The organism is Psychrobacter sp. M9-54-1 (assembly GCF_016613355.1).
Taxonomy (GTDB): Bacteria; Pseudomonadota; Gammaproteobacteria; order Pseudomonadales; family Moraxellaceae; genus Psychrobacter; species Psychrobacter faecalis.
This window is the reverse complement of sequence record NZ_JADGFW010000005.1, coordinates 1-230,686: the sequence shown is the minus strand read 5'-3', so window position 1 is coordinate 230,686 and position 230,686 is coordinate 1. Positions and strand designations below refer to the sequence as shown.

General features: G+C 43.8%; 181 protein-coding genes and 3 pseudogenes (1 of these 184 cut by a window edge). 87 read left to right on the top strand and 97 right to left on the bottom strand.

Features of this window, described 5'->3' with window-relative positions:
• A protein-coding gene (locus IQ457_RS03120; RefSeq protein WP_242465333.1) for a formylglycine-generating enzyme family protein crosses the window boundary here: on the top strand, nucleotides 1–739 show its 3' portion. 164 nt of this gene lie to the left of the window's left edge; only the last 739 of its 903 coding nucleotides appear in the window; its start codon lies off the left edge, out of view; it ends in the stop codon at nucleotides 737–739.
• 100 nt (nucleotides 740–839) lie between these two features.
• Nucleotides 840–1,634, top strand: a complete 795-nt coding sequence (locus IQ457_RS03115; protein WP_200662032.1) for an SCO family protein — start codon at nucleotides 840–842, stop codon at nucleotides 1,632–1,634.
• A 171-nt stretch (nucleotides 1,635–1,805) separates the two neighbouring features.
• Here the strand turns inward: IQ457_RS03115 and IQ457_RS03110 are convergent, their stop codons facing one another.
• Complete coding sequence (locus IQ457_RS03110; protein ID WP_200662031.1) at nucleotides 1,806–3,353, bottom strand: acetyl-CoA hydrolase/transferase family protein; 1,548 nt, start codon at nucleotides 3,351–3,353, stop codon at nucleotides 1,806–1,808.
• Nucleotides 3,354–4,229: 876 nt separating this feature from the next.
• Here IQ457_RS03110 and IQ457_RS03105 point away from each other — a divergent pair.
• A complete protein-coding gene (locus IQ457_RS03105; protein WP_102076778.1) occupies nucleotides 4,230–5,093 on the top strand; it encodes a universal stress protein in 864 nt (287 codons plus the stop codon).
• Nucleotides 5,094–5,141: 48 nt separating this feature from the next.
• On the opposite strand, the gene IQ457_RS03100 is transcribed toward IQ457_RS03105, so the two are convergent.
• On the bottom strand, nucleotides 5,142–6,683 hold the full coding sequence (locus IQ457_RS03100) for a sensor histidine kinase (RefSeq protein ID WP_242465332.1): 1,542 nt from the start codon (nucleotides 6,681–6,683) through the stop codon (nucleotides 5,142–5,144).
• A gap of 14 nt (nucleotides 6,684–6,697) precedes the next feature.
• Nucleotides 6,698–7,399: a response regulator transcription factor gene (locus tag IQ457_RS03095; protein ID WP_102076776.1), complete on the bottom strand. Its 702-nt coding sequence runs from the start codon at nucleotides 7,397–7,399 to the stop codon at nucleotides 6,698–6,700.
• 309 nt (nucleotides 7,400–7,708) lie between these two features.
• On the opposite strand from IQ457_RS03095, the gene IQ457_RS03090 reads away from it, so the two are divergent.
• Nucleotides 7,709–8,260 (top strand): Spy/CpxP family protein refolding chaperone, encoded by a 552-nt coding sequence (locus tag IQ457_RS03090; protein ID WP_200662029.1) that lies wholly within the window; start codon nucleotides 7,709–7,711, stop codon nucleotides 8,258–8,260.
• A 187-nt stretch (nucleotides 8,261–8,447) separates the two neighbouring features.
• Here IQ457_RS03090 and IQ457_RS03085 read toward each other — a convergent pair whose 3' ends face one another.
• Together IQ457_RS03085 and IQ457_RS03080 are read right to left on the bottom strand one after the other, a co-directional pair.
• Nucleotides 8,448–10,256, bottom strand: coding sequence for a hypothetical protein (locus tag IQ457_RS03085; RefSeq protein WP_200662028.1), 1,809 nt, complete (start codon nucleotides 10,254–10,256; stop codon nucleotides 8,448–8,450).
• Nucleotides 10,257–10,376: 120 nt separating this feature from the next.
• Nucleotides 10,377–12,461, bottom strand: coding sequence for a hypothetical protein (locus IQ457_RS03080; RefSeq protein WP_200662027.1), 2,085 nt, complete (start codon nucleotides 12,459–12,461; stop codon nucleotides 10,377–10,379).
• A gap of 482 nt (nucleotides 12,462–12,943) precedes the next feature.
• Between IQ457_RS03080 and ggt the strand changes: the two genes are divergently transcribed.
• From ggt to cysE, 5 genes are all read left to right on the top strand, one after another.
• Nucleotides 12,944–14,920 carry a gamma-glutamyltransferase gene (ggt, locus tag IQ457_RS03075; protein ID WP_200662026.1) on the top strand — a complete coding sequence of 659 codons (1,977 nt, stop codon included), beginning with the start codon at nucleotides 12,944–12,946 and terminating at the stop codon, nucleotides 14,918–14,920.
• A 360-nt stretch (nucleotides 14,921–15,280) separates the two neighbouring features.
• The gene (gene dnaE / locus IQ457_RS03070; protein WP_200662025.1) at nucleotides 15,281–18,997 is read left to right on the top strand and encodes a DNA polymerase III subunit alpha; all 3,717 of its coding nucleotides are present in this window, start codon (nucleotides 15,281–15,283) and stop codon (nucleotides 18,995–18,997) included.
• 57 nt (nucleotides 18,998–19,054) lie between these two features.
• A complete protein-coding gene (locus tag IQ457_RS03065; protein WP_200662024.1) occupies nucleotides 19,055–19,432 on the top strand; it encodes an Hpt domain-containing protein in 378 nt (125 codons plus the stop codon).
• Nucleotides 19,433–19,458: 26 nt separating this feature from the next.
• Nucleotides 19,459–20,331, top strand: a complete 873-nt coding sequence (locus tag IQ457_RS03060; RefSeq protein ID WP_242465342.1) for an RNA methyltransferase — start codon at nucleotides 19,459–19,461, stop codon at nucleotides 20,329–20,331.
• 244 nt (nucleotides 20,332–20,575) lie between these two features.
• Complete coding sequence (gene cysE / locus IQ457_RS03055; RefSeq protein WP_423814238.1) at nucleotides 20,576–21,448, top strand: serine O-acetyltransferase; 873 nt, start codon at nucleotides 20,576–20,578, stop codon at nucleotides 21,446–21,448.
• Nucleotides 21,449–21,692: 244 nt separating this feature from the next.
• Here cysE and IQ457_RS03050 read toward each other — a convergent pair whose 3' ends face one another.
• Nucleotides 21,693–22,238 (bottom strand): DUF924 family protein, encoded by a 546-nt coding sequence (locus IQ457_RS03050; RefSeq protein WP_200662021.1) that lies wholly within the window; start codon nucleotides 22,236–22,238, stop codon nucleotides 21,693–21,695.
• A gap of 196 nt (nucleotides 22,239–22,434) precedes the next feature.
• Between IQ457_RS03050 and IQ457_RS03045 the strand changes: the two are divergent.
• A pseudogene (locus tag IQ457_RS03045) lies at nucleotides 22,435–23,118 on the top strand (SDR family oxidoreductase).
• A 141-nt stretch (nucleotides 23,119–23,259) separates the two neighbouring features.
• On the opposite strand, the gene IQ457_RS03040 reads toward IQ457_RS03045, so the two are convergent.
• From IQ457_RS03040 to pheA, 6 genes are all read right to left on the bottom strand, one after another.
• Complete coding sequence (locus IQ457_RS03040) at nucleotides 23,260–23,775, bottom strand: 2-amino-4-hydroxy-6-hydroxymethyldihydropteridine diphosphokinase (RefSeq protein WP_200662020.1); 516 nt, start codon at nucleotides 23,773–23,775, stop codon at nucleotides 23,260–23,262.
• Nucleotides 23,776–23,779: 4 nt separating this feature from the next.
• Nucleotides 23,780–24,184, bottom strand: a complete 405-nt coding sequence (gene folB, locus IQ457_RS03035) for a dihydroneopterin aldolase (RefSeq protein WP_200662019.1) — start codon at nucleotides 24,182–24,184, stop codon at nucleotides 23,780–23,782.
• Between the two features lie 41 nt (nucleotides 24,185–24,225).
• Complete coding sequence (gene rarD / locus IQ457_RS03030; protein WP_200662018.1) at nucleotides 24,226–25,179, bottom strand: EamA family transporter RarD; 954 nt, start codon at nucleotides 25,177–25,179, stop codon at nucleotides 24,226–24,228.
• A 285-nt stretch (nucleotides 25,180–25,464) separates the two neighbouring features.
• A complete protein-coding gene (locus IQ457_RS03025; protein ID WP_200662102.1) occupies nucleotides 25,465–27,804 on the bottom strand; it encodes a bifunctional prephenate dehydrogenase/3-phosphoshikimate 1-carboxyvinyltransferase in 2,340 nt (779 codons plus the stop codon).
• 194 nt (nucleotides 27,805–27,998) lie between these two features.
• Entirely contained in the window at nucleotides 27,999–29,141 is a 1,143-nt protein-coding gene (gene hisC, locus IQ457_RS03020) for a histidinol-phosphate transaminase (RefSeq protein ID WP_200662017.1), read from the bottom strand.
• 75 nt (nucleotides 29,142–29,216) lie between these two features.
• Entirely contained in the window at nucleotides 29,217–30,398 is a 1,182-nt protein-coding gene (pheA, locus tag IQ457_RS03015; RefSeq protein WP_200662016.1) for a prephenate dehydratase, read from the bottom strand.
• Nucleotides 30,399–30,817: 419 nt separating this feature from the next.
• Between pheA and IQ457_RS03010 the strand changes: the two genes are divergently transcribed.
• Both IQ457_RS03010 and IQ457_RS03005 read left to right on the top strand, forming a co-directional pair.
• Entirely contained in the window at nucleotides 30,818–31,759 is a 942-nt protein-coding gene (locus IQ457_RS03010) for a transaldolase (RefSeq protein ID WP_200662015.1), read from the top strand.
• A 151-nt stretch (nucleotides 31,760–31,910) separates the two neighbouring features.
• Nucleotides 31,911–32,420 (top strand): hypothetical protein, encoded by a 510-nt coding sequence (locus tag IQ457_RS03005; RefSeq protein WP_200662014.1) that lies wholly within the window; start codon nucleotides 31,911–31,913, stop codon nucleotides 32,418–32,420.
• A 97-nt stretch (nucleotides 32,421–32,517) separates the two neighbouring features.
• Here the strand turns inward: IQ457_RS03005 and IQ457_RS03000 are convergent, their stop codons facing one another.
• Nucleotides 32,518–33,093 (bottom strand): adenine phosphoribosyltransferase, encoded by a 576-nt coding sequence (locus IQ457_RS03000; protein ID WP_144296950.1) that lies wholly within the window; start codon nucleotides 33,091–33,093, stop codon nucleotides 32,518–32,520.
• A 403-nt stretch (nucleotides 33,094–33,496) separates the two neighbouring features.
• On the opposite strand from IQ457_RS03000, the gene IQ457_RS02995 reads away from it, so the two are divergent.
• Both IQ457_RS02995 and IQ457_RS02990 read left to right on the top strand, forming a co-directional pair.
• Nucleotides 33,497–33,661, top strand: coding sequence for a rubredoxin (locus IQ457_RS02995; protein WP_068406924.1), 165 nt, complete (start codon nucleotides 33,497–33,499; stop codon nucleotides 33,659–33,661).
• Between the two features lie 244 nt (nucleotides 33,662–33,905).
• Complete coding sequence (locus IQ457_RS02990; protein WP_068406940.1) at nucleotides 33,906–34,799, top strand: alpha/beta fold hydrolase; 894 nt, start codon at nucleotides 33,906–33,908, stop codon at nucleotides 34,797–34,799.
• Between the two features lie 137 nt (nucleotides 34,800–34,936).
• On the opposite strand, the gene IQ457_RS02985 is transcribed toward IQ457_RS02990, so the two are convergent.
• A complete protein-coding gene (locus IQ457_RS02985) occupies nucleotides 34,937–35,962 on the bottom strand; it encodes a WG repeat-containing protein (protein ID WP_200662013.1) in 1,026 nt (341 codons plus the stop codon).
• Between the two features lie 482 nt (nucleotides 35,963–36,444).
• Here IQ457_RS02985 and IQ457_RS02980 point away from each other — a divergent pair, with 482 nt between their 5' ends.
• Entirely contained in the window at nucleotides 36,445–37,377 is a 933-nt protein-coding gene (locus IQ457_RS02980) for a DMT family transporter (protein ID WP_200662012.1), read from the top strand.
• Between the two features lie 104 nt (nucleotides 37,378–37,481).
• Here the strand turns inward: IQ457_RS02980 and IQ457_RS02975 are convergent, their stop codons facing one another.
• Nucleotides 37,482–38,894, bottom strand: a complete 1,413-nt coding sequence (locus IQ457_RS02975; RefSeq protein ID WP_242465331.1) for a solute carrier family 23 protein — start codon at nucleotides 38,892–38,894, stop codon at nucleotides 37,482–37,484.
• A gap of 497 nt (nucleotides 38,895–39,391) precedes the next feature.
• Between IQ457_RS02975 and IQ457_RS02970 the strand changes: the two genes are divergently transcribed.
• Complete coding sequence (locus IQ457_RS02970; protein WP_200662011.1) at nucleotides 39,392–40,825, top strand: L-serine ammonia-lyase; 1,434 nt, start codon at nucleotides 39,392–39,394, stop codon at nucleotides 40,823–40,825.
• Between the two features lie 83 nt (nucleotides 40,826–40,908).
• Here IQ457_RS02970 and IQ457_RS02965 read toward each other — a convergent pair whose 3' ends face one another.
• From IQ457_RS02965 to xthA, 3 genes are all read right to left on the bottom strand, one after another.
• Nucleotides 40,909–41,307: a DUF4377 domain-containing protein gene (locus tag IQ457_RS02965; RefSeq protein WP_200662010.1), complete on the bottom strand. Its 399-nt coding sequence runs from the start codon at nucleotides 41,305–41,307 to the stop codon at nucleotides 40,909–40,911.
• A gap of 389 nt (nucleotides 41,308–41,696) precedes the next feature.
• Complete coding sequence (argJ, locus tag IQ457_RS02960; RefSeq protein ID WP_200662009.1) at nucleotides 41,697–42,920, bottom strand: bifunctional glutamate N-acetyltransferase/amino-acid acetyltransferase ArgJ; 1,224 nt, start codon at nucleotides 42,918–42,920, stop codon at nucleotides 41,697–41,699.
• A gap of 114 nt (nucleotides 42,921–43,034) precedes the next feature.
• Entirely contained in the window at nucleotides 43,035–43,859 is an 825-nt protein-coding gene (gene xthA / locus IQ457_RS02955) for an exodeoxyribonuclease III (protein WP_200662008.1), read from the bottom strand.
• A gap of 276 nt (nucleotides 43,860–44,135) precedes the next feature.
• On the opposite strand from xthA, the gene IQ457_RS02950 reads away from it, so the two are divergent.
• From IQ457_RS02950 to IQ457_RS02940, 3 genes are all read left to right on the top strand, one after another.
• Nucleotides 44,136–44,687, top strand: a complete 552-nt coding sequence (locus tag IQ457_RS02950; protein WP_200662007.1) for an acyl-CoA thioesterase — start codon at nucleotides 44,136–44,138, stop codon at nucleotides 44,685–44,687.
• 482 nt (nucleotides 44,688–45,169) lie between these two features.
• Complete coding sequence (locus IQ457_RS02945) at nucleotides 45,170–46,867, top strand: AMP-binding protein (protein ID WP_200662006.1); 1,698 nt, start codon at nucleotides 45,170–45,172, stop codon at nucleotides 46,865–46,867.
• 659 nt (nucleotides 46,868–47,526) lie between these two features.
• Nucleotides 47,527–49,227: an AMP-binding protein gene (locus tag IQ457_RS02940; protein WP_200662005.1), complete on the top strand. Its 1,701-nt coding sequence runs from the start codon at nucleotides 47,527–47,529 to the stop codon at nucleotides 49,225–49,227.
• A gap of 131 nt (nucleotides 49,228–49,358) precedes the next feature.
• On the opposite strand, the gene IQ457_RS02935 is transcribed toward IQ457_RS02940, so the two are convergent.
• The 5 genes from IQ457_RS02935 to sohB form a co-directional block, all read right to left on the bottom strand.
• The gene (locus IQ457_RS02935; RefSeq protein WP_207161679.1) at nucleotides 49,359–50,228 is read right to left on the bottom strand and encodes an SDR family oxidoreductase; all 870 of its coding nucleotides are present in this window, start codon (nucleotides 50,226–50,228) and stop codon (nucleotides 49,359–49,361) included.
• Nucleotides 50,229–50,477: 249 nt separating this feature from the next.
• Complete coding sequence (locus tag IQ457_RS02930) at nucleotides 50,478–51,236, bottom strand: histidine phosphatase family protein (RefSeq protein WP_068408751.1); 759 nt, start codon at nucleotides 51,234–51,236, stop codon at nucleotides 50,478–50,480.
• Nucleotides 51,237–51,326: 90 nt separating this feature from the next.
• Nucleotides 51,327–52,610: a phosphotransferase family protein gene (locus IQ457_RS02925; RefSeq protein ID WP_200662004.1), complete on the bottom strand. Its 1,284-nt coding sequence runs from the start codon at nucleotides 52,608–52,610 to the stop codon at nucleotides 51,327–51,329.
• A gap of 140 nt (nucleotides 52,611–52,750) precedes the next feature.
• Complete coding sequence (locus IQ457_RS02920; protein WP_200662099.1) at nucleotides 52,751–54,001, bottom strand: acyl-CoA dehydrogenase family protein; 1,251 nt, start codon at nucleotides 53,999–54,001, stop codon at nucleotides 52,751–52,753.
• A 306-nt stretch (nucleotides 54,002–54,307) separates the two neighbouring features.
• A complete protein-coding gene (sohB, locus tag IQ457_RS02915; RefSeq protein WP_200662003.1) occupies nucleotides 54,308–55,294 on the bottom strand; it encodes a protease SohB in 987 nt (328 codons plus the stop codon).
• Nucleotides 55,295–55,717: 423 nt separating this feature from the next.
• Between sohB and aspS the strand changes: the two genes are divergently transcribed.
• The 6 genes from aspS (at nucleotide 55,718) to IQ457_RS02885 (ending at nucleotide 62,061) form a co-directional block, all read left to right on the top strand.
• The gene (gene aspS / locus IQ457_RS02910; protein WP_200662098.1) at nucleotides 55,718–57,544 is read left to right on the top strand and encodes an aspartate--tRNA ligase; all 1,827 of its coding nucleotides are present in this window, start codon (nucleotides 55,718–55,720) and stop codon (nucleotides 57,542–57,544) included.
• A gap of 67 nt (nucleotides 57,545–57,611) precedes the next feature.
• Nucleotides 57,612–58,571, top strand: coding sequence for a lysophospholipid acyltransferase family protein (locus tag IQ457_RS02905; protein WP_068408746.1), 960 nt, complete (start codon nucleotides 57,612–57,614; stop codon nucleotides 58,569–58,571).
• A gap of 151 nt (nucleotides 58,572–58,722) precedes the next feature.
• Complete coding sequence (locus tag IQ457_RS02900; RefSeq protein ID WP_068408744.1) at nucleotides 58,723–59,523, top strand: glycosyltransferase; 801 nt, start codon at nucleotides 58,723–58,725, stop codon at nucleotides 59,521–59,523.
• Between the two features lie 29 nt (nucleotides 59,524–59,552).
• Complete coding sequence (locus IQ457_RS02895; RefSeq protein ID WP_068408742.1) at nucleotides 59,553–60,401, top strand: hypothetical protein; 849 nt, start codon at nucleotides 59,553–59,555, stop codon at nucleotides 60,399–60,401.
• Nucleotides 60,402–60,495: 94 nt separating this feature from the next.
• On the top strand, nucleotides 60,496–61,263 hold the full coding sequence (locus IQ457_RS02890) for a hypothetical protein (protein WP_068408739.1): 768 nt from the start codon (nucleotides 60,496–60,498) through the stop codon (nucleotides 61,261–61,263).
• Nucleotides 61,264–61,365: 102 nt separating this feature from the next.
• Complete coding sequence (locus IQ457_RS02885) at nucleotides 61,366–62,061, top strand: putative nucleotide-diphospho-sugar transferase (protein WP_068408737.1); 696 nt, start codon at nucleotides 61,366–61,368, stop codon at nucleotides 62,059–62,061.
• A gap of 101 nt (nucleotides 62,062–62,162) precedes the next feature.
• On the opposite strand, the gene IQ457_RS02880 is transcribed toward IQ457_RS02885, so the two are convergent.
• The gene (locus IQ457_RS02880; RefSeq protein ID WP_227515021.1) at nucleotides 62,163–63,269 is read right to left on the bottom strand and encodes a glycosyltransferase; all 1,107 of its coding nucleotides are present in this window, start codon (nucleotides 63,267–63,269) and stop codon (nucleotides 62,163–62,165) included.
• A 63-nt stretch (nucleotides 63,270–63,332) separates the two neighbouring features.
• Complete coding sequence (locus IQ457_RS02875) at nucleotides 63,333–64,196, bottom strand: glycosyltransferase (protein ID WP_068408735.1); 864 nt, start codon at nucleotides 64,194–64,196, stop codon at nucleotides 63,333–63,335.
• A 188-nt stretch (nucleotides 64,197–64,384) separates the two neighbouring features.
• On the opposite strand from IQ457_RS02875, the gene IQ457_RS02870 reads away from it, so the two are divergent.
• The 4 genes from IQ457_RS02870 to IQ457_RS02855 all read left to right on the top strand — a co-directional run bounded on the left by IQ457_RS02870 (nucleotide 64,385) and on the right by IQ457_RS02855 (nucleotide 68,490).
• Nucleotides 64,385–65,992 (top strand): glycosyltransferase family 39 protein, encoded by a 1,608-nt coding sequence (locus IQ457_RS02870; RefSeq protein ID WP_068408733.1) that lies wholly within the window; start codon nucleotides 64,385–64,387, stop codon nucleotides 65,990–65,992.
• 74 nt (nucleotides 65,993–66,066) lie between these two features.
• The gene (locus tag IQ457_RS02865) at nucleotides 66,067–67,170 is read left to right on the top strand and encodes a glycosyltransferase family 2 protein (RefSeq protein ID WP_068408731.1); all 1,104 of its coding nucleotides are present in this window, start codon (nucleotides 66,067–66,069) and stop codon (nucleotides 67,168–67,170) included.
• On the top strand, nucleotides 67,163–67,612 hold the full coding sequence (locus tag IQ457_RS02860) for a GtrA family protein (RefSeq protein ID WP_068408729.1): 450 nt from the start codon (nucleotides 67,163–67,165) through the stop codon (nucleotides 67,610–67,612). Before IQ457_RS02865 ends, IQ457_RS02860 begins: the two co-directional genes overlap by 8 nt.
• On the top strand, nucleotides 67,609–68,490 hold the full coding sequence (locus tag IQ457_RS02855; RefSeq protein WP_068408727.1) for a ChbG/HpnK family deacetylase: 882 nt from the start codon (nucleotides 67,609–67,611) through the stop codon (nucleotides 68,488–68,490). The genes IQ457_RS02860 and IQ457_RS02855 overlap by 4 nt, the downstream gene beginning before the upstream one ends.
• A 129-nt stretch (nucleotides 68,491–68,619) precedes the next feature.
• Here the strand turns inward: IQ457_RS02855 and IQ457_RS02850 are convergent, their stop codons facing one another.
• Together IQ457_RS02850 and glnE are read right to left on the bottom strand one after the other, a co-directional pair.
• Complete coding sequence (locus tag IQ457_RS02850) at nucleotides 68,620–69,549, bottom strand: branched-chain amino acid transaminase (RefSeq protein WP_068408726.1); 930 nt, start codon at nucleotides 69,547–69,549, stop codon at nucleotides 68,620–68,622.
• Between the two features lie 305 nt (nucleotides 69,550–69,854).
• Entirely contained in the window at nucleotides 69,855–72,704 is a 2,850-nt protein-coding gene (gene glnE, locus IQ457_RS02845) for a bifunctional [glutamate--ammonia ligase]-adenylyl-L-tyrosine phosphorylase/[glutamate--ammonia-ligase] adenylyltransferase (protein ID WP_200662002.1), read from the bottom strand.
• A gap of 325 nt (nucleotides 72,705–73,029) precedes the next feature.
• On the opposite strand from glnE, the gene tusD reads away from it, so the two are divergent.
• The 4 genes from tusD (at nucleotide 73,030) to IQ457_RS02825 (ending at nucleotide 74,701) form a co-directional block, all read left to right on the top strand.
• Nucleotides 73,030–73,488 (top strand): sulfurtransferase complex subunit TusD, encoded by a 459-nt coding sequence (gene tusD, locus IQ457_RS02840; protein ID WP_200662001.1) that lies wholly within the window; start codon nucleotides 73,030–73,032, stop codon nucleotides 73,486–73,488.
• Between the two features lie 96 nt (nucleotides 73,489–73,584).
• Entirely contained in the window at nucleotides 73,585–73,908 is a 324-nt protein-coding gene (locus IQ457_RS02835) for a hypothetical protein (RefSeq protein ID WP_068408719.1), read from the top strand.
• 86 nt (nucleotides 73,909–73,994) lie between these two features.
• Nucleotides 73,995–74,348, top strand: a complete 354-nt coding sequence (locus IQ457_RS02830) for a hypothetical protein (RefSeq protein WP_068408717.1) — start codon at nucleotides 73,995–73,997, stop codon at nucleotides 74,346–74,348.
• The gene (locus IQ457_RS02825; protein WP_369811270.1) at nucleotides 74,345–74,701 is read left to right on the top strand and encodes a TusE/DsrC/DsvC family sulfur relay protein; all 357 of its coding nucleotides are present in this window, start codon (nucleotides 74,345–74,347) and stop codon (nucleotides 74,699–74,701) included. The genes IQ457_RS02830 and IQ457_RS02825 overlap by 4 nt, the downstream gene beginning before the upstream one ends.
• A 112-nt stretch (nucleotides 74,702–74,813) precedes the next feature.
• Here the strand turns inward: IQ457_RS02825 and IQ457_RS02820 are convergent, their stop codons facing one another.
• A complete protein-coding gene (locus IQ457_RS02820; protein ID WP_144296921.1) occupies nucleotides 74,814–75,386 on the bottom strand; it encodes a tRNA (cytidine(34)-2'-O)-methyltransferase in 573 nt (190 codons plus the stop codon).
• 255 nt (nucleotides 75,387–75,641) lie between these two features.
• Here IQ457_RS02820 and IQ457_RS02815 point away from each other — a divergent pair, with 255 nt between their 5' ends.
• Nucleotides 75,642–75,782: an entericidin A/B family lipoprotein gene (locus IQ457_RS02815; protein ID WP_200662000.1), complete on the top strand. Its 141-nt coding sequence runs from the start codon at nucleotides 75,642–75,644 to the stop codon at nucleotides 75,780–75,782.
• Between the two features lie 64 nt (nucleotides 75,783–75,846).
• On the opposite strand, the gene hemW is transcribed toward IQ457_RS02815, so the two are convergent.
• Nucleotides 75,847–77,169 (bottom strand): radical SAM family heme chaperone HemW, encoded by a 1,323-nt coding sequence (gene hemW / locus IQ457_RS02810; protein ID WP_200661999.1) that lies wholly within the window; start codon nucleotides 77,167–77,169, stop codon nucleotides 75,847–75,849.
• Nucleotides 77,170–77,453: 284 nt separating this feature from the next.
• Between hemW and IQ457_RS02805 the strand changes: the two genes are divergently transcribed.
• From IQ457_RS02805 to accC, 5 genes are all read left to right on the top strand, one after another.
• Nucleotides 77,454–77,945: an EVE domain-containing protein gene (locus tag IQ457_RS02805; protein ID WP_200661998.1), complete on the top strand. Its 492-nt coding sequence runs from the start codon at nucleotides 77,454–77,456 to the stop codon at nucleotides 77,943–77,945.
• A gap of 149 nt (nucleotides 77,946–78,094) precedes the next feature.
• Complete coding sequence (locus tag IQ457_RS02800; RefSeq protein ID WP_200661997.1) at nucleotides 78,095–79,135, top strand: hypothetical protein; 1,041 nt, start codon at nucleotides 78,095–78,097, stop codon at nucleotides 79,133–79,135.
• A gap of 347 nt (nucleotides 79,136–79,482) precedes the next feature.
• Complete coding sequence (locus IQ457_RS02795) at nucleotides 79,483–80,850, top strand: MATE family efflux transporter (RefSeq protein WP_191690966.1); 1,368 nt, start codon at nucleotides 79,483–79,485, stop codon at nucleotides 80,848–80,850.
• A gap of 253 nt (nucleotides 80,851–81,103) precedes the next feature.
• Nucleotides 81,104–81,532 carry an acetyl-CoA carboxylase biotin carboxyl carrier protein gene (accB, locus tag IQ457_RS02790; RefSeq protein ID WP_144296917.1) on the top strand — a complete coding sequence of 143 codons (429 nt, stop codon included), beginning with the start codon at nucleotides 81,104–81,106 and terminating at the stop codon, nucleotides 81,530–81,532.
• A 158-nt stretch (nucleotides 81,533–81,690) separates the two neighbouring features.
• On the top strand, nucleotides 81,691–83,058 hold the full coding sequence (gene accC, locus IQ457_RS02785; RefSeq protein WP_193030191.1) for an acetyl-CoA carboxylase biotin carboxylase subunit: 1,368 nt from the start codon (nucleotides 81,691–81,693) through the stop codon (nucleotides 83,056–83,058).
• A gap of 114 nt (nucleotides 83,059–83,172) precedes the next feature.
• Here the strand turns inward: accC and IQ457_RS02780 are convergent, their stop codons facing one another.
• Together IQ457_RS02780 and leuA are read right to left on the bottom strand one after the other, a co-directional pair.
• Entirely contained in the window at nucleotides 83,173–83,784 is a 612-nt protein-coding gene (locus IQ457_RS02780; protein ID WP_200661996.1) for a hypothetical protein, read from the bottom strand.
• A gap of 287 nt (nucleotides 83,785–84,071) precedes the next feature.
• A complete protein-coding gene (gene leuA, locus IQ457_RS02775) occupies nucleotides 84,072–85,856 on the bottom strand; it encodes a 2-isopropylmalate synthase (RefSeq protein WP_200661995.1) in 1,785 nt (594 codons plus the stop codon).
• A 229-nt stretch (nucleotides 85,857–86,085) separates the two neighbouring features.
• Between leuA and IQ457_RS02770 the strand changes: the two genes are divergently transcribed.
• Complete coding sequence (locus IQ457_RS02770; protein WP_200661994.1) at nucleotides 86,086–86,574, top strand: Lrp/AsnC family transcriptional regulator; 489 nt, start codon at nucleotides 86,086–86,088, stop codon at nucleotides 86,572–86,574.
• Here the strand turns inward: IQ457_RS02770 and IQ457_RS02765 are convergent.
• The 5 genes from IQ457_RS02765 to IQ457_RS02745 form a co-directional block, all read right to left on the bottom strand.
• The gene (locus IQ457_RS02765; protein ID WP_200661993.1) at nucleotides 86,571–87,899 is read right to left on the bottom strand and encodes a YbfB/YjiJ family MFS transporter; all 1,329 of its coding nucleotides are present in this window, start codon (nucleotides 87,897–87,899) and stop codon (nucleotides 86,571–86,573) included. The genes IQ457_RS02770 and IQ457_RS02765 overlap by 4 nt on opposite strands.
• A 120-nt stretch (nucleotides 87,900–88,019) precedes the next feature.
• Nucleotides 88,020–89,375 (bottom strand): ABC1 kinase family protein, encoded by a 1,356-nt coding sequence (locus tag IQ457_RS02760; protein WP_200661992.1) that lies wholly within the window; start codon nucleotides 89,373–89,375, stop codon nucleotides 88,020–88,022.
• Nucleotides 89,376–89,444: 69 nt separating this feature from the next.
• Nucleotides 89,445–90,239: a HesA/MoeB/ThiF family protein gene (locus IQ457_RS02755; RefSeq protein WP_200661991.1), complete on the bottom strand. Its 795-nt coding sequence runs from the start codon at nucleotides 90,237–90,239 to the stop codon at nucleotides 89,445–89,447.
• A gap of 102 nt (nucleotides 90,240–90,341) precedes the next feature.
• On the bottom strand, nucleotides 90,342–91,250 hold the full coding sequence (prmC, locus tag IQ457_RS02750) for a peptide chain release factor N(5)-glutamine methyltransferase (protein WP_200661990.1): 909 nt from the start codon (nucleotides 91,248–91,250) through the stop codon (nucleotides 90,342–90,344).
• Nucleotides 91,251–91,315: 65 nt separating this feature from the next.
• Complete coding sequence (locus IQ457_RS02745) at nucleotides 91,316–93,238, bottom strand: AmpG family muropeptide MFS transporter (RefSeq protein WP_200661989.1); 1,923 nt, start codon at nucleotides 93,236–93,238, stop codon at nucleotides 91,316–91,318.
• Between the two features lie 474 nt (nucleotides 93,239–93,712).
• On the opposite strand from IQ457_RS02745, the gene IQ457_RS02740 reads away from it, so the two are divergent.
• The 3 genes from IQ457_RS02740 to IQ457_RS02730 all read left to right on the top strand — a co-directional run bounded on the left by IQ457_RS02740 (nucleotide 93,713) and on the right by IQ457_RS02730 (nucleotide 96,173).
• On the top strand, nucleotides 93,713–94,642 hold the full coding sequence (locus IQ457_RS02740) for a LysR substrate-binding domain-containing protein (protein ID WP_191690903.1): 930 nt from the start codon (nucleotides 93,713–93,715) through the stop codon (nucleotides 94,640–94,642).
• A 328-nt stretch (nucleotides 94,643–94,970) separates the two neighbouring features.
• Nucleotides 94,971–95,972, top strand: coding sequence for an LLM class flavin-dependent oxidoreductase (locus IQ457_RS02735; RefSeq protein WP_200661988.1), 1,002 nt, complete (start codon nucleotides 94,971–94,973; stop codon nucleotides 95,970–95,972).
• 48 nt (nucleotides 95,973–96,020) lie between these two features.
• Complete coding sequence (locus IQ457_RS02730) at nucleotides 96,021–96,173, top strand: hypothetical protein (protein ID WP_190295496.1); 153 nt, start codon at nucleotides 96,021–96,023, stop codon at nucleotides 96,171–96,173.
• 119 nt (nucleotides 96,174–96,292) lie between these two features.
• On the opposite strand, the gene IQ457_RS02725 is transcribed toward IQ457_RS02730, so the two are convergent.
• From IQ457_RS02725 to ispF, 6 genes and pseudogenes are all read right to left on the bottom strand, one after another.
• Entirely contained in the window at nucleotides 96,293–97,252 is a 960-nt protein-coding gene (locus tag IQ457_RS02725) for an AEC family transporter (RefSeq protein ID WP_144296906.1), read from the bottom strand.
• 223 nt (nucleotides 97,253–97,475) lie between these two features.
• On the bottom strand, nucleotides 97,476–97,679 hold the full coding sequence (locus IQ457_RS02720) for a ChaB family protein (protein WP_200661987.1): 204 nt from the start codon (nucleotides 97,677–97,679) through the stop codon (nucleotides 97,476–97,478).
• Between the two features lie 188 nt (nucleotides 97,680–97,867).
• Nucleotides 97,868–99,763, bottom strand: coding sequence for a tRNA uridine-5-carboxymethylaminomethyl(34) synthesis enzyme MnmG (mnmG, locus tag IQ457_RS02715; protein ID WP_200661986.1), 1,896 nt, complete (start codon nucleotides 99,761–99,763; stop codon nucleotides 97,868–97,870).
• A gap of 257 nt (nucleotides 99,764–100,020) precedes the next feature.
• Nucleotides 100,021–100,569 carry a hypothetical protein gene (locus tag IQ457_RS02710; protein ID WP_191690915.1) on the bottom strand — a complete coding sequence of 183 codons (549 nt, stop codon included), beginning with the start codon at nucleotides 100,567–100,569 and terminating at the stop codon, nucleotides 100,021–100,023.
• A 201-nt stretch (nucleotides 100,570–100,770) separates the two neighbouring features.
• Entirely contained in the window at nucleotides 100,771–101,121 is a 351-nt protein-coding gene (grxD, locus tag IQ457_RS02705; protein ID WP_068408679.1) for a Grx4 family monothiol glutaredoxin, read from the bottom strand.
• Between the two features lie 217 nt (nucleotides 101,122–101,338).
• Nucleotides 101,339–101,815: pseudogene (gene ispF, locus IQ457_RS02700) on the bottom strand (2-C-methyl-D-erythritol 2,4-cyclodiphosphate synthase); the annotation flags it as partial.
• 289 nt (nucleotides 101,816–102,104) lie between these two features.
• Here ispF and mnmA point away from each other — a divergent pair.
• Both mnmA and purB read left to right on the top strand, forming a co-directional pair.
• The gene (mnmA, locus tag IQ457_RS02695; protein WP_200662097.1) at nucleotides 102,105–103,331 is read left to right on the top strand and encodes a tRNA 2-thiouridine(34) synthase MnmA; all 1,227 of its coding nucleotides are present in this window, start codon (nucleotides 102,105–102,107) and stop codon (nucleotides 103,329–103,331) included.
• 88 nt (nucleotides 103,332–103,419) lie between these two features.
• Nucleotides 103,420–104,811: an adenylosuccinate lyase gene (gene purB, locus IQ457_RS02690; protein WP_200661985.1), complete on the top strand. Its 1,392-nt coding sequence runs from the start codon at nucleotides 103,420–103,422 to the stop codon at nucleotides 104,809–104,811.
• A 145-nt stretch (nucleotides 104,812–104,956) separates the two neighbouring features.
• On the opposite strand, the gene IQ457_RS02685 is transcribed toward purB, so the two are convergent.
• Entirely contained in the window at nucleotides 104,957–105,148 is a 192-nt protein-coding gene (locus IQ457_RS02685; protein WP_068408670.1) for an NF038104 family lipoprotein, read from the bottom strand.
• A gap of 152 nt (nucleotides 105,149–105,300) precedes the next feature.
• On the opposite strand from IQ457_RS02685, the gene IQ457_RS02680 reads away from it, so the two are divergent.
• Entirely contained in the window at nucleotides 105,301–106,473 is a 1,173-nt protein-coding gene (locus IQ457_RS02680; protein WP_200661984.1) for a cupin domain-containing protein, read from the top strand.
• Between the two features lie 98 nt (nucleotides 106,474–106,571).
• Here the strand turns inward: IQ457_RS02680 and guaD are convergent, their stop codons facing one another.
• From guaD to IQ457_RS02645, 7 genes are all read right to left on the bottom strand, one after another.
• A complete protein-coding gene (gene guaD, locus IQ457_RS02675) occupies nucleotides 106,572–108,017 on the bottom strand; it encodes a guanine deaminase (protein ID WP_200661983.1) in 1,446 nt (481 codons plus the stop codon).
• A gap of 70 nt (nucleotides 108,018–108,087) precedes the next feature.
• Nucleotides 108,088–109,080 carry an XdhC family protein gene (locus IQ457_RS02670; protein ID WP_342343298.1) on the bottom strand — a complete coding sequence of 331 codons (993 nt, stop codon included), beginning with the start codon at nucleotides 109,078–109,080 and terminating at the stop codon, nucleotides 108,088–108,090.
• Nucleotides 109,073–111,643, bottom strand: coding sequence for a xanthine dehydrogenase molybdopterin binding subunit (xdhB, locus tag IQ457_RS02665; RefSeq protein ID WP_200661982.1), 2,571 nt, complete (start codon nucleotides 111,641–111,643; stop codon nucleotides 109,073–109,075). The genes IQ457_RS02670 and xdhB overlap by 8 nt, the downstream gene beginning before the upstream one ends.
• 40 nt (nucleotides 111,644–111,683) lie before the next feature.
• Nucleotides 111,684–113,339, bottom strand: coding sequence for a xanthine dehydrogenase small subunit (locus tag IQ457_RS02660; RefSeq protein ID WP_200661981.1), 1,656 nt, complete (start codon nucleotides 113,337–113,339; stop codon nucleotides 111,684–111,686).
• Nucleotides 113,340–114,042: 703 nt separating this feature from the next.
• Nucleotides 114,043–114,735, bottom strand: coding sequence for a 1-pyrroline-5-carboxylate dehydrogenase (locus tag IQ457_RS02655; protein ID WP_200661980.1), 693 nt, complete (start codon nucleotides 114,733–114,735; stop codon nucleotides 114,043–114,045).
• An 11-nt stretch (nucleotides 114,736–114,746) separates the two neighbouring features.
• The gene (putA, locus tag IQ457_RS02650) at nucleotides 114,747–117,980 is read right to left on the bottom strand and encodes a bifunctional proline dehydrogenase/L-glutamate gamma-semialdehyde dehydrogenase PutA (RefSeq protein ID WP_200661979.1); all 3,234 of its coding nucleotides are present in this window, start codon (nucleotides 117,978–117,980) and stop codon (nucleotides 114,747–114,749) included.
• Between the two features lie 909 nt (nucleotides 117,981–118,889).
• On the bottom strand, nucleotides 118,890–120,185 hold the full coding sequence (locus IQ457_RS02645; RefSeq protein ID WP_068408663.1) for an NCS2 family permease: 1,296 nt from the start codon (nucleotides 120,183–120,185) through the stop codon (nucleotides 118,890–118,892).
• A 519-nt stretch (nucleotides 120,186–120,704) separates the two neighbouring features.
• On the opposite strand from IQ457_RS02645, the gene tolQ reads away from it, so the two are divergent.
• The 4 genes from tolQ (at nucleotide 120,705) to IQ457_RS02625 (ending at nucleotide 124,446) form a co-directional block, all read left to right on the top strand.
• The gene (gene tolQ, locus IQ457_RS02640; protein WP_200661978.1) at nucleotides 120,705–121,454 is read left to right on the top strand and encodes a protein TolQ; all 750 of its coding nucleotides are present in this window, start codon (nucleotides 120,705–120,707) and stop codon (nucleotides 121,452–121,454) included.
• Entirely contained in the window at nucleotides 121,451–121,909 is a 459-nt protein-coding gene (gene tolR / locus IQ457_RS02635; protein ID WP_068408657.1) for a protein TolR, read from the top strand. The genes tolQ and tolR overlap by 4 nt, the downstream gene beginning before the upstream one ends.
• Nucleotides 121,910–122,003: 94 nt before the next feature.
• Entirely contained in the window at nucleotides 122,004–123,020 is a 1,017-nt protein-coding gene (locus IQ457_RS02630; protein WP_200661977.1) for a cell envelope integrity protein TolA, read from the top strand.
• 133 nt (nucleotides 123,021–123,153) lie between these two features.
• Nucleotides 123,154–124,446: a PD40 domain-containing protein gene (locus IQ457_RS02625; protein WP_200661976.1), complete on the top strand. Its 1,293-nt coding sequence runs from the start codon at nucleotides 123,154–123,156 to the stop codon at nucleotides 124,444–124,446.
• A 185-nt stretch (nucleotides 124,447–124,631) separates the two neighbouring features.
• Here the strand turns inward: IQ457_RS02625 and IQ457_RS02620 are convergent, their stop codons facing one another.
• The 6 genes from IQ457_RS02620 to IQ457_RS02595 form a co-directional block, all read right to left on the bottom strand.
• The gene (locus IQ457_RS02620; RefSeq protein ID WP_068408754.1) at nucleotides 124,632–125,264 is read right to left on the bottom strand and encodes a c-type cytochrome; all 633 of its coding nucleotides are present in this window, start codon (nucleotides 125,262–125,264) and stop codon (nucleotides 124,632–124,634) included.
• Nucleotides 125,265–125,340: 76 nt separating this feature from the next.
• Nucleotides 125,341–126,942, bottom strand: coding sequence for a flavin monoamine oxidase family protein (locus IQ457_RS02615; RefSeq protein WP_193029961.1), 1,602 nt, complete (start codon nucleotides 126,940–126,942; stop codon nucleotides 125,341–125,343).
• A 209-nt stretch (nucleotides 126,943–127,151) separates the two neighbouring features.
• Nucleotides 127,152–128,606: a cytochrome c gene (locus IQ457_RS02610; RefSeq protein WP_200661975.1), complete on the bottom strand. Its 1,455-nt coding sequence runs from the start codon at nucleotides 128,604–128,606 to the stop codon at nucleotides 127,152–127,154.
• Nucleotides 128,607–129,539: 933 nt separating this feature from the next.
• On the bottom strand, nucleotides 129,540–130,169 hold the full coding sequence (locus tag IQ457_RS02605; RefSeq protein ID WP_200661974.1) for a flavodoxin family protein: 630 nt from the start codon (nucleotides 130,167–130,169) through the stop codon (nucleotides 129,540–129,542).
• Nucleotides 130,170–130,214: 45 nt separating this feature from the next.
• Entirely contained in the window at nucleotides 130,215–131,099 is an 885-nt protein-coding gene (locus IQ457_RS02600) for a polyphenol oxidase family protein (RefSeq protein ID WP_207161678.1), read from the bottom strand.
• Between the two features lie 91 nt (nucleotides 131,100–131,190).
• A complete protein-coding gene (locus IQ457_RS02595) occupies nucleotides 131,191–132,267 on the bottom strand; it encodes an RluA family pseudouridine synthase (protein WP_200662094.1) in 1,077 nt (358 codons plus the stop codon).
• Between the two features lie 867 nt (nucleotides 132,268–133,134).
• On the opposite strand from IQ457_RS02595, the gene IQ457_RS02590 reads away from it, so the two are divergent.
• The 14 genes from IQ457_RS02590 (at nucleotide 133,135) to yfaE (ending at nucleotide 148,819) form a co-directional block, all read left to right on the top strand.
• Complete coding sequence (locus tag IQ457_RS02590; protein WP_200661973.1) at nucleotides 133,135–134,298, top strand: outer membrane protein assembly factor BamD; 1,164 nt, start codon at nucleotides 133,135–133,137, stop codon at nucleotides 134,296–134,298.
• A 175-nt stretch (nucleotides 134,299–134,473) separates the two neighbouring features.
• Entirely contained in the window at nucleotides 134,474–136,663 is a 2,190-nt protein-coding gene (locus IQ457_RS02585; RefSeq protein WP_200661971.1) for a DNA primase, read from the top strand.
• A 619-nt stretch (nucleotides 136,664–137,282) separates the two neighbouring features.
• On the top strand, nucleotides 137,283–139,202 hold the full coding sequence (gene rpoD / locus IQ457_RS02580; protein ID WP_144296886.1) for an RNA polymerase sigma factor RpoD: 1,920 nt from the start codon (nucleotides 137,283–137,285) through the stop codon (nucleotides 139,200–139,202).
• 225 nt (nucleotides 139,203–139,427) lie between these two features.
• Complete coding sequence (locus IQ457_RS02575) at nucleotides 139,428–139,868, top strand: hypothetical protein (RefSeq protein ID WP_200661969.1); 441 nt, start codon at nucleotides 139,428–139,430, stop codon at nucleotides 139,866–139,868.
• Nucleotides 139,869–140,234: 366 nt separating this feature from the next.
• Nucleotides 140,235–140,882: a thiaminase II gene (tenA, locus tag IQ457_RS02570; protein WP_200661968.1), complete on the top strand. Its 648-nt coding sequence runs from the start codon at nucleotides 140,235–140,237 to the stop codon at nucleotides 140,880–140,882.
• Nucleotides 140,883–140,968: 86 nt separating this feature from the next.
• Nucleotides 140,969–141,667, top strand: a complete 699-nt coding sequence (locus IQ457_RS02565; RefSeq protein WP_200661967.1) for a class I SAM-dependent DNA methyltransferase — start codon at nucleotides 140,969–140,971, stop codon at nucleotides 141,665–141,667.
• A 221-nt stretch (nucleotides 141,668–141,888) separates the two neighbouring features.
• Nucleotides 141,889–142,200, top strand: a complete 312-nt coding sequence (locus IQ457_RS13540) for a YbeD family protein (protein WP_342343299.1) — start codon at nucleotides 141,889–141,891, stop codon at nucleotides 142,198–142,200.
• A 551-nt stretch (nucleotides 142,201–142,751) separates the two neighbouring features.
• Nucleotides 142,752–145,028, top strand: a complete 2,277-nt coding sequence (gene nrdA, locus IQ457_RS02555; protein ID WP_200661964.1) for a class 1a ribonucleoside-diphosphate reductase subunit alpha — start codon at nucleotides 142,752–142,754, stop codon at nucleotides 145,026–145,028.
• Nucleotides 145,029–145,121: 93 nt separating this feature from the next.
• Nucleotides 145,122–145,985, top strand: a complete 864-nt coding sequence (locus IQ457_RS02550) for a DUF4393 domain-containing protein (RefSeq protein ID WP_200661962.1) — start codon at nucleotides 145,122–145,124, stop codon at nucleotides 145,983–145,985.
• A gap of 287 nt (nucleotides 145,986–146,272) precedes the next feature.
• Nucleotides 146,273–146,524, top strand: coding sequence for a type II toxin-antitoxin system Phd/YefM family antitoxin (locus IQ457_RS02545; protein ID WP_200661960.1), 252 nt, complete (start codon nucleotides 146,273–146,275; stop codon nucleotides 146,522–146,524).
• Nucleotides 146,514–146,801 carry a type II toxin-antitoxin system RelE family toxin gene (locus IQ457_RS02540; RefSeq protein ID WP_068408169.1) on the top strand — a complete coding sequence of 96 codons (288 nt, stop codon included), beginning with the start codon at nucleotides 146,514–146,516 and terminating at the stop codon, nucleotides 146,799–146,801. Before IQ457_RS02545 ends, IQ457_RS02540 begins: the two co-directional genes overlap by 11 nt.
• Nucleotides 146,802–146,823: 22 nt before the next feature.
• Nucleotides 146,824–147,195: a hypothetical protein gene (locus IQ457_RS02535; protein ID WP_207161677.1), complete on the top strand. Its 372-nt coding sequence runs from the start codon at nucleotides 146,824–146,826 to the stop codon at nucleotides 147,193–147,195.
• A gap of 77 nt (nucleotides 147,196–147,272) precedes the next feature.
• Complete coding sequence (nrdB, locus tag IQ457_RS02530) at nucleotides 147,273–148,406, top strand: class Ia ribonucleoside-diphosphate reductase subunit beta (protein WP_144296877.1); 1,134 nt, start codon at nucleotides 147,273–147,275, stop codon at nucleotides 148,404–148,406.
• A 146-nt stretch (nucleotides 148,407–148,552) separates the two neighbouring features.
• Nucleotides 148,553–148,819 carry a class I ribonucleotide reductase maintenance protein YfaE gene (gene yfaE, locus IQ457_RS02525; RefSeq protein WP_068408173.1) on the top strand — a complete coding sequence of 89 codons (267 nt, stop codon included), beginning with the start codon at nucleotides 148,553–148,555 and terminating at the stop codon, nucleotides 148,817–148,819.
• 118 nt (nucleotides 148,820–148,937) lie between these two features.
• Here the strand turns inward: yfaE and IQ457_RS02520 are convergent, their stop codons facing one another.
• Nucleotides 148,938–150,266, bottom strand: coding sequence for a S1C family serine protease (locus IQ457_RS02520; RefSeq protein WP_200661957.1), 1,329 nt, complete (start codon nucleotides 150,264–150,266; stop codon nucleotides 148,938–148,940).
• A gap of 490 nt (nucleotides 150,267–150,756) precedes the next feature.
• On the opposite strand from IQ457_RS02520, the gene IQ457_RS02515 reads away from it, so the two are divergent.
• Nucleotides 150,757–151,563, top strand: a complete 807-nt coding sequence (locus IQ457_RS02515) for a Nif3-like dinuclear metal center hexameric protein (protein WP_242465338.1) — start codon at nucleotides 150,757–150,759, stop codon at nucleotides 151,561–151,563.
• A 1,081-nt stretch (nucleotides 151,564–152,644) separates the two neighbouring features.
• Nucleotides 152,645–153,868 carry a transglycosylase SLT domain-containing protein gene (locus IQ457_RS02510; protein WP_200661954.1) on the top strand — a complete coding sequence of 408 codons (1,224 nt, stop codon included), beginning with the start codon at nucleotides 152,645–152,647 and terminating at the stop codon, nucleotides 153,866–153,868.
• 136 nt (nucleotides 153,869–154,004) lie between these two features.
• Here the strand turns inward: IQ457_RS02510 and IQ457_RS02505 are convergent, their stop codons facing one another.
• The 3 genes from IQ457_RS02505 to IQ457_RS02495 form a co-directional block, all read right to left on the bottom strand.
• The gene (locus tag IQ457_RS02505) at nucleotides 154,005–157,046 is read right to left on the bottom strand and encodes a LysM peptidoglycan-binding domain-containing protein (protein ID WP_200661953.1); all 3,042 of its coding nucleotides are present in this window, start codon (nucleotides 157,044–157,046) and stop codon (nucleotides 154,005–154,007) included.
• Nucleotides 157,047–157,216: 170 nt separating this feature from the next.
• Nucleotides 157,217–157,711: a DUF4440 domain-containing protein gene (locus tag IQ457_RS02500; protein WP_200661952.1), complete on the bottom strand. Its 495-nt coding sequence runs from the start codon at nucleotides 157,709–157,711 to the stop codon at nucleotides 157,217–157,219.
• 287 nt (nucleotides 157,712–157,998) lie between these two features.
• Nucleotides 157,999–159,309 carry a hemolysin family protein gene (locus IQ457_RS02495; protein ID WP_144297644.1) on the bottom strand — a complete coding sequence of 437 codons (1,311 nt, stop codon included), beginning with the start codon at nucleotides 159,307–159,309 and terminating at the stop codon, nucleotides 157,999–158,001.
• Nucleotides 159,310–159,822: 513 nt separating this feature from the next.
• On the opposite strand from IQ457_RS02495, the gene yajC reads away from it, so the two are divergent.
• From yajC to IQ457_RS02465, 6 genes are all read left to right on the top strand, one after another.
• Nucleotides 159,823–160,152, top strand: a complete 330-nt coding sequence (gene yajC, locus IQ457_RS02490; RefSeq protein ID WP_068408182.1) for a preprotein translocase subunit YajC — start codon at nucleotides 159,823–159,825, stop codon at nucleotides 160,150–160,152.
• A gap of 309 nt (nucleotides 160,153–160,461) precedes the next feature.
• A complete protein-coding gene (gene secD, locus IQ457_RS02485) occupies nucleotides 160,462–162,339 on the top strand; it encodes a protein translocase subunit SecD (RefSeq protein WP_068408185.1) in 1,878 nt (625 codons plus the stop codon).
• Nucleotides 162,340–162,348: 9 nt separating this feature from the next.
• Entirely contained in the window at nucleotides 162,349–163,611 is a 1,263-nt protein-coding gene (secF, locus tag IQ457_RS02480) for a protein translocase subunit SecF (RefSeq protein ID WP_200661951.1), read from the top strand.
• 179 nt (nucleotides 163,612–163,790) lie between these two features.
• A complete protein-coding gene (locus IQ457_RS02475) occupies nucleotides 163,791–165,185 on the top strand; it encodes an MATE family efflux transporter (protein ID WP_200661950.1) in 1,395 nt (464 codons plus the stop codon).
• A gap of 90 nt (nucleotides 165,186–165,275) precedes the next feature.
• Nucleotides 165,276–166,007 (top strand): AzlC family ABC transporter permease, encoded by a 732-nt coding sequence (locus IQ457_RS02470; protein ID WP_200661948.1) that lies wholly within the window; start codon nucleotides 165,276–165,278, stop codon nucleotides 166,005–166,007.
• Nucleotides 165,997–166,368 carry an AzlD domain-containing protein gene (locus IQ457_RS02465; RefSeq protein ID WP_200661946.1) on the top strand — a complete coding sequence of 124 codons (372 nt, stop codon included), beginning with the start codon at nucleotides 165,997–165,999 and terminating at the stop codon, nucleotides 166,366–166,368. Before IQ457_RS02470 ends, IQ457_RS02465 begins: the two co-directional genes overlap by 11 nt.
• A gap of 243 nt (nucleotides 166,369–166,611) precedes the next feature.
• On the opposite strand, the gene purF is transcribed toward IQ457_RS02465, so the two are convergent.
• The 11 genes from purF to IQ457_RS02410 form a co-directional block, all read right to left on the bottom strand.
• Nucleotides 166,612–168,147 (bottom strand): amidophosphoribosyltransferase, encoded by a 1,536-nt coding sequence (gene purF, locus IQ457_RS02460; RefSeq protein ID WP_200661945.1) that lies wholly within the window; start codon nucleotides 168,145–168,147, stop codon nucleotides 166,612–166,614.
• 246 nt (nucleotides 168,148–168,393) lie between these two features.
• A complete protein-coding gene (locus IQ457_RS02455; protein WP_068408192.1) occupies nucleotides 168,394–168,891 on the bottom strand; it encodes a CvpA family protein in 498 nt (165 codons plus the stop codon).
• Nucleotides 168,892–168,961: 70 nt separating this feature from the next.
• Complete coding sequence (locus IQ457_RS02450) at nucleotides 168,962–169,996, bottom strand: quinone-dependent dihydroorotate dehydrogenase (protein ID WP_200661944.1); 1,035 nt, start codon at nucleotides 169,994–169,996, stop codon at nucleotides 168,962–168,964.
• A gap of 239 nt (nucleotides 169,997–170,235) precedes the next feature.
• Nucleotides 170,236–170,661: a DUF4870 family protein gene (locus tag IQ457_RS02445; protein ID WP_068408194.1), complete on the bottom strand. Its 426-nt coding sequence runs from the start codon at nucleotides 170,659–170,661 to the stop codon at nucleotides 170,236–170,238.
• Nucleotides 170,662–170,788: 127 nt separating this feature from the next.
• The gene (gspM, locus tag IQ457_RS02440) at nucleotides 170,789–171,352 is read right to left on the bottom strand and encodes a type II secretion system protein GspM (protein WP_200661943.1); all 564 of its coding nucleotides are present in this window, start codon (nucleotides 171,350–171,352) and stop codon (nucleotides 170,789–170,791) included.
• Between the two features lie 2 nt (nucleotides 171,353–171,354).
• Nucleotides 171,355–172,647: a type II secretion system protein GspL gene (gene gspL, locus IQ457_RS02435; protein ID WP_200661941.1), complete on the bottom strand. Its 1,293-nt coding sequence runs from the start codon at nucleotides 172,645–172,647 to the stop codon at nucleotides 171,355–171,357.
• A 120-nt stretch (nucleotides 172,648–172,767) separates the two neighbouring features.
• On the bottom strand, nucleotides 172,768–173,226 hold the full coding sequence (locus tag IQ457_RS02430; protein ID WP_200661940.1) for a SixA phosphatase family protein: 459 nt from the start codon (nucleotides 173,224–173,226) through the stop codon (nucleotides 172,768–172,770).
• A 90-nt stretch (nucleotides 173,227–173,316) separates the two neighbouring features.
• A complete protein-coding gene (locus tag IQ457_RS02425) occupies nucleotides 173,317–174,603 on the bottom strand; it encodes an NAD(P)H-dependent glycerol-3-phosphate dehydrogenase (RefSeq protein ID WP_193030593.1) in 1,287 nt (428 codons plus the stop codon).
• Between the two features lie 213 nt (nucleotides 174,604–174,816).
• Nucleotides 174,817–175,491, bottom strand: a complete 675-nt coding sequence (locus IQ457_RS02420) for a nitroreductase family protein (protein ID WP_200661939.1) — start codon at nucleotides 175,489–175,491, stop codon at nucleotides 174,817–174,819.
• 45 nt (nucleotides 175,492–175,536) lie between these two features.
• A complete protein-coding gene (gene zapE / locus IQ457_RS02415; RefSeq protein ID WP_144297624.1) occupies nucleotides 175,537–176,643 on the bottom strand; it encodes a cell division protein ZapE in 1,107 nt (368 codons plus the stop codon).
• An 80-nt stretch (nucleotides 176,644–176,723) separates the two neighbouring features.
• On the bottom strand, nucleotides 176,724–177,389 hold the full coding sequence (locus tag IQ457_RS02410) for an alpha/beta hydrolase (RefSeq protein WP_200661938.1): 666 nt from the start codon (nucleotides 177,387–177,389) through the stop codon (nucleotides 176,724–176,726).
• A 184-nt stretch (nucleotides 177,390–177,573) separates the two neighbouring features.
• Between IQ457_RS02410 and IQ457_RS02405 the strand changes: the two genes are divergently transcribed.
• The 3 genes from IQ457_RS02405 (at nucleotide 177,574) to xseB (ending at nucleotide 180,123) form a co-directional block, all read left to right on the top strand.
• Entirely contained in the window at nucleotides 177,574–177,942 is a 369-nt protein-coding gene (locus tag IQ457_RS02405) for a hypothetical protein (RefSeq protein ID WP_144297622.1), read from the top strand.
• 212 nt (nucleotides 177,943–178,154) lie between these two features.
• The gene (gene xseA, locus IQ457_RS02400; RefSeq protein ID WP_200661937.1) at nucleotides 178,155–179,681 is read left to right on the top strand and encodes an exodeoxyribonuclease VII large subunit; all 1,527 of its coding nucleotides are present in this window, start codon (nucleotides 178,155–178,157) and stop codon (nucleotides 179,679–179,681) included.
• Nucleotides 179,682–179,877: 196 nt separating this feature from the next.
• The gene (xseB, locus tag IQ457_RS02395) at nucleotides 179,878–180,123 is read left to right on the top strand and encodes an exodeoxyribonuclease VII small subunit (RefSeq protein ID WP_200661936.1); all 246 of its coding nucleotides are present in this window, start codon (nucleotides 179,878–179,880) and stop codon (nucleotides 180,121–180,123) included.
• A 17-nt stretch (nucleotides 180,124–180,140) separates the two neighbouring features.
• On the opposite strand, the gene pncB is transcribed toward xseB, so the two are convergent.
• The 5 genes and pseudogenes from pncB to IQ457_RS02370 form a co-directional block, all read right to left on the bottom strand.
• Entirely contained in the window at nucleotides 180,141–181,382 is a 1,242-nt protein-coding gene (pncB, locus tag IQ457_RS02390) for a nicotinate phosphoribosyltransferase (protein ID WP_200661935.1), read from the bottom strand.
• 299 nt (nucleotides 181,383–181,681) lie between these two features.
• Nucleotides 181,682–183,519 (bottom strand): annotated as a pseudogene (msrAB, locus tag IQ457_RS02385) (bifunctional peptide-methionine (S)-S-oxide reductase MsrA/peptide-methionine (R)-S-oxide reductase MsrB).
• Between the two features lie 400 nt (nucleotides 183,520–183,919).
• On the bottom strand, nucleotides 183,920–184,831 hold the full coding sequence (locus tag IQ457_RS02380; protein ID WP_200661933.1) for an ATP-binding cassette domain-containing protein: 912 nt from the start codon (nucleotides 184,829–184,831) through the stop codon (nucleotides 183,920–183,922).
• A 34-nt stretch (nucleotides 184,832–184,865) separates the two neighbouring features.
• A complete protein-coding gene (locus IQ457_RS02375) occupies nucleotides 184,866–186,824 on the bottom strand; it encodes a glycine betaine ABC transporter substrate-binding protein (protein ID WP_200661931.1) in 1,959 nt (652 codons plus the stop codon).
• A 316-nt stretch (nucleotides 186,825–187,140) separates the two neighbouring features.
• Complete coding sequence (locus IQ457_RS02370) at nucleotides 187,141–188,643, bottom strand: coniferyl aldehyde dehydrogenase (protein ID WP_193030609.1); 1,503 nt, start codon at nucleotides 188,641–188,643, stop codon at nucleotides 187,141–187,143.
• Between the two features lie 392 nt (nucleotides 188,644–189,035).
• On the opposite strand from IQ457_RS02370, the gene lipB reads away from it, so the two are divergent.
• The 3 genes from lipB (at nucleotide 189,036) to IQ457_RS02355 (ending at nucleotide 191,279) form a co-directional block, all read left to right on the top strand.
• Nucleotides 189,036–189,911 (top strand): lipoyl(octanoyl) transferase LipB, encoded by an 876-nt coding sequence (lipB, locus tag IQ457_RS02365; RefSeq protein ID WP_200661929.1) that lies wholly within the window; start codon nucleotides 189,036–189,038, stop codon nucleotides 189,909–189,911.
• Nucleotides 189,912–190,106: 195 nt separating this feature from the next.
• Nucleotides 190,107–190,637, top strand: a complete 531-nt coding sequence (locus IQ457_RS02360; protein ID WP_025651820.1) for an inorganic diphosphatase — start codon at nucleotides 190,107–190,109, stop codon at nucleotides 190,635–190,637.
• A 177-nt stretch (nucleotides 190,638–190,814) separates the two neighbouring features.
• Entirely contained in the window at nucleotides 190,815–191,279 is a 465-nt protein-coding gene (locus IQ457_RS02355; protein ID WP_198329175.1) for a hypothetical protein, read from the top strand.
• Between the two features lie 258 nt (nucleotides 191,280–191,537).
• Here IQ457_RS02355 and IQ457_RS02350 read toward each other — a convergent pair whose 3' ends face one another.
• The 6 genes from IQ457_RS02350 to IQ457_RS02325 form a co-directional block, all read right to left on the bottom strand.
• Nucleotides 191,538–192,392 (bottom strand): patatin-like phospholipase family protein, encoded by an 855-nt coding sequence (locus IQ457_RS02350; protein ID WP_200662092.1) that lies wholly within the window; start codon nucleotides 192,390–192,392, stop codon nucleotides 191,538–191,540.
• Nucleotides 192,393–192,591: 199 nt separating this feature from the next.
• On the bottom strand, nucleotides 192,592–193,479 hold the full coding sequence (locus IQ457_RS02345; protein WP_200661927.1) for an SDR family NAD(P)-dependent oxidoreductase: 888 nt from the start codon (nucleotides 193,477–193,479) through the stop codon (nucleotides 192,592–192,594).
• 168 nt (nucleotides 193,480–193,647) lie between these two features.
• The gene (gene dusB / locus IQ457_RS02340; protein ID WP_144297609.1) at nucleotides 193,648–194,685 is read right to left on the bottom strand and encodes a tRNA dihydrouridine synthase DusB; all 1,038 of its coding nucleotides are present in this window, start codon (nucleotides 194,683–194,685) and stop codon (nucleotides 193,648–193,650) included.
• A gap of 110 nt (nucleotides 194,686–194,795) precedes the next feature.
• A complete protein-coding gene (locus IQ457_RS02335) occupies nucleotides 194,796–196,835 on the bottom strand; it encodes a BCCT family transporter (RefSeq protein ID WP_200661926.1) in 2,040 nt (679 codons plus the stop codon).
• A 247-nt stretch (nucleotides 196,836–197,082) separates the two neighbouring features.
• Nucleotides 197,083–199,128: a BCCT family transporter gene (locus IQ457_RS02330; RefSeq protein WP_200661925.1), complete on the bottom strand. Its 2,046-nt coding sequence runs from the start codon at nucleotides 199,126–199,128 to the stop codon at nucleotides 197,083–197,085.
• Nucleotides 199,129–199,426: 298 nt separating this feature from the next.
• On the bottom strand, nucleotides 199,427–199,864 hold the full coding sequence (locus IQ457_RS02325; protein ID WP_144297606.1) for an HIT family protein: 438 nt from the start codon (nucleotides 199,862–199,864) through the stop codon (nucleotides 199,427–199,429).
• A gap of 247 nt (nucleotides 199,865–200,111) precedes the next feature.
• Here IQ457_RS02325 and IQ457_RS02320 point away from each other — a divergent pair, with 247 nt between their 5' ends.
• The 3 genes from IQ457_RS02320 to IQ457_RS02310 all read left to right on the top strand — a co-directional run bounded on the left by IQ457_RS02320 (nucleotide 200,112) and on the right by IQ457_RS02310 (nucleotide 204,445).
• Nucleotides 200,112–200,888, top strand: coding sequence for a hypothetical protein (locus IQ457_RS02320; RefSeq protein WP_200661924.1), 777 nt, complete (start codon nucleotides 200,112–200,114; stop codon nucleotides 200,886–200,888).
• A 179-nt stretch (nucleotides 200,889–201,067) separates the two neighbouring features.
• The gene (gene ilvD / locus IQ457_RS02315; protein WP_200661923.1) at nucleotides 201,068–202,978 is read left to right on the top strand and encodes a dihydroxy-acid dehydratase; all 1,911 of its coding nucleotides are present in this window, start codon (nucleotides 201,068–201,070) and stop codon (nucleotides 202,976–202,978) included.
• A gap of 213 nt (nucleotides 202,979–203,191) precedes the next feature.
• Nucleotides 203,192–204,445, top strand: coding sequence for a cation:proton antiporter (locus IQ457_RS02310; protein ID WP_200661922.1), 1,254 nt, complete (start codon nucleotides 203,192–203,194; stop codon nucleotides 204,443–204,445).
• Between the two features lie 130 nt (nucleotides 204,446–204,575).
• Here the strand turns inward: IQ457_RS02310 and IQ457_RS02305 are convergent, their stop codons facing one another.
• From IQ457_RS02305 to IQ457_RS02290, 4 genes are all read right to left on the bottom strand, one after another.
• Entirely contained in the window at nucleotides 204,576–205,994 is a 1,419-nt protein-coding gene (locus IQ457_RS02305) for a serine hydrolase domain-containing protein (protein ID WP_200661921.1), read from the bottom strand.
• Between the two features lie 176 nt (nucleotides 205,995–206,170).
• The gene (locus IQ457_RS02300; RefSeq protein WP_200661920.1) at nucleotides 206,171–206,698 is read right to left on the bottom strand and encodes a beta-lactamase hydrolase domain-containing protein; all 528 of its coding nucleotides are present in this window, start codon (nucleotides 206,696–206,698) and stop codon (nucleotides 206,171–206,173) included.
• Nucleotides 206,699–206,746: 48 nt separating this feature from the next.
• Nucleotides 206,747–207,661 (bottom strand): MaoC family dehydratase, encoded by a 915-nt coding sequence (locus IQ457_RS02295; RefSeq protein WP_200661919.1) that lies wholly within the window; start codon nucleotides 207,659–207,661, stop codon nucleotides 206,747–206,749.
• Nucleotides 207,662–207,995: 334 nt separating this feature from the next.
• Complete coding sequence (locus IQ457_RS02290) at nucleotides 207,996–209,396, bottom strand: 3-oxoacyl-ACP reductase (RefSeq protein WP_144297599.1); 1,401 nt, start codon at nucleotides 209,394–209,396, stop codon at nucleotides 207,996–207,998.
• Between the two features lie 624 nt (nucleotides 209,397–210,020).
• Here IQ457_RS02290 and IQ457_RS02285 point away from each other — a divergent pair.
• Together IQ457_RS02285 and ppk2 are read left to right on the top strand one after the other, a co-directional pair.
• Nucleotides 210,021–211,580, top strand: coding sequence for an acetyl-CoA C-acetyltransferase (locus IQ457_RS02285; protein WP_200662091.1), 1,560 nt, complete (start codon nucleotides 210,021–210,023; stop codon nucleotides 211,578–211,580).
• A 227-nt stretch (nucleotides 211,581–211,807) separates the two neighbouring features.
• Nucleotides 211,808–212,821, top strand: coding sequence for a polyphosphate kinase 2 (ppk2, locus tag IQ457_RS02280; protein ID WP_242465329.1), 1,014 nt, complete (start codon nucleotides 211,808–211,810; stop codon nucleotides 212,819–212,821).
• Nucleotides 212,822–212,971: 150 nt separating this feature from the next.
• Here ppk2 and IQ457_RS02275 read toward each other — a convergent pair whose 3' ends face one another.
• The 10 genes from IQ457_RS02275 to rsmG form a co-directional block, all read right to left on the bottom strand.
• On the bottom strand, nucleotides 212,972–213,319 hold the full coding sequence (locus IQ457_RS02275) for a PilZ domain-containing protein (protein ID WP_200661918.1): 348 nt from the start codon (nucleotides 213,317–213,319) through the stop codon (nucleotides 212,972–212,974).
• A gap of 45 nt (nucleotides 213,320–213,364) precedes the next feature.
• A complete protein-coding gene (locus IQ457_RS02270) occupies nucleotides 213,365–214,483 on the bottom strand; it encodes a DNA polymerase III subunit delta' (protein ID WP_242465328.1) in 1,119 nt (372 codons plus the stop codon).
• A 141-nt stretch (nucleotides 214,484–214,624) separates the two neighbouring features.
• The gene (gene kdsB / locus IQ457_RS02265) at nucleotides 214,625–215,467 is read right to left on the bottom strand and encodes a 3-deoxy-manno-octulosonate cytidylyltransferase (RefSeq protein WP_242465327.1); all 843 of its coding nucleotides are present in this window, start codon (nucleotides 215,465–215,467) and stop codon (nucleotides 214,625–214,627) included.
• 21 nt (nucleotides 215,468–215,488) lie between these two features.
• The gene (gene lpxK, locus IQ457_RS02260) at nucleotides 215,489–216,616 is read right to left on the bottom strand and encodes a tetraacyldisaccharide 4'-kinase (RefSeq protein ID WP_200661916.1); all 1,128 of its coding nucleotides are present in this window, start codon (nucleotides 216,614–216,616) and stop codon (nucleotides 215,489–215,491) included.
• A gap of 106 nt (nucleotides 216,617–216,722) precedes the next feature.
• Nucleotides 216,723–218,510 (bottom strand): lipid A export permease/ATP-binding protein MsbA, encoded by a 1,788-nt coding sequence (gene msbA / locus IQ457_RS02255; protein ID WP_242465326.1) that lies wholly within the window; start codon nucleotides 218,508–218,510, stop codon nucleotides 216,723–216,725.
• Between the two features lie 143 nt (nucleotides 218,511–218,653).
• The gene (locus IQ457_RS02250) at nucleotides 218,654–219,097 is read right to left on the bottom strand and encodes an ExbD/TolR family protein (protein ID WP_200661915.1); all 444 of its coding nucleotides are present in this window, start codon (nucleotides 219,095–219,097) and stop codon (nucleotides 218,654–218,656) included.
• A gap of 58 nt (nucleotides 219,098–219,155) precedes the next feature.
• The gene (locus IQ457_RS02245; protein WP_200661914.1) at nucleotides 219,156–219,887 is read right to left on the bottom strand and encodes a MotA/TolQ/ExbB proton channel family protein; all 732 of its coding nucleotides are present in this window, start codon (nucleotides 219,885–219,887) and stop codon (nucleotides 219,156–219,158) included.
• A gap of 80 nt (nucleotides 219,888–219,967) precedes the next feature.
• Nucleotides 219,968–221,089: a ParB/RepB/Spo0J family partition protein gene (locus IQ457_RS02240; RefSeq protein WP_200661913.1), complete on the bottom strand. Its 1,122-nt coding sequence runs from the start codon at nucleotides 221,087–221,089 to the stop codon at nucleotides 219,968–219,970.
• Between the two features lie 103 nt (nucleotides 221,090–221,192).
• Nucleotides 221,193–221,978: a ParA family protein gene (locus IQ457_RS02235; RefSeq protein ID WP_200661912.1), complete on the bottom strand. Its 786-nt coding sequence runs from the start codon at nucleotides 221,976–221,978 to the stop codon at nucleotides 221,193–221,195.
• A 180-nt stretch (nucleotides 221,979–222,158) separates the two neighbouring features.
• The gene (gene rsmG, locus IQ457_RS02230) at nucleotides 222,159–222,875 is read right to left on the bottom strand and encodes a 16S rRNA (guanine(527)-N(7))-methyltransferase RsmG (protein WP_200661911.1); all 717 of its coding nucleotides are present in this window, start codon (nucleotides 222,873–222,875) and stop codon (nucleotides 222,159–222,161) included.
• A gap of 372 nt (nucleotides 222,876–223,247) precedes the next feature.
• Between rsmG and IQ457_RS02225 the strand changes: the two genes are divergently transcribed.
• The 3 genes from IQ457_RS02225 to IQ457_RS02215 all read left to right on the top strand — a co-directional run bounded on the left by IQ457_RS02225 (nucleotide 223,248) and on the right by IQ457_RS02215 (nucleotide 228,132).
• Nucleotides 223,248–226,058, top strand: coding sequence for an ATP-binding protein (locus IQ457_RS02225; RefSeq protein WP_200661910.1), 2,811 nt, complete (start codon nucleotides 223,248–223,250; stop codon nucleotides 226,056–226,058).
• A 118-nt stretch (nucleotides 226,059–226,176) separates the two neighbouring features.
• On the top strand, nucleotides 226,177–227,349 hold the full coding sequence (locus IQ457_RS02220; RefSeq protein ID WP_200661909.1) for a helix-turn-helix transcriptional regulator: 1,173 nt from the start codon (nucleotides 226,177–226,179) through the stop codon (nucleotides 227,347–227,349).
• Between the two features lie 117 nt (nucleotides 227,350–227,466).
• Entirely contained in the window at nucleotides 227,467–228,132 is a 666-nt protein-coding gene (locus IQ457_RS02215; RefSeq protein ID WP_200661908.1) for a TerD family protein, read from the top strand.
• 136 nt (nucleotides 228,133–228,268) lie between these two features.
• On the opposite strand, the gene IQ457_RS02210 is transcribed toward IQ457_RS02215, so the two are convergent.
• Entirely contained in the window at nucleotides 228,269–229,249 is a 981-nt protein-coding gene (locus IQ457_RS02210) for an ion transporter (protein WP_200662087.1), read from the bottom strand.
• A gap of 673 nt (nucleotides 229,250–229,922) precedes the next feature.
• Here IQ457_RS02210 and IQ457_RS02205 point away from each other — a divergent pair.
• Entirely contained in the window at nucleotides 229,923–230,558 is a 636-nt protein-coding gene (locus tag IQ457_RS02205; protein ID WP_200661907.1) for an OmpW/AlkL family protein, read from the top strand.
• The last annotated feature ends 128 nt before the right edge of the window (nucleotides 230,559–230,686 follow it).

Below are 230,686 nucleotides of genomic sequence, written 5' to 3'. Positions count from 1 at the left end.
TGCGTTGATAAGCACGCAAACGCAAGCAAAAGAGCTGACCATTGAGCCCGGTACTTATCGTCCTTTATATTTGAGCAAAAACTCACCATTGGTGGCAGTCGATACATTCAAAATTGATGAGCTACCCGTCACCAATATACAGTTTTATCAATTTATAAAAGAAAATCCAAAGTTTCGCCAACGTGCCATTGCACCTATTTTTGCCGATTCTGGTTATCTAAAGCACTGGATCAATACCAAAAATATCTCTGTGCCTAAAAAGGCGGATTTCCGTAAGCCTGTAGTCAATGTGTCATGGTATGCCGCCAATCAGTATTGCCGTGCGCAAAACAAGCGCTTACCAACGGTTGAACAGTGGGAATATGTCGCACAAGCTTCTACTAGCAATAAAAATGGCAGCTTGGAGGCCGGTTACAACCAGCGCATTCTTGATTGGTATGGTAAGTCTGCTGGCAACAAAGACCAGCTTGCCGATGTCGGACAAAGCCCTGCCAACTATTGGGGCGTCAAAGACATGCACGGTTTGATTTGGGAATGGACAGAGAATTTTAATAATAGCTTGGTCACTGGCGAATCACGTTCAGACAGCAATCTAAACCAAGAAATGTTTTGTGGCTCGGGTGCAGCAGGTGCGGTCGACCCAAGTGATTATGCAGCCTTTATGCGCTATGGTTTTCGCTCAAGCTTAGAAGCCAAATACACGGTCAGCAGCCTAGGTTTTCGCTGTGCTAGTAATTAACTTGCCCTAACATAGCGCTCTACTTTAACCTAGCACCCTTTTAACACAGCGCCCTACTTTTTATGCTCAATTGAATTTAATGGTATTTAAGGATTGCCTTATGAAAACAATAAAAATTATGCAAAATACAAGATTGCAAAATACAAGTCCAAAAAATACAGTAACTCAGCCATTGTCTCATCTGGCTTATGCTATCAAACTGGCTTTGACTACTGGGCTCTGTATTGGCTTACTCGCCTGTAGCAATCCTGACGCGATTAACTCGGCGACGACGCAAGACAGTCAAGCTGATACTACTTCTGAATCTAAAGTCGCGACAGATAATCATCACGACATGAAAGGTAAGGATCATCAACAGATGAATCATGCCGATATGAATGCCCAAGAACCAGCAGAAGCGCTCGGGCAAGAGTATTCTATCTATCAGGCAGGCGGCGACTGGACAGACCATCGTGGCAATACCTTTGAGCTTGATAAGCTTGAGGGCAGAAATCAAGTGGTGGTGATGGCTTATACCAGCTGTCAGCATACCTGCCCTATCTTGGTGCAATCCATGAAACAGATGTACAAAGAGATGACGCCTGAAGCACGTGCGCAAACGGAGTTTTTACTGGCGACTTTGGACACTGAGCGTGATACCGTCGATGTGATGAAAAACTTTGCTGAGCATAATAATCTTGGTGATAACTGGCGCTTGATTCGTAGCGATGAAGCCAGCACCCGCATGCTTGCCAACACCTTAAATATCAAATATCAATTTGCCGATAATGGTGATATTAACCACTCTAATCTGATATCTGTATTAGATAAAGACGGTCGTTTGGTCGCCCAAGGCGTTGGGGTTGCCGACTCTGGCATCGAGCCATTGATTGAGTATTTAAACAGCCATAGTTAAGCATTTAAAAATCATACTTGTAACCTTTACTTTTAAATTTACCTGTATCTAAAAGACAAAGAAACACCGCTTATCTACTAACAGACAAGCGGTGTTTTTCATTGTGTCATCAGCTACGGCGCTGATTTTGGCGTTAAGCCTTTCAGTAAGTATTTAGTTAAGCACTGAAACCTAAACCGCCAAAGCCAAACCTTTTTTGACGCGCATATCGCCGGTTTCAACATAACGCTGATGCCAAGATAAAGATTCATCGAGCAAATGCGGCGTTTGCATGCCAGCCGTCTGTGCAGCACGATCATAATAATCTTGTAGCATTGGACGATAGTCTGGATGCGCACAGTTATCAATAATTTTTTGCGCGCGTTGACGCGGTGATAAACCGCGCAAGTCCGCCAAACCTTGCTCAGTGACAACAACCATCACATCATGCTCGGTATGGTCAACGTGTGACACCATCGGCGTGATGCATGAAATAGCGCCGCCTTTAGCAACTGACGGGCTGACAAACATTGAGGTAAAGGCGTTACGCGCAAAGTCGCCAGAGCCGCCCAGACCATTCATCATATTGGTACCCATGACGTGGGTTGAGTTGACATTACCATAAAGGTCACACTCAATCATCGCATTGATAGCGAGCACGCCAAGACGACGCGATACTTCAGGATGGTTGGTGATTTCTTGTGGGCGCAAAATAATACGTTTGCGCAATTCTTCAATATTGGCATTAAAACGCGCCAACGCCTCTGGGCTTAACGACATCGCCGTTGCCGACGCTTGGGTCATTTTTCCTGACATAATCAAATCTAACATACCGTCTTGCAATACTTCGGTATAGCCAGTTAAGTTTTCAAACGGACTGGCTTGTAAGCCCGCCAATACTGCATTGGCAACGTTACCTACACCAGATTGAATCGGTAATAAGTTGGCTGGCATGCGACCTTTTTTCACTTCTTCATGGAAAAAGTCGATAATGTAGCCGGCAATTTTGGTTGAGCACTCATCAGGATCGGCAAACTTACTATTGCGGTCCGGTGAATCGGTTAAGACCACGGCGACGACTTTATCCAAATCACAAGTTAGGTACGGCTCGCCAATACGCTCACCCGGTGTGGTAATCGGAATCGGTTTACGATGCGGCGGCAAACCAATGTCATCAAAAACATCGTGCATACCTTCTAACAATAAGCTTTGGCGGCTATTTACTTCTAAAATAATTTGATCGGCATTGTGCAACCATGCGTTATTGGTACCGATAGAGGTAGATGGAATCAGGCGACCATCTGGCAAAATACCGGCCACTTCAACCACCGCCATGTGCATGTCACCATAAAAACCAAAGGTGCTTTGCTGAGCGACGTGTGATAAATGCATGTCAAAATAATGCGTTTCACCAGCGTTGATTTGCTTACGTAGCGCAGGCTCTGACTGATAAGGCGTGCGCATCTTGATACCATTGGCTTCAGCCAAGACGCCGTCGCATTCTGCAGCGGTCGATGCGCCGGTTAATAAACCGATTTTGAATTCTTCGCCGCGAGCTTGCGCCGCTTTTATACGCTCTGCTAACGCAGCTGGGACGGCTTTTGGATAACCTGCTCCTGTGAAACCGCTCATTCCAACATTCATATCATGCAAGATAAATGTTGCTGCTTGCTCTGCTGACATGATTTTTTCACGCAAACTTTCGTGACGAACGCGCTCTTCGTGGCTAATTGCACTCATACCTTTTTTCCTAGTAACTTCCCTATTAACACCAAACCCTCAAAATAATGAGACGTTTGATACCGAAACAGCAATAAAATACAATGGAGTATATTAACAACTTTGGTATAAAAGACAAGTTGCTTGTCTTAAATTTTAATTTACGTCCTTAAAGACTACTTTAATTAGACAATAATAGTTCATAAAATTACAAGAGATAAGATTTGTTTTTTGATTATTTTTAAAGCAATAACTTGAAGATTTTTAGCTATATAAAGTTAAAAAAACTCAAATAACTATACAGTAATTAAAAATACTATTAACTAAATTTTAAAAATACTCTAAGATTAATTTTAGTCTTGGTGGAAGTCTAATAAGGGTAGAGGGTGCTTAACCGCCAAACTTATGAGAAACCTAGATAAGCGCTTGGTGTTAAAGAGAATTATATCTTTGACTTTTAATGAGTTAGCAAATGCAAACATCTAAAAGATAGCGCTTATTTTAAATAAAATGATAAGAATAAACATAAATATTATTTTTCTTACTTTAATAATCGTATAACTATTAACTATAAATCTTCAGGAATTAAGAGTTGGTTTGTAATTTGTGTGCTTATTTAACACTCTCTAAAAAGTGACCGTGTTTTTAAATAGAAGATTATTTTATATCAGCCATAAAACCTGATATTTAATTATAATTCTAGTAGAACCAATATTTTTTAGTGAAATATTGTTCTATAATTAAAGAAAATTATATTTATAAAAAGGCATTTAAAACCTAGCGCTTTAATCTTGCCATGACTATATTTGAGGTAAGATGATGACCCCTACTAGATCATTTTTAATGTGATGAAAAGGTCGGCTTATCAAAAGATAAATGCAAAACTAAGGACAGATTATGATAACGGAAGAGCACGTTTTGGCTTGTATTGATGGTTCAGCGGTGACTGGCTCAGTCTGTGATTATGCCGCGTGGTACGCAAGCAAACTGGATATCTCAGTAGCTTTATTGCACGTAAGCGACGTAGCAGCTTCGGTCAGACGCGATTTATCAGGTGCTATTGGCATTAATAGTCGCCAGTTTTTGCTCGATGAGTTATCGGAACTCGATGAGCAAAGGGCGCAGGTGGTCAACAACTACAGCAATGCCTTGGTACAAGATGCAAAAAGTCATATTCAAAATGGCTTTCAAAATATGAAGGTTTGCATTTATCAACGCCGCGGTAAACTGCTGCCAGCGATTGAGCATTTTCAGGAAAAAAATCGCGCCATAGTCATGGGACGGCGCGGTGAGGACCATAAAAACAGTCGTATCAATATCGGCAGTCAAATCGAAACGGTCGCCCGCGCCTCGAACATACCGGTGTTGATTTGTTCAGAAAAATTTAAAGAGCCGCAGTCATATATGGTGGCATTTGATGGCAGTAAAACGGCGATAAATGCCATACACGTGCTTGCAAAGAGCAACCTGTTAAAAGGCTTACAAGGTCATATCGTCATGGTCGGCCATCATAACGAAGCCTCTAAAAAAAGCCTTGATAACGCGGCTGCACACTTACAGGCAGCGGGTTTTAGCGTCGATACCCATCAGCTCTTAGAACTTGATGCGGTTGAGGGTTTACTCAGCTTTCAATTTGAAAACAACATCGATATCATCGTCATTGGCGCTTATGGACGCTCTAAGCTTCAGCATTTATTTTTGGGCAGTACCACGACAGAAATCATTGCCAGCACCTTATCGCCTGTTATTCTGGTACGCTAATTCTTCCTAATTCTATGAATTTAAAGGCGTAATAAATATTGTTTACTTTTATTGAATAGGCAGCACTATCTGTACCACCAAGCCTTGAATACCATCTTTGCGGTTACAAACATTAATTTGGCCTTTATGAGCGACAACGACCGCATGGACGATGGCCAATCCCAACCCATAGCCACCTGTTTCCCTGTGGCGAGCACTATCAAGGCGTACAAAGGGCTGAAAAATACGCTCTAAGTCTTTTTCTGCTACCCCGCCGCCCTCGTCTGTGATGCTAATTTGAATGGCATCTCTTTTATTATCGCCCCTTGCTTTTGTGACTTCAGTAGTAACGGTCGAATCTGCAGGAGTATGCATAAAAGCATTTCGAATGATATTTTCAAGGGCGCTATGCAACTGTTCTTGATTACCAAGCACAGTCAAAGACGTATCAAATGACGATGATAAAGCAACTGGCGGCGTCCATTGCCAGCGCACATCTTTATGCTGAAACTCAAAACAAACGTCTTTACCAATCTCAGTGATGAGCTCAACCATGTCTACGGCATCATTTTCTAGATTATCGATGGTATATTGCTGCATTTGCAGAGATTGAATATGAATGATTTGCTCAATCAGCTCATTCATGCGTGTCGACTCTTTATCGATACGGTCAAGGTAACGGCTAGCATCGGGTGCAAAGTCACGCGTCAGTTCAGTAGCCACATCAAGGCGCGCCAGTGGCGAGCGCAGCTCATGCGAGATATCACTGAGCATCTGCTTGCGCGCAAGCTCACTCTCAGCCAATCGAGTCGATAATAAAGCCACATCTTTTGCCAATAAACCTAGCTCGTCAGAGCCCAATGTTGATAACTGCGGATTGGCTTGATAATCGCCATCGATCATACGGTGCACGGTATCTTGAACTCGACCAATGCGCTGCGTCAGCGTACGACTGAGCCAAAAGCAGACCAGCACGCTAAACAGAATAATGAGAAGCAAACGCACGGTAAAATTACCGCGTTGCAGCGCCAGAACATCAGCAAAACGCAGGTGCGGGCGCAGTTGTATAATGGCCGTTTGCCCGTCTGGCAAATCTACGGTGATATCTGCCAGTTCTGGGCGATTATTAGGGTCAAAAATTACTTCTCTATTCGGCATCGCTGGATGCAGGATTGCATTAATAAAAGAGGGCTTTTCGTAGGCGCTATCATTTTTATCATGATGCGCTCTACGATTGCCAGAAATGGGATGCGATGGCAAGTCACGCGCCACTTCCTGACCGTTTGTTTGACGCTCTTCTCTATAGCGATAGCGCGGAAAAATAATAGCGCCCTGCTCATCATAAATCCTGATTTGACTCATCAGCCGGCGGTCTTGCCGGTACAGCTGCCTGACTGCTAATAAATCACCAGCCTGTAGCGCCGCAACCACTTCTTGGCGCTTGAGTAAAAGACTGTCAATTTGTACGTCCATCCGAGCGCTGAGCTCTTTACAATTGAGCCAACGTTCTACCATGACAGAGATGATAGAGGTGATGAGTACCGTCAATAATAGACTGAGAAATAGCCGCCAAAATAGCGTGATTCTTGGCTTGAATGTCGAGGTAAGCATCGATGCGTCCGTCATTACAGCACCAGCTGATAACCTTTACCACGAATTGCCTTGATAGGCTCGTCATGAAAAGGTTGCAGTTTTTTACGCAGGCGCGACACATGCACATCAAGGCTGCGATCAAACGGCTGCAACTCACGCTGTAAGACATGTTGTGACAGCCACGCTTTGCTGACCACCTCGCCTTTTTGTTTAAGTAACGCCACCAACAAGTCAAACTCTGTTCCTGTGACTTGTAACTCAACGCCATCTATTTGGCAAAGTCGTTGGTTTTGGTCCAAATGCAACCGGCTCTCTGGCAGTGGCAAGTGCTCTGAGGCGGCAGCACCCGATGCGGTAATACGGCTACGTTTAATCACAGCGTTAATACGTGCCAGCAGCTCACGCGGATTACAAGGCTTAGTAATATAATCATCGGCACCAAGCTCCAGCCCAATAATACGATCAATCTCCTCACCTTTTGCCGTCAACATAATCACTGGAATATCGCTAATCGCTGGTAGCTGACGCAGGACACTGAGCCCATCTATCTTTGGCATCATAATATCGAGCACCAATAAATCATAAGGCGCACTATCATGCATGGCTGATTTTAAGCGTTCGATGACCGCCTCGCCATCATGCACACAGTCACTTTGGATGCCATGATTATGCAAATACTCTTGCAGCAGTTGGGTCAACTCTTCATCATCATCACCCAATAAAATATTTGCCATCCTCCTCCTCTCCTTTCTACTTTATTGCTGTTCAGTCAAATGATTCTAAGCATGCCATAGTATGGCTGATATTATCAGGCAAGCATCCATCAATGCGCCACAAACGTTACCTTTCTTAATATTTCATAAATGTTCGCAACTTCTAGCTGTCGTATGATAGCGGCTATCAGCAACAAATACTGATGGCAATTAATGATTCATAGTGGCTATCCGGGACACTTGCTAATCATTAATTATCAGATAAAAAACCTCTTTTCGTAATAATTAACGTTTGCTCCATAATTTAAGGTAACTATTAAGGTAATGATAATGAAAAAATTATTGATAGGCTCAGTACTCGCGATATCTAGCGTCTTAACGGTTACGGGCTGTACCAGTGTCAACGCCACCACCGATACGACGCCAGCAACAACGACTAACATGCAAAAGCAGCATAAAGCTGGCATGAAAGACGGCATGCGTAAAGGTGGTATACATAAGGGTGGCATGAAAGGCACTATGGCGCAGCTAGATTTGACAGCGACGCAGCAGGCGCAAATCAAAGCCATTACGCAAGAAAAATATAATAATCGTAAAAACGACCGTAGCAAATATCAAGCAGAGCGCGCGCAAATGCAACAACAAATGCAAACGTTGACCAATGCCAAAACCTTAGATGCCGCAGCAGTTAACCGCCTAGCCGATCAACAAGCGGCAAAAACCAAGCAGCGCTTTATTGAACGCGTGCAAACTGAGCATGCTATCGCACAAGTGCTAACGCCTGAACAACGTCAAAAAATGGCGCAATTAAAATTAGAAAGAAAAGCAAAAGGTCATCATGGTTCAAAAAACCGTCAGATGCACAGCAAACACCAGCAGTAAGGTCAGTACTGGCAGTAAGATGTGTCATTGACGGCCACTCTTAATGAAAAATATTATATTTAAAAGATATATTCTAAAAAACGCATCGGTTAACCGGTGCGTTTTTTTATTGTTTCTTTTTTTATTGTTTCTATAAGTACTTCACTCATTTAAATGGACTATAAACCTAAAATTTAGCGCCCGACACTTATTCTACCGAACCAAAACGCTGTTGATACATTGGTAGCATGTTAAAGAGCATTTTGCCCATTGCGGTACCATTACCTTGACGATAATACTCGCCAAGCTCAGCGCTATATTCTTTTAAATCAATGCTGTTATTGGCGGTTGGTATCTGACTGTTACTCGGTAAGTTGGGAAACGCCTTATCTTGAGCACGGATAGGCATATATTGCGTAAGGGCATCGACAATGAGACTGCTCTTTTTTGTGGTTTCCATACTCAACTCACCATTTGACTCACCACTTGTTTCATCACTGGCATCGGTTGATAGGTAATGGCGACTGTGCTGCCATTGCAATTGACCGCCTTTACTAAAACCGTATAATTTTTGCACAGGCAGATTTGCAGCTGCAGATAAAGTTGGTGAGTGTGTTTCGAGTAAACCTGTTTCTTGTGTTCTCAGCATTTTATCATCAGCAAAATCTTTCATTTTTACTAAAACTTGTTTGACCATCGATTTACTGGTGATTTTACTGTCCGTAGGATAAAGGTCATCTTGCGTATCAGAAACATTTTGGGTTATCAGCTCAGGATATTGCTGAGTGATGAGTTTATAGAAGGTGCCCATATAGTCTTTATATGCCTGTTCATCGCTCGCACTACTTTGGACACGGCGAATGATTTTGGCACTATTGAGCATGGGTGCTAGCTGCTTTTCAGGTAATTTGGGTGATAGCGACGTCAAAATATTTGGGGCAATAAAATCAAACTGGCTCACATCAGCTTTGGCATAGATGCTGTCTTCTGCTTGAATGTGGCTTTTTATTACGGCACGACCAAAATCTTTCGGTAACGTACCATCATCAAGGGCTATTTTTAGCCATTTATTTTGCCATTTGGTGCCCAACTTATCATCGGCCAGCTTTGATGTCAGCAAAGCAAAATTGTCCGCCCACAGATAGAGGCTACCAGTTTTAAAATCGATATAAATAGGTTGATTGATACTACTATGATGGTTACGCGCCGAATACTGCGCACTACCCAGCATGGTAAACTTGCCTGCCAGCGGCTGATAAACACCCTGCGCATTCATAGATAATGGCTTTAGCAGATAAGCATCCAGTAATTGCGATTTTTTGATATCTAGTGTAGATTTTTTGCTGTCATATTCATTAAATAGCTTTTGGTAATAAGGTGAGATGGTAGCGGCGCTAGCAGAATCTATAGCAGATGATGCTGACACCGCGACCTCGGCCGCCGCGTCTACCACGTCCTCCGCTGCTTCCTCAACGCTATAAGCCGTACTATCATAGTGGACCTCAGCCCATGCTTCATAGGCTGCTGAGCAGGCTAGGTACGATTGCTTAAGTGCCTCACGCTGGGGCGCGTAATCAATCGACGCAACCTCTTTTTTCTGTGCTTCTGCCTTTGTTAATAAGGCTGCATAAGCTTGATCGTGATTATCTTCGCAATAGCTATCAACATCGTCTGATGCCACCAGTTTTGTGCTATCGATAGCTGTAAATTGATGCTCATTACTAATCTCAATATTACTATGATAAGCAAAAGACTGGCGGCGCTGCTGTTGTAATGCGCTGGCCAATGCGTTTTTTGCAACGCTTGGCGCATTATCTGCCTGTAAATTTTTTGATTGACCAAGATTGTTAGATACATTGGTAGACTGGCAAGCCGTTATCAATAATGTACTGGCAACTAATGTACTAGAAACCAATGCACTAGAAAATAAAGAGCTTATCGTCATCATTGATTTAGAGCACAAGGGATTTATCTGCTTTGCTGTATTAATGGATAAGGCCACATTTAATTTTTTCATTTTCTCTATCCTTGAAAGGCGTTATATTTTGCTAAGCGTTATATGTTGCTAAGCGTTGGGCGACGATGATGGATACTGAAAATATATCAGCGTATCAGCGCCTATCATCAAACGAGGGGCTTAAAACAAGGTGTCTTCTGCTGTGTCTGTGGCATCATCATCAGCATAATCCACACTTTCCTCAGTTACTCCTGCCTCAGTTGCTTCCACATAATCATAACGCGCATAACGTGCTTTCTCTAACCTCTCTTTTTGCTGACGCTGTGCTGCAAGCCAAGCATTGCCATCGATAGCGACCGGTGCCTCTGCGCCAAAAGACTGTGCCAACAATGTCGCTAATGGGTGTTTATTAAAGCTGGCATTATCATAGCGCGTCTGATTCAAGACCGTGTTTTGTGAACCAAAAAAGTCACTGCCGATATTGGTTCGTTGCTGTTTTGCCAATAAATGGTCTGAGCCATCTAAATAATAGTAATTAATATGATTAAAAGAAATAGGACTCACCGCTTCTATCAGCTGTAGCAATCCGCCAACATCTGCACTTTGATAGCCTTTGTTATATAATTCCATCTTAGCAATCGCAGCTTTCAACACATGATCATCAGGATAGTTTTGTGGATTTTGGTCAATATGCTTTTGCAGCGAGCGTGAGATGTTTTTAAATATTTTACCTATCATCTCGCCGCTTTGACGACTGCCAAAATAGACTTTAACCGCCCTATCAGCGCCTACCTCTTTAGCAAACTCATCATCCCGTATATCTACAGCACTGAAATATTCTGGCTCTAATTCCGCCATACTGTTTTGTACGGCGTTAACGACCGCATCATAAATAACGCTTGGCGGTATTTGAGCAATAGAAGTAACCGCTTCAGGTAAACCAAAATTCACCGTATGGGTAGTCATTTGCTCGGGTAACGGCGTATGCTCAGGATTGGCTAGCGCCAAGATAGGCATCAATGCCGATGGATCGATCGTCGCTGCCCCTTTGTTAAAATCAAGAGCAAGCGGTAGTTGAATCGATGAATGGATGGTCGGCGCAACATAGTCGTAGCTGTAGACACTCTGTAGCTGCTTTTGTTTGGGCTTATAATGACTGACGCTATTGAGAGTCAGGTATTGATAATGGTAGGCATTCATTGCCTGAACTTGTTCAGGGGTACGGATAAACATATTGATAAGATTGGTCATTAACCCCGGATAAGCACGAACAGCGTTTTCATCTTGAATACCCTTTGCCGTTTTACTGGCTTGCATGTCTTCATAGTTACGTAACCAATCTTTTGATTTGACGCGACTTAAATTAGATAACAAACCACCAGCGTCGCTCTCGTATGGACTATCATCTCTCTGATTGCCGTATTCATTGTAGCCATTCTCGTCATAGCCCTCTGTATCGTAACCATACTTATCGTGACCATATTCATCATAACCTTCACTATCATAGCCATATTCGTCGTAGCCGTTTTGATCATAACCTTCCTCATCATAGCCATTTTGATCATAGCCATACTCATCGTAATGACGCTCTTCTTCGGCAGTGCGCGCAGCGACGGCGGCAGCCACCGCTTCAAAGGCAGAATCGCCACTATAAACCTGATCGTTATCCTCAATATCATTATAGCCGTCAATGTCTTCTTCGACCGCCGCCTCATCTGCTTCTGCTAGATTTTCATACTCATTAATATCTTCATCAGTAGCACTGTTATAAAGATACAGCTCGAGCAATGTTCTAAAAAAACTGCTTGAGCCAGCGTCAATACTATCGGCTTTAATATAGGGAGTTGAATGATAATTAGCCTGCGATACTGACACGTGCTCCGACGCTAAATGCTGACGAATAGCGCTCAGTAGACGTGCCTTAGCTTGCACTTCTGGGTTTGGGCTTTTAGTTTGGTCAAATAAACGCTGATAACGTTCAGCATTCTTATCCAATTTGTTATTAAACATTTTGCCCTGAGTTTGGTTTTGCTGAGTATCAGCAATACTAAAATCTATGCCTGTCATGGATAAATTGGACTGTGATGATAAGCCTGTCGTCGTTTGACAACCCATTAACGTCACGGTGGCACTTGCAGCAGTAAGCGTATAAAGCACACAGACAGCAAACTTAGTAGAAGACCTTTTATAATTTGTGAATGATTGAGCTACCAAGCTTTGAAAATGAGGCGGCAAGGTGCGTTTAGAAGAGCTAAGCGGTGACATAAAAATCCCTTTATCCAAGCTGATAAACAATTGTGAAGGCAGTATTAAGGCTGCTATTTATAACACAATATATTACAGATTAGTAACGCAAAGGAATTATTTTCAGCAAAAATGATAAGCTGCTTAGATAAATATTGAAGCGCTCTCAATTCTCTAAAAGCTAATGCATTGTTGTTATTGCAAAAATTAAAAAATCGCCATCAAATATGCTCTTTCTGTATACAAGGGTCTTTACCACAAGCAAATATGCGCTTTATAGTTTTCATTAATAATGTCTAAGCCTTTGGTACAATCTAAAATTTGACGATTGGTTTATTCATAATAACCTCTAGAGATTTTGCTAAAGTAAAGCTCATAACAAATTTTCGTTGTCATACAATGATGAATATTTGCATTATTTTTAGTTGAAGCAATTTGTGTATTTCATGAATAGCAAGCACAATAAGACCTTATCTTCTTATCTACGTAAAAAGGAATTTACGATGCGCCAATCACTCTCAAAAATCCATCAAAACGTTCACGGTGATACTTCTCGTTATAAAACAAAAATCAAAACTGCTATCTTATTGATAAGCAGCACTCTATTAATTTCTGTCTCTGCTTATGCCGCAGAAACCAAACCTACGACCGCAAAAACCACTATTAATCCAACCTCGATTAATACCAGTGCGATTAATTTAGCGATTATGGCTGATAATCCGACTGTATTGTCCGAGACTCAGCGCATTACAAAATCGAAATCCTCTACTCTAGCGCCCACTACCGCCACAGGCACAGCCGTCGTTAGTGGCAAGACAGCCAAAACCGACCAAGCTATCTATTCTGAAGACGCCATTCATCACCCTGTTTGGGCAAAAAACGGCATGGTCGCCACCCAAGAAGCGCTTGCCTCTGATATCGGCTTAAAGATTTTAAAAGATGGCGGTAATGCTGTTGATGCCGCTGTCGCCGTTGGCTTTGCGTTAGCGGTTACGTTGCCGCGTGCGGGCAACATCGGCGGTGGTGGATTTATGATGATTTATGACGCTAAGCAAGGCAAAACGGTTGCACTCGACTATCGCGAAAAAGCGCCGAGTAGCGCCTCGCGTGATATGTATCTCGATAAAGACGGCAATGCGGTCAGTGATTTATCCCGCTATCATGGCTTAGCGGTTGGCGTGCCGGGCACCGTAGCAGGCTTGCTTAAAGCGCTAGACGATCACGGCACCATGAGCCGCGGGCAAGTTATGGCACCAGCGATTGCACTGGCAGAAAACGGTATTGAAGTCACCGCTGGCTTGTCCGAATCATTAGAAGCGTTAAGTGACCGTTTACAAAAATGGCCAAGTACCAAAAAGATATTTTTTAAACCAGATGGCAGCGCCTATCAGCCGGGTGAGCTACTACGTCAACCTGAGCTGGCAAAATCTCTGAAACTGATTGCCGCAAAAGGGTCTGATGGTTTTTATAAAGGCGAAACCGCGCGTAAATTGGTCAAAGCCGTCAATGAAGCAGGTGGCAATATGAGCTTGCAGGACTTAGCCAATTACAAGGCGATTGCTCGCGTACCCGTTAAAGGCGATTATCGTGGTTATGAGATTGTATCCATGCCGCCGCCGTCTTCTGGTGGTATCCATATCGTGCAGATTTTAAATATCTTAGAAGGCTATCCACTAAAAGACTACGGTCAAAACAGCGCCCAAACCATTCACTTGATGAGCGAGGCCATGCAATTAGCTTACGCCGATCGCGCAGAATATTTAGGAGATACTGACTTTATTGACGTGCCTGCCAGCGGTTTAACCTCACAAGCTTATGCCGATAAACTACGTAGCTTAATTAATCCTAATAAAGCCACACCCGCAGCAACGATTAAAGCGAATAATCCCTTACCATACGAGAGCGATCAAACCACGCATTTTTCTATCGTTGATAAAGACGGCAATGCTGTAGCCAATACTTATACGCTGAACTTTTCTTATGGCACAGGGCTTGTCGCTGAAGGGACAGGGATTTTGTTAAATAATGAGATGGATGATTTTTCTGCGAAACCCGGCGTGCCCAATGGTTATGGTTTAATCGGCGGCGATGCCAACGCAGTTGAGCCCAATAAACGCCCGTTGTCTTCGATGAGCCCGACGCTGGTATTTAAAGACAGCAAACCTTATATCGTTACCGGCAGCCCCGGTGGTAGCCGCATTATTACTACCGTCACGCAAGTCATCTCCAACGTCATTGATCATGATATGAATATCGCTGAAGCCACACACGCGCCGCGTATCCATGACCAATGGCTGCCCGATGAAATTCGTATCGAAAAAGCCTTAAATGTTGATACGATTAAAAAACTAGAATCAATGGGACATAAGGTAAGCCCGCAAGCAGCGATGGGTTCAACCCAGTCGATTATGATTACCCCAAATGGCGTTTATGGTTCTTCTGATCCACGTATAGTCGATGCCGCGGTAGTGGGTTATTAAAGTTTGATAGTTTGTTTTAAAAGTTAATCTTTTAAAAACGATAGCAAATAACGCCGTTCTCTAGCGTTTATCTTGCCCTCTATTCTTTATTCTTAACCCTATAGAGGGCATTTTTGGCTAAACTCATTAAAACTGTTTAATCCTGATTAAACTTGCTTTTTCTACCCTCGCCCTCTCTCTTATACGTTTGAATCGGTGGCTGTCTGCGCCAAATAATGCTATTATTGACGACCAGCTTTAAAAGCTCAAAATATCAATTTTCGCGTCCTATCACTTCTTAAAAAACCATAAGGTATTGATAATAAAAAATTTATTATCATACAGCTTATTCCCTTTTGATTGCACCAGTAAGAGTCTTCTATGGCATTTGTACACCTTGGTATCCACAGCGAATATTCCATTACCGATTCTATCGTGCGTATCAAGCCGCTGATTAAAGCGGCAGCGGCGGACAATCAGAGTGCGCTGGCATTGACTGATTTATCCAACCTTTATGCGACGGTGAAATTTTATCGTGCCTGCTTAGGCGCGGGTATCAAGCCCATTATCGGCAGTGAAATCATTATGGATAATGAGGACACGCGCTTGGTGCTACTGGCGATGGACAATGAGGGTTATCAAAATATCACCCGTATCGTCTCGCTTGGCTTTACCGAGGGACGCGCCGATGCTGCCAATCATGGGGTGCCAGTCGTTGAGCGTCGCCATGTTTTAGAGCACGCCGCTGGTGTCATCGTTTTATTTACCGAAAAATCCGATGTCGGTCAGGCATTGGTGAGTTCCATGCCAGAAAAAGCTGACGAGCTGCTGATAGAATGGCAAGCGCAGTTTGATGATCGCTTATATTTCGCTATCAAGCGTACCAATCGCTCGGGCGAAGACGCTTTTATAAAAGCGGCTATTCATGCCGGTGCCAAGCATCGTATTCCTATTATTGCTCACAATGATGTGCGCTTTTTAGAGCAAGATGATTTTGACGCTCACGAAGCGCGCGTTTGTATTGCAGGCTCGTATGTCCTTGCCGACCCCAATCGTCCACGGCTGTATTCAGATGAGCAGTATTTAAAAACCCAGCAGGAAATGGAGGCGCTGTTTGCCGATATTCCGCAGGTCATTGATAATACCTTACGTTTAGCCACGCGCTGTAATGTGACCTTGACCCTTGGCATTAATGTCCTGCCTGAATTTCCCGTGCCCGAAGGTGAAACGATTGAATCGTTTTTCCGCGCAGAATCAATACGCGGTCTTAATCATCGATTGGATAAGCTCTTTCCGATTGAAGCACGTACTGACAATTGGAGTGACTTTCGCCAAAAGTACGATGAGCGCTTAGAATATGAGCTTGAAGTTATCTTATCGATGGGCTTCCCAGGTTACTTCTTAATCGTCATGGACTTTATCCGCTGGGCAAAAGCCAACGGCGTACCGGTTGGACCCGGTCGTGGTTCTGGTGCTGGCTCGCTGGTCGCTTATGCGCTTAATATTACTGACCTCGACCCCATTCATTACGACTTGTTATTTGAGCGCTTCTTAAATCCTGAACGTGTTTCTATGCCCGACTTCGATATTGACTTTTGTATTGAAGGTCGTGACCGCGTGATTGATTATGTGGCACAAACCTATGGCCGTGAAGCGGTCTCGCAAATTATTACCTTTGGTACCATGGCAGCAAAAGCGGTGGTACGAGACGTGGCGCGGGTACAAAGCAAGTCATACTTTTTGGCCAATAAAATCTCCAAATTGATTCCAAAAACCCCAGGAATTACGCTTAGCCAAGCCCTTGAACAAGAGCCGCAGCTAAAAGACTTAATCTCCAACCCCGATAATATGGACTATGAAGATGCCATTGAGATTTGGGAAATGGCGATTAAACTCGAAGGCGTCTGTCGAAACGTTGGTAAGCATGCGGGTGGCGTCCTAATCGCTCCCCATAAAATTACTGACTTTAGCGCGATTTACTGTGATGACGAAGGTCACCGCGTCAGTCAGTTTGATAAAGACGACGTCGAAGCCGTTGGGCTGGTCAAGTTTGACTTTTTGGGTTTACGTAACTTAACGGTGATTAACGCCGCGGTAGAAAACATCAATCTGCGCCGCGCCCGCGAGAGCAAAGATGCCTTGGTGTTAGAGGACTTGCCCTTAGATGACAAAAAAGCCTATAAGCTGCTGCAAGAAGCCAAAACCACAGCTGTCTTTCAGTTAGAAAGTATGGGTATGAAAAAATATCTATCCAAATTACAACCGACCAATATCGAAGACGTTATCGCTATGTGTGCGCTCTATCGTCCCGGTCCGCTTGATGCAGGCATGGTCGAGATGTATATCGACCGTAAGCATGGCCGCGAGGAGGTCATTTATGACCATCCTAACCTTGAGCCAATTTTAGAAAATACCAACGGTGTTATTGTCTATCAAGAACAGGTGATGCAAATCTCACAGGTCATGGCAGGCTACAGCTTGGGCGGCGCTGATATGCTACGCCGCGCGATGGGTAAGAAAAAACCAGAAGAGATGGCCAAACAGCGCGATATTTTTGTCACGGGTGCGACCGCGCAAGGCATCGATGAAGCGACATCGGGCGGCGTCTTTGACTTGATGGAAAAGTTCGCCGGTTACGGTTTTAACCGCTCGCATTCTGCTGCTTATGGCGTCCTTGCTTATCAGACGGCTTATTTAAAGCAGTACTACCCTGCCGAATTTATGGCGGCGGTACTCACCTCTGATATGAACAACACTGATAACGTGGTGTTCTTTATCAATGATTGCCGTGAAAACTTCGGTTTGACCGTCGTTAATCCATCGGTAAACCGTAGTGAGTGGCATTTTGTCGCCGATACGCCGACCAATATTATTTATGGCTTGGGTGCGATTAAAGGTGTTGGTGAAGGTGCGGTTGAGTCTATCGTTGAGGCGCGCCGACGTGAAGGACCGTTTAAAGATTTATACGACTTTTGCCGCCGCGTTGATATTAAAAAAGTCAATAAACGTACATTGGAAGCCTTAGTCAGTGCGGGCTGTTTTGATGATTTTGCCGCGACTTTACGTCCAGACTTGCCAAGCGACGAAGCATACGAGATTCGCGGGGCGCTGATGAGTCAACTGCCAAGCGCCGTACAAGCTGCGGAACAAGACCGCCAAAACAATGAGCTTGGCATGATGGACTTGTTCGGTGAAATGGATGGCGTGGTCGCAGCGCCGCCACTGGTCATGACGCCAGAGCTGATTTGGGGTGATAAACACCGCCTGAAAGCGGAAAAAAATACCTTAGGTTTATACTTAACTGGACATCCTATCGATGAATATCGCGATGAGCTTAAACGTTATACCTCCGGCGCTCGCCTCGATAAGCTGGCAGACACGGGTTATAACGGTAGCTGCTACTTTGCAGGTTTGATTATTGATATTGCCAATTTCGGTACGCGTAACGTCATCACTTTAGACGATGGCACCTCACGTTTAGAAGTCAGCTGTTATGCCGAGCGCTTTAATCGTGTCAAAGAGCAGTTGAAGATTGACGAAGTTGTCGTCATTAAAGGCAGTATCCGTGAGCGTGACGGGCGCATTTTTGCCCGCCTTGATAATGCCATGAGTATGGTTGACGCGCGCCTGCGTTGGATGAAAAAAATTAGCATTAAAGTTCACGGTAGCGATATTAATCTGCTCACGCGTATGCAGCCTTTGCTAAAATCCGCTCAAGCAGACATCATACCAGCGCCGCGCTTGTCTTATCACGACGAGCAGGACGAGCAAGGTAATAATGGTGGCAGTGGTAACAGCGCTTATGACCCAGCGATGGGTGGCAGCTTATACGATGAAAACGGCAATGATTTATTAGCGTTAGAAAATGACATGCAGCAAGATGCGCTGCAAAACGGCGGCTATGCTAATAATGCCCTTAGCAACACCGATGCCTCTATTAATGATAACTGCTTGCCGCTTGGGCTGAGCATTTATGAAGAATACGGTATTGCCAATGTCGGGCTATCTGAGCATTGGCGCATCTACCCTAACGATGACAATTTACAGCAATTAAAGAGCATGGTTAATGAAGACAATTTACATTTTCATTATAGCTAATACTTTGATAGTAGCTAACCTGAGCACTTTAACTTTTAAAATATTGGACACATGATTATGACTGAACATCCTAACAATACAAATACGCAAACTGATGACGAGATTATCAACGACGAACAGTTTGATGATATGCGTGAGTTGTTAGAAGAGGACTTTGTTGATTTGATACAAGTGTATTTTACTGACAGTCACGAGCGCATTGTCAAACTAAGACGCGCACAACAAGAGGATGATAACGCCAACGGTTATGAGCTTGCTCATGCGCTAAAAGGTGCCAGTGCCAATTTGGGCGCAACTCAGTTAACTCGCCTTAGTAGCCAATTACAAGAAGCGTGCCGCGAGCGCCTTATTGGTGACCAAGCTGGATTAGTTGAAGACGTCGCCGTAGCATTACAACGGGTTGAACAAGAAATCAAACAAAGACTGGGGCTATAATGCGTAACGACTCTGCCTCAACTTTGATGCCATCGAAAAAATTAGCGCTCTCAACCGGCAGTCTTACGGTAAACGATTATCTGTCTTGCTTACAAATCGTTATGGTCAATACCACTTTACCTGCCAATATTGGCTCAGCGGCGCGCGCCATGCACACCATGGGTCTATCGCGTCTGACCGTCGTTGACCCCAAGCTACCCATTGATGAAACCAGTGTTTCGCATGCGGCAGGCGGTAGTGAATTATTAACGTCAGCCACCATAACGCCGACTTTAGAATCGGCAATAGCGGATTGCCAACTGGTATTTGCGGCCAGCAGCCGTAGCCGTCACATGCCGCGTCCTGTGGTCACACCGACGCAAGCGGCCAAAATCATGTTTGACTTTATCGATAAGCAAACTGCGCTTAATTTAGCAAATAATAGTGAAAGCCCGCAAGCTATTAGCAAGCCCAACATCGCTATCTTATTTGGTCGTGAAGACCGAGGCTTAACCAACGAAGAGCTGGCGTACGCCGATTATCATATTCAAATCGATGCCAATCCCGCTTATCCGGTGCTCAATGTTGCCTCTGCCGTACAGGTCATTGCCAGCTTTATCTTTGCTTATGCGCAAACCCATGCTCAAAACCCTGATGAAAGCTTAGACGATGTAAACCCAGTTCAGCCCATATTAGACGTGCATTTACGTCAACAATGGGATGAGCCGGCCATCACCCAGCAGCAACTACAACAGCTCGTTCAGCGTACCACCAACTTGATGGTTCAACGCGGCTTAGCAGACAGTGAACATTTAAAATCCTTGCCAGCGCGACTGTCGCGACTTGGCTCACGCGTGCAGCTGGATCAAAAAGAGTATCAGCTATTAAGCGCACTGATTGCTAAGCTTAGCAAACATTAGAAAAATGGTTTTATCATTACGTTTTTAGCGCCATTTATCATTTATTTGCGGGACTTGTCTTTGAACAAATAGAAGCCTGAGCCACACAGATAAGACAACACTGTATTTTACAACTCAAAGCTGTTATAACTTTAAAAGATGTCATTGTGATTTTTCTGACACTATTTTCCTGACAGTATTTTTCTGACAATCGATAGGACGCTTTATGTCATTGCCAACCTCCTTGTTCAAATCGCTTGCCCGTATCAAAAAAGACCTACAAGAAGATGTCGAAGCGGTATTCAATCGCGACCCTGCTGCGCGTAATAGCCTAGAAGTCATCTTGACCTACCCTGGCATTCACGCCCTGATTTTACATCGCGGCGCGCATTGTCTTTGGCAAAATGAGCAAAAACTGGCGGCGCGCGCCGTCTCTTATGGCTCGCGTATCATCACTGGCATTGAGATTCATCCTGCCGCTAAAATCGGCAAGCGTTTTTTTATTGACCATGGCGTCGGCGTAGTGATTGGTGAAACGGCTGAGATTGGCAACGACGTTACCCTTTATCACGGCGTCACCCTTGGCGGCGTTTCATGGAATAATGGCAAACGCCATCCTACTTTAGAGGACGGAGTCATTGTCGGTGCTGGTGCCAAAGTATTAGGACCATTTACGGTTGGTAAAGGCGCTAAAATCGGCTCAAATGCGGTAGTAGTCAAACCTGTACCCGCAGGTGCAACGATGGTTGGTAGCGCCGCCCGTATGATTTCAGACCATCATGACGAAAAAGGCAATCCTATTACAACCAAAGTACAGGACGCCAAACAACAAGAAAAAGCCGCGCAAGCAGGTGCAACTGCCAACCAGCAAGAAAAAGACCCTACTTCTAACACTGCACGAGCGACAGCGTTTCAGGCTTATGGGATTGATCCTTCATCGCAAGACCCTGTGGCTGAAGCCTTTGCTAAAATGCTCGAACACATTCAACAATCAGAAAATCGACTCGATCAACTACAAGCGGCCATGTGCAAGATAGACCCAAACTTTTGCAAAAAAGAATACGATAAACTGTGCTTAGAAGACTTAGATGTCATCGGTCGTGCTGATATGGATGCAGCTGGCACTAAGCAGAAATAAATTGCTCGCTAGCTTGGAGATTAAATAAAAAGAGACCAAACAACCTCTTTCTTATTTTAGCCAATTGAGAAATAGCACTTTAACGACTAGCTATCGTCAAAATATTCTAAAAACGCGACGGTATTGCTGATAGCAATTTTTTGTAGCCTCTGTCTGCGCAGGCACAGCAAGCAAGAAAAATTGATATCAGCAGTGCGTGATGTAACGATATTACTTTTTACTCACTATAGTTAACAGACAACATTTATAAAAATGACGAGTCAGGCTGGGTCAAAAACTCTATTTCTTCGCTACTCGACACCCGTCCTAAAATGTCATTACGATGCGGATAACGGCCAAAACGATCGATAATTACTTTGTGTTTGAGTTCAGCATCTATGGTATCTGCATTGGTATATTGTTTAAATAACTTTTCTGCTTGCTGATGAATCAGTTTTGACTCGCTGTGCATATAAGGCATCAATACAAACTTACGTTCATCCACCGTTTCAAGCGCCTCTAATGCTCCGGCAGCCACCGCTTCTTGCGCAAGTACAAGGCACATCGCATCTTGGGCAAAAGCCGCTGGCTTATTACGGTAAATATTGCGCGAGAACTGGTCTAATATAATAATTTCTGCTAAGCGCCCTTGTATGCTGCTACGCCACGTATAAAACTCTGCCGCCGCTGCTTGCTCAAGTATATCGCTGTAGCGCTCTATTAATAACTTATCAAACGCTAAGTCTTTTTCAAAAAACTTCTTACTACCTGCCTCATTAAAACAAAAATCCAATATATCGTTGTACATCATTTTCTCACTATCATGATTTAAAGCTATGCTTTAAAAGCATTGTTTAAAAGATAAAATATGCAGTCAAGACTATATAACTGTTAATGAATATTTAGTCATTTTGTCTTATACTCTTTTATTATTCATAATTAAAAAAAGGCACTATCATGACGCGTTTACAAGACAAAGTTATCATCATCACGGGCGCAGCTCAAGCATGGGCGAAACTCATGCGCGTTTATGTATGGCGGAGGGTGCTAAAGTCGTCTTGACCGACATCAATTCTGATAAAGGCGACGCCTTGGCCGCTGAACTTGGCGCTGATGCGCTATTTATCAAACATGATGTCATCAATGAAGATGATTGGGAATAAGTCGTTAAAAAGACGCAGGCAAAATTTGGTCAAATCGATGTCTTAGTAAATAACGCGGGTATCACTACGCACAAATCCATTTTAGATACCTCAGTAGAAGAGTATCGTAAGATTCTAGAGATTAACCAAGTATCAGTCTTTTTAGGCATGAAAGCAGTTATTCCAATCATGAAAGCCGCTAAGCAAGGCTCTATCATCAATATCTCATCGATTAACGGTTTGGTTGGCGGCGCTATCGGTTATACCGATTCTAAATTTGCGGTACGCGGTATGACCAAAGCGGCGGCATTAGAGTGCGCCCCTTATGGCATACGTGTGAACTCCATTCACCCAGGCGTCATCGCTACACCAATGATTATGCAAGGCGATACCAAAGATGCAGTTGAAGCTTTTGCCAAAACCATTCCGATGCGACGTGTTGCACAGCCCGAAGAAGTCAGCGGAATGGTGCTATTTTTAGCATCAGATGAATCAATCTACTCAACAGGTGCAGAATTTATTATTGATGGTGGCTTGACGGCGCAGTAAGGATTTATGCGCTAAACCATGTGAATTAGGTAAAAGCTGGGTAGTACCCGGCTTTTATTTTGAGATTTTTTAAGAAAATACCAAGTCTTAGAAAACTTTTATTTATTATTAATAACAGCTCAGCCACTGCATTTAACCTCTTCAAAGCCCACTCAAAAGCAACTCTTCAACCCCTGCCCTTTCATGGGCCTTAAATGGATAACGATCCGCCATGATTATCCATTTTTTGCTTAGGCTATTTTCTTTATCGTCTAATTTTATTAATAAAATATCAATATCCATCGTGACTATTTTTATAGGATTTTTTATTGATTCAGAGCAACGCTGTCTACCGCAATCACTTTCAAGCCTCTTAAAGCTTTGCTGCAGCTGTTGCAAGGTTATGTCAGAGGTAAGGGTTAAATAAACACACTGATTGGTATAGTCAGGTTTTGGTAGCTCAGGCGTCGCGGTAAAATCAGGATTTTGAAATGCCGTTGATAGCTGTATTTCACCTAAAGCCGCAAGCTGTTCTCGAGCGCGTGGCAAGTATTTCTCAGCTTGATAATTACTACCGAGGGCGAGCAGCACTGCCGATACAGAATGCGTTTGCAGCTGTTCAGGCGCGCACTGTTTTAAGTCTTCAAGATTCAAATCAGCCAATGCTCTATGTGTCATCAGATTAACTATCTTGGTTTACATTGGATTCGGCTATTGAGCCTTTGGCATAACGGGTGATCTGCACCCCAACCGCATCCGCTTGTTGAATAGCAGTTGGCTTGGCAACGCTGAGCGTTATTTTATGACAGTTGTATTTTGCCAGTAGCTTGTCGGCGATTTGACCAGCCAAATGCTCAAGCAACTTTGCTTTAATCGCTTGACACCATTCGCTCACATCATCGCAGACCGCTTTGTAATTGAGCGCATCATTAACCTCGTCTGACACAGCAGCTTTACTAATATCAGTTTCAAGCGCTATGTCAATCAGGAGTGGCTGCGTAATAGCGCGCTCCCACTCATAGACACCAATCACCGCCTCTACTGTTAAGCCTTTGACAAATACCACATCAGATTCGGTATGAAACATGCGCTTATCCTTATTTATTATGCTTTTATTTTAAAACAATTTTACGATAACGCCTCGTCGCGCAGGTGCGCAGCTTTTAACGCTTTACTCGGGCGATGGCGCCACAAGTCAATGCTGAATAATAATAACCCAAGCCAAATCAAACCAAATACCGCCAGACGATGTAAATCAAAAGGCTCGTTATAATAGAATACCGCTAAGAAGAAAATAAAGGTCGGGGTCAGATAATTCATAAAACTTAGAATACTAAAAGCAACCATCTTAGTCGATTTATTAAATAGTAATAAAGGTATCAGCGTAATCGGACCTGCCAGCATCAGTAGCCAAATGTTTGAGGTAAACCAAAAACTTAACTGACTACTCACCACGTCAGCTTGCCAAAACCACCATAAACAAATCGGTACTAACATGGTAGTTTCTACAAACATGGCATCGACTGCCGTGAGTGGTGTTTGGCGCTGGATGGTGCCGTAAGTACTAAAACTAAAGGCTAAAATCAGCGATATCCATGGCAGGCTACCAATCATAACGACTTGAATCAGCACCGATAATAGCGCAAAACCAATAGCAACCCATTGCAAGGGGCGCAAACGCTCTTTAAACAAAATCATCGAGAGTGCCACGCCAACCAACGGCCCGATAAAATAACCCAAACTGGCTTCAAGAATGCGGTCGTGGTTGACCGCCCATACATAAGTCAGCCAGTTGGTGGCAATAATCAAACCCGATATAAAAGAAAATGCTATCCATCTTGGGTTTTGCTTTAGCGTATCAATCCACTTCCAGCGCTTGGTCAGCACCAATACGATAAGCAAGCAGGCAAAGGTCCATATAATGCGATGGCCGATAATCTCGGTCGCATCATAAGCAGCGAGCTGCTTAAAGTATAACGGAAATGCACCCCAAATAAAGAACGCTGTTAGCGCGGTGGCAATACCGCGTCTGGTGGTTTGAATAGGAGCAACGGGTTTTTTGACAACATTTTGAGTGGCCATAAGACGATACAACTTTTTAGAGCAAAGCGCGCCCTTACCTATTCTTAAACCATTATCAAATGATAAAAGTAAGGGCGCAGGGTTACTACGTAGAGGGTAGAAAGTAAAAAGCAATGCGTTGATACCAACTAAGTATCAACACATTGCTCACGACAACAACTATTATTAAATAAATTTTATAACAAGTTTAAAAATTTAGCTTTTGGACTTTAACAGATCCAGAAGATAAAGCTTTAAACTTTAGAAGTTAATAATATTTTTTTCAGGTAAATAACAACTTCAATATTAAGCCGCCCCATTATCAACCTTGATAGACATACCGATTTGATTGGCAAGCTCAGCAAATCCTGGGAAGCTGGTATTAACGGTTTCAACGCCTTCAATGGTAATCTGCTTCGATGCACGCAAGCTGGCAACCGCAAAACTCATGGCAATGCGATGGTCATGATGCGAGGTGATATGCCCGCCACCAAAGACAGGTTGGCTGTTATTTACAGCGTCATTTTGACCTTCACCGCCTTTACTTTCAATGCCCTTACCTTCAATACCTTTACCTTCAATAATCAAACCATCCTCAGTGACGGTACAATCAACACCGAGAGTTTGTAGCCCTTCTGCCATCACGGCAATACGATCGGACTCTTTCACGCGCAACTCTTTCGCACCGGTCAACACCGTACGACCTTGGGCACAGCTGGCAGCGATAAATAATACGGGAAACTCATCAATCGCTAAAGGTACTAAATATTCTGGAATCTCAATACCTTTTAGGCTTGAGCTGCGAATAGTGATATCAGCGACTGGCTCGCCGCCGACATGGGTTTCATTGCTTAGGCTAATATCAGCATTCATCAATCTTAAGATATCAATGATACCTGTACGCGTTGGATTAATACCCACTTGCGTTAGGGTCAGCTCGCTGCCCTGACTGATAGCTGCGGCTACCATAAAGAAAGCCGCTGATGAGATATCAGCAGGAACGGCGATATCGCCGCCTGTAAGCGTACCGCCACCTTTGACGCTGACACGATTGCCATCAACCATCACAGGATAACCAAAGGCTGAGAGCATACGTTCGGTATGATCGCGGCTAACTTCAGGTTGAATAACGGTCGTGGTACCTTCTGCCCAAAGTCCCGCCAATAATAAGCAAGACTTCACCTGTGCAGAGGCAACTGGCATATCATATTCCATACCTTGGAGCGGCTCACCAACATTCGCTCGACCCGTAATGCTAAGCGGTGCGGTACCATTATGACCGGTACTTTGAATGACGGCTCCCATTTCACGTAATGGTGCGGCCACACGTTCCATCGGACGCTTATTTAGACTGGTATCGCCTGTCAATACACTATCAAATGACTGCGCTGCTAAAATACCGGCAAGCAGGCGCATACTGGTGCCTGAGTTGCCCATGTATAAGGGCGTTTTGCTTGGTTTTAGACCATTCATACCGACGCCATGAATGGTTAATTTACCTTTATCAGGGCCTTCAATGCTCACGCCCATATCACGAAATGCTTGCAAGGTAGCTAGCGCATCCTCTCCTTCCAAAAACCCTGTGACGTTGGTGACACCTGTGGCAAGGCTACCAAGCATTATACTGCGATGCGAGATAGATTTATCACCAGGAATAGTAATGGTGCCAGAGACGGTGTTGCTAGGAGTAATATTATAAGAAGCTGACATGGCAGAAGTATCCGTATAAGGGGTGCTGGCTAACATATGGCCAAAATGTCGCCGTGCGGCTTGCGCGCGGCCCAAAAGCCCCATGAGGGCGGTCGAATCTTTATCAATGATAAGCTGGCGCATATTCTGTAGATAAACGCCATACTCGTCAAGAGCGCTTATAATCGCGCTTTGGTTGGCAAAAAATATATCATGCCACATTTTAGGGTCGCTGGCGGCAATACGGCTAAAGTCGCGAAAACCGCCTGCGGCATAGCGAAACATATCTAGATTATCATCATGACTTGCCAGCTGTTCAACCAAATTAAACGCCAGCAGATGCGGCAGATGACTGGTATGTGCCAATATTGCGTCATGATGTTCAGCCGCCATCGGCATGACCGTCGCACCTACCGCCTCCCATAACTGCCGCAGCTTAGCAACAGCGTTATCATTGGTCGTTGGCAGCTCACAGATAATCACACTATGATTGACGAATAGAGTGGCGCGCCTGGCATGATAGCCTGAATTTTCCGCCCCAGCAATCGGATGCGCAGGGACAAACCCCGTTGGTAGCGAGCTAAAGACCGCTTTTGCCGCATCAATGATATTAACCTTGGTACTACAGACGTCGGTAATGAGGCAATCAGCAGCAAGCTGTCCGTTATCCATAGCGGTTTTGATATCGACAAACACAGCCTCTACCGCTTGCACTGGCACGGCAATGATAATTAAGTCGCTGCCCGATACCACCTCACTTAAGACGGCACTACCCGCATCTAGCAAACCATGTTGCATGGCTTCATCGATGCTTGGTGCATGTCTATCTACCGCCACCAAGCGCGAGCTTAAACCATGGTCTTTGATGGCTTGGGCAAGACTCGCGCCAATCAGCCCGAGACCGATAACACAGACTTGCTCAAATAACGGCGGCTGAGTATGTATAGACGATTGCATATGATTGTTTTGGTTGGTTATGGGTTGATTGCTTAGGTTTTGATTACTTATATTTTGATTGCTAAGATTGTTTTGCTGGCGAATCACGGCGTTTCTCTTTCAACAAACCAACATCAGTAGGCATAAAACATACTGATATCGGCGTCGTAAAATTGATTTATTTTTTGATTAAAATAGAGATAACTACTTTTTTATTAATCTTCAGTCAGTATTGAGCGCAAGGTATCAATCAGGCGCATATTATCTTCTGCAATCCCTACCGTCATACGCAGCCAATTGGGCAAACCATAACCTGCTAATGGACGCACTATCACGCCCTGCTCTAGCAATGCTTGATAAATGGCAGCCGCGTTTATGTCTTCCATCTCAACTTCTATTTCAACCATGATAAAGTTGGCATGCGACTTAATAAACCCTAGCCCCAAGGCATCAAACTGCTTTTCTAACCAGCGCATTTGCTCTTGGTTATTAAGTCTTGTTTTTTCAATAAAGTCTTGGTCTGCAAGCGCAGCATTGGCAGCAGCTAAAGCGACTCTACTAACGTTAAAGGGCTGACGAATGCGATTGAGTAAATCGGCGACAGCGACTGAGCTTAGCGCATAACCAACACGCAAACCTGCTAGCCCATAGGCTTTTGAAAAAGTACGTACAATAACCACATTCTCAAATTCATCGAGCAGCGCTCTATTATTACTCTCAGGACTATATTCGATATAGGCTTCATCTAGTACCACCAACACTGAGCTTGGCACACTAGCCACAAATGCACGTAACTCTTGCTGCGTAAGCTGCGTACCCGTTGGGTTATTAGGATTGGCGATAAAGACCATTTTGCTATTAGGATTGTCCGCTACCGCCTGACTCATCGCCTTTAAATCATGACCAAAACGATTGGCTGGCACTTCCACGCCTTTTGCGCCTTGCATTTTGGCCAGCATCGGATAAACGATAAAAGCATACTGACTATAAATAATCGCATCATCGACGCCAGCAAAACTACGCGCTAAGATATCAAGCAAATCATCAGAGCCATTACCTAAAGTAATCTGGTCGACACCAACATCGTTAAAGTCAGCAAGTGCTTGTTTGAGATAATAACCATTGCCATCAGGATAACGTGCCAGCTGACCCAGTTGCTCGGTAATCGCAAGCGTGACATGCGGTGAGCAGCCCAGTGGATTTTCATTACTAGCAAGCTTGACCACATCTGAGACACCGTACTCGCGTGTCAACTCTTCAACCGGCTTGCCCGTCTGATAAGGCATTAGCTCTAAAATACTGTCATAGGCCGGCACTAGCGGTGATAAATTTGACTCTGTCGACTGTGATGACTGCATGATTTATCCTTGGATGTGATAAGGCATTTACTGTTGATGAATCCCTACTGTTAAAACCATTCTATTAAGCCAGCTTTATAGCACGGCTTTTGGATAAGAACCTAAAATGCGCAAATCTTTGACCAATGGACGGATATCAGCAATTGCTGCACTCACATTTGCGTCTTCGATGTGGCCATCCATATCGATAAAGAACACGTAAGCCCATTTATTTGGACGTTCAGGACGCGTCTCGATACTGGTCATCGACACGCCATGATAAGACAAGGGCTTTAAGATTTCGATCAGGGCGCCTGCTTTATCATGCGCTGAAACCATAATTGAAGTTTTATCTTGACCCGATGGCGCAATCGCCTCGTGACCGATAATTAGGAAACGCGTGGTATTGCTAGGATTGTCTTCGATGTTTGAATACAGCTTATGTAAATCGTACTCTGCCGCTGCCACATCACCGGCGATTGCCGCTGAATGCCATTCGTTTTTGAGACGGCGGGCCGCTTCACCATTGCTCGATACCGCCACACGCTCAACATTTGGGAAATTAACATCGAGCCAATGGCGGCACTGCGCCAATGACTGCTGATGTGAGTAGATACGGCTTAAGCCATCAATTTTGGTGTGTTCAGCAACCAAGAAGTTTTGATGAATAGGCAACTCAACTTCACCGATTATCTTTAAGCTAGAAGATAAGAAGCCATCTAAGGTATGGTTAACCACGCCCTCTGACGAGTTTTCAACTGGTACCACGCCATACATTGCTGTGCCTGCTTCAACTTCTCGGAAGACGTCAGTAATAGTATTTAGCGGCACGGTATCGGCGGCTTTACCAAAATGCTTTAAAGCGGCGGCATGGGTAAAGGTGCCGACAGGGCCTAAGAACGCAATACGCTGCGGTGCTTCCAAGTCAAGGCAGACTGACATGATTTCGCGGAACAAACGCGCCATTTTTTCATCGGCGATGGGCCCAGTATTACGTTCCATCACCGCCTTTAACACTTGCGCTTCACGTTCAGGACGATAAAAAATAGGATTGGTATTGTCGGCATCAGGACTATTGGCAACGTGGTCTTTTTTTACCGTCGCTACTTGCTGCGCCAATTTGGCACGATTATTAATGAGCGTTTGAATTTCGCAGTCAACTGCATCAATACTTTGGCGCAATGTGTTTAAAAACGCTTTATCAGTTGCAGCCCCATCAACACTTGCAGGGGTTTGGTTTAGATTGTCTACATTTTTCTCTGGTGACTGCTCACTCATTACCGCCCATCCTTTTTCTAATATTATTGCTAAAGTTTATGACTGTTGTCTACTAGCTAGGTAACCTGCTTATTTTAATAATAAATGCTCGCTTAGTTCTCATGTTTAGCGAGCCAAACAGTGGATCGGCTCTACTATAGCAAAAACTATCGACAGTGCCCATTCGTAAATACGCGCAAATAAGCAATTTGCCATAAATCTTAGCACAGTTATGCACGATAAACGCTATACCCTATAAAACTATCAGGCTACAACCGTCCAAATATATGATACAGTTTAAAGATAGCCGTTAAATTCACCATACCGCCATGATAAATCGCTTTATCAATGAAAATTCATAAGCAACTAACTGAAATAACCAATCTAAATAACACGGCTAAATAAAAACATCAAAACGTAAATTAATCATAGGATATCTGATGAGCGCATTACAACAGCTTCGCACCATGACCACTATTGTCGCTGATACGGGCGACCTTGCCGCCATTGCGCGTCTAAAACCCATCGATGCCACGACCAATCCAAGCCTTATTACCAAAGCGCTGATTCATCCGGACAATGAAGCGCTGATGTCAGAAACCATGAGTCGCCATCGCGGTGATGTCGATGCTGTGATTGATGAATTAACTGTTCAAATTGGTTGTAATATTTTGGCATTGATTGAAGGCCGCGTTTCAACCGAAGTCGATGCACGCTTATCTTATGACACTCAAGCCACCATTGATAAAGCCCTCAGCTTTATGGAAGCCTATCAAAAAGCAGGTATTGATTCAGAGCGCGTATTGATTAAGATGGCCGCAACCTGGCAAGGGATTGAAGCGGCACGTTACCTTGAAACTCAGGGGATTCACTGCAACTTGACGTTATTATTCGGTCAGCATCAAGCGATTGCTTGTGCCGATGCGGGCGTGACCTTAATCTCGCCTTTTGTTGGGCGTATTTTAGACTGGCAAAAACGTCAGCAAAACCGCCAAAATGTCCCTGCTTCAGATGATATGGGTGTGCAATCGGTCAAGCTCATTTACCAATACTACAAACAACATGGCTATAAAACCCAAGTGATGGGCGCAAGTTTCCGCTCGACCGAGCAAATATTAGCACTAGCTGGCTGTGATCTATTGACCATCGCGCCCAATCTGATTGATGAGCTGGCAGCCATGGATGTCGAAGTGACACGCCAACTGTCACCAAGTATGTCAATGAATTTGCCCGACATGGCGAAGGTCAGCTTAACCCATGACGAGTTCAGTGCCGCTTATCAGCAAGATATCGTCACCCAAGACTTATTACCCAAGGGTATCGATGGCTTTATCGGTGCGCGTGATGAGCTTGCGCAAATGCTCGCGGCGATGCGAGATTAACTGCGATATTTATATATTTTATGCGTTTGCCTGCTAATCACGAGTGCTGAGATTGTCTCAGTATGAACCCCTTGTCATAAAAGTAATTTGCCTGCTTCTATCAAGTTGGCTATGATAAGCGACTTTATATAACAACAAGCAAGGCTCGATTATGAAACGGCTAGCAGTGATATTAGCAGGTAGTACGCTTGCAATGAGTGGCTATGCGGCAAACTGGTTAGAGGTCTCAAAAAGCCAAACTGGCTCTGTTTTTAGCTTGGATGTGGATTCTATCGAACGCTCAGACATTCATATTATTGATGAAAAAGAAGTCGAAAACATTACCGTCTCAATTCGTAGAACCTATCCTGCGCCAAAGGATAGCGCAAAAGACGCTAAAGAAAATGAGGCGAAAGCAAAAGAGAGTAAAGACAAAGGCGCTAATAAAACAGTGAAAGAAACCAGCATTCATCATAGCGACCAGCAATGGCTTATCTCATGTAAGGACGCAAGCTACTATCAGCGTGCTTACGTCAATTATGCAGCTGACGATAAAGTATTAAAATCTTGGCAATCTGATATGCCGATATTAACGACCAAAGACTTTAAGCTGACCAAACCAAAAACGATCAGTCGCTTGCTCGTCGAACAGGCGTGTAAAAGTTATCAGCAAGCTAAATAGCGTAAAGTAAAACGAATTAAGACAAACAAATAGCATTAAAAAAAGCGCGCTGAACTATAATTATCCAGCGCGCTTTTTATTATGCTAAAACCATTCTCTAAGCTTTTAAAACGGTATAAATAGGTACAGGAAACTCGCCATGTAAAGCAACCAAATCTAACAATACCAAGGCGCCAACCACCGTATGCTGTGCAGATTTACAAAGCTCATAAGCGGTCATCAGCGTGCCGCCTGTCGCCAAGATATCGTCGACCAATAATACCCGCTCAGGCGGCAAATTATTTTGCATCTCAAGCGTGTCTTTGCCGTATTCTAATGCATAAGCTTTGTTAGCAACCGGCGGCGGTAATTTACCGGGTTTACGCAGCAAAATCATGCCTTTACCCAAACGTCCCGCCAGCAAACTGGCAAATACAAACCCACGCGCTTCTACGGCGCCTAAGCAATCCACTTCATCAAGCAAACCTTTAGGCAAAACCGCCAACATCTCATCAATCACCGCATTGATATGACTGCGTAGTAACGGTGTAATATCATAGAAATCGATACCAACTTTTGGGAAGTCTGGTACTGTGCGAATGATTTGCCAAAATGGATGGTCAGTATTGAGCATATTAGATGAATCGGTTGTGGTCTTAACTTCAGCTGATGTAACGGCGGCATTCGCGCTCATAGTAACCCTTAACTTATAAAACTCAAATAATGATATGACGATGGTAAATGAGGTAGATGATAAATGAGATGACAATCGCTAAAAATAGCGGCGAGAATTATAGCATAATCGGCTTTATCGTGGCGGCGAAATTGGCAAGCATCGCCCGCCTAAAACCCTTAAAATGACGCGTAAGCACTTGATAAAAGCTGGTGAATCTCAATATACAAGTGTAAACTTAACTATGAAAATAACCGCTATATGCTAAACTACGTGCGTTTTTACATGCTAAATGTTGGCTAGAATACTTAATAATTGCTTTAAAAACGCCAATTAATCTAATTAACGCCACTGGTAATAGCAAAAACGCTGGTAAAAGAAACATTGGTAATCGTAATACTGGAAATAATCGATAGGACTATTTATGAAACGTTATGAATGTATTGTCTGCGGCTGGATATACGACGAAGAGCTTGGCTGCCCAGAAGAAGGCATCGCACCTGGCACCAAATGGGAAGACATTCCAGACGACTGGACGTGCCCAGAATGCGGCGTTGGCAAGCTTGATTTTGAGATGCTCGAATTTTAAGCCAACGACCATCTAAATAGGATACTTCATGACAGAATCAAACCCCACCAATCACACAAACGCGTCTGTAAATTCAGAAGAAACCGACAATGATACAGTGCTTAGCTCTCCAACACTAAATTCTTCAGCACTTAGCGCTGCGACAATCGACTCTCCAACAATCGATTACCCAACGCCTGAATGGCAAAAGTTTGGCGATCATGCTTGGTATCCGTCTGATTTGAGCGAGCATCTTTATCAATCAATGATAGATATCGGCGATGGCATTGAGCTGTGTGTTGAGGCAGGTGGGGATCCCAAGAATCCGCCGTTACTTATGATTATGGGGCTTGGCTCACAAATGGTGTTTTGGCCCAATAATTTCATCAAGCGCTTTATCGATGCCGGGTTTTTTGTGATTCGTTTTGACAATCGTGATATCGGCTTGTCGTCCAAAGTACAGATTGATGGTTTGCCGCGTATCAGCCAATTAAAAATGATGATGCGTCTGCAAACGGGACTATCGAATAAAGGCGCGCCAGTTGCTTATAATTTGACCGATATGGCAGAAGATACGGCGCGTTTAATCAAAGCCTTAAAACTGGGTAAAACGCATTTGCTTGGCGCTTCTATGGGTGGTATGATTGCTCAAATCGTCGCCGCGCGTTATCCAAGTTTGGTGCAGCGCATGGCATTGATGTTTACCACCACCAATCGAGCGTTTTTAAAACCGCCGAAACCCAAGCAGCTATATACCCTTATCAATCGTCCTGAGAGCCATTCTGAGCGCGATATCGTGCGTCATAGCGTCTGGTTTATGAAAACGGTTGGTACGCCAGGACACGTCAATGTGCGTATGGTGCGTGACATCGCCAAGATACGTTATCAGCGTAATTTTCATCCGCTTGGTACGGTACAACAGCTCAATGCTATCTTAGCTTCTGGCTCGATTAGCAAATATAGCAAACAAGTTAAAGCACCGACGATTGTGCTGCATGGTAGCGCTGATGGTCTGTTACCCGCCTCACAAGGTCGAGTGGTTGCAAAGACCATTCCTAATGCAAGCTTTCATTTAATCGAAGGTATGGCACACGATATTCCCGAATACTATCAGCCCTATATGGTCGATTTAATTAGCAAGCATCTATTAGACAAGTAGTACTTCAAGCTTAAAATTAATGATCATTAAGTATGAAAAAAGAGCGTTAGAACGACGGATAACCTATCGTTCTAACACTCTTTTTTTATTGCACATTGAGTTGTTACGTTAATAGATATGTGCGATTGGTATAAATTTTAATCACAAGCAATGCTGTCACCCTCTTTATCAATACACATTTTATTGCCATTTTCTAAATTGCCAATCCAAGCTTTGCCATTCGTAAATACAAATGCAGGTTGGTCTTTATAATGATCGCTCGCATTCACACCGTTATTATCAAAGCGAAAAGGAATCACTAATTCACCGCCTAAATTGACAAAGCCCCATTCATTATCGATACGCACGCCCGCCAAACCTTCAGAAAATGGTCGCACTTCATCGAAAGAATAGGTAATCATAGACACATTATTATCATCAACAAAACCCCATTTGCCGTCTTGTTGCCGTGGCTGCAAGGTGGTAAAACTACGGGACGGTGGCAACTTTTGCGCAGCTTCATTGCTGCTAACAAGTGTACTTTTCGAATTTTGACTAGCAGCCTTGCTATTTGGGTCAGAGGTAGGTTTGCCGTTTTTATCCAACCAGCTGATAGCTTGATTTTTACGTACGCGCGTCATGCCGCTACGATAATCGTCAATATCACTAATTGCAGCGGAAAATGGTATGACTGTCTTGTTGGCAGTATCTACAACCCCATAATGACCGCTTTGCTTGACCACAATGCGACCTTCAGAGACGGGACGCGCCCAACTTTGTCCCTCTTTGAGCATATCGTACACCGCAGGAATAACCTCGCGACCTTGCATATTGACGTAGCCCACCCGACCATTACGCAGCACTGGTAGCAAGCCGCCCGATATTTTGTCAGCATCTACTCTTTGATAGCGGGTTAAATCAAGCACGCTTTTGCCTTGCTTATCAATCAAGGCAACTGGTGCACCGTAATCTTTTATGGCTAAAAAATAGCCGCTACTAGAGGTACAAGAGACATTTTTATAATAGCTTTTGGGTATTTTGCAGCTAGCGGCTTGCGCATTTAACGTCAAAAAAAACGTAGCAGCTATGATGCTCATGACAAATAGACGCGCAATGAAACTGCTACGTGGCAGCAGTGTAAATAAGAAGTCTATTTGTCGTTTCGATATAGAACGTTGCAGCATAAGCAAACCTAGACTAAAAATAATAGAAGCTCTGTGAATATAGAGTGAGTTCATTATAAAAACCATATAGCGGGACTGTCATAGATTTTTTGAAGCCTCTGGAGTGCAAAGCGCACAGCAAGCGAGGAAAACTTACGACAGTTTCGCGTAAAAATATCATGTCTCTATTTTATATAGAATTCACTATATTAAGTTAAGTATTTGAAGAGTATCGCTATTTTAAACATGACGCACTTCAAACTACAAATGAATGTTAGAGTAACAAATGGCAGCACGTGCGCCAATATTATTGCTGTAAGAAGGTGACCGCTTTATTTATCTAAGGTGAATGATAAGTCATTATAAAATAAATCGCGCCAAAGCATTCCAATTTAAGAGCAAAACACTGACAATATGGCCTGTCTATATAAACCAGCTCTTGAGCGAACAACATTAAAAAAATGTCTTAAAAAAGCATCATAGTAATGAGATAAGGATATTGCATGGCTATCGCCTCTTCACGCTCAGCCGCTACTGGCTTGGTCATTGGTTGCGTTATTTTTGGTTTGGGCAGCTTGATTGTCGCCCATGTCGATATCGGCGGCTGGGCAATGTCATTTTGGCGACTGGCTATTTCAGGCGTGGTCTTTGCTATATTGGCTAAAATGACAGGACAACGACTTCCACGCTCAAAGCGGGCTGTTTTTTACGGTCTATTATCAGGCGCGTTTTTAGGACTCGATTTAGCGCTATGGCACGAGAGTATTTATGCGGTCGGTCCCGGTATCTCAACCTTATTAAACAGCTTACAGATTTTCTTTTTAGCCGCCATTGGTTTTTTATATTTTAATGAGCGCCAATCTATCGTGCAGCTTGTCAGTTTATTTTTAGCCATGCTAGGCGTGGCAATGATAGGTAGCCCTGAATTTGCACAAAATACCGCGGCGACTTGGGGGTTTGTCACGGGTATCGTTTCAGGCGCTATGCTTGCCGCGTCGATGACCTTTATCCGTAAAACCCATGATACTGAGCCAACGCCGATATTTATGCTGATGCAGTTGGTGAGTATCGGCGGCGTCATAGCAATGATTCTGCCGATGTTTATCTTTGATATGGGTAATATTTTGCCCAATACTTGGTCTGAGATTGGTTGGATATTGATTTATGGCACGGTGATGCAATGCTTGGCGTGGGGACTTATCGCCTACTCGATTCCTAAGCTGTCTTTAGCATTGACAGGGCTGCTTTTATTAACCGAGCCCATCGCAGCCTTGGTGATTGATTATAGCTGGCTTGATAAACCGATTAATACGATGCAATGGAGCGGCGCGCTATTGACTATGTTTGCCATTTATTTAGGGTCGTTAAAACCTAAGCCACGCGCACTACGCCGTTATCGTTTTTTTGCCAGATTTTATAAACGAAATTATAAATAAATCGGTAATGAGTAAAAGTTATAATAAGTAAGAGCCGTAATAAGTAAAAGCCACAATAATCATTGTGGCTTTTTTTACGATGAACAAATCAAGCTTTTTGACGGTTAATCTTTTTGTCTATTAAATAAAGCATTCAGCACAATCGCCGCTAAGGTAGCCGTGCCGATACCACCCAAATCAAAGCCGCCTAGATGCAGACTAAAATTACCCGTACCCATAATAACGGTAACCGCGGCAATGATTAAATTGCTGTTTTTGCTAAAGTCGATATGACTGTCTATCCAAATTTTTGCCCCAGCAATCGCAATCAAACCAAAGACTACGATAGAGGCGCCGCCCAATAAAGCTGCCGGTATGGTCTGAATAATGGCACCAAACTTTGGCGACAAACCGAGTAAAATAGCAACCAAACCCGCTATCACAAAAATCGTCGTGCTATAGACTTTGGTTACGGCCATGACACCGATATTTTCTGCATAAGTGGTCACCCCTGTGCCACCAAAGCCTGCCGAAAACGTCGTCGCCAAGCCATCAGCAAAAAATGCTCGACCCATATAAGGTGTCACGCGCGCTTTGGTCATACCTTCGACCGCTTTAAAATGCCCTAAGTTTTCGGCAATTAAGATAAAGGCAACAGGTGCAATCAAAATAATCGCACTCATCTCAAAATGCGGCGTATGAATACTTGGCAGACCAAACCATGCAGCCGCCGATACATTGCTAAAATCAATCGGTACGCCATAACCGAATATATTGGTCATGACAAAATAAGCAATATAAGACAGGATTAACCCAACCAGCAACAACAGACGGCGCAGCATACCGCGGGTAAATACTGCAACCCCACTGATAAGCAATACCGTCAGCGTCGCCATCCATGCATCGAACTGGTTGGCAGACACCCCTTGAATGGTCACAGGCGCTAAATTTAGACCAATAATCATCACAATGGCACCGGTGACAATAGGCGGCATCAAACGCTCAATCCAGCCTGTACCCGTCTTCATTACCAACAAACCTATCAAGGCATAAATGATGCCACATGCCATGATACCGCCCAAGGCGACATTCAGATTGTCATTAAACCCGATGCCTGCATAGGCCGTAATCGCAATCACAGGACCGATAAAAGCAAAACTTGAGCCCAAATAACTGGGCATGCGCCCGCCAGTAATAATAAAAAACACCACCGTACAAATACCGGACATCAAAATGGCCAAATTGGGGTCAAACCCCATTAGTAATGGCGCAAGTACGGTCGAGCCAAACATGGCAAACGTATGCTGCACCCCTAATAACACACTCTTGCCAGGCGGTACGTATTCATTAATGCCGACCGGATCGCGATCCAAGTTGCCCTTATAAGGACGCCACGTTGGAAACCAACGACCATTATCAAAGTCTGGATTGTGCGGGTAACTCACCGCAGCTGTATCGATGCCAGCTGCTGCTAATGCATTATGAGGCTCTGGATGATTGCTCTCTGGTGCTGGAGAGTGAGGTTCAGGTGTGGTCATGCGCTGTCCTATTTGAGCTAAGAGAATAACAATCAGCTAAAAACTGTGAAAATACGGCTATGAAAATACAACTGTGAATTGAGTCAAAACGATAATAGCGAAAATTCATTTTCTTACAGTAAATATAAATCGCTACATAAATGGCGTTAAAAAACATGCTCGACTGTTTGCGCCATTCTCTACACTATCGTGATGGCTGAATTACAGGATGTTACATGGATATTGGTTGCGAGCATGATAACGGAGTTCTCTGATAAATAAAAGTTATTATTCACTCGCCTCGTGTCCGCTTATACTGACAGGTATTCATAGATAACGTCGCAAATTTTTAAATGCTTAGCTTTTTTATTTAAGTAAACATCTAAAAAAACACTCTGTATCGTCATAGTACGGTATTTATCAGAGAGTTTTTGGACGGCTATCTATTATTTTTTCACCCCAGTACTAAGCCCCTTCTACAACAGACGCTGATGCACTGACAATTTCTTGGTATTTTTATGATTAGTGTTTTCGACTTATTTAAAATTGGTATTGGGCCATCAAGCTCTCATACCGTTGGGCCTATGGTGGCAGCCAACTTATTTTTGACGTCATTGCTTAAACAAAGCGCATTGACAACGATTAAGAATATTGAAATCGAGCTTTATGGTTCTTTGGCTGCTACTGGTAAAGGGCACGCAACTGATACGGCGATATATTTAGGTTTGCTTGGGCATACGCCAAGCACCATTGATACGCGCTTAACGGATCAATACTTGGCGCCTATTTTCGCGGACAAGCAGCTTAATTTGTCTGGCAAACATAGTATCGACTTCGATATTGAGCGCGATATGTATTGGTATGATGATACGGTATTGCCTTATCATCCGAATGCTTTGACTATCCGCGCTATATTGACCGATGGTAGCAAATATCAGCAAACTTACTATTCAGTTGGCGGAGGCTTTGTTATTAACGAAGATGACGCCAATAATCCCGATGAGGACCATGCCAGCCCAACGATTGATATCGTTCCCTACCCTTTTAATACTGCCGCAGAGTTACTTGAGCAGTGCCATGAACATGGATTAAGTATCAGCGAGTTGGTACTTGCTAACGAATGCCATTACCGCGATCAAGCAGATGTTTTTAGCTATTTAGATACGATTTGGCAAGTGATGCAAGACTGCGTAACCCAAGGCTGTAAAAATAGCGGCATTTTACCCGGCGGCCTTGATGTTAAACGCCGTGCCCACGATTTACACAATCAATTATGTGCTGAAAAAGGTCTACCTATCGCCAAGACTGACAAGCTGGCCGCAATGGATTGGGTCGATTTGTATGCGCTTGCCGTCAACGAAGAAAATGCCAATGGAGGTAAAGTCGTCACCGCCCCAACTAATGGTGCGGCGGGCATCATTCCGGCGGTCTTGCACTACTATCGTGACTTTCTGCCCAATTACAACCAAGATGGCGTGCGTAAATTCTTATTAAATGCCACCGCTATCGGCAGCTTAATTAAACAAAACGCTTCTATTTCGGGTGCTGAAGTTGGCTGCCAAGGGGAAGTCGGTTCAGCCTGTGCGATGGCAGGTTCGGCATTGGCCGAGATAATGGGTGGCTCGCCAGCGCAGTGTTTGAATGCCGCCGAGATTGGTATCGAGCACAATTTAGGTCTGACTTGTGATCCGATTGGTGGTTTGGTACAAGTCCCTTGTATCGAGCGTAATGCGATGGGCGCTGTCAAAGCCATCAACGCCGCGCGTCTTGCCTGCCGCGGCAATGGTCAGCATTTTGTTTCACTAGACAAAGCGATTGAAACCATGAAGCAGACAGGCGCTGATATGTCTGATAAATACAAAGAAACCGCACGTGGCGGTCTGGCTATTTATGCTGATAATCGCATTCCTACTGCAACCCGCGGCGTCAGTGTTAATTACAGTCAATGTTGATATAAAATATGTTTTCCTTTTTATGTCACCAAAAAAAAGCCTCTAATCATTAGAGGCTTTTCTATAATAATCTACAACTAAAATTATTCAGCAGTTTTTGAAATCACTTCGTTTAGAATCCAAACAGGTTTCACCACTTTCGTCGCTTCATTCATAACTGCTTCTTGACGTACATCTAAGACATAACGATAGTTTGGCTCATAAGTAAAGCCTTGAATATCACCATTTAGAGGCGTGTAGTTTTTCTGATAAGTCTGACGATATTGTAGGCACTCTGACTCAACCATAGTACCACTGGCGGTTGGCAGCTCACATACCGCTTTAAGTGGCGCTATTTCAATTTTGAAACTTGGAATATTTACCACTTTCACATTCACAGGCTCGCCTTCAACCACCATAGTACGCTCATCATTCATACCCATGGTAGAACAACCTGACAAAACAAAAGTTGTCATCAATGTCGCAATTGCTAATTTTTTCATTATTAAATCCTCAGTTTATTTATTAGTATTAATCATTACCTTTTGAACTCATTTTAATCAATTATCACTATCCAAAAGGTAGCAAGCAGTCATAAAGATACTGTTAATCAGAAAATCAATCTAAGCTCATATAAAATAAAAACGAGCATTATTGATATAAACTTCCTCAACTGTTAATAGTACCGTCTATTGTTTACTGCAATCAGTATAGGTCGCGCAGATGCCCAGCCTCTATAACTGCTTTGTAAAGTAACGTCAGCTTTTGCAACTGCTGTTAATAAACGGTTTAAATTAAGCCCTATTTAATACAAAAATATTGAGCAAAAAAAACGCTCAAACTATGCATGACAATACTAGCTTCGAGCGTTTTATAAAATAATAAAGAACTTTTAACTGCGATAGTCTGCATTTATCTTAACGTAATCATAAGACAAATCGCAGGTATAAACCGTATCCTCAGCGTCACCACGGGCCAAATCAATATTAATGGTAATCTCAGGCCGGCTCATGACTTCTTTGCCCGCCGATTCCGTATAACTTGGTGCCACACCGCCATTTTGACAAATCATCACTTCATCTAAGTAGACATCAACTTGCTCGGTATTAAGGTCGTCGATACCCGCGTAACCAACCGCTGCCAAGATACGTCCCCAGTTGGCATCACTGGCAAAAAACGCGGTTTTGACCAGTGGTGAATGCGCAACGGCATACGCTACATCGCAGCATTCTTGCGTGGTTTTGCCGCCTGTGACTTTGACCGTCATAAACTTGGTTGCGCCTTCTCCATCTCGTACAATTAATTGTGCCAAACGTACAAAAACTGATGTCAAGGCCTCAAATATCGGCTGATAATGTGGATGTTCTGGGCTATCAATAACCTCCGAGCTCGCCGTTCCGGTTGCAATTAAGACGCAGCAATCGTTGGTTGAGGTATCGCCATCGACAGTAATGCGATTAAAAGATTGCTCGTTAATTTTGCTCAGCATTTCTTGCAATAAATCAGCAGCGATATTGGCATCGGTCGCTACATAGCCGAGCATGGTCGCCATATTGGGACGTATCATACCTGAGCCTTTTGACATCCCAGTAACATGATAGCTGCTAGCGTCAACATCGACCTTTTCACTGGCAAGTTTTGGAATTGTATCAGTGGTACGGATACCATTTGCTGCTGCTAACCAATTATCAGCGCCCAAACTGGCTAACGCATTGTCTAAACCTGCTATGATGGCATCGCTATTGAGTGGCTCACCTATCACGCCTGTCGAAAATGGCAACACAGAGCTGACGGCCACGCCAGCTTTGGCAGCTAAGGCGGCACAGATATCAAGCGCGCGGCGTTTACCGTCAGCGCCAGTCCCAGCATTGGCGTTGCCGGTATTGGTGATTAAATAGCGCGGACTGGCTTTGGCAAAATGCTCTCGTAACACGCGTACTGGTGCTGCACAAAAGGTATTTTTGGTAGTGACAACGGCAGTGTTGGCACTATCAGCAATCTCTATCACCACCAAATCATCGCGGTCTTTGTAGCGTACGCCTGCCGCGGTAGCGCTTAGTTTAATCCCATCAATAGGATAAATCGTATTAGGTACTGCAACGTTGCCGACAGCCATCATTCAATCCTTATTCATCAATGCTGATGTATTATTTATTGGTTATTCATTTTTAGTTGTGCAAAACTGGTACTAAAAACCTGATGTTAAAAGTCTATGGTTCAAAGCCAGTTATTATACTTTATTTAAATCAAACGCTGCCCAAATTGGCGCGTGGTCAGACGGTTTTTCCATGCCGCGTAGCTCATAGCTGATACCAGCATCGACACAATGGTCGATCAAATCTGCCGTACATAAAATATGATCGATACGCAGCCCGCGCTTAGGATCATCATTGAAACCGCGACTGCGATAATCAAACCAGCTATATAATTCGGTGCTGTCTGGATAATGCAGACGATAAGTATCGGTCAGCTCTCGCGCCATCAAGTTACCATACCATTCGCGCTCTTCAGGTAAAAACGAGGTTTTTCTATTTTTAAGCCAGCGCTGGGCGTTAGCCTCGCCGATACCAACATCGATATCTTCTGGGGCAATATTCATATCACCCATGATAACCAGCGAGCGCCCTTCAGCTTTTAGCGTATCAATATAGGTTATCAAATCCGCATAATAGGCACGCTTCATAGGAAATTTGGTCGGATGGTCTTGGCTCTCGCCTTGCGGAAAATAACCGTTAAGCACATCCACTTCGCGACCGTCAAATACGTAACGCGCATGGATAAAGCGCTTCTGTGCTTCTTCATCTTCTCCCGGAAAACCTTTTTGCACAAAAATAGGGGCAATTTTAGATAACAATGCGACGCCGTAATGCGCTTTTTGACCAAAATACTCGACGTGATAGCCCAAACCTTCCACATCTGCGAGCGGGAACTGCTCGTCGTGTACTTTGGTTTCTTGCAGACCGATCACATCAGGGTCGATAATCTCTTTTATCGCTTCTAACTGATGTTGACGAGCGCGAATACCATTGATATTAAAACAAACAAAACGGGTCATAAACTATCCTATCATTATGAATTGAAATAAAATCTTTCTATAACAAGTATTTTTATAAAATAAGGCAAGCAGCGAGACATTATAAATAAAGGCTTATCATAACAGACATCGCCACAGCTAGCTGTTGCGCGCCTTTATCTCTTACGATAGAGTAGCTGTCATGAGTAATAATCTAGGCATTATTACTTCTTATTTTTATAACCTTATATATCAACCTCTCAAACTCTACACGCTATTAATGGCGCAAACTTACTGAGCAACACGATAATGACAACCATGAATAAAAGTACCGCTGCACAATCGATGCACGCAAGCACCCCGCTATTTGCTACTGATTATAATGTCTATATTAACCATACTGATGCAGGCGGGATTGTCTACCATGCCAATCACTTAGTGTTTTTTGAAAACTGCCGCCGCGACTGGTTCACCAAGCTTGGTTTAAATGGCTATTTTTTACAGACCGATGATGGTGAAATTCAGCATTTTGTCGTCAGCCAAGCAGATTTGCAATATAAAAAAGCCATTTTATTAGATGAGGTCATCAATGTCCGCATTGATAAGGTTGAGCTAAAACCTGCCAGCATTATATTTTATCAAAGTATCCATCGCTTAGCGCCGAATGACAATGATAGCCCTCAGAAAAGAAATGCCTTTTCAAACACTACTTTATTAAGTCGCGCTAAAATCGTCATCGCTTGCGTGCAAAACCAAATCACGCCTGACTCTTCAAGCAATCATAGCGCACCCATGCGCCCTATTCGTGTACCGCAAAAATTAAGCGAAACTATTAATCAGGCAATAACCGCACATAGTATTGAACAGTAACCCGTACATAGTGCTGATTCATTCTCGTTTAAAGCTTAAGTAAAAACGCACTACTCTTTCACATAACGCCATTCCTTTGCAGTGATATTTTTAGGTACGACTTAAACGGTTTTTAAGTTATCTATCGCATTTATCCAAAGACCATCTTAAATTTCTATTAAAATATCAGCTTGTTTCACTACCATCTCATTGATGGTCTTTTCTTCCTATAGAAGCATTTATTTATAAACATTTTATATGTACTGGGCAGTACTCGCATGCTAATATTGCATTTACTTAGATTCATGCTAATGTGTTGCTTAAATGTATCATTATATCGTCGATACATTATATTTTAGTTGCAAAGAAACTTAGTAGTCCGTCAATAGATAAGGATGTTATCAAACTCAGCGGCCATTGCTTTACGTCAGCGCTGATTTTTTATTGACACGGATACGACTGCTTAACGATAGAAACTTAATTGAAATTCCAGGACGCTGACTATGACGTTGAATAAACCTTGGCTTGCCCAATATCCTAAGAGTGTGCCGAAAACGATCGATCCAGATAGATATGGCAGCATCGTGGAGCTGTATGAAGAGTGTTTTGATCGCTTTCGTCTGCATCCTATGAGTATCTGTATGGGCGTGACTCATACCTATGATGACATTGATAAGGCTTCTCTTGCCGTCGCCGCTTGGCTACAAGCACAAGGACTGCCTCAAGGCAGCGTGGTCGCGCTGATGATGCCAAACGTGCCGCAATACTTGCCAACCATGATTGGTATTTTGCGCGCAGGTTACGTCTGTACGCCCGTCAACCCTCTTTACACTGGCCGTGAACTGCGCCATCAGTTAAATGACTCAGGTGCAAAGGTTATCTTTGTGGTGGATAATTTCGCTCAAGCGCTCGAGCAAGTGATTGATGAGACACAAATTAAGCGTATCGTCTTATCAAAAATGGGCGATATGATGGGTCTCAAAGGTATTCTAGTAAATACCATTATCCGTCAAGTCAAACGCTTGGTGCCCAAATACAAACTGAACGACCCTAAGCATGAAGTCACGAAGTTTCCCGATGTGCTCAAAAAAGGTAAAAACCTGCCCTTCCAAAAGCCAAAAATGACTTTGGACCAAAAAGCATTTTTGCAATATACCGGTGGTACAACTGGACTTTCTAAAGGTGCGATTTTATCTCAGCGTAATATCGTCGCAGGAGCCATGCAATCAGAAGCATGGACGCGCCCTATCACGTCAGAGATTAACGAAGTTTATATCAATATGGTCATGGCGCTCCCGCTGTATCATATTTTTGCCTTTATGCTAAGCTCACTTGGTATGCGTTCAGGCTATACCTTTATCCTCATACCCAATCCACGCGACATCCCTGGATTTATCAAAACCTTATCTAAACAACCGTTCCATATTTTCCCAGCAGTGAATACTTTGTTTAAAGGCTTGCTTGATAATCCAAACTTTAAAGACCTTGATTTTAGCTCGCTACGTATCTCGCAAGCAGGCGGTATGGCAGCGACCGAACAGACGGCAGCGCGCTGGCTTGAAACCACTGGCTGCGCCATGATCGAAGGTTGGGGTATGACTGAGTGCGTGGCTGTCGGCACTGCCAACGTGATTACTGACCGTAAGTTTAACGGCACTATTGGCGTTCCTGTCCCTAGCGTTGATGTTATTATCATTGACGATGAAGGCAATCGCTTAGGGGCCAATGAAGCGGGCGAATTGTGCGTTAAAGGTCCTAATGTCGCCTCAGGTTATCTGAACAGAGACAGTAGCGAAGACTTTACTGAAGATGGTTACTTTCGCACGGGCGATATCGTCAGTATGGATGAAAAAGGCTACTTTAGATTATTAGACCGTAAGAAAGACATGATTTTGGTCTCAGGCTTTAACGTCTTTCCTAACGAAGTAGAATCCGTGATGCTTGATTGTGAAGGCATTCTTGATTGCGCGGTGATTGGTATTCCTGATGAGCATCAAGGGGAAGCGGTCAAAATTTACGTCATCCCTGCCGACAATAACGTGACCAAAAACTCGATTAAAGAATTTGCTCTAGACAATTTGACCGGCTATAAATGTCCGCGTTATATCGAGTTTGTTACTGAGCTACCAAAAAGTAACGTTGGTAAAGTACTGCGTCAAAAACTGCGGGAAAAACATATGGCTGATAATCCTCAGTTATAATTAAAGCAAATATCTATGCTCAAAAAGCGCTCTAACTAAACGATAGAGCGCTTCTTCATTTTAAAATATTAAACTTTAGTATGGATAATACTTATGCCGCTGATAGTCACGCTGTTATAGTATGAGTATTGTTTAAGAGAAATACAGAAAACTCTCTAGCAGACTTCTTCTTATTAACTGTTCTTATGTATACTGTTAACTAATTCTAATCTAAGAACCCTTTCATCTCGTATTTTTAACCATTCATTTGATTTTACTTGCACCATAGTTTTCTTTTTTTATCAAATTTAACTATATACGCACAAGTTTCTGTATTATAATAACTGGTTCAATAGTAGTTATGTTAATGTAACGCCAAAATATGTTACGCTATTGTTTATTATTAGTTAGTACTGATAGTATCCTCGATAACTGGCTATTTAATCTACTTCAGTAGTTGTTTCTCGTAGTTAAATACCTTTCTAGTCAAACAATCTTGTAATTAAATACATTTGTATCAAGGCCACCGTATTTTAGCAGTATGTGAATAAATGGGATAGCACGCGACAAGCCACCGACTATAGGACGTATCGTCTATAGAGCAAGAATGGGTTTGTTGACAGGGATGTGACTACTTTTTTATAAAGCCTTAACTTATCACAAATTTAAGGACACTAAGTATGACCACTGATAAGCCTTGGCTTGCTCAATACCCAAAAAACGTACCTAAAACCATCAATCCCGATCAGTATGAAAGCCTTATAGACCTCTATGAAGAATGCTTTGATCGCTTTCGTATGCACCCTATGACCATTTGTATGGGTGTGACTCACACCTATGGCGACGTGGACAAAGCTTCTCTTGCCGTGGCTGCATGGTTACAAGCGCAAGGGATTCCTAAAGGCAGCGTGGTTGCACTGATGATGCCAAACGTGCCGCAATATCTACCGACGATGATTGGTATTTTGCGTGCAGGCTACGTTTGCACGCCGATTAATCCGCTCTATACGGGTCGTGAGCTGCGCCATCAGCTCAATGATTCTGGTGCTCAAGTTATCTTTGTGGTCGATAATTTTGCCCAAGCACTCGAGCAGGTAATCGAAGAGACGGATATCAAACGTATTGTCCTATCGAAAATGGGCGATATGATGGGATTAAAAGGTATCTTAGTCAATACGGTAATCCGTCAGGTCAAACGCTTGGTGCCTAAATACAACTTGAATGATCCTAAATATCACGTTACCAAGTTTCCAGATGTGCTAAAAAAAGGCAAAAGCCTACCATTCCAAGCACCAAAAACGGCTTTGCAACATAAAGCGATTTTGCAATATACCGGTGGTACTACAGGATTATCTAAAGGCGCGGTATTAACTCAGCGTAACGTCGTTGCCGCAGCGATGCAGTCAGAAGCTTGGTACCGCCCTGTCACCTCGGATATCAACGAAGTCTATATCAATATGGTGATGGCACTGCCGCTGTATCATATTTTTGCCTTCATGCTAAGCCTACTTGGTATGCGTTCAGGTTATACCTTTATTTTGGTACCAAATCCGCGTGATATGCCTGGATTTATTAAAACCTTATCCAAACAACCGTTCCATATTTTCCCAGCGGTTAATACTTTGTTTAAAGGCTTACTTGATCAACCAAACTTTAAAGACCTAGATTTTAGCTCATTACGTATCTCGCAAGCAGGTGGTATGGCAGCCACAGAACAAACGGCAGCGCGTTGGTTGGAGGTGACAGGCTGTCCAATGGTTGAAGGTTGGGGTATGACCGAAGGCGTGGCAGCGGGTACGGCCAACGTCGTCACAGATCGCAAATTTAACGGTACGATTGGTATTCCTGTTCCAAGTGTCGATATCATCGTGGTTGATGATAATGGCGAAACCGTTGGTTATAATCAAGCGGGTGAGATGTGTATCAAAGGGCCAAACATTACCTCAGGTTACTTTAATAAAGACAGCACCAACGACTTTACCAAAGAGGGTTATTTCCGTACTGGCGATATCATCAGCATGGATGAAAAAGGTTATATCACCTTGCTTGACCGTAAAAAAGACATGATTTTGGTCTCAGGCTTTAACGTCTTCCCGAATGAAATCGAGTCGGTCATGCTTGATTGTAAAGGCATTATTGAGTGTGCAGTCATCGGTGTTCCTGATGAACACCAAGGCGAAGCGGTGAAAATCTATATCGTCCCTGCCGACAACAATGTAACTAAAGAAGATATCAAAGAGTTCGCTATCGATAACTTGACCGGTTATAAATGCCCGCGTCATATCGAGTTTGTCAGCGAGTTACCTAAGAGTAATGTCGGCAAGATACTACGTCAAAAATTGCGTGAAAAACATATGTCAGATAATCCGCAAACCTTGTAGTCGTTAAGACTCTCAGTAGTTAAGACTTATAAGTTTTAAAAAATAAAAGCCCGCTATGTAAAATGTAGCGGGCTTTTTGTTGCGTTAATTTTTCTTGATTAGTTTTAAAATTAATAACAACACAACTGCTATCAGCTGACTCTATTGACCACTTGTAATGGCAAATGCTTCATCGCTTGCCCAACAATCGACCATGGCAAACTTGGTACGCAAGCTTCGTCTACTTCCGCCTCAATCGCAGCAACGATTGCTTTGGTGCCTGTTTCTGCATCTACTTCAAACGGTAAAGGTTTGGCATTTTCATTGATTTCCGTACGTACATAACCTGGATAAATGGTCGACACCTTAATCGGCAATTTGGTCAATAGCATATCGGCACGGATACCTTCTGCAAGATGTGCTAAACCCGCTTTACTTGCGCCGTAAGCGGTTAAATGCTTAGGCAGGCCGCGCATCGCTGACATACTAGATATCACCACCAGATGACCGCTATTTTGGGCTCGGAAAATATTCATCGCCGCTTCACATTGGGCAAGCGCTGAGATGAAGTTAATCTCGACGGTTTTGCGATTGGTATCAAAGCGTCCCTTGCCAATCCGGCGGCTATCACCGACGCCTGCATTGACTACCACGCGATCGATATGACCAAAATCCGCTGCGAACGCATCAAACACCTCGAATATCGCATCGTAATCACTGACATCCAAGACACGGTATTCAATACGAATATCAAGATACTGCGCCGATAGCTCGGTTTTTAAATTTTCTAAACGATCAGTACGGCGGGCGCAAATGGCAAGATTATAACCAAGTTTTGCAAAGAGTCTTGCCATACCCTCACCCAATCCTGAGCTTGCGCCAGTGATTAAAATCGTTTTGCCGCGGCCAACCTGCTGCTTATTTAAACCTTTAAGATAACGCGCTGGCTGAATGGCACTAAATAACTGATTTTTATGGTGGTTAGCGCTACTGGTCACTAAGTTTATTAATTTATTTTTCATAAACCATCCTATTGGTATTCATATAAATGACGTCGACTGTCTATCATAACGTAAATCTATAGAATAAGTTTAGCAGTTATAGCCTAAAGCAAACACGCAAGCAACCTAAAGCAGCATAGAATTAAACTAATTTAAAGATAGTCATGAAAGCTCATGCAAAAAAAGCGGCTACCTAGTTACAGTAACCGCTTCACGATGTTTTTAATTAACTTCTTAATTAGCTGACTTTAAGACTTTGATCTTTGTTTTTTAGCGCCAAGTCACAAAGCGTTTGCCCTCAGCAAATAAATGACTGTATTCGTTCAAAGACAACAGGCGACTCCGTTCATTTTTAAGCGTCAGCGATGTCACGCCAGTGTTGACCAAACTTTTATTGATTTGATAGGCTGTTGAGCTGCCCTGCTGTAATAACTGAGCGGTGATCGCAGCGATAATACCACCCGAGGTAAACACCAAAACCGTACTATCAACGCCTAACTGCAAATTAGCAACTTGTTGACGTACTTGCTCAAGCGCTTGCTTGGCACGCTCATTAAACTGTAGCCAGCTTTCGATATAATCACTGTCGTTTTCGCCCGCATGCCAACGCTGCATCGCGTCGTCAAACAACTCTGCCAGCCGTGTGACTGGCACCTCTGCTTTAGCAATCTCAGCAGCAATTCCCACACGGCTAGCAAAAGCAGGATTCGATTTTATCAGTACATCTTTATGATTAAACTCATCAAATTGCGGCAGTACATAGCTATCAGGCTCATCTAGATTGATGGCAGTTACGCTTGGTTTTTCGTTACTCTCGCCAAAAGATGACTGATAACTTTGCCAAAAATGGCGGGCAGAATCTTGCTGCCTAACCAAACTACCGCTAAAAATCGCATCGATTCGGCGCTGGGTCGTTGCATAATGCTGACCCAGCATTTGCGCCTGCATACTACCAAGCTCTGAGAGCTGGTCATAATCCTCTTGCCCAAATGACGCTTGACCATGACGTGCTAAAAGTATGGTTGTCATAAAAAACTGCCTTATTAATCGTACTTTTTTAAATTTTTTAGATTGAATCAACGGCTATAAATTTGTGCATTTACTATGCGTTTAAAGCGTTTATTCTTTAGCTTTAGAATTACTTTGTCCAAAATAGCTTTTTGGTAAAATGCCCTTGATAACCGTTTGAATAGGACTTGGCAGTTGCTCGATCATCGACGCATCGACGCCCATATCTTGCAGATGCGGTTGCACGTGGCTTATAAATAAAGCCTCGCCTTCATACTGAGCAATCAGCTTGAGACATTTAGCATGTAAGACATGGACGATAATCCAAAAGTTCTTAAAAGCTGAATTGCTGGTTTGTTTATTATAATAACGATAATAAATCTGCTGCACGATACCGGCTAGGCGAAATAGTCCAAACACTTCATAAAACGTCCAGTTGTCTATCTTAAGACCGGTCTTTTTAAGATAATAGGCCACCACTTCATCACGGGTCATCATGCCTTTTAAATGCGTTGGCTGACGGCGGGATTGCTGCATGATGATGTTGTCATCTTCTTCAATCCAATACGCTAACGCGCTACCCAAATCCATCAAAGGGTCGCCTAAGGTAGCCATTTCCCAATCGAGCACACCGATGACCTTGGTCGGATCATCAGCCGCCAAAATCACATTATCAAAGCGCCAATCATTATGGATAACACAAGTTTTACTATCGGCAGGCGTGTGTTTACCAAGCCATTGTCTTACCAAGGCAAAGCTTGGCACATTGGGCGTTTTGGCTTTGACATAACGCTTATCCCAGCCCGTCACTTGGCGCTCACAATAACCTTCGCCGCGACCAAGATTTACCAAATCAGGGTACTTGGTATAATCGACTTCATGCAACTCAATCAAAGCATCGATGACATTGGTACATAACTCGCGTGTTTGCGCTTCGTTTAAATCAACGCCTTTTGGCAAGTTAGCCCGCGGAATGATACCTTCCATTCGCTCCATGACATAAAAATCTGCGCCAATAACGTCTTCATCAGTACAGAGCGCGACCATTTTTGGTACATACGGATAAGCGTCTTTTAAAGCTTTTTGCACGGTATATTCGCGCACCATATCATGTGCCGATTTGGCCTTGGTGCCTTTTGGCGGACGGCGTAAAATTAAATCTTGGCTGTCACCTTCGCCTTCATATTGCAGCCTGTAAGTCCAGTTTGAAGCGCCACCTGAGAATTGGGTAACAGTTGGATCGCCCTCTACGTCAACGCCTTGCTCGCGTAGCCAGTTGCTGACCGCTTTGGCGTCAAGCTCTTCGCCCTCGCGCACTTCGCCGCCTTTATCTAGGACTTTATTAACGGTTTGATTGTCAGCATCAGTATGGTTGGCATGATGTTCAGTTGCCATAAGACATTCCTTATCGTGTGGTCGTTTATTTTTTACCAGTTACTTATTGTTTATAAAAGCTTAAGAGTTAAAAATTCACTATCAAATCATTGATAGTGAATTTTTGGTCATATAATTTAAATGACAATGTAGCCGACTTTTTAAGATTTAGCAGGTTTAGACGAGCGGCTAAAACCTTGACGTTTTAATTCTAATTTGGCAATCATGGTTTTATGCACTTCATCAGGACCATCGGCTAAACGTAGTGCGCGAGCTTGGGCAAAGAAAGCAGGCAACATCGTATCTTGACAAACACCCATGCCACCGTGAATTTGAATCGCCATATCAACCACTTCTTGCAAGACAGTCGGCGCAACCACTTTAATGGCAGAGATTTCAGTTAGGGCCGCTTTGGTCCCCTTCGCGTCCATTTTTTGCGCCGCGTATAAAGTCAGCAGGCGTGCTTGGTCAATCTTAATACGCGCCTCAGCGATACGCTCAAAGTTACCCCCTAATTGCAGTAGTGGCTTACCAAACGCGGTACGCTGCATACCGCGCTTAACCGCGAGCTCAAGAGACTTCTCAGCAGCACCAATACAGCGCATGCAATGGTGAATACGACCCGGTCCTAAGCGACCTTGTGCAATCTCAAAGCCCATACCAGGCCCACCGATAAAGTTATCAGATGGCACACGTACATTGTTAAAGCTGACTTCACCATGGCCGTGCGGCGCATCATAATCGCCAAATACCTTTAACATACGCTCGATGTTAACACCTGCGGTTTTTGCTGGCACCAAGACCATCGAATGCTGATGATGACGGTCTTTATTCTCATCAGGAGTATACGCCATGACAATCAAAACATCGACCGCAGGGTCACCAAGACCTGATGACCACCACTTGCTACCATTGATCACAATCTCATCGCCATCGACGACAGCAGTCGCTTGCATATTGGTTGCATCACTTGACGCCACATCAGGCTCAGTCATACAAAATACCGAACGCGTTTTACCTTCTAATATCGGCGTGAGCCATTTATCTTGCTGCTCCTGTGAGCCATAACGCCATAACAGCTCCATATTACCGCTATCAGGGGCATTACAGTTAAAGACATAAGGCGCAAGCAAACTGCGACCGGTCAGCTCGGCAATCGGTGCATAATCAGTAACCGAAAGCCCTGCGCCAAGCTTATCATCAGGCAAAAACAGATTCCATAAACCCGCTTCACGCGCTTGTTTACGTAGGCTCTCATACTTTTCTGGCCAATGCCATTTGGTCCAATCGCCGTCTGGATTTTGCGCATGGCAATCCGCCCAAAACTGTGCTTCTATGGGCTCGATTTGGGTTTCGATAAACTCTTTGACTTTGGCATGCACGGCTTGACCATGTTCGCTGGCGGTAAACATTAATGTGTCGGTAGACATAGTTGACATCCTTTTCTTTACTGATGATTAATGGCTCATAAAATTCACATCAAGATTCTATATATCAATAATTTATATATCGAGATTTCATAAAAAGATTAATGAGACTTTATAGTGTACGTGCGTATACTCTGTTTTATCTGCCCCATTTATAACACAGCATTTGCGATTAAACAGCAAAAAAGGCGCGACTCGCTAGGACACGCCTTTTACAAAATGCAAACAATGCACGATTCGCTGTTGAAATACTAGAACGCTAGCTATCAATTAACCTAATGATATTTAAACTTATTTTAGGATATTTAAGCGAGTGTCTAAATCAAAACGTGCCAATGCATCTGGTAACTTATCAATCGCCATGCTGAGTGTTGCTTCTGCGGCTTGTGATAAACCCAATTTTTCGGCAAGCGTTGGCTTTTGACGTGAATGCAGCGCGTACACTTCATTATTTTCCATACGCTCTAAAATATAACTGTCAGAGGTTTGCAAGCTATCAATTAAGTTAAGTTTCAATGCATCTTCTCCATACCAATGCTCACCAGTGGCGACTTTCGCAACATCCAGTGTTGGACGATAGGTATTAACGAAGTGCTTAAATAACTTGTGCGTCTGCTCCAGCTCTTCTTGATATTTAGCGCGGTCTTCGGCGTCATTTTCACCAAACACGGTCACGGTGCGCTTATAGTCGCCTGCGGTGAACATCTCGTAATCGACGTCGTGATTTTTGAGCCATTTATGGAAGTTTGGTAATTGCGAGACCACACCGATTGAACCAATAATAGCAAAGGGTGCGGCAACGATATTGTCGGCGACGCATGCCATCATATAACCGCCGCTTGCCGCGACTTTGTCAACACAGACGGTAAGCTTTAGACCGGCATCTTTTAAACGTGCCAATTGTGCCGCTGCCAAACCATAACCATGAACCAAGCCGCCGCCCGACTCTAAGCGTACGACCACTTCATCGCCTTTATTGGCAGTACTGATGAGCGTGCTAATTTCTTCGCGTAAATGCTTCACCGCTGTGGCTTTGATATCGCCATCAAAATCAAGCACAAAAACTTGCTGCTTCTCATCGCTATTATTCTTTTTGTTTTTACTCTTATTTTTTACTTTTAATGCTTGCTTGGCTTTTTTCGCCATGGTTTTCTTCAGTTGTTTAAGCGCCGCTTTTCCTTGCGTCGCCTCCATCAGATCTTCACGACGTTGCTCTTGGCTTTTATTGAGATGAATAACTCTTAGCTCAACAGGATTTTTAGAAGGATGAAAAAGCATGAGCAGGATTCCTTGATAGTTGAAATAAATAATTTTAATAGATAATTGAAGGGGTTTTTATACGGTTTAATAAGTTAGCTTGATATGCGCACAGTGACTAGTATTTTCAAGCAAAATGACAATATTTAACCCAAGACAAATACTACTGCATAAATACCACCTCTACTGATACGTCCCTACCCTTCGTTTGAACACTACTGATTGGACGCCACAGGTTGTATAACAAAGGCAGATTAGGCATAATATGCGTTTACATCAAATTTTCTGCAGCCAACGTGATGACCATTTGTCTTATATCGCGTTATTCGTGCTTTTTTAGCTAAATGCTCAAAGGCACGGCGCTTATATTACACGCTAGCGGCTGCATTATTGTATTTCGAATTGGGCTGACAACTGGATAATTATATTATGACGCAAAGCACTATGACGCATAGCGAATACCGAGACGAATATTGCGGCGCTGTAACCGAAAGCTTACTTGAGCAAACCATTAGCATCGTAGGCTGGGTACATCGTCGTCGCGATCACGGTGGCGTGATTTTCTTAGACATGCGTGACCGCGCGGGTATCTTGCAGGTCGTCGTTGACCCTGACACCCCAGAAGCGTTCGCGACTGCTGATGCGGTACGTCCTGAATATGTTTTAAAAATTACCGGTCGCGTTCGCCGTCGTTACGAAGGTACTGAAAACGCTAATATGACCAGTGGTCAGATTGAACTATTGGGTAAAGAGATTGAAGTATTGGCAAAGTCTGAAACCCCGCCTTTTCCATTAAATGATGAGAAAACCACGGTATCAGAAGATTTGCGTTTAAAATATCGCTACCTTGATATGCGTCGTCCGCAAATGCAGGAGCGTATGGTTTTCCGTGCTAAGGCCACTTCTGCGATTCGTCGCTACCTCGATGACCATGGTTTCTTAGATGTTGAGACCCCTATCTTGACTCGTGCCACACCAGAAGGCGCACGCGATTATCTGGTACCTTCACGCACTCGCCCGGGTAACTTTTTTGCTTTACCGCAGTCACCACAGCTATTTAAACAGTTATTGATGGTGTCAGGATTTGATCGTTATTATCAAATCGCTAAGTGTTTCCGTGACGAAGACTTACGTGCTGACCGTCAGCCTGAATTTACCCAAGTCGATATTGAGACTTCTTTCTTAAATGAAGAAGAAATCATGAATATCAACGAAGGTTTGATTAAGCATCTATTTAAAACTATGATGGATGTTGAATTTGAACAATTTCCGCGTATGACTTATGCTGAAGCAATGCGCGACTATGCCTCAGACAAGCCTGACTTACGTATCCCATTAAAACTGGTCGACGTTGCTGATTTAATGAAAGACGTTGATTTTAAAGTCTTTGCTGGTCCTGCCAACGATCCAAAAGGCCGTGTTGCTGCCCTTCGAATTCCTGGCGGTGCTTCGCTCAGCCGTAAGCAAATCGATGCTTATACCAAGTTTGTGAGCATCTATGGTGCGCGTGGTTTGGCTTATATTAAAGTCAATGACGCCAGCAACATCAACAACGGTGTCGATAAAGAATCTGGTCTACAATCGCCTATCATTAAAAACATGACTGATGACGTCCTAGCGAGCTTGATTGAGCGTACGGGTGCCGAGAGTAATGATATTATCTTCTTCGGTGCTGATAAAGCCAGTGTCGTCAACGATGTCATCGGTGCGTTACGTCAAAAAATTGGTCTAGACTTAGAGATGCTGACCTGCGAATGGGCGCCACTTTGGGTAACTGATTTCCCAATGTTTGAAGAAACAGATGATGGACGCTGGACATCAATGCACCATCCGTTTACCAAGCCAAAAGGCTCTGTTGAAGAATTAAAAACCAATCCTGAATCAGCGCTTTCTATCGCTTATGATATGGTGTTAAACGGTACTGAAATCGGCGGCGGTAGCTTACGTATCAATACCCTTGAGATGCAAAAAGCGGTATTTGAAGCGCTAGGTATCGATGAGGCTGAGGCCGAAGAGAAATTTAGCTTCTTACTTGATGCTCTAAAATTCGGTGCGCCTCCGCATGGTGGTTTAGCCTTCGGTTTGGATCGCCTCATTATGCTGATGGTCGGCGCAAGCTCTATCCGTGACGTGATCGCCTTCCCTAAAACCAAAACTGCTGAAGACCCATTGACGCAAGCGCCTGCTCCGGTAGATAGCAAACAGCTACGTGAACTTGGTATCCGTGTACGTGAAAAGGCCCAGCCTGATACCAATAAACCTGCACAATAAATGGTTTAGTCATGCGCAGATATTGTTTATATTGTCCGTTATATAATTTATCACCATGCGAATGGTCATGAATCCATATCATCTCTTCAAATTCGTGCCACTGTCTGTTTTGCAGATGCTGGCACGTTTTGTTGCCTGGGTAATATTACGCCTACCAAATGCTAGTATCATGCGCACTGTGCGTATCAATATGGCGCTGATTGCGCCGTCGTTATCTGCTCATCAAAAACGCGCATTAACCAAAGACATTATTTATCATCAATGTTTAACCAGTATCGAATCTATCAAAAGCTGGGCGATGCCACCGCAGTGGAGCATTGCCCAGATTCGTGACGTGCATAATAAAGAGTATTTATTAGAAGGGCTTGCCAATCCTAATGGAATGCTGGCGATTGTCCCCCATCTGGGTACGTGGGAGATGATGAACGCGTGGCTTAATCAGTTTGGCGCGCCAACGATTATGTATAAGCCTGTTAAAGGCGAGCTGACTAACGATTTTGTCTTGCAAGGTCGCTCGCGTCTTAATGCCACACTGGTTCCGACCGATGGTAGCGGTGTCAAAGCGGTTTTTAAAACCTTAAAACAAGGCGGTTTTAGTATTGTATTGCCTGATCACGTTCCTGAACCTTCAGGTGGCGTAATTGTGCCCTTTTTTGGTATTGAAACCTTAACCAGCACATTGGCGTCAAAACTTGCCAGTAAAACCAAGTGTGCGTTGGTTGGTTTATCTTGTATTCGCCGCGATGATGGACAAGGTTTTGATATCTATTGTTATAAGTTAGACGATCCAGCACTCTATGACCGCAATACCGAAACCGCGGCGTATGCGCTCAATATTGCCATGCAGCATATGATTGAAGCTCATTACAGTCATTATATGTGGGGTTATCGCCGTTTTAAACAAATCCCTTTATTAGATAACCCTTATAGGGCTGACGAAAAAACTTTGGCTGATTTTATCAACGGTAATACTCAAAAACATGCCTTACATGGTAATAAGCAAGTGTCTAATAATCTTGAAGTTTGATTCTAATAAGCAACATTAGTACAATCAGTTAAGCATCTAGAAATATCGTCAATGATAGCTATGCTAATATGAGCAAGCGGTTGTTTATTAGGATATTTTTTGACTGACTAACGACTGAACAAATCTTCATTGACTTTAATATGAGTACATTATGGCGACTGACGTAACCAGCCTTTCATCGACCGAGCAACTACAAACCGATCATAGCACTGCCGAGCAGTGTTATATTATTTGTATGAAATGGGGCGATAAATATGGTCCTGAATACGTCAACCGTCTTTATAATATGGTTAGTCGCCATTTGACCTTAGATTTTCAAATGGTTTGCCTAACCGATGATAGTACTGGCATCGACCCTGCAGTGGCTTGTTACCCCATTCCAGAAATGGATTTACCAGCAGGCCCTGAACGTGGCTGGAAAAAGCTGACCACTTTTAAGCCTAAATTATATGATCTAAAAGGTGTCGCCTTATTTTTAGACATTGATATCGTTATCGTCGATAATATCGATGCTTTTTTCACTTATGAAGCTAAATATGAAGACAGCGTGGTCATTATTCGTGACTGGAAAAAGCCATGGCGCATGATTGGCAATAGCTCGGTTTATCGCTTTAACATCGGTATGGGTTCCTATCCTGATTTGCTCGCAAACTTTGAGCGCAACTTTGAAACCATTCGCACACAGGTTCGTCATGAGCAGGCTTATCTTTCTAACTATCTGCGTGAGCATCACCATTTAGAGTACTGGGATAAAAACTGGTGTGTCAGTTTTAAATATCAGTGTATGGCGCCTACTCCGTTGAATTTTGTACGTGCACCGACGTTACCTGAAGGCGCAAAAATTGTTATCTTTCATGGTGAGATTAATCCACCAGACGCCATCAAAGGTGGCGGCGGCAAATGGTATCGTCATGTGAAGCCTAGCCCTTGGTTGCAAGAGTATTGGGTGTAACTAAGTCATAGAAACATCTGGAACCCAACATGGAATTACCTCCTAGCGCTACTTTTAATATTGACAATCAGAGTGTTGGTATTTCTGCTTTTGATGCAAGAGAAGCCGAGCAAAACCTTCACCAGCAAGCAGTCAATATCATTGCTTCTGGTCCATCTATTACAGATTTATCATTTGCGGACTTAGTAGATACGGCGACTATTTTTGTGAATGGTAGTATTAGCCTAATGGCTCAATACAATTTTACCAATGTCGTTGGTTATGTCATTAGTGATGGGCGCTTCGTCAAACATCAACCAGATATTTTAAACAAGTACTACACAGGCCAGCCTTTGTATGCAACTCTAGCAGTGTTTGAGGCATTAGCAATCTCACACCCCAGCATGATAAGCAAATACCATAATGCAATGCGTATTATCTATCCTGCCGATCGAGCTTGGAGCGTAAAAACAAATAAGTCTTGGTTTGGTAGACTTTTAACAAAAACACTCTCACATAATAAAAAAATACCATTAGCATTATTGGCCAATCAACCTAACTTTGTTATAGATACGCAGCATCAGCCTGCGCCTATCGGCCTATCTTTAGATATGACATATGGGTTTATAGAGGCAGGAACAGTAGCTTACGTCGCCGCCCAGTTGGCTTATTCACGTCATGCTGGCACGATCCACTTATATGGGATTGATTTATTGAATAATAACCAACCTCGATTTTATGAGAATAAAAACGATAGCGCGCCTTGTAAATTAGATAAGGCAATCACTGATCGGATTGTGCCGTCTTTTAACCTGCTAGGTAAGATTTATAAAGAAAATAACGTTCGTGTTGTAAATCATTCACCAGTCTCTCAGGGTCTATTTAGTGCACTAGATTAATTGCTATTTTTTAAATGTATTAGTGGATAGAAAATTTTGGTCAGATACACGCTTCAATCAATATATAAATATTTACAAATAGGGTTTGCATTAAATGACAGCACCGAGTGGATGGCGAAGAAAAGCGATTTTACTGTTTAAAAGTGAAAAACGGTTAAATGCAGGAAAAATCGTCAAAACCTTTATGAATAAAAGCCTTGATGAGATGAAAGCCTCTCTAATCACAGAGGCTATGTGCGATGCTTCAGCCTTAACGCATAAACCGCGAACCAATGATTTAACTGCTCATTTGGAGAATTTAAAACATCAGTTTATCGGGCAGTCAGAGCTTTGTTTTTATCATGCCACACTCGTAGTATTACTACGTCGCAATTATAAGCCCAAAGAAATTTTTTCTGAGTTTGAGCAGTTATGGAATACAGAAACAGACTATTTGTTAGAGCATTTATCTTTACGCTGGGTTGTTTCTGCTTGTGACACCTTTGTTGATCATTCAACCGATAGCATCAGGGCTGCTATTTTGATGAATATCACCACGCTTGTGACTACTTTAAGAGTTTATGAAAGTAAACAGTTTTTGCTACGACCTGCTAATTGTGAATCTTTGCCCCTACTCGACGACAATATTGAGGCGTTTTATCGGAATGACATTCCTTTATACGACGGCTTGACTTATTTTCGTATTGGCTCTGATGATACTTTAAAAAACATGCGTAAGCGTTACGAGAGTTTTTATGGGGCCGATAAGCTAGCGACGACAATGCTATTATCCGTTTTTGACAAGCTTCAAAAAAACAACAGTGCTTTTTCTACTATGCGCTCATTACATAAGAGTAAAAACTCTGAGTGGTGGTTAGATTAAAATCAGTTACTAATACTACTGGATATATTTGAAATACTTATCTAATATAGCGCCAGAAAATCTCACCATCCATGTTTTATTATTAAATTTACAGAGCTTTCCATGACTTCAGCTTCAACCCCATTATTCTTCGAAAAAATCAGTGCACCGGATAGCTTTATCGTATGTTGTTTTTATACCGATAGTTATCGCAGTCATGCTTTAAATCTAAAGCAATCGCTCGATGAATTTAACCTCAATTACTACTTTAAAGAAGTGGAAGATGCGGGTTACTGGGAAGCAAATACTCGCATCAAACCACACTTCATTTTAGAATGTCTAAAAAAACTCCCTAATAAAAATATTTTATATTTAGATGCCGATGCACTGGTCAAAAAACCTTTAGATTATTTTAATACTATTACTGCTGATGTCGCTTTTTATAAGACTAAAGGACTGCCGGGCATGTCGCACGACTATCTAGCTAGTACTATGTTTTTTAGCAATACTGCCAATACTATAAATTTAGTAGAACAATGGATAACCGAACAAGTAGACGGCAAACAAACACAAGTGGACCAAGACAGTTTGGATGTCGCTATGGAGAAGCTTGGCGACACTTTAACCGTAGAAGCACTCAATCCCGGTTATATAAAAATATTCGATAAAGACTATGATGGTGATATTTATATTGAGCAATATCAGGCCAGCCGTGGTCATACTAAGCTTAAACGGCAAAAGATACGACAGCGTAATAGATTTATAGGCGGTATTGTATTGTTAATTGTTATAACTATCGGTATTTTATTAAATAAATAACTATTGTCTAGAGTATATCCTAATTTTGAAAATACCAGAAAATGTTAGGTAAGTTTTTTCGAGTTAAGAACTTATCCTAAATACAGTTAAATACTCATCACTTAGCCCATGCTTGTTTGTTTAGCACAGCTTTCTGCAAACGCCAAATATTTTTTAGCGATGGGAATAGGAAGAAGCGCTTCATTAAAAGGAGCAGAGAATTGTTGTGAGTCTTTCATAGCTTGGTTTAACTTCTCACTGATAAGGGTGATATCATCTGTTGGCATCAAATTCTTTTTTGGTAGCATCTCTTTAGGTCCAGACTTGCAATCAGTACTAATGATTGGAGTTCCAACCGCTAATCCTTCTGCAACAACTAAAGGACATCCTTCCCAGTTCGAAGTTAATATTTGAAATCTAGCATGTTTAATATAAGGAAATACATTTTCACAAAACCCGAGAAGAACAACTTTATCTGACAAATCGAGATCTATAATTAATTGTTCTATTTCACTTTTAAGCTTACCTTGACCCGCTAATAACAATGGCAAAGACTGATCTGTCTGTGCATAAGCCTTTAATAAAATATCGTGGCGCTTTGCTTCCTTAAAACTACCAACGTGAATAATATAGTTTTGATACTCTGGAATAAAAGCTTCAGCTAAATTCTGAATACCATCTCTATCAATTGGGTTATGAATAGCAGTTACTGGGATACTCTCACCAAAATATCTTACAAAATCTTCTTTAACACCCTCGCTTACACACACGCAAGGATGTTTTGAATATCTATCTCTTAGTGTTAACTTCAAATTATCACTATCTGTTTCATTAAACTTATAATATAACGATAACGTATTATGGATAACATAAATAATATTTGGCAGCTTACTATAACAAAAAATACTGTCTGAACGCTCCAGATTAGATAAAAGCAAAGTAGGCTGACCAATATTCTTAAGAATATAGTTGTCTACTTTTTTGGCAATAACTGAATAGCGTATCTTACCTTTTGGTAACCAACGATAACGCTCGTAGTCTATTAAATGATAAGTTAAATTTTCGTCTAACGTAAACTCTACTTTAGCATTAAATCGCAATACATGAACATCAAAGCCTAATTGATGAAAAGCTGCCCCTATTGTTAAAACAAATCGCTCGGCACCCGCGCCTTGCAGGGAGTTGATAGATAGGACAATCTTATCTTTTTGTGACGCCATAGCACGCATCAAGTATCCTCAATCGTTTTTTATAAAGTTGCATGCTACCTGCATTTCAATAATATTGACAGTTTATAAGTTAAATAAACGCGAAAAAAATGACTTAGTATCTTTTTGACGGGTTATCTTATTGCCTTTATAACGCTTATGCGTTTTTTTCGGAAAATGACCAAACGGCGAAACGCGATAATCATCTAGTTTATATCCAGCAGCAAGTGCTTCATTATAATAGCTATCAAATAATTCACTAAGCTCAGTTCTTGGATGTGGCATTATTTTACCATCGAACCAATGTTTAAACCCCTCCTCCTCGACTCTTGCAAGCGCGTATTTATGACTAAACTGCGTGCCCATGTCTGAATAATGTAATATCTTAATCTGTTCTAATGCCAAGTCTTCACCATCGATACAATTATAGCTATCTTCATAAGGTTCAACGAGTTGAGGGTTAAACTTAATTAAATCCATCATTTTTTGATGACTATCAACATCTTGTCTAAGCTGGTCAACTGGCAGTATCTTGCTTTTCGCTTTGGTACAATCCCATAGGCAGGTACATAACCTCGTCATATCAGCATTCGTTTTAGCAGCTACGATAGCTTGGCCTTCAATAGGATGTTGCCATAGTTGAGCCAAGTCGCTCAAGATGACCACATCGGCGTCCATATAAATTGCTCTGCCAGAATAGTTACAATATTCTGGAATTGCCCAACGGAATCCTGAAAAAGGGGTTGCCCACTTAGCCGTATTCCAACCTTCTCCTGTTTCAGTGTTAGAATACCAATAACTATCTGGATTGCGTGATAGCTGCATCCATATGATTTCGACTAGCGATTTGGTATGTTTACGAATACTATACTCTAAAACCATCATTTGCTCTAAATCACAGTTATTAGGATCGCACCCTACAAAAACTTTGATAATCTCATCACTCATAATTAAATCCTAATAATTAAGTATAATAAAAATTATTATATGTTAATGGTTTTTAATAACGAAAAACTCATAATACGACAGATAAAAATCGTGCCCGACTATGCCTATCTATCAATTGTCTCTATAATACGGAAAAACTTATAGACCAGACTTACTTTAAGTTGGTTGTATATTATAAGGCTCGTATTATGACACCTACTGAACAATCGTCCTCTTATGCTCAGCCTATAAATAATGGCATGGATACTACCTCTAAACAACAACCTGTAGAATCTAAATCTTGGCGCGGGTTTGGGTTGTTTTTAATGGCTTACTTTTTGGTTTGGTCTATCACTCCAAGCTTTCTAGCCAGCAGTGTACCCTTCGATGTTAGCGAGGGTATAAATTGGGGCAGCGAATGGCAATGGGGCTATTATAAACATCCCCCCTTATCGTCATGGATATTATACAGCTTTTATCAATTGTTTGGTCATGTTGGCCCTTATTTACTCAGCCAATTATCAGTCTTACTGACCTTAGTTCTAATTTATCAGTTAGGTAAGAAGATTTGGTCACCGACCACCGCTCTAATTGGTAGCGCGTTAACTTTAGCGGTTCTGTACTACACTTACCCTAGCCTTGAGTTTAATCACAACGTCGCTCAGTTTCCCATTTGGGCAGGATTGTACTTAGCGTTTTATCAATCTATGACTCAAAACCGTCTCAGAGATTGGATATTACTGGGTGTGATTGGTGGACTTGGCATGCTAACCAAGTACACTGTGATATTCTTACTGATACCAATGGCATTCTATTTAATGCTGCCAAGACAGTGGCCATTATTAAAACAACCGAAACCGTGGATAGCGGCTTTTGTTATGTTGGCTATCTTCGCACCGCATTTATATTGGTTAGCAACGCACGATTGGTTGCCGCTTAGTTATGCCAGTGGACGCTCGCAAGAGGTTGCTGCCGGGGCATATAACATCAAGCGGCATTTTAGCTGGATAGGATTTGTCATTGCTCAGCTTGTTGCTCATATTCCGTTACTCATTATGCTTGCTGTTAATCGCAAGCGTTTATTAAAGACTGATGACTACAAGCACAGCTTGCCGCAGAACGCAGCATTACTTTGGTATATGTGGTTATCACCAATCGCGGTATTGGTTGTTTTAAGCTTGGTATTTGGGGTGGGCTTGCGTGATATGTGGGGCATGCCAATGTGGGCACTGTCAGGGTTGCTCGCTGCCTCCTTGATAGCACCTGCCACTCAATTATTAACTGCCATCAAGCTAAGAAAAGCACTTACTATTTGGTTGTCCCTTGTTACCGTACTAATGGTAGTATATGTGGGCTTCGGCGACAAGATTCGTCATAAGCCTTCTCGTATGCAGTGGCCGGAGCAGGCATTGACAGTTCAAGCACAGACTACTTGGCAATCATTGAGTAGCTGTACACTTGATAGCGTTTCAGGTGATCGCTGGCTTGGCGCATTAGTGGCGATGAATAGCGGCTTTCCCTCACAAATGATATCCGGTCCTGCCAGTCACTCGCCCTGGATGAACACCCAGCGCCTACAAGAAAATGGCACGTTAGTCATGTGGCAAGAGGGCGAAGAAGATATCGTCCTGCCGTTGCTTGATGATGTTGATGCTATTGCCACTACTGAAATAGAGAATAGCCATAACAACGCTAATGCCTTAATTAAGCAGCAAGGTCAATGGCAGATTGATTGGCGTGACGGTAAGATAGAAAAACCGTTATTGATAAACTGGGTGGCTTATGTCCCAAGTCGCTGCTTTAAGCATTCTAAATAAAACTTTGCCTATCAGCATTTGCTTATCAGCGGCTGGTAAATAGCCATTTATATGAATAAAATAATTGAGTGTTTATGCTAGAACAGTTGTCACAATCTCGCCCTTATTTGTCAATTATTATGCCTGCGTATAATGATGCTGAAGCCTTACAAGCCTTTTTGCCAGAGGTCTTCGCCTTTACGCAGACACTACGCGCGCCAGTAGATATAGCATCGGCCAAGCAAAATCTAGAGAGCTCAACAGCAAGAATAGCAAACTGTGAGATTATTATTGTTGATGATGGTAGCCGCGATAACTTAGTCGAGGTAGTCACACAGTTAATGCCTACTCGTCCAGCAAATACAGAATTAGAGCTCATACGTTTATCGCGTAATTTTGGTAAAGAGCCTGCGCTCAGTGCTGGTCTAGCAGCTGCGCAAGGCGAGATGGTTGCTATGATTGACGCCGATGGACAGCATCCCTTAGCAGTATTAGCACAAATGCTAACGATGATTGAGCAATCGGATATTGATATGGTCGCGGGTATTCAAGCCAATCGCCCGCATGAAAGCCGACTTGCAAAAACTTTAAAAGGCAGTTTTTATCATTTTATCCAAGACAGTCAGCGCTACGAGATTCGTCCTAATGCCGGTGATTTTCGGGTGATGAATCTCAAGGTGCTAAATGCTTTACGCTCATTACCAGAGCGCCAACGCTTTATGAAAGGCTTGTATGCTTGGGTTGGCTTTAATACGGTCTATTTGCCCTTTACCGCTGCCAATCGCGATACTGGTGAAAGTAAATTTAACTATGGCAGCTTGTTTGAATTGGCACTTGTAGGTATTACCTCCTTTTCTCAGCGACCACTGCGGCTGATTTCCCGCATAGGTTTTGCAGTCTCTGCATTGGCTTTTTTATACGGCTTATATATCGTGATAGATACCTTAATATTTGGTAGCGATGTCGCAGGCTGGGCAACGGTTGCCGCAGGAATTATGTTCTCTACTGGTATACAACTGGTTTGTATTGGCGTGATTGGCGAATATGTCGGTAGACTCTATGAAGAGGTTAAGCAGCGACCACTGTATTTAATCGATGAAGTCATCAATAGCAAGTCTGCGCATACTACTCATCAATACGCTGATAATTACCTACAGGCGACGGCCAAAAGTGCAATGGACAAACCAGCTGATGAATAACACAGCAGAAACGCAATCGAATGCTATGCAAGCCCTTTGGTTTTTAGCCGTTGGTGCCAGTGCGGCTTTGGTGCATTTTTTAGTATTGGTCAGTATTGTTAATTTCACGACTGCCACGCCAGCATGGGCAAACGTAGGCGCTTTTTTACTTGCTTTTATGGTCAGCTTTTTCGGGCATTTTTATCTTACCTTTAAACAATCAGAGTATTCAGATAAGAGCATTCAGCACAACAATAATCATATTCATAAAAAAAAGCATCTTCCTGCTTTAGGAAAATGGTTTAGTAGTTCTGCTGCAGGATTTATTGCCAATCAAGGCTTATTTGTTTTAGGGTTACGTTGGTTTGGCGAGCAGTATTATATAGTGATATGGCTACTGGTCACGGGCGTTATTACCGTTATGACCTTTGCCTTGGGCAAGTTTTGGGCGTTTAAATCATGAGCCATCCTCATTATAAAGAGCAAGCTGCTGCGCTATCTAACCATGCCCGCCCTGTGATTATTAACGTTGATGATTTAGGATTGTCGACTGCCGTTAACGATGCCGTCATTCATCTTGCTGAACTTGGACGTATTGGTGCCAGCAGCTATATGGTTGGCGGTACAATTACGGATAGCGATATCAATCGTCTGAACCAACTCAATGTCGATATTGGCTTGCATTTAGATTTGACGGGTATATTTGCTTCCGCCCTGCGTGGTTCATTAAAATCAATCATTATCGCTAGCTACTTGCGTCGTTTTAATCCCATGCAAGTAACCGATATTATTAAACAACAATTAGATGGATTTGAAGAACGCTTTAATCGTGCGCCTGTATTTATTGACGGACATCAACATATTCATCAGTTTCCTGTTATTCGTGAGGGTTTGATTAAAGAGCTCACTAACCGCTATAGTGATAAGATAGCAAAAGGCATGCTGAGCGCACGCGTTACTACACCGCTTATCAATGACGTAAAGTCTTGGATCATTTATATACTAGGTGGTTATGCTTGGCGAAAATCTTGTCAGCATCATCGAATTATAACCAATGATAAATTTGGTGGGGTTTATGGTTTTGATGCTGATCGTCAGCAATTAGCAATGTTATGGAAAAAGTGGCTGCAAGCTGCACCCTGTCATACAGCTAACGTATCACCTACACTGATTATGTGTCATCCTGCTGTTCCTGAAAGTAGAAGTAATAGCTGGCAGGATGACATCAAAGGGGCTCGTGAGATTGAGTATAAGTGGTTAATCAGTGACGAGTTTGCAGAGTTATTAGCTCAGTATGAAGTAAAATTGATGCGCTGGTCAGATATAACATCACCCTCTTGAACCTTTAATAATTATCAAAGTCATAATAAAAGTGACGCAATGATAAAGAGAAAAAAGCTAAGACTGTTTCAGTCTTAGCTTTTTTATTTCATACAATATGGTTTTAAAAATAAAATGCAGCTTTAAAAATTAATCAATAAAGCTTAACCAATCCATATATTGCTCATTACGGCCATGGACTACATCAAAGTACAAGGTTTGCAACTTCTCAGTCAATGGACCACGACCACCATTACCGATGACGCGGTCATCGTATTCACGAATAGGCGTCACTTCAGCCGCGGTACCTGTCATAAAGATTTCATCGGCTAAGTAAAACTCGTCACGAGTGATACGGCGCTCAACGACTTTGATACCCAAATCATCAGCGAATTGAATGATAGTACGGCGAGTGATACCGTCAAGGGCGCCGCCGCCCAAATCTGGGGTATGCAGTACACCATCTTTGACTAAGAACAAGTTCTCGCCCGCGCCTTGGCAGACATAACCTTGTGGGTCCATCAAGATAGCTTCATCATAGCCATTACGCGTGACTTCTTGGTTAGCCATTATAGACACAGGATAGTTGCTTGAGGCTTTAGCTTTACACATGGTCACGTTGGTCATGTGATGGGTAAATGACGAGGTTTTTACACGGATACCGTTTTTGATACCGTCTTCACCAAGATATGCGCCCCAATGCCAAGCAGCGACCATCGCATTGATACTATTGTCACGCGATGATAGACCCAATTTCTCGGCGCCAACCCAAATAAGTGGGCGAATATAGGCTTCTGCCAAGTTGTTTTGCTTAACCACATCTTTTTGCGCTTGCTCAAGTGCGGCTGCATCAAACGGTACATTCATTTGAAATATTTTGGCAGAACCCAGTAGACGATCGGTATGGTCTTTTAAGCGAAAAATTGCAGTGCGATTGTCAGCCGTTTGGTAAGCACGTACCCCTTCAAACACCGCCATACCATAATGCAGGCTATGCGTAAGCACATGAACCTTGGCATCTGGCTGTTCAATCATCGTGCCATTCATCCAAAGCTTACCTTCTTGTGTTGCCATATTCATTTAATAGTCCTTATGCTAGCGCTGACGTCTAACTTTTCTTGTTGAGTGTTAATGGTTAAATAAGTGTTTTAAGTAAAATTGCCTGCTGACACTGAGTGCCTATTTTTAGATGCAATTTCAGATGCAATTTTTCTATCTGCAAATTTAAGGTGCCAATGATTATAGCACCGGCACGAGAAGCAAATACAATATTTTAGTTTATCACTGCATGGCTTTTATTCATATACCATTCGTTACAATGGCTATCAAAGCCCTACGCTTATTGCAATGAACTTATAACGCCGCATTATTGTTTTATGGCAGGATTATTCAGCAGATTCTACGCCCATCAAATGCTGCCACTGCGCTTGTACCAGTGCTCGCGTTTCTGTCCATAATGACTCATCCACCAGTAACGATTGCTCAGATAGTGCCAATTGATGGGTCGCGGCGCGGATACGTAAATACGCATCGGTCAAATCTTGGCAAACTTCTACTTCCCAAATACCAAGCGCGGCAACTTCTTCAAAAATACGTACGTTATCACTCCATTTGGTCAAGCTTGGATGTTCATGCGAATAAGCCAATACCGCAAACTGCGCGAGAAACTCAATGTCTACAATACCGCCCGCATCTTGTTTAAGATGGAACTTGCCCGCTTGCTGCTGGTGCTGACTGGTGCCCAAATGCTTTTGCATTTTAATACGCATACTGGTTACTTCGATACGGACTTGCTCAATGGTACGCGGTAGCGCCAAAACGGTACGACGAATGTCACAAAAACGGGCGGTCACGCGCTTATCACCGCAGATAGCTCGCGCCCGTACCAATGCTTGATGCTCCCAAGACCAAGCCTTCTCAAGCTGATAGGTTTCAAACGCATGACAAGAAACCACCATCATGCCCGCATTGCCCGAGGGACGCAGGCGCATATCGACTTCATAAGCACGGCCATCACGAGTTTGGGTATTCAGATAAGTCATCAGCTTTTGCGCCAAACGGGCGGCAAACTTCATACCACTGACCGATTTTTCACCCGTGGTCATGCCCTGCTCTTTTATTTTATGCAAAAACACCAAGTCTAAATCGGATGAATAGGATAACTCAAGCCCGCCAAGCTTGCCATAACCAATAATCGCAAAGCCGCAATCCGCTTCGGTGACCGGATCGCCATCTTGACCAATTGGGTAACCATAACGTTTGACGATTTCCGCAAAGGCACGCTCCAGCGCCGCCTCTAACACCACAGCAGCAATGTAGGTCAGTGAGTCTGACACTTTCATGATAGGGCGCTCTGCCAGCACGTCACTGGCAGCCACTGCGAGCACTTGGTTCTTTTTAAACAATCGCAGTACGCTCAGCAATTCTTCTTCATCGTTAGGCTCTACGCGCAACAACTGCTGGCGCAAAATATCACGCAGCTCAAGCTTGTCTGGCAGATGTCGATAGCGCTGCTGCAAAAACGTGTCTAAAAGTACCGGATACTGCGCCAACTCTTTTGCAATCCAAGGGCTAGCCGACAACATCGGAATCAGCTCAACGGTGGCATTGGGGTTTTCTGCAATCATCACCAAATAAATAGAACGGCGGCAAATGGCTTCTAGCAAATTTATTAAACGCGGCAAAGCGATATTAGCAAGTTGCTGCTGCTCTTCATGGACAAGGAGCGCGTGGACAATCACAGGATACGCATCATCCAAACGCTCACGCGCTTCATCGCTCAAATTGGCGACCATTTTTGACTGCCAAAAACCTTGTAAACGCTCACGATTTTCTTCAGTTAATACCTCATTTAAGCGCGCAATCTGCTCGTTTAGATGTTCAGGCTCAAACTCATCATCGTCTTGATCGGGTATCTGCCGTTCGGTAACCATACGCTCAAACGGCACATTGACATGATAGCGGTGATCATTCAGCGTCGCTAATAATGCTGACCAATCATCAAAGCCAAGGGTAATTGCCAAATTATTCTGCCACTGCGAGTCATGCGGTAAGCGCTGCGTCTGCTGATCGTTAATCGCTTGAATACCGTGCTCAAGGCGACGTAAAAAACGATAAGCAGCCTGTAGCTCTTGATAAGTAGTTTCTTCTAAATACCCAAGTTGACACAGTGCCTGCATCGCTGCCAAACAAGACTTAACCTGTAACTGCGGATGCCGACCACCATAAATCAGTTGAAAGGCTTGGACGATAAACTCAATGTCTCTGATACCGCCCGCGCCAAGCTTGATATTATCTAAGTCTTCGCGCTGAGCGACTTGATTTTGAATCAGAGACTTCATCTCTCGCAAAGCTGAAAAAGCACTATAATCAACGTAATAACGAAACACAAAAGGCTTAATCAGCGCTTGTATGTCGTCAAAAAACGGCTGCTCGATGTTCCCAACCACACGCGCTTTGAGCCAAGCAAAACGTTCCCATGCCCGCCCATGCTGGGCAAAGTACTTCTGCAATGCGGATAAATGAATCGCCAAATCGCTGCCATCGCCCCACGGACGCAAACGCATATCGACCCGAAATACAAAACTATCAGCGGTATTATTATCGAGCAGCCTAATAATGCCTTGTCCAAGCCGGGTCATAAAACGCTTATTATCAATACTGCGCGTGCCTTTTGCTTTGTCACCGTCCGTTTCACCGCGCGCCTGATGGACGAAAATCAGGTCGATATCACTGGATAAATTCAGCTCATGCGCGCCAAGCTTACCCATTGCCATAATCGCCATATCATCGATTTGCACATTACCTTTGGCATTAATAAAGGTCGGTTGCCCATACTGCACAATCAGCTGCTGATAGGTATAGTCTTTGGCAAATAAAATACAGCCATCGGCAAATTCAGACAGCTCATCGGTCAGTTGCTCAAGCTCAATCATGGCCAAGGCATCTTGCCAAATCCAGCGCATCATTAGCAGCATACGCAAATGCCGCAAACCACTCATTACCTTGTCTTCATTGGCGAGCTGATAATTCTCATCCAACGTATAATCTTGAATCAAATCATCAATTTGTTGGCGCGTTAACGTGCTCTCTAGCGGATAACTGCGCAAAAACGTTTGGCAAGCGCCCGTTCGACTTTGCCAAACCTGATAAGCAAACTCGCTGGCAGTCTGTAGCACTTGCAGCTGCTCTGAGCTAGGCTGAAAGCCTGTACTACTAGGCATGGTAGATAGCATAACGACGACAACTCCTTGCAGCATAAAGCTATAAAAACCACATCAATCGCAAAAATTATTTTTACAATATTAACGCGGCTATAAACAATCTTATTTTAGGATTTTTATAGTAGCATAAATCCTCAGCCATGCTACTGACAGCACTTTACTGACTAAGAACTGACGAACATAAGAAAGTTTTGCGAATAATGCTACAATAGCCAATACTTAAAAAGACTTCAAAACTAAACCTAGAAATCTTGAGTTTTAAACACTTTGGGTCTTAAAAATCTTGAGACGCTGTATTTTTTCTTTATCCTCATTCATCATAAGTGACACTGCGATTATGACGACCACGACCCCGCTATTATTAATTACTGCTGATCCCAGCCATCCGCTGGCACATCTAGCGTTACGCTATGCGCGTACCTATCTCGCAAACACTGATACAAATAATAATGACACGAACAATAATGATGAGACCGATAACAGCGATAATAATGAAAACGTACCTGCGCCATTGAATATTTTTTTCTATGCCGATGCCGCTAATACCGCCAATCGCTTGCGCTGGCAGTCAGCAGACCAGATGAATATCACTAAAGAGTGGCAAAAGCTTGCTGAGCAATATCAGTTGACGCTGCCTGTTTGTGTCAGTACGGCGCTTAGCCGCGGTATTTCAGATAGCGAAAATAGCACTCGCCATCAGTTAGATAGCGAAAATCTGGCAGCTAGTTTTAAGCTGGTAGGACTGAGTGAGCTTGCGATGATGATGCAAGGTAACTGTCGTTTGCTGCAGTTTTAAACAGCGTTTTACATGACAACTCGCTGTCAAAACAGCCAACTTAATAATAACCAGATGAATAATAGTGGTTGGCGATAATCAGATTAGGAATACATCATGAAATTACTCATTCGCTTGCATACGCCTACCGAGATGGTAAGTTATGAAGGCTGCGCGCTGGCTTTAACCTTAGCGACTTTTGGTCATGAGGTGCAGCTGTATTTGGATGCGCCGGTCTTTGGTTTTTTAATGCAGCCTGAATCACGTTTGCATGGCATGATTCAGTCGCTTGAGTTATATGATATGCCAGCCGCTTGGTTACCGGACGATGTGTTTAGCGGTTGGATTGCGGGCATGTTACCGGCAGATTTGGCGACGCAGCTGACCTTGATACCAGAGGTGGTAAATTCGCAAGAATTTGACCAGATCTTAGTCTTTTAGTAGCAACTTTTTGGGCTAGGACGAATTTACATTGTTAATATTTATTTTAATATGACAACAAATATAGTAAGTAAGCGGACACGATTATGGCAACTTTATATCAATTACATAGCAGTATGGATACGCTCAGACGCAGCACAGAACAAATGACATCGACGTGGCGTGCGGGTGATAGCATTATATTATTGGGCACAACGGTCGCTTTTATTGACTGGTTTAATGCTTATTTGGAAGACCTTGAGTACATTGAAACAAAAGATGTAGCGGCTATTTATGCTCTCGCTGAGGACGTAGCGCAGCTGAATGATAATACGGCGGCAAAGCTCAATTTATCCGCCAAATTAACGGCTGTTTTGAGCGATGATGAATGGGTCGCCTTAACTCAAAATACTTATGCGAATGGCGCTACCTTTGATAAAGTGGTAACAATTGCTCTATGATGAATCCTAAAGATGATATTACACCTGCTGAGAAGATGACTGCAGTGGACTTAGACCAAGACGGGCATTTATGCGACCATACAGTTTGGACGCCTGCGATTGCGCAGCAGCTCGCGAATACTCTAGATGTAACTTTAAATGCTGAACATTTAGCCATCTTACAGCAGGTACGCGCATTTTTTACCAAATTCAATCACGCGCCAGCGACCCGCCCGCTGATTAAATGGCTACAGCAAACCTTGCCTGAGCATGACATCAGCAATCAAAAGCTCCAGCAGTTATTTAATACGGGTTTGGTTGCCCGTCATGTCAATCGTCTTGCTGGCTTGCCAAAACCGCCAAATTGTTTATAAAGCACGTGGTTTATAAAAAAAGCAGCAAAAAAGCGGTTAAAGAAAATTAAACGACTGATTTTCTTTAACCGCTTTTTTACCCAATTACCCTGCTAGCTTCTCTATCTCTACTCTATTTTGGGTCATAAACGGTCAAGGTGTCATAACCGATACTGCGACCTTCATCGCCGTCAAATCCTTGCTGTCGCCAAACTTCATACAAGCATATTGCCACGCTATTAGAAAGATTTAAACTGCGCGAATCCGCAAGCATTGGTAAGCGTAGCCAGTTATCAGCGCCGATATCGGTACGGATATCCTCTGGCAGCCCTGCCGTTTCAGAACCAAAAACCAGCGCCACATGATTTGAAGATGGACTATTAGACGCACTGCTATCTAAATGCTGAGTCGTTTGTCCGCTAAAATCATAGTCATAAAACGGTTTACTCAGCTTGGTCGTCAGTGCGGTGATAATCTCGCAACCAGCCGCTTGTAGCGCTTGCTTGGTCATTGCCCAATCGTCATGTACTTGCAGATGAGCGTATTCATGATAATCGAGACCTGCACGGCGTAGCTTCTTATCGTCGAGCTCAAACCCTAACGGCCTGACCAAATGTAGCTGCGCCCCACTATTGGCACATAAGCGGATAATATTGCCAGTATTGCTAGGCATCTTTGGCGCTACCAATACGATATGAATGGTCATACAAACTCCATAAATGATTTAAGCATTTTGTCTAAACGTATATAACAGACGTAATCAAAAGTTACAGTTTACTGCCAATAATTACATTTTGATACTGGGCACAGATTTTAACTTTGATTATCATGACCCTAATGGATAGCGAGATAATTTAAAAACATTGTCCTTGTATCCTGTAACCCCTCAGTGAAACTTATGTAAAACGCTAGGTTCCATTGTTATGACTTATAACACTCTATCTTTTTTGAGGAAAAAATTATGAAAAAATTGGTTATCGCATCTTTGGCTGCTATGTTTGTACTAACTGGTTGCAACACTTTTAAAGGTCTAGGCCAAGACGTATCAAGTGCCGGTGGCGCTGTAACTGGTACTGCACAAGAAGTACAAAACAAAATCTAAGCCTTTTTAGGCTTATATTAAAGAAGCTTATCATTTGGTAAGCTTCTTTTTTTGTCTGCACACTTTATAAAAATATTCTTAAGATCTGATTAAGATATCTTCTACCCAACGCCGTTGGCTGTAAGTGTTCATTATCATCTACTAAAAGCCCTTGTTTAATAAGTTGACTTACTTCTAGAGCAATATTGTCATAGCTCAGCCCTGTTCGAGCTTCAAACAAAGACCATGTCACGCCTTCATGCAAGCGTAGAGCATTGAGCATAAACTCACTGACCAACTCATCACTCGCGATTGCCTGCCAACCGACCATTTTTGGCGCGCCCTCTTTTTTTATGTTATTCATCGTGTCGATATCAAAAGTCATATAGTCTTTTGGCATACGAGATTTGCTAAAGCGATAAATACCCGTCTCTGTTGATACCTTTTTTAATACCTCATCAGACACTTTATCAGCCGTTAATGTTTGATTTCCATATCTATCATCAATGGTGACTTTACCGTGCGCACCAGCACCAATCGCTAAATAATCACCAAATTGCCAATAATTGACGTTGTGACGGCAAGGTTTATCGGACGCACCTGCCCAGGCCGACACTTCATAGTTGTCATAGCCCAAATGCTCAAGCAATGTCGGCCCCGCTTGCTCAATATCTGCCAAACTATCTTCATCGGGTAAAATCGGCTGATTGCGATAAAACACCGTATTTGGCTCAATCGTTAGCTGATACCAAGAAATATGTGTAGCACCTGCCTCATGCGCCATTTGAATGTCGTTCAGGGCTTCACTCATCGTTTGCTGCGGTAGCCCATGCATCAAATCGACGTTGACACGTTCAAATCCAGCGCGACGAGCGGCTTTAATAGCTGATAGTGCTTGGGCGGGATCGTGAATACGCCCCAGCGTGGTGAGCTGGCCAGCAGCAAAGCTTTGTACGCCAATCGACAAACGATTGATGCCTACGTCTAAATACTGTGCAAATGGTGCATGCTCAAGGGTGCCTGGATTGGCCTCCATCGTCACTTCAATGTCACCGGCAAACTGAAAAATCTCACGCAAACCGTTAAATAAACGCTGATACTGGGCAATGGGCAGTAGCGACGGTGTACCGCCACCGATAAATATTGAGCTGATTTCTCGTCCTTGGGTCAACGTTTGCTGTGACGCTGCATCAAGTAATAGCGTATCGACGTACTCATCGTACATAGATAGCTGACTGTCCATCGGCAGCTCATGCGAATTAAAATCACAATAAGGGCATTTTTTCACGCACCAAGGAATATGGATATAAAGTGCTAACGGAATATCTTTCACTATAAGCGCACTTGTTTCGTTACGACTATTAGCGTCAAGATGATTCGAAAAATGAGAGGATTTGATATTTGACATAAGCGGACTTATCTATAAAGGAGTAGCTGCGGTCGTCAGCAGAAAGTAGCGCTAGGATAACGGCTGGACGCGCTAAAGAAAAGCCTAATCAGCATAAATTGGCCATAAAAGTATTGGGAACAATCGGCGTTTATAGCAATGGCCGATAGTGGTAATGCTAGATAAGCTAGATGACTACAAAGAATGAAAATAAATATGGAATAAAAATAGATGATGAGCAGCTTTTAAAGCCATCACTATGAAACCATTATGATTACATTAATAATTTTATAAGGATAAAAACCATGGCATATTGGCTTATCAAATCCAATCCTCGCTGTTTTAATATAGAAGATTTACAAGGTGCAGGCACGGAGATGTGGGATGGGGTACGTAATTATCGCGCCCGCAACTTTATGCGTGATGATATGAAAGTTGATGACAAAGCATTTTTTTATCACTCTAGCGCCAAACCTTCTGGCGTCGCTGGTATCGTGACTATCAGTAAAGCTGGTTATCCCGACCCCACCCAGTTTCACCCCGAACATCGCCATTATGATCCTAGAGCAACTGGAGATGAGCCGCGCTGGTACATGGTAGATGTGACTTTTGAGCAGGCTTTTACGGATATACTGCCATTAGCGCAGCTTAAATTTTTGCCGGCGCTTGAGGATTCTTTATTGCTAAGAAAAGGCTGTGAGCAGCTGACCATTTTGCCGCTTGAACCCAAGCATTGGAACACGATTATGGATATGGCAGAAGAGCTGAATCTGTTGCCAGAGAATGATAGGATTTGACGGTAACGATGGCGTAAGAATTTTTATGGTATGAGTGCACATTTATCCACGCACATACCTGATAGATTTTGCTATATTTATACACAGAAATTATTTTTTATTTACGCTTCTCTCTTATTATTATAGCAATCGACCATCAGGACTCATTTATGAGCGCACCCAAGCTACTATTATCTGTGTTAACCGCCAGTATCCTCAGTCTAACTCTCGGCGCCTGCGGCAGTGATGGCGATAAAGTTAAGAAAGAATATGATCGCGTAGAAGAACAGGTAAGAGACGAATACGATCGCGTGGAAGATAAAGTCAAAAAGAAATATGAAGAGGTCGAAGATAAGTTAAGCGATGATGAAAAATCCATGGCTGAGATTTTGGAGTCGGTCTTTTTACCAGAAGAATCGCTTGATAAGTTCTTGGATAAGTTAACTCCAGAAGGCGGTCGCGGCGGTCTTTATGTAGGTCACTTTGTCGAGATTGATGATGGGGACGACAGCGATATCGATATCGGTGCGGTATACTTTGATATCAGTAAAGATGGCGCTGGTAGTGTTGATGGTAGCTTTAGTTATCAGCAGCAAGCTTGCCAAGAAAACAATGTGTTAGGTATCAATTCAGCAATTAAAGTCGACAACTATATCGCTGGTAAAGTAACGGGTAGCCTTGATACATTAAAATTCTTAGATATTAAGTATGTCAGCGATTTAGGGATAGAGACACCAAACTTATTAACGACTTTTGCTGGTAACTTTGCAAAAAATGAAGCAGGTGCGCCTTGGAAAGGCAGTTTTGAGTACCAAGACGGTCTGGGCGGCAAGAAATTATCAAGCGGTCAAGATAATTGTAATGTCAGCTATACCATCAGCGACCGCTCTAACTTTAAGACTTATCCACTTGATTATCAACTTGGCGAGCTAAACCTAGATATTACCGGTAATGGTAGTCAAAAAACGATTACTTGGCAAAATCCTAGCAATACTAAGCACGTCTTATTAAGTCAAATTGATGTTAATAAAGCAGAATCGGGCGCTAACGGTTATGTTCAGAATCTGCTATTGAGCAATCTTGAAACTCAGTTTGCGCCTGTTATTCCCGATCGCTCAACCAATTATGCGATTGTCGTACAAGCATTCGATGCAAATAACAGCTTGATTGGCTATCAAGCGCTGGTACAGGACTTACCTGAATCGTTGTAAATAGCTGCTTTTGTCTGTACTGCTATCCTAGCTAAAGAAGAGACAAGTATGAACAAACACTGCTAAAACGCTGACCCCATGCTTTAGCTTATTTGCTATCTTTCTGATGATGACCTCTCAATTCTACTTACGGATTGACGGGTCATTTTTCATTTTAGTCTTAACTGTTTAATTTTTTACTTTATCGGCATGTTGTTATTAATAATCATTAAAAATGGACTTGCTCATATTATTTATCGGAGTATTATCGTCGCACCAATCCTATTTCACTGTTTCGCTATTAACTTGTTGATGGCAGCATTTGCTCATCCACAATAATTACTGCAAAGAATAAAAAGTTGCTCATTATGGTTTTCCCATTGTCCTTTAGAGATTTTAAAAGTTACAGCTTACGCTTAGGCGTACTCGCCCTCCCCATCTTAATTACCCAGTTTTGCCAAGCAGCGCTTGGTGTCGTCGATGCCATTATGGCCGGTAAAGTCTCCGCCCTTGATTTGGCAGCCGTGGCCGTCGGCTCCGGTATTTGGCTACCACTGTTTTTATTGGCGACCGGTATTTTGATTGCCACCACGCCGCTTATCGGCGAAGCCATCGGCCAAAACAATCATAGCCAAGTGCCGCATATTACCCAGCAATCGTTATGGACGGCCGGCGTCATTGGTATTCTCGGCTTCATCATTGTCAATCTAGCGCCCAATATACTTGGGGTGATGGGCGTACCTGAAAACATCCAACCCATCGCTGCGCAATATTTACATGGGGTATCGTTCGGTTTTCCGGCAATCGCGGTCTATGCCGTGCTGCGCAGTTATTGTGAGGCGCTCGGCCGACCTGAGCCGGTGACGGTTATTAGTATCATCGGGCTGCTTGCCGATATTCCGCTTAACTATATTTTTATCCACGGTTTATTTGGTATGCCCGAAATGGGCGGCGCTGGTTGTGGGGTAGCAACGGCCATCGTACTTTGGATTAATGTCCTATTACTAGCGACATATACCAGCTTTACCAAGCGTCAACAGTTTGCCAGTACGCGCTTCTTTTATGCTTTTGCCAGCCCTAACCGCACGCAAATTAAAAAACTATTAAAACTTGGCATTCCGATTGGTATTTCTATCTTTTTTGAAGCCAGTTTATTTAGTTTAGGGGCACTAGTTATCAGTCCGCTCGGTGAGATTGCAACCGCTTCGCATCAAGTGGCGCTATCAGTGACGTCACAGCTGTTTATGATTCCCATATCAGTTGCGATGGCGCTAACCATTATGATTTCTAACCGCTTTGGTGAAAAAAATCTGATGGCGCTGCGTCAAGTGTTAACTACAGGGCTTGTATGGACGGTTATCATTGCGCTGACGTCTATGCTCGGCGTTTGGTTATTTAGGCCGCAATTGGCGGCGGCATTCACCGATAATCCTGTGGTACGCGCGCAAGCCATGCACTTACTCATTTTTGCCCTCGCTTATCAATTATTTGATGGCTGGCAAGTCAATGTCGCTGGTATATTACGCGGTATGCAAGATACCACTGTGCCGATGTGGGTGACGCTATTTTGTTATTGGTTGGTTGCTTTACCACTTGGCGTCTATCTGGTGCGCTTCACCGACGTTGGCGCACAGGGTTTTTGGATGGCGCTCATCACAGGCTTATTCTTATCGTCTATATTATTAAGTCTGCGTCTGCGCTATCAGCAAAAACGCTTGACGACATTATGGGCTTGATACTGTCATACGCTTGGTTCAAACGTAGCGTCTAGTAACCATGACTGGCGCTACCTTATGACATCGACTATGATAAATCATTGAATATTTCTTACGCTTAAGCACGCTTACGTCATAATATGTAAAAAAACTCAGTTAACAACTGTACATCGATTGCTCATTGGCGTGAATATAGGTATCATTAGCAATTACCAATACAATATTTAGTTACACTATTTTTTTCTAGAAATTAGTACAAGGCAAAATTAAAATTATGGATATTGAAAAAATACGCACCCTGATCGCACTCATGGAAGAAAGTGAACTGGTTAATTTAGAAATCAGCTCAGATGACGAACACATCAGTTTGACTCGTCACTATGATGCGCCAGCACCGACGATGATGGCTGCGCCTGCCGCAGGTGCTGCACCTGTCGCTGCCGCCGCAAAAGCCGCTGTCAAAGCTGGCAGCGTTGAAACCTCGCCGATGGTGGGTGTTTATTATTCAGCGCCAAGTCCTAATGACCCGCCATTTGTAAAGGTCGGTCAAAAAGTGCAAGCAGGCGATACGCTTGGTATCATCGAAGCCATGAAAATCATGAATCCTCTCGAAGCGACTCAAAGCGGCGTCATTGATGAAATCTTAGTGGATAATTCTGAAGTGGTACAGTTTGGCCAGCCAGTCATACGCTATAAAGCGTAACGCTATCTACCAACCTTTACTTTGTAATGATTGATACTTCGTTATTATTCATCGACATCAGCGCTCGATTTGTCTAAATTTGATGTAGCACCGTTTGCTGTTACGATGTCTAAAATAGCGAGGCTATCAATGACTGCCGCTTTGACAAGGATGACCCCATGATAAAAAAACTGCTCATCGCCAATAGAGGTGAGATTGCCCTACGTATCGTTCGAGCTTGCAAGGCGCTTGGCATAGAGACCGTCGGTGTCTATTCAACGGCGGATGCCAATTTGATGCATCTGCGCTTTGTTGATGAAGCCATCTGTATTGGCAAACCCAACGCCAACCAAAGCTATCTCGATATTAGCACCATTTTGACCGCCGCTGAAATCACTGGCGCTGATGCCATTCACCCTGGTTATGGTTTTTTGGCAGAAAATGCTGAGTTTGCTGAACGCGTCGAAGAAGCTGGCTTAACCTTTGTCGGTCCCAATGCTGACCACATTCGCTTAATGGGCAATAAAGTATCAGCCATTAATGCCATGAAAAAAGCAGGCGTACCAACAGTTCCTGGTTCAGTGGGTGCCGTCACTTTGCATAACGCTGAAGAGCAAGCGCGCAATATCGGCTTTCCGCTTTTGATTAAAGCTGCTTCTGGTGGCGGTGGCCGCGGTATGCGCGTTGTTGAACGTTTTGATGAGCTTATCGGCCAAGTACAAGCCGCCAAGCAAGAGGCTGAGCTATGGTTTGGTGATGATACCGTTTATATGGAGCGTTATCTCCAAAATCCGCGCCACGTAGAAGTACAGGTACTGGGCGATGGTAATGGCAATGCCATTCATCTGTATGACCGCGATTGTTCATTACAACGTCGTCACCAAAAAGTCTTAGAAGAAGCACCTGCCCCAGATATCCCTGACGATGTGCGTCAGCCTATTTTAGATGCTTGCGTCAAAGCTTGCGAGCTGGTCAAATATCGCGGCGCGGGTACGTTTGAGTTTTTATTTGAAAATAATGAATACTTTTTTATTGAGATGAATACCCGCGTGCAGGTTGAACATCCAGTCACTGAGATGATTACGGGTATCGATGTCGTCGTTGAACAGCTTAAAATCGCGGCTGGCTACGGTTTATCGTATCGTCAGAGCGAGATTGAAATTCAAGGGCACGCCATAGAGTGTCGTATCAATGCCGAAGATCCAGCGACCTTTATGCCTTGCCCAGGTACGGTCAATCAGTTGTTTGCCCCAAGTGGCGCGGGCGTGCGTTTTGACTCGCACCTCTACCCAGGTTATGAGATTCCAAGCTATTATGATTCCTTGATTGGCAAGCTGATCTGTCACGGTCAAACACGTCAGCAAGCGATATCTAAAACCCTGCATGCGCTTGATGAATTGGTGATTGAAGGTATCAAAACCAATATATCCTTGCATCGTGATGTGATTTTAGCGGATGATAAATTTGTTAATGAAGCACAAAACATTCATTATCTAGAAAGAGAGTTATTAACGTCTAATAAAGATAAAGCTGATTCTGCTTCTTAGTTAGTCTTAGTCTTTTTGTTTAAGCAGAAATTAAAAAAAACCGCTACCTAAAAGATAGCGGTTTTTTTATATGTCTAAATTTTATAAAGTGCTGCTTAAATTTTATAAATAACGCTAAGGTAATATTCTGGTGAAATTCATAAAGCATTCTGTACCCTCAGGATCGGCGCACCACTGCATTTTATTGCCTTCATGGTTCAAAAATGCTATTAATGCCTCGCCAGTTTGATCTACCTGATTACCCGAGCAATCGACTTCGTTATTATCATAAACCGTTTTTAGCGCAATAATAGGCAAGCCTTCATCACGATGGGTGACTAAGTAGCGCCCGTAAGTCCATTCTTTGCCACTGACTGCCCACATCTCATTATCGGCAGCAAAATTATAAATTTCCCGACATTGAGTAGACTTAGCGGTTAATAGGTTTTTACTGCTAGTTGGCTGCACCTTAACGATACGCTTTTCATTTTGGGTCAACACGCCGCCCTCAGCATCAGCGCTGACTTTTGGCTCATCAATTTTACCTGTCGGTAACTTTGGGGCTGCTTGCTTAGCTTGCGCTTCTTTGGTCATCGTAATACCACTGTCTAAATCTATCTCCCACTGTCCGGCGATAGCGGGACTGATATGGGTGGTAACGGTAGGTTTGCTAACCGCTTCACCGTTCACTGGCAGTGACGCTAAAATAGAGGCCAATGAAAATGAAGCAAAAGATATAGGTTCCATAATTAACCTTTTTTAATATTATAATAATAAATAAGACGTACATTAGCGTAAGTCTTAGACACCAAAAACACAAGTAACATTATGCTATTAGTCGTACGACTTTGACCAACCCTGACCTCAACGTAAACCTTCATCAATAAATTCATGCCCAATATTGTTTTTAAAACTCACCTACCAAATATTAAGTGTATATACACAAAAATAACGCCATGGCTAATTTGCAAAAGCCATGGCGTTATAGATTAACATCGTAAATCGAACTATTTTATTATCGGCTAAAGGCGATATTAAGCAGCAACTGGACTAGCCGCTTGAGCAAAAGCAGATAACGCCCCTTTAAGCATCGCTGATACCGTGCTACTACAAGTGCCGATGCCTGAGTAAACATCACCGTCAACATTTAGTTGAATGTAAGCTGCGGCATTGGCGTTGGTTTTATTGTCATTGTTGGTATCATCATCGATACCATTACCGCTGTTGTGCTGCGGATTAATCGCGTGTTCAGCGTAGTTGATAACATGGATAGATTTACCCGTGTGCTGCGCAAGCCCATCAATAAACGATGACAAAGGACCATTACCGGTTCCGTCAATAGTAATGGTGTCGCCATTCATCTGTACTTGACCGTTAAAGTAGACCTCGCCGCCCTTGTTATTGACACTATAATCTAGAAGCTCGAAGCTGCCTTGCTGCAAATATGTCTCTTCAAAGGCTTGTAAGATTTCATCGTTTTGCAATTCACGAGCAGCGCTTTCCGCTTGTTTTTGGACCACGCCGCTAAAGTCAATTTGCATCCAGCGCGGCAAATTAAAGCCATAATTGCGCTGCAAGATATAAGCAACGCCGCCTTTACCAGATTGGCTATTGATACGGACCACATCTTGATAGCTGCGCCCGATATGCGCCGGATCAATTGGCAGATAAGCAACGTCCCAAACGTTATCGGTTTCATCTTGGTGTTTTTCATTGTAATCAAGAGATTTTTTAATAGCATCCTGATGTGAGCCACTAAAGGCGGTAAACACAAGCTCACCAACGTACGGATGGCGCGGATGTAGTGGCAAGTTATTACACTCGCTTACCACTTGTACAATCTCACTCATATTACTAAAATCAAGCTCGGGGTCGATACCTTGGCTAAACAAGTTCATCGCCATCACCATGATATCCATATTACCGGTACGCTCGCCATTGCCAAGCAAGGTGCCCTCGATACGATCGGCACCAGCAAGCACGCCAAGCTCGGCAGCAGCCACCGCACAGCCACGGTCGTTATGCGTATGTAAGCTTACCGTGACATGCTCACGCTTGGCAATATGACGACAAAAATACTCAACTTGGTCGGCAAATACGTTTGGCGTTGATGCTTCAACCGTCGCTGGCAAGTTTAAAATCACTTCTTGGCCGTTTTCAGGCTGCCAAACCTCACAAACTGCGTCACAGACTTCTACCGCATATTCAGTTTCCGTTTGGCTAAAGCTTTCAGGCGAATACTGAAATACCCATTCTGTTTCAGGGTACTTGGCCGCATATTCAACCAATAAATTAGCGCCAGCAATGGCTATTTCTTTAATTTCTGCTTTATCTTTAGCGTATACTTTTTCGCGTTGTACACGACTGGTTGAGTTATAGACGTGAACGATGGCACGCTTCGCGCCTTTTAATGACTCAAAAGTACGGGCGATCAAATGCTCACGCGCCTGCACCAATACTTGCAAGGTTACATCGTGAGGGACATGATTTTCTTCAATCAACTTGCGAGCAAAATCAAACTCTACTTGCGCCGCCGACGGAAAACCAATTTCAATCTCTTTAAAACCCACATCGACCAAGGTTTTAAAAAAGCGCATTTTTTGTTCAATGGTCATCGGATCAATCAGCGCCTGATTACCATCACGCAGGTCCACGCTTGCCCAAATTGGTGATTTCTCAATCGTTTTGCTCGGCCAAGTGCGATCTGTCAGCACAGGTGCAAACGCAAATGGACGATATTTACGGAAATCGAAAGCGGCATTTTTTGGGGTAACTTTTGCAGAGGTGTTGTCTGCATGGCGTGTTGCTTGATTAGGCATAATCAATCCTTAGATAACATAAAGAGCTGAGTTGAAGTGTAGATTTTAGCTGGGCAACTAATGACCAAATCATTCTTTATCATACGAGATAATAAAAGTTTATGCCATTATAATAACAAAGTTTCTATGTTAGAAATCAGCTTTATTTCACCAAAACTTATAGTAATTTAGTGAAAAAATGCACAATTATGATTATAATTGCTGTAATTCACCAATAAGGCGATATTCGATGTTAAATAACCATACGGAAAACTCTTTAGCCATAGATATTGACGATACCGACAAACAGATATTACGCTTACTACAAACCCAAGCACGTATGAGTATTACCGAGCTTGCCGAGCAGGTGAATTTATCGGCGACCCCTTGCGCGCGCCGTATCAAACGCTTGGAAGAAGCAGGTATTATCACCGGCTACCATACCCAGACCGATGCGCAAAAACTTGGCTATCCTTTAGCCGTTTTTATTGCGATTAGTATGGATCGCCATACTGCAGATCGCTTTGAGCATTTTGAAGAGAAAATCCAAAGTTTTGATGAAGTGGTGAGCTGTAGTATCGTCACGGGTCGCACCGAAGACTACTTAATCAAAGTACGGGTGCGTGATATGGCACATTATGAGGAATTTTTATTGCATAGGCTCAATCGCATCGAAGGCGTCGCTCAAGTGCATACCAGTTTTGAGCTACGAGAAGTCTTTAGCCGTAGCGTGGTCTAGTTTGACTGCTTTTGAGCTTGACGCTGAAAAAAGAAAACTAAAACCAATCCCACTAATAAACCGCTCGCTGCGACCAATAAACCCGCGTTAAAATTATCCTGTTTCCCTGCCAGCGCTACCGTGACCAGCGGCCCTATGAACTGCCCTATGGCATAGGCCAAAGTTGCCAGTCCAATCAACAAATTTGAGTAAGCGGGATTGATGTTTTTAATCAAATTAAGTGTCATTGACACCATACCGACAAAGGTCAAACCTAAAATCACCGCATTACCATACAAGCCAACAGCGCCATTAAACCATAGCGGCAAACACATGCCAAATGCTTGCAACAACGTCAACCCCATCAAGGTTTTACTTTCGCCAATACGCTTGGCAAGCGCGCCCCAAATAGGGTTTGACAACATGGCAAAGATACCAACCACTAGCCAAATCAGTAGCCCTGCATAGCTTTGTGCCGTCAGGCGCTGCGTTGCCATGACTGGCAAAAAAGTCGCCGACGTAATATAACCAAACCCCGCCAGCACATAACTTGCCGACAGTAATGCAATCGCCTTGCTATGACCAGCGGCCGCTTCATATAACGAACGTTTAAAATTACGATAAGCTTGCGGTACAGATAGGCGTTGATTGTTATGGTTTAATTCGGCAGGCTTCGATTTGAGAGCCTTTTGCTGAAAGGATTGTAAATTAGAAGACGTGGATTTAGATGAGTGTGAAGCGGACGAAATCAAGCTTTGCGGTCTGATAGCATAAAGTAGCCATAATAACGGCAGACTGATAATTCCTGCTACCAGCCAAATGATATCAAAATGATAACCGAGCGTTAATAGCCACCAAGTCAAGACGGCAGAGGCACTGATACCGACGCCAATCCCTGCATAATGTAAGGCTGAAAGTACCGAGCGGCGCTCATCACTAAAGCTTTGAATCACCAGCGATGAGCTTAAAATCATGGCCACCCCGCTGGCGATACCCGATAGTAGCCGAATGACATACCAGCTATTTAATGACAGATTTGGCACCACCAATAGCATGGTGGTCACGATGCTGACGGCTGTCCATGTTATGAGCATTTGCCATGTCAAACGCTGAGGCACAAACATCGCAATCAGCGCCCCAATAAAATAACCACTATAATTGACCGAAGCCAGCCAACCTGCAATGACCGTCGATAACGATAATTGCGTCATGATATCAGGTAAGGTGGCGGTAAATAAAAAGCGCCCAAACCCCATCACTACTGCCAGACAATACAACCCTATCCAAGCAATCGCCGTTTGATGGGTAATAATAGTAGCAGCACGGCTTTTAAGAGCAGTCATCATGACAGAGCCATTTTGTGGCAAAACGCCCACAATCCTTTGTGTTAAAAAAAGCCATACCTAACCAATTAAAAATAGAAAAAACGTCTCAATACAACACTTACTGCTATAACGCGCTTACTATTAAGAAATATTGCGAATTGGATTGCTTGCTTGTTCATCTGCTGCTGTTTGTCCCAGCATTTGCACGCGCTGATCGCTAAACATATCCATATCAGGGGCAAGCGTGCGCATAAAGCGATCAAAATAGAGCATCTGCTTGGTCAATAATGCAAAGTCACGTGGGAAATGAATGCCATGACGCTTGCCGACCTCAACAATCTCTAGCATCATTTTATTTAATTCATCGGCTTGCTCTTTACTATTAAAAGGCACACCGCTGGTAAAGGCTTTGTCTTCTGCCATGATGGTTTTCATCATACGCTGCAAATCATTGCCCAATGCCGCGACCTCAACTTGATTGCCGCCATGGGTCATCTCCATGTCAATCATATGGCGCGCCATGGCTTGATAATCACTGTCTTGCATTGCTTGCATCATACCCATGCAGGCGCGCCAGCTTTCCGCTTTTAACTTACCAACGATACCGAAGTCTAAGAAACCAATACGCCCATCGGTTAATAGCATCAAATTGCCCGCGTGCAAATCCGCATGGAAACTATTACAGAGCATGAGACTGGCAAACCAAGTATTAAGGGTATCTGCCATCACTTGCGCCGGATCATTACAATACTGACGCATGGCGGCTTCATCTACCATAGAAACGCCGTATAAGCGGCTCATAGTCAGCACGCGCTTGGTGGTCAGCTCCTCATAGACAGTTGGCGCAACGACGCGTGTATTTCCTGATATCGCTAAAAATTGCTGAAAATCGCGGATATTTTGCGCCTCAGCGATAAAATCGGTTTCGGCCAGCATCCGCAGACGAATCTCATCGATGATTGGCGCAATACTGGCAAAGCGCATTGAAGGCATTAGGAGCTCAACCAATTTAGTCACGCCATGTAAGACGCCCAAATCCGTTTGCATAATGGTTTCAACGCCAGGTTTTTGTACCTTTAATACCACTTCATCACCATTATGTAATCGCGCGGCATGCACTTGGGCAATAGACGCTGAAGCGAGTGGTTTTTCGTCGATATAGGCAAAAATCTCTTCAAGCGTCAAGCCAGTGGCGGCCAGCTCTTCTTTTAATACCTGTTCGATATAAGTGTAGGATAAGGGCGTCGTTTGATCCAAACAGCTCTGAAACGCCTCTACATATTCACGTGGAAATAATGACGGCGTACTGGCAATAAACTGCCCGATTTTGATATAAGTCGTGCCCAATTGTTCAAAGGTTTCTTTTAACAGCATCGCATCAGGTTTTTCACCCTTTGCAACTCTCAGTGCAGACAAACCAGCAACGCTTGCGGTTTGGCGCACACGATTAACGACATTAAAGGTATGCTTTAATAAATGCGGACGATGAATTTTCATAAAAAAACAACTATGGTAATAAAAAGGAGGTTATGAGGATAGGAAGAGTTAAAAAGCTTGAGCAATTTGCTAATGTTTGGCACAAATCGGACAATGCACATCTTTGCGATAGCCCATCAGTCGTTGCTGCATCTGGCTACCATCCCATATTAACAGCTTATTTGTCAGTGGATTTTTGGTTAATCCTAGATATTGTAGCGCTGCATTGGCTTGCAAGTTACCCATAATAGCGGGCGTGGTGGCGAGTACCCCTGAATTGGCACAAGTACGTTCATCCGCCGCTGCATCGTCTGTTACCGAACCAAAGACGCAATGATAGCAGCCGGTATTTAAGTGCGGCTCATATAGTGCCAATTGTCCTTGCATGGCTATCGCTGAGGCGGATAATAACGGAATCTGGTAACGCACACTAATGCGGTTGATGATATCGCGAGTGGCAAAATTATCCGTGCAGTCTAAAAGTAAGTCAGGCTTACCAGATGCCATCTCAAGCAGCTCATAAGCATTGTCTTCACTCAATCTGGCCACTGTCCCACGCGCGCTAACCAAAGGGTTAATTTTGGTCAGCATATGAGCTGCCGTGAGCGCCTTAGGTTTGCCGATATCTTCAGGTAAAAATAGCGTTTGGCGTTGTAGATTACTGGCTTCAATCACATCATCATCAATCAGCTGCACATGCCCAAGCCCTGCCCGCACTAACATCTCAGAAGCAGGACAACCGAGACCGCCCGCCCCAATCATCACGACTCGCGAGGCTTTCAAACGTAGCTGCGCATCGATATCCCAGCCATCAAGCAAAATCTGCCGCGCATAACGCAGCAGTTCTGCATCTGTTAGCTGCCCTGTTTCTTTGGAGTGCGTCATACTTTCTACCACTATTTTTTACCACAAGTTATAAGCAAAATATCTATTATTGAAAACCTATTCTTAAAGACTCACCTTTAAAAACTTACTCTTAAAAACCAATTATAACAGCTGACCTAAAGTCACCCTGTCATTACCGCCAAAGTCTTGCACAGTATGAACAGACTCAAAGCGATTGTCCAAAAATAGCTGACTAACTTTCGCACCTTGATCAAAACCATGCTCAATTGCTAAAAGCCCAGCTGCATTCAAATATTGCGGTGCCTGCTTAACAATAAGCGCTATATCGGCAAGTCCATGATTGGGGGCGCTTAAGGCGCTAATCGGCTCGGCGACCAGTCTTGCTAAATGCTCATCTTCTTCATCGATATACGGCGGGTTGGATACAATCACATCAAATAATGGCTCATCCTGAACAGACAGCGCCTCATACCAACTGCTTTGGATAAACTTAATATCAGCAGCCACCTCATTTACCATTGCATTATGCCTAGCCACTTTTAACGCCTCTAGCGATAAATCAACGGCAACCACTTGCCATCTCTCAGCCTTATTGTTTGGCTGACGCTTATTTAACTCATGCGCGAGGCTAATCGCTATACAGCCTGAGCCAGTGCCCAAATCTAAGAGGCGCTTTGGTTTATTATCGTCATCGTTGCGGTTTGGTTGAGCGTTTATCCAAGCTAAAACTTGTTCAATCAGTACCTCAGTATCGGGTCTCGGTATCAATGTATGCTCATTGACTGTAAAATTCAGCGACCAAAATTCTTGCTGTCCCGTTAAATACGCCAAGGGCGTGCCCTGCTGCATCTTAGTCACACCCGCATAAAATTGCGTAAGCTCGCTATCGGTCAGTTGATAGTTTTCATCCGTGATTAAAAAAGAGCTTGGCTGCTCAATGACAAACAATAGCCAATCCGTGAGCCAAAACGAGGGCAAATGACTATTTTCACTGTCGTTTAGCCACTGCTGAATTTGTTGTTTTATTTGACCAATGGTAGCTGCTGTCATAGATAACTCGTAAAGTCACTGTTTATTGAATAAGCCTGTTGAACTTGCTATATATCATGCATTAACTACTCTGAGGCGCGGGGCGGCTCTTTGGTATCCGTTAGGTTTGGATTGGCTTTGGCTAACTTATCGCCAATACCGCTGCCGCCTTCACTATCGCCATTATTGACATTATTGTCATAAATATCGTCGTTATCACCAATAACGATATGTTTATCGACAAAGTAAATCAGCGCTAAAATTGGAATACCAATCGCAAAGGTAAAAATAAAGAAGAACGGATAGCCCATACTATCAACGATAGAGCCCGAATAGCCACCCATGACTTTAGGTATCAAAGTCATCAATGAAGAAAAAATAGCGTATTGTACCGCGGTAAAACGTATAGAGGTCAATGCCGATAAGAAAGCAATAAATACCGCGCTAGCAAGACCAGCGGCTAAGTTATCAAAAATCACCGCCATATACATAATAGGCAAGCTGCCAGGATTGTAAGTCAGCACCACAAATAACAAATTGGTCGCACAAGCGAGAATGGCGCCAATCATCATCGCATGCATGATACGAAAACGCTGCGCCAATAGCCCGCCTAAGAAACCACCAGCGATCGCCATAATGACGCCAACCAGTTTGACCGCATTGGCAATATCGGTTTTACTAAAGCCCATGTCTTGATAAAAGACGTTTGATATCACCCCTGCCACAATGTCTGAGATACGGTACAAACCAATCAGCGCTAATAACAATAATGCCTTTTTACCATAGCGTCTAAAGAAATCTAAGATAGGCTCAATCCACGTCGCCATCGCAATTTCTTTTTTCACTAAACCAACTTTAACCAAGGCATAACCCGCTGCCAGCGCTACGGCTAAGCTTGTTAGCAAATGCAGCGTCTCACTGATAAATCTGACAAACACGCCATCAAACTCGGGCAATCCTTGCCCTATCAAAACATAGGCGGCGATAAATGCGACGACGGCAAAGACAAACAATAAAACCAATCTGACATAGTCTTCGCGGGTTTCAGCCACCAATGGCGCTTTATTGATAATCTTAGGTTGATTGATCATAAAGTACAACAGCAGCAGTGGCGCACACACCACCAGCGCTAAAAAGTAGAACTTAATGCTCGGCATGGCTATCAGCGGTATCAGCGCAATGCTACTATCAAAAACTTTATTAATCAGAATATTGACAAGATATATGGCGCTAAACAACAACGCTGGTATTAATAGTAACGCTGAGTAAATCAAGAAAATTTTGAGGTTGTTTTTTTGTTTATTATTTTGCAGAATCTCGGCGGTTGGCTCATAACTGGCAAAGGTGGTCAATATGCCTAAAGTCATCACTCCGGCCATAATATAATAGGTATTACGCCACGCTTCATAACTATAAAAGCTTTCCGTCGAACCAAAATAATCTGCTAAATACAGCGCACCTGCCCCAGCGACAATCATACCAATGCGGTAACCTGACACATAAATAGAGGACAAAATAGACTGCATCGATGGCGGTGCCAGCTCAATGCGGTAAGCATCAATAACGATATCTTGGGTAGCAGAAGAAAAGCCCAGCAAAACCGCCGCACCCGCCATATAAACCAAAACGTCTTCACTAATAGGATTGACCGTCGCCATCAAAAAAATGGCCAATACAATCAGCAGCTGCGATACCACCATCCAGCTACGGCGGCGACCCAACCATTTGGTCAAAAAAGGCACTGGCAGCGCGTCGATTAATGGCGCCCAAATAAACTTAAATGAGTATCCCAATGCTGCCCAACTGAACATGGTGACGACACCGCGGTCAATGCCTGCTTCTCTTAGCCATAACGACAGACTGGAAAAAATCAGCAAAATAGGAATACCGGCCGAAAACCCTAAAAACAGCATGATAATAACGCGCGAATCTAGATAAGCCTTGGCGGCTTCTGCCCATGATTTTTTGGCAATCGGTTGTTCAGGCGTTACAGGTTGGACAGCAGACATAATCACTCACCAAAAATTGAAATAAAAAACACAACTGCGCACAATTTTTATCAATCATTTCTCAGTAATACAGATAAAAAGGATCGATAAAAATTGCTCAGCGTTGTATAAAAACCATCGTTAGCACAAAATTGAATTATGGTACTTGAGAACGCTAACCTTGACTAGATGTTTTTGCATTAACTTAATAACCATAGCATTTGGCAACATATTTTATTTCTTTATGGTAACGTCGTGTATCAATAGCTCACCTAAATATTAAGACAGCTTTTTTTTCATCGTCTATTGCCCCAAGCCCCTATTGTCAATTTAAGAAAAATAAATTACTCTATATTCCAAATTAGTATAAATTCATAGCCATTTATTATATACAAGAATAATAACTTTGATTTACACTAGCGACTTATTGAATGCTTGTAGTTTTTTATTTTTATATACAGACGAGGTTTGTATATTTATACATAGGGTTAAATGATGGCAATCGACGTAGTGGTCAATCAGCGGCATCTACAAATCCAGCTCAAACAGTTGGAAACAGTGTGGCATACGGTAATCAATGGCTATAATTTAAGTCAAGCGGCCACCGTGCTGCATACCAGTCAATCGAGTCTATCAAAGCATATCGCGGCACTTGAGAACCAGCTCAAAACCGAAGTGTTCGTGCGCCAAGGCAAACGTCTAACAGGACTGACGACCATGGGTACAGCGCTGATGCCGCATATCGAATCTATCTTTGCTGAAATCCGGACCATTGAAAACCTCAGTTTGGATTTTAATAACCCCAATATTGGCACACTGACCATTGCGACCACCCATACGCAAGCGCGTTATGTATTGCCAAGAGTGGTCAAAGAATTTAAAGATCGTTTTCCCAAGGTCAATTTAATCCTGCAACAAGCAGATCCCGAAACCATCGCGCAGATGGTTATTCGTGGGCAGGCAGATATTGGCATTGCGACCGAATCCTTGTTGCACAATGATTATCTACGCTGCTACCGTTATTACGACTGGACGCATCGGGTTATTGTACCGAGCGACCATGAGCTGGCGGGTTTAGAATCGATTGATTTGCCAACCCTTGCCAGCTACCCGATTGTCACTTATCACGGCGGCTTTACGGGACGCGGCGCGATTGACAAAACCTTTAGCGACGCAGGACTTGAGCCTGATATTGTACTCGCAGCTCTTGATGCCGACGTGATTAGCACTTATGTTGGATTAGGATTGGGCATTGGTATTATCGCTGAAATGGCATTTGAGCCAAGCCATTATCATAATTTAACCGCCATTCCTGTCGATCATTTTGGACGTTTTACCAGTTGGATGGCGGTACGTGATGATGCAGAAATCCGTCAATACGGACGCGCCTTTATGGAACTATGCCAAAAGCAATTTAGTCAGTAGTTATTAACTGAGTCAGTAGCTTTTTAAGGAGTAGCTTTTTAAAACTCAGCACTTAGGCAATTCATAATAACTTCAAGCATTCTGCTTAATCATGATTTCTTTGATAAATACAAATGGCACCGTTCTCAATAGATAGCGGTGTTTTTTTGCTCTTATACATGCTGCGAATTATTACGATTTGTTATTATTTTAAGGGCTGACCTTTATATTCTCTATAACTGCCCCATCATATGAGCTATTGAATCATCAGCCTGCTTTTTATTCCTGATATTTAAAAACTAACTATAAAAACGTCGTTGCAAGGCGACCGCATAAAAATAGGTGAATCATGAGCAACACAATTCCATTATCATTTTTAGACTTAGCACCCGTTCCCGAAGGCAAAACCATTGCTGAAGGCATTGCCCAAACCGTTGCTATCGCGCAGCAAGCAGAAAAATCTGGCTTCAACCGCTATTGGATGGCCGAGCATCACAATATGCCGGGTATCGCTAGTGCGGCGACGTCGGTGCTGTTATCGCACATCGGTAGCCAAACCAAGCGCATACGCATCGGGGCTGGTGGCGTCATGCTGCCCAACCATGCACCGCTTATCATTGCTGAGCAGTTTGGTACCTTACAGGCATTATACGGTGACCGTATCGATTTAGGTTTAGGCCGCGCGCCAGGTACCGATGGTGCAACATTTCAGGCGCTGCGCCGTCAAATGCAAGATGCCGATCGTTTCCCGCAAGACGTCCAAGAGCTTATGTATTTCTTAGGTGATGGCACCGATGACAGTCCTGTCCAATCATTCCCAGGGGCGAAATCTAATATTCCTATTTGGATACTGGGCTCGTCACTTTTTGGTGCCACTCTAGCAGCGCATTTAGGCCTACCCTATGTGTTTGCCTCGCATTTTGCGCCACAGATGATGACACAAGCAATTAATGCTTATCGCGAACAGTTTAAACCATCAGCGCATCTAGATAAGCCTTATGTAATGCTGGCGGCTAACCTGCTACTGGCTGACGACGACGCAACGGCGCGTTATCACTTTACCTCAGCGCAGCAAAGCTTTGTTCGCTTGCGCCGCGGTGAGCGTGGACAAATGCCAATGCCAACTCATGATATGGACAGCATCTGGAGCCCGGCGGAAAAAATGATGGTAGACAACGCTTTATCGGTGTCATTTGTTGGTTCTGTCGAAACGGTCAAACCAAAACTGGCAGAATTTATCGCAAAGTATCAACCAGATGAGCTGATTGTCACTGCCAACGTTTACGATCAAGCAGCGCGTCTGCGTTCACTTGAACTTACATCTGAGTTAAACTTGTTTACTTTACAATAACCCGCGCCGCTTGCATAATTATTGATAAACCTTAAGGAGATTATGGTCATGGAACCTTCTGCCTTTATCGGCTCATCAATATTTTTATACATCGTCGCTTTTATTGTGGTCTTGATTATTGGCGGTTATTTGACGTATCGTGTTAGCCCTAAACGCAAACATCGCCGCGTGAATAATCATGATAAAGACAATGTGAGATAACGACAATAAATCTTAAAAGTCCCCTTTTCTAATTTAAAAAGGGGACTTTTTTATAACGACTGTTTTTATTTTTATTAAAAACCAAAGCATTTCTCATATACCTAACATTATTATCGATGCTATATCCACCCTAATCCGCGTAATATCGCCGCACCAATCGCCATACCAAACATTGCCACCACGGTGGTAAATGCTAAAATATTGGCCGCCAATATATCATTACCGCCCATGGCTTTCGCCATCACATAACTGGCCGCCGCCGTCGGTGACGCCACCATCAAAAACAGCACACCCATATGCACGCCTGATAAGCCAAAACCCAATCCGACTGCGATAGCGATTATAGGCGCAATCACAATACGTCCAATACTGGCTTGCATGGATAAACCTGACGGATGCAACATCGACTTTAAATCAATACTTGCACCCGCACAAATCAGCGCCAATGGCAATGCCACCGCAGCTAGTAAGTCGCCAGTGGTATGAATGACGCCGCTAATAGGCGGCAGCGGCAGGGCTTTATAAGCAAAAGCTGCGACCAAGGCGATAATTAACGGATTGGTAAACAGTTTTTTGACAATCATTATGCTACGACTGACCCATGTATCGTCGGCGCTTTTGGACACCCGACTTAAGGTAATGACCGCTAAGATATTAAATAATATCGTCACCACGCCCATATAGACGGCACCAATACTTAAACCCTGCTCTCCATAAGCGTTGGCGACGGTTGCCAGACCGATAATCGCCATATTACTGCGAAAGATACCTTGTACAAACACCCCTTGGTCGGCAGGCTTATCGACAAAAGCCTTGGCATAAATCTCTGCGCCTATAAACAAAATAAAGGTCACAACAATACCAGCAATGATTAAAGTCATTTGTTTGGCATAATCGACCTCGCTATCAACCACGCTAAAAAACAGTAAGCACGGTAAACAATAATTAAAGACAAAGCTGGATGCTTGATCGATAAAAGCTTGGCTTGCCTCACCGCGCCTTTGCATAAAAAAACCCAACCACATCAAAACAAGGTTGGGCAATACAATAGTGATAGCAAAAATAATAGCAGCGGTCATAAATAAGCTCAGGTTATGAATATATCCAAAGCTATATTGTTAAATAAACAGCAATGGTGAGTAGGTATTTTAAAATGGCTTAGCTTGGATAACGGAAAGCTATTTTATTATAGTGTATATAACGCCGCTATTGCTGATTTGAATACGAGGGCGTGTTCTCAATTCAATCGATATATATCTAAATGGGCTAAAAATGGTTAAAATTTTAAAATGAAAACACGCCCTAATCAGACTTTTTCACCCACTTGCCGTCCGAGTTTTTCTCATAACTGTTTTCGACAGCGGCCCATGCGGTAGCAAACCAACGTGATTCATCTTCATATTGTTTACTGGCGCTATTAAATGCTGCGCGAAAAATCTCTTGCGCATGCTTAGGCAAGTTGCCTTTTACGGCATCTGGTAGTTCTGACAATTTATCATAAGGCATAAAGACTCTCCTTGTCGGTATTTTTATCCTACTTTTGAACCTTTCTTTTTTTAAAGTATCAAGCTTTAACTCATCAAGCTGTTCTGAAATTGTTAAGTTATTCGCCATAAAAAAAGCCCATAACGATTACTCGTTACGAGCTTTTTTGATAATCATGCTTTGAATCATAACACTTTGCTAAGCAATGATTATGAGTTTAACGCCGCCTGTGCTTTTTTCTGCTTCTTAACGGTCATGGCAAGCAGTTGAATAGCGGCAGGCGTAACACCGCTAATGCGTCCCGCTTGGGCAAGCGTGGCAGGGCGAATTTGCGCCAGCTTTTGTACAATCTCATTAGATAACCCTGACACCACACTATAATCAAAATCCATTGGCAATGCGGTGTTTTCCAAACGCTTCATCTGGTCGATGTCTTCTTGCTGACGGTCAATATAGCCGGCGTATTTCACAGAAATCTCAATCTGCTCACCGACTTGGCTATCGACCTCTGAGCCCGTGATAGCAGCGATATCATTAAAATGTATTTGTGGACGTTTCAATAAATCGTAAGCAGTCGATTCTTTAGAAAGCACCTCGCCTGTCTGCTCGGTGACTTGCTGACCTAGAGCATTAGCAGGCGTCGCCCAAATATCTTTGAGACGCGAGGTTTCGGTGGCAATGGCTTCCATTTTTTCTTGATAGGCTTGCCAGCGCACGTCATCTACCAAACCAAGCTTACGACCGGTTTCGGTTAAGCGTTGATCGGCATTGTCTTCACGCAACAGCAAGCGATATTCGGCGCGGCTGGTAAACATACGATATGGCTCAGTGGTGCCATGCGTAATCAAGTCATCGACCAGTACGCCAAGATATGCTTCATCGCGGCGCGGCGTCCAAACGTCAAACTCACTGTTTTCACAGGTGACCAGTGCCGCATTAGTACCGGCTAATAGACCTTGCACGCCTGCTTCTTCGTAGCCTGTCGTACCATTGATTTGACCGGCAAAGTACAAGCGGTCAATCGATTTGGTTTCAAGCGTTGGCTTCAAGTTTTGCGGATCAAAATAATCATACTCAATCGCATAGCCTGGACGCGTGATATGCGCATTCTCTAAACCCTTCATACTATGGATAAAGTCTAATTGCACATCAAACGGCAAGCTAGTTGAGATACCGTTTGGATATAGCTCATGCGTGGTCAAGCCTTCTGGCTCGATAAAAATTTGATGGCTGTCTTTATCGGCAAAGCGGTGAATCTTATCTTCAATAGACGGACAATAACGCGGACCTATCCCTTCGATTTTGCCAGAGAACATCGGTGAGCGGTCTAGATTTTCACGGATAATGTCATGGGTACGGGCATTGGTATGGGTAATATAGCAATTGACCTGTTCAGGATGCATGGACACATCGCCCATATAACTCATGACCGGCAGCGGTGTATCGCCTGGCTGAACTGTCATGACACTAAAGTCAACGCTACGCGCATCGATACGCGCTGGCGTCCCTGTCTTTAAGCGACCAACGGGTAATTTCAATTCACGTAAACGGTCAGCAAGCTTGATAGAAGGCTGGTCGCCTGCGCGTCCGCCTTTTGAATTTTCCAAACCAATATGAATGACACCGCCTAAAAACGTTCCTGAAGTCAGCACCACAGTTTGGGTGTTAAAAACAATCCCCGTTGCCGTCACAACAGCGGTCGCGCGACCATTTTCGACTAAGATATCATCTGCTGCTTGTTGGAATATATCAAGATTTGGCTGATTTTCTAACGTATGACGAATGGCGGCTTTATAAAGAATGCGATCCGCTTGCGCACGCGTGGCACGCACGGCAGCACCTTTACGACTATTAAGCACTCGAAACTGGATACCAGATTTGTCAGTCGCCAGTGCCATCGCACCGCCAAGCGCATCAATCTCACGTACCAAATGCGACTTACCAATACCACCAATCGCAGGGTTACAGCTCATCTGCCCTAGCGTCTCAATGTTATGCGTCAAGAGTAACGTTTGCGCACCCATACGTGCGGCCGCCAAAGCTGCTTCTGTGCCAGCATGACCGCCGCCGATCACTACCACGTCGTAATTTTTTGGGTATTGCATGTATGCCTCACTTGACTCTCGACGCAACCGTGAGCGTGATGCTATGTCAAATAGCATGGCTGCCGGTCAATAAACGTCAATCGAATTTAAAAAGAGATAACGACTCAGATAAGCCATTAAAGATAGGTAAAATAGCTGGTAATTATAACAATTTTTTGCCGCTTAAAAAACGTTATACGAAAAACTATTTAAATTAACTGCTATTGCCATTAATCATAAAGGTGCATCAATAAAAGCTTGATAAACCTCGAATGGATTTATTTACCAGGGCTGAGCGGTACAATACGGTCAGCCTGCCCACTTGCCAGCATATGGTGGCTGCCGTAAGCTTCTGGGTTAATCTGCAAATAGGCATTCATCTGCCCAATAGCGTCGCCGTCATTGGTCGCCAAGATTTGCTCTTTAATCATCTCAACTGGCGGCAATGGCAAGTTTTTTAGCAAGGCCAAACGCTGAGCGTTATCACCCTTTAGCACAACCATCTCAATAAGTTGCCGCGCATCGATGGGTAAATCAGGGGTGTTTTGTGCCAATAATGCCAAATGATAAGCACCAGCTGCATCTTGATCCGCGACGATACGCTGCTCAATGGCAATATAAGTCGCTTCGGTTGCGCCGCCTGCTACGCTAAGCTGATGGATACATTTAAGAGCAGAATTTGGCTCATTGCCCGCCATATCGATTAAACGGGTTGATTCGTTTTTTAAATACTCGCGGCGTTTTTCGATAGCCGCTTGTTCAGCCGCCTCCTGCTGCTCCGTTAATTCTGTATTTGGTAATTCGGTGTTTGCTAAGTGATTATTCATATAACTCTCGCTTTTAGGCAAAATATATTTATCTTGGACACTATATGGGGCTAAAAGCGATAAAAACAATAAATTGCATAGACAATAAAAAACCCGAATAGCCTTTCTTCATGAAGAGAAATGGCTATTCAGGTTTACTTTGCTGCAATTTCTAAATGATTTATTGAGGCTTATCAACTGCCCAATAAAAACGCTTAACCATTAAGCAGCTGGGCTATTGGCTTCAACCAAAGGTTTTAGCTCGCCTGATTGGTACATTTGCAAAATGATGTCTGAACCGCCCATCAATTCACCGTCAATCCATAATTGCGGGAACGTTGGCCAATTAGCAATCTTCGGTAACGTAGCACGAATTTCTGGGTTTTCTAGAATATTAACATAAGCAAACGGGCGGCCAATTTGGGTCAAAACCTCAATCGACTTGGCAGAAAAACCACACTGTGGAAACTGCGGTGTGCCTTTCATATAAAGGATGACTTTATTGTCTTTGATTTGATCACGAATCAGCTGTTCAACATCGTTTGCAGCAGTATTTGGGGTTTGCTCACTCATAAAAGCTCCTATTTATTAAAACTATTATCAAAAAAAGATAGGTCACGCTAAATTTGGCCTGTGGCTGCTACATGGGGCGATTGCCGTTTATTGCAACCATCATGACTGACTACTAAGCCATTAGGGATTAAACATTAGGCATATTAGCATCTGAAACGTTAACATCAGAAATAGTATTGCTAGCCATATTGTCGTCAGACATCATCATATTTGGTACCAATAATACCACGGCATTGGCCATAATGCCCTCTTGGCGACCGGTAAAGCCCAATTTTTCAGTCGTTGTGGCTTTAATGCTGACATTACTCACAGCTGTTTGCAAGTCACTGGCGATATTTTCGCGCATCGCCAAATTATAGGGTGCCAATTTTGGGCGCTCACACATCACAGTAATATCAGCATTGCCTAAAGTATAACCGGCAGCTTGGACTTTACCATACACATAACGGAGTAGGACGCGCGAATCCAAACCGGCGTGCGCGGCATCGGTATCTGGGAAATGTTGCCCAATATCCCCAAGTGCCAATGCACCAAGCAGTGCGTCAGCAAGCGCATGGAGCACCACATCGCCATCAGAATGTGCCAGCAAACTATGGGTATGCTCTATCGGCACGCCTGCTAATATCACATATTGCTGCTGCTCGCCCGTATTATGAAACGCATGGACATCGATACCTTGACCAATTTTTATCATTATTATTCCAAGTGAATTACTAAGTGAATGAAGAGTGATTAAAATAATTTAGAACCGCTATCTAAATTTCTAAAGCGCTTTTAGACAACATGAGCGTGCATAGCTCGCCACCGCTTACGATTAACTGTTATAATATGACGCTTATTTTATCACAATACCCAGTCCAAAATACCCCGTCCAAAAAATGAGATGACCTTATCCGCTGACTAAGTCTATCACTCTTAGTCTTTTTATCGATGAATAGGGGCATTTTATACTTTGGGTAAGGTATAAATTGTTGAGCAATTCTATGTCAGCCACGCCAAACACCTCAAGTCTACCCGTTTCAGACGCTTTTAGCATCCATCGTCCTTTGACGCTTGCCAATATTGACAATCCTAGCAGCAAGCACGTCATCGTCGGTATGTCAGGCGGCGTCGACTCTTCCGTATCTGCCGTTTTGCTCCAGCAAGCAGGATTTAAAGTGGAAGGTCTGTTTATGAAGAACTGGGAAGAAGATGACGGCACCGAATACTGTACGGCGATGGACGACCTAGCAGATGCGCAAGCGGTATGTGACAAAATCGGTATCAAGCTGCACACCGCTAATTTTGCGATGGAATATTGGGATCGCGTGTTTGAGCATTTCTTAGCAGAGTACAAAGCCGGACGCACGCCAAATCCAGATATTTTATGCAATAAAGAAATCAAATTTAAAGCGTTCTTAGATTATGCGTTGACCCTCGGTGCTGATTATATTGCCACTGGTCACTATACGCGCCGCAGCGTGAACTATGAAAATAACAACGGTGAAACCGTCGCCCAGCTCTTGTGTGGACTAGATAATAATAAAGACCAAAGCTACTTCTTACATGCGGTCGGCGGCGATAAAATCGCTAAGACGCTATTCCCGGTAGGCGAGCTTGAAAAACCAGTCGTGCGTCAAATCGCTGAAGAACATGATTTGGCGACGGCTAAAAAGAAAGATTCTACTGGTATTTGCTTCATTGGTGAGCGCCGTTTTAAAGACTTTTTACAACAGTACTTGCCAGCACAAAAAGGCGATATCGTCACCGACGACGGTCATGTGATAGGTCAGCATGATGGCTTGATGTATTATACTTTAGGTCAGCGCGGCGGCATCGGTATCGGCGGCGTCAAAGACCGTCCAGAAGAGCCTTGGTTTGTACTAGCAAAAGATTTGGCTAAAAACCGTTTGATCGTCGGTCAAGGTCATGAGCATCCGATGCTGATGAGTAATGAGCTACAAGCTTATAAGCTTGACTGGGTCGAAGGCTTGCCGCCTGCCGATATTTTTAGCACGGAAGGCTTACGCTGTATGGCAAAATCTCGCTATCGTCAGCCCGATCAGGCCTGCCGTGTTTATGCGCTAAATGATGATGGCAGTGAAGTCCGTGTGGTATTTGATGAGCCACAACGTGCCGTTACGCCTGGTCAATCAGCGGTATTTTATATCGATGAGGTGTGTCTTGGTGGCGGTGTGATTGCTGCTATCGATGCGCCTTGTGGGTTTTGATTTTAAATAACTTTTAACCTTTCTTCATTTTTTGCTTATTTTATCACTTTTACTCCTGTTACTTTTGACAACTATTTGAGGCATCACTATGACTCCACTTACCGCACTCTCTCCAATCGATGGCCGTTACGCATCTAAAGCCGACAGCTTGCGTCCTTATCTATCTGAATTTGGTCTGATTAAAGCTCGCGTTACCGTCGAGATTCGCTGGTTACAGTCATTGGCAGATAATAGCGCAATTGGTGAGTTGGCAGCGTTTGATGCCGATACCAATGCCTTTTTAAACAGCATCGTTGACGACTTTAGCGAAGCGGACGCGCAAACGATTAAAGATATCGAAGCGACGACCAACCACGATGTCAAAGCGGTTGAATATTTTATTAAAGATAAATTCCGCGGCAATCAGCAACTAGAAGATAGCCTAGAATTTATCCACTTTGCTTGTACCAGTGAAGACATCAATAACTTGTCATACGCATTGATGCTAAAAGACAGCCGCGAGATTGTGGTTGCAAAAATGCAGCAAGTGACCGATAGCATTGTTGATTTGGCGATTACTCATGCTGACCAGCCAATGCTATCACGTACCCATGGTCAAACTGCAAGTCCAACGACTTTGGGCAAAGAGATGGCAAACGTCGCTTATCGCTTAGCTCGCCAAATCAAACAAATCGGTCAAGTTGAACTGTTGGGTAAAATTAACGGCGCTGTTGGTAACTATAATGCGCACTTCTCAGCCTATCCTGATGTTGATTGGCAAACTCATGCTGAGCAATTTATCAATGAGCGTTTAGAATTGACCTTTAATCCTTATACCACGCAAATTGAGCCGCATGATTATATCGCTGAATTGTTTGATGTGGTAAGACGCTTCAATACTATTTTAATCGATTTTAACCGTGATATTTGGCAATATATTAGCTTAGGCTATTTTAAGCAGCGCCTAAAAGATGGTGAAGTGGGTTCTTCTACTATGCCGCATAAAGTCAATCCGATTGATTTTGAAAACTCAGAAGGTAACTTGGGCGTGGCGAATGCGATGCTTGCACATTTGGGTGAAAAACTACCGATTTCACGTATGCAGCGCGATTTATCAGACTCTACCGTACTGCGTAATATCGGTGTTGGACTGGCACAAAGCATGATTGCCTATGATGCGTGCCTAAAAGGCGTTGGTAAACTTGAATTGAATGCACAGCGCTTAAATGACGACTTAGATAATGCCCAAGAAGTATTGGCTGAGCCGATTCAAACGGTCATGCGTCGTTACCGTGTTGAGAACCCGTACGAAAAACTCAAAGCCTTAACCCGCGGCAATGCCATGACGCGTGAGGCCATGCTGACTTTCGTTGAAAGCGATGAATTATCTGCGGTTTCAGATAGCGATAAAGCGCGCCTACGTGAGCTGACGCCTGCGACTTATACTGGTAATGCCGCTGAGCAAGCTCGCACGATTAAAGACTGGATTGCTAAGATTTAATCTCTGATCAAGCTTGAAGTAGCTAGCGGACATATTTTGAAATAAATATAAATGAGTAGGACTGCCTATTCATTTATATTAAGAAAAACATTAACCTTACCTACTATTACTTGTCTTAAAAGACAGTTAGTTAATGGGTAAGGTTTTATTTTTTATCTTTTTTATCATCGTCATCACTGTCGCCCGGTATGATGGCTTTACCGACCGCCACTGTGCCTTTGACCACGCCTTTGGTGGTTTTATAAGCGATTTTAGCTGGCACGGTCACAACCTTGTGCACACAAGCTTGTAATAAAAATACGCTGGCGATAATAACGATAAAATGTAATTTTTTCATAAACTTCCTACGATTGATGAGGTGTTCTGACAGCAACTATTCATACGGTAATACTCGCTATCAGCTAGGCGATAATCATAAACTATTAAAACTTTCCTATAAAGCATCTCTTGTTATTTCTCTTATACCCATTTTTAGACATGGATTTATCAATGACCACAATTCCTCTTTGCTTGCCCGACTCTATCACGCCTGAGCAATTTTTAAGTGAATATTGGCAAAAAAAACCGCTCCTTATTAAGCAAGGCTTACCGCAGCTAATTGACATGTTTGAGCCAGACGATATGCTTGGTCTTGCTATTGAAGAAGACGCGGCTGCACGCCTGCTCACCCAAGCCGCTACTAAGCAAGACGGCCTAGCGCAATGGCAACTTAAAAAAAGTCCCTTAACTGAAAGCGATTTTGACAATTTGCCTGAACAATGGACGGTACTGGTACAAAACCTTGAACAATGGTCGCCTGAGCTCGGACAGTTGTGGCAAGCGTTTGATTTTATCCCGCAGTGGCAACGCGACGATATCATGGTGTCTTATGCGCCAAAAGGCGGCTCAGTCGGCAAGCATTATGATGATTACGATGTGTTTTTAGCGCAAGGCTACGGTCAGCGTCGTTGGCAGCTTGGCAAATTTTGTGATAAAAACACTGAGTTTGTCGCCGATGAGCCGATTAGATTGTTCGATGATATGGGAGAGATTATTTTTGATGAGATATTAGAAGCGGGCGACGTACTTTATGTGCCGCCGAAATTATCACACTTTGGCGTCGCGCAAGATGATTGCCTAACCTTCTCTTTTGGTTGTCGTCGTCCGAATTTGATGCAAATCATCGACAGTCTGGCTGATATTGCTACCAACGACAGCGATTTATTTATTCCAATGCTACTGCCACAAACACTACAAGCGTCGGGTGAATTGACAGCAAGCAGTATCGAGGCGATTAAAGACCAGCTACTACAAATGCTGCGATCTGAGCGCGGCGACGATATCATTCGTCAAGCAGTATCCGAAGTGGTTAGCAAGCGCCAGTATGATGCGCTAGTGCCAGAAGAAACACTAGATACCGATGAGTTGATGCAGGCTTTATCAGATGGCGCGACACTACAAGCCGACTATAGCAATCGTTTGCTTTATAGCCAAACTAATGATGGCGTGACGCTATATGCCAATGGTCAGCGCCTTGATGGTTTGGATGCTGCTGCGGTCGCTGTGCTAATGCGTTTAGCCAATGGTGAGCATTTACAAACTCAAGATGTTAAAAATATTGACCCAGACGATTTGAGCGAATGGTTAGAGAATGGTTGGGTGTGGCTACAATATCCCGAATGATACGGTAGCCATAACCACTCACTAATTATGAGTGTTGTTGAAAAATTCACCTTGAAATAAGCTGGCTATTTGTCAGCTTATTTTATGTCACCCCTTTTTTATACCGCGCCTTTTTTATAACGGCTCATGCCAGCAATGACTGTTTCTTCAATCACTCTATCGTCGCCAAGCATCATCAGCACAAATAACTGCTCATCGAGTGATTTTGTCTGCCTCATACGGCGCGCAAGTAGCTCTGTCGCACCCATATCTATTATTACAAAATCTGCTTCTTTATCAGGCATAAAGTTACCGATTTTATCGTCTAATAATAGCGACTGCGCGTTACCCAAAGTAATCTGATACAGACCTTGATGCGCGGATAATGGATTGTTTTGCAATTGCTGCACTTTATAAGCTTCCGATAAGGTAGTCAGCATCGACAAACTGGTTCCCGCCCCTACATCGGTGGCGATACTGAGACCGGTATAGCGTAAAGTCTTAGATAAATCAAACAGACCACTACCCAAAAATAAATTAGACGTTGGACAATGGGCGATTTGTGTACCAGTATCACGTAGCACCTCATACTCTAATGCTTCAAGATAAATACCATGCGCTAAAGTAGTTCGCCTTCCCAGTAACCCCAAATCATGATAAACGTCGAGATAGCCCGTATGTTTGGGATAAAGCTCACGTACAAAGGCAATTTCAGCCAGGTTTTCGGCCAGATGCGTTTGCAGATATACACTCTCATAGCTGCGATATAACTCACCAGCCATTTGCAGCTGTTTTGGCGTCGATGTGATGGCAAATCTTGGCGTAATCGCCACATGTTGACGCCCGTGCTCGTGCCATTTGTCAATAATATTTTGCGAATCGCGGATACCTTTCTCAGTCGGTACACACAAATGCTCGGGCGCATTTTGATCCATCAGTACATTACCGGTAATCATGCGCGTATTTAGGCGAGTACTTTCTTCAAAAAACGCTTCAACAGACTCAGGATGACTAGTCGAAAACACCAAAGCGCTGGTCGTACCATTGGCAAGCAGCTGGTTTAAAAAGAACTTTGAGGTATCATGCGCAACCTGTGGGTCACTAAAATTGGCTTCGGTGATAAAGGTGTAATTGTTGAGCCAATCAAGCAATTGCTCACCAAAGGCGGCAATCATATCTATCTGCGGATAGTGGACATGAGTGTCAATAAAGCCTGGCATGATAAGCTTGTCTTGATAATCGTGAATCTGTACGGGCGCTTTGCTCTGTTGTGCGCTACTACTAGCATATCGCGCCATAATCACATTTTTACTGCCATAGTCTAGCACGCGACCGCTCACATCATCGACGACCAAAGCACCTTCGGCAATATACTCAGGATAAACATTAATACCTGCGATTACAGGGCGCAATATGACGTTTTTATCAACCACTGTTAGTGTGGCATCATTGGCATGTGTATCATTAGTGCTTGTATCACTGCTGTTGGTGCTTTTTTCTCTCTTAGCCAGATTGTCTTCGGTTAGATAATGCAGCAGTCGTGCTTGATAAATATGTATGGTCATAAAGGCGTCTCACCTAAATAGAGTAAAAGGCAATAAAGTTTTACTTATAAATGTTAATTAGAAATAATATTTATGCTTGGTGATACAGCTGCAAAATTTGACTGGCGATAGATACCGCAACGGCCATTGGTTGTTTACCGCCAATCTCAAGGCCAATTGGCATCGTTACCTTATCAACGACTTTTTCGCTATAACCGCGCTGTAGCAACTTTTCTTTAAAGCGCTTGGCTTTGGTTGCCGAGCTGATACAGCCGACATAAGGCCGCGCACTGCTTTCCTTTAATGCAGTCTTTGAATCAGTAGCTAGCAAACAATCTAAAGCCGCGCGCACCAAGTCAAAATCAAGACTGTGATCATGAGTCATGACTAAAATAAAATATTGCGTACCTTTATTTGTAGATAGTCTGCGAGCGCCATTGGTCAAAAATGGACGGATAAAATCAACCGGATCGTCGTCAATATGCACACGAATATGCGCTGGTAATTGGTCATTTACCTGTCCGTCCACTGTGCCAGATTCAGCGCTCAGATAACGCTCAAACATCTCAGGACGACTGTCTATCCAGTCCACTTGGCAAGGCAGCTCAGCCAATATGCTCATTAATGCGGTAGCTACGTGTCCGCCCCCAAAAACCAATAGCGACATCGGTGGTGTTAAGTGAAAGCATTCAAACATCACCGTCACGCTACCACCGCAGCATTGTGCTAACTTAGCGCCCAATGGATAATGTTTGCTGTAAACTGCTTCACGGCGTACCGCTTGTGCTTTTGCAGACCTGCCTGCTTTTAATGGTTGAGAGGAAGCTTTCGAATTATTTGGCTCAAGCTCGCCATTTAATAGTTGCCGCGCTGTTAGCGTTACATCATGCTCTAAACTCCCACCGCCCAATGTATCGCAGCAGTCATCGAGCGTGACAATCATTTTAGACTGTAGTTCGCGAGGTGCCGAACCATTGACGGCAACGACCGTCGCTAATACATGGGCAACCCCCTGCTGCTGATATTGCGCCAGTCCCTCATACCATTTCGTTGGTGGCATCTGCGTGATAAGTGACTTATTCACTGTGCGCAGGTCCACGAGCCGTTGAGACGTTGGGGTTTTCTATCGCCTCAGGCTCTTCATCAAACAATTGACCTTCAGACGCAGGCGGTGTCATGTCTGTAGCATGCGCTACTTGCTGCGGCAGTACGCGATCGTCATCAATGCCGCAGTCATCGTCAGCTGGTGTTAAGCTTTCAATGGTTTCGGTGTCTGGTTTAGAAGCGATTTCCCACGCTTGACCTTGTAGACGCATGACGGCTTTTAGTACGGCCTCTGGCGTCGCAGGCATGGTCAACTCTGGGTTTTTCTTATAATCACCCAAGCTTGCGATGGCATTATTAATCGCACACCAAACGCTCGCTGCTAACATAAACGGTGGCTCACCAACGGCTTTAGAATTATAAATGGTCTGCTCTTCATTTTTACGATCAAACAGTTTGACGCGCCATTGTTTAGGCAAATCATGTGCCGTAGGAATTTTATAATTAGCGGGGCTGTTAGAAGCAAGCTTGCCTTTTTTATCCCAAATAAGCTCCTCAGTGGTCAGCCAGCCCATACCTTGCACAAAGCCTCCTTCAATCTGACCAATATCAACTGCAGGATTAATCGATTGTCCGACATCGTGCAAGATATCGCAGCGCAGCACCTTGTACTCTCCTGTTAAAGTGTCAATCTCAACTTCTGCGCAGGCTGCACCTAAAGCAAAGTAAAAGAAGGGTCGCCCCCACGCTTTTGAGGGGTCGTAAAATATCTTGGGCGTTTTGTAATAGCCAGTCGAAGACAAGCTAATACGGTGCTGATAAGCGAGCAAGACAAAATCTGCAAACGTAAGCACTTCTTTAGTGCCGATATGAACGTGATTTCGCTCAAAACGGACATCTTCGGCATTGACTTTAAAATGCTCAGAGGCAAACTTAAGCAAACGATTTTTAATGGTTATACAGGCATTTTGCGCCGCTTTCCCATTCATATCCGTACCCGATGAGGCAGCCGTCGGCGAGGTGTTTGGCACTTTATCGGTACGGGTAGCGGTTGCTTTGACGGTATCCAAATCAACATCGAACTCGTTGGCGACGATTTGGGCAATTTTAATATATAACCCTTGACCCATCTCGGTGCCGCCATGATTGACTTGAATTGTGCCATCGGTATAAATAAGTACCAAAGCGCCAGCTTGATTGAGGGTTTGCACGGTAAATGAGATACCGAATTTCACTGGCGTTAACGCTAGACCCCAGCGTTTATCATTACCCTCAATGGCTGCTTTTTGATTGGCTACAGTAATTTGCTGACGGCGCTTATCGTAATCGCTATCCTCTGCGAGCGTCCGCATGATAGTCGCCAAATCAAAATGTTCAATCGGCTGACCATAATGGGTGCTTTGACCGTTTTGATATAAGTTTGCTAGACGTACCTGCAATGGATCTTTTCCTAAGGTATAAGCAATATGATCCATCATATATTCAGCAGTTAGCAAACCTTGTGGCCCACCAAAACCGCGATAAGCAGTATTAGATACCGTATGGGTTTTGCAGCGGTGACCGGCTATTTGTGCAGCTGGATAATAGTAAGCATTATCACAATGAAACATCGCCCGATCGACAATAGCATCGGACAAATCAGGCGAATAGCCACATAGTCCTGCTAGCTGCATATCGACGCCAAGTATCTGTCCGTCTTCATTGACGCCGACCTCATAGCGATTGGAAAACTCGTGCCGTTTACCAGTCACCACCATGTCATCTTGTCGATCTAAGCGCATACTGACTGGCATATTTTGGCGCTTAGCCACGATAGCGCACAGGCACGCCCACGCCGCAGCTTGGGTTTCTTTACCGCCAAAGCCGCCGCCCATTCTACGGACAATGGTAGTCACCGCATGAAAGGGTAAATCGACTACTTCAGCGACCAGTTGCTGCACTTCGCTTGGATGCTGCGACGACGTATAAACTTCAAGACCGCCATCGTCACAAGGCACAACGTAAGATACCTGCCCCTCAAGATAAAAATGCTCTTGCCCAAGCATATGAATATGCCCTGCAATACGCGTCGGTGCTGATTTTAGCTCAGCTTGCGTATCACCGCGCTGCATAAAGTGGCTCGGCCGTACAAACTGCGCTTGCTCTAATGCGTCATCGATAGTCAAAATAGCGGCTAAAGGCTCATATTCTATCAGCGCATTCAGCACTGCCTTTTTGGCGGCGCGATGACTGGTTGCGACAACCGCAAACAAGGTTTGACCGACGTATTCGGTGACTTTATCTGCCATTAATGGATCGCCATCGAACACGGGCCCGATATCAGTCTTAGCAGGCAAATCCTGAAACGTAATGACATCGACCACCCCATCGGCCGCCCATACTGCACTCAAATCCATATGCACGATACGGGCATGGGCATGAGTGCTTTTACCAATCGCTAAATGCAGGGTGTTTTGCGGTTTTAGCATGTCATCGACGTAAGTGGCCGTTCCCATCACATGGCTGATAGCACTGTCATGTTTGACTCCCGTACCGATTTTATTTTTTGGCGGGCGCTGTCGGCGTATACTATAACTGTCAAATAGTGAAGAATGATGGCTCATAGTGTCTCTTCCTTGTATTCTTTACAAATGGCGATAAACGTTAAGCGCTCGCAGGTTGTATATCTGCGACCAATTGCTTACCGCATTTAATCATTAAGCGCTGCACGACATGCATACGATACTCACGACTGGCTCTAACGTCCGTCATGGGCGAGACATCTAACGCCAACTTTTGCGCCGCTGCTTCAAAACTGGCAACCTCAACAGATTGTCCAACCAGTATTTCTTGACAATTTGTCGCCAATAAAGGAATCGCCGCCATTCCGCCAAGACCGAATTTTGCATCTTTAATCGTCAACCCATCTGCTACCAAATCGATTCTTGCTGCCAATAAACAAGCAGAAATGTCGTCTTCATAACGCTTACTTACCTTATGAACATATAAATACTGATGGTCTTGCAACAGCGGAATATGCAGGGCGACGATATAACTACCAGCGCGCAGTTTGGTCTTTTTATAATCCAAGAAAAATGCCTGCAAAGGTATAATCTCATCAATATAACCATTTTTATTAGCATCGCTACCATCAATAGCTGCGCAATGACGCAAATGAATTTGCGCATCTAGTGCCAATAAAACCGGGGGCAAATCGCCAATCGGTGAAGCATTAGCGACGTTACCGCCAATGGTGCCCATATTGCGAATTTGCGGCGAGGCAATGCGTTCAAATAAATGAGCAAAACTTGGAAAATACTCTTCAAGGACAGGTAGCAGTTGCTGATAACTCATGCCCGCGCCCAATATTAAAGATGGTACTGCCGATTTCATTTCGCTATTAACCTTGTCGCTGTTAACTTTATCGGCATTAACTCTAGATTTCTCATCAGTATGTTGATGTAAGTCTTGTAGCGACCAAGTTTTTAGCGCCTCAACCGCTGACAGTTGCACAATCACTTCATGATCGACCAAGTGCTGGGTCACGCTTAACCCCAAATCAGTACCGCCCGCCCAAATGGTTGCGTTTGGATACGCGGCTAACACCTGATTGAGCTCGTCAATGGACTGCGGAATAAAAAGTTTGCGTGGTGCTTGAGTGAGTGCAGGCTCAATAGTATTGCTAGCAGCATCTTTACGGTTTGCAATTGCATCGGTTGCCAGTTTTATCGTTAAATCTTTAGCAATGATTTGCTCAGCATCGCGCTGTTTGCCAATTTTGCCCATCGCTAAACCTGCATCGATAATAGGACGATAACCGGTACAGCGGCACAGATTTCCGGATATAGCAGCGACAATATCATCGTAACTAAGATCGTCCGACGCCAAACCTGCTGCCAGTTGCAGGCGATGGTTTTCATAAGTACTTGCAAGCGTCATGACAAATCCAGGCGTACAAAAGCCGCACTGCGAGCCGTGACAATCAACCATGGCTTGCTGAGCTGGGTGCAATAAGGCGCGATCTGGGTGATTGGCGGGATTATCGGCGATATAAGCGGCCGTCATCAGATGATGACCATCCATCAATGACAGTAGCGTGATACAAGCATTAAGGGTATAAAAAGGTGCTTGCATAGATTGGTCTGCGTCATGAGCAGGCAAGCGCTGCGCCATGATGGTACACGCGCCGCAGTCGCCACTCGCGCAGCCTTCTTTGGTATCGGTTTGCTTTTCGTGCAGACGCAGATACTCAAGAACGGTGGTGTTCGGGTTTAGATCAGTGACTTGTTTGTACTGACCGTTCAAATAAAAACGAATCATAGCAACGCTCGGCTGTCAGAATAAAAGGCAGATAAAAACCATAGTTTTATCTGAATCGAATATAAAATGTTAACAATCAATATCTGCAAAGGTCAGGCGTCACTACGACACCGCCCTAAGGTAGTATTCAATTATCATGTTAATAAAATTTATACGATGACGATCATCATACCTACATCAATACTGATAGTTATACGGGTATTGAATAAGCTGACTGCCTATCTGACTACTGACTTGCTCAGGCTTAATCGGTTTGCGGTTTGAACTTTTTAATTCACCAATCATCTATGCGTCAATTAAAAAGCGGTCATAAAGGTCGGATATAGGTATAGGTAAAGCTAACTACCCTATCGAAAAAACGGAGAATATAAGCATGGGTCACACTCCTTTTTAGCTTAAAGTACCTCAACATTCCGTGTTGAAGCTGTCTATCAGCATTCAATGAATAAATGCTGACTAAACGGTTAACTTATACTAGCACTAACTCTATTTAACTTACAACTCAAAAAAGCACATTATTTTGTTTAATAATTCAAAAGCTTTTTAATACTATATATTTTTAGCCAACCTTTCTGATTAATTTTATCCTTAATTTTTCATAAAACAATAAAAAACGGTCAGTAATCATTTCCCAAATTGCTTGAAAAATGGCTACTGACCGCCGCTTATACAATACTAGTTTTTTTATTTAGCTTTACAGCACTTACTCGGTGCCAAGCTCGAGCAAGCTGGCATTACCGCCAATCGCTGTGGTATTAATGGTCCTTACCCGCTCAGTGACAAAGCGGTACAGATAATCGGGCGTTAACATCTCTGACATCCCATTCATATCAGTGACCGCAATAACTTGCGTCAAGATACCATCGGTCTTAGCAAGCTCTTGGCTGATGGCTTGCACTTCGCTTTGGTTGCCTGCGACCGCGACTTGCGCCAATCGATCGATATATAACAGCGTAATGGTTTGCGAATCATTGGCAACGCTTAAGACATCATCGCTGATGCCAGTGTCATGCAATATTTTTGCCGCTTCAACACACATCTCGCTCTGACTTGGGCAATGCAGTATCACCTCGTTACCAGTCAGTAAAGCTGCAACCAATTGCCCAAGCACCGCCATCGCGCGGGCAGATTCGCCGCCGATAACCATGGTTTTGCCGCGAGCGGTCACATACAAATCATTGGACTCACCTGTTGCGCCCGTCATACGCTGCACGTCATCGAGCATCGGCGCGGCATTTAATAAATGGGTAAATAAACGCTTGGCTTTATTGGCGTCACCAGTAAGCAAAGCCAATTTAGCAACAGCCGCTTGCAGATAAGTTGCTCGCTCTACCGCGCTTAATAACCGCCAAGCTTCACAAACTTGGGCATGATTCTTTTTAAATTCATTCGCCATCTTGCTACTCCTTATGCGATTTGGGTTTGGGTTTCAGTGCTATTATTTTCTACCGCCGTGTTCGACTCAGTACACAGCTGCATCAGACGCGCAACGTAATGCGGCCCGCCAGCTTTTGGACCCGTACCAGACAGACCACAACCACCAAACGGCTGCACGTTAACGACGGCACCGATTTGGTTGCGGTTAATGTAAGTATTGCCGACAAAGGCACGGCGCTCGATATGCTCGGCGATATTTTCAATACGGCTGTGGATACCCAAGGTCAAACCAAAACCTGTGCTATTAATCGCATCAATAAGCTTATTCAAGTCGCGCGCTTGATAACGTAGCACATGCAATATCGGACCAAAGTGCTCGCCACCAATCACATCGATACTTTTCACCTCAATCGCGGTTGGCAAGACAAAGGTAGAGTACTCTTCGCTAACCACTGAGCTTGCGCTCATCGGCGTCTGCGCCAAAATCGTCGCCGTTGGTTCAGCTGCCATACGCTCGATATGCGCGTCCAGACTTTGCTTGGCGTCGGCATCAATCACTGGACCGACATCGGTTGCCGCATACAATGGATTGCCGACGACCAGTTCAGCCATCGTTCCTTGTAACAGCTCGATTAAATTGTCCGCTACTTCTTCTTGCACACATAAAATACGGCACGCAGAACAGCGTTGACCTGCCGAACCAAAGGCAGATAATACCGCATCTTTAACCACTTGCTCGGGCAATGCGGTTGAATCGACAACCATGGCATTCTGACCGCCGGTTTCGGCTATCAATACTGGCAACTCACCACTGATTTGCTGATGCAGGCTCTGATTGATATGCTGCGCCGTTTGGGTTGAACCGGTGAAAATAACGCCTGCAATATTATCGGCAGCGGTCAACGTGCCGCCAACTTCGCCAGCGCCAACGACAAACTGCAAAGCGTCTTCCGGCACGCCAGCTTGATACATCAGCTGCACAGCAAAATGCGCGATTAAGCTGGTTTGCTCGGCAGGCTTGGCGACTACAGTATTACCTGCGGCAAGCGCCGCCATGATTTGACCAGTATAAATTGCCAAAGGAAAATTCCACGGGCTGATACAAACAAAGGTGCCCCGCGGCTTATACACTTGACGTGATTGCTTGCCTGCTAAGTCGGTAAACTCATAAACCTTGGCGTCGAGACGTTCTGCTTCATCGGCATAAAAACGGCAAAAATCAACCGCTTCTTTGATTTCATCAATGCCGTCTTGCATGGTTTTACCCGCTTCGATTTGGCAAAGCGCCATCAATTCGGCATAATTTTCTTCATACAAGTTCGCCACTTTACGCAAAATAGCCGCGCGCTTGGCAGCAGGTACGGCTCGCCATACGCTTTGACCTGCAATGGCAGCATCAATGGCTTGCTGCGCAATATCAGCATTGGCGTAGGCGACTTCACCGGCGATGACTTCATGGTTCCAAGGCGCGCGTACGGTTTGCGACTCAAGTTTTTCAGAATTGCCATCGACTTTATCTGCATCAACTGCTTTGCCGTTAATGATAGAAGTTGCCGACCAAGTTTTATGCAAATGGCTATCGATAGCGGCTTTAAATAGTAGCCACTGCGACTCTACAAAGATATTAGGGCCAAAACTGGCTCGGCGCGCGCCATAGATATCTAATGGCAACGGAATATCAGGATTGTGCAAAGTAGCATTGCTCAATAACTTATCGTATGGGTGCACGGTGAGCTTATCAATGGGATAAGACTTATCTAATAACTGATGCACAAACGAGCTATTGGCACCGTTTTCTAGTAAACGGCGTACCAAGTACGGTAGCAAGTCTTTATGAGCGCCAACAGGTGCATAAATACGCACGGGGATTTTGTAAGCTTGCAAAATATGGTCATAAAGCGCATCGCCCATGCCATGAAGACGCTGGAACTCAAACTCTCGGTGCGCGCTCATGGTCATCACTGAAGCAAGCGTATGCGCATTATGGGTAGCAAACTGTGGCCAAATCAAACCGCGCAAATGCTCTGACAATAAGAAGCGCGCACAGGCAAGATAAGCAGTGTCCGTACCTTCTTTACGGGTCCAGACCGGATAGCCGGACAGTCCCTTTTGCTGCGCCAGTTTGATTTCAGTATCCCAATACGCGCCTTTGACCAGACGTACTGGAATACGATCGCCGACTTCAGTTGCCAAACGCGCAAGCCACGTCAAAACGGCAATCGCACGTTTAGAGTAACCTTGTACCACCAACCCTAAGCCATCCCAACCGGCGGTTAAGTTATCACGGTAAAGAGACTCAAACAGCTTTAAAGAAATCTCAAGACGGTCTGCTTCTTCAGCATCGATACTGATATCGACATTGACCTCACGGGCCGCTTCAATCAATAACAAGCAACGCTGACGCAGTAGTCCCATCACTTGCGCTTCTTGCGTCGCTTCATAACGCGGGTGCAATGCCGATAGCTTAATAGACACTGACGGCTTTGGCATACCTTCTTTTACCTTGATGCTGGCCGTCGCCTTAATCGCATGCAGGTAATCGTTAAAGTATTTTTCCGCATCTTTATGGGTAATCGCCGCCTCACCTAGCATATCAAACGAATAGGTATAGCCTTTATTACGATAAGGCTGGCTGTTTTTATTGGCGCCCTCGATGGTTTCGCCAAGTACAAACTGATGCCCCATAATGCGCATGGCTTTTTGCATGGCACTACGAATGACCGGCTCGCCCATTTTTTTGGTCATACGGTCCAAAAACCCAGCAGCGGTAGTATCACGATCAATACTGACAACGCGGCCCGTCATCATCATGCCCCACGTCGAGGCATTGACCATAAAACCGTTGTCATTTTTGATGTGTTTTTTCCAGTCAGCGACGCTCATTTTGTCGTGGATAAGCGCATCAGCGGTATAATTGTCTGGCACTCGAATCAAGGCTTCTGCCAAACTCATGAGCAAGATACCTTCTTGGGTATCAAGGCTATATTCAAGCAATAATGAATCAACCATTTTTACGGCTTTGCCATCATTACGCACATGCTCGACCAATTGACGAGTTTGCGTAGCAGCCCCTTCACGCTCGGCATCCGTTGGTTTGGCGAGCGGCAACAAGTCCGTCAACCAGCGCTCCTCGTCCACACTATATAAAGGTGAAATACGGGAGAATAGCTCGTTCGACGATTGACCGAGATAAGCGGGCTTTAATATATCGAGCGGATTAAATAAAATCGGCTCTTGCGGGGTAAATTGGTCTACTGGGTTCATAACAACTCCATAACTATCGTTTAAAAACCATAATAAATGGTGCGGTGGGAGCTTTGATTGCTAAAGATATAGCGGCAATTATTGTGAAACGTTCTTAAAACTTCACCCCTACTATTCTTGATAACAAACATCTTTGCTATCGAATAGTGGATAAATAATAACAACTATAGAAATAAGCCAATTAGCAATAAACAAAAGACCAAACAGCGCCATTATAAAACGAGAAAATCCAGCATAGGCTGGAAACGGTCAAGTAGGTCGTTTTAGTGTTAAACGGGCTACGTTAACAATATAAAGGCAACAACAAACAGCTAAGCGGCATTAGTGCCTTCTTCTTGTTAGTAGTGAAAGGAGGTGATGCTCAAAGGTAAGTGACGTTTCATAGAGGTTTGCGTTCATAAAATCTAACATTTATAACATCTGAGTTTTATGGAAACTTAAAGCCTAATAAACACTTATCTGTCATCTTATAGAATACTAATTCACTGTAAGAAAAACCTCTACGGCGTTGATTGAGGTGATGCGCTTAACTTCGACATGGTAGCATGAAAAAAATTTTCCAACTAACGAATTTACCTATTTTAACCAAACAAAATACTGTTTAAAAACAAATGGTTATTAACCACTTATTAGAAATGACGCTTTAGTTATAAATTTATATTTACTATGGCTAATTAATCGTTTTTGAATCAATGACTTGTCTTTATTTATTTCAGCCATTTAATTTAAACCCATACAGAATATGAGCGAATCAATAACGTAATCATTTTATTTAGTGCTGAAGATAGCGGTTTATAGTATTTATTTTTACGCATAAAAAACCCTTCTCATTTAAAATAAGAAGGGTTTAATGAGCAAAGCTGAGCATTTATCAAATGACTAAAAATGACTGCAATTTAAATTACAATCTTAGATAAACACAATCTTCGCAAGTAACACGGCCGTTAATATCCAAACAGGAATACTCACGTCAGAGAACTTACCGGCGACGACTTTAATAGCAGCAAAGGTAATAAATCCAAGCGCGATACCATCAGCGATTGAGTAAGTTAATGGCGTAAACAACAACACAACGACAACGGGCGCCGCCTCTGTTAGATCTAACCAATCAACATCTTTTAGAGTACCCATCATCAGTACAGCGACATAAAAAATAGCGCCTGCTGTTGCATAGCCTGGAATCATACCAGCAAGTGGAGCAAAAAACATACTTAATAAGAATAGCACCCCGACCGTCACAGCGACTAATCCAGTACGACCTCCGGCTGCAATACCTGACACACTCTCAACAAAGCTGGTGGTCGATGAGGTACCTAATAGCGTACCGGCAACCGTGGCGCTCGAATCTGCCAGTAGCGCTTTGCCCATATTAGGTATTTTGCCATCCTTACCAATTAAGCCTGCTTGACTGGTCGTTGCAATCAAGGTACCGGCGGTATCGAATAAATCGACGAATAAAAAGGCAAAAATAACACTAATCATCGCTACGTCAAATGCGCCAGCAATATCCAGCTGCATCAGCGTTGGCGCTATCGGTGGCGGTGCCGATATAATGCCAGTGAATTGTGTGTTACCAGTAATTAAGCTGATAAGCGCTACCAATAAAATCCCTATCGTTACCGCGCCGGGTATTTTTTTATGCGACAAGCCAACGATAACAATAAAGCCCAATGCCGCCATCGCAGGTGAGAACGCGGTCATATCGCCCAGTCCCACTAACGTCGCATCATTATTGACGATGACGCCTGCGGTTTGTAAGGAGATAAAGGCCAAAAATGCACCGATACCAGCAACTACGCCTTGTTTAATACTGTCCGGAATAGAGTTGATAATCAATTCACGAATTTTAAAAAGGCTTAATAATATAAATATACAACCGGACAAAAATACGGCGCCAAGTGCCGTTTGCCACGCGTAGCCCATTCCTAAAACCACGCCGTACGTAAAAAAGGCGTTGAGTCCCATACCGGGGGCTAGCGCGACTGGCAGACGAGCATAAATCCCCATAATAAAACACCCAACTGCGGCGGCAAGACAGGTAGCGACAAACACCGCACCTTTATCCATACCAGCGTCAGCAAGGACGTTAGGGTTGACAAAAATAATGTAAGCCATCGTCAAAAACGTGGTTACACCTGCTAAAATCTCTGTTTTGATCGTGGTGTTTTCACCATTAATACCAAAATAGCGTTCGATTGCGTTCATAAGAGTCGCTTCCAAATTGCAGTAAGTAAATTATCATTATTTAACTGTATTGATAAGTGTCGCTTCCAAATTGCGACGCTCGATACTGCGTTTAAAACAAACATATAAAATACACCCAAATTGCGACGATAAATGACGCTTCCAGATTGCGACTGTAAATGACGCTGATACACTAAGGTTAGAGACGATGTTTTTAATCCGTTAGCCACACATAATTTGGTAAATACGAACCATCATGAAAATTGACAGCAACAAACCATAACATTCTAGTGAAATTCGCTCAAAATTTCAATGAATGGCGCATCTTCTTAGTATAAGAGTGCAAATTAGTTGACCATATGGACAATATTATAAAATACTCGTGCTGTCATTATTTTTTTCATATATTTATTGAGAGCGATTTATGCACTGCTATTAACATATTATTAATGATATTTGCGTGATTTAGCAGTACACTAACGGGTTGATATAAAATCCCTTATTAGATTAACTATTATTCATTATCCATGAGCCGCTTACATGCCTGAATCCTTAAATATTATCGACCTAATCACCCAAGCCAGTTTATTGGTACAGATTGTGATGGCATTATTGTTATTAGCGTCATTGCTCAGCTGGGTGATTATTTTTCGTATGAGTGCGCGTCTTGGTACCGCCAGAAATTTTGACCAGCAGTTTGAAACCTGGTTTTGGTCAGGGGAAGATTTGGCAAAGCTGTATCAAGGCGTCCAAGGCTCGCCTGAGCGCCAAGGGCTTGAACAAATTTTTTATGTTGGGTTCTCTGAATACCTAAGAATGCATAAAAAACGTCAGCCTAAAGACGACATTATTGACGGCGTTGAGCGTAAGCTGCGGGTTGGATTGGGTCGTCAGCAGCAATTATTAGAGTCGGGGCTAACGACGCTGGCAAGTATTGGTTCAGTGGCGCCTTATGTCGGTTTATTCGGTACTGTTTGGGGCATTATGAATGCATTTTTGGGACTGTCACAAAGTGAGCAAGCGACCTTAGCGACTGTGGCGCCCGGTATTGCCGAAGCTTTGATTGCCACTGCTATGGGTTTGTTTGCCGCGATCCCTGCGGTATTGGCGTATAACCATTTTACCGCCAAGGCGAGCCGCTTATACGACTCTCGTGCCTTGTTTTGTGACGAGATGACAGGCATGCTACAGCGCGAGACCAATATTGAGACTCCGCAAGCGGGTACGCAAGTAAGCCAAACCAATCAAAGCGTTCAAAATAGCCAAAGTACTCAGGTAACTGGTCTATGAAACAAAGTCCTTATCGCCGTGAGAAAAAAGCGCTAAATGCGGAGATGAACGTCGTTCCTTATATCGACGTCATGCTCGTGCTGCTGGTGATATTTATGGTAACCGCGCCAATGCTGATAACGGGCGTCGATGTTGATTTGCCAAAAGAGCAAACCAATACCATCAGTCAAAGCCAGCTACCTGTGATTGTATCGTTGACCGATAGCGGCGAGATTTTTATCAGTTATGAAAATAACATCGACCTGCCGATTAGTGAGCCGGAACTGATTGATACCTTAACCAACTTGCAAAATCAAAATACCGATGCTGGCGCTCAGCCTTTACAAGTGATGATTAACGCTGATAAAAACAATCAGTATGGCGCTATCATGACGCTGATGGCAACCTTGCAACAAGCAGGCATCCAAAAGGTAGGACTATTGACAGGTGCACCGTTACCCGCCCCTTCTTTATAATCTGTCTACCCTGCTCTTAGATTAACTTTGATTGGCTCAGCTGGTTATAATAAAGTCGTTCATTTGATAAATATCGTATTTGAGTATCCCAACTATGCGTAATGCGCCCACCGTTTATGTACCGACCGAACCTGAAGGTAACGGGCTGACTTTACCGACACTTTTAAGCTTGTTGGCACACGGTCTTGTGATTGGCATACTGGCTTATACGTATCAAAACATGGAAGTCGAGACCGCAGGTAGCATCGAAACCGTGATGATATCTCCTGAGCAATTGGCTGAGATGCAAGGCGAGATACTGGCCAATCGTGCCGCAGCGGCGAGCGCGATGCCAGCCGATAGCGGTGCAAGTGGCTCAGCAACTAATATGCCAGAAACCAGCTTTGATGACAGCGTCAGCTACGACAATCCAAACGAGCCGATTTCACAGCGCGTGCCTGTTTTTACTCGTTCTGACGAGGCGGTGAATCCTCGCCCGATGCTGATGAGCGAAGAGCAACACCAGCGCCTACTTGAGCAAAATCAAGAATATGAGCGCAATATGGCTGAGTGGGCAGCGCAGTTGGACGAATCTGTACTAGATGAGCATGATCAGGTTGAACAAGAAAGAAGAGCGCAGCTGATAGAAGAGCAAAAAAGGCTGCGAGATTTTCGTAATAAACAAAACAATCCGCCTAAGATTAAACGCCCTACTGCCAATGACAAAAATATAGAAATCAATACGGGCGGCTCAGGTAGCGCAGGACAGACCCTTAGCTTAGGAGATGATGGACAATCAACACTGTCTGGTGACGCCATCACTTCCAGCACTGCAAAAGGTAGCAGTCGCTCGGCATCAAGCGGTAGTCGCGGCGCCAGTAATAGTGAAATCATCAATTTAATCAAACGCAACTATAATCCGCCGACAGCAGCAAAAGGCTCGACGCAGCGTGCTACCTTGACCATCACAGTCAATGCCAGTGGCGCTGTCGTGAATGTCTCAGCGTCAGGCCCTGATAGCGCGGTCAATGAAGCCGCCAAACAAGCGGTGCTCAATACCGGCAGCTTACCGATTGATGTCGATGACCCCAAATATCCCACCTTTACCATACAGTTTAAGGGCAGTAATTAAGCAGTTGCCCATACACGATATTATTGCTAACGTTACCTTAAGCAACTTGCACCCGCGGCGATATCATTTTAACGTTATCATTGATTTAGTATTTATAAAAACAATTATCCCTATCTAGGAGTTTGACTTGGTTATGCGCATTCATAAAAAACTATGCCTTTCTTTACTTGCCGCTACCTCAAGCTTATTGCTTGCTCCTAGCGTCTTGGCGGCACCTGTCGTTTTAGAATTGGATTATGAGATTCCGGTACAACAAAGCCAAGTGGCTTTTGTCTCCTTTGCTGGCGATTCTACTTTATCACCGATTATCTTAAACGATTTGAGCAAAACTGAGCTAAAAGTAACCAGTCAAAACCTACCGCAGCAGCCGCACAGCAGTAGCGAGTTAGCAGGTACTTTGCCCGTTTGGCAAAGTATGGGCATTCCTTACCTTGTCATCGGTAGCACGCGCAGCAATCGCGGTAAAGTGGTCACCGATTATGAAGTCGTTGAAGTTAAAACCGGACGCGTGCTAGAAGGCAAGCAAACGTTAACCGCTGATAATAATAAAGAAAGCATGCGTTACGCCGCCCACGTGATTTCGGACAAAGTATATGAGCTTATTACCGGTATTCCTGGTGACTTCTCAGGACGCATTGCTTATATCGAAGAAATAGGCACTGGCAAAGAGAAAATCTCGCGCTTAAAGGTTATGGATGCTGACGGCGAAAACGCCAAAACCATCACAGAAGTGGCAGGCTCTATCTTTTCGCCAACTTGGTCACCTGATGGCAATCGCATTGCTTATTCAGTTCAACGCGATAAATCTCACCCTGTTATTTATATTCAAAACGTAAGCGGGGGCGGAGCTACACCATTGACGCCATTCCCAGGTAGCAATCTTAGTCCGTCATTTTCGCCCGATGGTAGCAAAATATTGTTTTCTAGTAGCTTTGAGGGTAGCGCCGATATTTATGAGATGAGCGCTAGTGGCGGTCAACCACGACGTCTGACCAATTGGCCAAGCAGTGAAGTACAACCAAGTTATGCCCCTGATGGCAAATCTTTTGTCTTTGTTAGTGACCGTGCAGGGTTTAACAAACCACGCATTTATCGTTATGAGTTTGGTTCAGGCCGTACCACGCAAGTATCGAATAGTGGCTATGCGACCAGCCCGCAGTTTAGTAGCGATGGCTCGCAAATCGCCTTTTTAAGTGGTCGTTCAGCTGCCATTATGAACAGTAGCGGCGCCATTACTGCGAACTTAGGCGCTACAGGTATCGATGAAGCACCAAGTTTTTCACCGAACGGTAAGCGTGTGGTTTTTGCTTCAAAGCAGGGCGGTAAAGGCGTACTGACTATTAAGTCATTGAACGGCGGCGAAGCGTTCGGTAAATCTGGTCAAGGTACTATCCGCTCCCCAGTTTGGTCATCTAGCCCTAGATAACTTAGATAATTTAGCCATCTTTATTGCGTAAAATAGGGTTATGCTATACTAAATGATCACAAATAAAAAAGCGCTCGATAAACATATCGGGCGCTTTTTTATTTTACCAAGAATGATATGATTCTTATATCAGCCATCCACTTTTAAAAGTTATGAGCTGGAATAATAAAAAGCATTATTCATCCCTATTCATCACTTGGATCACTAGCCGGCGGCACAGCGTGTCTCAATTGTTCAACATCTGCGGCGGTGACCGTATCCGTATAACCATTTAAATCAGTGACCACGTACTGCGTGACCGCTGCCATCTGCTCATCATTCATCATATTATGGAACGATGGCATACCGCGAAAGCCATTAATTAAGATATCAATGATGTAATACTTTGACTGCATTTTGCTGTTATTGGCAAGTGGTGGATAATAACCTGCACCGTAAGCACCTTCGCCTTTGTGCATATGACAAGCTGCGCAAGAGTCATGGTAGAGTTTTTTGCCATCTGTTGTCACAAAGGCATTTGTCCCCTCGAACTTGGTTTCCCACTCAGCAATACTTGGGTCATTGTCCATAGTAGGAAGCGAGCTGTGATCAACGACATTGACGGCTGGTGCAGTAAGCTCCTCACGACTCATGTAAACGCCGCCCCAGCTACCGGTATTACGGCTTGCTTGATAATCGTCCGTTACGATGGGGTCTTGCTCATGTAGAGTTGCCACCGTTTGTACATCGTCTGATTGTTGACTACAGCCTAAAAGTGCTGCACTACTCATCGCACCCAGCAACATCACAGTCAGCAGTTTAGGGGTCATTTCTCTCATGACTTTTTTCTTCACGATTGCCTTCTTTACGATTGCATTGTCCATGATAGCCTCTGAATTTTTATAGTTATTCATATTAACCCAGCATTTTTGCTTTTTTATGTAGACGCTTGGCGGCATCCATGCCAGATAAAATAGCGCCTTCTTGCCATGCCGGAATGTGTGAGCAATGCTCACCCGTCAGTACAATACGGTTATCGATACTGCATAAGGTGTCATAATGCTGACGGCGGGTCGACTCATTCCAAATACCATAACAACCGAGTGTCCAAGGAATGCGGTGCCAGACCACTGATGTACCAGCGCGGAACTCTTTTGGATACTGCGGGTGAATATACTTACCATAAGCAAGCGCAACATTGATACGCTCTTGCGGGGTTAAGGTATTAAATTTATATGAGGTCGGTCCATAACCATAGGCCCCTAATAATACCCCAGTACCGTCTTTAAACATATTTTCTGAAGGATAAGCAATTTGGGCTATCGGCATATCGGTATAGGTCAAGCCGCCATAGATCCACTCGTCTTCTTCCCAAAAGCGGCGATTAAACTCTAAACCTACTTTATAAGAAGTCTCATAAGGTACCGCTGCCATCGCTTGTTTCATCGGTTTTGACACATTAATATCAAGCTGGGTCAGTACAGTTAGTGGAATATTACAGACACACCAATCGGCACGGATGGTCTTAGTCGCGCCATCTGGACTGTTGCTGTCGACATAATTGACCGTAACGCCGCTTTCATCTTGATGAATCTTAGTCACTTTGGCATTAAACTCAATCATATCGCGGCATTCGCGGGTGAAGGCATCACCAATTTTACCCATACCGCCGACAGGCTGAAACATCGTTGGCTGATGCGCATAGGTCATATGGTTACCATAAATATCGGCCCACATGCCCGAATCCAAAATTTCACTGATCGGTAAAGGCTTTGATGGGGTTTCATCAGGCATCAAGCCACCACCCGGCAGGACACTATAACCACGATGCTTACTAGTAGCATTGCTGGCGCGGTAGCGGTAGTCTTTATCGAGCACGCCCCAACCTTTTAAGCCTTCAAGTAGCTTTTCTTTATCTTCTTTATTGACCGAACGATCCAAACCGCCAACATTCACCGCTTTTGACAATAATTCTGCTACGTGTCCTTGGATATCGTTTTTTACATCACCTAAGCGCTGCGGCACACCATTGAAATGAGTACTACGGTGCAAATAAGCGCGGTCGTTGGTTTGAATAAAGGGTTGCATCTCAACACCAAACTGTTTGCAGTAATGGAAAACGGCATAGTGATGACTTGGTAGACGCCATGGTCCACCATTAAAATAGTTGCCCTCTTCAAAATCACAGGTTACCTCTTCGCCGCCAAGCTCGGTATACCTATCGCCACTATTCAGCGTCCAACTACGACCGCCGCCACGATTTTGGAACTCGAGGACTTTGACGTCATAGCCAGCTTTACGCAGCTCATACGCTGCGGTTAGTCCGCCAAGACCGGCACCTAAAACGATGATGCTAGCACCGGGAGGCGCCCCTTTTAAGTCCATCGTTTCTTTAAAGCTTGATTCTGATGCAAATCCTAACGTCGTCATCGCCTGATACATGGCGGTCGCGCCCGCTGTTTTACCAATCATCGAGAGCAGTTGGCGCCGCGTTGGTGATTGAAGCATGTCTTTCATAATAATATCCTTAAAGTAGACGTTCGTACATAACCGTAGGCACTTGTTCTATTTCTAGTAATAAACGCTTATATCATTTATAAGTCTTTGTAATTTGATCAGCTTGGCTTAACTCTGCGCTTATTTGCCAAGCTGTCATGCCCTACCGTTTTGCCGTTAATCCTTGTCTGGTAATAAATTCTAAACCCGTTGCAACTGATAAACTATGATTAACGGCGGCGTCTAGAACGTAAAATGGCGCGCACGATAAAGATAATAATCAGTATCGCCACAATGATGCCGATAATCGCTAATAAGCCTGCGTACTTAATTAAAAAAGGCTTTTCGACGCCTATAGACGCGATGCGCTCAATATCAGCGGCACTGACCTCGCTGTTTGCATGACCGCCAAAGCTAGTACGGACATAGTTGGTGATACTCGCAATCTGCTCACTGCTGAGCTCTTCTGAAAACCCTGGCATGATAGGCGAAGTATTGGTCGCGCTCTCTACCCCATGTAAAATCATATTAACGAGAGCGTCAGGCTTTTCGCGGCGCAGACTGCTCAGTCCAACGATAGGCGCGTAACGCGCGTCAGGCTGACCATAACCATCAACACCATGACAGCTACCACAAACGGCTAAATATAACGCTTCTGGTGAGTTACTACCGTTACTTACTTCTGACTTTGCTTGCGCCAAGTAGTCTTTTTGCGCCAGTAAGTCATGCGTGATAGATTCGTTCACAGGCGTTGGCAGGCGCGCCACATTGACGCTATTGACCTTGTCTTCTGTTTGGATAGCGGGTATGGCTTTTAGATAAGAGGCAATCGCGCTCAAATCTTCATTTTTCAGATAACGCGTACTGTGCGCAACTGCTTCACCCATTGGCCCACCTGCATAGGCGCGTTGGTCAAGCTCACCGGTGCGTAGATACGTGATAATATCTTGCTCGCTCCAACTGCCAATACCGCTCGACTCGTCAGGCGTGATGTTCGGCGCATGCCAATTACCAAGCGACGCGCCTGATAAATACATTTTTTTATCAAAGCCCATGGTGCTGTTACGCGGCGTATGACAAGTGCCGCAATGCTCGAGATTATTGACCAGATACTCGCCACGTTTTTGGGTCTCATTTAGACCGTCGCGCTTTTCAGTAGAGGGTATATTGAGCAGATTCCAGCCGATCATTAAGCTACGGAAATTAAAGGGAAAAGGTAATTTGGTTTCTTGCTTAGGCGCTTCATCGACAGCCGGTACGGTTTGTAGATAAGCAAACAAGGCACTAATATCCTCTTCTTTCATGCCGCTATAAGAAGGATAAGGCATGGCAGGATACAGCATATGGTCTGGCGCTCGGCCTTTTTGTAAAGCGTTCTTTAAATCTGCTTCGGTATAATTGCCGATACCGTAACGTTTAGAAGGGGTAATATTGGTTGAATAAATTTTCCCCATTGGGGTTTCAATCGCTGTGCCGCCCGTATAATTTTCGCCATGACAAGCCATACAGTCAGCAGCGCGAGCGATATAAGCACCGCGGTTGACAAGCTCACTATTGGCGGGGCTTACATTAGGTAAGCTAGCATCGGGTAAATTGGCATTAGGAAGGTTAGCACCTTCAGCCATCGCGGCGCTGGAGGTAATACCAATGACAAGCATCGATAACATCACAGAAAGTGGCTTCATAATATCCTCATATAGCTGGCACCTAGGGTGTTGTAATTATTATTAGAACGATTGGTCAGGATAAGACATTTGATATTGAGTAAAATGATTTAAATAACGTCAGTACTCAACGGATAATCCATTACGTGATTTAGCAAATCGTCCAGTAAAATGCTTAATAAAGTGGCGTAATAAAACAACTTAATAGAGATAGTTTCTAAAAAATGTCTCCTCACCCCACTAATGTAAAACTATTTCGCCACTATTACTTAAATAGTAACTCATTCACCGCACACTTTTACAAAAGTTAAAAAAACTTCTTAAGAGATTTAATTTATATTTAATCACTATATATTTTCATATTATAAATTTGAGCAAGATGATTAATCCTTTAAAAAACAATTACTAAACCTAGAAAATTTATTAAATCCATTATTAAAGCGTGGATATAAATCTCTATATATAGCAAAAGACGACTTCTGCACTTGTTATTACAGGTTTTAAGCGTACATAATGGATACATAGCGGCCGTTTGTCATCCACCTTGCATTCCAAATAAGCGTTGCCCTACTCGCAAAAACCCTTTTGACTGATGCAGCATTTTATTTATGATAAGTGCTGTTTAATATCGCCAACCATTGCCATGTTGCCAATAACGCTCGAGATGTCCTTATGAAATCACTCTTCTTTATATTTACGTTGGCAGCGACAATCCCTGTGACAGGTTGCCAATCTTTTCAGTTTGTCGAAAGTCCGATACCTGTTAAAACTGTTTCTTCTAAAAGGGTGTCTTCTAAAACGCTTATTGTGGAAGATTTATCCAACGCGCGCCGACCCGCTATCGCTGTTCCCCCTCAAACCCCTTCTACTACAAATAATGGCCAATAAAAAAAGCAGCTATCGGTTTGATAGCTGCTTTTTTTATTATGAATCGAGAACACGCCTTAGTTAATTCTAATCTTCTGCAATGACTATCTGCTGTTTAGGTTGACGCTTGATAATAGTCTTAGCCAAATGATCGCCAAACCAAATGGCGGTATCAATATCGCCTGCGCCAGGCGTGACTTCAGGTGGTCCATCTAGTGACTGCGTCATCAAGCCCAAAAAGCTCGAAAGACGATTTAAATCATGCGCTTCATGTCCTGTTGGCATCAGTGGTAAACCGATCCAATTCATTCCGTGCTGCATGGCATAAAGACAAATCTGTTGCAGGACGGCAAGCTTATCACCGCTCAGACCGCCCGAATTGGCAAAACCTGCAGCCCACTTGCCTTCCCATTTACGGTGATACCAACGCTTAGAAGTCTCATCCATAAAAGTCTTAAAGCCTGCGGTCACGCTGCCCATATACACGGCACTACCGAACACCAATAAATCCGCCTGATCGACAAAATCCCAATCAACGTCATGCACATCGACCGCTTTAACCTGCGAATCTGGTAATTGTTGACGCGCGCCCGTCACCACTGCTTCGGCAACGCGTTTGGTATGCCCATAATTACTATGATAAATGACCGCCATTGAGACGCTAGTGAGATTGTTCTCATGCTCTAAAATGGCAGGCGGTGTGTCAGGTGTATTCATACGAACTCTAATAATGACAATTAAAAATGAAATAAAAATAGAAGCTCAAGAGCTGAAACAAGCCAACTCTCTAGAAGCGCTACGGGTAATAATCAATGCCATACGTCCGGTTGCAGGCTGGCCAAGATGCGTTTGACGTCGATAAGAATAATAATGCGGATCGGCATAGCTGCAAGATATTTCGGATTGATTGCTAACGGTAATGCCTGCTGCACTTAATTGGTCAGCGGCAAGCTTTGGTAGGTTCAGTTTAATCTTGTCCGCTACAGATGCTAAGACATAACGCTGTTCAAAGCTCTCAAGATGCTGTGATGACAAGGCTTTATTATCTATACAGCCTGCCAGCAGCTTATTTCGTACTTGGCTGCCGACTTCATAATTTTCTTGACTGATACAGACGCCAATCCATGCCGTGATTGGTTTATCAGCATCAAAGCGCTCGGCGGTTGCCTTTATGACGCCGCACGCCAGCCCTTGCCAGCCTGCATGGATAGCAGCTATCTGCCCCGTTGCGGGCTGGTATAAAACAATCGGTACGCAATCGGCGGTCATAATTGCAAGACCTAAGCCCACTTGTTGACTGACCATGGCATCGGCATCTAGCGGGCGTATAGGTAGCGCCGTCGCATCGACATCATAAATCTGCTGCCCATGAACTTGATTGAGCCAGTGTAAGCTATTAACTGGCGCACGCTGCCCCGCCGCTAATTGCTCATTAATCGCCGTTAATAGACGCATGCGATTGTTTAAGACTATTTTGGCGTTATCATTGACATGCAAGCCTAAATTTAGCACACCATAATTTGCCTGATTATCTATCTCATTAGCCGCTTCACTATCATCGCTGCTAAAAGCTGCCGTTTGAAAAACCGTCACGTCATCAAGCTGAGCAACTAAGGTGACAGGCAGATTGTTTGTTATGTTAGGCATAGTCAGTGCACCAGTCTTATCGTTACTATTAGAGCATTACAGCCAGATTGTTACCAGACGAATATCATTATTTAATAGAGCTCATCAGATTTTATTCTTCGTCATAACCTTCGCTTAGTACCGCCATCAATTGCTGCATGTCTTCAGGAATTGGCGTGGTGACTTCAATATCTTCGCCAGTCGTTGGATGCACGAAACCTAAAGTATAAGCATGCAATGCTTGACGCGGGAAATTATTAATCGCTTGACGCTGCGCTTCTGTTAAGCCTGCTCGCAATTGACGACGCCCACCGTAGACGCGGTCACCGACTATCGGATAGGTAATGTGGCTTAGATGCACACGAATCTGATGGGTACGTCCTGTTTCAAGACCGACATCTAATAAACAGTAGTTATCGTTCAGCGGTGTGACATTCAATAAATGCGTCACCGCTTCACGCCCTGCCGTCATCACCGTCATTTTGGTACGCTGATTGCGATGGCGACCAATCGGCGCATCGATACGGCGATGACGCAGTAAACTTGCCGCATCCCCTGCGACCACACACTGGTAATGACGATAGACAGACTTGTCCTTTAACTGCTCCATTAAAGCCATTTGCGCAGGCTTGGTTTTACCAATTAACAGCAGTCCCGAGGTATCTTTGTCAATGCGGTGTACCAATCCGGCTCGCGGCAAGTGGTGCTGCTGCGGATAATGATACAGGAGCGCATTGACCAAAGTGCCGGTCTGATTGCCAGCGCCCGGATGGACAACCATACCGACAGGTTTGTTAATCACTAAGACATCATCATCTTCATAGACAACTTCGATATCGATATTTTCTGGCTGATCTTCGCTATGCTGCTGCAGTGTCGTCGATAAATGCAAGATATCACCAGCTTTGACACGGATTTTCGGTTTTTGTACCGTCCCGTTATACAGTAAGCTGCCATCAGTAATCCAGCCTTGCAGCTGGGCACGCGAGAAATCGGCAAATACTTTTGATGCCAGTTTATCAATACGTAAGCCCGCTTCGTCTTCTATGACGGTATGCGTGACATCAATAACGACTGGAACCGCTTGCCCAGCGACTACGACTGAATCCTCACTGTCTTCGTATTCATCTTCATCTTCATCGTCGACAATATCGTCAGCGACCAACTCATCAAACTCATCATTGGACATATCCGGCGTTTGCTCATCAAGCGCACGCTGATGGTCATTTAATAATTCATTTGGCATTGGTAACTCTTGTGCTGACATATCGGTATCTAACGGTTGTTTCTTAGGGAAATTGGTCGTCATAGCATCATTATTCATAGCGGATTGATATAGGGTAAAGTCGCTTACAGCTTTATAAGCCGACTTCATAAGGAAACGAGATAAGAAAGTGGACTGGCGTTCACAGACCAGCAAAAATAAGGACGGTCGAAAAAAGCAGCAGTCATATCGTCATAGTGTAACATGCCAAGCGCTTATGCCCTACAGAAGCTGCGCGTTATCTGCGATTTTATCGTTACCTTCTTTTCAAAGGTGGTGAGCCGTGTTAAAAATCTATGAAAAGTGATAAAAGTTAAGCCGCCAGCCGATGGCATTGTTTGGTAGATTAGCTCTCTAAAATATGACATGGCTGTAATTTACTGTATATTTGTCCTTGTCAGCCATATTCAATATCGCTCGTGACGACGGCTCATGCTAAACTACAGACCGAAGCCAACATACATAAAGCATTAGCCCTTTAACTACAAAATAGATAACGAAAAAATAGACGAAGCAGGCGTTATTCTATAAAGTAAGCGTTGTTTTGCTGTATGCTATGGCACTGATTTTTTAAAATAAGAACTTTTAAAATAATTTATTTTATTAATATTGGCAAAACGGCATTCGATAAAAACGATGTTAATAATGAGTGCGTTTACTGCTAGCGCTTACTTAGTAGCAGACCGTTGATGGATGCCGCCAGCATCGTTTTTTATTATTACCTTGATTACCCTTTTATAATTTAGCCTAATAGCGTCGCTGCTATTACGCGTCTTGTGTCGGAGAAGAAGTATGCAAGCTGTTGGCAATACGTTTATCAAACTGTCCTCAATCACCTTACTGGCGTTAAGCGTCAACTTGGTGGGTTGTCAAACGTTTAAAAACCTAACTGGCGGTAAAGACGTGGATGCGGTTGCCACTGCTGAGAAGTCTGAGCAAGGTTATTATAACGACGCCATCGCTCAGATTGATAAGGGTCGCTATACGCAAGCTATCGAAGATTTGAACAATCTGCGCACTTTTTATCCAACGGGACAATATGCCGAACAAGCCTTGCTTGATGTGATGTACGCCCAATATGAAAGTGGGAAGTTTGAGGCGGCTGCGGCCAGCGCTGAGCAATTTATTAGCCTATATCCTTCTAATCCGCAAGTCAGCTATGCTTACTACGTGCGCGGCGTGGCCAATATGCAAGGCTCGTCTGAAGGTCTAAAATTGTTTAAGCTCAATCAAGCTGAGCGTGATACCGCCTATTTGCGTATTGCCTTTGCCAACTTCCAAGAGCTTATCAATAAATACCCAAACAGCCCTTACGCGCCCGATGCTGCTCAGCGTATGACCTTTATCTATAATCAGTTTGCCGAAAGCGAGATGAGTGCAGCCAACTGGTATGTCGAGCGTGAAGCCTATGTCGCTGCGGTCAACCGAGCTAAATGGGTATTCCAATATTATCCATTAAGTGAATCTGTGCCTGATGCCCTCGCCGTATTGGCTTATAGCCATGAAAAGCTCGGTCTTAATGACTTAGCAAATGAGTATAAGACGCTATTGCAAATCAACTATCCAAACATGCTCAGCGCTGATGGACGCGTCAAGCTCAATACCAAACGTGAGCGTACTTTATTTAATAAACTCACCTTTGGGCAATTAAACCGTTTTAATAAAGATACCTCGGTTGCAACAGGTAACTACAGCGGTGCTACCAAAACCCAAGTGATTCGCAATGCCAATCAATTAAGATTGCCAAGTGATAATGCGGCGGCAGCGAATGCTAACGCACCGTTAAATATGTCTCCTAAGCGTGCCAATAGTGGTATCAATGTAGGCTTAGGTTTGCCTGAAGCATCGACCGAGCGCGTGACGAGCCAATCGAGCACTGGCGATACTGCTAGAGAAGCCGATGTCGACCCACAAAACATAAATCCTGTACGCCGTACCACATTACCTGCTGAATAAATTGATACGGCTCGCGTCTATTTTAGACGCTTAATACCTATCATCAAAAATAAGGTCAACGTTCTGTTGGCCTTATTTTTCTGTTTTTACTTCTTATAATTTTTATCTACTGTCAGTTTTTTGTAGCTGATTGTCGATGCTTAATATAATCGTCCTATGGTAAACTGTTTTTTGTATGAGCATTCCTAACCATATTCTCGAACAATTAAATAGCCAAGCTGACTTAATCAGTATCATTGGGCGTCATACCACGCTCAAACGTGCGGGCAGTGAATACAAAGGCTGCTGCCCGTTCCATGGTGAAAAGTCACCATCGTTTTATGTCAATCCACAAAAAAACATCTACCACTGCTTTGGCTGTAGCGTTGGTGGTAATGCCATCAGTTTTTTACGTGACTATGAAAACCTAACCTTTATCGAAGCGGTTAATGAGCTGTCCAAACAAACGGGCATTGAAGTCCCAAAAGACGAGCAGCAAAACGTTAGCTATCAGCGCGCGCCCGTTAAACCAAAAGCTAAGCCGGCAACCAAGCCAAGACTCGCTATTCAGCCAACAACATCGGCAGCGGCAACGCAACCGCAAGCGTTTCATAGCCAGCCCGTAGCTGACAATTTAACGTCCACAAACTTGCCAACTGCTGATATGCAGCCGCCAACTTATAATGATAATTATGAAAATTATTCGCCATTAGACGCGTATGATTCGATGCCTTATACAGCCGATGACTACAATACCCATTATCAAGGTGCTAACGATCAAGACGATAATAGTTATCCGCCTGCATGGTTGACTGGTGGTAGTGGCGCTGCTGATACAACTTCTCTTTATGATGAAACTAGTGTCTCTGATAAAGACGGCAACTTGTACGAGCTATTAGAGCAAATCCAGCAGTTTTATCAGCATAATCTCACCACTCATCCGCATGCCAAGCATTACTTTTTATCGCGCGGTATTACTGAAGACATTTTTGAGGCTTTTGGTCTCGGCTATGCGCCCTTTGGTTGGCAGCACCTTGAGCATCAATTCCCGCAAGATATCGAGGGGCTTAAAGCGCTAGGCTTGGTACGCCAATCAGAATCTGGGCGCGATTACGACCTACTGCGTGACAGAGTGATTTTCCCAATTCGCGATAACCAAGGTCGCACCATTGGTTTTGGCGGTCGCGCGCTCGATGACGAGGTAAAACCTAAATATATCAACTCATCTGACTCGCCCGTTTTTCATAAGCAGCACGTCTTATACGGCTACTATGAATCTCGCCAGCAGCGCGCTGATAACTGGTTAGTGGTCGAAGGCTATATGGATGTCATTGCCTTGTATCAAGCGGGCATTTATGGTGCGGTGGCGTCGATGGGTACGGCGATTAATGAGAGCCAAATATCACGGCTGTTGACATTAAACCCTACCCTGACATTGAGTTTCGATGGGGATAGCGCAGGGCAAAAAGCCGCTTGGCGTACGCTTGAAGTGGCGCTGCCTGTACTTGGTGATGATAAAGAGCTGCGGTTTTTAACTCTACCAAATAACCATGACCCTGATACTTTTATCAAAAGTCAGGGCGCAGATGCCATGCGCGAGCAAATTGCCAATGCCATGCCGCTATCGCAGTATATATTTGCTTATTTGAGTGAGCGTTATGATCTAAGTCTGGTCGAAGGCAAAGCCAAGCTGATGTCACAAGTGCGTGCCTTGACCACTGCCCTGCCGAAAGGTAGCAGCTTTCGTTATTTGCTCAATAATGACATTTATCAAAAGCTTGGCGGCAGGCGCAATCAAAACAAAGACGCAAGAGATGCGCTGTTAGATTTCGATGGTGAGATGACCATCAGTCAGCAGCTGCAGCTGTGTTTTTTATTCCAGCCGCGCACCTTAATCGATGACCCTATCGAAGCCATTTGGCAGCAGGCAGGTATTCATGAGCTGCAGCTACCAGCGCATATTAAACAAAAAGCCTCGGCCGATATTCTGCGCCCGCTAGCATGGGAAGATTTGCAAGATAATGCCTTGCTCGATATCGTCAGCACCATTAAGCGCTGTCTTAATTATCTGCCAAAAGACGCCAATGCTGCGGCGCACTTTATTTTATCGAATGTCAAACCGAGCACCCAAGAAACGCTTAGCGGTGATTGGGGCGCCTTTTATAAAGCCCTTACTGCTCGTAATATCTTAAGTTTAGATGGCTTGGTCGAAGAGCTGGTCAGTCAACTTCTTGAACGCCACATGAAGAAAAAAATTCAAGACTTGGTAAAAAACCCAGACAACATAAAACTGGCAATTGTCCGTAAGCAATCACAGTTATTGAATGATTGGCTACGCGAACAGCACGCGGAACGCTCAGCACAAATGGCCACGGTGAAATCTTAATAGCTAGGCAAAACTTTATTTATCTTCGGTAGCCCTTTAAAAGCACAGCCATTGCCCCCACTATTAATGATTATGCCCAGTTGCATATTGAGCGCCAAAGCAAGCGCTGGTTAAAAAATGATAAAAATGTCATGGCTAAGAAATAATCATCAATACGGATAATAAATGCCTGCGAGATTCACTAGCTTGTGCTTGATGAGCCTGGTCTGTGTTAAACTGTGTCGCTGTATATTTCTAGCCCGATTTAATAGATGACAATACGCCCATATTATTGAGTAGCATTTTTGGTGCAAGCGCAATTTTAGCGAACAACTTTTAAAGCGTTTTTTAGACTATTCATTTTAAATGCTTTTAGATTTTAAACCGCCATTTTAAGCAAGTTTAAGTAACGGTATTTTTTAGGTAAGCGTGTTTTGACGTATTTATGCAGGAACAGTTTTTAGCGGTTTTTTAGTATTGTAATTGTCGTATTTTGAGCCTTTATTCATATCCACTCATTTTTGTTATTATTGACAACCTTTACGCCATATTTTGATGAATCGATTGATTATATCAACGCACCCCGTAAGCGATAGCGAGTCACAATATAAAAATGTCCGATACAAGCAAGCGAGTATTTATGAACGATAAGTCAGTTTCTAAGTCCACATCTCAACTGGCCACCTTAATCCAAATGGGTAAAGAGCAAGGGTATTTAACCTATGCCGAGGTGAATGACCAACTGCCCGACTCTATTACTGAAAGTGATCAGATTGAAGATATCGTGCAAATGCTAACGGACGTTGGCATTAAAATTTTTGAATCTGCGCCCGACGCCGATGACATCTTGATGAACGATGATTCAAGCGATGATGACATGGCAGCCGATGAGGCCGCAGCAGTATTGGCTTCGGTTGAGACCGAACCGGGACGCACCACTGACCCTGTACGTATGTATATGCGCGAGATGGGTACGGTTGACCTTTTGACCCGCGAAGGCGAGATTGCCATTGCTAAGCGTATCGAAGAAGGTATTCGTGATGTGCAACATGCCATGGCCTACTGGCCGGGTACGGTACAGTTTGTCCTTGATGAGTACGAAAAAGTACAAGATGGCGAGAAAAAACTGTCTGACGTTATCACAGGATTTTTAGACCCTGAAACCGAAGAAGATAAAATCGCCGCACAAGAAGCCAAAGATGCTGCTAAAGAAGAGCGCGAGCGTATCAAAGAAGAAAAAGAAAATCCGCCTGTCATCAAAGCAAAAGCCAATGCCAAATTGGCGCTTGACGATGATGATGAAGACGAAGAAGAGGTTGAAGAAGAAGCCGAAGAAGAAACCGGCGGTATCGACCCAGAAGAAGTTCGTCTGCGTTTAGAAGAAATTGAACATCTATTTATCAAAGCCAAGCAAGCCTTGCTTGATTATGGCCGTGGTAGCGTAGAAGCTGAAGCGGCTTACGCCCTACTTGCTGAGCGCTTTATGATGCTCAAACTCAATAATCGCTTGTCAGACCAAGTCATGGCAATCATGCATGATGTCTATGATGATGTGCGTAAGCATGAGCGTCAAATCATGCGTTTGGTGATTCGCCGTGGCCGTATGCCGCGTGACGAGTTCCGTAAGACTTTCCCAAGCAATGAAACCAACGTCGATTGGCTGATTGAACGTATTAAAGGTAAGCCTGCGTTTGCCGGTACGCTAGAAAAAGTCGCCGACGACGTGATTTTATTGCAGCGCCGCATTCGTGATTACGAGCAGCAGCTCGATATGAAAATCCACGATATGAAAGACGTCGCACGCCGTATGGCTGTCGGTGAAGCTAAAGCACGCCGCGCCAAAAAAGAAATGGTCGAAGCTAACTTACGTCTTGTTATCTCTATCGCTAAAAAATATACCAACCGTGGTCTGCAATTCTTGGACTTAATCCAAGAAGGTAACATCGGTCTGATGAAAGCGGTCGATAAATTTGAATATCGCCGTGGTTATAAGTTCTCAACTTATGCGACATGGTGGATTCGTCAGGCAATCACCCGCTCTATCGCTGACCAAGCGCGCACCATTCGTATCCCTGTGCATATGATTGAGACTATTAATAAGATAAACCGTGTCTCTCGTCAGTTGCTACAAGAAATGGGACGTGAGCCTACACCTGAGGAATTGGGCGAACGCTTAGAGATGGACGAAGTCAAAGTTCGCAAAGTGCTCAAAATTGCCAAAGAGCCTATCTCAATGGAAACGCCAATCGGTGATGATGAAGATTCGCACCTAGGTGATTTTATCGAAGATGGTACAATTTCAAGCCCAGTTGACGATGCGACGGCGGCTGGTCTACAAGAGGCCACGCGTGATGTCTTGAGCAATCTGACTGAACGTGAAGCGCGCGTCCTTAAAATGCGCTTTGGTATCGATATGCCAACCGATCACACGTTAGAGGAAGTCGGTAAGCAGTTTGATGTCACGCGTGAGCGTATCCGTCAGATCGAAGCAAAAGCGCTACGTAAATTGCGTCATCCTTCACGTTCTGAGCATCTGCGCTCGTTCTTAGAAAATGACTAATTTATCTAGACAAAATTCATTGTCTAAAAATTTCTTAAAATTACATCAAAAAAGCTGAGCATGTCTCAGCTTTTTTGTGCCCGTTATTTGATGGCGGTTATTTAATAGCTATTAGCTTATGCTATTAACTTATCTAATCAAAATATCCTAAAAACGCTGCGTTATTGCTGATATCAATTTTTTATAGCCTCTGTCTGCGCAGGCACAGCAAGCAAGCAAGAAAAATTGCTATCAGCAGCAGTATACTTAGAATTACTACAAGATGCGCTTGAGTCAGAATGTGCATTTATTGAATCATGCTTTGCGACGACTAGTGAATCCCCTGCTCCCGGTGAAGCGTATTGCCGAGCGTTTGAAGTACGTTATAAAAGCGTAATTACCCTACGGTTTTTAATTCGCATGGCCTATGCCGCACCTGTGCATTTGACTAATACCAGCGCGGCGACTTTTAATGTCTATATAAAGGTGTTGACTGAGCAAATACAGCTGGCTCTGAAGCCTTATGAGCTCGACTCTGCGCAACTGGCGCTTTATACCGATGCTTATCTAGGCATTATCGATAGCTTAAGTGTGGAGTTGCTGTATGCAGAAGGGTTATATGAGCGCCGTTTTAAAGCCATGCTAATGCTCTATCATACAGCTATTGCACAGCTTAATAAAAAATAGCTTTTTAAATGTAAAACAATTTTATTAATGGTTATTTGAGCATCACTTGCTAATGATGACTGATCTCGCCTATCATAGGGACGCTCGGTTGTCTTATAACCATAAAGACCAACATTTGAATCATAAGAACCTTGTCGGGGTGCTTTGATTTTTGATGATTTAATTACCATCAAAATCATGGCTGAGAGAGTCCCGCGAACCTGATGCAGTTAGCACTGACGTAGGAAACAAGCGTGTCGATATACAAGTCACAATTACTTTATGTTTTGCCAATCTATTTAACCTAGACTGGCAAATTTATTGTGCCTTATTATCTCTTTTTTTCTGCCATTTGCTTACTGCACTTTATAACAGTAAGTGAAAACTATGGATTACCAAACACTACGCAATAACTGTCCGACTTGGGATGCTTATATTGGACATGATTTTGTCAATCAATTGGCAGCAGGAACGCTCGCCCCTGACAGCTTTCGCCATTACCTTGTGCAAGACTATTTATACTTAATTCACTATACCCGCGTGATGGCGCTCAGTATTTATAAAAGCGATAACTTAGCACAAATGCGCGTCGGTCAAGCGGGTGTCAATGCCATGCTCGATATGGAAATTGGGATGTATTTGGATTTCTGTCATCAGTGGAATATCCCACTTGAACAAGTAAAAAATGCTCCTGAGTCTGCCGTCACCATCGCCTATAGTCGCTATATATTAGACGCGGCAATGTCAGGCTCGCTAGCTGAACTGTATGCTGCAATTGCGCCTTGCTTGATGGGTTATGGGGAAATTGGTAAGTCTATAAAAGAACAAGGATTTATCGCTGATAATCCGTATCAGCCATGGATTGACGTGTTTTCCAGTGACGAGTTTCAAGTAATTACCGCACAAAACGAAGCACAAATTAATACGCTATTAGCCGATGCCAGCCCTGCTCAAGCAGCCAAGTTCCAATACTTATTTAATGCCGCAGCGCGTATGGAAGTCAATTTTTGGCAGCAGGCGTTAGATTTGTCTTAATTTATAAACAATCTGACTTGGTTCTAAAAAAGCCCTCTAGAATCAAAAACAATGATCAATAATAACGATCCACAAGGAAAAACATCATGGCAGCATTCGATGAACACGCAAGCGCGTATGACAGCTGGTTTTTTGACAATCAAAATCTACTGACCAGCGAACTAAAACTGGTTGCTCATTTCTTGGATAAAGACAGCGAGATATTGTCTGTCGGCTGTGGTAGCGGACTGTTTGAGTCTCTACTGGCAAAAGACTGTGACATTCATATCAAATATGGTATTGAGCCGTCAAAAGACATGGCAGCAGTTGCAGAAAAGCGCGGTATGCAAGTCGATATCAGCCCTGCCGAAACCTGCGAGATTGAGCCCAATAAGTTTGACATCATCATGTTTAACGGCAGCGTCAGCTATATCAGCGATTTAGATATCTGTATCAAAAAAGCCTTTGACGCTCTAAAAACGGGCGGCAAACTTATTCTGATTGATGTACCAAAAGAAAGTGGCTTTGCCAGCTTATATAACCTTGCCAGCGCGGTAGATACGTGGGAGCATCCACTACTTGCGCACATCTCGCCTGCTGACCCTTATCCTATCGAGCTGGTGAAGTCAGCTAACTGGCGTACCTCTGATGAAAAAATCGCCTTAATGCAAGCCAATGGTTTCGTTGATTTTGAATATGCGCAGACTTTATTGACCCATCCTATGTATGCCAACGACAAGGTACAAGAGGTCATCGAAGGCTATGATCGCGGCGACTATGTAGCAATTTGTGGTTATAAAAAATAACGGTTTTAATATGAGTTATCGCTGGGTGACACTTGAATAATACGCCGAACGCCCTTATAAATGGTGCATAAAGCGCTTATCATATTTCAATAAAAAATAAGGACCACATCATGACTGATGATCCAAAAAACACCGGCAATACAAGCACTGGCAGTTCAAATACCGAAAACCAAGGCAACAATGCTAGTCAGACGCCAAAAAGAGAAGTTAAAGTGACAGAATTGGTCGCCAATGACGGTATCTTAAAAGGCAAAAAAACCGACGTGCAAAACCCTGAGCTGTGGGAGTTCCCAATGAACTACCCAATGAGCATCATCGGTCATGAAGGTGAGCACGAAAGTTTACTCAATGAAGTGAAGCTTATCTTGGGTAGTCAGTTCCCTGAGTTTGATTTGGCCTCTATGGAAGTCAAACCCTCAAAAACTGGACGCTTCCATTCGGTACGTGCCAATTTATACTTAACCACCGTTGAGCAAGTGAACACGCTTTATGCGGCGCTTGATAATGCAAAAACCGTACGTATGGTGGTTTAACGGTAGTTTTGCTAATTTTATAAAATCTAGCCCGTTTTTCATCCGAATCGTCACTCATATGGGTGGCGATTTTTTATTGTCTGCGGTACAATCTCCACCCGAAATATAACTGCCATTTAGACAATTTGCCCTTATAAATTTAGCCAACAATAAAAAGTAAATCCGCGCCATTTTTTACAAAACTTTTATTATTTTTCTTATCGGCGTCTAACCCTTACCCCATCGTCCTTTGCCAAAATTTGGACACGCTTTACCCTCGCATCAACATAGTTTGCCCTTAAAATCAATATAGCATTTTCAAAATTTTCCCGCTATATTGTGTCCACCTACTAACAAATACGCTATATGTAGTGCTCAGTGATTTGAACCGTCACTATGAGCTGCGGCATCGTTTTGCCTAAGAAAACATCTGCCATGACAGGACGTCTTGTCTTAAAACAGATAGCGTCTGAAAGATAGCGTGACAAAGCATGTCTGCCAGATTTAACCGCGCAGCAGCCTATAAAGCAACATTATAAATAACTACCTAGCAATCAACTTACGAGGTCAGCATGACACATATCGATAATATCAAAGTAACCAAACGTGATGGACGTTTAGAGCCCATTGATTTAGACAAGATTCATAAGGTTATCGAGTGGGCAGCTCATGATTTAGATAATGTGTCGGTATCGCAAGTTGAGCTAAAGTCGCATATTCAGTTTTATGATGGCATCAGAACGCGTGATATTCACGAAACCATCATCAAGTCAGCCGCTGACCTTATCTCTGAAAGCACACCTGACTATCAGTATTTAGCCGCGCGTTTGGCGATCTTCCATTTACGTAAAATTGCTTATAACAAATTTACCCCGCCGCATCTTTATGACCACGTCAAAACGTTGACCGATGCTGGTAAATATGACGAACATATCCTAGCCGACTATAGCCGTAGCGAGTTTGATGAATTAGAAGCCTACCTCGACCACTGGCGCGATATGAATCTGGCTTATGCCGCCGTTGAGCAAATGGCGGGCAAATACCTCGTGCAAGACCGCGTGACCAAGACCGTTTACGAGAGTCCTCAATTCTTATATATGCTCGTTGGCATGTGTTTGTTTGCCAATTATGACAAGGGCGAGCGCTTAAGCTATGTCAAACGCTTTTATGATGCGACCTCACAATTTAAAATCTCACTACCGACGCCTATCATGTCAGGTGTACGTACACCATCGCGCCAGTTTAGCTCGTGTGTATTGATCGAATGTGGTGATAGCCTAGATTCTATCAACGCCACCACCAGCGCCATCGTACGCTATGTATCTCAGCGTGCCGGTATCGGCATCAACGCTGGTCGTATCCGCGCCCTTGGTAGCCCTATCCGTGGCGGCGAAGCGCAGCATACTGGCTGTATTCCATTCTACAAACTGTTCCAAACGGCAGTAAAATGCTGCTCACAAGGTGGCGTCCGTGGCGGTGCTGCGACGTTATTTTACCCATTATGGCATTTAGAAGTCGAGTCGCTACTGGTGCTGAAAAATAACCGCGGCGTCGAAGACAACCGTGTCCGTCACATGGACTACGGCGTGCAGTTAAACAAAACCATGTATACCCGTTTGATTAAAGGTCAAGATATTTCGCTATTTTCACCAAGCGACACCCCGGGCTTGTACGATGCCTTCTTTGAAGACCAAGACACCTTTGAAGAGCTATATACCAAATACGAGAACGACCCTAGCATTCGTAGCCGTCAAATTCCAGCCACTGAGCTGTTTAGTCTGATGATGCAAGAGCGCGCCAGCACCGGTCGTATCTACATCCAAAACGTCGACCATTGCAACACGCATAGCCCGTTTGACGCCACAGTTGCGCCGATTCGCCAGTCAAACCTCTGTATGGAAATTGCCCTACCGACCAAGCCACTTGATAATATCAATGACGAAACTGGTGAAATCGCCCTTTGTACGCTATCAGCGGTCAACTTAGGTAAAGTTGAAAACGTTAGCGATATCGAAGAGCCAGCAGAACTTATCGTCCGTGCCCTTGATGCCCTGCTCGACTATCAAGACTATCCAGTCAAAGCGGCTGAAAATGGCAGTATGCGTCGCCGTACCTTGGGCGTTGGCGTGATTAACTACGCTTATTATTTAGCCAAAAATGGCGTCCGCTATTCAGACGGCAGCGCACTTGGTCTAACGCATCAAACCTTTGAAGCGCTACAGTACTATCTCTTAAAAGCGTCGAACAAATTGGCAAAAGAGCAAGGCGCCTGCCCTGCTTTTAACGAGACCACCTACTCGCAAGGTATCTTACCGATTGATACCTATAAAAAAGACTTGGATAAAATCTGCCAAGAGCCGTTACATCTCGATTGGGAAACGCTACGTGGCGAAATCACCACTCATGGTCTGCGCAACTCTACCCTAACTGCTTTGATGCCGTCTGAGACCTCTAGTCAGATTGCCAACGCTACCAACGGTATCGAGCCACCACGCGGTCTGGTGTCTATCAAAGCGTCAAAAGATGGCATCCTCAAGCAAGTGGTGCCTGAGATTGATAAGCTAAAAGATCAGTACGAGCTATTATGGCAAATGCCGAACAATGACGGTTACCTAAAGCTGGTCGCTATCATGCAAAAGTTCGTCGATCAAAGTATCTCTGCCAATACCAACTACGATCCTGTTCGTTATGAAGGTGGTCGTGTACCGATGAAGATATTGCTTAAAGATCTGCTGAACGCGTATAAGCTTGGCGTGAAAACGTTGTATTATCACAACACTCGTGATGGTGCGAACGATGCGCAAGCGGATATGGAAGATGATTGTGCTGGTGGCGCTTGTAAGATATAGGTTTTGATGGATGGCGGGTTTGGCTTTCAGGTTAAATCCGCTGTTTACTGCTATAAACAAAGAAACTATGAATCATTTTGAAAGGATTGTTTTATGGAAAATGGAATAGTTAAAGCAGCTTTAGAAACATCAAATAATATCTTACTAGAAATATATGGCGACCTTTTGAAGCCAGGCGTTTCTCAAGTTGGTCAAGCTATTGGTACTTTGCTAGGCTATGGAAACACAATATTAATGCCATTAGCATTAAAAAACGAACGATCAAAAATTACTATTGAAAATAATCTAAATAAATACAAGCAAAAGCTAGAGGCTGTTCCTGAAGAGAATATACAGGCTGTCATGCCTGAAATCGGCGTGCCAATTTTAGAAAAACTAATGTATATTTCCGACGAAATTCTTGTAGAACTTTATACTGAGCTATTGACAAAGGCTTCTGATAAAGAAAAGTGTAAGTATACTCACCCAAGTTTTGTGAATATCATAAATAACATTTCCCCCAAAGAGGCTAAAATTTTAGAAAAGATTGATAGAAGCTTAATAGCTTTTGTTGACGTAAATATTGTTTCAGAAAATAACGTTCATCCTTGTGAAAAAATATCCGAGTTAGCTTTAGATGATAATTTTTATGATGAAAATATCACAGCATACTTAAGCAACCTACTTGGTTTAGGCTTAATTGATGTAAACACTGAAAGAAAACTAAAAGACTTACATAAATACGAATTACTTGAAGAAAAGATTAAAAATATTTATTCCAAAGCGCCATTAGTGTTCGGGACAGATGTTTTATCTACCTCTATGAAGCAAGGTAATTTAAGTTTTAATCACGGTTCTATTAGTATTACTAGTTTTGGTGAACTATTCCTTGCAGCTTGCACTGAGAAAGAAAGAGGTTTAGAGATTTACAATATATTACACAAGTACAAGCACCTATCAGAAGATATATACGGTTAGCAAGCGTAGGTTGGGTGAAGCTTGCGACACCCAACGATTTGAATAAATAATTCGTTGGGTCTCGTTCCTCGACACCAACCTACACAAAAAATATCCAACTTTATAGCTTATGTTTGCTCGTGATGTAGGGTGCGCCGCGCGCACCGATGATATAAAAATCATATTTAAAAGTGCGCGAGGCGCACCCTACAAATTAATTACGCGTAAATAGATTAACAATTAAGACCTGATTTTCGTGCTAATATTAGCCCTATATTTAGAGCATAATTTTAGCGGGAGAATAAATCATGCAACCCATATTTGCCACACAAACAGCCAGTATCTCAGAGTTAAAGACCAACCCTTCGGCTCTGATTAAACAGTCAGACGGTGAGTCTATTGCTATTTTAAACCACAATAAACCGGTGGCTTACTTGGTTTCTACAGACGTCTTTGAGCGCATGATGGAAGCGATGGACGATATGGCATTAAGCCAAACGGTTAGCGCCCGAATGAATGACGGGCAAATACCTATAAAGGTCACATTGGATGACTTATAATCTTGAGTTTCATCCCTTAGCATTAAAAGAATGGAAAAAGTTAGCGCCCAGTATTCAGCAGCAGTTTAAGAAAAAATTACAGCAGCGATTAGCAAATCCGCGTGTGCCTGCGTCAAAACTCTCAGGACATACGGACGCCTATAAAATCAAACTACGCACCATCGGCTATCGTTTGGTATATATCGTCAAAGATGATGTCGTCGTGGTTTATGTATTAGCCGTAGGCAAAAGAGAAAATAACAAAGTATATGAGGCGCTTGCGACTCGCCAGCCATAATTAAAACACAGAAAGAATAAAAATGACGGAGGTCATAGACGTGCAATATACCGCAATCATCAAAGACGGTGGTTTGTTTATCCCTAATGTATTTTCCGATCTAAACGATGGTAACTCGCATATCGTGCAGGTAGCAGTCGATATCGATGACGTTCGTCAGCAATTAGATAGTAGCGCAGTAGAAAAGATGGACGCGCCAAGACCAGCAAAAAAACCCGTTAAAAAGCAAACAAAAAAAGAAGTTCAGAAAGCCGCAGAGGTAGAATTAAGTACGCTACGTAAAAGTGCTATCGATGAGCTAGAAGGCTTAGACGATAGTGAGCTTAGCGAGATATTTAAAGCCTATATGAATGATGGTCAAGAACAGACGCAAATATCTTTAGAGAACCTATAACACCGTTTTGCCCGTATTCTTTAGACGGTATTTTAAAACTTTTGATTCACAACTGTAGCACTTATAAAGGTGGAACTATGACTTACTCGATTTTTTCTCAAACGCCAAATAATGCACTAACAGAGCCGATGTTTTTTGGTCAACCGGTCAACGTGGCGCGTTATGACCAACAAAAACACCCTATCTTTGAGCAGTTGATTGAAAAGCAGCTGTCGTTCTTTTGGCGTCCAGAAGAAGTCGACGTCTCAAAAGACCGTATCGATTATGGCAACCTGTCGTCGCATGAGCAGCACATCTTTATCAGTAATCTAAAATATCAGACCCTACTCGACTCTATCCAAGGTCGTAGTCCAAACGTGGTGCTATTACCGCTAGTCTCAATTCCTGAGCTTGAGACGTGGATCGAGACGTGGACGTTTTCTGAGACCATCCACTCGCGCAGCTATACCCATATCATTCGTAATATCGTCAATGATCCTGGCGTGGTCTTCGATGACATTATGCAAAATGAGCACATCTTAGAGCGTGCCTCTGATATCGCCAAGTACTACGATGATTTGTACTACGACTCTCAGCTTTACAATATGTATGGCGCAGGCACGCATACCGTCAATGGCAAAGAAGTGACGGTTAGCTTAAAATCGCTGAAAAAACAGCTGTATTTGTGCTTAATGGCGGTTAACGTCCTAGAAGCCATTCGTTTTTATGTGTCATTTGCCTGCTCGTTTGCCTTTGCTGAGCGTAAGCTGATGGAAGGTAACGCTAAGATTATTAAATTAATCGCCCGTGATGAGGCGCTGCATTTAACCGGTACGCAGCATATCCTAAACTTGATGCGTAATGGTCGTGACGATCCAGAGATGGTTGAGATTGCCAATGAATGCTATGCAGAAAGCATCGAAATCTTTACCAAAGCGGCGCAGCAAGAAAAAGAATGGGCGGGTTATCTGTTTAAAGACGGCTCAATGATCGGCTTAAATAAAGATATCCTTTGCCAATATATCGAATATATCACCAATTTACGAATGGAAGCGGTTGGCTTGCCAGTCGCGTTCCCGAACTCAAAATCAAACCCTATTCCATGGATTAATACTTGGTTGTCGTCTGATAACGTGCAAGTTGCGCCGCAAGAAACGGAAATCAGCTCGTACCTGGTCGGTCAAATTGATTCAGATTTATCCAATAGCGACTTTGACGATTTTGAACTTTAAACGTTTAACTTTACACACATTATTGTCATGGCTTAATCTTACTATTTTAAGGTTAGGCCGCTATCGTTTTAGTAAGATTTTATGATTAAAAAGTACCATTAAAGACAACTTTACATGCGATGGGAAAATTAAGATAAGGTTGAATTATGACTTGGGTAATGACGAGTAAGAAGCAATTCTACTTGCATGATGACGAAAGTCTGCTCGATGGATTGCTACGCACCGGACACGATATCAATTATCAGTGTAAGGAAGGCTATTGTGGCAGTTGCCGCATCAAGCGCATCGCCAGCTCACACGTTATTGATTATCCGTTTGAGCCGCTTGCTATGATTGAAGAAGACGAAATATTGCCCTGCTGCTGCCGCGTGCAAGGCGTCATTTATATCAATCACGAGCTAATAGAAAAGTAGCTGCCAAATTCATAGAGTTATGATTAAAAAAACATGCTAATAAAAAAGCGCGCTATCTTCAAAATAGCGCGCTTTTTTTATTTTTTAAATTCCACAGTAATATGTGTAAACCATACTTTTATAAAGGTGCGCCATCTCTTTCAAATAACTGCAATAGCTCTTCGCGCATACGGTCACGCTCCGCTTCTGACATCATAGGCACTTCTTCTCCATCATTTTGTAGACTAGGATCGCCCATACCGCCAAGCGTTTCATCGTGAATGATAACAGGGCGCGCCATTGGTTCTTGCGCTGGACGCTCTTCTAGCAGGATTTTTACTTGTTTGTTTTTGCCTTGGCGTAAGACTTGAGCGTTAAGCGTGGTATTCGGCGCTTTACGAGCAACATACTGGATTAAGGTATTGGCATCTGTCATCTCAATACCGTCGATTGACAAAATGATATCGCCAATGCGTAAGCCACTCTTAGCCGCTGGACTTTTAGGCACGACATTAAATACTTCGACCCCTGTTGAAGTTTCAAGCTGGGTTGGGTCACGTAGCTGCGATTGGATTTCGATACCCAACCAACCACGGCTAACCTTTCCATCTTTAATAATCGCATTCATCACTTGCTCAACGATGGCAGTAGGAATCGCAAAACCAATACCCATCGAACCACCAGAGCGCGAGTAAATAGCGGTATTAATACCAATAAGCTCGCCGTAAGCATCAACCAGCGCGCCACCTGAGTTACCCGGATTGATCGCCGCATCGGTTTGGATAAAGTCTTCAAACTTATTAACACCCAGTCCTGTTCGCCCTGTCGCCGAGATAATACCTTGCGTCACCGTCTGACCAACCCCGAATGGATTACCAATCGCCAATGCCACATCGCCAACACGGATAGGGTCTTTACGGAAACCAAGGGGCGTCAAATCGGTCATATCAACTTTAATCACCGCCAAATCGCTGTCTGGATCGGTACCAATCAATTTCGCACGACTCTTGCGCCCATCATTAAAGGCCACCGTAATTTCATCAGCTTTTTCAAGGACATGAGCGTTGGTCACAATATAACCATCTTCTGAAACAATGACCCCAGAACCCAAGTTGGTATTGCCCTGCTCTTGTGATGGCCCACCATGAAACTCAAAAAATCGGCGCAATACTGGATCGTTCATATAAGGATGCTCGGCCATCGTCTGCGTGGTATAGATGTTGACGACAGATTGTGACGCGCGGGCGACGCCATTATGATAAGAGGCAATCGGTGCTGGTGTATCGGACGCCGGCGCTGACGCTTGCTGCTCGGCAGGCGTCGTTCTAGGCGGCTCCCATGCTTGTTCTGATACCGTCTTCATACTCGTAAACAACCAAATAAACGCTGCAACCATTATCAGCAACAAAACCCAAGGCAACCACGTTAACGCGCCGGCCTTGTTATTGGTATTCAGAGATGACGACATATAAAAACCTCTCTATTTTAAAAATAGTTTTGTGAAAACAGTTTGGTAAAACAGTGAATGAATGATGACTATACGCAAACGCTTCTCGTTGGGCAATGATGCCTAATAATATCTAAGACAAGATTGAATAATATAAGCGCTACGGATTCTATAGATTCAGGTATATAAATTATAACTGGCCATACCGATAAATAGTAACGTATCGTGTACCGTTTCAGTTATCCGCGTTATCTACTCTTTTACAGCGCCATGCTAAAATGGCGCTATTAAATACTCTAACGACTTAGAGCAAAGTTAATTATAAACAGATATTTTGCTTATTTAGCGACAATACTTACCACATTGAACGCTTGAAATTTGTAAATAAAAAACAATCAAGAACCATCCGTAACGGCAACAATTATAAGGAAAGACTATGACCGAACACAATAGCTCGACCGAAACCTCAAACCAGCTTTCAAATCAGTTCTCAAGTCAGTTTTCAAGCCAAATGCCAAATAAGACGATTAGCGCACAAGCTTTGACGGATTTTTGTGACGACTACTTATCAGCAGCAGCCTTTAAAGACTATGCACCAAATGGCTTGCAAGTAGATGGCGGGCGACCTATCGGTCGTATTGTCACCGGTGTCACCGCCTGTGAGGCGTTGATTGACGCCGCGATTGCTGATAACGCCGATGCTATCGTGGTGCATCATGGCTATTTTTGGAAAGGCGAGCCTGAGACCATCACAGGCATGAAAGGTCAACGTATTCGCAAACTGATGCAGCATGGCATTTCTTTGATTGGCTACCACCTGCCACTCGATGCCCATCCTATTATTGGCAATAATGCCAAACTTGCTGAGTTACTCGATATGAATATCATCGGTGCGCTTTATCCGCATGAGTCGCATCCGGTTGGCAATATTGCCAGCTGCCAGCCGCAAAGCGTTCAAAACCTTATTACCCAGATTACCGCTGCTTTAGGTCGGGTGCCATTACACATTCCCGCCACCTATAACGCCGCAACCAACGCTGAGCCTACGCAAGCGGACAGCAGATTGATTGAACGCGTGGGTATCTGCACGGGCGGCGCGCAAGATATGATTGAGCAAGCAGCATTGATGGGCTGTGATGCTTATATTTCTGGTGAAATATCAGAGCGTACCACTCATAGCGCCCGTGAGCTTGGCATTGATTACTTTGCCTGCGGTCACCATGCGACCGAGCGCGGCGGTATTCAAGCGTTGGGCGAACTACTGGCTGAGCAATTTGGCTTGCCCGTGACTTTTATTGACATTGATAACCCAGTCTAACCATTAAGCTCCGCTTGATAATCAAACAGTTTTATCTACCTACAATTGTTTTTTCTCAGTTGAAGCACTAAGTTTATTAAGCGTTAATATTAATATTTTGCGTCAAATACAGAAAATGCTGCTTAGGCGCAATCTTTTCTTATAGCACTTTTTGTCACTGGGTCAGCCAAAACAAAGGCGTTTTTTACCGTTTATAGTGCTATTGTTAAGTTTTATCGCTAATTTATTAACTCTACTTGAATAATATAATGAATATCCGCATATTAGTTCCTGAAGAAAGAATGTCTTGTCATGAGACTTCCCATTTTTATAGCTTCCGGTTATGGCGCTAAAATTTTTTTCATCGATTAAAGCTCTATTTTTTAATAAATTAATAAGGCTTTTAACGGTGATCATTTAAATACTCTCTTTGCCTTATTTAGCTGATGAGACAGTGGTTTTTAAACAGTATTTTTATTTTAGCGTCGCGATAAGATTAGAGCAAAATTTCTCTGATGGTGTTTTTTTACTCGCTAGCAGACAAGGGGTATTACTCATCTTTATCGCTGAGCAAACCATATTATTAGCCAGCTCCTCTACTACAAACGATTCAAAGAGTAGCTCGTGATTAATATAAACGCAGCAACGATTAAGTGCAGTTGTACGGCGCTTATGCTGTATATTTGTCTCAATAATTTATTCATGACCTTACCTATGTTTCATATGGTTTTATAGCCAGTCTTTTAATCACTAACTCATTTTATAGCGATGAAGGAATCATCCGATTTATACCCTTCGCGCTGTGGTGCGTCTTTTTTTTAGAATGATGTTTGAAGTGCGTGTTTTATCTTCTAAAAAATAGCCAACTATGCGTTAAATGATAAAAAGACGGTTGTGCTAACGGTTATATATCGAATGTTAGCAGCGCCATATGTAAACAAGATGACAGCGACCTTATGCTATTTATCAGGCTGATGTGATCTAAAATGTAACGCCAGTTTATGCCACTTATATAGCCATACGCTTTTTATAACTATATAAGCCGCATAAATTGATCAAGCATTTTTATGGTATGCAGGATGGCTAAAATCAGGAGACATCCATGCAGCGTATTACTTACCGTGTGAAAGTATCTGCGCAAGGGGCCAAACGCCGTATTTCTTATTTACTGCATCCATCTAAGCGCTTACTGCACACCAAAAGTAACTTCGTTCCAGCAGTTGCACCTATCAAAGTGACTGGTTGCGCCAAAACCAAATTTTCCAAAACCAAGAAATTGGCACAAGTATCAAGCATCGCTCTGCTCTCTTTACCGGCTGAGAGCTTGACCACGATGAACGCGCCTGTGCCTGCCTATGCGCACGTTATGTTAGAAAACACTCTAACGGTTGCTGCTGTACCGGGTGACAGCACCTACTTTGCAACCGATGGTTTTCAGCACGGTTTTGGCTATGATTTAGTGCGTAGCTATGCAGATGGGCTTGGCGTCAACATCAATCTCAAAGCCTATGCTAGCGAAGAAGCAGCGCTCAGAGCTTTAAAATCAGGCGATGCCGATATGGCTTTGACCACCGCCAGCACCCAGCTAAAAAGCCAGCTAGACTTAGCCTCTGTTAATGTGAGCTGCGGCTATGATGCCAGCTTGACTAAAAATGGGCTGCATCCTAAGGTCAGTTGGACATTTAATTCTGCCAACGATCCATTATCGCAAAAAGCCAGTTACTTTTTATGTGATAGTATTAAGCTTGAACACACGCAAAAATTGGCGGCGTTTTATAATCAGAACTTATTAAAAGACGCTTATAGCCAAGACCATTTTAAAAAGACCTTGACAGAAAAGTTGCCTGATTATCAGTCATCGTTTCAAGAGCAAGCGCGCAATTATAATCATGATTGGGAGCTACTGGTCGCCATGGGCTATCAAGAGTCGCATTTAAATGCCAATGCCGTCTCTCCGACTGGCGTGCGCGGTATCATGATGCTGACCAATAATACCGCTAAGGCGATGGGCGTCTCTGATCGCGTTGACCCGTATCAAAGTATTGGTGGCGGTGCTCGTTATTTGGAGCAAATGAAAGCCGATTTCGCTGATGTACCAAAAACCGATCGCATCTGGTTTGCCCTTGCCGCTTATAATATGGGTCCAAATGCTGTAAAAGGTATCCAGCGTAAATTGAGCGCCAATGGCATCGATGATAAAAGCTGGGCAAACATATATGCTTATTTGTCAGAAAACAGAGCGTCAAACAGCCGTTATGGTCAGGCCATGCATTATGTGAGTAATATTAGAAGTTATCTTGAAACCATTAAAACCCAAACGGTTTAATATGATTTTGCTAAAGGCTCTAAACCTTGAATAAAGTCTTAAATCTTGAACAAAATAATGCCAACAAAAAAGCTGCTCTTAATTAGAGCAGCTTTTTTTAATGCTTAAAATTTGTCAAATGCGACTACATTCTACATTAGCGATTCGGTACGGTTAAACGTTGACCGCGTTGCAGCATGGTATCGACAGCGATATTGTTCATATCAGCGAGCTCTTTGGTAGATACGCCATACTTACGTGCTAGGCCAATCAAACTGTCACCCGAGCCTACGGTATAGCTGACGGTTGCTTTTGGTACTTTGATGGTCTGCCCACGTTGTAACTGGGCGTTGGTCGCCAAATTATTGGTCGCCGCCAAATCCTCTACCGATATCCCAAACTGACGCGCTAAGGCAATAAGACCATCGCCCGCTTTTACTTTATAGCTCTCAGTATTACCAAGTTTTTTGCCGCTACTGCTTGCGGTTTCTGCACTGGCGCTGCTGGTGCTCTTGTTACTGGTGCTACTAGTATTACTGTTAGACGTACTAGTAACACTGACCGTACCATTTGCAGGAATGGTAATCGTACGACCCAATATCAGATTAGAATTGGTTTTCAAATTATTGGCGGCGGCCAAATCACTTAAACCGATATTATAGCGCTGCGCCACGCCCGTTAACGTATCGCCTGATTTCACTTTATAGCTGACCGCTTTGTCATTAAGTTGACGATCGACCAAATCTTTTGAAACCGGCACTTTGATTGTCTGACCACGCTGTAAGCGCGTCCTAGCATCAAAGTTAGGGTTAACGGCTGCTAGCTCTTCAGGACTGATACCGACACTATTTGCAATACCGATTAAAGTATCGCCCGATTTGACCTTATAGTTGGTCGTTGCCACTATACTTGTAGGAGCACTGGTTTTCACAGGATTGCTAGCGCTACTTGAGCTAGTATTTGCGGCAGTAAAGTCTACATTGGCAGGCACTTTTAAGATTTGACCGACGTATAGTGAGTCCGTCGTACCCATATTATTTAAATTTGCCAAGGTGGTGGTCGGTACATTAAATTGACGAGATAGCGCAATCAAACCATCGCCCGGTTTGACTTTGTAGTTTTTGGTAGCCGTACTAGATTTACTAGGTTTGGTTGATGGCGCAGCAGGCGTGGCAGCAGGCGCAGTGACTTTACCAGGTGCCAACCACAGTTTTTGTCCACGTAGCAAGTCTGCTCTACTGCTCAGATTATTGTATGTGGCGAGCTGAGTCACCGATAAGCCAAAACGATTGGCAGTACCGATTAGCGTGTCACCACCTTGAACGATATAGCTTTCAGGCTGGCTAGTGGTATTGCTCGCACTACTCAATGGCTCGATAGATTTAGCGTTGTATAGGTATAAAGTACTGCCAGCCAACAGATTGGCACTCGCATCTATCTGATTCCATTCAGCGATATCACGCCAGCTAACACCAGCACGGCTGGCGATATTCGCCAAGGTATCACCACGCTTAACCGTATAGGTAGTACGCGTGCCTTGTGGTTTTGGTTTGCTAGCCGATTTTTTCGGGAAGCTCAGTTTCTTCTCTTGCCCAGTTGCCTCTAAAATAGATTGCTGCGTCTGAACGGCTGATAGATTGATATTACCATCGGCGTTAACGACATTGGTTTCAGGCGTACTGATACGAATCTGATTGGCAATGTAATCACGCTCCGCTTTACTTAATGGCGGCTCTTGAATAATGGTATTGTTTTGCGTGATTTGCGCCGATGTGGTCGGTAAGCTGTTACTACTCTTTAGCTCAGCGTTAATCTTTTTGGTTTCAGCAGACGTCAGCGGTGGCTCAGTACGGACGGTATTGTTGTTACTGTAAACGGAGCTGCTGGTCGGTGAAGCCGTCGGCGGAATATAACTGGTGGTCTGCTGTGGTACGCTTGCGCTCGCGGCATACTCTGCAAGGGCACTGCCGGTAGTCGGTAATGAGCCACTACTGGTGTATGGTTTATTATTGTAGCTTGGTGTGGTTGAGCCTGAATAGCTAGGCGTCGTGCTAATACTGGTATTGCTAGAAGCAATCACATTACTACTACCATTACCTCTTAACGAGCTCAGCTTAGCATCTGTCGTCAAGCTAACATCGTTCGGAATGATAATACGCTGCGGCCCTGATGCGTCGACGCGCGCTGATGTCAGTGCCGTATTTAGCCTTTCTAACTCATCGTAACTGACCCCTGTCACTTGCGATACTTCAGCTAGGCTCACACCATAATTGACCGGCACACTACGGAAATGCTGACGGTTAGCAATAGCAGGCAGATAGACGCCATATTGCTCAGGCTTGGCAACGATTTCGGCAACCGCCAAAAAGCGCGGTACATAGTTCATGGTTTCAGTCGGTAGTCTGAGCGACCAGTAATCGGTTGGCAAACCGCGCGCCGCATTGGCATCAATGGCTTTTTGCACCCGACCAGGACCGGCGTTATAAGCAGCTAGTGCCAGCTCCCAACTACCAAATTGATTGTGCAGCGCGGTCAAAAAGTCGTAAGCAGCACGCGTTGATTCAATCACGTCACGGCGACCATCATAGGTGCTACTTTGATTTAGACCATAAATGCGTCCGGTACTTGGAATAAACTGCCATAAACCGGCGGCGGCGGCACTACTGGTTCCACTTGGATCGTAGGAGCTCTCAATCACTGGCAATAACGCAAGTTCGGTTGGAATATTACGGCGCTCAGCTTCTCGAACGGTATGGTAAAGATAGCGACTGGCACGAGCGGTCAAGCGGTTTAGATAGTCTTGGCGACTGGTAAACCAACCTTTTTGCGCTTCAATACGCTGATTATAAACAGGGCGTCCACCATTCATACGGTAGCCTGCGCGCAAGCGATTCCACAAATCACCATATTGTTGAATAGCAAGTTTATTACCTTCAACCATCGTCATATCAGTCGCTTCTAATAAATCTGCCAGCTCATCTAAGCTTTCAGCATCTAAAAAAGCTGTCGAATAATCAGCGCCCGTGCTTGGTTTAGTCACTTGGGTAGCGGGACGTTTGTTAACCACAGCTGAGCTGCCGGTTGCACCCGTCTTTTTTACCGCTGAGGTATTACTACAAGCACTGATAAGTAAAGTCGACACCGCCAGTGTCAATGGTAAAGCGATAAAGGAGCGAGATTTTGATGACACAGTAGACATGATAGTGGAAGTTTCCTAACAACAATAAGTGATAAAATAAAGTTAATCGACAGTATAGTACGCAATATCAGACAAAAACCAGCCTAATCGTAAAGATAATGCGCAAAAGTCATTTGCCTTATCTTTTGATGGCTTACTTCATAATACAGAACTTGATATATGACTAATTTTTAGTTGATGGTCACTTGTGAGACCGCGCGTAAAAGCACTGCATTACCCGTAGATAACGTCAGTGTGACCCGCGATGAGGTGACAAATGAAACTTTTTGACCGTCTTTTACCCAGCTTTCATTGGTGGTGACATTGGCTTTTGCTTGATCGCCCGTAATCACAATGTTATCTACCGTAATATCGTAGTGATAATTTGACGTATCACGCCAGCTTCTTTGCAGTAGTTGCAGATAAGCGTCTTTATCAAGGCTGGTGGTTTTGCCTTTTCTGGACATCGAAATCAGCGCATCATCTGACACCAAGCGCGCCACTTGGTTGGAGTTTTGGCTATTGGCAGCTGACTTCATAGCAGCCGCATAGTTTTGTACCAGCGCATTGCTCATGGTCGCCGCTTGCGCGCTGATACTGATAGCGCTAGCAGCGGCCACTACCGCTGTCACGCCAGCACTTTTTATCAATAGAGCAATTAGCCCTTTTCCCCATAGTCGTTTCATGATATTCCTTAGTAATACTATTATCATTATCGTCGTGTGTCGTTAAAGCCAAATAATATTATGGCTATAGATTATGGTCATACATTGACTTAAAACCTAAATCTATCAGGCGCTTATAATTCTTTTGTGTTTAAGGCTATTTGTGTGTAAAACTTAGGTTAATTAACGACACATTGTTATGTTAGTTTTAGCCTATCACTCAATTCTCACAGCCATGTGACACCCTGTGTGATTATTGCGAATCTCACGCAAAACAATGCTGTGCATTTATCTGCTTAATCCAATCTTTAATGACCATTTTTCTCATGCTTATGTTCATTATGACCGTCTTCATAACTTTCATCATCGCTGAGCTTCATGCCTAAACGCTCAACGCGTCTGTCCATCATCTGCCGAGCCAAAGCTTGCATGTCTTCGACGCGATCTATCTCATCGACAATTTCAAGCCCTAATAAAGTTTCAAACACATCTTCTAAAGTTACCAAGCCTTTAACTTCGCCGTACTCACCGACAGTAATGGCGATATGAATTCGGTTTTTTAGCATCAGCTCTAATAAATCAAACAACTTCATCTTTGAAAATACAAAGGTAATGTCGCGCTTAAACTGGGTCAATGGTTTATGAGCGGCATGGTTAAATTTTGCTAAGAGCATGTCGGTTTTTAAGACAAAACCGGTGATATTGTCCAAATCGCCATCATAAATTGGCAAACGCGAAAAGGTCAGTTTTGGCCGATCAACCAATAAATCAGCGACGGTTTTATGCTCTTCAAATGCAAGCATCACCGAACGCGGGGTCATGATATCTTCAACTTTAATCGCCCCAAATGCCAATAGATTACGAATAATACGTGACTCTAATGGATCAATCTGTCCTGATTCTTCGCCGATGCTGGCGAGTGCCGCAAATTCACGGCGGCTAAACGCTTGCGGCTCTTTACCGCGTACCAGCAGTTTGGTTAATTTTTCTGAGAACCAAATCAAAGGATAGAGCAGCAAAATAATACCGCGAACAAAATAAGCAACCATGCCGCCCAATTGACGCCAATAGATAGTGCCTAGGGTTTTTGGCATGATTTCGGATAAAAACAAAATAGCCAAGGTCATGAATGCCGAAAAAAGTCCAAACCAAGCACTACCAAAGACAATCGTCGCCTGCGCACCCGCCCCAATCGAGCCTAAAGTATGCGCCACGGTATTTAACGTTAAGATGGCTGCCAACGACTGATCGATATTATCGACCTTTAGGCGTTTGAGCATGTTGGATTTTTTTGGGTTCGTTTCTTGCAAGTCAGCAATATATGACGGCGTCATACTCAGTAGTGCCGCCTCGGCGAGCGAACAAATGAACGAGATGCCAATGGCAATGAGCACAAATAAAATAAGCAGTAGCACGCTACTAGCAGTAGGATTTGCTACCTCACCCGCTGCCCAAACCGCTTGTGGTAGCAAAGAGGTTAGCAATAGAATAAACGCCGAAAACGATTTGCTATTAAAGCGTGTCATATAAGAGCGATCGCTGTCACCCATCGTCGGGGGAGGTTCAGCAGAGGCGTCTTTACGACAAGCGCGCGGACGGTATAAGCGAGGTACAGACATAAAAAAGGTAAACAAGTTAGGTAACCTAAACAAAGAAGAAAAAGGAAATCACAATATATCATGAGCAAGCGCTAGCAGATAGAAAATAATAGCCAATAAATACGAATGCTTTTCTACCCAATCATTAAAAACGTGCTCAAACCACTCTATTATACAGCCATTTGGTTTATGATAAGAGCTTGTTTAATATCAATGTTAATAATAGCATTTCGCAATAAATCACTATACTTATCAATTACCTAGAAATTTACAACCACGGTCTTCTAAACTTATAAAGTTAATATAAATTTATCATAGCTTTATGTTAACTTAACATTTGGCTTTTTTTACCTACTCAGTAACTTATCCTTATATCCTTTATAATAAGAAAACGCCCACCATTATAACGGTCATGGTTAGTCCGTGAGTTTTAACAAAAACGCCCTCAGCCTATGATTAACAGTTACCAAGCCTGAGATTTTTTGTTACTATGCGTGTAAATTTATTCTTATCTATGACTTACTGAGAGAAATTATGAGCTTATTCATTCAAGCAGCCCATGCGGCGCCAGAAACTGCCGGCGCTGCGTCAATGTTTGGTCAAATCTTGTTGCCGGTTGCCTTTTTTGCCATTTTTTACTTTTTGGTGATTCGCCCACAGTCTAAGCGTACCAAAGAACACCGTGCGATGGTCAACGCCTTGACCGTTGGCAGCGAAATTATTTTTGCTGGTGGTCTTATGGGCCGTATCAAAGCATTGGAAGGTGATTATGCGGTTGTGAGCTTAAACAATCATACCGATGTTAAAGTGCAACGTGCGTCCGTGATTTCAGTATTGCCAGCTGGCACGATTGAAAGCGTTTAATTGTCATTTAGAAATTCAATAATTGACAAACTTTTATTGAGCTTAATTGCTGCCAGAGATCAATTATTGGTTGTAATGACTGTAAAATGACCGTACATTATTTACGGTCATTTTTCGCTTTACTGTTTACGCTTAACCGTTTTTTGCTTTACTATCATCGCGGATGATCGCAGTGGTGCAGAATTTAGTACGACTACTACTATACAATAGTAGCTCTCCATTTAATCACCTGCCATTGTTATCGCTAACTTCCCATCTGCTAACTTGTGGCCTGCGTCGCCAGTAGTTTATCAACTTAAAGAAGTGATTATGCAATATCCCGCTTGGAAATACTTACTCATCGCCGTCGTGCTTATCATTGCCGGTCTATATGCGGCCCCTAACCTCTATCCTGATGAACCTGCCGTACAGATTACCAGTGCCGCAGCAGGTACACAGCTATCTGAAGGTATTTTGACCCAGTCTAAAAGCTTACTTGAAGAGGCTGGCATCAATAATCATGATGGTACCTTTGAGGGCAACAGCGCGCTGGTGCGTCTCGATAATCCAGTCGATCAGCTAAAAGCTCAGGAAGTGCTGCGTCAGAATTTGGGCGAGGACTATGTGGTCGCACTAAACTTGGCACAAACGACCCCAGAGTGGTTGCGTGATATCGGTGCAAAACCGATGAAACTCGGGCTTGATTTGCGCGGCGGAGTACGTTTTGTACTAGAAGTGGATATGGATAAAGCGCTCGAGCAGCGTTTGACCAGCGCCAGTCGTGATATGCGCCGTGACTTACGTGCTGAACGTATTGCGGTTAAAGGTATCAAAACCGAAAAACGTGGCGTGGTGCTGCATTTCGCTGATACCGATACCCGTAACCGTGCGCAAAACATCTTACAAGGCTCGATGGGTAATACTTTCACGCTACAGTCTTCGATTGATGAGCAGGGCCCTGCGCTGATTTTAGCGTATAACGATGCCACCTTAGATGAAATCAATAGCTACGCGGTCAATCAGAACTTGACCACCCTACGCAATCGTATTGCTGAGCTTGGCGTGACTGAAGCTTTGGTACAATCGCAAGGTGCTAGCCGTATCGTCGTTGAACTTCCAGGCGTACAAGATACCGCTGAGGCAAAACGTGTCCTTGGTCGTACGGCTAACCTTGAGTTCCGTATGGTTGCTGAAGGTGCTGAAAACTATATGGGCGGTATTCCGCCTGCTGGCACTGAAGCGTTCCCCTTTGAAACACTCGATGGTCCGCCAGTATTGCTTGAGCGTCAAGCGATTGTCACCGGTGATAAAGTCACCAATGCTCAGACAGGCATCGATGAAAATGGCTCGCCTGAAGTCAGCATTACCCTAGATAGTGCTGGTGGCAAGCTCATGCAAAACGCTACCCGTACTGCTGTCGGTAAACAAATGGCGGTGCTGTTTATTGAGAATAAACAACGTATCGCTTATAAAGAAGACCCAGCGACTGGTGAGACGGTTGAAGTACGTACACCGTATGCAGAAACCAAAGTCATTAACCGTGCCAATATCCAAGCGGTACTGGGCTCGTCATTCCGTATTACTGGACTTGACAGTAGCGCTGAAGCGGCTGAGCTTGCCCTTTTACTACGTTCAGGGGCGCTAGCAGCACCGATGTATTTCGTGGAAGAGCGTACGATTGGTCCATCACTCGGTCAAGAAAATATCGAAAAAGGCTTATTCTCTACCCAAGTGGGTTATCTATTAGTTTTCGCCTTTATGATTGTTTTCTATCGCTTATTTGGCGTCATTGCCAACGTGGCCCTAGCAATTAACGTCATTATTATCATTGCTATCATGTCAATCTTAGGCTCATCACTCACCCTACCGGGTATTGCTGGTATTGTCTTGACCATTGGTATGGCGGTCGATGCCAACGTGCTGATCTTTGAGCGGATACGTGAGGAGCTGGCAAATGGTGTCCGGCCAAAATCCGCCATCGTCGCAGGTTTTGACCGTGCTTTTAGTAGTATTTTCGATGCCAATATCACAACCTTACTGGTCGCCTTTATTTTATTTGCGATAGGTACGGGTCCGATTAAAGGCTTTGCGATTACCCTCGCGATTGGTATTGTCAGCTCGCTATTTACCGCCATTTTGGTGACGCGTGCGCTGATACAAATTGCTTACGGCAAGCGCAAATCTATCAAACGTCTGAGCATCGGTTAGGAGAAAACTATGGCTATCGATAATAACAATCCGCTAGAACAAGAAAATAACCCAGATCGAAATGGCTCAAACGGTGAAGCAAATACTACTGGTACGCGCCGCCGTAAAAAACCGCGCCGTGATGGCAAAGGCAGTAATACACAAGCTAATAATCCTAGAACCTCTAAATTGACCGGTTCAAAAACCCGCCACGGTGGGAAAGAAAATCAAGCCTTGGCGACCCAAGCATCTGGTAACACAGCAGCGGTTGATCCTAATTTGATGTTAGGTGGTTCTGCCGAAGATGCCGCTGCTTACGCAGAAGGTGGTATCAAAGCCATTGGCGATCAACGTATCATCCCATTTATGAAGTTAGAAAAGCCGATGGCACTTCTATCGCTTTTGATGGTGATTGGCAGTATTATCGCCATCGCCGTTAATGGTCTAAATCTAGGTCTTGATTTTACCGGCGGGGTTTCAGCAGATGTGCGTTATGAGCAGCCTGCTGAGCAAGCCGATGTGGTAAATGCCCTAGCCGATAATGGCTTTGACGATGCGGTCGTACAGTATCTAGGTACGCGCCAAGAGCTTTTAGTACGCTTGCCACCACAGTCAGATAACGTCGATGGACTGAACGCCAGCCTGAGTAAAGCATTAGCATTGCCTAATAATAACGTTGAAATCAGTAACGTTAATATCATCGGTAGCCAAGTCGGTAACGAAATCTACTTAAACTCGGTTATGGCATTGGCATTGGCATTGGCTTGTATGCTTGGCTATGTTGCCCTACGCTTCCAGTTTAAGCTAGCGCTTGGCGCAGTACTGTCGCTATTCCATGATGCGGTGGTAACCATCGGGGTCTTTGCCTTATTTGGTTTTCCGTTTGATTTAACTGTCCTAGCTGCTGTACTGGCGTTGATTGGTTACTCGCTGAACGATACGATCGTCGTTTATGACCGTATTCGTGAAAACTTCCGCCGCGTGCGTGGTATCACGCCGCGTCAAACGGTTGATTTGTCATTGACAGAGACGCTGCGCCGTACGATTATGACCATCTCAACGGTACTATTGGTAGTACTAGCGATGTTATTCTTAGGCGGTGATGGCTTATTCTGGTTCTCGGCTGCCCTGTTTATTGGTCTACTTGCTGGTACTTACTCATCTACTTATATCGCAAGCTCGATTCCTCTAGCGATGGGTTTGTCACGTGATGACTTTATCGTTAAAGTAAAGCCTGAGTTTGAAGAAGCAATCGTTACTTTTAATGATCCAAAAATGTATGAGCAAGACTAACGCTTGTATAAAAGCCAATCACTAGACTTTTAGTTGTTTAGCAAACGTTATCACGATAAAAGCACCTAAACTCTAGGTGCTTTTGTCTTTATACTATTTTTATCCATCTTTTAATACTATTCGATAAGTCATCACTAAACTTTTCTGTCTTATTATATGGTTATATAAGCGACTAAGCTATGTCATCTACCCTGCCGCCAAGTGCTATGCCGCCTATTGATACTCGCTATGCGCGTATTATCGCGATTGCCTTACCTGTATTATTGGCTAACCTTGCGATGCCACTACAAAGTGTCATTGATACAGCTATTGTCGGTAATATGAATGACACGGCCAAGCTTGCTGGCATGGGTTTGGCTATTCAGCTGCTGTCTTTGATATTAGTCAGCTTTAACTTTTTGCAATACGCGTCATCTGGACTGTCCGCACAAGCACTCGGTCAGCTGGCTCATAATGATGCGCATAAACAAACGCAATCGCCGCTGCTATCAATTTTGCAGCGGGCTTTGTTACTTGCGTTTATGATTGGCGCAGTGCTACTTATTGCAAAACCTTGGCTCATTGATTTTGGCTTGCAAGCGCTTTCTGCCAATCCTGATAGCGGTCGTGCAGCCAAAACTTATTTGGACGTCCGTTTTTGGGGCGTTATCGCAGAGCTGATGAATTTTGCCTTTATCGGCTGGTTTGCCGGTCAAGGCAAAACCCGCTATATGCTTTATCAGCAAGGCTTTATCGCCCTGCTTAATATTATTCTGACCTTGTTTTTTGTTTATGTGCTGCAGATGGGCTTGGTTGGGGTAGCATTAGGCACGACCATTGCCTTTTGGCTTGGGGTGGTCTTAGCATTGTGGCTCAGCTGTCGACATCTACAAATCTCTTGGCGCGCGTTATTTAATGCTAATAAAGACCACTTTACCAAACATAAAATGCTTAGGCTATTTTCATTAAATAAAGACATTTTTATCCGTACGCTTATTTTAACCCTAAGCTTTGCTTGGATTACCCGACTGTCGGCCCAAAGCGGCGATGTCATTTTGGCCGCTAACGCTATTTTATTGCAGGTATTAAGCATCTCAGCCTTTGCCCTTGACGGCGTGGCGGTATCGGCAGAAACCTTAAGCGGACAAGCAGCAGGACGACGCGATTGGCCACGTTTTCGTATTATCGTCAAACGCACAGGCGTGGTCAGTTACGGCCTTGCCATGATGCTAAGCGCGATTTGGTGGCTTGCGATGCCAACTTATTTGGATTTCATGACCAATATCGAACCCGTCTTTGCGCTGGCTTATGACTATCATCTTTATGCGGTACTACTGCCACTTGTTGGCGTTGGCGCTTATTGGCTCGATGGAATATTCTTTGGTTTAACGGCTGGTAGCGTCATTCGTAATGCCGCGCTGATATTGGCGCTTATCTTTTTCCCTTTAAGTTGGCTACTCTACCAGCAATGGGATATGACCGGTATTTGGCTTAGCGTTTGGTGCTTATTATTATTAAGATTGATGATTCTTGGTGGGTTTTTATACCGTGCCCATCAAACAGGCAGCTATGAAAAATTGCAGCCTGAAGCTTGACCATTAAAGTAATTAGCTAACATGAGGCGCTTAATAAACACAAAAGAGATAATAAACGATACATAAAAGTAAGAAAAATTAGGATATCACGTGACTACTCAATCAAATGAGATAAACCAAAATCAAGCCTATCATTACGAATGGGCAGAAGGCTTTAAAAAAAGCTTGCCAGTGGCCATGGGTTATCTGCCGGCGGGCATCGCCTTTGGCGTGCTGGCGCAAGTGGCGGGCGTGCCTGTGTGGGCGACTATTATGCTAAGTGTAGTCTTATATGCAGGCGCGGCGCAATATGCGTGTTTACCGATGCTAAGTGCTGGGCTACCGATTGGTAATATTGCTACCAACATTGCCGCCATTAACTTGCGTCACGTCTTTTATGGTATGCCGTTATTGCAGTATTTGCCAAAAAATAAAATAGCGAAAACCTACTGTTTATTTGCCCTCACCGATGAAACGTTTTCGGTAATGACCAGTTTGCCAAACGAGTCGCGCCAATCACTCATACTGCCGATTAGTTTGTTTAACCAAAGTTGGTGGGTATTAGCTGGTGCGATTGGTGTAATGATTGGCAGTGCACTCAGTGACTTGGTACCGCATTTGGATTTTGCCTTGGTCTGTTTATTTGCCATTTTGGCTTATGAGCAATTCCAAAGTATCAAACGCTATTTCCCCATTGGTATTGCCGTCATTGCTTTAGTGATTGCCTCGTTCTTTACCAGTAATTGGTTGTTATTAGTAGCGATTACGATTTGTGTGCTGCTGATTTTAGCGCGTGGTTTTTGGTTACAGCGCAGTGTGCAAGGAGGCAGCAATGAGCAGTAGTTATTTGATTCTTTCCACACTGGCGATGGCAGCCGTGACCTTTATTACCCGTGCCCTGCCCGCTTTAATACCTAAGAAGCTGCTAGATACGCCGTGGCTACATCGCTTAAATGAAAGCTTGCCGCTATCTGTGATGGTATTACTGATTTTAACCAGCCTTTCTTATCAAGGTTTGTCAGGCGATGCTGGCTTCCAAGCTGGCTTAAATAGTGCCGAAGTACATTTATTTATGGCACAAATTGGCGCGTTATTATTGGTGCTACTTATCTATCATCTTAGTCGTCAATTGCTGGTCAGCATGATCGTCGGTATCGCGGCGATTAATGGCTTTTTGTGGTTATTTACGCGTTTTTTAGGCTGATTAAACGTTAAAGGTTCGTTTTATATAGTAGATTAATTTTAAAAAAGATACAGCGCGGCTGGGATGAATTTTTCGTAACCTCTGTGATAACAGCAAACAAGGAAAATTTATACCAGCCGCCTATGGCTGTTTATTCATCATTTTATTTCATACTGACTACGTTTATTTGTGCTAATAAAAAAGGCTGGAATCTTTACGAATCCAGCCTTTTTACTTACTACCATTTTTGAGTTACTTATTCTATTATAACTCTTCTACGCCCATCATATCGACTGGGGTATCAGCAACGATTTGCACGCCTTTTTTGCTTGTTTTGGCGGTGTCGTTACGTTGCTCTTGTAGATGATCGAGATACGCTTCATTGATTTGCCCAGTGATGTAGCAGCCATTAAATACCGCGCAATCGAAGCCTTCAACTTTACTATGCTTAGTATCTTTAACCGCTTCAATCAAATCGTCCAAATCTTGGAAAATCAAGCGGTCAGCGCCGATAATCTCGCGTACTTCTTCAACGCTATGACCTGAAGCAATCAGCTCGCTACGCACTGGCATATCGATACCATAGACGTTTGGATATTTAACCGGCGGCGCAGCACTGGCAAAGAATACCTTACGAGCACCGGCATCACGTGCCATTTGGATAATTTCATGACAAGTCGTGCCGCGAACGATTGAGTCATCGACCAAAAGAACGTTTTTGCCTTTAAACTCAAGCGGTACCGCACTTAACTTTTGACGCACAGATTTTTTACGTTGCTGCTGACCTGGCATGATAAAGGTACGACCGATATAGCGGTTTTTCATAAACCCTTCACGATATTTGACGTTCATTTTTAGCGCCAGCTCCATCGCTGAAGTACGCGAGGTATCAGGAATAGGAATAACCACATCAATATCATGGTCCTCACCCCATTCAGCAAGGATTTTATCAGCCAGTTTTTCACCCATACGTAGGCGTGATTTATAAACCGAGATATTATCCATAATAGAATCTGGACGGGCAAAATACACATATTCAAAGATACAAGGCGTGTATTCTTTTTGCTCAACGCACTGATGCGTATGCAGTTTATGGTCCAAATCAATAAAGATCGCTTCGCCTGGTTTGACATCACGGACAATGCTAAAGCCTGAACCTGTCAACGCAACTGACTCTGACGCGACCATATATTCTGTGCCACCGTTAGCTGCCATACGCTTACCAAAAATCAGCGGACGGATACCGTTTGGATCACGGAATGCTAGCAACCCATGACCCGTAATCATGGCAACCACGCCATAAGCGCCTTCAATACGGCTATAAACCGCTGTCACTGCTGCAAAGATATCCGTAGGCGTCGGGTGGGTTTTATTGATATTTTGCATTTCATGCGCAAGCACGTTTAGCAACACCTCAGAATCTGAATCTGTATTGAGATGACGGCGATCTTCTTGATACAAAGATTTTGCCAAACCTTCAGCATTGGTTAGGTTACCATTGTGCGCAAGGGTAATACCATAAGGCGAGTTGACGTAAAAAGGCTGTGCTTCGGCGCTACTTGAGGTACCAGCGGTCGGGTAACGAACGTGACCGATACCAAACTTACCCACCAGTTTTAGCATATGACGGTTCATAAACACGTCACGTACCATGCCATTTTCTTTACGTAAATAAAGACGCCCATCCTGTAAAGTCACAATACCTGCCGCATCTTGCCCGCGATGCTGCAACATGGTTAAGGCATCATAAAGAATTTGGTTGACCGGCTCATGAGCTGCGACCCCAACGACTCCACACATAGTTGTATCCTATTTTGTACCACACATTGATAACACAATAACGGCTGATAAGGTTGTCTTAAATGTTTGCCTATCTTTTGCCGCAACGCTGATGATCTTACTAAGAATAACGACTTACGGACAATAGATAAGGCTAATTATCCATAAGACGAGTTAATGATGATAAATAGAGGTGTATTTTACGAATATTAAAGACGCTTGAATAGTTTTTTTTAAGTGCTTAGCATGCCTTTGGATCTATAAAATTTAAGACTGATTGACCTGATCCCATGCCATCCCAAACATATCTGAGACCAGCTCTTTACCCATGGGCGCATAAGGCAGTAATTCAGGCGCGAGCACTGAGGTTTCCCACTGCGGCATTTGTACCAACAATGGCGCGCTGACGCTAAGCACCACCAAAACCATAAGCACGTTTTTTGCCGCGCCAAGTACCCCGCCCGCCATTTTATCAAGGACGCCAAGACGTAAGGTTTTAAGTACGCCAGAAAACACAAACGCAACCAGATGCATAATGGCTAAAATAGCAATCACAATCACTAAAAACGCCAGCGCCATTTGTAAAACAGGATTCTCTACCATACTTGATAATTGCGGCGCGACCGAACCTGCCAGACGCGTGGCAGCAATAAGTGCGATAAACCAACCGACTAAACCGACAGCTGTCTTAATCAGACCTACCTGAAAACCACGCCATAAGCCAATCAGGACAACCACAGCAATTACAATATCTAAACCACTCATGTTTATCGCCTCATTTGCATCTTATTTGGTGTACTTCAGTGAAGGTGAAAAGCTTGCAGTTTTAACAATCTTAACCTTCCATCGCATCGTAATAGCCACCGATAGATTGAATGCAAGACTGTACCAGTCCCGGCCCTTTATAGATAAGTCCTGAATATAGCTGCACCAAATCTGCACCTGCTTCAATTTTTTTGACGGCTTTGTCACCGCTATCGATACCACCAACGCCAATCAACGTGACCTTACCACCCAACTGGTCAGAGAATTGTTGTAGAATTTGCGTACTAATGTGGCTGACCGGACGACCGGATAAGCCGCCTGCTTGCTCACCATCGGGCAAATCTTCGACACCTACGCGGCTCAACGTGGTATTGGTGGCAATCAAACCATCAATCTCAAAGTCCAGCAACTGCTTAGAGATGTAATCCACTTGTAATGGCTCTAAATCGGGAGCGACTTTTAATACCAATGGTACATAAAAACCATATTCGGTTGCCAGATGATTGTGGCGATTTTTAATGGTAGCTAATAATTGGGTTAACGCTTCACCGCTTTGTAGGTCGCGCAAATTTTTGGTATTCGGCGAGGAGATATTGACCGTAATATAAGACGCATGCGGATAGACACGCTCTAAGCAATAGACATAATCATCAGCCGCATTTTCAACCGGAGTCGCAGCATTTTTACCAATATTGATACCGATATTGCCTTGGTATTTACAGCGTTTGACGTTTTCAATCAGGTAATCAACGCCTTCGTTATTAAAACCCATGCGGTTAATAATGGCATCGGCTTGTTTGATTCTAAATAGTCTCGGTCGATCATTGCCAACTTGCGGTTTTGGAGTGACCGTACCCACTTCGATAAAACCAAAACCCAACTCTGCTAATGCATCGATATAATCGCCGTTTTTGTCCAAACCGGCGGCAAGCCCAACAGGATTGGCAAACTGTAAGCCCATACAGTCGGTTGGCTGCATTGACTGACCATATACTAAGCCCAACACACGCGCTTTATGAGCTTTATCCAATAAAGACAAGGTCATCTCATGCGCGTGCTCGGGGTCCATATTAAACAAAAAAGGGCGAAGTAAGGCGTAAGACATAGTAATGACAGACCCTGCTTGAAAAGAAAGAATGAATAAGAAAAACGAATGCGGTCAAGCGCTGCGATTATATCAGCTTAACTGAAATAAGACCAAAGTTTCATCAGGAAAATTACGCCCTATCCTGCGAATAAATAAGCGTTAATACTGTTAATTGACTGACTTAACCTAGTAAAGAAACCCCTATCAGACAGCATTTTTATCCACATCTACCACTTATTGATATTCATATTCTCAGATTAAGGCACTGGGCGGCCATCAGCAAGCGCAATCCAACCGCGTACAATACGGTACAGATGCCAAATAAAAGTAAAGCCCATAATAACAAAACCTAAAATAGCCAATAATACTGAGCCGATGGCAATGTTGTTGGTTTCAGCGAACATACTGACACCAAAACCGCCTAAGGCAAAGGCGACAATAAGCACCCCAATGGCGAACAGGACAATACTGTACCAAAATGTCTTGATTTGCCAATCAAAATGGGTGGCAAGCCAAGTACCATCCGCATCACGGCGTTTGGCATAGTTCATAAAGATAGGCACAATCCACAATAGCCCAGCGGTAAAGTAGCTGAGCACATAAAGCAAATAGGTGATATGGTTATATGTCGTCAAAGAGCGGCGTTTATCATCACTCATCGTATTATTAGAATTATTTATCATGCTGTCACTCGTTATATTCTGTGGTCTGTAGTTATTTTTATTGTGGCAAATTATCAGGTTTTCAATGTGGTAATTGTTAAAGCGTTAACGTGGTTAATTATTTTTCTTACATAATTGACTAAAAATATTAAGAAGTCACGGTCGCCTGTACTTGAATAGCCTTGGTAACCAAGTCTTGTTGCATCGACAGTTGGGTAAATTGCCAACCTTGCTGTTCAAGCTTACCGAGTGCGCCACTCACCACCGCTTGGCTTGGATGGGTAAAGCTCAGCTGCACCGCATCGCCTGCTGCAATGACCTGCGCATCAGCAATCCCTGAGTTATTTAACAGCGCACTGATCCGGCTAGCCGGCGGCATCGCTTCAGCGCCATCTGCTGAATTGGTAGCATTTAACGCATTGCTATCAATATTACCAGCTTGGGCACGCAACCAAAAATAGTCAGCAACCTGCTTTCGATACTCATTTTTGCTCGCTTTTGCTGATTGATGGACGCTATAGCCGCCATAACCACCGACAAATAACAGCAAAAATGCCGACAATAGCAGTAAGGCTAATTGGTCACGCGCAGACAATGCTTGCCAACGTGTCAGTAAGGCATTTTGAAAGCTACTCATCCGCGTTGATAATGCACTGCTTTTAGGGTCAGCCACCATAGTGCTGCGTTTGGCGAGGCGTTGTAATCTTTTCATGGTTACCCTTTATTGCTAACGCTACTATTGTTTTCTACCACATCAACGGTTACTTGACCACTAAACTGCCCTTGCTCATTGCCATTGACTTGTTCCAGCTTAGCATTTAAGCCTTGGGCGACAAGCGTATTGGTAAATTGATCAAGACTGCCGCGGTCTGGTGCAATTAGCGTAAAGCTGAGCGCAGTTGGCTGCATGATTAACGCCTGCGCTCGTAATGACGACTGTTTAATCAACGGTGATATACGTGCCAATACCGCTATGTGAGAATCAGGCGCTTGGCTATCACTACGCAGTTTTGGTTGCAACTGCACTTGCAATTTCGTGCGCGTACTAAGCGGCTCATTAGGAAACCAAGACTGGTACTGGGTGGCAATCTCAGTTTTGGTCGCTGCTGCTGCCGCCTGATACTGGTAGAATTGTACCCCATCGGTCGCCATCTGTAATATCAGTGCTGACAGCGCCACCATCATCGCCACCCGCAGATATGGTGATAATTGCGAATCGGTCGATTTAATAAAAAAGTTCAGCGCATGACGCTCAGGAATTTCAAGCGGTTTAGGAGCAACTGGTAGCGTGGTTAATAGTAATTGATGCTCGGCAATCATTGCCGCCGTTTGAGTAGTTACTTTGACGGTAGTTTCATGCTTGGTTAAATCCATATCATCGAACGCAGGCTCATTAACCCTATCAGTAGCGTGGCTCGAATCTACAAAGGCGTCATCAATAGCTGGTAATAGCAGCACTTCGCTTAAATGTGGAAAACGCTCAAAGATTAAAGGCAGATAACTGACGGCCATGCCTTGATGTAAGGATTGGCGCAGTAGCATGGTGTGGTTATCTTTGTACAATACAAGTTGCTGACCTGCGCCCTCTTCTGGCGTTGGCAGTAATAAAAAATCAGGCAATAACGCTACGATGTTCATGCCAACAAGCTTAGCGCTTTGCTGCCATGCTTCGATATCGCTTTGAGCCAAAGCATAGAGATGATGGCTGGTATTTTCAGTCATTTGGCGAATGGCTAATTGTTCAACCGGCGTCAGAGAAGTTTCTTCAAATAAATACTGCTTACCGCTCATACCTAATTGTTTAAGCTGAGCCGTATTTAGCTCAGACTCTACTTGTAAGACATGGCTTGATGGGAAATACAGGCAAACCGATTTTTGGCTATTGGTTTTATAGCTACCATAGATATCATGCAGCTGTTGCCAGCCATCGACCAATTGCCATTGTTTTATATCTTCGTGCCAGACCGCTAGAGGACTGTGCTGCGCTCTTAACCAAACATGTAACACCAAATGTGTCCTTAATTATCCAAGCTGTTGTTTAGAGTCATTGCTGATTAAAGCTGTCATTTATTAAAGCTATGGTCTAGCAAGCATTTAAATGTTTTATGAGCATGTGTATGATTGATACTAATAAGGTTGTTCTGGGACAAAGCGGTCGATCTCGGTTGCCATACCCATCATCACAAAATCCATCTCAAACACGCGCGCTTCTGCCAAAGAGAAGGATTCAGGATAATCACCCGTTAGCAGGCCTGCGATGTGAGCAACGATAGACATATGACAGACGACCACCAGACACTCCGCTTCAACATTACCAATATCGATGAGCGCCTGATGGGCATCGTCGGATGGCGTGATATTCTCTTGTATTTGTGAGAGCACGTTAGGAGCGCGCAACTGTAATTCTGCCAGCGTCTGCTGCGCCCGCTTATAAGGGCTCACAACAAAACAATCAGGTTGATAATGAGTGGTAATATATTCTGCCGTTTCCGCCGCTTGTTTCTGACCAAAATCTGTCAACTGCCGTGCACTGTCTGGGCGCGTCCCATCTTCTGCTTGACCATGACGTACTAAGATAATTTTCATAATCTTAACCACCTTGTGTGTTACGTTTACCTGACTATTTTGATGATAAAGTAATGTTAACAATGAAATAGCTACATTCTGCTAAACGCTTTACTTATTTTCGTCTTTTTTATGCTTAGTCTTGCTTGCTGTTTGCATTTGCGCCGTTAGTGCCGCATTACTATGGTCATGCTCCATGACAAACTCAACATCACTACGGAAGCCCGCTTCCATAAGATGTAAAGCAACGCCAAGTGCCGCTTTGTCTTCATAAATGACTGCATGAAGCGCATGGGTAATCGGCATATAAATGCCTTCTTTGGTGGCTTTTTCATGTACCTGCTGAATGGTGTTGACGCCTTCAGCGGTTTGACCCAATTTTTTGACCGCCGCATCAATCGTCATACCGCGACCGAGCATATTACCAATACGGTAATTGCGGCTCAGCTCTGAGCTACAAGTGGCATATAAATCACCGACGCCCGACAGACCTAAAAAGGTCAGCGGATTGGCACCGGCATGGACACCAAAACGGCTCATTTCCGCTAAACCGCGCGTTAATATCATGGCTTTGGTATTTTCACCGACTTCATAAGCTGCCGCCATTCCCATGGCAATGGCATAAATATTTTTTAGCGCGCCACCAAGCTCAACACCGCGAACATCGTCACTGGCAAACACTCTAAAGAAAGCACTATGTAATGCTGCTTGTACCGCATGGCGTAGTGGCTCAGAGTCACTGGCAATGACCGTAGCAGACGGCATATTTTTCATGATTTCAATGGCGAGATTTGGCCCTGACATCACGCCAAAATTCACTTCCGGCAGCTCATCTTTAATAATATCACTCATCAAAGCAAAGGTATCTTTTTCCATACCCTTGGTCAAAGAGACAATAGATTGCCCGCTAATAAAGGGCGCGATACTTTTTAGGGTTTCGCGAAACGCGAGACCTGGGACAGCAATGAACACAATATCGGTATCTTTGACCGCCGCCTGTAAATCATGACTGTATTTGAGGCGATCATCAAGCTTATAACCGGGCAAGTATTTTTTATTGGTCTGCGTCTTTGCCATAGCCTTAACAGTACGTTTATTGCGTACCCACAGCGTGGTATCACAGCCATTACGGGCAGCCAAGTTTGCCATCGCCGTACCAAAGCTACCGCCACCTAAAAATGCCAAACGCAGCTTGGTTGGATTGTTATGGATTTCTGCCATGTTTTTTGCCACCGCAGATTCAACCGCGCTAGGATTTAACTTCTTACGCCCTAGCCCAGATTTGGTGGCACGCTCAATGATACTGGATAGCAAACTGTTTTGTTTTTCAGCACCTTGATTGTCTGTTTGACTGTCCTCTATATTTGCATCTGTCTTTTTATCATTAGCGCTGGTCATATTATTTTATCCGTATTGACTGACTGAATTATGAATAGAATTTGTGCTGAGTATACAGTGAGATTGAGGGTATGTTTCAACAATTATTGATATAGAACCGTTATTTTATTGAAATAACGTGACCAGTTTGGTCATTGTTTTGCTTTGCTGTATCACGTTATAGCAACGCTTACTATTTTGAAATATCGCCGTAATCATAGACCTGTCTGGACGCTATGACTCAAAACGCAGTAATGGCTCAATATCAATCGGCTTGCGCGTGGGCATATCGCATGGACTGCTGCCAGTATAAACAAAAGCCGTAACATAATCATCTGCGCCAACGCCAAAATAAGCTTTAACGGCAGGCTCATTGGCCAATAAGCCCGTACGCCAAACCGTACTAAAACCTTGAGCTTGTAACGCTAAAATAAGATTTTGTACTGCCGCGCCAGCACTGAGCATTTGCTCAAAAGGTGGCACTTTTTTATGCACTTGCATATGGGTAACGACCGTAATAATAACCGGCGCACGCAGCGGCATATTGTAGGTTTTCTTGCGTGATTTCTCAGACAGCTCTTCGCCCGCTTGCGCCGCTTGTGCTTCAGCAGCCGCTAAAAAGGCCCGGCCCAAGTCATGACGCGCATTACCTTGAGTGACGATAAAGCGCCATGGCCGCAGTTTTTTATGATCAGGAGCGGTAACCGCACAGTCAATAGCTGCTTTAATCTGAGACTCTGTCGGTGCCGGAATGCTCAGATTGCCGATGCTACGTCTTGATTTAATCCAGTTAATCAGCTGTTCATTGGTTACTTGCGCGTTTACCCCTCTCGGGCTTTCGGCTTGATTTTCTTCGCTATTACTGTTCAGTTCGTTACCGTTATCCATATTACTTTCAGAACTATTCATATTTTATCCTTATTTATTATTATGCAACTGCATTAGCGATATGCCTTACGCCGCTTCTGAGCCTTCGATGCGATGATCCATGCGCAAATAGTCCTCTGACTGCATTTCAAGCAGGCGTGAACGTGTACGCTCAATCTCAAAGGCCAATTTTTGTCCTTGATAAAGCTCGAGAATTGGCTGCTCTGCTCTTACCAATAGTTTGACGCGGCGATCATAAAACTCATCAACCAGATAAATAAAACGGCGGGTCGGATCACGCAAATCATCATCTAAAGCGGGCACAGAATTGATTAACACCGTGCTAAATTCTTTGGCAATTTGGATAAAATCAGACGCTGAGCGCGGCTCCATACATAAATGACGGAAGTCACAAAATAAAATATCTTCGGTACGGGCATTGATTTTGATTTCGCGACCATTGATGGTAATAGGCGCGTTGCTGATTTTTTGATTGTTAGACAAACTGGCGAAACGGTTGGCAAGCCAGTGATGATTGGCCTTAGTTAACGGCGATTCATATAACTCCGCTTGCTGTAAGACACGTAGGCGATAATCAATACCAGAATCAATATTCATCACTGTGGTGTGACGCTCAACTTCGGCGATAGCTGGCATAAAGCGATCACGGTGTAGACCATCTTTATAAAGCCCTGCTGGTTCAATGTTTGATGTGGCGACCAAAGTCACGCCGCGATTAAATAGCATGGTAAACAAATCACCCAAAATCATCGCATCTGAGACGTTGGAGACAAAAAACTCATCAAAACAAATAATCACTGCTTCTGCATAAATGATATCCGCGACTTTTTCTAGCGGATCGCTTTGACCTTGTAGATTATTTAGCTCTTGATGGACGCGCTGCATAAAGTGGTGAAAATGCTGGCGCATCTTACGCTCAATGGTCAAAGAGTCGTAAAACATATCCATCATCCATGTTTTACCGCGTCCTACCCCACCCCACATATATAAGCCCTTGGGTGCAGCAGGTTTTGATTTTAGAAAGCTAAAAAAGCCTTTTTTTTGCGCCACGCTATCATTGAGCTGATGATACAACCCATCTAAATAGCTCATTGCCTGATATTGCTGCTCATCTCGAGTAAACTCATCAGTGCTAATGGCTTGCTCATAACGTTGCAAAGGAGATAAACTCATAATACGACTCATCATTAGACAAAATAAATATAAAAAACTAACAGTATGCTTAGGTAAATTGGTTCAGACATCAGCTGGTTTTACTGCGAATCTTTGGACCCAAAACTATGCTCTTCCAACAAACCTTTAAGCTCAGATAAACGTCCGTGAAAAAAGTGCCCAGCGCCATCAACGATACTAACCGGCAGACCGAGACGCTCAGCAAACTCCTGCATGCTAGCAGGCGTAACCACATTGTCTTCATTACCATATATCTCAAAGGTTTTCTCAATCGGTAAGCTCAAATCATCGGTGGCGTTTTTTTCAACGGAGGGTGCAATAAGAGCAACGTTTGCTATTTCAAAATCACTCAATCCCCAAATGTGCGGCGATACCATGACTTGCTCAGCGACACGTGCCGTCACATAACCGCCAAACGAAAAACCACCTAACCACAATTTACGTGCGTTGGTTTGCTCTGCAATCCATTGTAGCACGGTCATTGCGTCTACTACTTCCCCTTCCGCATAATCGTGCTCGCCAGTTGACTGCCCGACACCGCGAAAGTTAAAACGTACCACATGCATGCCATTATCACGCGCAAATCGATACATGGTCGTGACTACCTTATTATTCATCGTACCATCGAATAAAGGATTAGGATGGCAAAGCAGCGCCACCGTATCGGTATTGGGATCGTTAGGATTGTCTTGTTGCCAAAGTGCGTCAACTTCGAGCACGCCAGCAGGAGCAGGAATCAGTTGCATAGAATTACTTACTAATTAAGAATGAATAGTCCAATTATCCTAGATATGGTTTATATTTCAAGTGATTTGCTGTGTACCTGCAACGTTGCACACAATAACCGCCTAGACACTCCTCGTCGCAATACGTTAGATTCATACAAGTTGTCGAGTAATATATTGAACTTATAGGAAAAAGGAAACTATTATGAATATTTTTAATAAAACCGCTACTTTAACAGCAACACTGGCTTCGGCTCTGGCTTTGAGTGCCTGTCAAAGCACGCCTTCTTCACCGGTGATTCAGCGCGCTAACTCGATTTATGAAACCACGGGCATCGCTGAGAGCAAAGTCAAAGCTCAGCAAAATGCAATAGACAGTGCGCAAAAAACCTGTGGAAGAAAACAAGTGATTATCGTTGATGACAAAGTAAAGTATAACGGTATTTTAAATGAGCAAACGGGTCGTATGGTCGGACAAGCAGGCGCGGTCATCGGTTCAATCTTTGGGACGGGCACGCCAGATTTATCACGTAAAGATGATTATGAGTATATGATTAATTTTCGTTGCCAATAAAAAATGATAATTTAACAAAGCTCTTAGCCAATAAGTTTGCGAGATAGCTATTATATTCATCTATATTTATCGCAGCTTATTGGCTTTACTTTTTGTCGCGGCACTTTTGGGGTAAACTATCCTGTCTGGTATTTTATATCTGCAACCTCTACTTTGATGCGTTAATCTAACGCCATCAGCCTTTCAGCCTCGATTACCTTTGGTCTCCTATTATGCGCAAACCCAATCTAGCAAATATGAAACAAGCCAGCTCTAAAAAAGATAAGGTATTGGTGCCTGCCAAAGATTTAGCGACCTTGGAGGCGGAACTGGCTGAGCAAGAAAACAGTCTGGAAGTCAGTTTAGAAGATACGGTTTTGCGCCTAAGTGATTACTTATCGGCGGTCGATATGGTCATCAAACAGACCTTTAATCACCGCGTATGGGTAAAAGCTGAGATTCGCAACCTATCAAGTAAAAGTGGGCATTATTACTTTGAGCTAGCAGAAAAAGATGACGACGGCAAAGTTATTGCCAGCTGCCGTGGTAATCTTTGGCGCTTTAAAGCGGCGCGCGTCTTAGCAAAGTTTGAGCGCGCAACCGGCATGCCGCTTGACCGTGATTTGACCGTCTTACTCAAAGTATCGGCAGGCTTTCATGCACAATACGGTTTCTCACTGACGATTGAAGATATTGACCCAAGCTACACTTTAGGCGACTTGGCGCGGCAATATGCGGAGATGGTCGACCGCTTGACGGGCGAAGGCTTATTAAACCTCAATCAGCAGCTACCCACCCCATTTGATATCGAGCATGTCTTAGTCATTGCCCCTGAAAAAGCGGCGGGATTGGGCGACTTTCAAGCCGATGCGGACCGCTTAGCTCGTACAGATGCCTGTCATTTCCATTATCACAATGCTACTTTTCAAGGCAATCACGCACCAAGAGAAATCCGTCAAGCTATCGTTAGCGCCCAGCAGCAGTTTTACGACACCTATCAGCGCCTGCCAGATTTGTTAGTCATTATCCGTGGCGGTGGCGCCGTTGGTGATTTAGCCTATCTCAATGATTACGAGCTTGCCGCTCTTGTTGCCGAGCAACCTATCCCTGTCTGGGTTGGTATCGGTCATGAGCGTGATAAAGTGATTTTAGATGAAGTGGCGCATAGCAGCTTTGATACACCATCAAAAGTGATTGCTGCTATCATGGCGCATTTAGCCCAGCTCGTCACGCAAACCCTGCAATACCAAGCGCAGATCAAACAAGCAGCGCAGCGTCAACTGAATATCGCTGAGCAACAAACGTCACGCCAGTTGAGTCACATTCAGTCGCAAACGATTGGTCAATTGACCGCCCTGCAAAAAGACAGTGATTATGCTTGGCAGAGTATTCAGCAAAGTGCCCAGCGCCAAGTCAAACAAGCAGCCAGACGAACCAGTGAGCTGCGAGTCCAAACTCAAAATTCTGCTTATCAGCAATTAACCATTGCATCAAGTTATAGCCAAAACCAAAAAAAGACGATTATACATAATGCCCAGCAGCAGTTGCTACAAGCACGACGTGATAGCGAATATCTGCGCGATATTGTACTCTTGCATCGTCCTTCTCGTGTGCTTAAGCAAGGCTACACCATGCTCACTGATGCAAAAGACAAGCAGATACTGACCAGCAGTACGCAACTTTATGCTGAGAAAACGGTACATATCATCTTAAAAGATGGTAAGGCAAAAGCACAGATTATTGATGTGAAGACCAATTAGTTATAGTCTGTTTGCCATAAAAATACAGAGCTGTTGGGATAAATTTTGCGTAGCCTCGAACAGTGACGAAGTCACACAGCAAGCAAGGAAAATTTATAACAGCAGCAGACTCCTGAAACTAAAATATTTAACAACTTTTTATCTACTTTTCTTTCTATGTTTTTTTCTTAAACTAATGTGAATATTAGGAAACCTTATGACAACCCCTACTCGCAAACGTAAAAAAGCCGCCCCAAAGACCTTTAAGGCAGCTTATGATATTCTAAAAACCAATGCCGCTGAACTACAGCAACAAGATGAGCCAGATATCGATAATCTGATGACAACGGTTGAAGAGTCGATTGCCGCTTATCGCGTTTGCGAAACCCGTATCAATGCCGTACAGCAAGCGTTAGATGCCGCTTTCGCCGAAGAAGATAGCATAGAGAACAGTGACATTTAAACTAAATTAAGTCAGCTCTATTCTGGCTCATCGACTTCAAAAACTTGGCGCAGATAGGCAAGATAGGTATCATTATTGATCATGGTCTTGCCTGGGCTGTCCGACAATTTGGCAACTGGCTGCCCATTGCACTCAACCAATTTTAAGACGATGTTTATTGGAGTGATGCCCATATCATTGGTCAAATTGGTGCCAATGCCAAAGCTGGTTCTTATTTGACCTTTAAAATATTGATGTAAATTCCACGCCTTATTTAAATCCAATCCATCACTAAAAGTTAATATCTTGGTTCTTGGGTCTATTTTTAATTTTTTATAATGCGCAATGGCCTTATCGCCCCAAACATACGGGTCGCCGCTGTCATGACGCAGACCATCGAACAGCTTGGCAAAATACAAATCAAAGTCGCGTAAAAATGCATCCATCCCAACGACATCGGTCAGCGCAATACCCAAATCACCACGATACTCATGTACCCATGCTTCAAGTGCCGCTTTTTGTGAATCACGCAAACGCACATCCAATGCCTGAAATGCCTGCATAAACTCATGTGCCATCGTTCCTATCGGCGTCATGCCGAGTTTTTTCGCTAAATAAACGTTTGAAGTACCGCTGACGATTTTTGGCTCAGCGTTATGTAAAATCTCAACCACATGCGCTTGCCAAACCTTGCTAAAGCGTCTACGTGTACCAAAATCAGCGACGATAAATGGCGGTGTATTATTATCATATTTTTCCTGCTTTACCGCATACTGATGCAATAACTCAACTTTCTCATCTAGCCTGCGCTGCCCTTCTTCAATAACGCTGGCATTTGATAAAGCACTAAAATATAGCTCATTCACAATAGCTAGGACAAATACTTCAAAAAACATCGCCTGAATCATCGGCCCTTCGATATCAATAAACAAGCGGCCTTTTTCGTCGGTGCTAACGGTGATAAAACGGCGTTTTAGCTTAAATAGTTCTAGATAATCAACAAAGTCTGAACGCATAAAGCGCAATCCGCGTAAATACTCCAGCTCATCTTCTAAGAATCGCAATTCACACAAGCTGTCTAGCTGTTGCTCTAAATCTTCTTTGATATCCGCCAATGGATACAGCGTATCTTCGTTATTACGGCAGCGAAAACGATAAACGCCATGGGTCTGCGGAAACTGATGCAGCATGGCTTGTAGCATGGTAAATTTATATAAGTCGTTATCCAATAACGAGGTAATAATAGGTTCAAAAGGTTTAGAAGTTTGAGTAACGGTCATGTTACAGCCTTAAATACAAAAATGAAAAGTCGCTAAACAAAACGAGCGACGAAATAGGTAGCAATAGTTATCAAGATGCCAAGGTTATCAAAATGCCAATAATAGAAAAGGTTCAGATTTTGAGTATAACGAAGTTTGCCCCGTTTTTCATAACTCAACGCTTATAACAGCAAAACTACAACGATAATAAACGTATTAATCCTTTTACTTTGACTTATAGGTTTGGAATAACAGCCATAAAAAAGACGCCAAGCATCAGCGTAACGTCTCATCATAGGTTTAATTTTCAGTATGAACCATTAAGGTTTTGCAGGCTTTACCAATTTTACCAAAGGCCCATAGCCTGACTGCGGCATCACGCTGACTGGGATAAATTGTAGTGCACCGCCATTGATACAATAGCGCAGTCCGCCGCGGTCTTTTGGACCATCTGGGAATACATGCCCCAAATGTGAATCCGCGACCCGCGAGCGAATCTCAGTACGCACCATGTTAAAGGCAGTATCCTCATGCTGAGTAATCACCTGTTTATCGATCGGCTTGGTGAAACTTGGCCAACCGCAGCCAGATTGGTATTTATCGGTGGATAAAAATAACGGTTCACCGCTCACCACATCGACGTAAATCCCTGGCGCAAATAAATTATCATACTCATGACTAAACGCACGTTCTGTCGCTGCCTCTTGAGTGATATTGTACTGGGCTTTGGTTAGGGTATTTTTTAGCGCGCCTTTATCAAAGTTTGCATAGCGTTTGGAATCTAAGGTTTCAGCAACCGTGCTGACCGGTGCAAGCTTGGTTCGCGCAGTGCCTTCCGGCTTATCATCAGCCAAACTTAAATCGACATGACAATAGCCATTTGGATTTTTTGCTAAATAATCTTGATGATACATCTCAGCCAAGCAAAAATTATCTAACGGTTTATTTTCGACGACGATTTTTTGTTTATATTGGCTTTGTATACGTTTAAGGGCCGCATCGATGACTGCTTTATCTGCTTTATCGGTATAATAAACGCCCGAACGGTACTGAACGCCGCGATCATTGCCTTGTTTGTTTAGGCTAGTTGGATCTATCACGCGTAAGTAGTATTTTAGAATCGTATCAAGATCGGTTTTATCGGCATCGTAAGTAACCTTAACCGTCTCAGCATGACCTGAGCCACGAATCACTTGCTCGTAGCTTGGATTGGCGGTATCACCATTGGCATAGCCTGATACCGCATCGACCACCCCTTCGACGCGCTCCATATAAGCTTCAACGCCCCAGAAGCAGCCACCTGCCAAGTAGATTGAGCGCGTATTAATCGCTTTGCCTTTATCGTTATAGTAGACGCCATCTTTTTGCTTGATGGTTTCAATTTTACTGTTGTTATTCAATGCTTGGGCGTTTGCTGGTTTGGCATTTCCCGCTTTTAGCTCGGCAAAGTCATTATCAGCATTTTCAGCAAGGGCATAGGCTTGCTCTGCTGATATATTACCTTTGACCAAATGCACCAAGTTGCCTTTTTTATCGAGTATCGCCCAGCTTGGGTACACTTGCACGCCAAGCTTATTAATCAGCTCACCCGAAGCGTCGGACAATACGGGTAGTTTAGGATAATCAGCTTGCACGCCTGCATACCAAGTCCTAAAATCGCTCTCTAATTTTTCATTGAGATGACCGGGACTGGCAACGGTAACAAGGTTTAAACCGGCAAACTTAGGATCGATACGCCACTCTTCGGTTTCTGCAAGCGTGCCTAGACATAACGGGCACCAGCTTGCCCAAAACTTAATCAAAGTAGGTTTATTGGGGTCAATAACCGCGCACCTGTGTTGCCCAAACCCTTGGTCAATTGCGGTAACGCTTGCATTTGCCCGAGCATGTCGGATGGCAGCATATCCCGTGAACTTTTCACGCCGCTGTTTTGGCTACTGGCATTAGCATTGCTCTTAGCATTGTTTTCTGCGCTACTCATTTGCCCGCAAGCAACCAAAATTCCTGCACTTAATACCGTCGTTACCCCAAAAGCACTGACATTTTTTAACCAGCGCGCAGCTGTTCGTGGGGATTGTGTCGATAAATCATGAGTGTTGCTGCCCTTATCAGAGCGATTGGTATTATGAGACTTATTATCTTGTTTATCAGGTAGCATGAAGAATCCTTTTCACAAAATATTACGTGCACCCGCTTAATGATTAATAGTTATTAAGCGTATTCAACAGCAATAAAGCAGAATGAATGTTAGTGAAAGCAAATAGATTGCGAGATATATGAAAATGAAAAGAATTATAACGACATTAGGCTATCTTAATAGTATACAACGCTAGTGGAGTTTGCTTTAATAGTAAATAAGTGGTTGCTACACTTTTTTAACAACGCCGTAAGAGTAGTGATATACACAAGTGAGCACAAAGAAATGATGTGAGCAATTATTAATGAGCGATTATATTTATATGAGGATAAAATAATAAAAAATCAATATTACGAAACTAATCAATTACTTAATAAGACATTTAATAGTTAATATCAGTTAGGTTAAGACTATAAGGTAGTTAACTTTTAGCACCCATAAATTGCGCCACATAGTCATCAGTGGGATTATTGCGTAACTCAGTTGCGCTACCAGTTTGTACCAGCCGCCCACCATTTAAAATACTGATACGTTGACCAACTTTGACTGCTTCATCGATATCATGGGTAATAAAGACGATGGTTTTATTAAGCCGTTCTTGTAAATCAAGCAACTGGTCTTGTAGTTGCGCGCGAATAAGGGGATCAAGTGCGGAGAATGCCTCATCCATCAGCAATATTGGATTGTCGGTCGCCAACGCCCGTGCCAGTCCTACCCGCTGCCGCATACCGCCAGATAATTCATCAGGATAGCTGCGTTCTAGATTGGGTAGCCCGACCTCATTGAGCCAATAACTTGCCACTTCATGGCGCTCCTTGGTACTCATTTTGCGCACACGTAAACCGTAAGCGACATTTTGTAGCACCGTCATATGAGGCACCAAACCAAAATGCTGAAACACCATACTGACTGTTTGCTGACGATAGTGCTGTAGCTCTTTATCATTGAGTGCTAGGATATTAATAGCAGAAGACTTTTCGTTTCTAGCCGGTAATTGCTCTTCGCTTGCGACCGCTGAATTAGAGACAGTTCCCTCTGTAGATTCTTTCGCGTTAATAGCGGTATCAACCCAAATTTTTCCGCTAGTTGGATCAATCAAACGATTGATATGGCGTATCAAGGTTGATTTACCAGAGCCTGACAAACCCATAATACAATGCAGCTCGCCCGCTTTAACGCTTAAATTGATATCATAAAGACCGACCGAATAGCCAGTCTGCTTTTTTACGGCAATGCTGTCCATACCTTCTGCCAATAATGCCAAGGCCGACTGCGCTTGCGAGCTGTTGGCATTATAAATCTTGCTGATATTTTCTAATTGAATATGGTTCATTGTGGCTCTCATTTTTTATTTTTATGATTCATCATTAACCAATTGGGCGTCTGCCCGCATCAATGGTTTTTTGCCGCGCGCGTTTTCCTTGCCCAAAGGCCTGCGTAATACGGTCAATGATAATAGCGACAATGACAATAGCAGTACCCGCTTGTAAGCCTTGACCGATATTAAGCGTTTGAATCGATTGCAACACATCTTCACCAAGACCCGGCGCGCCAATCATAGAAGCTAACACCACCATAGACAGCGACATCATGACCGCTTGATTAATACCCGCCATGATACTAGGCAGCGCTTGCGGCAATTTAATCCAAATCAGCAGTTGCAAATGGGTGCTACCAAACGAGCGTCCTGCTTCGACCATTTCATGATTGACTTGGGTAATTCCAAGTGTGGTCAGACGAATCAGCGGCGGCAAGGCATAGATAATGGTGGCAAATAGCGCAGGTACTTTACCAATGCCGAATAACATAAGCACGGGTATTAAATAGACAAAGCTTGGCATGGTCTGCATCACATCGAGTATCGGTGTGATAATTTTACGCAAGATTTTACTACCAGACACTGCGATACCGATTGGAATACCAACCACCACCGTGACCAGGACTGATACAATAAGCAGCGCAAAGGTATCAATCAGCGCACCCCATAGTCCAAACGCACCAATTAGAAATAATCCGACGCCACATGCCAGCGCGAACCATATTTTACGAACGCCAAACCATGCCAATACGGTCACCAGCGCAATGATTAGCCACGGCGGCATAAAGGTTAAAAAGCGCTCGATGGGTAACAATAGATAGGTTAAAGCGGCGCTACTAACACTGCGAAAAACGTCACCATAGTTTCTAACCACAGTCGCTAAGACGTTATTGAGCGATGTTTCAAGCGACCATGCAGGAAAGCTTGAGGACACGCTGAATAAGTTAGCGGTATTATTGTTTGTTGATCTATTTGAGGCAGCGTTATTTGACAAAGCGCCACCATTCAAGCTGACACCAAGCGTCGCCGCCATCTTCTGCGCCGCTTCTGGCGTTATCCACGTCTGCCAAATATCAGGATTTTGACGTAAAAATACCAGCGCTTGCTCATCACCGCTGCGCTTGTTTTCACTCATCTCTAAAATAGCGCCGTTGAGCTGATCCGGGGTAAATTTAACTTGTTTAAAAAAATCGGTCAGCTCAGGATTAGATTGTATAAAAGGCGTCGATACCGCGATACTCAAAGGAGAAACAGGAAAACCTGAGATGCAATCAGAAGTACCATCAGCTATTAATAAATCTTGCCAACAGGCATCATCGTGCGCAGGGAACTCTAATGGCGCAAAGTCGTATTTTGCCATGAGCCCAGTTGGTTGCCAGTAATAAAACAATAAGGGTTTATGCTGTTCAAAAGCAGAGGATATTTCGGCATCGAGCGCGGCGCCCGTACCAGGATGAACACTATTAAAAGTCTTATCTAAACCGGTATTTTTTAATAAACGGGTATTAAAAATCTCACATGCCCATCCTGACGGGCAGTTCATAAAGCGCGACTTGCGCGGGTCTTCAGGGTCTTTAAATAGCTCAGCGTATTTGGGCAAATCTTGATAACGACGCAGACCCGGATTTTCCTCTAGGACATATTTAGGCACATACCATCCTTGGGTCGCACCGCCTTCAAGCGTGTCGCCAATGATCGCCACCTTCTTATCTTCGATCGCTTGCTCTAAAATCGGCGAGCGCCCTATCCACTGCTCACCGATGACTTGGATATCATCTTGCAGCAGTGCATTTTCAAGCGCCGGACCTGCGCCCGGTATCTCAGTCACTTGACAGCCATAGCCGTTTTCAGTGATATATTTCAACACCCCAGTGGTAAATTGCCCACTCTCCCACGTGAGCGCACCAAATTTAATCGGCGCATCACAACTTGATACAGCAGCAGATACTGGTAAAGACAATATGAGTGAGCTTATCAATAATAAGCTAAAAGCAATCCATTGGCGCACGGCAGATCCTATTTATCGTTATTATTCTTAAAATTATCTCTAAGTTTAGTAAAGCTTATTTTTACACCTAAAGTCTGTTGTTTATTATTAATTTATTTACTTAGAGTGCGTCTAAAAACTAGCACTATTTTGTTTAGGTGGTCTACAAAGTGTAGCGATTTATAGATAAGATGACAAATGCTCATTCATTCTAAAAAGCGGTTTTTAACTACTTATTTTGAATGTTCTGAAGGTAATGGATTAACTTTTAGATAAAAAATAGCACCTACCTGAGTAGATGCTATTTTTTATAACGCTACTTATTTAAAGCGTATTGTTATTTTAAAAACAGTGCCATGGCTTTTTTAAATACACCACCATACGGCGGCAATAAAATATTAAGACCATTGAGCTTCGATTGTATGAATACCGGCTTCATATGACTAAGACGCTCAAAACCAGCTTTACCGTGGTAAGCGCCCGTACCTGAGTGCCCAACCCCGCCGAACGGCAAGTCATGCTGCGCCACATGCATAATGACTTCATTGATACACAGACCGCCTGACACCGTATTGTTACGCACCTGATCTATCTCGCTGCTGTTGTCACCAAAGACATAAAGTGCCAACGGGCGTGGACGCTCATTGATAAAATCAATAGCATCATCGAGAGTGTCATAGTGCATCAAGGGCAAAATCGGCGCAAAAATCTCGTTTTGCATCAGCTCACTATCAGGCGCAGGCTCTTTGACAATCACTGGCGGCATCAGGCGGCTGTCGTGATCAGCATCTGCATCCGTCAACTGATGGATATGGTCATCTTCTAGATCATCGAGATAGCCTTTGACGCGTTTAAACTGCTCGCCGTTGATGATGTGCGAGTAATCAGGATTGTCTGCAATATTGGGATAATGCTTTTCCATCCACTCTTTTGCCAGACGGGTAAATTCCTCATGATATTGACGTTGAACCAATACATAATCAGGCGCAATACAGGTTTGACCCGCATTAAGCGTTTTACCCATCATCACGCGATTAACAGCGTTTTCTAAATTAGCACCTTCTAAAACGACAACCGGCGACTTACCACCCAGCTCAAGGGTGACTGGCGTTAAGTTCGGTGCCGCCGCCGCCATGACTTTTTTGCCGACCGCAGTCGAGCCGGTATACAATAAATGGTCAAAAGGCAGTTTACTAAAGGCTTCGGCAATCTCAACTTCGCCAATCACCACAGAAACCATATCCGGTGAAAAATAACGCGAAATAGTCTCAGCAAAGGTTTGAGCAAATTGCGGTGCCGCCTCGCTCATCTTAATCATAATGCGATTGCCCGCTACCAGCGCATCAATCATCGGTCCGACTGCTAAAAATAGCGGGTAATTCCAAGGCACCATAATACCGACCACGCCAAGCGGCTGCGGCTGAATCTCATTATGAGCTGGCATATAAAGCGCTGAAATCGATACCCGCTGCGGCTTCATCCATTTTTTACCATTCTTTTTTGCATGGCTAATACCGGTAAAGCTTGGAAATAGCTCAGCAAACTGTGTTTCGGACTCACTGCGATAGCCAAAATCGGCACTAATCGCTTTGGCAAGTAGCGCTTGGTTGTCGCTTAGCATCACCTCTAGATTGTCGAGTTGATTTTCACGCGTGGTCCAATCATTGATAGGCTGCGTGCGGCTCAGCTTTTGTAAGCGCGCAAATTGCGCTTGCATATCAGCGACCGTTTTAATGATACTAAGAGACTCATCTGCATTATGAGCATGATTTGGTTTTTGAGTTTGATTGGTTGGCGTAGGCTCATTTTGAGAGGGTGTATTTTGATTACTATCAGTCATTTGTCTTCCTTGTTATGAGCGTTAGAGTCAGTACGCTATTATCGATTTAGGACTCTGAATCTATGGTCGTTAAAATAAGCAGTCTCTAAAGTACGAAAAGCGCCTGAGATTCCATTCAATGCTGCTAAACAGTATTTTATTCAATGCCGTTTAATGTAGCGCATTGTCCAATCAATGAACAGCACCTTTGATTGACTACTGGGTTTGTATGAAATACGTGTCAGGCAAGGGTTATATTGCCGCAATTTAACAGTATTTTTAACGCAGCTCGGACAATTAATTCATACATTAAACAGCAAAATTTAGATTTGGGCACAAAAGCTAAAACTGCTACACTAAATATCAATAAGAAGCCCCTTTTTTAATAACAAAACCATAAGACAATCACTCTCATGCAAAATACCGCGCAACCACTCAATGATATGCTGGTCAGCAAATCGCTCTCAGCTGCTGATTATGTCCCCACCCTTGATGCTATGCTATCGCGTACGTTAGCGCGTATCGCGCTCAAAAAAGAGCAAGGTCTACGCACGCCTGACGAGCTTTGGATTGTCGATCACAATGATGTCTATACGCTTGGACAAGCCGGTAAAGAAGAGCATATCCTACAACGTACCAATACCCCGATTATCAAGACCGACCGCGGCGGTCAGGTGACATGGCACGGGCATGGACAGTTGGTTATCTATTGGTTGTTTGATTTGGAAAGTCTGGGCTGGAGTGTGCGTAACATGGTATCGCACGCCGAGCAAGCGATTGAAGATGTGGTCAATGACTGCCTAAAAAGCCACGCGTTTAATACCAGTACCGATATCAGCGCCCATGCCCGCCGTGATGCGCCCGGTGTTTATTTATATAGCCATCTAAATACTGCCAGCAATGACAAGGCTCAACCACTCACTGAGCTTCCGACCGATGACGCTATTATGCTGGGTAAAATCGCCTCACTTGGCTTTAAAATCAAGCATGGTTTTAGCTATCATGGCGTTGCGATTAATTTAGATTGTGATTTATCGGCCTTTAATGCCATTAACCCTTGCGGCTATGCGGGCATGCAAATGTTACGACTGGCTGACTTCGTTGCGATGGATCAGCAAACGCAGGATGAGCAAACGGCAGATGAACAACTGGCAGTGCAGACCGCTAAACAATCTATGCAAGCAATGACCAACTGTTTAAGCTATGAGCAAGTGACCAAAAAACTTATCGATAATATTGCCAAGCGTCATGCTGGACATATCCAATTACGTGCCCTCGCTCCTAAATAGTTTTTAATTACTGTTTTTGCATAATCCTTTTTTGCATAATATCGTGCACGCTTAGACTTAAGCATTATGAGAAAATTTGAATCAAACTTGTTATAATCGCAGGCGCACAAATTGGGCGCAGCAATAACCTTAGCGCGCCAACATTTAACCCTTTATCATTGAAGCATTCATAACAAAAGCACCTTGGAGCAATTTATGGCAGATTTTAATAAAATTTTGGACGCAGGCGACGTCGATGGTGGCATCATTAATGTGGTCGTAGAAATCCCAACTGGTAGCAGCCATAAAATTGAGTGGAACCGCGAATTGGCGGTATTTGAGCTTGACCGTGTTGACCCACAGATTTTCGCCAAACCTTGTAACTACGGTTTTATCCCGCAAACCCTTGATGAAGATGGCGATGAGTTAGATGCGCTTATCATCACAGAACAGCCTTTGCCTACTGGCATTTTCTTAAAAGCGAAAGTTATCGGCGTGATGAAATTCGTTGATGATGGCGAAGTCGATGACAAAATCGTCGTCGTACCAGCTGATGACCGCGATACAGGCAATGCTTACAATAGTCTAGAAGACTTACCAAAGCAGCTGATCAACCAATTACAGTTCCATTTTAGCCACTATAAAGACCTTAAAAAAGCAGGTACAACAGTGGTCGAATCTTGGGGTGACGTCGCAGAAGCTAAAGAAGTCATCAAAGAGTCTATCCAACGCTGGAAAGACCTATAAATTATCCTAGATAATTTAAACAAGCGTTTATGGCAATTTTTTATTAAAATTCGCTAAGCGCTATGAAAATACCGCAGACATGATAATGGTTGCGGTATTTTTTTTCTTGAATTTTGCGGGGATAAAATGGTTATAATACCCTCACCTACCTAGTATCTCACCCAAATAAGGACTGTCATGTTCGACTCTGATTCAGGCTCAACGCCCGCCAATAAAAAACTGCCAAAAGCTGTGATGATGATGGTCGAAAAAGGCAATTTGGTGCAGGCAATTAAAACCTTGGCCGCTGATGAAAATATCAGTATGGATGCCGCTAAATCTCGCATAGATGCTTACGAGCTTGCGCTAAAGAACAAGCAGCAGCAAACTCTCACGACTATCGCCAATAAACAAGGTATCCCAAGCCAAGCTTTTAGCTTTGATAGAGAACAAGTGCAAGAAGAGCCTGAGCAATTGATTAGAAGTAAAGTCAAAAGCACGCCCTCTGAGCAAGGCTTCCAAAGTCTACAAGACGGCGTTGACAGCCAGCTTAATGATTTGGGCTATAAAAAACCGCTTATTCCTTATTGGGCAAAGCGGCTATTGGTCATTGCTATCGTTATGGCAGGACTGTTTTGGATAATGTGGCGTGTGTTTGGCTAGTCTGTTATAAGTGGTCTATTAATAGGTTTGAAGAGTGAAAGGACTGGTTTCGTTGGGAATATCTTCCTGCACGGCTAAATGTATATTGCCGTATGGAGGATTGGGAATGGCTTGCCCATAGCTAAAGGCTCAAGTCTTAATTAGGGAGCTGTATCAATCCTACACCCTTATAAGCATGAGTATTAACAGGCCTTTTCTTAAACTGAGAAACGTTTTTTAAGACAGCCAGTCATTTCGAACTCCCACGCCTTGAGCAGATTAAACTTTGTGCCAATCTTCAATGGCTTTGTAACCTGCTTCCAATCCCACATCGTAGCTATAACGGATCTTAGCTTTGTTTTTGGACAATCGACTTGCCATATTTTTTAAGTCAGGTGGGCAAACCTCTACGATTTTTTGTGAGGATGCAGAATGTAAAAATTGTACAGCCGCATTATAACGTTCTGTTCGTGCCAACAAGCTTTGGGCAAAACCCTGGCGTTGCTTAGAAAAATACTTGGCCAATAACTGATCACCTTTGTGACTTGCTTTATAGTAATCTTTAGGACGAGTACGGATAACCATCAGCTTAGCAACCCCCTCTTGTTGAGCAGCCCAATGTACAGGTAAAGCATCGGCCACGCCCCCATCAAAATATGGCTCGCCAGATATTTCTACTGCTTGTCGGGTGAGCACGGGAATAGAACTTGATGCTCTTAGACCATCCAAAATATTGTCCTCACAAGCTTTTATATAGGTCGCTTCACCTGAAACAGCGTGTGTTAGCACCATGTAAAATTCAGCATTATTAGTCAATAATTGTGCCTGATTCAGTGGATATTCTTGTTCCACCACGTTCCACATCCATTTCAAATCCAGTAAATCACCGCCTTTAAAAAAACGGCCATAATGAATAAACTCAGATCGCAGTGAATGATCTAGATAAATATGCAGGGTGCGATCTTGTTGTTCAGCTAAATAGTTAGCAACATTGGTAGAGCCTGAGGACACGCCCACACAAAGATCAAAAGGGTTGAAATGTTGTTGTAAAAATGCGTCTAAAACGCCACTGGTAAATGCGCCGCGCATTCCACCACCCTCTACTACTAGTGCTTGCCGTTGGTGTTTAAGCATTGAAAACCTCGAGTTAATCATTATAAATACCCTATTGAGTACGCTAAGCCAACCTATCAAAAAATATTACAAGCAGCGTTAGCGTCAATAAAAACCCCTGCTTTACTCATTGATATAAGCATTCATACTTTTTAGAGCGTTAAAAAAAGACACCGCAGTATCCTTTTTCCATTTTAGGTCAAGGTGAAATAAACCTACTCTAATGATGCTCACCCGGTAAAATTCTAGCAAAGGCACGCTGAGCAAGGTTTGGTTTTTTATTGCTAGTCAATCCAGCACGGGTACTTGGGAAAATACGGTAACCCATCGATTGAATACCAACGTTAATGGCTGGTGCTAATGAATAAGTCGCCGACGCAAATTTGCCCATGTTACTGGCAATACTGTTTGGTTTATGGACAATCGCTTTGGCGACCATCATCGCCGCTTCATCAGGCATCAGCGCAGGCATGTAGCGGTATAACTTAGTGGGCTCAATCATCGGTGTACGAACTAGGGGCATAAATATATTAGTGATTGTAATATTGTCACCTTTGACTTCGGCAGCTAGGCAACGGCTAAAAGCATCAAGTGCTGATTTTGATGCAACATAAGCGGCAAAACGCGGGCTATTCGCCAGCACACCAATCGATGATATATTAACAATTTGACCAGTCTGACGTTCAATCATCGTCGGCAAAAACCCAAGCACTATTTTAACCGCGCCAAAGTAATTGATATCCATGGTACGCTCAAAATCATGGAAGCGATCTATAGACTCGTGCACCGAGCGGCGAATTGAGCGACCGGCATTATTAACCAAGACATCTACATGACCGAAATCTGCCAAAATTTGCGCGCTGACTTTTTCTATCTCATCCATATTGGTCAGATCACAAGGGTAATAAGTAGCTTTACCACCAAGCTCCTCGATACTGTCTTTCACAGCTTTTAATTTGTCTTCAGTACGTGCCAGCAAGATCACATGAGCACCGCATTCACTGAGCAAATAGGCCGTACGCTCACCAATACCACTTGATGCCCCTGTGATAATAATATGCTTATCTTTGACTGCTTTGCTGATTGCTTTTTTTGAGGGGTTGGCCATAAAAGATCCTTTTCGTAAATGATACTTCCGTTAATGTTCGCCTAAAGCATAACAAATATAATTGGATTGAAGTTAATAAATAAGCCGTAAAATGCATTTAATATCATGAATATTAGCAGTTAGGTATTTATTATCAAGTGGATTGCTTAAACTGACCGTTTTTTCTTGCTATTCGTGCGCGTGTAAAAAGTCTTCGACCACGCGAAACTGCCCAGCGGTACTCTCTTCACCATACATGGCTTGGCGAAAAGCGTTGGAATTAGGGATGCCGGTGGTATACCACGCAATGTGCTTGCGAGCAATTCGGCAGCCTGAATATTCGCCGTAAAACTCATATAGCTCTTGCAAATGCGCTAGGACAATCTCTTTTATCTCGCTCACACTAGGTGCAGCAAGCACTTCTCCTGAGCGCAAAAAATGCTCGATATCGCGAAATATCCAAGGCTGCCCTTGCGCAGCACGCCCTATCATCACCGCATCACAACCGGTCAGCTCATAGACACGCTGCGCTTTTTGCGCGCTATCGATATCGCCATTAGCAATCACAGGAATATTAATGCTTTCTTTGACTTCGCGAATCAGCTCATAACGCGCTTCCCCAGTATACATATCCTCACGCGTTCGACCATGAATGGCAATCGCAGCAATACCCGCCTGCTCTGCTCGCTTGGCCACGCGCAAAATATTTTCGCGGCCATTTTCAAACCCCAAACGCGTTTTTAAGGTCACAGGAGCATCAACGGCTCCTACCGCCGCATCCAGTAAGCGCGCGACCAAATCTTCGTCTTGCAAGAGCGCAGATCCTGCCAATTTACGGCACACTTTTTTGGCCGGGCAGCCCATATTGATATCAATAATCTGCGCGCCATTATCAATCTGATAACGTGCCGCTTCTGCCAATTTATCCGGTTCTGCACCCGCTATCTGCGCAGAAATAGGCGCTATTTCGTTATCAAAATTGGCGCGGTAGAGCGATTTTTTGCGCGCATAAAGTGCAGTATCAGCGATGATCATCTCACTAACGGCATGCCCTGCGCCAAAGGATTTACAAAGTCTACGAAACGGATTGTCGGTCACGCCAGCCATCGGTGCGACCATCAGACGATTTTCAATCGTCAAGCCGCCAATAACCAAGGGCTGCAATAAAGGATGGTCATTATTAGCTTCTGCTGATGCTTGATTAGACACGGGATTATTTATAAGCATAAAAAACGGCTTGATTCGTAGTGAAAACAAGCCGTTATTCTAAGGGTTCTTAACTTTATTGCAAGTGATAGAGGCAATCATTTGCTTAGCGCACGTCAAGGAAAAAATGCCTATTTATCAAAAACACTGCCCTGCTCTAAGGTAATATCATTATCATGTACTTGCATACGCCACGGCAAAATGTCAGGAGATATATTAATAAAGTGCAAATATTTTTCAAACTGATCAATAATATCGTTAATCACTGAATCTGATTGATAGCCATATAAGTCATAGGTTTGCCCGCCGCGGCGTAGATAAACTTCCGCCCGATAATGATGCTCTTGCGGCAGTTTACTCGCCATCTCTTCCGTATAATAATCTGGCACTTCATGCTCTGATAAACGCACTTCGTACCAAAACTCGACGTTATCGCCGCCCCTGAGCTCAAATACCACGCGGTCATTGACTTCATCAAAATTCACCTCAGGCAACCAACCCGTTTCGGCAAACTTTTCAGCAACCTCATGCATCGACGATAAAACCGTTCCTTTAATATAACCCAAAACTTTATCGCGCGTTGGCTGCTGGGTTATATAGTCAATGCGGTCACGCCATGCATCTAGTTTCAACAGATGCGGCGGCAGATGATTGTCACTGGCCAGGCTTTGATTGCGATGACCTTCGATACGCAGCGCTCGCCACATGCCAAACATCGCAATCAAAATAATAATCGTAAAGGGCAAGGCGCTAACAATTGCCGCTGTTTGCAGCGCTTGCAGGCCACCTGCTAAGAGCAACGCCGAGGCAACAACGCCAAGTATCAATACCCAAAACGTACGCTGCCATGCCGGCGTATCACTACGGCCGCCCGCTGCGAGCGAGTCAATCACCAATGAACCTGAATCGGATGAGGTGATAAAAAAGGTAATGATAAGTACCACAGCCAGTACAGATACCACTTGGGTAAACGGTAGATTCTCAAGCAGTTTAAATAATGCAATCGCTTGGTTATTTTGCACTTCAGTAATCAGCGATTCATAGCCTTGAACCATAATCATATTTAGTGCTGTATCACCAAACACCGCGAACCAAAAGAAAGTAAAGATGGTAGGTACTAGCATCACGCCAACGATAAACTCGCGAATGGTACGACCACGACTAATCTTGGCAATAAAAATACCGACGAAAGGCGACCAAGAAATCGTCCATGCAAAAATGAATAGCGTCCAACTGGTAATCCAATCGCCTTGCTGATACGCCTGCAGACTAAAGGTACGCTCGACAATATTACCTAGATAACTACCCGTGTTTTCCATAAAGGCGTTGAGAATAAATATCGTCGGCCCTACCGCAAATACAAACAGCATCAACGCCGTTGCCAGTATCATGTTTAAGATAGATAAGCGTTTGACTCCTTTGTCCATACCTGCAAGCACTGATATCAAGGCCAACCCCGTAATCAAGACAATGGCAATTACTTGCACGGTTGTATTGACTGGAATGCTTGGTACGAGATAATTCAAACCCGTATTTATCTGCGACACTGAAATGCCAAGACTGGTGGCCAAACCAAATAAAGTACCCAAAATGGCGAACACATCAACCGCATGACCAATAGGCCCATGAATTTTTTCACCGATGATAGGGTACAGCGTCGAGCGCATCGATAGCGGCAAACCGTGACGAAAAGCAAAATACGCCAAGGTTAAAGCGACCACGCCATTAATTGCCCAAATATGAAAACCCCAATGGAAGTAAGCAATTTGCATCGCTTCTTTTGCCGCAGCTACAGTTTGTGGCTCTGATAGCGGCGGCGAGGCAAAGTGCGTCACTGGCTCCGCTACCCCATAAAATAGCAAAGCAATCCCGTACCCTGCCGAAAACAACATCGCAAACCATTCAATAAAATTGTACTGTGCCTCACCATGGTCAGGCCCTAGTTTGATACTGCCATAAGGCGAAAATGCGAGCACCACCACAAACATCAAAAACAGCGCGGTTGCTAGCATATAAAACCAGCCGAATGTCTCGGTGGTAAACTCTAGTACTTGGACAAACAAACCACTCGCCAGCTGTGGGTTGACCGATGTCCCCACTACCAGCAATAACATGACAATGGCCGTCGGTATAAATACTGGCATCAAAATAGTAGAGCGAGGTTTACTCATAAAAAATTCTCAAAAAATCTTAAATTTGGGTATGCGTCTAATATTGTTATATAACGCCCAGTTATTCAAATAAATTTTAAATCACTGAGCCAATAGTTACATTACCTAATAATGATAAAAAATATTGCTTTATTCATTAACATTGCTTTTTTATTAATATTGCTTTGTCTATTAATATTGAAAAACATCGCTATTTAACGAAAAAAGACAGCTGCTTAGCTGCCTTTTTTATCACACGAATACACATTTACTTATCAAACACACTGCCTTGCTCCAGCGTGATGTCATCATCATGTTGCTGCATACGCCATGGCAAGATATTTGGCGAAACATTGACAAAGTGTAGATACTTTTCAAATTGATCGATAATATCATTAATCACCGATTCAGACTGATAGCCATATAAATCATAGGTCTGACCACCGCGGCGCAGATAGACTTCGGCACGGTGATGATGCTCTTGTGGTAATTCATTGGCCATGTCTTCGGTATAATAATCAGGCACCTCGTGCTCTGACAAGCGCACTTCGTACCAGAATTCCACATTATCCCCGCGTCTTAGTTCTAGTACGGCGCGATTATTAATCTCATCATAATTGACCTCAGGTAACCAGCCGGTTTCGGCAAATTTCTCTGCCACCTCTTGCATCGACGATAGCACTGTACCTTTAATATAACCCAGCACTTTATCGCGCGTTGGCTGATTGGTCATATAATCAATACGGTCACGCCAAGCGTCTAGTTTTAACAGATGCGGCGGTAAATGATTGTCGTTGGCCAAACTCTCGTTACGATGGCCTTCGATACGCAGCGCTCGCCACATACCAAAGGTCGAGATCAAAATAATCACTGCAAACGGCAAGGCACTGACGATAGCGGCAGTTTGTAATGCACTCAAACCACCTGCGATAAGTAGCACCGCCGCGACAGCACCCTCAGTGACAACCCAAAACGTACGCTGCCACCAAGGCGTATCGCTACGTCCACCCGCCGCGAGCGAGTCAATCACCAATGAGCCTGAATCTGACGAAGTCACAAAAAAGGTAATGATCAATAGCACGGTCAATGACGAGACAATCTGAGTAAATGGTAGTTGCTCTAAAAGCTTAAATAACGCAATGGCTTGGTTGTTTTGTACCTCGCTAATCAGTGCCTCATAACCATCGACCATAATCATGTGTAGCGCAGTATCACCGAATACCGAGAACCAGAAAAAGGTAAACAACGTTGGCACCAGCATTACACCAAGAACAAACTCACGAATGGTACGTCCACGACTAATCTTGGCGATAAATAGCCCAACAAAAGGCGCCCAAGCAATGGTCCATGCAAAAATAAACAGCGTCCAGCTACCGATCCAATCGCTCGATTGATAGGCTTGTAAACTAAAGGTACGCTCGACGATATTACCCAAATAGCTACCTGTGTTTTCCATAAAGGCATTTAGAATAAATACTGAAGGTCCGACAACAAATACAAATAGCATCAAGGCAGTGGCGAGCACCATGTTTAAGATAGATAAGCGCTTTACCCCTTTGTCCATACCTGCTAGTACAGAAACGAGTGCCGCCGCCGTCACCAAGGCAATAATAATCACTTGTACCGTGGTACTGACTGGCACCGTATTTGGCAACAGATAATTTAAACCTGCATTAATTTGCGCGACTGACAATCCCAAACTGGTGGCGATACCAAACATAGTACCGACAATCGCAAACACATCGACGGTATGCCCAATGGGGCCATGGATTTTGTCACCGATTAGTGGATAGAGCGTTGAGCGCACGGACAATGGCAGACCATGCCGAAACGAGAAGTACGCTAGCGACAAGCCAACCACACCATAAATCGCCCAAATATGAAAACCCCAGTGAAAATAAGCAATTTGCATCGCCTCTTTTGCCGCCGCAATAGTCTGCGGCGTAGAGAGTGGTGGACTGGCAAAATGTAATACTGGCTCGGCGACACCATAAAACAACAAGGCAATGCCATACCCGGCTGAAAATAGCATGGCAAACCATTCAAGGAACTTATACTCAGCCTCGGCATGGTCAGGGCCCAACTTAATACTGCCATATGGTGAAAATGCTAAGGCGATAATAAACATCAAAAATATGGCAACTGCCAACATATAAAACCAGCCGAACGTATCGGTGGTAAATGCCAATACCTTACTAAACAACTCACCAGCTGCCTCAGGATTGATGGCTGTACCAATCACCAATAACAACATAATGGTGGCTGCGGGCACAAAGACGGGTAACAAAATAGTGGAGCGAGGTAATTTACTCATAAAAAGTGATGTCCTCAAAAAATAACAATAAATAAGAAAGCTAAATACAACAAGAAAAGGTAGCACTGCCCACTTTATGGATTTGTACGAATAAAGGCAGTAGATGGTTCGGCTCTTATCAAACCGCTTATAAAGTAAATATAATTTTTATCACACTCTCTGCAAAAACCCTAGGCAAGTCCCCAACTCGTAACACTATTTTAACCTTTGTTACATGACTATTACTCAGCAATAAAAAAGGCAACTTGTTAGCTGCCTTTTTTTTAATGGTTATATTATTAATAGTTAATTTAAGATATTAGGCATCAATAGCCTCGGCTAACTGCTTGGCCATTTCCGCAAGCTCACCTTGATCTGCTTGCGTGACCGCATGGCGGCCTAGCTCGTGGATGCTAGATGGAATCAGATGGACATGATAATGAAAGACGGTTTGCCCTGCTTGCGCGCCATTTAACTGCATTTGAATAATACCCTCACGCTCGAATACTTGGCGCTGCGCTTGTATGACTTTTTTGGACGTCATTAACACAGCGGCGGCGTATTCTGGCTCAAGATCGGCCAAATCAACGGCTTTTTGCTTAGGAATCACCAATACATGACCCTTTGCTTGCGGCATGATATCCATAAAGGCAAGGGTTTTGTCATCCTCGAACACTTTATGATAAGGAATATCACCGTTTAACATTTTGGCAAAGATATTATTATCATCGTATTTGGTTTGATTATCTTGACTCATTTTTATTCCTTAATTGGTGGTCATTAATTATTTATCATTACGTGGTTATCAGTACTAAAGGGTAAATAGCTCAGCAAATATAGTGGACGAAATTTGGATTGAGTACAAGTGGCTGATACATTCACTAGCCACTTTCAATTTTACTGAGTTTTGCTACCAACAATTCTATAAGTGATACGATTAATTTATTGGCGAGCCGTGCGCTTTAAATGTTATATTAATCCTCTATTTTAATCACCTCAGGTTTATGGATTTGACTGCCTTGCCAACCCAATTATCCCAATCATCAAACATTACTGACGCTCATAGCGACCACGCTTATGACACTATGAGAAATCATACTGCGGTTAATGAAACGCTTGAAGATAGCGCACCGTCAACTATGTCAAGCATTGAGCCAAACGCCATTATCTTAGCTGAGGCATTAACTGATAAGGCAATCAGTTGGCGTATCCATAATTGTAAAATCAGCAAAAAAATCATGACGCAGGATATGCCACTGCCCTTTTTGTATCATTACGACAGTTTAGATGACAGCATTAAACAGACTTATCCATTAACACCTGCCCTACTTGCCCAGTTTAATACCCCCATGACAGCTGACGAGGCGGCGAAAATTATCGGTATTGATAAGGCGCTGATCACCAGCCCTTGGCATGTCAAAGTGATTGGCTCATTGGTGGTGTTTAGCGAAGCGCTGCAATTGGCCGTACGCCTGCATTGGACCAATACTGGTAAAGACACCCAGCAAATTTATACTAAAGACGAAGCCGATGCGCTTACTGCTGCTTTTAAAGAGTGGCAGTTTTTTGGTCGTATTGATGTGCTTTATAAGAATACTAAACAGACACTTATCAGTATTGATGAGCACGCCGAAAACGATAAACAGCTACTGACTATTGCTGCCAGTCCTGACTATCAATTCTTGCCAGCGCCTCACGCCTTAGTCGTCATCGCCAAACTTGAAACCGATAAAGCCGATTTGCCATGGTTTGAGAGCGCTATTTTAGAGCGCCTCGTTTAAATATTGACCCTCAAGTCTTTATGATTATTGGTTAATGATTTTCAGTTATCCATATCTAATGGTATGGTAACGCCTTAGTATTATTCACTAGTACTCACATGGCATAAAAAGCACACTATCCGTATGACAGCGGATGCTGCAGACGTTTATAAATCTCGCTTATTTGTAAGGAATATCACATGGATTATCGCTCAAAAACTTCTACTGGCGGTCGTAATATGGCAGGTGCGCGTGCCCTATGGCGTGCGACGGGTATGACGGATGGCGACTTTGGCAAACCGATTATCGCCATTGCCAACTCCTTTACCCAGTTTGTCCCCGGTCACGTGCATCTAAAAGACTTGGGGCAACTGGTGGCGCGTGAGATTGAAAAAGCGGGCGGCGTGGCAAAAGAGTTTAATACTATTGCGGTCGATGACGGTATTGCCATGGGACACAGCGGTATGTTGTATTCATTACCAAGCCGTGATTTGATTGCGGACTCGGTTGAGTATATGGTCAACGCCCACTGCGCCGACGCCCTAGTCTGTATTTCTAACTGCGATAAAATCACCCCTGGTATGCTGATGGCAGCCATGCGCCTCAATATCCCTGTTGTTTTCGTCTCTGGCGGCCCGATGGAAGCGGGCAAGGTCATCGCTAGTACTGTCGCTCATAGCCATAATAATGATGGCGGTAGCGACGTCCATACCACTGACAGTAAAGGCAATGCCATTCGTAAGCTTGATTTGGTCGATGCCATGATGGACGCCGCCGACGATAATATCAGCGATGAAGATGTCTTAGCGATTGAAAGCTCGGCTTGCCCAACTTGTGGCTCATGCTCTGGAATGTTTACCGCCAACTCAATGAACTGCTTGACCGAAGCATTAGGCTTATCATTGCCGGGTAATGGCTCGCTATTAGCCACGCATTCGTTACGCCGCGAGTTGTTTTTAGAAGCAGGTCGCACGATTGTATCATTGGCCAAGCGCCGTTATGAGCAAGATGATGACTCTGTATTACCACGCTCTATCGCTACCAAAGCCGCTTTTGAAAATGCCATGAGCTTAGATATTGCAATGGGTGGTTCGACCAATACTATCTTGCATCTATTGGCTGCCGCCAATGAAGCGGAAGTTGATTTTAAAATGCACGATATTGACCGCCTAAGCCGTAGTGTCCCTTGCCTGTCGAAAGTCGCTCCTGCTTCACAAAAATACCATATGGAAGACGTCCACCGTGCTGGTGGCGTGATGGCGTTACTTGCCGAGCTTGACCGTGCTGGCTTATTAACCACCGATATCCCTACTATTCATAGCGCAAGCATGAAAGAAGCTATCGATAAATGGGATATCATGAATCCTGATAACACTGAGGCACGTGCACGCTATATTGCCGCTCCTGGTGGCGTTCGTACCACGCAGGCCTTCTCACAATCAAAAGAATGGTCGAACCTTGATGTCAATCGTGAGTCAGGCTGTATTCGTAGTGCTCAGCATGCCTATTCAACCGATGGCGGCTTAGCAGTACTATACGGCAACATCGCTGAGCGCGGCTGCGTGGTCAAAACCGCAGGCGTCGATGAAAGCATCTTAGTCTTTACCGGACGCGCGCGTATTTTTGAATCGCAAGATGCTGCCGTAGCCGCCGTACTTGATGACCAAATTGTCGCTGGCGATGTGGTTATTATTCGCTATGAAGGGCCAAAAGGTGGGCCTGGTATGCAAGAAATGCTGTATCCAACGACTTACCTAAAGTCTAAAGGCTTGGGTAAAGAATGTGCGCTGTTAACTGACGGTCGTTTCTCTGGTGGTACGTCAGGCTTATCCATTGGTCATGCCAGCCCAGAAGCAGCTGAAGGCGGCGCGATTGGTTTAGTACAAGAAGGCGATACCATTCACATTGATATCCCAAACCGCACCATCAATATGCAAGTCAGTGATGCCGAGCTTGCTGCGCGCCGCGAAGAGATGGAAGCGCGTGGTCGCGATGCGTGGAAGCCTGTAAGCCGTGAGCGTCACGTCTCGCCTGCCCTACGTGCTTATGCAGCTATGACTACCAGTGCCGATACGGGTGCCGTCCGTGATGTGAGCCAAGTTGAGCGTTAAATAAGTCTGTAAACGCAATGATTTATCACTAACCTTATAGAATTACCCAAAGCCTGCACCATGCAGGCTTTTTTTTCACCAAAAAACAACGCTACCGCCGTTCTGATAACGTTTTTTTGCGGTATTAAAAGGGTTTTACCGTCATTATTAATAGCAATTAAACCTCTTGTAACTTTATCTTTTTAAAACCAAAAAATAGCGTGCACCAAACTTATGATTGAAAACTATAATTTATTCTTATTGGTCTGCGGTATTGCCTTTTTATTCGGGGCACTGTTTCCTATTCTTTTTAAACGTACGCCCATTTCGCTGCCCATGCTGCAAGTAAGCTTTGGTTTACTCATGGGCTATTGGTGGACCAGTTTATCTTTTTTAAATCCGATGGATAACGGTTTAATTATCGAAAAACTGACCGAAATCGTGGTATTGGTTTCGCTGGTTGGTGCAGGTATCAAGATAGATACTGAGCTGTCGTGGCACCTATGGCGTCCGACTGTGCGCTTACTACTTATCACCATGCCGATTGGTATTTTTGTAATGGCAGCATTGGGCTATTATGCTTTTGGTTTGACATTAGGCGCGGCCATCTTGCTCGGTGCCGTACTGGCTCCGACCGATCCTGTGCTCGCCTCTAGCATCCAAGTTGGACCGCCTAATACTGGTGGCGAAGATACACCGCGCTTTACTTTGACCTCAGAAGCAGGATTAAATGATGGCTTGGCGTTCCCATTTGTCTATCTGGCGATTAAGGTCGCGGAAGCTTATAGCGGCGGGCAGCAGTTCACAGGTGAAATGCTGTGGCAATGGTTTACGACTGATGTGCTGTGGAAAATTGGCGCAGGTTTGGTAGTCGGGATTGTGGTTGGTAAATTACTAGCAAAATTGGTTTTTTCAAAATATAGCCACAATACCACCATCTCACAAGGCTATGTCGTCATTGCTCTCACCTTGCTGGCCTATGGTTTGGCAGAATATGTGCACAGCTATGGCTTCATTGCAGTATTTATCGCCGCCTTTGCTTTTCGGCGCTCGGAGCGTGAACACAGTTATCACCAAAAGCTGCACGATTTTGCTGAGCAGTCAGAAGGCTTACTGATGTCCTTAGTTCTTGTGGTTTTTGGTATGTTTTTAGGTCAAGGACTGCAAGCTGGCGTTGAGCTGACATGGCGCGTCTATATCGTCAGCTTTACCTTTTTATTATTGATTCGACCGATTGGCGGATTGATTGCTCTATCAGGGTTAAAGCTGCCCTATACTGAAAAGTATGCCATTTCTGCCCTCGGTATTCGTGGTATTGGCACCTTATATTATCTGTCTTACGCCCTCAATCAAGGCTTCTTCGATGAAGTAGACGCTGTTAAACTTTGGATAGTCTGCTCAATTGTCATTTTGGCCTCTATCTTTATCCATGGTTTGATTTCCCCAAGGTTGCTTAAGCTCACGCCTAATAAGCCGCGCCATGGGTAGTGGGTAATTTCGGACGCCTACCTCAATACTTTTGCTAGTTATAGTGTTGCTACTTATCATTTAAGCATCTGTATTTCTGTTTTTCATACTGGCAACAAGAATATTGAGGTAAGTTCAAGAGTCACGTCTACTAGATTTCAGCGTCAATCAAATCTAATACCGCTTCCGTCAGCGCAAACTGGCGGACGTCATTGAGCATCGTTACATCAAAGTTATGGATAAAGGCAAACGACAATTGCCGCGCAGGATCACACCACGCAACCGAACCGTTATAACCCATGTGCCCAAAACCTTGCGCGCTCATATTAGAAGCTTCACTTTGACAAATGCTAAACCTGCGATGATAACCCAAACGCCAGTTCATTTTCGCCGGCATTACCGCGTCCATGCCAGTGGTTTGCGGGGTTGAAAGCTGCTTAAATGTTGCGTCGTCAATTAATGTCTGCCCCTGCCATGTACCGCCATTGGCTAGCATGGCATAAATAGTTGCTAATGCTTGCGCTGATGCCACGCCGTTGGCAGCGGGAATGATGGCTTGTAGCGTCCGTTTATCGTAATAATCGATAGGTTGTTTATTAGCCAACACAAGAGCCGATTTATAGTTTTTTAGATTAAGCTGGCTGTTATTAAAGTATAAACGGTTAATTTTTGCGGTATCCAAATTAAGCAGCTCATCTGCCATTGCGCTTTCATTTGCGCCTGCTTGATTGGTTAGCGCTCTTTTTTGCCAACAAGTATAGCTTGGTAGGCTTGAATAAATACGCAAAGTATTTTCAGAATCCGCTCTTAACACGGGTTTGCTGCGGCGAGGTCGCGCTTGCGACAGCTCCTGATTGCTTATTTGCTGGGCTGTGTGTTCGTCTGTTTGGAAATATTTGACCAAATGAGCCACTTCATCTACTTTATCGTCTGGCACCCCAAAATAACAGCTGTCTGCAATTCCTAGCGGCTCAGTCAAATAGTGACGCAGCGCTGTGGCTAATGACATATGGGTAACGGCTTCTATCACGCCGCCCAGTACCCAGCCATAAACCAAGGCGCTATAAGCGCTCTCATATAAGGCGCTGTCTTCAGGCGCTATTACTGGCATAGCAGCAACCTTTTCTAGCATGAGCTGCCAATCGAGCACTGTGTCGTTATCGACATCGATACTTTGAATCGAAAACAAGTTGCCTTGATGCGACATGACACTACGTAAAGTAATCTGTTCTTTTCCTTGCGCGGCAAAAGCAGGCCAATAATCCGCAATCGCTCGGTCATAATCAAGCATATGCTCGGAGACCAACACATGCACCAATGTCGCCAACACCCCTTTCCCTGTTGAAAAATTCAGCGATAGGGTATCGGGGCTCCATGACAAATCCGCGCGCGCTAGCCCGACACTGGCTTGAGCAATACATTGCCCCGTTTGATAAACAACTAAAGCTCCACCCGCTGGTGCGTCATCAAGCTGCAAATCTGTTAGCAATTGTTGTAATTTTTGCTGAATAATAGGATTAATAGACGTATAGACGGTTTGATTATTAGCTTTCTCATTATTATTTTTCATTCTTCACTCGCTCTATTTATAAAAATGTTTCTTATATCCAAAAAACTACTTAACTATTTAGCTAATTAATGACGAGATTCGCTCATAAAAAAGGCAACCTATTGGTCGCCTTTTTGTTGTATATCGCTCATATGTAGCGTGTACAGTTTGCCATACATGGTTAGTATGCCATGAGTCTAGCGTGGAACCAATAAACGATTATGAACCTCTTCTTCTAGCTTCGTCAAACCATGACTGCGCCCGCGCTCCATTGCCGTATCCATTTTGCGTCCACGTAACCAGCCCGCACGCAATGCTACCGCTGCACCAGCGCGATTACCAGAACCACAGTGCAAGACGGTTTTTTTGCCATGGTACTGACGCAAGATGTTATCAAACGCCAATATATTTAACTGTTTTAAATCGTTAGCCCCGCTGATAGGCAGCTGCTCATAATGCATACCAGCGCGCTCTACCGCCGCGCGCTCATCAAAATTTAGCTCATCATCTGGTTGCAAGTTAAGCACCAACTCAACGCCAGCCGCCGCTAAAGCAGCGACTTTTTCGTCGTCGAGGGCGCCGCACACGATGGTATTGTCATCAGGGCGAAAATACGGCTCAAACATATTTTCTAAATCGATACCGTTATCTTTAGCAGTAGCTTCATCTATGGTAGCTGAGTTATCGGGCTCAGCTACCTCTGTTGCATTGTCATGTAAAGTCATAGTGAATAATTAATTGGTAAAATATAAAGGTTAAAAATATGGCGCAATCTACTTGTTTTCGTCTTGCAATTTAATCACACCAGCAAGATGCGGCTTGTCGTTTTTAGCACTAAATAAGCCAAATTCGCAAGTATCGGTAGGGCTCTTTAACGCTGCTATCGGCTCAGCGATCAGCTCTACTTCTGCTGGCAAAAAGATAGGCAGCTTAAATGATACATTGATCGTGCAAGCATCTGGTAGCTCATCCATCAGCGCTAGACATTTAGCTTTTGACCACATGCCGTGGGCGATGGCTTTTGGAAAACCAAATGCGCGTGCCGATAGTGGGTGCAAGTGGATAAGGTTGAAATCCCCTGAAACAAACGCATAACGACGGCCGATATCTTCTGGTACTTCAAAGATACTGTGCACGCCTTCTTCATTCACCAAAGGCTTAACGGTCACTGGACGCGGCGTGCTTTTTTTATCTTTGCTACCTGATTTTTTGCCACGTGACAAATAAGTAGAAGTGCCTTCCCATATTACCTCGTCGTCTGATTTCATCGTGGTGACAAAATCAAACTGCTGACCTTGCGCATGGTCACGTAGATTATCAAACTTCACCGCCATCGCTACCGTTTCACGCTCACCGATAGGACGATACTGCGTCACGCTATTATCCACATGCACCAAACCTAGCATAGCAAAGGGAAATGGCTCTTTGACCATCATATTCATTTGTAACGTCTGTGATAAAACAGAAAAATAGGTAATCGGTATTTTGCCATTGTCGGCGAAACCACAAATCTTACGATAATCGTCAAGATTATTTTGGTCGATGTGCAAATTATCTACATAATACGTCGCTTGTGGCAACTGATCGCGGCTGACCTTTTCGTTATTACCAATAGGCAATAGACTCTTGACGATATTGGCGTAGGTGGTATGCGCTTTTGGCAACGCATCATAATGTTTGTCTGACATAATAAATCCTAAATGGGGTTGAGCTAACTGAGGCTGGAGCAAATTATCTGGCTACTTGTAAACAGTGAAGCATTCGTTTGTCGGCTTATTTGTTTACTGGTTGGTTTACTGGTTCATTTACTGGCACATGCTTTTATTCATACCTGTTTTTATCATAAAAAAGCCACCCTCGGGCAGCTTTATTACAATTTATCAGCAATTTTTCGTAAGCATATGTGAGGTCAATTTAACAATCTTGTCCATTTTACCTACTTAATACAGGCTTGCTCGATATCTTTTAGTCATTTATCGAGCAGTATTCTGCCTCTATTTTACTGGCTATGCATCCAACAAGCTATGCACCCAACAAGCTTTGACCACAAACACGTACGATATTGCCATTTAGACCACCAGAAGCTGGCGACGCAAGCCATGCAATGGTTTCAGCAACGTCGATTGGTAAACCGCCTTGGCTCATTGAGTTCATACGGCGACCGGCTTCACGAATGGCAAACGGAATGGCTTCTGTCATTTGCGTTTCGATAAACCCTGGCGCTACAGCGTTGATAGTCATGCCTTTAGAACCGTCGTCTAATTGCTTAGCAGTCGCGTTTACCAAACCGATGACGCCCGCTTTAGAAGTAGCATAGTTACTTTGACCTAGATTACCAGCGATACCTGAGATAGATGAAACGCAGACGATACGTGCATGGTCTTTTAGTACATCATTATCTAGCAAGTAGCGGTTTAGCTTGGCAATACTGCCCAAGTTGATGTTGATAACCATGTCCCACTTTTTCTCATCCATTTTTGCTAGTGTCTTATCACGGGTCACGCCAGCATTATGAATAACGGCATCTAAACCGCCACGCTTTTGCGCCGCCTCTGCGATTTCTTTGCCCGCATCTTCACTGGTGATATCGACGGTTAATACTGAACCACTGATTTCGCTGGCGACTTTTTGTAAGTCCGCTTGCTGCTGCGGTACATCAAGACAGATAACATGAGCGCCTTCGCGTGCCAACACACGAGCGATGGCTTCACCGATACCGCGACTTGCGCCAGTGACCAGCATGGTTTTACCGCCTAAAGGCTGCGTCCAATCGACATCAACGTTGGCGCCATTAGTAACACGTACCACTTGTCCTGACACATAAGCTGAGCGCGCTGAGGCAAAGAAGCGTAACGTTGAGTCTAGGTTCTTTTCAGCGCCTTCTGCCACGTAGATAAGCTGGGCGGTGATACCGCGCTTAAACTCTTTACCAACAGATTTCACAAAACCTTCAAGCGAGCGCTGTGCCAATGCCGCTTCAATATCTTTTAGATCTTCTGGTGGACGACCGATAACGATAACACGACCTGATTTTTCGACGCGGCGCGCTACTGCATGAAAGAACTCATACACTTGTTTGAGCTCATCAGCATTACTGATATTGCTGGCATCAAACAATAAAACTTTAAATTTGTCATCGCCGCCGGTATTGGCTTTGGCTTTCACGCCTGCATCAGCCAGCGCGTCTTTTACCGCATCACGGCTGTTTACAAATACATCAGCGTGCAGGTCTGACAAAATACGAGCAACTGATTCGCTGATGGCAGTATTGTCGCCATCAGCACGGCCAACCAATACACTACCGCGTACTGACGGCTGACCACTATCAAAACGGTCTAGCTCTACTGGCATCGGCAAGCCTAGATTTTTTGCCACTTTTCTGCCAATAGAAGACTGCACAAAATCACCATAACGGTCTGACATAATATAATCCTATAATTGATGAGAAAAAATTATTAATATAAATAAACAGGTTAAAAACTGCTGTAACTATACACTTCCATGCAAAACAAGTCCAAAAGCTGCGCCTGTCTATCATAATCTGTAGACAAGCCAGTATACAAGATAGCAACTTTTTCTCGCCTTAAAAACACCCCACTTATGTTAAAATCGAACGTATAAGTTATGGTAAATGCATTTATAGATAACAATATATTATCAAAAGCTTCGTTATGCAATGTTATTAATCAATACTAACCAGTATAATCAGTAGCGTTTGATAGTTAGCATTGAAGGCATGAGCTTAAAATTAGCGTCACATCGTTTGCTAAAGAGATACAGTAAGCGCGTAAAAAGCGCCTTATGCTAACCTTCTCTGCCGTGTACTATGTTTTTCTCTTTTATTTTTATTTTGTTTTTCCCTTTTATCTTCTACCCATATTTTTTAAGGATAATATTATGAGTACTAAAAACAATCACCCTGATAGCCCTGTTGTTGAAACGACCGTCGTAAAAGCTGGTGATAGCCAAAATACCGAAACAGCGACTGACGCAGCAACCAAAAAAGCAGCAACTGAAGACGCCAAGCAGCCAAACGTTTTTGACACAATGGCAAACTCAAAAACCGCTGAGCCAAAAAAAGCGGACGATAAAAAGTCGGATGCCAAAACAGCGGATACGAAAACAGACAGCTCTAATAAAGATAATTCTAAGAAAGACGAGTCTAAAAAGGAGAGCACCGCTGAAAAAAGCTCAAAAGACAGCAGAAGCACTACCGCTACTAAAGATGATAGTGCGGCTAAAGATGCTAATAAAAAGACTGACACAGCTAGTACAAAAACAACCGCTACGACCGCTAAAGAATCGAGCAAAACTGGCCTGAGCTCAGGTCAACATCGCGTCGCTATCCTAGGTGGCAACCGTATCCCGTTTGCGCGCTCAAACGGTGCTTACTCTGATGACAGCAATACTGACATGCTAACCGCCGCGTTGGATGGTTTGGTTGAGCGTTTTAACTTACAAGACGAAAAAGTCGGCGAAGTCGTTGCTGGTGCGGTGATGAAATTGAGCCGTGATATCAACTTGACGCGTGAAGCAACGCTAAGTACTGCCTTGAACCCACATACACCAACGTACGATATCTCACAAGCTTGCGGTACTGGCTTACAAGCAACCTTTGCTTCTGCTAATAAAATCGCCCTTGGTATCATTGATTCGGCCATTACCGGCGGTGTGGATACCACCTCTGACGCCCCTATCGCTGTTGGCGATGGCTTACGTAAAGTGCTAATCAAATTGGGCGCGGCTAAAGACAACAAACAACGTCTAAAAGCGCTAATGGGTTTAAATCCTAAAGATTTGATCGACTCACCACAAAATGGCGAGCCGCGTACGGGTTTATCCATGGGTGACCATCAAGCGATTACCACCCTTGAGTGGAACATCAGCCGTGAAGATCAGGATGAGCTTGCCTTTAACAGCCATAAGAATCTAGCACGCGCGTATGACGAAGGTTTCTTTGACGACCTCATCACGCCATACAAAGGTTTGACGCGCGATAACAACTTGCGCCCAGATACGACGTTAGACAAGCTTGCTAAACTCAAACCCGTGTTTGGTAAAAAGAACGCCAACCCAACCATGACAGCCGCTAACTCTACGCCGCTAACCGATGGCGCCTCTTGTGTGCTATTGGCTAATGACGAATGGGCCAAAGAGCGTGGTCTTAAGCCACTAGCGTATATCGTTCATCAAGAAACAGCTGCTGTTGATTTTATCGGTAAATCTGGCGATAAAGAAGGTTTACTCATGGCGCCAGCTTATGCGGTACCGCGTATGCTTGAGCGCGCTGGTTTAACGCTGCAAGATTTTGACTTCTATGAAATCCATGAAGCGTTTGCCTCACAAGTACTATCGACGCTAGCAGCTTGGGAAGATGAGAAGTTCTGTCAAGAGCGTTTGGGTCTTGATGCGCCACTAGGCTCTATCGATCGTAGCAAGCTAAACGTCAATGGCTCATCACTTGCCGCAGGTCATCCATTTGCCGCAACCGGTGGTCGTATCCTAGCCACTGCTGCCAAATTGTTAGACCAAAAAGGGTCAGGTCGCGCGCTTATCTCAATCTGCGCCGCTGGCGGTCAAGGCGTAACCTGTATTCTAGAGAAATAATTTATTAGTTAAGTTAATTAGCCAATAAATAGCATTCAATGTTAATGCTCCCTTTAATCTGATGATTAGAGGGAGTTTTTTGTTTTGGTTGAAAAAAACATTAAAAAGACTGCAACAAGTAAACATTGCGTACTCATAGCGTTATTGTAAATATGCTAGAGTAATAAACCACATATAGCACTATCATAATGAATAATAACCATAAAAATATTGTTTAGGAGCTTATTATGAGCAAAGATTCCTCATCGATCGACCGACAAACCTTAAATGCCTCAAAGCGGCAAGCGCGGTCAGCACTCGAACAAGACAGCTTTATTACTCGTATGGATAAAGAAGTGTTTGACGATGAGCTGCGACGCAAAATGCATCAAGATTTGATCGACAGCTATGACGAAGAGCTGGAAAATGAGATAGACGATTACGTGCGCGACTTTCGTTTTGATGGCCGCGCGATGAGTGAGCAAGAAAAGCTCGATCGGCGTACTTATTTTGAAGAATTACTGCGACTACAGCGAGAGCTTATCAAACTGCAAGATTGGGTGGTCGAATACGGCGAGCGCATTGTGGTGATATTTGAAGGGCGCGATTCTGCGGGTAAAGGTGGCGCTATCAAGCGTATCACTCAGCGTCTAAACCCGCGTGTTTGCCGTGTTGCTGCGCTACCCGCACCAACCGAACGCGAACAGTCGCAGTGGTATTTCCAGCGTTATGTAGCGCACTTGCCCGCCGCTGGCGAGATTGTCTTGTTTGATCGCAGCTGGTACAACCGTGTGGGCGTTGAACGCGTCATGGGGTTTTGTACCGATGCCCAGTACGAAGAGTTTTTCCAATCAGTACCTGAATTTGAGCGTATGCTGGTACGCTCAGGTATTCGCTTGGTCAAATACTGGTTTTCGATTACCGATGATGAGCAGCATTCACGCTTTATGAGCCGGATTCATGACCCACTTAAGCAGTGGAAGCTGTCAGCGATGGACTTACAATCACGTCGGCGCTGGGAGGATTATACCAAAGCCAAAGAGACCATGTTTGAGCGCACCCATATCCCTGAAGCGCCGTGGTGGGTGGTCGAAGGCAATAATAAAAAACGCGCACGGCTAAACTGTATCGCTCATTTACTTGAGCAAATCCCCTATAAAGAAGTACCGCGCGATGAGATTGAGTTGCCCGAACGCAAGCGCGATGATGAGTATTACCGCGAGCCAATTCCCGATGATATGTACGTGCCACCGCGTTATTAACCAAATTCATTTACGTAACATTTAACAAATTGCACTGACAAAAAAGCAGCCTTCTATATTTCATAAAGCTGCTTTTTTATGAGGTCGCTAAAGTGTATTGTAGTAACAACAAATACAGTTGTTTCTCTGCAAATGTTACCCTGCAAAGGACTACATAGTATAAGTTGACTGTAAACTATCAATTTTACCAGCCAATAAACGCTCGACCTCATTTTTAATGCGCAGGCCAGCAATATCTGTGCCTATCTGTACGGCAAATCCTGCTGGACGGCCGCTTTGACTTTTTGAATTGATCCAAACCACTTTACCATTCATCGGTAAGCGTTCGCTAGAATTGGGCAGAGTGACGGCAATAAACACTTCATCGCCCAGTTTTTGGGTTTTATCGGACGGCACAAATAACGCGCCATTGGTCACAAAGGATAAATAGCTTGCGTATAACGTTTCCATATCTTCAATATGGCAGGTTAAAATCCCGCCACGTCCTGGCATTGCCATAGTCCGCTTCCTTTATAAGTGAGGTTTACTTTATTTTAATTTGATTTATAAATACGCCAATTCTTGCATCAGCTTATCATAAGCGAATTTTTCTTGCACATTTTGTTGTAGGGCGATTTTTGTTTGTTGTAGACTGTTTATAAACGCCTCAAAGCTACTTTCAGCAGGTTTGTAATTGCTGAAAGAGGCGGATAAATCGATGTCCTTTTGCAGCGCATCGAGACCCAAACATACACGGCGCATATCGACCAGCATCAGCTCCGACAGTTGAATAAACTCGCTTATACTCAACTGGGTTTGCCAATAATCGCTTGCCGCCACGCTACTGCGTTTACCGCTACGTAACGCTTGCCACGTTGTCCGCCATAGCGCGCGCTTACTATACCAAGGCGCTTGTGCAAGGGCCACCGCTGCTAAAGGCGCACCATTTGCCAACTGTATCAGCTGCTCAATAGCCGCCGTTCCGACCGCCTCACGGTTGACCGTACTGCCTAAAGCATGAGTGACATAATCGACTGAAACAGCAGGATCAATCGTTTGCAATGCCAGCTGCTGAACGCGGCTTTTTATGGTTGGCAGTAACTGCGCCGGAGTATCACTGATGAGGAATAAATGCACTTGCGCTTGTGGCTCTTCCAAAGTTTTAAGCAGCGCATTAGCCGCAGCAATGGTCATTTGCTCTGCATAATCTAGCACACAAATCCGCATACCCTGCCCGCCTTGATAAATAAACGGCTGCAGAGCACGGATATCATCGACTTTTATTTTTAACGCGGCATTACTAACAGCTTTGGCAGATTTTTTGTCTTTTGCGGTGCTAGTTGCTGCTTCTTTAGCATGAGCATTATCGGCACTGACTGGCATACTAATCATTGGCAAGACTTGTAAACTTGGATGCGTCCCTGATCTAAGCCATTGACAGCTCTCACAAGCCCCGCAAGCGCCGAGCGGATGGCTATCGCGCTCACGGCATAATAACCATGCCACCAAACGCCAGACAAAAGCACGCTTACCCATCCCTTGCATACCGGCCGCTAAGAGCGCGTGCGGTAAGGATTGCTGCGGCATTAATACCCGCTTGGTCAGCTGCGACCATAACTCATTTTGCCACGGTAGTAACGGTGCAAAATAAATACTATCGCTCAAAGGCACTGTGCTGGTCATTTCAGTTATCTCATTCACGATCATCGCTCAATACCTTAAATACGTTCAATACGCTTACAACCTTTGAGTAACAAACAATCCTACTCTATTTAATAAAATACTTTATAAACATTTACTTAGGCTATTATTAATTTGTGTAAATTAGCAGTTTTGAAAATCAACTAAGCTCATGGCATTGAGCCGGTCTAAGTCTTCTTGGGTATCGACGCCGGCTGGCAGATGACAGCTTGCAGTGGCAATAGCAATATGACCACCATTTTCTAAAACTCGTAATTGCTCTAGGCTTTCTAATATCTCGAGCGGCGTTTGCGGCCAATGCACAAACTGCTGTAACAAGCTAACGCGGTAGGCGTATAGCCCCAAATGACGATAAGCGTTTTTTGGTGGTTGCTGCTGTATATTTTTATCTTTTGCCAAAACCACATCACGGTCGCACGGAATCGGTGCACGGCTAAAATATAATGCACGCTGTAAATTGCTGGACGTCTGACTGACAACTTTTACGACCGATGGGCGCATAAAAGTTTCGTAGTCTTCGATAGGCTCGCATAAAGTCGCCATCACGCTGTCGCTATCTTGCACTAGCAGGGCTTTGACTTGCTGTAACAATAACGGCGGTACCAAAGGCTCGTCACCCTGCATATTGACCACGATATCATGCTCAGCCCAGCCTTTGATAGCGGCAACTTCCGCCAAACGGTCGGTCCCTGACGCATGCTCATTACTGGTCATCACCACATCAAAACCTGCCTCTGTGCAAACTTTAGCAATCGCCTCATCATCAGTCGCAATACACATATCGTCAGCAAAATCAGCCAACTGTGCTTTTTCAGCCACCCACAGTATCATTGGTTTGCCATGAATCTTTAATAATGGCTTACCGGGTAAGCGCGTACTTTTAAAGCGCGCAGGAATAACAATATGAGTTTTGGCTGGCGCAGCTTCAATTGGCATTGTTGCGGCTGATATTAAGTCTGACGACATGGTTTATTCCTATAAAATCATTTACGCTTTTGTGCTTTTAGATAAATTAATATTTAAAGCTTTTAATTGCTGCTGTAAGCTGACATAGCAACTGTCTGATAACACCGCAGTCACTGGCAATACCCATAAGCGATTAATAAGCTCTTGATACTCTTCGCTAAGTGGTTGGCGGCTAGACGTATCTATTAGTAACGCTCTGATTTTGACCGCGTCTTTACTGGTGACAATGATCGGCAGCTCGCTATATTGTAAAAGCTCAGTCAAGCTAAAATCATAATGATCGGGATAAGCGTGCCCAATGACATCAAAGCCAAGCGACAATAAAGTATCAAAAAAACGCTGCGGATAACCGATACCGCTTACCGCATGTACCCGACCATTTGGTATAGGTGGCATAAGTGGCATAGACGTTTTTGCTGCGACACTTAAACCATCTATCTCAACAGCAGAAGGCCATAAAGGCTGCAATTTATCCGCTTGTAGATGCATCGTTAAACGCTTAGCTTGAGCTTGCTTATTATCTTCGGTCGTCCTATCCGCTTTTTCATGATAAACCACATTTGCGCCTTTTAAGCGTGACATAGGCTCACGTAAAAAACCGGTTGGTAGCAATTGCTGATTACCAAAACCACGCGACGCATCGACCACAATCCATTCGATATCACGTTGCAGCGCATAATGCTGCAAGCCATCATCAGCAATAATCAGTTGTAAATCAGGATGTGCGTTTAACAAAGTGGTAATAGCCTGCTTACGATTGGGGCAAACGGCCATCGCCGCGCCTGTCATATTGACAATTAAACACGGCTCATCCCCTACGATGCTTGGCAAGCTATCGGCATGTACCAAAGCTGGCATCTGGTTACTATCACCGCCATAGCCGCGGCTGATAACGCCTACCTTTATGCCTTGCTTTTGTAGATAGTTGACCAAGGCAATAATCAACGGTGTCTTACCGCTACCGCCTACCGTGATATTACCAATCACCATCACTGCAACAGGCGCATGATAACTGGAAAACAGGCCTATCTTATAAGCCTGACGGCGCACCATCGTAATGAATCCATACAACCAGCTGACAGGCAGTAGCAGCCAGAGCCAAGCGGCCTGACGTTGCCATGCACGCGTCATTGTGGTTTCAATACTCATAGTGATGTGTTATTTATCCTATTTATTGAGTCATACCTATACCGCAACGTACAATCATTGCTTTCCTTAGCTTTACCCAAACAGTAGCTTGACTCAAACAGCAGCTTTATTCAAAATCACGCGCGTACATTTGCGCATAATGGCCATGCAATCGCATCAGCTCTTCGTGGGTGCCTAGTTCAACAACCTGACCACTATCTAACACCGCAATACGGTCAGCTGTTTCAATCGTTGTTAAACGATGGGCAATCACCAGTGTCGTCCTATCTTTCATGACGTTATCGAGTGCTTTTTGAATATAGTACTCTGACTCGTTATCTAAGGCACTGGTGGCTTCATCTAAAATCAAAATCGGTGCGTCTTTCAATAACGCACGCGCAATCGAGATACGCTGACGTTGACCGCCTGACAGCTGCAAGCCTTCAGCGCCAATCTCACTTTGATAGCCATTTGGCATTTTCATAATAAAATCATGGGCAAAAGCGTCTTTTGCAGCGCGCTCGACCTCAGCTTGGGTTTTATTTGCCAAGCTGCCATAGGCAATATTATTAAACACCGTGGTATTAAACAGTACCACTTGCTGATTGACCATCGCAATTTGCGCGCGCAAGCTTTCAAGCTTGATGTCGTCAATTGGCATACCGTCAAGGGTGATTTGCCCCGAGGACGTATTTAAAGTACGCGTGAGTAAGTTAACGAGTGAAGACTTACCAGCGCCGCTACGCCCGACCAGTGCTATCGTCTCGCCTGCACGCACATCCAAAGTAAAATCACGCAGCGCCACCGTTGAATCAGGATAAACCAAACTGACATTATCGAACTGAATGTCACCTGCTAAAGTCGGGCTAAGTATGCCTGTGTCTTGTTCTTCTGGCTCATCCAACAAAGTAAAGATTGACTCGCCCGCGGCAAGCCCTTTTTGCAATTTTTGATTGATATCAGTGAGTGAGCGCACCGGCTTACTTAATAATCCTGCGGCAGCAATATAGGAGATAAACTCACCTGCCGAGATATTATCTATTACCGCAGGACGCAGCGCGAGCCATACAACGACCGCCATCGCCATCGCCATCAATAATTGCACCGCTGGGGTATTAATGCTATTGGTCACCACGACCTTCATGCCTTGGCGCAAGTTTTTCTTTGAGGTTATATCAAAACGCTTGGCTTCATACGCTTGTCCGCCATAATTTTTCACTACCTGATAGCCGCCGATGACCTCATTGGTGATGTGGCTGACACTACCCATGGTTTCTTGAATGCCTTTAGACAGCTTTAGATAACGCTTTGAGGCCACCCGTATCAACCATAAAATCGGCGGTAGCACCACAAATAAAATCAAGGTTAAACGCCAGTTGCTATAAAGCAAAAAACCTATCAAAGCCACCACGGTCAAACCATCGCGCAACAAGGTTTTCATTGAATCGGTACTGGCGGCAGTCACTTGTTCAACATCAAAAATAAGCTTGGATGAAATCGTCCCCGCTGGATTTGCCAGATAGAATGAGCTTGGCAAACGCAAAAGCTTATTGAACACTTGAACGCGTAACTCATAAACAAGATTGCGCGATACTAAAGCCGTATAGTAATTACCCAAAAAACTGCCCACGCCGCGGACAAAAAACAGCGCCACGATAATAAATGGAAATAAGTCCTGTTTGCTTTGATCGTTTTGATTGATGGCATCAGTGATATATTGCAATAACTTGGCAATCCAAATCTCTGTTGCCGCATTAATCGCAAAGCCTATTATGACCAAGATTAGCGCCCACCAATAAGGTTTAAGGTAGCTTAACAGACGTAATAAAGTCCTATGCCTAGGCGTATTTGATGGCGCTGCTGACAACTTTTTAGCAGAATTTTTTTTAGAGTCAGGTTGATAAGCTTGGCTCATAAAAGCCTCAATTTAGGTATAAAAAGAAATGACACAAATGCAGCAGTGGCAAGTGAGCATAAAATACAGCAGTAAAAACACCAAGGGTCATGATAGTGGCGTTTGATGTTTTTACTGTAGCAATATATCAAACGCCCTAAAATTTACTGCGGCGCAGATTCTGGTAAAGGCTGCCCAAGTGGCACAACCGTACTGATATTGAGATTTAAAAAACCCAGTTTACCAGCGATATCCATGACCCGTACCACCGATTGATGGGTAGCATTTGCATCAGCAGCAATGACAAATAGCATATCACGATTGCTTCCCGCCTCTTGCTGGAGCATGTTAGTCAGCTCGGCCTCATCGCTACTCGCAAGGGTGATGCCATTAACCAAATAACTGCCATCTTCTTGCACAGCGACTTCAATACTGTTTTTCTCTTCTGTTAATGCTACCCCTTCCGCTTCAGGAAGAATAATATTTAAGCGGCTAAAGTGATTGAACGAGGTGGCAAGCAGTAAAAATACGATTAAAAATAATAAACAATCAATCATCGGCGTCAGATTGATTTCAAGTGGCTCAACGGTCGGTTTTCTAAAACGCATATCGCTCTCTTTAATGGGCTGCAATGTACAGATTCAACAAATAAGTGACATCACACAATTAAGTTGCTGTAGCGGCTGTCTCTAAATCTGAGGTATCAAGTGAAAGCTCATAACCTTTAGTTTTAGTTGTTTCTGCACCATTAGCAGGTAGAGAGATGGTAGAGGCATGCGTATTGTCTAGCAATTGATAATCATACAATTCTTGAATCATCAGCCCCGCTTGCGTTTCAAACTGCGCATTGATATCGATAATACGGCGCTGAAAATAGCGGTAAGCAACCAGAGCCGGAATAGCCACAATCATACCAGCCGCCGTGGTAATCAATGCTTGTGACACGCCAGCAGCTAGCATCGTTGGGTCTTGCATCGCGCCATCAGTAATCGCTAAAAATGACGAGATAATACCCAACACCGTACCTAGCAAACCAAGCAGCGGCGCAATCGCCCCAATAGTACCGAGCATATTGATATTTTTTTCTAACTGATGCACTTGCACACTGGCGCGGTTTTGCATGTGCATTGTCATCGAGTCTAGGCCGTATTGGCGGTAAAGCAGGCCAGTTGCCAGAATATCACCCAAAGGGGTTTTTTCTTTGACATTCATCAGCTGCGTGCGGCCAATATCACCGTTTTCACGTAGACGGGTTATTAGCTGTTCGCGCAATCTATTGGGTACAATTTTATTAAACTGCAACGTATGGCTACGCTCGATAATAATCACCAATGCCAATATTGAGCACACCACGATAGGTGTCATCAGCCAACCACCTGCTTTTACCAGCTCCCACATACGCACTCTCTTCTATGTTTTTGTTAATTATTAAAAGACGGTTTTACATTTGAATAACCAGTTCAGGGGTATAAAAAGCTCTAAGCCTGCGCTTCTATATGCTTGATCAAAGCCGCTAGTTGATCATGATTGTGGAAGAATATCTCAACACTACCCTGCCCATCTTTTTTATGTTTAAGCTTTACTTCTGCGCCTAACATATCAGTTAAACGCTGGGTTAAGCGCTCAACATCGCGAGACTGTACTTGCTCGGTGCGATTGGCTTTTGGTGCTGGCTGCAAGATTGACTTAACCAATTTCTCAGCCTCGCGCACCGTCATGCCTGCATCAATGATTTTTTGCGCAATAATAGGCTGCTGTTCTGATGATAGCGCCAACAGGGTACGCGCATGTCCCATATCTAAAGCACTATTTGCCAAATGATCTTTAACTGTATCGTGCAGCTGATTCAAGCGCAAAAGATTCGATACCGTGGTACGCGCTTTACCAACGACTTCGGCAATCATCGCATGGCTCATACCAAACTCGGTATGAAAACGCTGCAGGGCAGCCGCCTGCTCAATCACCGATAAATCTTCGCGCTGAATATTTTCAATCAAGGCTAATGCTATGGCCAATTCATCAGACAGTGCACGTTCAATCGCTGGTATAACCGATTTACCTGCCATTTTTGCTGCACGCCAGCGGCGCTCACCAGCGATAATCTCATGCGTCACCAAGGCTTCGCTTTTATCTTCATTCGCCAGTAATGGACGAATAACAATCGGCTGCATAACGCCATGCTGCTCAATAGAAGAAGCCAATTCTGCCAGCGCCGTTTCGCTCATATCACGGCGCGGCTGATACTTACCTGCTTGCAGACGTGTCACATCGATTTGCACCAAGCTGATTTGGTCTTCAGAAGCGCTATTTTCTGTGACGTTCGCGCGAGCTTTATTAGCAGGAGCTTTTTTTATCGTCCGCGCTTTACGATTATTATTGTCAGTGGTTTGTTCAGACACTGGCAAGGCAGAAGGCTTGTTAACAGCCGCAGCTATGCTATCTTCTTGCTCAATAGGTTGTGGTATTTTGGTTGACTCAGTATGCTCACGCACTACCGTGTCATCTTGTAAGGCAGAGGCGGCAATTTGCTTTTCTTTTTTGATTGACCCTAATAAGGCATCTAAACCTCGATTGGCAGCCAACCCTCTTTTCTTTGCCATGATTACCTATCCTCTAACGCTAAAATAAAAAGCCAAATATTGCTAAATACCGGCTTACTGATACATATAATTTGCTGTTCTTTTAGTAACTTGCAACATGAACTTATAATGATGTGCTCTGTTTTATCACTTCAGCCGCCAGTTTTTGATACGCGCGCGCACCTTTTGACCATCTCTCATAAGCAATAACTGGCAAGCCATGTGCGGGCGCTTCAGCCAAACGAATATTTCTTGGAATATGAGTTTTATACATAATATCACCAAAGTGCGCCTCTAACTCAGCCGACACATCACGCGCCAAGGTATTGCGCGCATCGAACAAGGTTCTGACCACGCCGCGAATATAGAGCTTAGGGTTGAGCTCAGTAAGACGCTCAATCGTCTGCGACAAATCCGCCAAACCTTCTAGGGCATAATATTCACACTGCATCGGAATAATAACGCTATCGGTTGCTACCAACGCATTAATCGTCAGCAAGTTTAAGCTCGGTGCACAATCGATAATCACATAATCATAAGCAGGTTTATTAGCGGCGATTTGATCGTTGACCAACTGCGCCACCGCCGTTTTAAACAACTCATGGCTGTTGGTCTTGCTCATTAAGGTGATGTCCATACCTGCCAAATCACGATTGGCACCGATGACATCAAAGCCAGCTGGGCTATTCACAATCGCCTCAGACAGCGATACACCATCGAGCAATACGTCAGCGATGGTCAGCTCTAATTGGTTCTTATCCACGCCCGTGCCACTGGTGGCATTACCCTGTGGGTCTAAGTCAATCAGCAGTACATGCTTGCGCTTGGCCGCTAAGCTGGCGGTCAAATTCACTGCCGTCGTGGTTTTACCCACGCCGCCTTTTTGATTCGCAATCGCTATGATTTCCATACACTCACTCAATTTAATTAGAATCTGTTACTGATTTTTACTACAGTATTTTTGCCGCTCATGCTTATTATTTTACTCAAATACCTGACGCTTACCTATAAGTCTATTTAGACACCAGCGTACACGCCATTTATGACTATAGAACAATTGTTGTCTTGCATAGCGTGACGTGCTCATAGCTTAGACATTTTTATAAGATAATTCAATTAAATGACGACTATCTTGTAAACGTGGTACTTTTAATGCAATCGTCTTTATTTGCCAAGCGTCACTTAGCGCTTGCAACTCTTCATCGCTTGGGGCTTTGCCTTTCATCGCGCATAAATAACCGTTATCTGCCAAGCGCGGCTGCGCCACTTCGACAAAATCAATCAAACTGGCAAAGGCTCTTGAGGTGACCACCTCATAGCTGGCTTCATGCGCCTCAATACGCGAGGCGATTGGCTGCATGTTAGTCAAACCAAGCTCGCTGCTGATTTGCTTAATAAAGCGAATCTTTTTCTGGTTGCTATCAAGGGCAGTACATTGGCGCTCAGGCTGACAGATAGCAATAATCACCGCTGGCAAGCCCGCTCCTGTGCCAATATCAAGCAGCGACCCTGGCGGTAAATGCGTTATAATAGCCAAGCAATCGATGATATGTTTGATAAGTGCTTCGACTGGATCGGTAATCGCGGTCAGATTATACGCGTTATTCCATAATAAAAGCTGGTCTAAATACAATAATAGCGTGCGCTGTTGCTGCGCGCTTAACGTAAGACCCAACTCGTCTATTGCTTGCGCCAGCATAGTTGCCAGCTTAGGTAATTGCGCACCAAGCTTGACAAAACCTGTCGGGTCAATATGACTGTTACCCGTGCTAGCAGACGATGAAGAGGTTTTAGTAGAATCTGACATACGGGTTATCCAGTTTTAACATGTGAACCGTCTATTTTATCATGCGCTCTGCCCATTGAATAGTTGCAGATTGCGCCAATGTACGCCATCTTATACTATCTACGCCTATGTCGAGGGCTTATCTTCTTCAATAACCAGCAAGTCAACGTAATAAAATCTCTATTATTACAGCCTAATAAGCTAAAACTTTCACTTTACTATGATACAAAACTGCGCTGAATGTCTCGTCTAAAACGCGCCGATATCTTGTAAGATGTTCTTATTTACTATTATAAATGTAAGCATGATTAAAAATACATTCCTAAACTTAAAGCGCAAACAGTAAAAAATCAATAACCATTCCACCCTTTTAAAACGACCTACTATATAACTATGACCGAACCGCAAAACACCCCTATAAATCAAGACTCAAAAGATACCAACCCTATGGTAACACCTGTCAATAAAGCAGCAGAAGCAAAATTACCAGCACACAAAGAGCCGTCAGACATTACTCAGCCAGATAGCACCTTAGATGCGCCTAGCACGCCGCATCCGGCATTCATTGACGTCACTAAGCGCTGCCTTGTCAGTACTGAACAGCTTAAGCGCTATACTGATCCAAATAAATTACCGACCGATACCCGCACTGCCCCTGATCTAGATGTCGGCTTTGGGCAACAGCGCGCCCTGAAAGCCTTGCAGACGGCGCTGGATATTCATGCCAGCGGCTATCATGTGTTTGCCGCGGGCGAAAATGGTTTAGGCAAACGCACAGTGATCAGTCGCTTACTACAACGCATTGCCGCTGATGCACCGACGCCTGATGATTGGGTTTATGTGCACAATTTTACTGACCCGCGTACACCGCAAGCACTGCGCCTACCTGCTGGGCAAGGGCAGATATTGCAACAGCAGGTCAACCAATTATGGCAGCAAGCAAAAAAACGACTTAGCCAACGTTTTCGTAGCGACCAGTATCAAAGCAAAATCGAAGCGATTAAAAATGACACCCATCAAAAAGAAAGTCAGGCTTACGATGACCTTAATACCGAAGGTAAACAGTACGATTTGGCACTGACGTTTCGCGCATTTGATAATAAAGCGGTATTTGTCCACCCTAGCAAATTACCTAGTGAAGAAAATCATCAGAGCACTGACCATTCAAAAATCTCTAGTAGCCAAAAAAATCAAACAACAGAAGAAAAGACTGCGCACCCTACTAAAAATAATATTGATGATGATAATGCTAACAGCGAGTATGGCAACGAATACGGCAAAAGCGAATATGAAGCTGAGCTGAATAATTTTGCCCAAAAAAACCATATGCAAAAGCGCTTAAGTCAGCTAACCATCGCCTTAGAGCAATTAGAAGACGAAGCCAATGATGCCATTGAAGCATTGCATCGCAATATTGCACGCCGTGCGCTACAACCTTTATTTGCGCCTATTTATGAGCAATTTGCTGCTCATCCCTTGGTTGTCGAGTATCTAAAAACCGTATTTGCCGATATGGTTACGCATGTCGAGCGCATCGTTAACGGTGATGATGAGGAGTTTGTGACGGCCGTTCTTGCCACAACGCCGAGCCGTTATGCGATCAACGTCATTGTCAGTCATACGCCAGATAGTGGCGCCCCCGTCATCTTTGAAGATTTGCCGACGCATTTAAACCTATTGGGTCATGTCGAGCAAATCACCCAATTGGGCACAGTAACCACCGATGTCAGTATGATTCGAGCCGGCGCCCTGCACCGTGCCAATGGCGGTTATCTGTTGTTAGAAGCCAGTCATCTGCTTGAGCATCCTTACGCCTGGCAAGGCCTTAAACGCGCCCTGCAATCTCGCAAAATCAGACTATCTAGCCTTGAGCAGATGCTAACCTTGACAGGCAGTTTGTCGCTTGCACCCGCACCGATTGACCTTGATATTAAGGTAATTTTGCTTGGCGAAGCGGATTTATATTACGAATTACTCGAGCTTGAGCCGGAGTTTGATGCGGTATTTAAAGTACGTGCCGACTTTCACGACGATGTGACACGTAGCCCTGAACATGAATTAGCATTGGTGGCAAAAATGGCTGACATCATTGACCATGCCAACCTTTATCCGTTTGATAGTAGCGCCCAAGCTGCCTTACTTGAGCATTTAAGCTTACAAGCCGAAGACCAAGACCGCTTGAGTTTGCATAGTGATTTATTGATTAAGCTGTTGCATGAATCCAACCGCCATGCACGTTTGAGCGGTAAAAACATCGTTAGCGCCATACACGTGACCCACGCTATTGACGATATGGACGAGCGCTCAGGATACTTGCGCGACCTTTATTGGGATGAGCTAAAAAATGGCCAGCAGCTGATTCAGACCCAAGGTGATGCGGTCGGACAAGTCAATGCGCTCACCGTCGTCAGCTACGCGGATAGCGAGTTTGGTATGCCTGCGCGTCTGACCGCGGTTATTCAGCCAAATATTGGCGCTGGCGAAATCCTCGATATCGAGCGGGATGTCGATTTGGGCGGCAGCTTACACGCTAAAGGCATGCTGATTATGACCAGCTATTTGCGCGCCTTATTTAGTCAGCATCATGCGCTCAACTTTAGCGCCTCGCTCGCTTTTGAGCAAAGTTACGCTCATATCGATGGTGATAGTGCCACGGTCAGTGAAGGCTGTGCGCTGCTGTCCGCTTTAGCAAACGTCCCGATCAATCAATCTTTTGCAATTACCGGCTCAATGAATCAGTTAGGCGAAGTCCAAGCCGTCGGCGGTATCAATTCTAAAATCGCGGGTTTCTTTGACGCTTGCCGCGAGCAAGAGCTGACCGGACAACAAGGCGTGGTTATCCCAATGGCCAATGTCAAACAATTAATGCTACGTGACGATATTATCGCCGCTGTTCAAGCAGAGCAATTTCATATTTATGGCGTGCAGACGCTTAGTGAAGCCTTGACCTTAATGACGGGTCTGCCTGTCGATACCATGAATAAAAAAGGTCGCTACCGTAAAGACACTCTATTTGGTAAAGTGTTAAGTCGTTTGATGCTTTGGGATGAAAATCAAAACGCTGATGACGAAGTCGATGATAAAAAATCGAAGAAAAAGGATAAAAAGAGGCGTAAGGCCAAACGTCAAAAAAAACAAGATAAGCAAAAAAAAGCCAAGAAAGAACAAGATGACTGCTGCGCAACTACAGCAGAGCAACTCTAGACGCTGATATGCTTTTCTGCGATGATGAGTTTTTTGCGCTTTGCTGTTTTAATAAGCTGTATTCATAAATAATACCCTTATAAAAATTAAACTCGTGACTGAATAAAGGTTATCTTTAATGACTGTACATTCTACTGACGCCGATGGTCTTCAATCGCAAGCAGCTAATACTAAGCAAGCAACTGCGCTAGTGACTAAAGAAGTAACGAAAGAATTAGCTGCGCAAAATGACGAAGTTGTAACAGAGAATAAAGCGTCTGAGGAAGCAGTAGATAATCGCCATGGTGCCGCAACGACGGCGCGACAATGGCAAGTATTGTCGCAGTTGCAGCGCAATCGTTGGGTAGGTACCACCCATGTCTACGAGCAGCTTAAATTGGCAGGTTTTGATATCAGTTTACGCACCGTGCAACGCGATTTAAATGCCCTTGCCAAACGCTTTCCTATCGAAAAAAACAATGCCAATCCACAAGGCTGGCGTTGGAAAGACGATGCGCCGCTGCAAAGCTTACCGCATATGAATTTATCGCAAGCGGTTGCCTTTAATATGGTCGAAGCCAATCTAAGCCAGCTGCTGCCGCCGGTTATTTTAGATGAGCTTTTTCCTTGGTTTGATTTGGCACGCCGGCAGCTTAAAAACAGCAAAGTCACCCATTCATGGATTGATAGGGTGCGTATCGAGCCTGCCTCGCAGCCTTTGATTGCGCCGCATATTGATTTGGAAAGTAAAGACAATATTTATCATGCGTTGTTTTATCAACTACAAATAAAAGCCAGTTATACTCGTAGCGATAAATCCCAAGCCAGCGAATACATTCTAAATCCCATTGCTATCATCCAGCGTGGGGTGATTATTTACTTATTGGCGACGCGTACCGATGACCCAGACGTAATTATTCGTACCTTTGCCCTCCACCGCTTTGCCAGCGTTGAGATACTAGAAAGCGCGGCTCAAACCCCTGATAATTTCCAACTCGATAACTATCTAGATGCAGGCGGCATGGGCTTTAGCCATCCTTTATTTAGTCAGCTACCCGACCATGGCAAACATACCGCCGTTGAGCTACAATTTACCAAACAAGCGGGCAAAAGCTTAACGGAAAGCAAGCTGAGTGACGACCAAACTGTAATCATCAATAGTGATGGAACCCTAACCATACGCGCAACCGTTAACTTAACCTCGCAGCTGGTTTGGTGGTTACGTGGTTTTGGTAACGGTTTATTAGACGCCAAACCCGCCCTCCTATATCAAGCGGTTTTAGATAAACCAATAAATGATGAGTTTCGATAACAAAGAAAAATATCTCATTATTAATGCTAATAAAAACCTAATAGCCATACTCAAATGCACTGACGCTTATACTATATAAAATAACCATTGAAAAATTAAAAACCCAAAAGGAATATTATGTCAGCCACTACCCCATCACCGTTACTTTCAGACAGTTTAAGAGCGCTGGGTTTAGACACGGGGACATTATTTTTTGCGCTCAATTATGAATTTACTAAGATTGAGCAAAAAGGCTTATTTAAAAACCTAAAAAAACGCTTTAAGAAAAATGAAGGCGCGATTGATATTGATTTGGCCTGCGTACTATATAACGACAACTGCACCATCAGCGATATCGTTTGGTTTAAACAGTTACGGGATAAGGCAGAATCCGTCAAACATCAAGGCGATAGTCTCAACGGTAAGGACCGCGGTGAACAAGCGATGTATCTTGCGCCCCTTGACCAAGAGCAAATCAGAATTTATTTGGATAAAGTACCTGCGCACATTACCCACATTGCCTTAATCGCTAACTCTTACCACAACCTACCGTTTAGCAGAGTCAAAAAAGGTGAGATTCATTTAAGCGATGATGAAGGCAACCGCGTTTTTGAGGTTAATTTAAAGCAGCTACCACGTGACTGTATAACGCTTTGGGCGGCACACTTGCAGCGAGAAGTGGACGATTGGCATTTGACCTTGCAAAATCTACCGCTACCTGCAAAAGATTTAGCAACCGCCGCGCAAGAAGTGGCGCATGAATTGGCACGCGCTCTACCGATTACGCCAGCTATGTATAACTGATACATAACCAATATTAGATTGATTATACATCAGTTAAAAAACCTATCGATTAAAAAAAAGGTAAAACGCTAATTAACGTTTTACCCTTGTTCTTTTTAAATAAGGAGTTTTAAATAAGAATTTTTACATACTCCTCTTATTCTAATGGCTCACCGCAATGCGGACAAAAATTCTTTTGCCGCACTTCCTTTTCTCGGCGCTCAAGCTCTTTTTCGCGCAGTACTTGCAGTACGATTTCTTGCGCTTGCTCCTTATCCAATCCAAGCTCGCGGCGAATCTTTTCAATCATCATCTGATTTTGCACCAAATCAAAATTACTATCGACTAGTTGCTCACGAAAATCTTGCTCGAGCTCTTCTCGGCGCTGACTCAGCTCATTTGCCAAACCCGTCGCCAAGATACCCGCTGGCAGAGCCGCAAGACCGACGCCCAGTATGGTGATAAGTGCACCTAATATCTTACCAGCATTGGTGATAGGTGTGACATCGCCGTAACCTACCGTCGTCAGGGTAACCACCGCCCACCACATAGCTTTGGGTATCGACTCAAACTCTTCAGGCTGAGCGTGGTTTTCGACCAAATAAATGCCACTTGACGCCGTCACAATCATAATGATTAAGATAAAAATAACCGCTTGAAACGAGCCTTTCTCCTTACTGATAACCACCAATAAAATACGCAGGGAGGCAAAATAACGGGTGAGTTTCAGAATTCGAAACAGGCGCAAAATACGTAAGAAGCGCAAATCGATACTGACAAAGAAATTCAAAAATGCGGGGGCAATGGCAATGATATCAATCAACGCCGACGGACTTTTTAGCCAATCCCAGCGCTGACGCCACGTGGTATTGTCGGGTTTGGCTTCAGCGACACTCCATAACCTCAGTAAATACTCGATAGAAAAGATCACGATAGAGAAGTTTTCAAACCACGTAAAATACGCTTGATACGGGTAATACCAGTTGTCAACCGACTCAGCGATAACCGCCGTGACGTTCGCCATAATCAAAAAAATGAGAAAGTAATCGACATAGCGACTAAAGAACGTGTCATGCTCATCGTTTTGCAAAATATTATAGACGAAAAGACGCAAGCGCCGAATAGATTGGAATAGCATGCCGTCCCTATGTGGTGTCATACCGGTTTTATATTATTAAAAATCAGGTGGGAGATATCAACAAAAAGGCAGTTGCGCTTGCAGACTCAATGAGGGTTTTTAAAAAATTTATCGCAATTTTTGCTTCAGACGTTATGATTATACAAAATTTATGTAATAAATGTAGGTCGCGATTACCAATAGCAGCGCCATGACAAAAAATATCAAACGTAAAAAACGCTCATCCGCTCGTAATTGATTGCTTAAGTTTTGGGCTGGTAATAAAAACAAGCCACATTTAGGACAACAGGCATCTATTTGGTTTAAAAGCTTAATTGAGCGGGCATTTTCGCAGCGCAGCGGAGAGTTACTACAATAACCGAGCATAATATCCAATCTATCCTTCTATCCATGTCATTGTTTAATATTAATGTTTAAAAACGCAGATGTAGCATAAGACAAGCATTTAAAAATGAAAAGGGTAATTTAACCCATAAAATCCGTCACGACTGTAACATAAAATACAATTAAGCCAACTTCCTGTTTAAAACCTTACTCCTCGTGAGGTTTTTGTACTATAATAGAGAAATAATGTTACGAGTTATATTCTGACTTTAACGTTATCTAATGGTCACTGATGCCATCCCCCATTAGAAACTGACCAATAACATCTATTATGTTGAGGAACTTAACGATGAAACTACAATCCCTAGTTTTAGCTGCTGCAACTGCCCTTACTATGACCACTGCTTTTGCGGTACCTGCCGGTACTTGGTCTATCGCTGCTGGCGCACATTATGTTGACCCTAAAAGCGATAATGGTAACGTCACTATAGGTAGTACAAATTATTCTGTAGATGTTGACGGCGATGTACGTCCAACCATCAGTGGCGAATACTTTATCGCTAATAACGTTGGTGTTGAACTACTAGCAGCTATTCCATTTCATCATGATTTCACTTTGACTGATGCAAATGGTGGTGAAATCACAGGTAGAACTCAACATTTACCACCTACTCTTTCACTACAGTACCACTTCGACGGCTATAACATGCCTATGAACGTGAAGCCTTTTGTTGGTGTTGGTGTGAACTATACAACTTTCTTTAAAGAGAAAGCCAATGTTGCAGGTACTGAACTAAAACTTGATGATAGCGTTGGTGTTGCTGGTCATATCGGTCTAGATATCCCATTTGCGCCGACTGAGTCTTTCCGTATTGATGCGCGTTATATGGACATCAAAACTGATGCTACGTTGAACGGTACAGATATTGGTGAAATCGATATCAGCCCTTGGGTATATGGCGTTGCTTTTGTAAAACAGTTCTAATATAGTCCATTGCTATAACATAAGTAAAAGAAGCCAGCTTAATAGCTGGCTTCTTCGTGTTTGTGAATGCCTTTTATTACTTATTAAATAAGAGATACCCCACTCTCAACTTCGAAAGTGATTGAAAA

Excerpts from the sequence above, each read along its gene's own strand:
- IQ457_RS03115 (WP_200662032.1), top strand. The coding sequence starts at position 840 with ATGAAAACAATAAAAATTATGCAAAATACAAGATTGCAAAATACAAGT.
- IQ457_RS03110 (WP_200662031.1), bottom strand. The coding sequence starts at position 3,353 with ATGAGTGCAATTAGCCACGAAGAGCGCGTTCGTCACGAAAGTTTGCGT.
- IQ457_RS03105 (WP_102076778.1), top strand. The coding sequence starts at position 4,230 with ATGATAACGGAAGAGCACGTTTTGGCTTGTATTGATGGTTCAGCGGTG.
- IQ457_RS03100 (WP_242465332.1), bottom strand. The coding sequence starts at position 6,683 with ATGCTTACCTCGACATTCAAGCCAAGAATCACGCTATTTTGGCGGCTA.
- IQ457_RS03095 (WP_102076776.1), bottom strand. The coding sequence starts at position 7,399 with ATGGCAAATATTTTATTGGGTGATGATGATGAAGAGTTGACCCAACTG.
- IQ457_RS03090 (WP_200662029.1), top strand. The coding sequence starts at position 7,709 with ATGAAAAAATTATTGATAGGCTCAGTACTCGCGATATCTAGCGTCTTA.
- IQ457_RS03085 (WP_200662028.1), bottom strand. The coding sequence starts at position 10,256 with ATGAAAAAATTAAATGTGGCCTTATCCATTAATACAGCAAAGCAGATA.
- IQ457_RS03080 (WP_200662027.1), bottom strand. The coding sequence starts at position 12,461 with ATGTCACCGCTTAGCTCTTCTAAACGCACCTTGCCGCCTCATTTTCAA.
- ggt (WP_200662026.1), top strand. The coding sequence starts at position 12,944 with ATGCGCCAATCACTCTCAAAAATCCATCAAAACGTTCACGGTGATACT.
- dnaE (WP_200662025.1), top strand. The coding sequence starts at position 15,281 with ATGGCATTTGTACACCTTGGTATCCACAGCGAATATTCCATTACCGAT.
- IQ457_RS03065 (WP_200662024.1), top strand. The coding sequence starts at position 19,055 with ATGACTGAACATCCTAACAATACAAATACGCAAACTGATGACGAGATT.
- IQ457_RS03060 (WP_242465342.1), top strand. The coding sequence starts at position 19,459 with ATGCCATCGAAAAAATTAGCGCTCTCAACCGGCAGTCTTACGGTAAAC.
- IQ457_RS03050 (WP_200662021.1), bottom strand. The coding sequence starts at position 22,238 with ATGATGTACAACGATATATTGGATTTTTGTTTTAATGAGGCAGGTAGT.
- IQ457_RS03040 (WP_200662020.1), bottom strand. The coding sequence starts at position 23,775 with ATGACACATAGAGCATTGGCTGATTTGAATCTTGAAGACTTAAAACAG.
- folB (WP_200662019.1), bottom strand. The coding sequence starts at position 24,184 with ATGTTTCATACCGAATCTGATGTGGTATTTGTCAAAGGCTTAACAGTA.
- rarD (WP_200662018.1), bottom strand. The coding sequence starts at position 25,179 with ATGGCCACTCAAAATGTTGTCAAAAAACCCGTTGCTCCTATTCAAACC.
- IQ457_RS03025 (WP_200662102.1), bottom strand. The coding sequence starts at position 27,804 with ATGCAATCGTCTATACATACTCAGCCGCCGTTATTTGAGCAAGTCTGT.
- hisC (WP_200662017.1), bottom strand. The coding sequence starts at position 29,141 with ATGCAGTCATCACAGTCGACAGAGTCAAATTTATCACCGCTAGTGCCG.
- pheA (WP_200662016.1), bottom strand. The coding sequence starts at position 30,398 with ATGAGTGAGCAGTCACCAGAGAAAAATGTAGACAATCTAAACCAAACC.
- IQ457_RS03010 (WP_200662015.1), top strand. The coding sequence starts at position 30,818 with ATGAGCGCATTACAACAGCTTCGCACCATGACCACTATTGTCGCTGAT.
- IQ457_RS03005 (WP_200662014.1), top strand. The coding sequence starts at position 31,911 with ATGAAACGGCTAGCAGTGATATTAGCAGGTAGTACGCTTGCAATGAGT.
- IQ457_RS03000 (WP_144296950.1), bottom strand. The coding sequence starts at position 33,093 with ATGAGCGCGAATGCCGCCGTTACATCAGCTGAAGTTAAGACCACAACC.
- IQ457_RS02995 (WP_068406924.1), top strand. The coding sequence starts at position 33,497 with ATGAAACGTTATGAATGTATTGTCTGCGGCTGGATATACGACGAAGAG.
- IQ457_RS02990 (WP_068406940.1), top strand. The coding sequence starts at position 33,906 with ATGATAGATATCGGCGATGGCATTGAGCTGTGTGTTGAGGCAGGTGGG.
- IQ457_RS02985 (WP_200662013.1), bottom strand. The coding sequence starts at position 35,962 with ATGCTGCAACGTTCTATATCGAAACGACAAATAGACTTCTTATTTACA.
- IQ457_RS02980 (WP_200662012.1), top strand. The coding sequence starts at position 36,445 with ATGGCTATCGCCTCTTCACGCTCAGCCGCTACTGGCTTGGTCATTGGT.
- IQ457_RS02975 (WP_242465331.1), bottom strand. The coding sequence starts at position 38,894 with ATGACCACACCTGAACCTCACTCTCCAGCACCAGAGAGCAATCATCCA.
- IQ457_RS02970 (WP_200662011.1), top strand. The coding sequence starts at position 39,392 with ATGATTAGTGTTTTCGACTTATTTAAAATTGGTATTGGGCCATCAAGC.
- IQ457_RS02965 (WP_200662010.1), bottom strand. The coding sequence starts at position 41,307 with ATGAAAAAATTAGCAATTGCGACATTGATGACAACTTTTGTTTTGTCA.
- argJ (WP_200662009.1), bottom strand. The coding sequence starts at position 42,920 with ATGGCTGTCGGCAACGTTGCAGTACCTAATACGATTTATCCTATTGAT.
- xthA (WP_200662008.1), bottom strand. The coding sequence starts at position 43,859 with ATGACCCGTTTTGTTTGTTTTAATATCAATGGTATTCGCGCTCGTCAA.
- IQ457_RS02950 (WP_200662007.1), top strand. The coding sequence starts at position 44,136 with ATGAATAAAAGTACCGCTGCACAATCGATGCACGCAAGCACCCCGCTA.
- IQ457_RS02945 (WP_200662006.1), top strand. The coding sequence starts at position 45,170 with ATGACGTTGAATAAACCTTGGCTTGCCCAATATCCTAAGAGTGTGCCG.
- IQ457_RS02940 (WP_200662005.1), top strand. The coding sequence starts at position 47,527 with ATGACCACTGATAAGCCTTGGCTTGCTCAATACCCAAAAAACGTACCT.
- IQ457_RS02935 (WP_207161679.1), bottom strand. The coding sequence starts at position 50,228 with ATGAAAAATAAATTAATAAACTTAGTGACCAGTAGCGCTAACCACCAT.
- IQ457_RS02930 (WP_068408751.1), bottom strand. The coding sequence starts at position 51,236 with ATGACAACCATACTTTTAGCACGTCATGGTCAAGCGTCATTTGGGCAA.
- IQ457_RS02925 (WP_200662004.1), bottom strand. The coding sequence starts at position 52,610 with ATGGCAACTGAACATCATGCCAACCATACTGATGCTGACAATCAAACC.
- IQ457_RS02920 (WP_200662099.1), bottom strand. The coding sequence starts at position 54,001 with ATGTTTACCGCCAGCGAACATGGTCAAGCCGTGCATGCCAAAGTCAAA.
- sohB (WP_200662003.1), bottom strand. The coding sequence starts at position 55,294 with ATGCTTTTTCATCCTTCTAAAAATCCTGTTGAGCTAAGAGTTATTCAT.
- aspS (WP_200662098.1), top strand. The coding sequence starts at position 55,718 with ATGACGCATAGCGAATACCGAGACGAATATTGCGGCGCTGTAACCGAA.
- IQ457_RS02905 (WP_068408746.1), top strand. The coding sequence starts at position 57,612 with ATGAATCCATATCATCTCTTCAAATTCGTGCCACTGTCTGTTTTGCAG.
- IQ457_RS02900 (WP_068408744.1), top strand. The coding sequence starts at position 58,723 with ATGGCGACTGACGTAACCAGCCTTTCATCGACCGAGCAACTACAAACC.
- IQ457_RS02895 (WP_068408742.1), top strand. The coding sequence starts at position 59,553 with ATGGAATTACCTCCTAGCGCTACTTTTAATATTGACAATCAGAGTGTT.
- IQ457_RS02890 (WP_068408739.1), top strand. The coding sequence starts at position 60,496 with ATGACAGCACCGAGTGGATGGCGAAGAAAAGCGATTTTACTGTTTAAA.
- IQ457_RS02885 (WP_068408737.1), top strand. The coding sequence starts at position 61,366 with ATGACTTCAGCTTCAACCCCATTATTCTTCGAAAAAATCAGTGCACCG.
- IQ457_RS02880 (WP_227515021.1), bottom strand. The coding sequence starts at position 63,269 with ATGCGTGCTATGGCGTCACAAAAAGATAAGATTGTCCTATCTATCAAC.
- IQ457_RS02875 (WP_068408735.1), bottom strand. The coding sequence starts at position 64,196 with ATGAGTGATGAGATTATCAAAGTTTTTGTAGGGTGCGATCCTAATAAC.
- IQ457_RS02870 (WP_068408733.1), top strand. The coding sequence starts at position 64,385 with ATGACACCTACTGAACAATCGTCCTCTTATGCTCAGCCTATAAATAAT.
- IQ457_RS02865 (WP_068408731.1), top strand. The coding sequence starts at position 66,067 with ATGCTAGAACAGTTGTCACAATCTCGCCCTTATTTGTCAATTATTATG.
- IQ457_RS02860 (WP_068408729.1), top strand. The coding sequence starts at position 67,163 with ATGAATAACACAGCAGAAACGCAATCGAATGCTATGCAAGCCCTTTGG.
- IQ457_RS02855 (WP_068408727.1), top strand. The coding sequence starts at position 67,609 with ATGAGCCATCCTCATTATAAAGAGCAAGCTGCTGCGCTATCTAACCAT.
- IQ457_RS02850 (WP_068408726.1), bottom strand. The coding sequence starts at position 69,549 with ATGAATATGGCAACACAAGAAGGTAAGCTTTGGATGAATGGCACGATG.
- glnE (WP_200662002.1), bottom strand. The coding sequence starts at position 72,704 with ATGCTATCTACCATGCCTAGTAGTACAGGCTTTCAGCCTAGCTCAGAG.
- tusD (WP_200662001.1), top strand. The coding sequence starts at position 73,030 with ATGACGACCACGACCCCGCTATTATTAATTACTGCTGATCCCAGCCAT.
- IQ457_RS02835 (WP_068408719.1), top strand. The coding sequence starts at position 73,585 with ATGAAATTACTCATTCGCTTGCATACGCCTACCGAGATGGTAAGTTAT.
- IQ457_RS02830 (WP_068408717.1), top strand. The coding sequence starts at position 73,995 with ATGGCAACTTTATATCAATTACATAGCAGTATGGATACGCTCAGACGC.
- IQ457_RS02825 (WP_369811270.1), top strand. The coding sequence starts at position 74,345 with ATGATGAATCCTAAAGATGATATTACACCTGCTGAGAAGATGACTGCA.
- IQ457_RS02820 (WP_144296921.1), bottom strand. The coding sequence starts at position 75,386 with ATGACCATTCATATCGTATTGGTAGCGCCAAAGATGCCTAGCAATACT.
- IQ457_RS02815 (WP_200662000.1), top strand. The coding sequence starts at position 75,642 with ATGAAAAAATTGGTTATCGCATCTTTGGCTGCTATGTTTGTACTAACT.
- hemW (WP_200661999.1), bottom strand. The coding sequence starts at position 77,169 with ATGTCAAATATCAAATCCTCTCATTTTTCGAATCATCTTGACGCTAAT.
- IQ457_RS02805 (WP_200661998.1), top strand. The coding sequence starts at position 77,454 with ATGGCATATTGGCTTATCAAATCCAATCCTCGCTGTTTTAATATAGAA.
- IQ457_RS02800 (WP_200661997.1), top strand. The coding sequence starts at position 78,095 with ATGAGCGCACCCAAGCTACTATTATCTGTGTTAACCGCCAGTATCCTC.
- IQ457_RS02795 (WP_191690966.1), top strand. The coding sequence starts at position 79,483 with ATGGTTTTCCCATTGTCCTTTAGAGATTTTAAAAGTTACAGCTTACGC.
- accB (WP_144296917.1), top strand. The coding sequence starts at position 81,104 with ATGGATATTGAAAAAATACGCACCCTGATCGCACTCATGGAAGAAAGT.
- accC (WP_193030191.1), top strand. The coding sequence starts at position 81,691 with ATGATAAAAAAACTGCTCATCGCCAATAGAGGTGAGATTGCCCTACGT.
- IQ457_RS02780 (WP_200661996.1), bottom strand. The coding sequence starts at position 83,784 with ATGGAACCTATATCTTTTGCTTCATTTTCATTGGCCTCTATTTTAGCG.
- leuA (WP_200661995.1), bottom strand. The coding sequence starts at position 85,856 with ATGCCTAATCAAGCAACACGCCATGCAGACAACACCTCTGCAAAAGTT.
- IQ457_RS02770 (WP_200661994.1), top strand. The coding sequence starts at position 86,086 with ATGTTAAATAACCATACGGAAAACTCTTTAGCCATAGATATTGACGAT.
- IQ457_RS02765 (WP_200661993.1), bottom strand. The coding sequence starts at position 87,899 with ATGATGACTGCTCTTAAAAGCCGTGCTGCTACTATTATTACCCATCAA.
- IQ457_RS02760 (WP_200661992.1), bottom strand. The coding sequence starts at position 89,375 with ATGAAAATTCATCGTCCGCATTTATTAAAGCATACCTTTAATGTCGTT.
- IQ457_RS02755 (WP_200661991.1), bottom strand. The coding sequence starts at position 90,239 with ATGACGCACTCCAAAGAAACAGGGCAGCTAACAGATGCAGAACTGCTG.
- prmC (WP_200661990.1), bottom strand. The coding sequence starts at position 91,250 with ATGACAGCAGCTACCATTGGTCAAATAAAACAACAAATTCAGCAGTGG.
- IQ457_RS02745 (WP_200661989.1), bottom strand. The coding sequence starts at position 93,238 with ATGTCTGCTGTCCAACCTGTAACGCCTGAACAACCGATTGCCAAAAAA.
- IQ457_RS02740 (WP_191690903.1), top strand. The coding sequence starts at position 93,713 with ATGGCAATCGACGTAGTGGTCAATCAGCGGCATCTACAAATCCAGCTC.
- IQ457_RS02735 (WP_200661988.1), top strand. The coding sequence starts at position 94,971 with ATGAGCAACACAATTCCATTATCATTTTTAGACTTAGCACCCGTTCCC.
- IQ457_RS02730 (WP_190295496.1), top strand. The coding sequence starts at position 96,021 with ATGGAACCTTCTGCCTTTATCGGCTCATCAATATTTTTATACATCGTC.
- IQ457_RS02725 (WP_144296906.1), bottom strand. The coding sequence starts at position 97,252 with ATGACCGCTGCTATTATTTTTGCTATCACTATTGTATTGCCCAACCTT.
- IQ457_RS02720 (WP_200661987.1), bottom strand. The coding sequence starts at position 97,679 with ATGCCTTATGATAAATTGTCAGAACTACCAGATGCCGTAAAAGGCAAC.
- mnmG (WP_200661986.1), bottom strand. The coding sequence starts at position 99,763 with ATGCAATACCCAAAAAATTACGACGTGGTAGTGATCGGCGGCGGTCAT.
- IQ457_RS02710 (WP_191690915.1), bottom strand. The coding sequence starts at position 100,569 with ATGAATAATCACTTAGCAAACACCGAATTACCAAATACAGAATTAACG.
- grxD (WP_068408679.1), bottom strand. The coding sequence starts at position 101,121 with ATGAGTGAGCAAACCCCAAATACTGCTGCAAACGATGTTGAACAGCTG.
- mnmA (WP_200662097.1), top strand. The coding sequence starts at position 102,105 with ATGTCAGCCACGCCAAACACCTCAAGTCTACCCGTTTCAGACGCTTTT.
- purB (WP_200661985.1), top strand. The coding sequence starts at position 103,420 with ATGACTCCACTTACCGCACTCTCTCCAATCGATGGCCGTTACGCATCT.
- IQ457_RS02685 (WP_068408670.1), bottom strand. The coding sequence starts at position 105,148 with ATGAAAAAATTACATTTTATCGTTATTATCGCCAGCGTATTTTTATTA.
- IQ457_RS02680 (WP_200661984.1), top strand. The coding sequence starts at position 105,301 with ATGACCACAATTCCTCTTTGCTTGCCCGACTCTATCACGCCTGAGCAA.
- guaD (WP_200661983.1), bottom strand. The coding sequence starts at position 108,017 with ATGACCATACATATTTATCAAGCACGACTGCTGCATTATCTAACCGAA.
- xdhB (WP_200661982.1), bottom strand. The coding sequence starts at position 111,643 with ATGAGCCATCATTCTTCACTATTTGACAGTTATAGTATACGCCGACAG.
- IQ457_RS02660 (WP_200661981.1), bottom strand. The coding sequence starts at position 113,339 with ATGATTCGTTTTTATTTGAACGGTCAGTACAAACAAGTCACTGATCTA.
- IQ457_RS02655 (WP_200661980.1), bottom strand. The coding sequence starts at position 114,735 with ATGGCGAATGAATTTAAAAAGAATCATGCCCAAGTTTGTGAAGCTTGG.
- putA (WP_200661979.1), bottom strand. The coding sequence starts at position 117,980 with ATGAACCCAGTAGACCAATTTACCCCGCAAGAGCCGATTTTATTTAAT.
- IQ457_RS02645 (WP_068408663.1), bottom strand. The coding sequence starts at position 120,185 with ATGAACGCAATCGAACGCTATTTTGGTATTAATGGTGAAAACACCACG.
- tolQ (WP_200661978.1), top strand. The coding sequence starts at position 120,705 with ATGCCTGAATCCTTAAATATTATCGACCTAATCACCCAAGCCAGTTTA.
- tolR (WP_068408657.1), top strand. The coding sequence starts at position 121,451 with ATGAAACAAAGTCCTTATCGCCGTGAGAAAAAAGCGCTAAATGCGGAG.
- IQ457_RS02630 (WP_200661977.1), top strand. The coding sequence starts at position 122,004 with ATGCGTAATGCGCCCACCGTTTATGTACCGACCGAACCTGAAGGTAAC.
- IQ457_RS02625 (WP_200661976.1), top strand. The coding sequence starts at position 123,154 with ATGCGCATTCATAAAAAACTATGCCTTTCTTTACTTGCCGCTACCTCA.
- IQ457_RS02620 (WP_068408754.1), bottom strand. The coding sequence starts at position 125,264 with ATGAGAGAAATGACCCCTAAACTGCTGACTGTGATGTTGCTGGGTGCG.
- IQ457_RS02615 (WP_193029961.1), bottom strand. The coding sequence starts at position 126,942 with ATGAAAGACATGCTTCAATCACCAACGCGGCGCCAACTGCTCTCGATG.
- IQ457_RS02610 (WP_200661975.1), bottom strand. The coding sequence starts at position 128,606 with ATGAAGCCACTTTCTGTGATGTTATCGATGCTTGTCATTGGTATTACC.
- IQ457_RS02605 (WP_200661974.1), bottom strand. The coding sequence starts at position 130,169 with ATGAATACACCTGACACACCGCCTGCCATTTTAGAGCATGAGAACAAT.
- IQ457_RS02600 (WP_207161678.1), bottom strand. The coding sequence starts at position 131,099 with ATGCCTAACATAACAAACAATCTGCCTGTCACCTTAGTTGCTCAGCTT.
- IQ457_RS02595 (WP_200662094.1), bottom strand. The coding sequence starts at position 132,267 with ATGTCCAATGATGAGTTTGATGAGTTGGTCGCTGACGATATTGTCGAC.
- IQ457_RS02590 (WP_200661973.1), top strand. The coding sequence starts at position 133,135 with ATGCAAGCTGTTGGCAATACGTTTATCAAACTGTCCTCAATCACCTTA.
- IQ457_RS02585 (WP_200661971.1), top strand. The coding sequence starts at position 134,474 with ATGAGCATTCCTAACCATATTCTCGAACAATTAAATAGCCAAGCTGAC.
- rpoD (WP_144296886.1), top strand. The coding sequence starts at position 137,283 with ATGAACGATAAGTCAGTTTCTAAGTCCACATCTCAACTGGCCACCTTA.
- tenA (WP_200661968.1), top strand. The coding sequence starts at position 140,235 with ATGGATTACCAAACACTACGCAATAACTGTCCGACTTGGGATGCTTAT.
- IQ457_RS02565 (WP_200661967.1), top strand. The coding sequence starts at position 140,969 with ATGGCAGCATTCGATGAACACGCAAGCGCGTATGACAGCTGGTTTTTT.
- nrdA (WP_200661964.1), top strand. The coding sequence starts at position 142,752 with ATGACACATATCGATAATATCAAAGTAACCAAACGTGATGGACGTTTA.
- IQ457_RS02550 (WP_200661962.1), top strand. The coding sequence starts at position 145,122 with ATGGAAAATGGAATAGTTAAAGCAGCTTTAGAAACATCAAATAATATC.
- IQ457_RS02545 (WP_200661960.1), top strand. The coding sequence starts at position 146,273 with ATGCAACCCATATTTGCCACACAAACAGCCAGTATCTCAGAGTTAAAG.
- IQ457_RS02540 (WP_068408169.1), top strand. The coding sequence starts at position 146,514 with ATGACTTATAATCTTGAGTTTCATCCCTTAGCATTAAAAGAATGGAAA.
- IQ457_RS02535 (WP_207161677.1), top strand. The coding sequence starts at position 146,824 with ATGACGGAGGTCATAGACGTGCAATATACCGCAATCATCAAAGACGGT.
- nrdB (WP_144296877.1), top strand. The coding sequence starts at position 147,273 with ATGACTTACTCGATTTTTTCTCAAACGCCAAATAATGCACTAACAGAG.
- yfaE (WP_068408173.1), top strand. The coding sequence starts at position 148,553 with ATGACTTGGGTAATGACGAGTAAGAAGCAATTCTACTTGCATGATGAC.
- IQ457_RS02520 (WP_200661957.1), bottom strand. The coding sequence starts at position 150,266 with ATGTCGTCATCTCTGAATACCAATAACAAGGCCGGCGCGTTAACGTGG.
- IQ457_RS02515 (WP_242465338.1), top strand. The coding sequence starts at position 150,757 with ATGCCAAATAAGACGATTAGCGCACAAGCTTTGACGGATTTTTGTGAC.
- IQ457_RS02510 (WP_200661954.1), top strand. The coding sequence starts at position 152,645 with ATGCAGCGTATTACTTACCGTGTGAAAGTATCTGCGCAAGGGGCCAAA.
- IQ457_RS02505 (WP_200661953.1), bottom strand. The coding sequence starts at position 157,046 with ATGTCTACTGTGTCATCAAAATCTCGCTCCTTTATCGCTTTACCATTG.
- IQ457_RS02500 (WP_200661952.1), bottom strand. The coding sequence starts at position 157,711 with ATGAAACGACTATGGGGAAAAGGGCTAATTGCTCTATTGATAAAAAGT.
- IQ457_RS02495 (WP_144297644.1), bottom strand. The coding sequence starts at position 159,309 with ATGTCTGTACCTCGCTTATACCGTCCGCGCGCTTGTCGTAAAGACGCC.
- yajC (WP_068408182.1), top strand. The coding sequence starts at position 159,823 with ATGAGCTTATTCATTCAAGCAGCCCATGCGGCGCCAGAAACTGCCGGC.
- secD (WP_068408185.1), top strand. The coding sequence starts at position 160,462 with ATGCAATATCCCGCTTGGAAATACTTACTCATCGCCGTCGTGCTTATC.
- secF (WP_200661951.1), top strand. The coding sequence starts at position 162,349 with ATGGCTATCGATAATAACAATCCGCTAGAACAAGAAAATAACCCAGAT.
- IQ457_RS02475 (WP_200661950.1), top strand. The coding sequence starts at position 163,791 with ATGTCATCTACCCTGCCGCCAAGTGCTATGCCGCCTATTGATACTCGC.
- IQ457_RS02465 (WP_200661946.1), top strand. The coding sequence starts at position 165,997 with ATGAGCAGTAGTTATTTGATTCTTTCCACACTGGCGATGGCAGCCGTG.
- purF (WP_200661945.1), bottom strand. The coding sequence starts at position 168,147 with ATGTGTGGAGTCGTTGGGGTCGCAGCTCATGAGCCGGTCAACCAAATT.
- IQ457_RS02455 (WP_068408192.1), bottom strand. The coding sequence starts at position 168,891 with ATGAGTGGTTTAGATATTGTAATTGCTGTGGTTGTCCTGATTGGCTTA.
- IQ457_RS02450 (WP_200661944.1), bottom strand. The coding sequence starts at position 169,996 with ATGTCTTACGCCTTACTTCGCCCTTTTTTGTTTAATATGGACCCCGAG.
- IQ457_RS02445 (WP_068408194.1), bottom strand. The coding sequence starts at position 170,661 with ATGATAAATAATTCTAATAATACGATGAGTGATGATAAACGCCGCTCT.
- gspM (WP_200661943.1), bottom strand. The coding sequence starts at position 171,352 with ATGAAAAGATTACAACGCCTCGCCAAACGCAGCACTATGGTGGCTGAC.
- IQ457_RS02430 (WP_200661940.1), bottom strand. The coding sequence starts at position 173,226 with ATGAAAATTATCTTAGTACGTCATGGTCAAGCAGAAGATGGGACGCGC.
- IQ457_RS02425 (WP_193030593.1), bottom strand. The coding sequence starts at position 174,603 with ATGACCAGCGCTAATGATAAAAAGACAGATGCAAATATAGAGGACAGT.
- IQ457_RS02420 (WP_200661939.1), bottom strand. The coding sequence starts at position 175,491 with ATGAATAGTTCTGAAAGTAATATGGATAACGGTAACGAACTGAACAGT.
- zapE (WP_144297624.1), bottom strand. The coding sequence starts at position 176,643 with ATGAGTTTATCTCCTTTGCAACGTTATGAGCAAGCCATTAGCACTGAT.
- IQ457_RS02410 (WP_200661938.1), bottom strand. The coding sequence starts at position 177,389 with ATGCAACTGATTCCTGCTCCTGCTGGCGTGCTCGAAGTTGACGCACTT.
- IQ457_RS02405 (WP_144297622.1), top strand. The coding sequence starts at position 177,574 with ATGAATATTTTTAATAAAACCGCTACTTTAACAGCAACACTGGCTTCG.
- xseA (WP_200661937.1), top strand. The coding sequence starts at position 178,155 with ATGCGCAAACCCAATCTAGCAAATATGAAACAAGCCAGCTCTAAAAAA.
- xseB (WP_200661936.1), top strand. The coding sequence starts at position 179,878 with ATGACAACCCCTACTCGCAAACGTAAAAAAGCCGCCCCAAAGACCTTT.
- pncB (WP_200661935.1), bottom strand. The coding sequence starts at position 181,382 with ATGACCGTTACTCAAACTTCTAAACCTTTTGAACCTATTATTACCTCG.
- IQ457_RS02380 (WP_200661933.1), bottom strand. The coding sequence starts at position 184,831 with ATGAACCATATTCAATTAGAAAATATCAGCAAGATTTATAATGCCAAC.
- IQ457_RS02370 (WP_193030609.1), bottom strand. The coding sequence starts at position 188,643 with ATGACTGATAGTAATCAAAATACACCCTCTCAAAATGAGCCTACGCCA.
- lipB (WP_200661929.1), top strand. The coding sequence starts at position 189,036 with ATGCAAAATACCGCGCAACCACTCAATGATATGCTGGTCAGCAAATCG.
- IQ457_RS02360 (WP_025651820.1), top strand. The coding sequence starts at position 190,107 with ATGGCAGATTTTAATAAAATTTTGGACGCAGGCGACGTCGATGGTGGC.
- IQ457_RS02355 (WP_198329175.1), top strand. The coding sequence starts at position 190,815 with ATGTTCGACTCTGATTCAGGCTCAACGCCCGCCAATAAAAAACTGCCA.
- IQ457_RS02350 (WP_200662092.1), bottom strand. The coding sequence starts at position 192,392 with ATGCTTAAACACCAACGGCAAGCACTAGTAGTAGAGGGTGGTGGAATG.
- IQ457_RS02345 (WP_200661927.1), bottom strand. The coding sequence starts at position 193,479 with ATGGCCAACCCCTCAAAAAAAGCAATCAGCAAAGCAGTCAAAGATAAG.
- dusB (WP_144297609.1), bottom strand. The coding sequence starts at position 194,685 with ATGCTTATAAATAATCCCGTGTCTAATCAAGCATCAGCAGAAGCTAAT.
- IQ457_RS02335 (WP_200661926.1), bottom strand. The coding sequence starts at position 196,835 with ATGAGTAAACCTCGCTCTACTATTTTGATGCCAGTATTTATACCGACG.
- IQ457_RS02330 (WP_200661925.1), bottom strand. The coding sequence starts at position 199,128 with ATGAGTAAATTACCTCGCTCCACTATTTTGTTACCCGTCTTTGTGCCC.
- IQ457_RS02325 (WP_144297606.1), bottom strand. The coding sequence starts at position 199,864 with ATGAGTCAAGATAATCAAACCAAATACGATGATAATAATATCTTTGCC.
- IQ457_RS02320 (WP_200661924.1), top strand. The coding sequence starts at position 200,112 with ATGGATTTGACTGCCTTGCCAACCCAATTATCCCAATCATCAAACATT.
- ilvD (WP_200661923.1), top strand. The coding sequence starts at position 201,068 with ATGGATTATCGCTCAAAAACTTCTACTGGCGGTCGTAATATGGCAGGT.
- IQ457_RS02310 (WP_200661922.1), top strand. The coding sequence starts at position 203,192 with ATGATTGAAAACTATAATTTATTCTTATTGGTCTGCGGTATTGCCTTT.
- IQ457_RS02305 (WP_200661921.1), bottom strand. The coding sequence starts at position 205,994 with ATGAAAAATAATAATGAGAAAGCTAATAATCAAACCGTCTATACGTCT.
- IQ457_RS02300 (WP_200661920.1), bottom strand. The coding sequence starts at position 206,698 with ATGACTTTACATGACAATGCAACAGAGGTAGCTGAGCCCGATAACTCA.
- IQ457_RS02295 (WP_200661919.1), bottom strand. The coding sequence starts at position 207,661 with ATGTCAGACAAACATTATGATGCGTTGCCAAAAGCGCATACCACCTAC.
- IQ457_RS02290 (WP_144297599.1), bottom strand. The coding sequence starts at position 209,396 with ATGTCAGACCGTTATGGTGATTTTGTGCAGTCTTCTATTGGCAGAAAA.
- IQ457_RS02285 (WP_200662091.1), top strand. The coding sequence starts at position 210,021 with ATGGCAAACTCAAAAACCGCTGAGCCAAAAAAAGCGGACGATAAAAAG.
- ppk2 (WP_242465329.1), top strand. The coding sequence starts at position 211,808 with ATGAGCAAAGATTCCTCATCGATCGACCGACAAACCTTAAATGCCTCA.
- IQ457_RS02275 (WP_200661918.1), bottom strand. The coding sequence starts at position 213,319 with ATGGCAATGCCAGGACGTGGCGGGATTTTAACCTGCCATATTGAAGAT.
- IQ457_RS02270 (WP_242465328.1), bottom strand. The coding sequence starts at position 214,483 with ATGACCAGCACAGTGCCTTTGAGCGATAGTATTTATTTTGCACCGTTA.
- kdsB (WP_242465327.1), bottom strand. The coding sequence starts at position 215,467 with ATGTCGTCAGACTTAATATCAGCCGCAACAATGCCAATTGAAGCTGCG.
- lpxK (WP_200661916.1), bottom strand. The coding sequence starts at position 216,616 with ATGAGTATTGAAACCACAATGACGCGTGCATGGCAACGTCAGGCCGCT.
- msbA (WP_242465326.1), bottom strand. The coding sequence starts at position 218,510 with ATGAGCCAAGCTTATCAACCTGACTCTAAAAAAAATTCTGCTAAAAAG.
- IQ457_RS02250 (WP_200661915.1), bottom strand. The coding sequence starts at position 219,097 with ATGCGTTTTAGAAAACCGACCGTTGAGCCACTTGAAATCAATCTGACG.
- IQ457_RS02245 (WP_200661914.1), bottom strand. The coding sequence starts at position 219,887 with ATGTGGGAGCTGGTAAAAGCAGGTGGTTGGCTGATGACACCTATCGTG.
- IQ457_RS02240 (WP_200661913.1), bottom strand. The coding sequence starts at position 221,089 with ATGGCAAAGAAAAGAGGGTTGGCTGCCAATCGAGGTTTAGATGCCTTA.
- IQ457_RS02235 (WP_200661912.1), bottom strand. The coding sequence starts at position 221,978 with ATGGAAATCATAGCGATTGCGAATCAAAAAGGCGGCGTGGGTAAAACC.
- rsmG (WP_200661911.1), bottom strand. The coding sequence starts at position 222,875 with ATGTCAGATTCTACTAAAACCTCTTCATCGTCTGCTAGCACGGGTAAC.
- IQ457_RS02225 (WP_200661910.1), top strand. The coding sequence starts at position 223,248 with ATGACCGAACCGCAAAACACCCCTATAAATCAAGACTCAAAAGATACC.
- IQ457_RS02220 (WP_200661909.1), top strand. The coding sequence starts at position 226,177 with ATGACTGTACATTCTACTGACGCCGATGGTCTTCAATCGCAAGCAGCT.
- IQ457_RS02215 (WP_200661908.1), top strand. The coding sequence starts at position 227,467 with ATGTCAGCCACTACCCCATCACCGTTACTTTCAGACAGTTTAAGAGCG.
- IQ457_RS02210 (WP_200662087.1), bottom strand. The coding sequence starts at position 229,249 with ATGCTATTCCAATCTATTCGGCGCTTGCGTCTTTTCGTCTATAATATT.
- IQ457_RS02205 (WP_200661907.1), top strand. The coding sequence starts at position 229,923 with ATGAAACTACAATCCCTAGTTTTAGCTGCTGCAACTGCCCTTACTATG.